Raw genomic sequence first — 229,638 nt, forward strand, 5'->3', positions numbered from 1 at the left:
CAGTGACCGTACAAAACTGGTGTGACGCAGCTGAAATTCACCCGTCGCAGATCCGCGTCGGTGACATCATCGGCACTTTGCGCGAAACCACCCTGCGCTACACCGTCAAAATGGTCAGCGTTCCACACTCGGCTCCACGCAGGTGGACGTTTTTCGGCCGCGACGATAAAGGCCTGGATTACGCAAACGTGTTCGGGGAGAACGACTTAGTCCGCCGATATGGCAAAGTATAGCGAAAATGGTTAACAGCCATAGCTTCTCGGCGGCTAGCTGACGCTCAACGGCACCTGATCCGACTTCGGCGGTTTGGTGAGATGGTTCGCCTTACGAATCCCCTTGTCCAACACCCCTGCTGGTGCGAACCTTTTCAGCACGGTCAGTCGACGAGCCAATGGCCCAGCCGGATAGCGCCGCTTCGGGCTGCGACTGGTCGCCGCCTTCAGCACCACCTTTGCCACCACCGACGGGTCGTCGCCGGCACGCACCGCTTCGATCAGACCCTCTTTGACGTGTTCGCGCAGGACCGCATAGCTCTGGATCGGTGAGTCCGGGTCGGCGGCGTTGGCGTCGAACGCGGTGTCGGTGTAGCCGGGCTCGACCACGGACACCCTGACACCGAACTCACGGGTTTCGTGATCCAGCGACTCCGAATACCCCTCGACGGCGTGCTTCGAGGCCGCTTACAAGGCGCCGTACGGCGCCGGCAGGAACCCCAGCACCGAGCCGATGTTGATGATCCGGCCGCTGCGTTGCGCCCGCAGATGCGGCAAGACCTCATTGGTCACCCGGATCATCCCGAAGAAGTTGGTGTCGAAAAGTTGCTTCGCCTGAGCGATCGAACTCTCCTCGGCAGCGCCGAAGACGCCCACCCCGGCGTTGTTCACCAGCACGTCGATGCGTCCCGCGCGCTGGATGACCGTCGACACCGCAGCGGCGACCGAGGGCTGGTCACTGACGTCGAGCGGCAGCAGTTCCACGCCGGCGATCGGCTCGTTGCGTTGCGGGTTGCGGCTGGTGCCGAACACTTCGAAGCCCTTCGCCGCGAAAACGCTGGCGATGGCCCGTCCGATTCCCGACGAAGTGCCGGTGATCAGAACCACGGGCGGACGCTGAGTCATGTTTGCTCCTAGTAAACCGATCGGTGTACCTCTACCGGCGCCACGGTACAACAGGTGACGGACGATGTAAACCGTTCGGTATACTCCTGATATGAACAAGCAGTCCGCGACGCAGAAGGGGGGCCGCGGTGCGCGCCAGCGCATCCTGGACGCGGCCGCAGAGTTGTTCTACCGCGACGGCATCAACGCCACCGGTGTCGAGCGGCTTGCTGCCGAGTCATCCGTCTCCAAAAGGACGCTGTACCAGCATTTCCCAAGCAAGGCGGCGGTGGTTGCGGAATACCTGCGCGGCATGGAGCAGCGCATTGCCGACACCGTGATCAATCCCCGCGACGACCTGACACCGCGCCAGCGGATGCTTGCCGCGTTCGACAGCAGCGCCGCTTCAGGCGAGACCGGTCGCGGCTGTCCGTTCCATAACGCCGCCGTCGAGTCGGCGGGGTCTATGCCCGGAGTTCAGGACATCGTGCGGGCAGCCAAAGTCGGCTTCGCCGATTGGCTTACCGCACTGGCCGACCAGGCCGGCGCCGCGGATCCGCGGCAACTCGGCAACCAACTCGCCGTCTTGTACGAAGGCGCCGGTGCACTGTCGACCTCACTGAACGACCCGGAGCCGTGGGCTCGTGCCAAAAAGGCCGCCGCGGTGCTGATCGACCACGCCCTCGGCGCCTAATTAGTCAGCGCGCGCCGCGGACCAACCGCCCGGGCCGCGCGCCGGTGTCGGCGCCGTGCCGGCGCGTCGCCACGCCATTGACGATCGTGGCGTCGTAGCCGGAAGCTCCCTGGATCAACCGCTTGCCACCAGCCGGCAGGTCGTAGGCCATTTGCGGCCGATGCAACGTGATCGCATCCATGTCGATGATGTTGACGTCGGCGCGTTTCCCGATTTCGATCACACCACGGTCGGACAGCCCGAACAGCTGCGCGGTGTCGTAGGACTGCTTGCGGATGACGTACTCCAGCGGCAGCTTGTCGCCGCGATGCCGGTCGCGCGCCCAGTGCGTGAGCAAGAACGTCGGGAACGACGCATCGCAGATCATCCCGCAGTGCGCGCCGCCGTCGGATAGCCCGACCACGCCCGCGGGATGAGTCAGCATCTCGCGTATCGCATCGTGGTTGCCGTGGGCGTAGTTGTAGAACGGCAGCATCAGCATCGACGTCGCGTCGTGCTCGAGCATCAAGTCATACAGCGTCGACAACGGGTCCTCGCCATGCTCGGCCGCGATCTTCTCCACGGTGCGTTCGTCGGTCGGCTCGTAGTCGGGCGGATCGCCGAGCGAGTAGGTGCGGCCCAGCGCGTACTGCGCGAGGGCGAACATGTTGTCGAACAACAGATTCGGATCGGGCGGAAGATCCTCGTCGTTGAGGATTGCAGCCTTGACGGCGGGCTCGGCGAGGCGCCGCGCAAGCTCCTCGCGGTCGCATTCGGCCTTCAGCCGGAGGAAGGTCGGGCGATGGGTGAACGCGTGATGCCCGTCGAAGCCGAACAACATGCCGAACGGCCGTGCAGCGATCTGCGGGTGCAGCCGGCTGCCGGCGGCATGTGCCGCCGCTGAGACGTCCAGCTGCTCGCGCCAGAGGTCCGGGGCGGCGTCGACCTGGATCATGCCGAACGAGATCGGGCGGTCGATGTCAGCGCCCAACCGCCGCATCCACTCCAGCTCTTTTTTGGGCGCGATGATGTCTTCGCCCGCCACACCCTGCGGAGCCAGCTCGAACACCGCCTGACCACCGGCGGCCATCGCCCGGCCGAGGCCGAACAGCTCATCTTCCGCGGCATAGGTCCCCGGTACCGGTTCGCCGTCGATCGCACGGTGGCCGATTGTGCGCGACGTCGAAAAGCCCAGTGCCCCAGCCTCGATCGCCTCTTGCACCAGCCGCGCCATCGCCGCGATGTCGTCCGGTGCGGCGGGCTCGTTGCGGGCGCCGCGCTCCCCCATCGCGTACGCGCGGACGGCGCCGTGCGCCACCTGGCTCCCGACGTCGACGGCGTATTCCTGCCTCCCGATCACGTCGAGGTATTCGGGGTAGCTTTCCCAGCCCCACGAAATGCCCTCGGTGAGCGCGGCGCCGGGGATGTCCTCGACGCCTTCCATCAGGCCGATCAGCCAGTCCTCTTGACCCGGCCGCACCGGGGCGAATCCGACACCGCAGTTGCCGGTCACGACGGTGGTCACGCCGTGTCCGCTGGACGGTTCCAGCAGGGCATCCCAGCTGACCTGGCCGTCGTAATGGGTGTGGATGTCGACGAATCCGGGCGCGACGATTTTTCCGGTTGCGTCGATGGTCTCGGCGGCGTCGCCTTCCAGCGGTGGGCTACCTGGCCCGCGGCGGCGAATCTCAACGATCTTGCCGTCTTTGACGGCGATGTCGGCGTCGTATCGGTCCGCGCCGGTTCCATCGACGACGGTGCCACCGGTGATTTTGAGATCGAACACGATTACTCCCTTGGCTGCGCTGCCGGTTGGCTACAGTGACTCCGATAAAGGAATGTAACACCGTTACAGAGGCTTCGGGAGTACTTCAGATGACGTACGCAACGACTGACGTCCGGCGCGAGGACGCGATTGGCACACCGCCGCAGCGGCCGACCCTGGTGCCCGCGGAGCGGTACTACTCCGCGGCGTTCGCACAGCTCGAAGTCGAGCGCATGTGGCCCAGGGTGTGGCAGGTCGCGTGTAGCCTCGACCATGTCGCAGAGCCCGGCGACTACTTCGAATACCGTTGCCAGCCTTACTCGGTCATCATCGTCCGCGACGACGACGGCACGCTGCGCGCCTTTCAGAACGTGTGCCGCCACCGCGGCAACTCGCTGTGCGCCGGCTCGGGCTCGGACTTACACGAGCTGCGCTGCGGCTATCACGGCTGGACATGGAATCTGTCCGGCACGCTCAAACGAGTCCCCAACCGCAAAGGCTTCGGCACGCTTGCCATGGCCCAATTCCCGCTGTTCGCGGTCCGCGTCGACACCTGGGAGCGGCTGGTCTTTGTCAATCTCGACCTCGGCGCGCCGCCGCTGACCGACTACCTCGAAGCGGTGCCCGACGACATCGCCTGGCTGGGTCTCAGCGACTTTCGTTGCTACGCAACGATGACCGTTGACGTCGACGCGAACTGGAAGACGATTGCCGACGGATTCAGCGAGACCTACCACATCCAGACCCTGCACCCTGAGTTGCACAGGTGCATGGATGACGTCTACGCGCCACAGGTGATCTGGGGGCACACCGGCAAGTCCGAGCAGCTGTACGGGCTGGCGAGCCCCCATCTCAAGCGGTCGCTGAGCGACGCCGAGGTGTGGGACGCCTACGTGTGCACCCAGGGCGCGCTGATGGGTGTCGCGGAAGGCACCCCGTTCCCGGGTGGGCACCCGGTTATCGACGTAATCGCAAAGCAAATAAGAGCTTTCGCTGCCGGACGCGGCGTCGATCTGGCTTGGGCCAGCACCGATCAGCTGATGCGACTGCACCAGTACAACGTTTTTCCGAATCTGACGGTGCTGGCCAATGCCGACCATCTGACGGTGCTGTGTTCTCGTCCGGGCCCCGATCCCGACCACGGCGAGTTGGTGATGATGCTGTGGATGCGCATGGCGCCCGACGCTGCGCGCGGCATACCCGCCGATGTCCGGTTGACCGCTGACCAGGCCGAACCGGGCCTGGTTCTCACGCAGGACATTTCGGTGCTGGCCGGGCTTCAGCGCGGTCTGCATCAGCCCGGGCTCAGCCACCTGACGCTGTCGGCGGAAGAACGGCGCCTGATCAACATGCACCGCAACCTGGACCGCTATCTGGACCTTCCTGAGTCGCAACGCGTCACAGGAGGTGAACCGGATGCCGGCAGCGCTTGACGCGGCGACGATCCTGGACGCCGCCGCCGACCTGATCGAACGCCAAGGCGTAGCGGCGTTCACCATGCGCGGCCTCGCCGAGGAGCTCGGTGTCGCGGTCACGTCCATCTATTGGCATATCGGCGGACGCGACAAACTGTTCGACAGCCTGGTCGACCGACTGCTCAGCGAGATGGCGCACCTGCCGATCGACGGCGGCAGCCCGACAGAACGCATTGCGTCCCTGGCCCGTTCGCAGCGCAAGGTGTTGATCGATCGTCAACACCTGCTGGCCATCGCCCACGAACGCGACCGAACGCCGACGCTGTTCCTGCCGATCCAGCAGAAGCTGGCCGCCCTGCTCGCGGACGTGAGCGTGACCGGCACCGACGCCGCGCTGGTTCTGCGAGCGGTTCAGGTGCACGTCATATCGTCGGCGGTGATGCAGTTCTCGGCGGTTCGTGGGGCCAAGCACGAGGAAGAGGATCCCTCCCTCTGGGACGACGACTGGCCGGACCGGGATCTCGTGCGAGCACTGCAGTCCCCCACCGACTACGACGCGGTGTTCGAATACGGACTGAGCGCGCTACTGGCAAGCCTTCGGGCCCACTAGACACCGCGAAAGTGCAAGTACCGAGGCGTTTCCCGAGTAGGCGTGTTGGTAGTTGCACTCTCGCGGCAGCAACGGCTCGCTAGCCGTCCAGTAAGAAATCGACCACGATGCCGGCCATGTCGTCGATGGCGGCGCGCGGAATCACTTCGAAGCCATGGGTACTCAGGGTCGGCAGGCACAGCAATCCCGCGCGTGGCGTCAGCCCGCTGGCTTTGGAATGCGAGGCATCGGACATGAAGGCACCCAGCGTCGCCGCCTGCGGCGAGAGCCCGCGGCCGGTGGCGACCGCCATCAGTCGATCGGCGATGTCCTTGTCGTAGACGCACAACGCGTCGCTGTATCCCACGATCGGGCCACCGGTGACTGTGGTCGCATACTCGCGCTCGGTAGGCCCGACGTCCAACGCGATGGTCAGGGTGCCGGGCAGAGTGGCGCTTGCATACGAACCGCCGACACCGCCGATCTCCTCGTTGGTGGTGAAGATCAGGTACGCGTCTTGCGCGGGTCGTTGCCCCTCGTGCAACAGTCGCGCGGCGCGCAGTAGCGCCGTGACCGCGGCGCGGTCATCGAGAAAGTAGGCGCCGACGTACTCACCGAACTCGACCAGGTCTCGTTTGCTTCGGTCGACGCACACCCGTGTTCCGGCGTGCACGCCCGCCGCGGCCAGCTCTTCCGGGCTGCGCCCGGTGAAGACATAGACGTGTTGCCAATCCAGCGCGCGGTCACCTTGGTCGGGTTTGGTCTCCCAGATCCGCGGACTCTCCTGGGTGGTGTGTTCCGAGCCGAGAGTGAGCACGGCAGTCAGCACCTGGTGATCGCCGAGCACGGCGACCGGGCCCAGCCCGAAATTGCCCGGATACATCACTCCGAGTTGCGTCAAGTGCAGGGTTCCGTCCGGTTCGACCCGCTTGACCAGCATGGAGAGTTCGTCCATGTGTGCCATCACCCGCGTCGCGGCGCCATCGGCAATCGGACTCGTCCGGTGCCGGTGATCGGTCGACGGCGACGCGTTCCCCGCGGCGGCGATGTATCCGATCAGGTTGCCGGCGTCGTCGGTCCACGTGTCGTCGACAAGAGGTTGTAGCTCGCGTGCGCACACGTTGCGCACCGCGTCCTCCTGACCGCAGGGACCGTACGTCCACAGCAGTTCCTGCAGGAGACTTTCGGTCGTGTCCAGGTCGCGTTGGCCCATCGGTTCCCCTCCCCATCTCCGCCCACCGTAACGATCGGCCCTGCCAAAGGATGCGGGTGGTTTGCCGGCTCATCGGAAGTGGTAGCCGCGAGGTTGACGTTGCGCGATGCTGGACGCAACGTGTCGAGAGCGCGACGGCGGAGGGACGGCAGTGAACGAGGAGCAACTCAACGAGATGGGGTCTGGGCGTGGTTTCATCGCCGCGCTGGATCAAAGCGGTGGCAGCACCCCCAAAGCACTGGCGCTGTACGGCATTCCCGAGCGGGCGTACGGCAACGAGACTCAGATGTTCGACCTCATTCATCAGGCCCGCGCGCGGCTGATCGAGAGTCCCAGCTTCAACCGCGAAAAGATCTTGGCGACCATCCTGTTCGAGCAGACGATCGATCGCACCATCAACGGCGAGAACACCGTGGCCTTCCTGTGGAAGCAGAAACACATTGTGCCGTTCGTCAAGGTTGATCAGGGCCTCGCCGACGCGCAGTACGGCGTCCAGCTGATGAAGCCGATGACGAAGCTCGACAGTCTGCTCGATCGCGCCGTCGAGCGCGGCATCTTCGGCACCAAGATGCGCTCGTTCATTCAGGAACCCAACGACGGCGGGATCCAGGCGGTTGTCCAGCAGCAGTTCGACTGCGCCGCGCGGATCGCCCGGTACGGACTGATACCGATCCTCGAGCCCGAAGTCAGCATCAAAAGCCCGGACAAGCCCACGGCTGATCGGCTGCTGGTGACGGCCTTGTCAGAGAGGCTCGAGGATCTGCCCGTCGACCGGCAGGTGATGCTCAAGCTGACCCTGCCGGACGAGGCAGACCTCTATGAACCGCTGATCAACCATCCGCGGGTGCTGCGTGTGGTGGCTTTGTCCGGCGGCTACACCTTGGCGCAGAGCGCCGAGATCCTGGCTCGCAATCACCAACTGATCGCGAGCTTCTCGCGGGCCCTGACCGAGGGCCTCACCGTCGATCAGACCGACGAGGAATTCGACGCCAAGCTCAAGGCGAACATCGACGAGATCTACACCGCGTCGGTGACCTGACCACGACCGACCGCGATGTCGTGCATTGAACGTCAGCGGTCGGGATTGTCGACGTCGACTGTGTAGCTTTTGCGGGTGGAAATAGCTACTGCCGAGGAATCGACGCCCAGCGCTGCTAGCGGTTTCCCGCCTGCAGGAACCGTCCTGCGTGCAGACCGGTACCGAAACCTGGCGCGAAGTCGCCTTTTTCGTAGACGACCTGACCACCGACGACCGTCGCGCTGACAAGATCGTCGTTGCGATTGACCATCCGCTTGACACCGGGCGGCCCGGGATAGGGAGCCTCGGCATAAGCAGCGCTCGAGCCGTCGAAACCAGCCGGGTCGATGACGGCGATGTCGGCCCGCTTGCCCTCATGCAGGTAGCCCGCGTCAAGGCCGTACCAGTCCGCGAGCTCGCCGGTGAGGCGGCGGACCGCGGTTCCGACGGGCATCGACCGGCGCTGGTGGACACGTTCGAGCATGCGCAGCCCGGAGTTGTAGAACGCCATATTGCGCAGGTGCGCCCCAGAATCGGAGAATCCGATCTGCACATTGGGCGACCGTTGCATGCGATCCAGCACCTCATCGCGATCGTTGGCGACGACGGTTCGCCAGCGCAGCCCGGCGCCGTGCTCGACGGCCAGGTCGAGCAACGCGTCGGTGGGCTCGATTCCGCGGCTCGCGGCGACGTCGGCAAAAGAACGTCCGACCACGGAACCGTCGGGGCAGGCGACGATTTCGGCGTCGGACAGGTCGCGGCTCCACACCCGTGGGCCGAATTGCTTGGTCATGTCCTTGCGGAACTGCCGGCGATATGACTCGTCGGCGAGCAGCTTTCCGCGGCTCATCTCGTCGCGGAAGTTCAGTGCGGCTGAGCCGGAACCGAATTCCTCGAACACGACCAGATCGACACCATCGGCGTACATTTCGAACGGAACCGGCAAGTGCTGCCAGCGAAAGTCGCCACCGGCCCGGTTGGTGAGACTGGCGGCCAGCAACGTCAATCGTGCTGCCCGCCGGTCGGCCTTGACGTCGGCCGCCGCGATCAGGGTGGTCTTCAGGGGACGCCGGAACCCGCGACCGATGCTTTGCGCGAGGTAGCGCGACACTTCGGCTTGCCGCGCCAGGTCCGGGGTGCTCTGGTGCACGCGTCCGCGTTGCCGCAGAACGGTATTCAGAGCATGGAATTCCGACCATTTGGCGTAGGTCGAGGGCAGCTGTCGGGCCGGGAAACGGGTACCTTCGAGTTTGGAGAAGGAGCTGCGCAATGTGGACAGCCCGACGAAGCCGGCGTCGAGGGCATCGGAGAGCATCTGCTTCATCCGATCGATCTCAGCACGGGTCGGCCGGTAATCGCCATCGACGGACTGACCCAGACCCAACACCGCGGCCCGGATGTCGGAGTGGCCGATGAACGCGGCCACGTTCGCCCCGAGCGGCAGCGAATCGAGCGTCTTCGCGTATTCGGCTGGGCCGGTCCACGGTTTTGGCTTCTTTGACCGAGTCGCGAACGATTTGCCACGGCAGTGCCTCCACCCGCGCGAACATGTCGGCGCAGTCGTCGGCGTCGCTGTAGACCGTCGACAGCGAGCAGTTGCCGAGAACGACCGAGGTCGTGCCGTGCCGCACCGACTCGCCGAGCCCGGGGCTGAGCAGAACTTCCGCGTCGTAATGCGTATGCACGTCGATGAGCCCGGGCACCACCCACTGACCACGGGCATCCACGGTGCGGGCACCCTCCGGCAGGCCCGGTGCGACCGCGGCGACCTTCCCGTCGCGGACACCGACGTCGGCGGTGATCGGCGGTGCGCCGGTCCCGTCGAACACCGTCCCGCCACGGATGACCAGTTCAAAATCCGCCATCAAGAGCCCGCCCTTCGATACTTATTGGTATCCAGTCGATACTGAGGAGTATGCTTTCGTTTCATGTCGCCTGTCAAGCGGCCCCGCACCCGCCCCACCCGAGGCGAGGTCCGGGACCGGATATTGGAAGCAGCCTCGAAAGTTTTCGCCGCTGAGGGGTTCGCCGGCGCGACCATCGATGCGATCGGTCATGCCGCGGGATTCACCAAAGGCGCGGTCTACTCGAATTTCGACACCAAGGACGAATTGTTCCTGGCTCTGCTGGACCGCGAGTTCGAGATTCGCGGCGAACAGATCGCCACCGCGCTGGAAAGCGGCGGCGATCCCGCCGCGACCGCGCAGACGTTGAGTCACTCGGTGCTCGACTCCGTTCACGACCACGCCGACTATTACGTCCTTTTTGTCGAGTACTGGCTGCGTGCCGTGCGCGACCCGGAATTGCGCGAGCGCCTGATCGCGCGTCGTCATGCCGCCGCCGCTGAGCAGGCCGAGAACTTCGTCGACTCGGTGGCCGCCGTGGCATCCGGCCGCCCGCTGGCCGACCTCGCTCAACTCGTCGTCACGATGAACTTGGGTATTGCGATGGAAGAAGTACTGCGCCCGGGAACAATCGACCCCGACCTCCTCGCGCAATTGATCACCTCCCTGCTGGAATCTGTTGCGGCGCAAAGCGATGAGAAGCACCAGTGAACATGCAGGATGGCACGGAAGCCGCGGCGGTGATCACCGCGACCGGGTTGGGCGTGGATGGCGAGCACGAGCCGCTGTTCTCCGCCATCGACTTGGCGCTCCCCCAAGGCTTTCACGCCATTCAGATGCCCGGCGGGCCAGGTCAGACCGCGTTGCTCTTGACGCTGGCCGGTCGCTTCAAGCCGTCCCACGGCACGCTGACGGTGCTCGGCGATACGACGCCACGGGCGATTCGCCGGCACTGCGCTATCGCGGCCTTCCCCGACATCGACGAGCTGGAGGAATCGGTGACCGTGCAGACGGTGCTCGCCGAACAGCGACGCTGGCTGGCGCCCTGGTACGCGCATATCCCACACGAAGCCGGCAAGTCCACTCTGGCCGAGGTATTCGGCGAGACTCCCCCGCCGCCCACCGACACCTACATCGTCGAATTGTCCGACCTCGAATTGTTTTTGCTCCGGATCTCGCTGGCAACGATGTCGAACCGTCCGATCCTCGTCGTCGGCGATCTCGAGCAGGTACGCGACAACGCGCGCCGCGCGATCGCGGTGGACCGGTTGGGTGCGCTCGCGGCTAAGCGCACCGTCGTCGTCGGCGTGACCAACCCACTCGGCGCACAAGCGCCGGACCACGAACTTCACGATCAACGCAGCCAGACCGAAGGGGACTGACGATGCTTGCTGGACTTGCCTTCGGCTCGGAAATTAAACGCTTCGGCCGCAGCCGAATGACGCGGGTGGCGATCGTCGTGCTGATGCTGCTGCCGCTGGTCTACGGGGCTCTGTACCTGTGGGCGTTCTGGGACCCGTTCGGCCATGTGAACAAACTGCCTGTGGCACTGGTCAACTCCGACCGCGGCGCTGTTGTATCGAGCCAGCCGTTCAACGCGGGCACCGAGATCGCCAAAAGCCTGACCGCTGACCACAGCCTGGATTGGCACGTGGTCAGCCCCGAGGAGGCGCTCAACGGCGTCACGCACGGCAAGTACTACTTCATGGTCGAGCTGCCCCCGGATTTCAGCGAGGCCATCGCGTCACCGGTGACCGGGCAACCGAAAAAGGCCAACCTGATCGCGGTCTACAACGACGCCAACAACTACATCTCGACGAGCATCGGTCGCACCGCGATCGACCAGGTGCTCAACGCGGTCTCCTCGCGGATTTCCGGGCAGGCGGTCAATCAGATGCTGTCCGTGGTGGTTTCGTCCGGGTCGGGCATCAAACAAGCCGCCGATGGGGCCGCCCGGCTCGCTGACGGCGCGGACCAGCTGGCGATCGGTCTGGACACCGCCCGGTCCGGCTCGGCCACGCTGGCCACCGGCGCGCGGCAACTCTCCGACGGAATCAACTCCGCCACCGAGCCGCTGCTGGCGGTGAGCAAGGCGCTGTCCGTCATCGGGGGCAACACCGACCAACTTCAACAAGGCGCCAACGCTCTACAGCAGGCGAACGACCAGATCGGCGGAATCGCCACCGCGCAGGACGCCGCGGCCAACGCGTTGTCCACGGTCATCGACCAACTCGCCGCCAGACAGGATCCGCTGGCGAACACGTTGCGCGGCGCGCAGGATCAGCTCCGCCAGCATCAATTCACACCAGAGATCCGGCAGCGCCTCACCGACGCCCGCAACGCCGCGATCAACATGACATCGGGGTTGCGCTCACCGGGCAGCCCGCTGGGATCGGCCCTTGATCAAGTGGGTAGCAAAGGGCAGGACCTGACGGGCAAGCTCACCCAACTGCGCGACGGAGCGCAGCAAGTCGCATCCGGAAACGCCCAATTGGCCGACGGCATAGCCAAACTCGACGACGGCGCACGGCAGCTCAAGTCCGGGTCGGCCGAGCTGGCCACCAAACTCACCGACGGCGCCAACCAGGTGCCCGACTGGACCACCCAGCAGAAGGATGCCGTCGCCGACACCATCGGCGGTCCGGTTCAGCTCGAGACCTCCCACGAGAATGCCGCGCCCAACTTCGGCACCGGCATGGCACCCTTCTTCCTGACGCTGGCGCTTTTCTTTGGCGCATTGGTGTTGTGGATGATCCTGCGGCCCTTGCAGAGTCGCGCGATTGCCGCGGAGGTACTGCCGATCCGGGTGGCGATGTCCAGCTACCTTCCCGCTGCCGTCATCGGGATGTTCCAGGCGGTGATCCTCTACTGCGTGGTGCGTTTCGGCCTCGGCATGCACGCGGTGCACCCGGCCTCGATGCTCGGCTTCATGGTCCTGATCTCGTTCGCGTTCGTCGCCGCGACGCAGGCGATCAACGCGCTGGTCGGCCCGGCGGTGGGCCGGGTGCTGATCATGGCGCTGCTCATGCTGCAACTGGTCAGTGCCGGCGGCATGTATCCGGTGGAAACCACCTCGAAGCCGTTCCAGGTGCTGCACCGCTTCGACCCGATGACCTACGGGGTCAACGGGCTTCGACAGCTCATCCTCGGCGGCATCGACGGCCGACTCTGGTTGGCGATCGTGGTGCTGGTCGGCATCTGGGCGGGCGCCATGCTGGTGTCGTGCCTGTCGGCTCGGCGCGATCAGCTCTGGAACCTCGAGCGGCTGATACCCGCGATCAAGATGTAGCGCCAAGCCTTCGCCGTCGGCCGGACAGCTCGCCGTCGCGAGCCTGTGAGCTGTCGTTAACGAATCGGACGTCAATTACGTGCCTGTTGTGCAGACGTCGCTGCCACAATGTCCTCCTGCGACAACCTGCGCGCCCGGAACCCGCTTCGGTGCGTGTCGCGCCGATCGAGGGAACAGGACTCACGATGACCCACGTCGACCAGACATCCGCTGATGCAAAATCGGGCTCCGGTGGCGTGCGAGCCGACCTTTCCGAGCACTCGCGTACCGGCATGGGCGCCCACGCGCTGCAGCGCGCGATCACCGACCACCTGCGCTATTCGATCGGCCGTCCGGCCGCCGCCTTGCGGCCCGAGCACTACTACCGGGCACTGGCGCTGGCCGTCCGTGACCGCATGCAGGATCGCCGGGTGGCGTCGACGCAAACGTCACTCGATCTCGGCCGCAAGGTCACCTGCTATCTGTCGGCTGAATTCTTGATGGGTCCGCAACTCGGCAACAACCTTTTGAACCTGCACCTGGAGCAGGCGGCCAAGACAGCGCTCGCGGCGATGGGTCAGGATCTCGACGAGATTCTGGCGTGCGAGGCCGAACCGGGACTGGGCAACGGCGGCCTCGGCCGGCTCGCCGCCTGCTACCTGGACTCGCTGGCCACCCTGGAGCGTCCGGCGATCGGCTACGGCATCCGGTACGAATTCGGCATCTTCAACCAGGAGATCCGCGACGGCTGGCAGGTCGAGAAGACCGACAACTGGCTGGTCAACGGAAACGCTTGGGAGATCGCCAAACCCGACGTGAACTACCTGGTGAAGTGGGGCGGCTACGCCGAGCATTACACCGGCGACAATGGCGAAGACCGCGTGCGGTGGGTCCCAGGACGCCTCCTGAAAGGCGTCGCCTACGACACCCCGATCCAGGGTTACGGCGTCAACACCTGCAACGTGCTGACGCTGTGGAGCGCGCGGGCCGTCGAGTCGTTCGCGCTCGAGGCGTTCAACACCGGTGACTACTACAAGGCCGTCGAAGACGAGGTGACCTCGGAGACCGTCACCAAGGTGCTGTATCCCAACGACGAGCCCGACGCGGGCAAGCGACTGCGTCTGCTGCAGCAGTATTTCTTCGTGTCCTGCTCGCTGCAGCACGTGCTGCACATCATGGACGACCTCGCCGACGCCGGCGTCCGGGAACTCCCGCAACGATTCGCCATGCAGCTCAACGACACTCACCCGTCCATCGGCGTCGCCGAGCTCATGCGGCTGCTGATCGACGAACGCCGTCTGGATTGGGACGAGGCGTGGGGAATCACCGTTGCGACGTTCGGCTACACCAACCACACCCTGTTGCCTGAGGCGCTGGAGAAGTGGCCATTGGCGCTGTTCGCCGAGTCACTCCCACGGCACCTGGAAATCATCTACGAGATCAACCGCCGCTTCCTCGACGAGGTACGTGCCAGGTTCCCCGGCGACGAGGCTCGGGTTCGCCGCATGTCACTGATCGGCGAGGACGGTGGAAAGAACGTCCGGATGGCGCATCTGGCCACCGTCGGCAGCCACGCCATCAACGGTGTTGCAGCACTGCACTCGGAGTTGCTGAAAGAGAGTGTGCTGAAAGACTTTTACGAGTTGTGGCCGGAGCGGTTCAGCAACAAGACCAACGGCGTGACGCCGCGGCGCTTCCTCGCGCTGGCCAACCCCGGCTTGCGGGAACTCCTGGATCGCACCATCGGTGAAGGTTGGCTGAAAGACCTGGACCGCCTTCGGGGCCTCGAGCCGTTCGTCGACGACGCCTCGTTCCGCGCGCAATGGCGAGACATCAAGCGCAGCAACAAGGCTCGGCTGGCCAAATACGTGCGTACCGCGACCGATATCGAACTGAACCCCGACTGGATGTTCGACATCCAGGTCAAGCGCATCCACGAGTACAAGCGCCAGCATCTCAGCGTGCTCCACATCGTCGCCTTGTACCACCGACTCAAGCAGAACCCGGGGCTGTCGATCCCGCCGCGCGCGTTCATTTTCGGCGGCAAAGCCGCTCCCGGCTACTTCATGGCCAAGCGGATCATTAAGCTGATCAATGCCGTCGGCGAGACAGTCAACGCCGACCCGGAGATCAACAAATTCCTGAAGGTCGCGTTCGTGCCGAACTTCAGCGTGAAGAACGCACAGCTGATCTACCCGGCCGCGGACCTGTCCGAGCAGATCTCCACCGCCGGCAAGGAAGCATCCGGAACCGGGAACATGAAGTTCATGATCAACGGTGCCCTCACCATCGGCACGCTGGACGGGGCCAACGTCGAGATGCGCGACGAGGTCGGCGCCGAGAACTTCTTCCTGTTCGGCCTGACCGAGTCCGAGGTCGCCACCGTGAAGGCCGACGGTTACCGTCCGGCCGACTACATCGATGGCAACGAGGAGCTCCGCACCGTCTTGGATCTCATTGCCGGCGGCCAGTTCTCACACGGTGACACCGAGGTGTTCAAACCGTTGGTGGACAACCTGCGCTACGACGACCCCTTCCTGGTGTGTGCCGACTTCGCGTCGTACGTGGCCGGCCAGGAGCAGGTGAGCGCCGCGTGGCAGGACAGAGAAGGCTGGACGAAGAAGTCGATCTTGAACACCGCACGCAGCGGCAAATTCTCCTCTGACCGCGCCATCGCCGAATACTGCGACGACATTTGGAAGGTCTGGCCGCTGACCGTCACGATGTGACGTTGCTCGTCACTGTCAGGTCGGCTCCCGTCGGGGCGGGATGGGCAGCAACTCGGTCAGTGCCTCATCCCCCAGAACGGCATGCGCACGGGCGAACGTCCGGTCGCTGAGTCGGTGCGTGCCACACAGTTCGGTGACGACATCCAGCAGCACGCATTCGGTGTCGGTCAAGCCCGCCGCGTCGAAGTCTTCGGTCTCGGCGATCGCGCTGATCTGCGCCTCGGTCAGTCCGGCGGCGCGGGCGATACCGATGTGCTGGCCGAGTTCGTAGCGAGAGTTCTGCAGTCGGGCCACCCTAAGGATGACCACTTCCCGGGTGCGCAGGGTGAAGGTGGGGCTGTCGAACAACTCGTCGACCAGCTGCGTCCACCCGGCGAAGACGTCCGGGGCGTTGGCGAGCACTCGAAACACGTTGAGCGCACCCCGCCGGGCGGTGAAGTCGCGGATGGCGTCGTTCTGCTGGTCGATATCGATCAGCGGTATGCGTGACATCGGTTTCCTCACTTGGTTATTCGGTATCGGCGGCGAGAATGATGTTTAGTCCAGGGTCACGAACGGTTCGCGGACTGTCGTCCCGTCCGGCGCGGCACCGGGCTCATGGCGCACCCGAGCAACGCCGACGAGGTGACCGACGACCCGCTGTGCTGGTTGATCCTGTCCAGCAGCATGCTGAACCCCAGGATGTCGGAGAGCAACATCACCTCCTGACGGGTCGGGGTCGATATCTTGCCGACCCGCTCCAGGAAATCCATTGCGGTGAACCATTCTTCACCGGTCAGGCGCACATCGCGGGCGAAATCGTGCAGGTGCTGCACCAAGCTCACGAGCACCTCGCGAAAGCGATCATCGGTCGCGTCGTCGAAGGTCCGCTGGACTGCTTCGGTGATGGTGTGTTCATTCAGGTCGGATGACACTGCCGTGCCTTTCTGTGCGGTGAGGTGGTCAGGGCCGGATCGCGACGCGGCCGATGGTGTGGTCGTGACGGCCCGGTATGCCGCGGGCGCGTCGTGGAGCGAGTAGGTGCGGGAGATGGGCAGCGGGCGGAACGCGCCGGATTCGAAGAACGGCGCCATCTGCTCCAACCGCCGGCGACCGTCGAGTTGTTGGGCGTTTATCGCGCGATATTTCCCGACATGTCGATGTTCGTGCTCGCAGCGGGATGTCAGAATTCATCGATCCAACGAGGAAGCGAGACCATGATCGAAGTATCCCCCTTAGCCGCAGCACCGAGATTCGAACCCGACGAGGGCTGGGTGCCCGCCGACGAGCGACGGTTCGGTTTGGATCGGCGCACACTGCGGCCGACCCTGGCGGTGTTCGGATTGGTCTTCGTGATGTCGGTGGTCTTGCCGGTGATCAACGGGACGGTGCCCTACCACGACATCGTCAGGCCCGGTGACGTCATGCAGATCGAAGGTGACGTGACGTTCGTGCCGGAGGCCGGTTGGGGCGTCACCTCCGGTGTGCGCGCTGGCCACGCCCCGATATCGGGGCAGTATCCCTCCTCGGCGACGGTCGAGGACGGGGCGCTGAAGTTCACGTTGCGCACCGGGCCGTTCCACGGCGACGCCGATCAACTGGTCGACCAAATCGAGGCGACCTCCGACGCGCTGCACCAAGGTCGGGGCGTCCACATCACCGGCGCGCCCGCCACGATCATGACCGCCGCGGGTAAGCAGGGCGCAACCGTGCGTGTCACCGGGCCCCACACCGCAGGCCTGATCGCCGCGTTCGTCTTCGACGGCCGCGGCGTCGAAGCGGTGGCGACGGGACCGACCGACGCCGGCCCCGAGCCCAGCGCAGCCGTGCTGCGGATGATCGGCAGCATCAACGAGTCCAAGCAGGCGCAGCGATGACGACGACGCTCACCGACCTCGATCGCGCGCGCGACGTCGCGCTCGACCTTTCCGGCTGGGGCAGACGCTTCGTCTTCTATCAGCCGCGCAACTTCGCGTTCTGGGGCTATGTGGGCCTGGTCGGGATCGGTGTCCTGACGTTCTTCTCCACCCTTGCCCGCGAGTACACCGCCTACGGGGAAGCCATCGGGTTGGCCGTGACCTCCTTCGCCATTTATGCGGCGCTGTTTTGGTGGTTCACCGACCGAATCGACCACTACGCCAAACTCCCGCACAAACTGATGGTCGTCGCGTTCCTGTGGGGTGGCTTCGCCGCCACCGGGGCGATGGCCGCTAATGCCAACGACGCGATCCTGGCCCTGTACGGCAAAAGCTTTGGTCAGGTCTGGGCGCTGAACTGGGGTGCCGGGCTGGCCGCCCCGTTCACCGAGGAACTGGCCAAGGGTTCAGGGCTGTTACTGCTGATCGCGCTGGCGCAACGACACGTCCGAACCGCTTTCGACGGGTTCATCCTCGGTGCGTTCATCGGTCTGGGATTTCAGATCGTCGAAGACATCACCTACGCCATGACGTCGGCCGGTACTCAGTTCGGCGCCAACCAGATTGGCGCATCGGTAGGCACCATCATTCTTCGCATGCTGACCGGGGTGGCAGCGCACATCCTGTACAGCGCCATCTTCGGCGCCGGAGTGGTCTACCTCTTCGGCCGGCCCGCCGAGCCGCGCAGGATCGGTCGGGGTTTGGTGCTAATCGCGATACCGATGCTGCTGCACGGGACCTGGGATTCGGTGGCCGCGATCGCCGGCCAGAGTGCGCTGCTGCTGATCGGGTTGCTGATCGGCACGATCATCGTCGCGCTGATCATCGTCGCCCGGGTGTACAAGCTGACCGTGACCAGGGAGCGCGACTTCGTCCGCGCTGTCATGGCCCCCGAGCAGGCCCGTGGCGTCATCACGCCGGTCGAACTCGACACGATGGCCGGTAACCGTAAGGCGCGCAAGGCTTATCGCAAAGCCGGCCGCACCCGCAAAGAACGCAGACGCGCGCGCTATATCCTCAATGCCGCCTACGCGCTCGGCGACGAGTTGGCCGCCGCGCGGGGCGCCGACACCGAACGGGTGCGCTTCGCGCGTTCAGAGGTCGCGCGCATCCGCGCCGGGCTCCCGTCGCCGTGGTAGCCGTCGGCCCTACCTGACCACCGAGTCATCGGGGTTGCGCGGCGACTCTTCGGGCGTCCAAGCGAACGGTTGCCCAGGCTGGCCGGGAAACAGGTAGTCGACGAAAGCCGCTGCGAGGGGCTGTGGTTCGTGGTTGGCCAGACCCGGTCGCTCGTTGGCTTCGATGAACGCGTATTCCTGCCCGGTGACGTCGGGGACGAGCAGGTCGATACCCGTGACGGGGATTCCGATCGCCTCGGCAGCCGCCACCGCAACCCGACACAGTTCCTGGTTCACGCTAGGCGTGACGTCATGGATCGTGCCGCCCTGATGCAGGTTGGCGGTGTGGCGAACGCGCAGCCGCATCCCTTGCGGCAGCACATCATCCATTTTCCAGCCGGCCTCGCCGACCGTCGCCTCGGTGACCTCGTCGATCGGGATTCGCGACTCACCGCCGGTGGCCGCCGAGCGACGTCGGCTCTCCGCCACGATCAAATCGCGCACGCCGTGCTCACCGGTACCGATGACCTCCGGTGGCAGTCGCAGCGCGGCGGCGACGACCCGGCCGTCGATCACCACGAGCCGAAGGTCATTCCCGTTCACTCGCTGCTCGATCAGCACCTCGGGGAATTCCTGCCGCGCGCGCGCCACCGCGGCGGCCAACTCGGCGGCACCATGCTCGACGGTCACGCCGACGGTGATGCCTTTACCTTGTTCTCCGCGAGTGGGTTTGACGACAACCTCCCCCACCTCGGTCAGGAATTCGACGTCGCCGTCGTCGAATGTCGCCAGACGGGCACGTGGGACGTGGATCCCGGCCTCGGAGACCAGACGGCGCGTCAATCTCTTGTCGTCACAGCGGCACATCGCGACCGCCGAGGTGAATTCCGACAGCGATTCGCGAGTGATCACAGTGCGACCACCGTGGCTGAGGCGTATTTCGCCGGTCTCGGCATCGAGCACCTCCACCCAAATCCCGCGACGGATCGCCTCATCGGCGATGATTCGCGCGTAGGGGTTGAGGTCGTCGACAGTTTCCGGCGGCGCACTGAACAGCGGCACGTTGATGGCGTTCTTGCGCTTGATCACCAGCACCGGGACGCGCCGGAAACCCAGCTTCTCGTACAACCGGATGGCGGCTGCGTTGTCGTGGGTCACCGACAGATCCATGTAGAAGCGGCCCGCACGACGGAAGTGCGCGGCCAACTTTCGGGTCAGGGCAATGCCTATCCCCGGGATGCCGGCACCCGGGTCAACAGCGAGCGTCCATAAACTGGAGCCGTGTTCGGGGTCGGAGAAAAGCAACTCATGGTCGACACCGGTCACCGTGCCCACTACTGCACCGTCGTCGTCGCGTACCGCGAGGAGGTAGGTGACCGCGGGCTGGTGGAGGTGGTTGTCCCAGATCACCTTGACCGGCGCCGGAACCATTCCGCAGCGGACGAAGACGCGATTCATCGAGTCCGCGTCGGACGGGTCGTTCAGTGGACGCACCGTCACGCCGACCGGTGACGGGGGTGACTTGTCCTCCTCGGACTCGTCGGTGAAGCGCAGCCGATAAGTGTGGCTGGGGTCGATGAAGAGTTCGCTCGGCGCGCCGGCCACCACGACGTGGGATTCGCGGGCATAGATGCAGATGTCGCGCCGCCCCGGCGCTTCCCGTCGGAGTGCTTCGGCCAGCCTCCCCGCGTCGGCAAAAGTCTGACCGAAAATCAAACGGCCCCAACCTAGCTCGAGCTCGGCGTCTTTCGACATCGCATCCACCAAATGCGGCGGTGTCGCGTCGTGCAGGCCGAGGGTGATGGCCTCGGGGTGGTCCTCGGGAGGACCGGTGACGCTCATGCTGCCGGCCCGGTCACACCATGACGTTGTAGCCAGAGCTCGAGCAGCGCGATCTGCCAGAGTTCATTCCCGCGTAGCGGAGTCAGCCGACCGTTGGGGTCGGCCAGTAGCGCGTCCACCGCCCCAGTATCGAACAACCCCCGTTCCTTGGCGACCGGAGCGAAGAGAGCGTCGCGGACCATGTCGAGGTAGGGACCTTGCAGGTGGGTCAGCGCGGGCACCGGGAAGTAACCCTTGGGGCGGTCGATGACCTCTGACGGAATGACCCGTCGCGCAGCCTCTTTGAGCACACCTTTGCCGCCGTGTGCGATTTTCAGCTCCGGCGGGCAGGTGGCCGCCAGCTCGACCAGCTCGTGGTCGAGGAACGGCACCCGGCCCTCGAGCCCCCAGGCCATGGTCATGTTGTCGACCCGCTTGACCGGGTCGTCGACCAACATCACCATCGTGTCGAGCCGCAGTGCGCGGTCGATGCCAGTTTCGGCACCGGCATTGGCGAAGTGCTCGGTGACGAAACGCAGGCTGGGATCCCCCGGCGCCAGATAACCCTCGGCGAGCAGCGCGGAAAGGCCGGCTTCGTCGCGATCGAAAAAGGCGGCCCGGTATTCAGCAACCGAGCTTTCGACGGGGGATGCCGCGGACGTGCCCATCGGCGGATACCAGTGGTAGCCGGCAAATACTTCGTCAGCACCCTGCCCCGACTGCACGACCTTCACATGCTTGGCGACTTCTTGGCTGAGCAGATAGAAGGCCACGCAGTCGTGGCTGACCATCGGTTCGCTCATCGCCCCAATCGCGCCGTCCAGAGCGGGCAGCATCCGCTCGGTGCCGATCCGGATCTGATGATGATCGGTCTCGAAGCGCTGGGCAATGATGTCGGAGTACTGGAACTCGTCGCCCTTTATGTCGCCGGCGGACTCGAAGCCGATGGAGAACGTCGACAATCCGTGTTGCCCGGCCTCGGCGAGCAGGCCGACGATCAGGCTGGAGTCGACGCCACCGGAGAGCAAACAGCCGACGGGCACGTCCGCGACCAGTCGGCGCTCGACAGCGGTTCGCAGCGAGGACAGCACGGCGTCTTCCCAGTCGCGTTCGGACCAGTCAGAGCGGTCGTCGTGCCGGGTGAAGTCCGGCGCCCAGTAGCTGGTGGCGACGCGACGCCCGTCGGGTTCGATGGCGAGCAGCGAACCCGGCGGGATCTTGCGCACACCGCGCAAAATCGTGGCCGGTGCAGGCACCACGGAGTGAAACGTCATGTAGTGGTGCAGGGCGATGCGGTCGACGCGGGTGTCCACGCCGCCGCCGGCCAGCAGCGCCGGCAGTGTCGACGCGAACCTGATCCGGTGGCTGTCTTCGGTCACGTACAGCGGTTTGATGCCGAGCCGGTCGCGCCCGAGCAAGACGCGGCCGCTGTCACGTTCGACGATGGCGAAGGCGAACATGCCCTTGAAGTGACTGACGAAGTCGTCGCCCCAGCGGTGGTAAGCCTTCAGCAGAATCTCGCTGTCGCTGGTCGAGAAGAATCGGTAGCCGTAGCCCTGGAGCTCGCTGCGCAATTCCTTGTAGTTGTAGATGCAGCCGTTCCAGGCAACCGTCAGGCCGAGGTCGGAGTCGACCATTGGCTGCGCGCCGGCTTCGGTCAGATCGATGATTTTCAGCCGGCGATGACCGAGCGCGACTCGACCTTGCGACCAGACACCCGCACCATCCGGGCCGCGCGGCGTCATGACGGCGGTCATCGCCGCCACGGCCGCTACATCAGGCGCTCGACCGTCTAAACGCACCTCACCGGTCGCTCCACACACTCGGCTAACCCTACAGAGGTCGATTCCGGCGCGCGCGCCGCTGATCCGCGACAGCGCCGAGCGCGAAAGCTGTATTGCGCGTTCGTTCGACGTCGGGGCTCACTTTGCGTCAGTCGGGTTGTCTTGACCACAGCGCCGCGGAAGCCGTTGCAGCTTGCCGGAATCCTCGTTCTCCACCTGCAGGTAACGGCGCCCGTTGTCGGCGGTGGCGACACGGATGGCCGGGCCGTCGGCGCTGACGCTGTCCGGTTCCATGAAGAGCTGTAGTTCACCGGAGTCGGCGTAGAGCATGGCGTCGTCGTTGGACAGCTTCCAGGGCTGGCCATCGGTGGGCCAGCGGCCGCCGACCAGCCGGACCTCGGGGTGCTCAGCTTCCTCGTCGTCGACCGCTACGGTGCCGATCCACAATTTCGATGGCAACGGACGGAAGTACACCGCGAGACGCTGACGGTTGAAATCCACGGCGACCGGTATGCCGATCGGCGGCAACGATGTGCCTTCTGGCCGATCGTTGAGCGATTGCTTGACCTGACGCGATCCGAAGCCCACACCGAACCAGTCGATGGTCAGCACCGTCGTGAGGTACTGCACGATGGCCAGCGTCAGCAAACCGCCCGCGCCGGCAGCCCCGACCCCGGCGGCCCCGGCGACCCATGTCACCGGCAGCGCAAGCAGCCCAACGGTCGCCGCGGCGCCGGCCGCCGCCGCCACCTTGCCGGGCACCGTCAGGCGGAACTCCGGGTTGACCTCCGCCTCCGGCGGGTTCTGGGTCGCTCGTACGCCGACCGTTTTGGGAAGGGCGTCGAGCCGCTCGTGCACCCGCTTGACCTCGGCCTCGTAGTCCTCGTTGCCCAGTTGGCCCGCGCGCTTCTTGTCGCGGGCCGCACTGAGCGCCTGCTCGAGACTCTCAATCGTTTCCAGGTCGGCGCGTTGGGTCTCCTTGCCGTCGGGGTCGCGCGGGATGTCGTCGAGACCCATCTCGTAGGTGACCTTGAAGGTGGCGTCGAAGTCGTACAGCGTGGTTTCGGCGCTGACGGTTCCGTCGACGACCAGCCGGCCATGCTCTGTACGCGGCACGATGTCGGCGTCCAGCGCTTCCAGGCAGCGTTCCTGCCCACCGATCGTGATGGTCTTCGGACCCGCCAGAAGGCATGGCACGTCCGCGTCGAAGTCGCTGTCGTGAAGATCGAAGGTGTTCTTCACGGTGTCGCGGACCTGACGGAGAATGCTCCAGCCGGTAACGGCCAATCCTGTTTTCTCGTGCGGGTTTTCGGCGAGAATCGATGAGGGTAGCTCTTCGCCGGACGGTAACTCTCGCATGGTTTGCAGCTGGATCACCATGGATTCGTGAGCAACACCGTCGATGTCGAAACGTTGCACGAGCGCGTCGAGTGCTTTGACAGTGTTGTCGTCTTGCGATTCGGCGTCGACCTCCAGTGGGGCCGGCATCAGGTCCATGACCCCGCCCTCCCCCATCTCGGCGAGTTTGGGGCGGACGGCATCGGAGATCTGCGCGGCCAACGAGTCGAGCACTCTGGTCCTGGCGTCGTCGTCGGACACGGTGGGGTGCTGCAGTTTCTCCAGCCCGACCATCAGCTCACCGGCGATGCTGTGGGTGATCCAGTGCGCCTCGGCATAGTCGAGTTCCCACGTGATGCGCGGGTCCTGGCCGGTGAAGACGATCCCACCGTCGGGGCGACGATCGATCTGCGCGCCGAATAGCTGAGGCGCGTACTCGTCGTGGGACAGGTTGGCCAGCAGCACGGGCGCGTCCTGCTCGGTGAAATTCAGGGCGATTGTCTGCTTGCCCGGTTCGGTTTCCCGCGGCTCGAGCTGATCGTGAACGGTCAGGCGCCCGAACAGTGGGATTTCGTTGTAGGGAATTTCGCGCGACTCGTCGGCGCGCGGGCCCTCCGGGATCGTGATCGTTCTGGGCGGCAACGACACCAGGGGAATGCAGCTCACCGAATCGATGGTGATTTTCGAGTTGAAGACCGCCAAATCGATCGCGAAATGCCTTAGTGGGTCTTGGCTTTCGTTGTCGACTTGCTCTTGCCACAGCCGCTGTTGCGCATCGAAGACAAACCAGACGCGGTCAAGGGTGAGATCGAGAGTGGCCGTGGCGGAGTAGCCGGGTCCGTCGACAGCCTCGGTGTACTTGTCGCCGCCGAACATCTCGACGGTCTGATCCTGGACGCGTTCACGGTGGATTTCGATGATCGTGTCGGGGCGCTGCATGCCGATCCTGTACCCACATCGCACGGTCTTGGAACCGGCAGGGCCACAAGGTCAGTAGCGTGACCTCGATGGAAGCCGAACGCCTGGTCCTGGCAAGTTTTATCGCCATTACCTTCGTCTTCTTGACCGCGTTGATCATCGCGATCGACTGGGCGGCCGTGAAGGGGCACCTCAGGCGTAATCAGTTCGTCGGGATCCGCACGTCATCGACGATGCGCAGCGACCAGGCATGGGTTGCCGGCCATCGCGCTGCGCTGCGTCTGACGCCTCTGCACCTGGTCACTGGCGTCTCGCTGGTGATCGGCGTCTTCAGCGCGCAGAGTTTCGCCGGTCTCAACCTCGTCGGAGTCTGTGGCGCAGTCGTTTTCGTGTTAGTCGCAGCGTTCACCGCCGTCATCGCGGGCCGGGCGGCGAAGGCGGCGGAGGAGGATTCGGATCGCTAAAGATCTTCACCAATATCTGGCAGTAGAGCAATGTCCTCGGGCTGCCCACTTGCGAACATGGCGGCAAGTTCGCGGACTCTCCTCTTCGCCCAGCCGACATCGAATTGACTCAGAATCTGGTACTCGTACTTGAATCGTTCCGCGCGATCTCCCACCAGCTTCGCTGCTTGGCGAGTTACGACGCTTTCGCAGTACCAATACAGCAGATCATCCAAGCTCCCAACCTGGTCGAAATCGAGCGTTCCTCGCTCGCAGAAAGCGAAATGATATTTGCCATCAGCAATGAAAATGTTCAGTCCATCATTCGTTCGGAGTCCGACCTGCGCCGAATGGACCCCCAGCTGCTCCGACAATCGATCGATCGCAAGTTGCATCTCATCTGAACCAGCTTCCGAATGGCGTTCCACCGTCGTCAAGGATCCTCCTATCCACTAATTCCTTGACATTGAAAGACCTGGGAAGTCAACGGTGGCTCGACTATCGACCGGACTTTGCTCAAGAACTCGTAAAACTCCTCGCCTCACTTAAAAGGTCTCAGCTCTCAGATCTGGACTGCTTTTCACTCAAGAGCACTGCGTGGGCAGCGTCGAAATGTATTTCGAAAAGCGCCTTCAGCCATGACATTTCAGTCTCACTGGCGGCATCTGGGGCTGGCGTTATCAAATCGTCGCGCACGTTGCTGAGCATCAGCATCAGGTGCCATTTTTTCGATTTGTTCGACAAGCCGAATTCGTTCGGCGCATCCAGCGGAGCCAGCAAGTAGTCTATTCCGCCGTCGCGAGCTGACCAGGAAATCTGAAGTTTGCAGTCCTGGCCCTGGTAAAAGATAACCCACGCAGGACGGTTCTGATAGGTCGAAGGATCCTCAAGACCGTCGAGCTTGAAGCCAGCCCCCGAAAGGGTGGGCTCGAGATAGCGTTCTAGTTCTGCTGCCCTCATGCCGATTTACCTTCCTGCGTACACCCACACGTTTCCTTGCTGCTCATAACCGTAGGCTGCTGCGTTGTTCTTGAGGAAGTTGATCTCCATCGCAGAGTATGACTGCCTCTGGGCCCCGGCTAATTGCTCAACGCTGTCGAAGCCATCCGGCAGCACATATTCGATTCGGGGCACCGCGCTCTCCATCTGATTGCGAAGGAAATGTTCGTTGACCTGCCAGACCAATCCTTTCTCCTCATTGGGACCAAACCCACGCGTCAAGGCATCCCACGTTGGGTCGCCCGTGTCGAAGTAAATGCCACCGTTGCCTCGGGCTTCACCGATGTACCCACCCTCCGGCCCGTTGAATTTGCCAAGGACCACTCGGTCTGGGTTGTCACCAACGTAGTGAGTCGACATATCGGCGACGGGTTCACTCAGGGCGCCCGTCGGCCCTCCGTGCCAGTGACCGTAATTGAGATCGGAGGCCGCTTGTTCAGCCCATGGGTTGTAGCCCATGGGGTGCTCAAAGCCCATCGCTGCCTCCGTCGAGACAGCGGGACCGGTATCGAGGACGCCAGGTCCAATGTCGCCAAGCCCAGCCCTCAACGCCCCCGCTTCGCCACCGAACATCATCATTGGCGCGTTCATGGCGACATCAGCGCCTCTCTCACCCGCGTAATAAGCGGGATTATCGAGGAAGCTTTTGAACTGTTGCACCCCATCTTTCAGTGGTGCGACCGGCCCTAACATGAGGTAGTCCTCAGCCTTCTGGCCGAGGCCTTTGGCCATCCCACCCCACGCGTCACCCATGGCCCCTAATCCGTTTTGTCCGGTGAGATCGTGAACGGCGTCCATCGTGGCGTTCCATCGATCGCCGAATCCTTCGCCGAACCCTGGCGCCGGCGGCCGGGGCCCTTGTGGCGCAACGTAGTTCGGCGCACCCGCAGCCAACCACTGCTGCGTGTTCGCCACAACAGCGTTGAGCCTTGCCTCGACCTGGTCCGGCGGCACGCCGTCGCTGATCTTCGTCTGGCGCGCCATCGCCTTGAAACTCTCGATCTCCGCCGGTTTCAAGGGCGGAGCCGGCACGCCAGTCGCACCGGGGGGAACTCGGCTCAGCAGATCCAACGGACTACCGGGCGGCGGCTTTTGATGTGCCGGCGTACCTCGCCCCAGCATCATGTCCTCCAGCGACGGCGGCTTAACGGCCCCGACGTCGCCTGGAACCGGCGGGCCTTTCGCAGGGTCGCGCGAGCCGGGGCCAACCGGTAAAAGGACGTCCTCCCGCGACTTCGGCTGATTGCCGGCTGGTGCCGGTGGCGGACCGGCGGTCGAAGCGATATCACCGACGGCGCTGCGCACAGCAGTGGCGAGTTCCTGGTCTGCGCTGTGCGCATGCAGCTTGCAGCTATCGAGCAGCACTTGCAGCTGTTCTTTGAAGAGAGCCTTCGCGCTGTCGAGCTTCATCGCCCCGGAATCGATTTGCCAGTCCGGTGTGATCGTGAAGCCGTAGGTTTCGGCCGATTGCTCGACTGAGCCAAGGTCGGCCTTGACCGCCCGCACGTCCGCTTCGGCGCGCGCTACCGCCGCGGCAATCTGCTTGGACTCGTGCCCATCTGCCTCAATGTCGTGCCGGGTCTTGTTCAATTCCGCGCGAAACGCGTCGCCGGCCTCCCCTTGCCAGTCGCTGAGCTTGCTGTGCACCTGCTGCAGGTTGTCGCCCAACGTCTGAAGCGAAGCTGCCCGATTGATCGCGGTCTGGAACACACTGTGGATCGCATCGGCATCCCAGCGCTTGACGTCAGCTGGGGTCAGCGGCGCCACGAGCTACCCCTTACTCCCGGATCGACCGGACAGCCTGGGTCGAGTTGTCCTCGTTGGTGACGTAACGAACCATCGCATCGGCCACGTGCGCCCCCAACCTGCCCACCTGCAGTTTGTGGTGACTGTGCCGGGCTTCCCAACGCGCCGCCAACTCGCCCAGCGCCTGCTGGGAGGATCCGATCCAACTGGGCGTCGCGTCAGCCAGGCCGTCTTCGTGGCTAGCGAACCTCAGAGCGGCCTCGCCGACCGAGTTCAGCATGTCGTCGCTGCCCGTGTGCAGTGCGACGGGATCGACCTTCAGTTCGTCGGCCACGGCGATCCCTCCTGTTCAGTGGTCCTGCGCGCAGAAGCATAGCCCGAAGCAAAGGGGTGCGCCCTTCACCTTTTGAGCCGCTTACAGGCGTTTGTCGGCCGCAGGCGAGCGCCGTTTGACCCGCTGTCGTCGTGCCAGCTTGAGTTCGGCGAAGCAGCGGGGCGCCGTCGAGCAATAAGCGCTGAAACGCAGCGTATCCGTGGTCGGCATGACCAATAATTCGTGCATCGCATCCCAACGAAGGGAGCGCCGTGGCCTCCGCGATGCACGCAACGTCGGTCTCCTCAGCTTTGCCGCGCTGGCTGCGATCAGTTGGAATCGCCGCGGCCGGCGCCTTCTCGATGACGATCGCGGCGCCGCACGCCACCGCGGATTCGAGCTCGTATCAACCGGCGCTCGACCAACTCCTCGATGCGATGCAGCAGGCGGTTGCCTATGACTCGGGGTTGCCGTTCGCGACCGCGGACAGCGACACCATGCTGCTGACCGGACTGCAGAACACGAACTACGAACTGCTTTCCGCCGGGTTGTCCAGAGTCACCGAACTTTTCAACGGGGTCTTCTTCCAGTCCCCAGAAGCAGTGGCCACCGATGCCGCCGATTCGCGTCAGTACTTCCAGTTCTTCACCCCCGACATCTACTACCACGCGACCGCCGGCTTGGCTCCGGGTGCGACGTACGAGCTCACCGGCACCCTCGGCAAAGGGACTGAGGCGCTCGCGATCGCGACCGAAGCCATCACCGGCTCGACGGCGGTCAGCAAGGAAAGTCTGGAACTCGACCACGGCCTGATCGTCAACCCTGACGGCACATTCACCGTCGACATCGGCCCCACCGAGCCAACTGGCGCAGTCAATTTCATCGACGACACCGATGCGACCACCAACGGTGATGCCTCGCTGCTGATTCGAGATGTGCTGGGTGATTGGGCGCAGGGGCCGGGCAACATCAGCATCCACTGCATCTCCGATTGCCCGGCGTTTTTCGCCATACCGAGCACCGGCATTTTCCCCGGCGCGGACGGTTCGGCGACCGAAATCGGCTCGCTGGCAGGGACTTCCACGGGACAAATCACCTCGGTCGACTCGCTGTTCACCACGCTGTTCACCGCCTTCAGCAATATCGTCGGGCCCTTCAACGAGGAAAACATGGGCCTGGCACAAGTTGCCGGCATCGAGCTGCCGCCCAACACGATGAGCCCGCTGGCCCCTGAAACAAGCCTGTTCGCAACAGGACTGCCCAGTGCGGACGTCTCGGGCGGTAACTTCGACCTGAATCCCGACCAGGCGCTGATCGTTCAGGTGCCGGACGTGCCATCCGGCTACAGCGGGATCGAGCTGATGAACGTTTTCGGCGCGGCACTGCCTTACACCCTGGCGCAAACCACGTTGAACAACACCACCGCATTCGCCGATCCCGGCGGATACACCTATTACGTGGTCAGCGCGACCAACCCAGGTGTAGCGAATTGGCTTGACAGCGATGGCGTTAGCAGCGGCGAGATCTTCGCCCGATTCGAGAACCTTCCCGACGGCACAGACCCGACGGGCCTCCCGGTGACGACCGAGGTGGTGCCGGTAGCCGACGTCGCCAGCTATCTGCCCGCAGACACACCCACCGTCAGCCCCGCGGAATATGCCGCCGACATGTCACAGCGCGTGCTGTCCTACGACTACGCCCTGGACCTGTCACGTGAACACGCCCAACCCGACTGGGTCCTCCAGGAATTACTCCTTCACGGTTTGCAGGATGTGCTGGGCACCGACAACTTCACCGCGGTGTTCGGCAGCGACCCGACCATCCCGCTGGAACTGAGATTCACCCCGGCCTTGAGTCCGGACTGGACCACCGTCGGCCACGACCTGCTCACCAACCCCATCGGCAGCCTCGAGGCGATTGTCAATAATCTGCCCCTGGCGGCCAGCGACATCAGTCTGCCCACCGAATTGGCGCTGGGTCAGACGGTGCTCTCGTTGCTACTCCCCCAGCAACTCGGATCCCTGCTCAACGACCCGGTTTTGGACCCGAACACCGGAATCATCGCGGGGTTCCTCAATGCCCGCGACGATTTGGCGACTGCGGTCCTGACCGCTAACGACGACTTCCCCACCGAGCTGGGAAGTGTGGCAACCCTGGAGTGGGCCAACATGACTGACCTGGTCCAGTCGACGTCCAGCAATCTGGTCGCCGAGTTCGAGGCGCTACTCAATCCGTAGCGTTCAGGGGCGTCGAAGCGTAACGATCGTGACGTCGTCGGGTGTGTCGCCCCACTCCATCGCCGCACGGATCCCCGAGGCCGGCGCATCACCCGCGCGTGCAAGGGTTTTCGCGAGTCGGTCGATCCCATCGTCGATCGCCTCGCCCCGGCGCTCGACCAGACCGTCGGAGTACATCACCAATCTGTGCCCGGGCTCGATGGTGAACACGCTCGGTGTGTAACTCACGTTCTTGAGGCCGATCGGCGGCGACAGCTGGATCGGCGCCTGCACGGCCGTCAGCGAATTCGTCAGGTACGGAATCAAATGCCCGGCGCACGCGGCCTCCGCCGCGCCCGAGGTGAGATCGATGCGCGCGACGACAACGGTGGCAAACGCCCGCGGCATCAGGTACTCGCAGAACTCGTTCAGCTCGTTGAGCGCATGCGCCGGATCGGTGCCGACGAACAATTGCGCGCGCAGAGCATTACGCAGCTGCGCCATCGTCCCCGCCGCGGTGATGCCATGTCCGGCGACGTCACCGAGAACCACCACCAAGCGGCCGTCGCGCAGCTCGAATGCGTCGTACCAGTCGCCGCCCACGCGACCGCCCGCGGCCGGCTCGTAGTGCGCGGACAGCTCCCAATTCTCAAGGGTCGGAATTGAATCGGGCAGCAGGCTGAGCTGCATCGTTTCGGCCATCCGCAGCGCGCCACGAGTACGGTGGTACAGCGACTCGACGAGATGACGGCGCAGTGCCTCGGCCGACTCGGTTTGGCTCACGGTCCACGGGTCGCTGCTTCCGCGCACAATCTCGCGCCACCGTTCGAACGACTTGCGTGGACTCAGCCGGATCTCGTCGCCCTCGCTGACGGCGATCGCCTTGTTGTCCGGGTCGCCACCCCAATCCACTGAACGCTGAACCTCGCGACGAAACCAGATGGCGTGCTGACCGTCGGGCAGGTTGAGCGCCAGCGCGCCGGCAGCCACCTGCGGGTCGAGGTTCAACGCGGGCACATCCCGCGAGAGGCTGTCCGTACCCGCGATCTCCTCTCCCGCACCGCGCGCCCATGCCGCGACCGCGGCCACGACGTCGACCGGCGGGACCGAACCACGCCCCTCCGTGTCGTCGTCGATGTGGACCACGACGCCGTCAGCCGGTACGAGGTCGAGCAAGTCGGGTGCACCCAGCAGCGCCGCCACGATCGACTCGTCGTCACCCATCGTGGCGGCAGTCAGCTTGGCCAGAACCGCCTGCGAAGCCAGCCGCCTGTGCAGGAGGTCCTCTTCGAACTGGTCGACCAGCCGCAGCGAAAGAGTGGCTCCGAGGAACTCGGCTGCGGCCCGGGTGCCGAACGGCGGTAGGTGTGGACCGGCGTAGTGGTGACAGGCGATGAGCCCCCACAGTCGTCCGCGCCGCAGCAGGGAGATCGACATCGACGCGTGCACACCCATGTTCTGCAGGTACTCGAGATGGATGGGCGAAACGCTTCGCAGCGTGGCATAGGTCAGATCGCGCGGCGTCCCGGTCTCCGGGTCGACCGCCGGCACCAGCGGGGTCGGCGTGTAGTTCACGTCCGAGATGAGCCGGATCCAGTTCTTTTCGTACAGCGCCCGCGCCTGGGCCGGGATGTCGGTGGATGGGTAGTGCAGGCCGAGGAACGAGTTCAGGTCGTCGCGCTTCGATTCGGCGACAACCTCACCGTTGTAATGATCGTCGTACCGATACACCATGACGCGGTCGAAGCCGGTGAGGTCACGGACTGCGCGCGCGGTGGTGTTGTACATCTCGGTCAGTGTCGCGGCCTGGTTCAGCTCCTCCACCGAGCTGCGCACTGCCTGGTAGGTGTTCGGGAAGGAGAAAGGCCGCTCGCCGTAGGCGATCTCGAGTTCGACGAGAAGCACGCCCCCCGGTTCACGACGCAGGATGGCGTCGAATGCGCGCTGCTGACCGGCGACTTCGAGCTGACAGTCGAGCGGATTGCGCTGGCGAAGGTCACCGAAGGTCTCCGCGGCGTGTTCGATGCGCGCGGCCTGTTGGTCCCCGATCAGCGTCGACAGGTGCCGGCCGAGTAAGTCGTCGACGCAATGGCCGAGCAGGTCGGTGACGTTGGCGCTGACCTGAAGGATCTCGAAAGTGGGTTCGTGCACCACCGCCAGCACCCCGCGCGGCTGGATGCTGCCCGGGATGTGAATCGGCTCCCGCGCGCAGTTTTCCAAGTCGATAACGGTCCCGAGCGGGACAAACCCGTCGACCGGGTGACCTTCCGGCGTCAAGGCGTCACCGATCACGCGAACCACTCATCGCGAAGTCGACTCCGAGTTCGTCGAGCACAGCCTGATTGAGCCGGAAAGCGAACTTGACTTCACTGAGCAAAATCTCGACCTGTTCGGTCTGCAGCGCGAGGCTGTCGAGGCGAGCTCGATAGTTGTTCTTATAGGCCCTCGGCTGCACCGGAAACCTGTAGAACGCGAGGCCGATACCGCCGAGGTTGAAGAGCCGCTCCAGAGTGCGGCCGATGGCTTGACCGCCGGAAAGATCCCCCAAATAGCGGGTGTAATGGTGGGCGAGCAGCGCAGCGCTGTCATTGATGCTTTCCAGCCGTCGACAATAAGACTCGGCGGCCGGTGAGTCGAATGACCCCAGCGAACCGTCGGACCAGCACTGCAGATCGGCATCGATGGCAGGCAGGCGTTCAAGAGCCGGGTCATAGACGGCCGCAATGACCGCGTTGTCGCGGTGGCGCCGAACCGCTTCTTCCAGTGCGGCATAAACCGGGCGCAACCGGGCGAGATAAGCGGCATAAGCCGCTTTGCCGAGACCACCGCGGAGTAGTTCGGTGAAGAACGGTGTTCGCTCGGCGGCGTCGTGCTCTTCCTGGGAGGCGGCTCGCATCGCGGCCGACAAGTGCCAAGTACCGGCGGGGACAGCGGCAGCATTCATCAACGTGCTCCACGGGTCAGACTCACGGTGACAGACAAGGTAACGGGGGCCGACCTACGACAGTCTGTCAGACATCTACCCACGTTCACCAGCGAAGCAGCGTCCGATCCGCGCCGATTCGACGACCGCGATGTCACTCTCGAGGCCTCCTCCACACTCCGATTCGTGTCATTTTCGTTAGGAATGTTTAGTCCAACCGTAATAGAGGGAATTACATGCGTGTGATTTTCCGTTACACGCTGAGGGCAGTCCCAGCCCCGAGCCGAAAAGGACAACCGCAATGAACACAATCCTCTACTTCAGCCCCGACGGAGTCGTTTACGAGACAAGCGCCTACAGCAACGCCGATATCCTCGCGCTTGTTCACGACTACGGGCTGGAAAGTTTGACCAGCGCCGATCGACAGTTCGACTTCTGGTTCACCCCCTCCACCCGGCGGTGCCGGCGGACAGTCAATCGCAGCGCAACCGAAATGCTGCTGGCGACAACTGAGTTCACCGCGAAATCAGTGCCGCTTCTGCACGGCGCGGTCGTGGTCGCCACGCACGATTCCGTTGGTGATCTTGATGGGCTGAGCTGGAAACAACTGGACCTGCTCAGCAAACGCGGTTCCGCCATTTCGCGGCGCGATGACCGCATCCTGAACCGACGGATCAAGCAGGAAGCGCGGCGTCTGGAGAATCAACCATCTGCAAACGTCGTCACTGGCCGGTACCTCGAGCAGCGCATCGTCACCGGGAGCTGAAGCACCGAAGGCGTAACCGACCACAGGTGAAATCGTCATCCGTACCGTGATCCCATGGACGTGCGTCGCGATGTCGTCAATCGTCGTCAACTGCTGAGGCTGGCGAGCAGCGCCGCACTGGCGTCGGCTGCCGGCGCGTGCTCGAGCGCCGCGGCGCCAATTACCCGTCTGACCAGCGCCGAGTGGGCTTTGTTGCTGTGCCGCGAGGCGTGGGGCGCGCGACCCGCCCGCCCCGGCGGCAAGCGGCAAACCATCACTCGGATGACATTGCACCACGAGGCGGTCGTGCTCGGCGATAACCGGAATGCGCCGGGACGCCTGCGCAAGGACCAGCTGTATCACCAAGATCAAAAAGGTTGGATCGACATCGCTTACCACGTCGCCGTGGACCGCAATGGCAACCTGTACGAACTGCGAAGCACTGAGCTGGCCGGCGATACCGCCACCGACTACGACACCACCGGCCATTTCTTGGTGCTCTGCGAAGGAGACTTCGACCAGGAAGCAGTTTCGGAGGCACAACTTCACGGGACCGCCCTGGCGTTCGCATGGGCTGCCCAGAACTTCCACGTCAAGACCGATACGTTGGCCGGCCACCGGGACTTCGCCCAGACCTCGTGCCCCGGGGCGAACCTGTACGCCCATCTGTCGTCGGGCGACCTCAAACGCCGCATCGACACCGTGCTGGCCGGCGGCGGCGTGAACCTCGAGCGCTTCTGCGGACCCGACGCGGTCGCACGGGTCGCGGCTATCGAAGCCGGCGGTTGAGCGGCGATCACCGCGTCGATCTACGCGATTTCCCGGGTTCGCACGCCAGATCATCGCCGTCGACGTCGAGCTCCGGCCGATACGCCGGATCGGTCTACGGGATGCTGGAGCGCTCGTCGGCGCGGGCTGGCTAGTTCACCGCGCAACCGGCCGCGGAGGAGCACTCGGGCCGCTAGTGTCTTCTTGTCGTTGCGGACCGGCGGATGGAGGCGCGATGAGTTATCGGACGATCGTCGTAGGAACGGACGGCTCGGAGTCGTCGCTCAAGGCAGTCGACCGCGCGGCAGCGATCGCGGCGCAGGAATCGGCGAAGCTGATCATCGCCAGCGCGCATCTCGACTCATCGGAAAAGGGCGGCTGGTCACGACCACCCTCCCCCGATCGACTCACCGACGGTAGAGCCGCCGATAGCCTCCGCGGCGAGGGTTATCGGATGCATGGCAGCGCCCCGGTGTACGCGATCCTTCAGGACGCCCGCGTCCGCGCCAAAGCCGTCGGCGCCCACGACATCGAAGAGCAGGCGATCGTGGGCGCCCCGGTCACGGCGCTGCTGCATCTGGCCGACGAGGTGAAAGCGGACCTGCTGGTGGTCGGCAACTTGGGCTTGGGCACGGTCGCGGGCCGCCTGTTGGGATCCGTACCCGACACCGTCGCCCGCAGAGCGAAAGTCGACATCCTCATCGTCCACACCGTCGGATAGGTTCACGCCGCGTCTGATGCGCCTGCCGTTGCGGGGATGGACAGCGCCACAATGAGTTCGAGGACCGCCCGAGGATCGTTCAGCCGTTCGCCGTAGAGCTCGCGGAGTTGGGTCATCCGATATCGCACGGTCTGTGCGTGGATGAATAGCTCGGCGGCCACCGCATCACGCTGGCCTTGGTGCAGCAGCCACGATCGCAGTGTTTCCGCGAGCCTTTCGGCGGTGTTGGGACGCAACTGATCCAGCGGCGCGAGCACCTGGCGACGAAGATCGTCAGCGGCGTCGCGGTCGGCGCCGAGCACGAGCGCGACCAGATGGTCGTCGGTGTCGACGGTGCCGAGGTCATCGCCGAGGTGGAGTCTGCGCGCCTGCACGACGCGATGGTACGACGACTGCACCTGCGTCCAGGCGCGGGGAGGGCCGACCACGGCCCGGCGATCGCGGAGTTCTCGCAGCAGCCGAGCCCGGTTGGGGCCGTGCATGTCTGGGATGAGTAACGCCACGACAGATTCGGAGGAACTGATACCGGGCAGGTCGCCGCTGAGCTGCAACGTGGACTGCCCGAATCGCGACACCACGCCCAGCGTCTGGGCCGACGGGAGTAGTACCGCGGTAAGAGTGTCCGGTGGACGCCACTCGGCGCGCTCGGCACTGACCCGCAGAATCTCGACGGGCACCCCGCTCAGGAGGTCCTGCCCGAGACGGTCGAGATGGCGCCGTCGTTCGCGATCCGAGGATGCCAATTCATCGGTATGACCGGAAACGCTTGCGGCGGAAAGCTCGTCGATGAACTCGAACACCAACTCGGCGAACCGGGCGATCATCGGCGGTGGTAGCCCCCGATCGACAACGGTTTCCGACAGCTCACGCCAGGACACCCGCGCGCCGACGCGATAGGCGGACAGCAGTGCGTCGATGGAACGCCCTTGACGCGCCTCGCCTCGTCCGAGTTCGTACGCACCCTCGAGCGCAGGCGACATCGTCGGTCCGGGATCGGCGTCGCGTGGACGGGCCGCGAGTTGGAGAAAGGCGCTCAGCGCCATCTGGACGGCGCCTTCGATCCTCTGCCCCATCCGCCCGCCGAAGGCATCCGCGTAGCTGGGCACCTCGACGGTGACGGCGGCCACAGTGTGTTCGGCGACAGCGGGCAGCACGCCCTGCAAAGCGTCAACGACCTGGTCGTTCAGCACCAGGCCGGTAACCCGTCGGCCGTCATCTCCGAGAGCTTCGTCCATTTAATTTATTCTTTTCGAACAACTCGACGGCGGTGTTTCACCCTTACTGACCAAGAGTTTATACCCGGAAGCGAGGGATCGTAGTGTCATGACAACAACAGCACCCAAGCCGATGGGCACGCTGCGCGACCGGTTCCTCCAGCTCGCCGAGTTGATCACCACGCCGCTCGTGCCTGCCGACTACCTCGACATCATCAACCCGCTGCGCTCGAGCGCCGACCTGCGCGGCCGGATCGTCGCAATCCACCCCGAGACCCGCGACGCCGTCAGCCTCGTCATCAAGCCCGGCCGCGGCTGGCGCGCTCACACACCAGGCCAGTACGTCCGCATCGGAGTCGACGTCGACGGTGTTCGTCAATGGCGCGCATATTCGTTGACGTCCGACACGGCCCGGGCCGACGACTGCATCGCGATCACGGTCAAAGCCATTCCTGACGGCAAGGTATCCAATCACCTCGTGCGACACGCCACCGTCGGCACCATCGTCCAGCTCGACCATGCCGCAGGGGAATTCACGCTTCCTGCGGTGACACCGCCCAAGATCTTGTTCCTCACCGCGGGCAGCGGAATCACCCCGGTGATGGGCATGCTGCGCAACCTGGCCGAGCACATCGACGACGTCGTGGTGGTGCACAGCGCCCCCACAGCCGCCGATGTGATCTTCGCCGGCGAACTGCAAGCGTTGGCCCGGCAGGGCCGAATTCGTCTGATAGAGAAGCACACTGACACCGACGGCATGCTCACACCGCCGAGCTCGGCGACCTGGTCAGCGACCTGCCCGAGCGTGAGACGTGGGCATGCGGACCGACCGGGATGCTCGACGCGCTCGAGCAGCACTGGAACGACAACGGCATACCCGAGCGTCTGCACACCGAAAGGTTCCGGCCCGCCGTCGTCACCGCCGGCGAAGGAGGGACGGTCACCTTCAGCAAATCCGCGACCGTCCTCGATACCCCGGGCGACCAGACACTGCTCGACGCCGGCGAAGCGGCCGGCGTCCTGATGCCGTCGGGATGCCGGATGGGCATCTGCTTCGGCTGCGTGGCGCCGCTGCGCGAAGGAGCCGTCCGAGACCTTCGCAACGGCGACATCACCACCGCCGCACCCGGTGACGGCGTCCTCATCCAAACGTGTGTGTCCGCCGCTGCGGGCACCTGCGACATCGACCTCTAAGGAGAAGTCCAATGACCACTCTGCAACGCCAGGAACAGAATCCGATCGCCCACCTCACCGATGACGACATCGAGAACCTCGGCCGCGAACTCGACGCGATCCGCCAGCAGGTGCTCGACAGCCGTGGCGAGCGCGACGCCGACTACATCCGCAACGTCATCGACTTTCAACGCAAACTCGAATTGGCCAGCCGCGCGGTGCTGCTGTTCTCATTGTTTCCGCCGGCCTGGCTGGCCGGCACGGCCGGGCTGTCAGTCGCCAAGATCGTCGAGAACATGGAAATCGGTCACAATGTCATGCACGGCCAGTGGGACTGGATGCGCGACAACAAGATCCACTCCACCACCTGGGAGTGGGACAACGCCTCCCCCTCGGACATGTGGAAGCACTCGCACAACGCGATCCACCACACGTACACCAACGTCGTCGGCAAGGACGACGACCTCGGCTACGGCATCATGCGGGTCGACGAAGATCAGCGGTGGATGCCGTTTTACATCGCCCAGCCGCTGTGGAACCTCATCAACGCCTGCTTCTTCCAGTACGGAATCGCGGCCTACGACCTCAAAATCGGGAAGTTCCTCAAAGGCAAGACGGACAACGAGGAGTTCCGCCGTCAAGCCAAGGATGTGCTCGCCAAGATCCGCCGCCAGATGGCCAAGGATTACGTTCTGCACCCGCTGCTGTCCGGACCCTCAGCGCTGACCACACTGACCGCGAACTTGGCCGCCAACCTCGTCCGCAACGTGTGGACACACTCGGTCATCATGTGCGGGCACTTCCCCGAAGGCGTCCAGACCTACGAGAAGAAGTCGATCGACGGTGAGACCCGCGGCGAGTGGTACCTGCGGCAGATGCTCGGCTCCGCCAACATCAGCGGAAACCGGTTGCTGCACTTCATGACCGGCAATCTGTCGTTCCAGATCGAACATCACCTTTTTCCCGATCTGCCGAGCAATCGCTACCAGGAGATCGCACCGAAGGTGCAAGACCTGTTCGAGCGCTACGGCCTGACCTACGTCAGCGGGCCGATGGTCAAGCAAGTCGGCTCGGCGTGGAAGAAGGTGTTCCGCCTCTCACTTCCCAATGATCTGCTGCGCAAGGCCGCAACGGTCAACCCGGCGAACGTCATTCAGCTCGTCTTCCGGTCTGAATCAGCCGAGGTCGACACCAACGCGGCGTAGAGCTACCAGTTGCTCGGCGCGTAGTCCTTCAGGAAGCAGCCGTAGAGATCCTCACCGGACTCCCCCCGCACGATCGGGTCGTAGACGCGGGCGGCGCCGTCGACGAGGTCTAGCGGGGCATGGAAGCCCTCGTCGGCGAGGCGCAACTTGGTCGGGTGTGGACGCTCGTCGGTGATCCAGCCGGTATCGACGGCGGTCATGAGAATGCCGTCCTGCTCGAGCATTTCGCCGGCGCTGGTACGGGTGAGCATATTCAGCGCGGCCTTCGCCATGTTGGTGTGCGGATGTCCCGGGCCCTTGTAGGCCCGGCTGAACTGCCCCTCCATCGCCGACACATTCACGACGTATTTGCGGCGAGCGGGTGAAGCGGCCATCGCCGGACGCAAGCGGCTCACCAAAATGAACGGTGCCGTCTGGTTGCACAACTGAACCTCGAGCAGCTCCATCGCGTCGACCTCGTGCACACGCTGAATCCAACTGTTGATCGACGCGGTGTCGGGTAGCAGACCACCGGCATCGATAGCGGTGCCGGCGGCGATCCGGTCCGGGGACGCGCTGCGGGCGGTAAGGGCCAGTTCCGTGACAGCATGCGGAGTTTGGTGCTCGGCGAGAGCTGCCGGCCAACGCTGCGGGATGGGCGTCGCTGACCCGGTCGAAGGTGACCACGTCGACAAGTTCGGGTGCCGGGGTGCGCTCCGCCTCGACGAGCGCAGCGTAGGAGCCGGGGGCTCGGCGCACCGTTTGGGCGGCGTTGTTGATCAGAATGTCCAGCGGGCCCTGCGCGGCGACGGAGTCCGCGAGCGCGACCACCTGAGCCGGGTCGCGCAGGTCGATCCCGACGATGCGGAGCCGATGTAGCCAATCGGCGCTATCGGGCATCGCGGCGAAGCGGCGCACGGCGTCGTTCGGAAAGCGCGTAGTGATCGTCGTGCGGGCGCCATCGCGGAGCAACCGCAGGGCGATGTACATGCCGATCTTGGCGCGGCCACCGGTGAGCAGGGCGGTCCTACCGGTGAGGTCGGTGCGGGCGTCGCGCTTGGCACGGTTGAGCGCGGCGCATTCCGGACAGAGTTGGTGATAGAACGCGTCGACGACTGTGTAGCGGTTCTTGCACATGTAGCAGGCACGTGACCGCAGCAACGTTCCCGCCGAGGCCCCGACCGCGGTGGACACCAGAGGCAGGCCCGCGGTTTCGTCGTCGATCCGGCCGGGTGCGCCGGTGGCAGTGGCCGCGGTGACGGCTTGGTCTGCGGCTGTTACCGCGTCACGCTTGGCATGGCGGCGGGCCTTCTTCACCGCCTTGAAAACGCCCGCGGTCGCGCGGCGCACGGCGACGGCATCGGGGTGCTCGGGCGGCAACGACTCGACGTCGGCCAGCACCTGCAGGCACGTGTCGAGCTTGTCCGGGTCGATCGCGTTCACCGTCGAAGAGTACGGGGCTTGCGCACGATCGGCGAAACTATGCGGTGCCGGCCGTTTGATGATTCCCTTTGCTTTACGGCTTTCTTGATCTACGGGTCAGACCCAAGATCCCGGCCGCCACAAAGGGCACCGGGGAGAGCGTGGCGATCATTGCGCTTTTGGAACCGACTAGCGGCGTGCTGCGAAGACCGGTAACGAAGTCGGCCCCATCACTAGTGAGTCCAACCGTTGCCCACCGTCGCAATTCGCCTTCTTCGCCGCGCGCCCAGGCCACACAGGCGCCCGAGCCGAGAACCACATCGCGGATCCCGATGGTCCGCATGAGTAGTGTTTCGGTTCCGGAACCTGGCGAAAAGATCCGGCTCGGCACCAGGATCATTGTCGCTCCCACGGCGACGCGGGCCGCCCCGACCATTGCCAGAACCGAGGTCGATGCCTGGGCCTTTTCGCGCATCACGGCCCGACCCTACTCACATTGTGCGGGCAGAGTCGCAGATGCGTGGATGTGCGCCCGGAGGCGGAGCAACAAAATCCTCAGATGCTCGGCTAGCGGCTTTTGGACATCTAGAGCAGGATTTTGGCGCTGTACCCCAAAGTCTCGCGCCCCTTCGAGCGGCCTGTTCAGGGATTCAGGTTCTGGTATAACAACGATCCGATTCACACGTCAACGAGAATTCTTGTGGGTAAACGGATTTCGTCGTTGAACGCGGTGCGCCATCGTTCCCATATTCTCCCGCGGGTGGAAGCCCGCGCGTGTTAAGTGCACTCACCAGATACCGGGCCAACGCCTTCGGCGTCGGATGGTCGAAGACAGAAGTGGGGGGCAGCTTCAAACCGGTCGCCGATTTGAGCCGATTCCAGAGCTCGACCGCGCCCAGTGAATCGAAGCCGAGCTCCTTGACGAACTCCTGGTCGGTGCCGACTGCATCGACGGAGTCGTGCCCGAGTACGGCGGCCGCGTTTGAGCGGACGATGGCAAGCAATTCGTGTTCCTGTTCGGAAGGGCTCATCGCCGCAAGCCGCCCTCGGAGATCGGAGGAGGACTCGACTGCGGCAACGGACTGGGCGGTGCGCCGTGCCGCACGGATTAGACCGCGGAAGATTGGTGGCAGCCCCCCAACCGCCGAATGAGACCGGATGGCGGGGAGATCGAACTGTGCCGGAACGACGAACGAGCGCGCCTGCCAGAGTGCAGCATCGAAAAGCGCGACGCCGTCCGCCGACGACATCGGGATGAAGCCGCCGCGCCTCATACGCGCGCGATCGCGTTCGTCGAGATGGCCTGTCATTCCGGTTGCTTGCGCCCACCACCCCCACGCCATAGAGACACCCGGCAGCCCCAGCTGCCGGCGATGCTGTGCGAGCGCGTCGAGGAATGCATTGGCAGCCGCATAGTTGGCCTGGCCCGCGGAGCCGAGAACACCGGCTGCCGACGAAAACAGTACGAACGCCGACAGGTCCGCGGACGCGGTGAGCTCGTGCAGGTTCCACGCCGCATCGATCTTCGGACGCAGCACCGTGTCCAGGTGACGGGGCGTCTGCGCCGCAAACACGGTGTCGTCGAGCACTCCTGCGGCGTGGATGACGGCGGTCAACGGACGCTCGAGTGGTATCCCGGCCAGCAGTTCCTGCAACGCATCTCGGTCCGCCGCGTCGCAGGATTCGATCCGTACGGACGCACCGAGCCCGGTGAGCTCCGACTCGATCGCGGCGGAATTTTCGGCCGCGCGGCCTTTTCGGCTGATCAGCAACAGGTTGCGCGCACCGTGACGAGTTACCAGATGCCGGGCAAGCAGCGTCCCGAGCACGCCGGTACCGCCCGTGATCAGCACCGTGCCTGCGGGATCCAGCGGCGTGGGCACGGTGAGCACCAACTTGCCCACGTGGCGGGCACGGCTCAGGAATCGGTAGGCATCCGATGCCTGTCGAATGTCCCACGAACGCAGCGGAAGCGGACGCAGCTCGCCCGTCTCGAACAGCTTCACCAGCTCGCCAAGCATCTCGCTCAAGAGTTCCGGAGCGACGTCGTCGACGAGATCGAACGCTTGATAGTGAACACCCGGATGCCGCGTCGCCACCTCGCCAGGGTCTCGGATGTCTGCCTTGCCCAGTTCGACGAATCGGCCGCCGCGCGGCAAGAGTCGCAATGACGCATCGACGAATTCTCCTTTCAGGCAATCGAGTACCACGTCCATACCCGCCCCGCCGGTTGCCACGGAAAACTTTTGCTCGAAGTCGAGAGATCGTGAGTTCGCGATATGGTCATCGTCGAACCCCATGCCGCGCAATGTTTCCCACTTGCCAGGGCTGGCCGTGGCATATACATCGAGGCCCCAGTGCTTGGCTAGCTGCACCGCCGCCATCCCAACGCCGCCGGTGGCGGCGTGCACTAGCAACCGCTCACCCGCGCTGACGTGGGCAAGGTGGGCCAACGCGTAGTACACGGTGAGGAAAACCGCGGGTATCGACGCTGCCTGTGCGTAGGACCACCCTGAGGGGACGCACGCGATCCTCCGGTGATCCACGACGACAACGGGTCCCGCGCCGAAGAACTGACCCATCACCCGGTCGCCCGGCTTGAACCCGAGCACATCGTCTGCGACCTCGAGAACGACGCCGGAACCTTCGAGGCCGACGTCGTAGTCCCCCGGGTCACCCAGGGCGATCAGGACGTCACGGAAATTCACACCGGTGCTACGCAGAGCCAGACGCACCTCGCCGGCCCCGAGGGGGCGCTTGGATTCGGGCCACGGCCGCAGGGCGACGTTCCGCGAGTCCAGCGTGCCGTTGCCGAGGGTAGCAAGTCGCCAGGTGCCCGACTCGACAAGTTCAGCGCCCTTGAGTGGCTCGGCACGCACCAGCCGAGGGGCGAAGCACACACCGCCACGGAGCGCGAGTTGCGATTCGTCACGGCTGGCCGCTTCGGCGACCGCAACGTCGGCACTGTCCCAGTCGTCGATGTCGGCCAACAAGATACGCTCCGGGTTCTCGGTCTGTGCGCTCCGCAACAATCCCCACACTGCGGCCTGGGCGAGATCGGTGACATTTTCGGATGAGTCGACCGCGATCGCCCCGCGCGTGAGCACCAGCAGTCGCGCGTCGTCTTCATGGCAATCGTTCGACAGCCAATTCTGTACCCGATCCAGCGCATGCGCCAGAGTTCGGCGGGTGTCATCGGCGACCGTGGCATCGTCCACAATTGTTGTCGGGCAGCGTAATACGGTGACGTTATCGGCGATCGGGCCGCCTGCGCCGCCGTTGGACGGCGCGAGGGTGACCCAATCCAACCCGTACAGAGCGTCATCGGTATCAGTGTTCGCCAGCAACCGACTCGACGAAACCCCTAGCAGCGCAAGTGAATCGATACGCCCAACAAACGCCCCGCAGCTGTCCATCAGTGTAATAGCAACCGTGTCGTTGCCGACGAGCGTGATGCGGGCGCGAAGCCGGGTTGCGCCGGCGACATCCAGCGACACGCCTTTCCATTCGAACGGCAACCTGGTCAGCGCTGATTCGGCGAGGATTCCGCCCGCAGCGATGCCGTGCAGGATTGCGTCAAGCAGTGCCGGATGCAGACCGAACCGGCTCGCATCGGCTTTCGTCTGCTCCGGCAACTCCGCCTCCACGAACACCTCGGCGCCACGGCGCCACGACGAGTGCAGGCCACGAAATGCCGGGCCATACTGGTATCCAAGCGCGGCCAATTGGGCATACAGCTCGGAAACATCGATAGGTTCCGCGCCGGCCGGCGGCCATGGTTCGATCTGCGCTGTGTCGGAGGATGCCGAAACTGGCGAAAGTACGCCTATGGCATGGCGAGTCCACCGGCGGTGTACGCCATCGTCTATCCGCGAATAGATTCGGATCGAACGTTCGCCGGAGTCACGCCACGCACCTACGATTACTTGCACTGCTACACCGCAGTGTTCGCCGACGATCAACGGAGCCTGCAGAACTAGTTCGTCCACCCGCGGGCATCCGGCGTGGTCGCCCGCGTGTAATGCCAGCTCCACCATGGCCGCACCTGGCACCAGCATGACATCGTGCACTTTATGGTTGGTCAGCCACGGATGGGACGCGAGCGACAAGCGACCGGTGAAGATGATTTCTTCCGAATCTGCCTGTGCCACAATAGCTCCGAGGAGCGGATGGTCCGCGGTGGCGACACCGAGACTGCTCGCGTCGACGGATTCGGGCGCGCTGTCCAGCCAGTAGCGCTTCCGTTGAAAGGGATAGGTGGGCAAGTCGATGGAACAGGCGCCGGCGTCGTCGAACATGCTCACCCAGTTCGGTGACTTCCCGTATACATGTGCCTCGGCAGCCGACAACAGGAACCGGCGCATGCCGCCTTCGTTGCGTCGAAGTGTCCCGACCACGCTGTGCTCGTCGCCATAGTCATCTAGTGTCTCCTGGATGCCGGCAGTCAGCACCGGATGCGGACTGGATTCAATGAACGTGTGATAGCCGTGCTCGGACGCCCATCGAACGGCCTGTTCAAACAACACGGGTTGGCGCACATTGGCGAACCAGTAGTCGCCGTCGAGGCACGACGTGTCCAGCCCGGCACCGGTGACCGCGGAGATGAAAGTGACATCGCCGCTTCGCGCCTGCAGCCCAGATAGCGACTCGCGCAGTGTCTCCCGCAACTCCTCCAGCTGGGCAGAATGCGAAGCGTAATCGACGGGAATCCGGGTGGCCGGCACCTCGTCCCGCTCGCATACCGCCATGAGCTCGTCCAGCGCCGCCGCGTTCCCGGTGACCACTGTCGAAGACGGGCCGTTCTGCGCGGCAACGGAAATCGATTGATCCCACGGTTCGATGAGCGGGTAAACCCGTTCGACGGGTTGCTGGATCGAGACCATGCCACCGGATCCGGCGATCGTGCTGATCGCCTTGCTACGCAAGCAGACCACCTTCGCTGCGTCTCGCAACGACAGCGCACCTCCAACGTAGGCCGCGGCGATCTCGCCCTGCGAGTGGCCGAGAACGGCGTCGGGCTGGATTCCCAGGGCTCGCCATTGCGCGGCCAGCGATACCATGACGGCAAACAGCACGGGCTGCACCACGTCGACCCGGTCTAGGCTCGGGGAGCCGCCGCGCACGGCCTTGAGTAGTGACCAGTCGACAAACTCGGCGAAAGCGGCATCGCAGCAAAGCATCTGATCGGCGAACGCCGGTGCGGTGTCCAGCAGTTCGGCCGCCATGCCCGTCCACTGCGATCCCTGGCCGGGAAAGACGAAGACCGTTCTCCCTGCGACCGTGGCCTTTCCAGTTACCACATTCGGTGCGCAAGCGCCGGAGGCGATCGCCGCCAACCCACTCAACAATTCGTCGTGTTGGCCGACCACAACCGCGCGGTGGTCGAACGACGCCCGGGTGGTGACCAATGAGTAGGCGACATCGTTCGGATCCGCGTCGGTGTGCTGCTCGACGAACCGCTGCAAGCGAGCCGCTTGCTCGGTCAATGCTGACGCCGACTTAGCCGACAACACCCATGGCACGACCGGCGGACGCTTGGGAGCCAACTCCAGAGGCGCCAACTCCGCGGGCGCCTGCTCCAGTATCAGGTGGGCGTTCGTTCCGCTGATGCCGAACGCGGACACCCCGGCACGTCGGCGCCGCCCGGTCTGGTCCGGCCACGGGCGTGCGCTACCGACCACCTCGATCGTCCCGGGCGACCAATCCACCCGCGGTGTAGGCGAATCCAGATTCAACGTCGCGGGCACTGTCCCGTTTCGAATCGACTGAACGATCTTGATCACTCCGGCGACACCGGCCGCCCACTGCGTATGACCGATATTCGACTTGACCGAGCCGACCAGTAGCGGCCGCGCGGCCACGTGCGCTTCGCCGTAGGTTGCCAGTAGCGCCTTCGCCTCGATCGGATCGCCGATCCTGGTGCCAGTGCCATGCGCCTCGACCACGTCGACGTCACCCGCGGTCAGGTCCGCATCGAACAGAGCTTGTCGAATCACCCGCTGCTGCGCTGGACCGCTCGGGGCGGACAGCACATTGGAGGCTCCGTCTTGTCCCAGGGCGCTGCCCCGGATCAGCGCCAGCACTGGGTAACCGAGGTTGCGCGCGCGCGACAGTCTGGCCAGCACCAGCACGCCGGCGCCCTCCGCGACGCCAAACCCGTCCGCCGCCGCAGCGAACGGCTTGGATCGGCCGTCTTTGGCCAACGCACCCTGCCGACCGAAGCCGATGTAGATGCTGGGCGAGCACACCACGGTTGCACCCCCCGCCACCGCCAAGTCACACTCACCCGACCGCAACGATCGCACGGCAAGATGCACCGCAACCAGAGATGATGAGCAGGCAGTGTCGACCGTCACCGCCGGCCCCTGCAGCCCCAGTGTGTAGGCCACCCGACCCGACGCGACGCTGATCGCGGTACCCGTCGTCAGGTAGCCGGCGAATCCCTCCGTCTCCTCCGTCTCCTCGCAGATGCGCGGGCCGTATTCCTGAGTGCACGCGCCGATGAACACGCCGGTATCACTGCCGTGCAATGAACTCGGGTTGATTCTTGCTCGCTCCAGCGCCTCCCACGTCGCCTCGAGCAGCAGTCGCTGCTGCGGGTCCATGGCTTGGGCTTCACGCGGACTGATCCCGAAGAACGCCGCGTCGAAATCAGCCACATTCTGCACGAACCCCCCGGTGCGGACGTATGTGGCCCCCGGTGCGTCGGGGTCGGGTCCGAACAGGGCATCAAGATTCCAGCCCCGGTCCGTAGGAAACGCCGAGATCGCGTCGCATTCGTCGGATAACAACTGCCACAGGTCATCCGGAGAGTTGACCCCTCCCGGAAATCGGCAACCGATCCCGAGAATGGCGATCGGCTCGCTGGGCTCATGCCTGTCTGCCGCAATGCGCCCCGACTGTGGACGCAGCCGGTCTTCAGTGGCCATTTCTTGCGGTATTCATCGTCGTTACTCCGTTCTGTGGCGGAAGGATCGCACGCCGTCGGGTCGAGACCCGCGGTGGAAATCGTCCCGCGCATGCAGTGCCACGAGCGCAGTACCGCGCTACTGCAAAAATGGACTGGTGGTTCGCACGACGCGCGACCGTTGCCGTCTATGCAGAAAGAAGTGGGACAGCTCACTATTGCGGCTCAGTAGTACCGCGACCCAACGGGCGCGATTGCAGTAGGGCTCTACTGGGCTCCTCCACCCGAATGCGGGTGACGATCCTCATTGCAGAGGGCAACACCGAACCCGGTGCAGGGGGTCGGAGACCGCCCTAAGAGTGGAGGAGGCAACGATGCAGCTACTCGCACCGATTGCGCCTCGGGTGATTCCCGGACGCACGATCGACATCCTGGACCTTGCGCCAGACCACGGCATCTCGCGCGGGTTTGCCCGCGTTGACCCAGACGACCCCGACGTGTTCGACCATCCACTCGACCACGTGCCCGGCATGCTGCTCGCGGTGGCCAGTCTTGAACTGGCGGAGCATGCTTCGATGCTGGAACCGGACAAAGTATCCTTCCGTCTCACCTTCGCCAAGTTCTGTGAGCTCCTCGCACCAGCAGAGGTGACAGCCAGCCGGGAGGGCGGTGGAACCAGCCGGATCGATGTCATCCAGTCTGGCCGCACGATCGCGCACGGGTTGCTGACGCGACGCGGTACCCAGCCGCTCACGGGCCTTACCGCGGTGCCTGCACTTGGAATCGGATCGATCTCAAGGGAACTGGTGCACCGGACCAGCCCACGCAACATCGCGGTCGGTCCCCTCACTGTCGAAGGCGGGCGCGTTTGGACCCGGGTACGTGAGCAGTGCGCCATCGGCGGATTGCCACCGCGGGCCGGCGCGGTCGCGTCCATTCTCGAGGCTGCCCGCCAGTTCGCCATCGCAATTCTGCACCGGTGGGGTGAGCACCCGTTGGGGATAAAGATGATTTTCGTTGGGCTCACCGCGGAAGTGCCCACTGCAGTACCGCCGGGTCCCGTAACACGGGCGTTGTCATGGCAAGTCACTCCGCCCGAGCAGACTCGCAAACTCCTCATCGACGTGCACGCGGTAGGTGAGCGGGCAAGCAAAGTCGGCTCGATTCTCATAGCGATCCGATGCGTTGACGCAGACGAATACGCGCAACTGCGCGCCGGCTAGCAGGAGCGATCCACGTGAGGCTGGCCATGGCTGATCGGGTCACCACCTACTTTCTTCGCCTGCTGCTGACGCTGACAGTCGTCGCGCTCACAGGCGCGGTGGCGGCCCACGTTCTTGACGGGCGCTTCGCTGCGGCGGGATTCGTCGTCGCATATCTCGCGTGGATGCTGTCCGAAGCACGAATCACCGCCGGCACACCAAGTCAGTCGGCCGCGGAGAATCGCACCCTCGTTTGTTACGCAGGGGCGCGGGTCACTACTGCTCTCACGGCCGCATACGCCGACCCGGTGGTGTCCGTCGAGGTCGGAATCGTGCTGGCGGGGGTATTCCTTGCGGGCGTGACATTACGCGCGTGGGCGATCCGCGAACTCGGCGCTCGCTATTCGCACCGGGTGGTCCGGATCTCCGATCGCAGCGTGATGTCTTCCGGTCCTTACCGCGTGCTGCGTCATCCTGCTTATGCCGGAATGTTGCTCGCCAACGCCGGCTTCGTCGGTTACTTCGCCAGTCCTACGAGTATCGCGGGATTGGCTCTGCTCGCGGCCGCGATCCTTTGGCGCATCAGGGTCGAAGAAGGCGTTCTCTTCAGTTCATCCGAATATCGCGAATTCGCCAGCAGCCGAGGCCGTCTCCTGCCCGGAGTGTGGTGATGATCAAAATCCTTGATGCACCCGCCGAACTGGCCGACGCCAGTCTGGTGGGGCATAAGTTCGCGCGCCAGCAACGGCTACGTGATGCTGGGTTTGCGGTCCCATCGTTCTTCTGCATCGTCATCGAGACTCCGTGGACAGCCATTGCCGACGTGGTTGGCACTTTTCCGGGCGTCGGCGCCGGCGTCGAGCGACTGACCGAATGGGCCGAGACGGCTCGCAGCGCTGCCGAACGTGTCTCTCTCACACCGGAAACGCAAACCGCGATCCTGGACCAATACGTCGGCCTCGGCTCGCACGACGTCGCTGTTCGCGCATGCGTAGTCGGGCGGGACGGGCAGCCGGGCGAAGACGACGCCGCCGACCCGTTCGCGGGGCTCACCGATAGTTACCTCTACGTCGGCGCCAGCGCGCTGATCGACAGGATTTCGGCCTGCGCGGCATCGCTTTTCAGCGTCAGATCGGTCCTTTACCGCGCGCAGCGGGGAATCGATCCCCGCGTCCTCAGCGTGTGCGTGGGCATTCAGCAAATGATGGATGGCCGACGCTCGTTTGTCGCATTCACGCACGACCCGACAACTGGGGCCAGAGGGACTGTGATCGCGGCGGTCTACGGCATCGGGGAAGGCGCGGTGGCTGAACGCGCCGACATCGACCACTTCTTCGTGCGCGCAGGCGGAATCGAGCGGCGCATCTCGCACAAAGAACGAATGCTTTGCCGAGCGCCCACCGGTGGCGTGGCCGCATATCCCGTGCCCGACGAGCTGGCCGACAAACCGGTGCTTTCCGATACCCAAATCGACCAGATCGCGGCATTGGCAGAATCGACCGAGCAGCTCTTCTGCGGCCCCCAGGACATAGAGGGCGTCATCACCGCGGACTCCGCGATCCACCTGGTTCAGGCACGACCCGCCGCGCGGCCACGAACGGTGGGGCCGTCCGTCGAGTGGACGAATCACAATCTGACCGAGAGCTTTCCGGGTGTGACCACCGCCATGACGTACTCGCACGCGCGAACTTTCTACCGCATGAGTTTTCGGCACTTCTATCGCATCGTCGGCGTTCCCGACAGCCGACTGCGGAGTCGTGAGCACCAACTCCGCCGCATGATCGGCTACCTTGACGGCCGTGCTTACTATCGCCTAGATGCGTGGTACGCACTGCACAGTCAGATCCCCGGTTGGGACGTCCTTCGCCCGCTCTGGGAGCAATTGCTCGGACTGCAGCCACACAACCCAGTCCCCCGCGTAGCGCTGGACCGCCGTGCAATCGCGGGTCTACTCGCGCGGTCACCGCGACTGATCTGGGCCGCCGCCCGTTTCCCCCGCCAGCTGCGAAGTTTCTTGACCTGGTGGGACGACCAGCACGTAGCCAGGATGGAGCTCTCGCAACTACCAGCCGAAGATGTCGTCGCCCTTTACCGGAAAGTGTGGTCGGAAGCCGAACACCGCTGGGGCGTAACGATTTTAGCCGGCTACCTGGGGCTTGCCGGATATGCCGCGGCCACATTGCTCGCCCAGCGGTGGACGAAGATCGCTGAGGTCAACCCCCCTGCGCTGCTACCCGGGGGAACACCGAACCGGACGTTGGAATCGGTGCATTCCACCGTGGCGCTCGCCGAGCAGATCAACGCTATCCCCGAATTGTCGCAGCGCGTGCTGGCCGCCAACGCACGTGAAACGTGGGACCAGATCGCAATTGGCGTGTACGGCGGCAAGCTGGCCGCCGACGCCAAAACGCACCTTCGGAAGTTCGGCGATCGCGCGATGAACGACCTCAAGATCGAGGAACCTACGCCGCGTCAAAAACCCGAAATGCTTATCGAGTCCTTGCGGCCGTTCGTCTCGGCGGGAACGACGATGCGGCAAACACTGCTTCGAGAATCGACCGCAGCAACAAACGCGCTTGATGAATTGCGCAGGATCTGCCCATCCAGATGGCGGCGCGCCATCCTCGACATCGCGCTGCGCGCCGGACGGTTCCTCTTTCGGGCTCGCGAGGATACGCGGTTTTGCCGCACCCAGCTGTATGGCTTCTCGCGGGAAGCCATGAGCCGCCTCGGATCCGATTTGGCTGCCGCCGGCTGCCTGGATTCAGCCGATGACTACGTCCATCTGGAAGCCGAGGAGTTGCTGAGCGCGTTCGATGGCACCTCGACCCACGTCGATCTCCGCCGCTTGGCCCGAGCACGGAAACACGCTTACCTACAGTCACGCAGTCGTCCGTCGCTTGCCGCCCATTTCACGACCGCGCCACTGCCGATCGATGTCGCCAGTCTTCGGCTCAAGGCTGCACACCACCCGGCGGCCGGAGACTCCAGCACCGTGCTGGTAGGTCTGCCGTCAAGCGCTGGGACCGCCCGTGGTTACGCGAAATTGGTGCTGCGCCCCGATGTCAGTCCCAACGATTGCGCTGGGCGAATTCTCGTCGCCCGCGAGACCGATCCCGGCTGGCTACCACTTATGCTCAACGCCGCGGGACTCGTTGTCGAGCGTGGCAGCATGATCTCCCACACCGCCATAACAGGCCGGATGCTCGGCATCCCAACCGTAGTGGCGGTTCCTGGGGCGACCGCCGCAATATCCGACGGCGACGATATCGAAGTCAACGGCCGGTCCGGCACCGTTCGCAATTTCCACCGGAACTCACGAAAAGAACGGTGACACCATGCGATTCCCACTTGATCCCGGTCCGGGCACATCGCTGCCCCCGGAAGATGTCGAGCTCTTTCGCAGACAGCCCACCCTCGATGTCGAGTTGGCCGACGGCACAGCGGCCATCGCCGTAACCCGACAGTGCGACGTACGAACCGTATTGAGCGACAATGTCTTTAGCCGCGCGCCGTTCCACTTGCGAAAGCTATGCGCGCGCTCTGACTTTCCACTCGCACTAGCCACCAGCGATGCGCCGATTCACACCCTTCGGCGCCGCGCGATCCAGGGGTGGTTCACAACGCGAAGGGCTGAAAAAGCCCGGCCGCTCATCGAACTCGTCGCCGGTCAGCTCATCGACGACCTGCTCGCCGCCGGACCACCCGCAGACATCTACGCGCGGTTCTGCCGCCCCTTCCCGAACCTCGTACATATGAACCTGCTCGGCCTGGACACCGCTGATCTGCCTTACCTTGCCCCGCGGATAGCCGTTGCGTGGTCGTCCGGTGATGACCGCAGTGACGAGGTCGACAAGGCAATACTCGACTTGCGCGAATACTTTGAACGTCAGGTGATTCGGTCGCGGCGCGGCGGCACCGCTGGCGAATTGATCGACGCATTGGTACACGACGAGTCCGCGGGCAGACTTACCGACGCAGAGATCGTCATGCTCACCATGGGTCTGCTCATATCGGGTGCAGAGACGACCAGCAATCACCTCGCGTTGGGGCTCATCGAGGTACTTCAGCAGTGCGGGCTGCCGGATGCACTTCGCCGGAACCCGGGCCAGATCCCATCCGCGGTCGAAGAACTGCTCCGCTGGGTGTGGTTCGGCGGCACAGCTGGCGGCACGGCTGGGCAGGCACACATCGCTACCGAAGACGTGAAGCTGCACGACCGCCTGATCTCGAAAGGCGAAGTCGTCATACCGATAATTGACGTCGCCAATCGCGATCCCGATGTGTTTTCCAAGGCCGACGAGTTTTGTCCGCAACGGAACCCAAACCCGCACCTTGGATTTGGCCACGGTCGGCACCGGTGCGTCGGAATGGCTTTCGCACGGATCGAACTCCAAGTTGGCTTGCGAGTCATGCTGTCTCGACTGGACGGGCTAGCTCTTGTCGCGGACTCCGAAATCTGTTGGTGTACAGGCGTGTTCACACGCGGGGTGAGGAGCCTGCGGGTGACATGGCGAGGAGACGGGAAATGACTACTGCTACTGCTGGCATCTCCCACTTCGTGCTCGACCGGTACCCTCCGATCCTGTCGAGCGTGTACGCTCTAGCGTTCGGCGCCGGTGGTATCGGTCTATTTGACGCGCTCACTGGGAAACACATTGCCGCTAGCGCGATTCCGATGCTGGGGATAGTCGTTGCGACCATATTCGCCGACTTGCTGATCATGCGAATCCTCGATGACATCCGTGACCGGGATTACGACCGGGTAGCCAACCCACAACGCGCAGTTGCGTCCGGAGCCGTTGCGCTGCGGGACCTGTCCACGCTTACGGCAGTGTGCGTGACGGTCATTGTCGTCGCGAACCTGTCCTTCCACACCGGAATGGCCATCGTCGTCAGTCAGCTCCTGTACACCGCGGCGCTGATGGCTGCCGGGCAGCGATTCCCGGCCACTCGCGGCGACAATCTCGTTCTGAACGTACTCCTCAGCTTTCCAATTCAACTGCTGCTGTATGTGTACCTGCTCGCGGCCTTTACCAAGATCGGGGACGGTGCGCCGTCCGCGATCGCTTCTGGACTGGGAATCGTGATCTTGACACTGTGCGCCAGCCAGGTCGAGTTCGGGAAAAAGCTTGTCCGCCGCCCCGCCGCAGGAGAACGAAGCTACACCAATTCGCTTGGCTACCAGATAACTTCATTGCTGACGATTGGCACCGGACCGTTCGCTGTGGCGTTGTTCGGTCTTGCCGCGCCGGTTTCGCCGCCATCCAAGCTACTCGTCGCGCTGCCCGCTGTCGGAGTTGCCGGATTCGCCATCGTGTACCTCCGTCGCAAGGACAACCGATGGCCCGCAGCGGTGTCAACCCTCGGTCTGTTGGGCACGCTCATCGCCTTCGCCGTCGTCGGCGCAGTTGGCTAGAAGGCCACCATGCGACTGTCGAACTTCTTCATCGAATCGATCGGACTCTACCTGCCGGAGTCTTACAGCACCGAGTCTGCGGTAGTCGACGGCTGCCTCGATGCCGATACCCGCGAGAAGACCGGCTGGACCGGCACGGCCGTGGCAGGCGACATCTCTGCGCCTGACATGGCGGTGATCGCCACCAAAGAGGCACTTTCGCGATCCCGCTACGGCGGGAAAGACTTGGCACTGATCCTCTACGGTGGCAGCGGGGTTCAGGGGATTCCCGGGTGGCCTGCGCATCACTACGTGCAGCGCGAAGCCATCGGGGGGACCGCACCGGCTGTTGGGATCGAGGCCGGCTGCAATTCGACGCTTCTCGGGTTCTCACTCGCGGCCGGCTACCTCTCGCTGCTGTCCGCTCCCAAGGCCGCCTTGATCGCCGGCGCCGACAATTGGGGTTCGCCCGAATTCGACCGGTATGGGTACGCGGCCGGCGCGACGGATCGCGGGTCCGTCCTCGGCGACGCAGCGAGTGCGGTCATCGTCTCCACCGAAACCGGATTCGCCAGGGTGGAGTCTTTGGTGAACGCGAGCCTTCCCGAGTTCGAGGAAATGTTCAGGCTTCCTGGACCGCTGTTTCCGCTGCGCTTCGACTGGGCCACGGCGGCAGACGTCGCCGCGCGGACACGAAGTTTCATCAAGCGTTATCCCGAGAAGTTGCCGAAAATGATGTGTGATTTCCTCTGCACACGGCGCGATCTGATCGACAACGCGCTCGCCGACGCCGACATCGGCATGTCCGACGTGCAGCGGGTGACGCACGTCTTCTCTGGAACCAGCGGGTATATCGAGGCGCTCCTCGCGCCGTTCGGAAGACCTTGGGAGACGGGGATGCTCGATTACGGCCGCGGCCTCGGCCACTTGTCAGTATCCGACCATCCCGCTGCGCTCACTCACCTCGTCGTCACCGGCCAGATCGGCGTCGGCGACCGAGTCCTCATGGTGAACAACGGCGCAGGGATGTCTCTCACCATCGCGGTGGTCCGGATCGAAAGTATGCCGCGGTGGCCACAGATCGTGCGTCACCGTACGGTCCGCAGGATCGGAGGAACCTGGCATGGACACCATCGCAACCGCGCAGAAGTTCCTCAGCAGGTTTCCTTTGCGACAGCGATGGATGGTTAGGGCGACAGTATCGAGATTCGCCCACGACCGTGCTCTGTCGCGGCCGGGCGCGGAGGACGCCGTCGCCAATGAGGCGCCCACCAGTTCGCACGACCCATCAGCCTCATCGCAGCGGGCATGAGTACTGCACGAATGAGCGTGGCGTCGAACAAGATTGCCAGCGTCAACCCGAGGCCAAGCGACTTGATGAACGACACCTGAGAGGTGGCCATCGCGATGAACACTATTGACATCATCAGTGCCGCCGCCGTGACGATGGGGCCAACGCGTTGCAGCCCGGACATCACCGCAAGGTTGGTGTCGCCGTGCGCGCGATACTCCTCCGTGATTCGCGACAATAGGAACACTTCGTAGTCCATGGACAACCCAAACGTCAGACAGATGATGAGGATCGGCGTCGGTGTCGGCAAGGTCCCGGTGACCGTGAAATCTCCCCCCAGCCACTTGAGGTGACCCTCCTGGAAGATGAAAACCATCGCGCCAAGTGTCGCGGACAGGCTGATTATGTTCAGTAGCAGCGCCTTCAACGGCAGTACGACGCTTCCGGTGAACGCGAACAGCACGCCGAACATCGCCACTGCAATAAGAGCAGCGGCCAGCGGAATTCGTTCTAAAAGAGCATCTTTGGTATCGAAGTTTTCTGCAGTGAGTCCGCCGACATGTACGGTACCCGGAGATGGGGTTCGACGTACCTGATCAAGCAGGCGGTGGGCCGCATCGCTATAAGGATCAACATCCGGGACGACCGTCAGATAGGGGCCGTCGGCGTGGGGTACCGGCTTCTCGCCGACGTGCCGCCCGTTGACATAGTTCGCCGTTGCCAGCTTGACGGCTGCGACGTGCGGCAACCGTGACAGCGCCATGGCGTATGGATCGAGCTGATCCGCGTCCGCGGAAGCTTCCAGGATCACATCCATCGCGGCGGTCGCTTGCGCGGGGAATTGGGCGCGGACAACGTCTCCGACACTTCGGCTTTCGATCGTTGTCGGAAGCGACCGGTCGTCTGGAAAGTTCAAGCGGATGGCACTGAAAGGTGCCGCAAGCACCAGCGCCAGGATCAGAACCGCGCCCCCCATCACTACCGGCCTACGCATAACCAGCCGTGAACTACGGAACCAAAACCCGTCTTCCTCAGCCCGCGTTCCGGCAGGCGCGCGACGACCAAACAGCCGTCGAATCGCCCGGCCAACGTTGAGCGAGTCGATTCGGGGGCCGAGGATTCGCAACATGGCAGGCGTGACCACAAGTGCGCATCCGGTCGCCAGCAGTATCACACCGACGCACGCATAGGCGATCGACCGGAGGAACATCATCGGGAAGACAAGCAAAGCAAGCACCGACAGCGTGACCGTGGTGGCAGAGAACACGACTGTGCGGCCGGCGGTTCGAACCGACTCGATGATCGCATCATCGAGGGTTTCAGCCCGAGTCCTCTCCTCCCGGAATCTGGTCAGCACCAAGAGGCTGTAGTCGATCGCGAGAGCGAGACCGAGGATCGTCGTCACGTTGAGCGCGTAGTTGGACACCGGGGTGATATCCGACATCAACGCCAGCAGGCCTAGTGAACCCACAATCGACAGCACACCGATTACGAGGGGCAAACCGGCCGCGACGAGACTGCCGAACACCAGCGTCATCAGTAGCAGGATCACCGGCAGCGCGATCGCTTCACTGATGCCCAGGTCGTGGTTGAGCTGATCGGTCACGTCCACGTAGCTGACCACTTCACCGCCCAGTTCGAGCTTCAGCGGACCCCGCTCGGTGTCGCGGTAGGTAGCGATGAGACGTCTGGCCGCCGCCTCGAACTCGCGCTCGTTGCCTTCGACGTGCGCCACGATCAGCGCCTTCGTCATGTCAGTGCTCCGGAGCAATTCGGACTTCCCCGGTCTCCAGTACGAATTGACCGTCGTGATACCGGGTGTGGCGGCAAGCTGTTGGGTAAGTGCCTGGCCGGCGGCGACCGCGTCCGGATCGTCGACCGACCCGCCGTCGGTGTTGGTCGCGAGAACCACCAGGTTCGGTTTACCGGCGTGGAAACGCTTCTCTAGCAAGGCAGCAGCACGCTGCGATTCAGAAGAAACGCTATAGAAGCCGCCGCCTGACAGGTGCTCGCTGATCCCCGACCCATAGCCAAGTGCGGCAATCATGAGCACCAGGGTCGCGGTGAGAACCGCTTTAGGCCGAGCTACGGCTAGTCGTGCAAGCCGCTCTAACCATGTCTGCCTTTTCTTGCGTCGGCGACCACTTGCGTGGCGGTGCGAAACAGCGCGCTGGCCGCGGAATGCCGGACCGTTTGCGCCGAGCACGGGACTAGAAGCCCCCGCGCGTCGTTGCATGTCCCGATCCGTATCGGCAGCGTGCAAGCTCATGGCTTGTCCTGGCCCCGTGCCCAACAGGCCACTACGCCGTGTACGTCCTCTTGCGAACCCGTGACCTGTCGAATGACCCGCAGACTCGGGTCGTAGTGCGTTGCGACCCAACCGATGCCGCGTTCGTAGTCGACCCGCACAAGGGTGCCGTCGGTGGCCCGTACGTGACCGGTCGCGTGTGGGGCGATCCTCGTCATCGCGCCGTCACGATTAGCGATTCGTGTGATCATCGTCGTTCCTCTACCTGTGTCGTCACGCAACGACGGGCAACGCCGTGGTTGTCGCGCTTCGCGATAGAAATCGTCACCCGAGCGCTGTGCGGCGAGCGCAGTAGCGCACTACTGCAATCTCGTTCGGTTCGGCGCGGATGACTGAGTCGCCCTCCTGGGCTCCGGCTTTGGTTCTGCCGTGGTGCCGATTCAGATCGCGATACTGAGCGGCGCCCGGAAGATCGGCAGCCTGCCGGGTAACGCGGCGTCATGGAAACGCCTAACGCCGGGTGATTCAGGCTGCTCTTTTCTGGTGAAGGCCCTATTGTTCGCAGTTGGAATAGTCCGGAATCTTGGATCGGTGGTGCGCAGGTGACGGTGAGCGTGACGTGCGGGTCATGCGGCACTGGCCTGCGGGAAAACGCAAGGTTCTGTGACGCGTGCGGGGCGCCCACTGCAGCGTCGGGTGATGCCGCGGAGTACAAACAGGTGACGGCGTTGTTCGCCGACGTGGTGCGATCGATGGACATCGCGGCCGCCGTGGACATCGAGCGGTTACGCGAGATCATGACCGAGCTGGTGGAGCGCTCGGCGGCGGTGGTGCAGCGCTGCGGCGGCGGGAGCGTGGAGTACACCGGCGACGGGTTGATGGCGCTGTTCGGGGCCCCGGTTGCGTTGGAGGATCACGCATTTCGGGCATGTCTCGCTGCATTGGCCATCCAAAAGGAAGCCGACCGGTTGGCCGCCGAAGTGCAGCGCCGCGATGGGGTGGCGCTGCGGTTGCGGGTGGGCCTGAATTCGGGCCGGGTGATCGCCGGAGAGATTGGGTCGGGGTCGCTGGGGTACGCCGCGACCGGGGAGCCGCTCGGGTTTGCGCAGCGGATGGAGTCGGTGGCGCCGCCGGGCGGGGTGATGCTGTCGGAGTCGACGGCGCGGCTGGTCGAACACACGGTGATGCTGGCTGAACCGGATTGGGTGCGCATCAAGGGAAGAGACGAACCGGTGCCTGCGCGCCGGCTGGTCGCGATCAGTCCACGAAATGGCCTCGTCGGGCGTGCCGACGTGGGCCTGGTCGGTCGAGGCTGGGAGATGGCGGCCTTGGACGCCATGGTGGACCGCACCATCGGTGGTCGCGGTGCTGTGGTGAATGTGGTGGGACCGCCAGGAATCGGCAAGAGCCGGGCCGCGCGGGAGGCCGCGGTGATGGCGGCCAGTCGCGGGGTCGAGGTGTTTTGGGCTTTTTGCGAATCCCATGCCGGCGAGATCCCCTTCCACGTCGTGGCCCAGCTACTGCGCGCGAGCACCGGTGTGGCCGACCTCGACGGCGAAGCCGCCCGAATGCGGGTGCGGACTCGGGTGCCCGAGGCTGACCCGCAAGATGTGCTGCTGCTCGATGATCTGCTCGGCATCGCCGACCCTGGCGTGGCGGTGCCACAGATCGACCCGGATGCGCGGCGGCGCCGGTTGACCGCGATGATCAACGCCGCGTCGCTGGCGCGCACCGAAGCGGCGCTCTACGTCATCGAGGATGCGCACTGGATCGATGCGGTCAGCGAGTCGATGCTGGCCGACTTCCTCACCGTCATTCCGCGCACCCCGTCGATGGTGCTGATCACCGCCCGCCCCGAATACCAGGGAGCGCTGACGCGGGTGCACGGCGCCCAGACGATAGCGCTTAGCCCACTAGGGGATTCGGACACTGCAGCGCTGATCGGTGAGCTGCTCGGTTCAGATCCCTCGGTGGCCGAGCTGGCAGCGATCATCGCCGAGCGGGCCGCTGGGAACCCGTTCTTCGCCGAGGAGATGGTGCGCGAGTTAGTGCAGCGCGGGGTGCTGGCCGGTGAGCACGGTGGCTATGTCTGTCGCGCGGATGTCGCCGAGGTGAGCGTGCCGGCCACGGTGCAGGCGGCCATCGCGGCGCGCATCGACCGGCTGGCCACCCGGGCCAAGCGGACGTTGAACGCGGCGTCGGTGATTGGAGTCCGCTTCGGGGCCGAGCTGCTCGCCGCGCTGGGCATCGATGCGGTGGTCGACGAACTGCTCAGCGAAGAGCTGATCGATCAGGTCCGGTTTACCCCGAAAGCCGAGTACGTCTTCCGCCATGCGCTGATTCGCGCCGTGGCCTACGAATCGCAGCTGAAATCCGATCGCGCAGAATGGCACCGGCGCCTAGCTGCCGCGATCCAAGAGTCTGAGCCGGGGTCGGTGGAGGAGAACGCAGCGCTGATTGCCGAACATCTGCAGGCCGCCGGCGAGCTGCAGGCGGCGTATGGGTGGCACATGCGCGCCTCCGCGTGGTCAGCCGACCGCGACGTCGGCGCCGCCCGGGTGAGCTGGGAGCGGGCACGCCGGATCGCCGACGCGCTACCGGCCGACGACCCCGGCCAATTGTCGATGCGTATCGCCCCCCGCACCATGCTGTGTGCGACCGCCTGGCAAGCCCGAGCAGTCCACGAAAGCCGGGGCCGCTTCGAAGAGCTGCGGGAGTTGTGCGGCGCGGCCGGGGACAAGGTCTCGCTGGCCATCGCCATGACCGGGGCGGCAACCGAGCTCATGTACGCCGGGCGCGCAATTGAGGGGTCGCGGCTGGCATCCGAACAGATGGCGCTGCTGGAGTCGATCGGCGATCCCAACTTGACCACTGGGCTGGCGTTCGTCGCGTTCGCCAACTGGTTCGAGAGCGGTGAATTCGGCGAGATCTTGCGGTGGTCGCAGACCGTCATCGACCTGGCCGCCGGCGACCCCACCAAGGGCGCCGGCTTCGGAATCGGATCGCCGCTGGCGATCGCGGTGGCATTTCGCGGCGTTGCCCGGTGGTGGCTGGGCCGTCCCGAATGGCGCCAAGACCTTCACGACGCCGTCGCGATGGCCCGAAACAGTGACCCAGCAACCCTCGGCGTTGTCCTTACCTGGACCTACGGTGTGGCGATTTGCTACGGGGTGCTTCGGGCCGACGACTCGGCGCTGCGCGCGATCGAGGAGGCGGTGCAGACCGCCCAAAGGGCCAGCAGCGACATCGCCGTGATCTTCGCGGAGTACACGTTGGGTGCCGAGCTGCTGTGTCGGGACGCCACGGCCGACCGTCACCGCGGGCTGGAGCTGATGATGCGGGCCCGCGAGTGGCAGCGCGAGCGTATGCCCTCCCTGGTCCCGGTCACCGAGTTGCCCGCCGGCCGTGAGAAGGCCAGGCATGACGACCGCGATGCTGCCATTGCGGTGATGTACAAAGCCCTCGACGAGCTGCACCAGGCAGGGCGGCTCGGGTATGTCGTTTGGGGCACCGACCTTCTGGTGGAGGCGCTGCTGGAGCGCGGCACTGAGGGCGACCGGGCTGAAGCCCAAGAGGCGTTCGACCGGCTGGCGAACCTGCCGGCAGACGACGGTTCGGCGATTCGCGAGATCACGCTGCTGCGGCTGCGCACGCTGCTAGCCCGCGCCCGCGGCGACGATGTTGCCTACCGGGACTTGGTGAGTCAATATCACGCGATGGCGGAATCCTTTGGCTTCGAGGGACATACAGCTTGGGCCGCGGCGATGATCGAGGGTCGGGGAATGGTCGGCGATTGACCATTCCCCGGACGTGTTGCCCCGAACATAACGATGCGGGATTTCAAAACCGCATCTGAGTACCCCGTGCCCATACCGGGCCAGATTGCAGTGGTGCAGTACTGCCGTCGTCCCTCAGCATGCGAGCGACGATTCCCTTGACCCGTGACTCGGCAATTGGGCACGAGATTCCAAGGAACGACGCCCTTGAGGGGACCCCATGACCTGTCCAGCCATGGCCAACGCCTACGAGACATCGACGCCGAACGGGTTGAGCCCGCCGCGGGTTCGCTTGCCGAAGCTCGTTCAGGGCATCATGTTGACTCTATTTCGCCGTGGGGCGATGCGGTATTGGATCAAGCGGCACGGACGCATCTTCGAGTTCAACGTCCCATTCTTTGGACGATGTGTCGCCATTTCCGACCCGGCTCTGGTGAGGGCGGTGTGTACCGCGGACGCGGAACGGTTGACCAATTATCAACTGAATCTGAGCAACTTTTTTGGCCCTGGGTCGATATTTGCGCTTGAAGGCAGTCGGCATCACGATCGGCGTCGGCTCCTCGCACCGGCTCTCCACGGTCGGAGTCTCAAGAATCACGAAGCGATTATTGCCGACGAGACACTGCGTGAGAGTGCGAATTGGTCTGAGAATAAAGAAATTCGGATTCTCGAACCGATGCACAGGATCACCTTGAACGTGATCTTGCGGACCATCTTCGGCGCTGACAGCGCCGAGCTGGAGGAACTGCGTGAGATCGTCAAACGTTTTACGAAACGCGGCTCGATCCTTGCGAGATTGATGCCGGCGCCGAAATTCCGAACCCGTTGCTACAGCCCGTGGAACAAGTTGGACAGGATCCGGGAGGACTTCGACCGCATCGTCTTGATGCTGATCGACCGGGCCAACGCCGATCCAGGACTCGGCGAGCGGACCGACATCCTCGCGCTGTTGCTGCGCAGCAGGTATGCCGATGGAACAGGGATGTCGCGGACAGACATCTGCGACGAACTTGTGACCCTTATTGGGGCCGGCCACGAAACCACTGCATCCGCACTTAGCTGGGCGTTCGAGCGGTTGCGGCGCCACCCAGACGTGCTTGCCGAACTGGTCGGCGAGGTCGACGCCGGAGGCAGCGACTTCCGTCGGGCGACGATCTTGGAGGTGCTGCGGGTTCGCACCATCATCGATTACCCCGGCAGACGGGTCAATGCACCGAACTTCGATCTGGGCGCGTGGCGAATTCCGCACAGCCGCAACGTGTTTGTGAGTCTTGCCGACCTGCACGAGAATCCGGCAGTCTTTCCTCACCCCGAACGTTTCGATCCGGACCGCTTCCGGGACACCAATCAGCCGCAACCCGCATGGCTGGCGTTCGGAAGCGGAGCACGCCGATGCATCGGATCTGAGTTCGCGATCGCCGAAATGGATATCGTGCTGCGGACAATATTGCAGAGTTTTCGGATCCACACTGATGCCGCCGCCGACGAGAAGTCGCATTTCCGGGGCGTCGCCTATGCCCCGAAATTTGGCGGCCGCGTCGTCGTCAGCCGCCGAAAGTAGCCCGCTATGTCGACCCAGCTGATCAGCCCGTTGCACCCGCAGCGACTCGAAATACGTTGCAACGTCGGTGACGTTGCTCTTTCGAACGTGGCGGTGCATCTGGTCTTCTTCTTCGAACGACGTCTAGACGCGGAGGCGCTCGCTGGCGCATTTGCGCACGCTCTTACCAGCCTTCCGATATTCGCGGGCCGAATCGCCATGGCCGGCGGCAAGATGCGAATCAGATGCAAAGGACAGGGCGTGCCCTTCACATCTACATCGTCCGGACGAGCACTCCGCGATGCGATCCGTTCGGTGCGGGAGGACGGCGGAGGCTGGCTCATCGATCCGGTGAACGGCGCTATGGCGCGTTGGGGATTCGGCCCGCTGTGCAAGGTACGTGTCACGCATCTTGCGGACAACGCGACCGCCATCGGTTTCTCATGGCATCACGCGATCGGTGACATGCAGACGGCGATGCATTTCATGAACGCGTGGACCGCCGCCGCGGCCGACAAGCCGCTGGCTGACCCGTTGATCGTCGCAGACCGCGCTGCCTACTTGGAAGCCCACCTCCCGTCTGATGGCGCTCGGGAGCCCGGGGTACGTTGCCTCGGATTGGCAGAGATTGCACGAAGCGCGCTTTACATGGCCAAGGATGCGCGAAAACAGCGGACTCTGAGTCTGTATTACGGCGAAGACGAAATCGCGCGCATGCGCGAGTATTACGGAAGCCGGATGCGATTGTCTGCGAACGACGTTGTGTGCGCACATGTTTCCGAGGCGCTCATGATCGCGGATCCCGCCGTGGATCGTCGCACCCTCGCGATCGCTGTGAATGTGCGGAATCAGTGTGGCCTGGATCCGATGCTGGTCGGAAATATCGTCACGGCGTTAAACGTCAACATACGACGCGGAGAGGAGGCACGTTCGATTGCCGAACGCATCCGCCATCACGTGGACAACTTTGCCGCCGAACACTGCGACATGCGCATCAACCAGAAGTTTCTGGACGCTGCAGGAACATGGCGGGGCGCTCGCTGCGTAGCGACGAGTTTCAACCCGGTCCAGTGGAATCCGCTTATCACGAACTGGACCGGATTCGGCGTTTATCGCATCCAGTTCGAAGGCGCCTTCACGGTTTACTGCGCGCCGGTGATGAACATTCCCTTTGCGGGAGTCGGCGTCTTGGTCGAAGGCTCCGATGGCGGACTGGTCTTTCAAATGACATTGCCGCACAACGACTGCGAGGCCATGTCGAGCCCCGCGATTCGAGAACACCTACACCGCTTCCGGCACGCAAACGACAACATTCCGCGACTGCACCACGAGGTCCACGACTGACTGTCAACTGGTTCGCAGCACTTCGACCGCCTCCAGCCGCCGCGCATGCAGCAGGGGGTAGAGGGCGGCGGCCAGGACGAGTACGAACACCGCTGCCACACCGCTTCCGAGCGGCACAGGCAGCAAACCCCAGTGGATCTTGATGCCGTAGTACACCGGCGAGCCAAGCGACCAGAGATACGTGAGACCTACGCCCCCAAGCACCGCAACGCTCCCGACCAGCAAGCCGAGCAGGCCCGCGTTAGCGATGATCACCGCCTGTTCCTGCCCCGAGGTCATCCCGATCGCCCGCAATGCGGCCCGCTCACGCTTGCGCTGCACAAGTCCCAGCACGAACACGTTCAGCAGGCTCAAGCCTGCGGCCGCCATCACGACATATCCAGAAAGCGTGAACGGCTTCAGGAATCGGGTGATGCCGGTGGTGGCCTCCGAGCGCCACTGCTGGTTGTCGTACACCCGCAAACCGGTGCCGAGGTCGACGAAATCGCTGCGGTGAGCGGTCGCGGCGGCAGCGGACGGATAGGCCACCGCGATCTGGTCGCGCACGGCTGCCCAATCCGCACGCGCCAACTTGTCCGCGACCAGCACCATGTCACCCACCGCGGCGTCGTTCACCATTTGTGGATGAAAAATTCCAGCGACCCGGTAGCGCTTCGGCCCTGCAACGGTCGGCAGTTCGACGGTGCCGCCCTCCGCGACGCCGAGCCGGCTGGCCGCTATCTCGCTCAGGCCGACCTCCCCAGCCCGCAGGCCCGGCCAGAACTTGTCACGTGAATCGATCGGCCGATACAGCGCGGTGCTGTACCAATCTCCCGGTGTGACGCCGATGACCAACCGCGACAGCGTCCCCGACCCGATCGTCGACCGCCAGCGCGATGTCACGCTCCGGCCGTCGCCGGCGCGGGTCACCAGATCGAAGGTGGTGTCGGCGATTTGGCTATTTCGCTGATCGAGCACCGACTGTGCGGCGATCAATAAGGAGCCGGGCAGATGGGCGGCCTGCTCCTCCGCGATTTGGGTGGTGCTGAGCAGTTGCATGCCGTGTGAGCTGATGGCCGAGCTGGCGCCTTGGGCAAGCAGCGCGGCCGAGAGTGCGAACAGCACGGAATAGCGCCGCACGTCGGCTCCCAACAATCGCCCCACGGCCGGGCGCGCGGTCGTCAGCAGCCTGATCGCCACCCCCGCGCCGCGCGGGGCCAGCCACGCGGTCACCAACACAACCCCGCACAACCCCACCGTCATGCCGTAAATACCTACGTTCAGCGGAAGTGACCCACGCTCGAAGATCTTCAGCACGACGACCGAGGCCACCAGCGCGCCCGCTCCGACGTACAGCGGCCACATCGGGATCGTCCTGGCGCGCTGCATTCCACCGACGGTGGCCATCGACGCTAACGGTCCCTCGCGGACCAACCTGACGGCCGGCCCGGTCATCGCGAGGATTCCGCAGACGATCCCCGCGGCCGCCCCGATCACAATCAGGCTCGTGGTGAAGTGCGCCGCGATCGTGCCGCCCGAGCCGTCCAGCATGGAGCGCCCGAATTGGTCCACCAGATACGTTCCGAGAAGGAAACCGGTTGGCACCCCCAACAGTCCCCCGAGAACACCCACTACGGCGCCCTCGCCGAGCATGCCGCCGAACAGCCCGACAGGCCGTGCGCCGATCGCGCCGATGGTCCCCATCACCGCTCGTCGGTCTTCGATGGCCAACAGGATGGTGTTCACAGCGACAAGAAAGCCGATCAGGACGCCGGCCAGAACAGTCAAGTTAAAGCTCTGCGTTGCGTTCTCGAACATGGCGGGTTGATAGGGTCGGGGCCCGCCCGCCGTGGCAATGCCCGCGGTGACGCGCTCGGTATCAGCGGTGATGTCGGCACCTCGTCTCGGCAGCACGAACGCGGCCGTGGCATAGCCGGGTGAGCCAAGCATGCTTGCAGCGATATCCATGGACGGGGCCAGCAGGACGTAGCCGCCGTTGATCCCCTTGACTCGGTCGAACTCTGGGAACGTCCAGCCCAAATGCGCCGATCCAGGCGGCAGGCCGGGGATACGCAGCTCCTCGCCAAGCTGTAGGCCATGCCGCTGGGCAATCGCCGCGGGGACCTCCAGCGGCACACCGGGACCGTTTGCCGGTTTGACATCGCGGGCGCGCTGCTCGCAGTTGAATGAACCGACCAGCAGCTCGATCTGGCACGACCCGCCGAGCAGAAAGAACCCCTGGCTGCGGCCGCCTGGGATGCCCACCGGCGTCAAGCCGGCAACGACCGGGATGACCGCCTCCGCCCCGGCCACCTCGGCACGTAGCCGATTGGATGTCGCCATCGGCAAGCGCCCGCTGACGTTCGGGGTCACCTCGACGACCCCTCTGCCGGCAGCATGGGTGAGCGACGGGCCGAACGAGTCGAAGGGACGCGCGAGCTCGGATTTGAGGATCAGGACTCCGAGGATCACCGTCACTCCGAGCGCGACGCCGATGGAGCTGAGCAGCGTTCGCCGCCAGTCGGCGATCAATGCGGTGAGGTGGATACGCCGGAATGACATCCACCCGGCGCGTAGCGATCTCACCAGGGCCCCGAGATGGACGCGCCGGTATCGACGGCGCGCGCGTGCCCGTCGACCAGATGCAGCTCGCGGGTGCCGTAGCGTGCCGCCGCCTGGTCGTGCGTCACCAGGACGACGGCCGCGCCTTCTTCGTCTGACAGTGAGCGCAGGAGAGCCAAGACCTCCGTCGAAGAATGGCTGTCCAGGTTTCCCGTCGGCTCATCAGCGAGAATGATGAATGGCCGCGCCACCAGCGCGCGCGCCACCGCCACCCTTTGCATTTGTCCGCCCGACAGCTCGGCCGGCCGGTGTCGGGCCCGGTCTGCGAGCCCGACCCGTTCCAGTAGTTCCTCGGCGCGCGCGTCCGCCGACCGGGCCGGCACACCGTCCAGCACCAGTGGCAACGACACGTTCTCCACCGCCGTCAGCGCCGGCACCAAGTTGAAGAACTGGAAGACGAATCCGAGGTTGCGCCGTCGGAACGCGGCGCGCCTGCCGGTGCTCTGCGCCCAGATGTCCTGGCCGCCCACAGCTACCGTGCCGTTATCCGGTGCGTCCAGTCCGCCGGCAATATGCAGGAGGGTGGATTTGCCAGCCCCCGATGGTCCGGTCACAACGACGAATTCGCCTGCGTGCAAAGCGAAGTCGAATTCGACGAGCACGTGCACCCGTTCGTCGCCCCTGCAATATGTCTTGCCGACGCTATTGAGCTGCAGTACCGGCATCGCTGGACCGTCGGTCTGTCCCACCCCTCGGAGAACATACCTAGGCTTTACGACGACATCTTGCGGATCTACTTGTGCCACTTCGGGCCTCTTCCGTTGGCGATGTGACCGATTTGATCGTCACTGGCGATGGGTTGGGAGGGCGCAGTAGTGGGCCACTGCATTCCCGGATGGAGGCAGCCGGCATTCACGACGATGGCTTAAGTAGTCCGAGCCGAGATCGGCTGGGACTGCAGTGGCGCACCACCGTTCTCGTCGCGCTCCCGCGAGAGACGATCGTTTCGGAGACAGCCGTCGGCGAGTAATCGTTTGGCCCTCATCGAAGGAGTTGATGATGCAGTTAGCACTTCGTCCCTATGCCACAGCCGGTGTTGCCGTCCTTGGTGCTGGCCTGATCTATGTCACCCCGACTACCGCAGTGCACATCGGGCAGCATGCGGTCGACCTCGCCGCTGTTGAGGACTTCATCGATCTCGTCACCCCAGTCGACGCGGGAATGAGCACCTTGATTGGAGCAGGCGGGTCGGCCTCAGCCTCGGTCACCGACGCGCTGACGTCCGGTGGTGGAGCGCTGAGCGCAGAAGTCAGCGGCGCGTTGCCGAGCGCCACCGACCTGGAACTCCTCGATCCCGCATTCTGGGCACAGTTCTGGTTTGAGCTGACGGATCCCGACGCCGGCTCCGCGGCCGAGTTACTCCTGGTGAATGCCATCGAGCAACTTCCCGTTATCGGTCCCCTACTCGTCGGCTTTGGGGTTGCCCTATTTCCAATTACCCTGCTTTTGGCGTATGCGTGGAGCGAGATTTCACAGCTTCTTGGCATCGAGCCGTATGGTCCCGCGGCCGACGTGCTGCCCGCCGGAGTCAGCACGGCGTTAGACCCCAACGTCTTGCTGTCGGTCCTGGACCTCAACCCGATGGTCGACATCGGCACCGTGGTCGATCCCGCCGGATTGGCCGACATCGGCACAGCGATCGAGCCCGCCGCACTAGCCGACGTCGGCATAGTGCTGAGCATCAGCACAATCCCGGATCCGGCTGAGATTCTGGCGAGTTTGATCCCTTGATTCCTGATGCGCGGCAAGCATTCTCGAGGGCCCTGCCTAGGGGGCGACGGTCACCTCGTTGAAGCATTGCGGCGCGACAGCAGGCCGGCGAGTTCTTCGCGGCTGGTGGTTCCCGTCTTGCCCATCGCTCGGTAGATGTGGCTCTCGACGGTACGCACGGACAGGCTCAGTCGCTCAGCGACATCACGGTTGGACAAACCCTCGCCGATCAACATCACGATTTCTCGCTCGCGATCGGTGAATGGCACGGGTTCACTTGCCTGACGAAGCGCCGCAGTGCTGGCGCCGCCGCATTGTTCGGCAAGCGCATCACCGCGCGCCGAGCACGTCAACGCCGACCCCCGTAGGTCTTGGCTGCGATACGCGAGGGCGGCGTACGCGGCCGCATCTACGGCCGCGACAAGGTCGCCCATCTTTTCGAATTCGTTTGACACCGAAATTAATTCAGCAGCGTCGCCGTCGCGCAGGGCGACGGCGAACCGGGCAGCCAGGCCGACACGTGGCCCCTCGACGATCGACTCGAGCTCCCCGAGCCTCGTGGCGCTGGTGCGATCACCGAATTGGGTGGCGGCCTGCAGGCAGACCACTTCGGCTGCGAATTGCCCAGCGCCTGAAGCTCTTTCGGCCGCCGATAGCACGACGGTGATCGCCTCGCTCACGGCGCCCTGGCTCGCGACCACCCACGCCCGAGCCAGGCTGCATTCGTAGTCGAGCGAGCGGAACGGACGCAGCGACTTTTCAAGCACGGCGAGCATGGCGGCCGCCTCGCCCGCTGAACCACGCATCGCCAGCGCGGTCGTGCGCGGGATGTGATAGCGGTATCCCCAGCCGATGGCATGCGAGGCGGACAACCCCTCGGCCCCCTGTTCCAACATCTCACATGCGGTATCCAGGCGACCTGCCCCAAGCGCAGCCCGACCCGCTACGGCGGAGCCGAGCAACTGAGCGGCGCCCGGAAGATCGGCAGCCTGCAGGCGCACCCGTTCGGCCACCTCAACAGCGTCACCAATCCGCCCGGACAACGTCAGCGCGCTGATGTGCGCATCAGCAATGTTGAACCTCATGTGCGGGGCATCGAACGAGCGAGTCGCGTTGGTATAGCCCGCATCCGCGGCGGCCACTGCTTCGCCGGTGCGACCGGCATCCGCGGCTATGGTGGCAAGCACCCACGCTATCTCCGCGCCTACGACCGCCGGCAGGTTGTCCATTGCAAGGCTTTCCGAAGCGTGCCGCGCCTCTTCCGGCCGGTCCATCGCAAACCAGTACACCGTCAAGAACGCGTCGATATAACTGCGCGCGTGCGGTGCCGTGGTGCGTGATGCCTCGTCGATGATCTCTTTCGCACGCGCCGGGTCGCCAAGCGCCCAGAGCATGTTGCTTGCTCGGAGGAACGCCAATCTGGCGCGGCCTTCGTCGGTCAACGCATCGCCGTTAATCGCGGCGAGCACTGTGTCGGCCTCCTGGCCGCGGCCCAACCACGAAAGTGCATGCGCTCGAACAAAGTTCGGTTTCGGCCCGCCTCCGGCACGGACTGCTGCCTCGGCGAGTCGATCGGCGAGCGGCAGATCCGCGAGCCAGACTGCGCCCTGGGCTGCCCTGGCCAGCAAGTCAGCGTCAGGCGTGAGGTCGGAGTCGAGACTCAAACTGGCACGGCGCACCACCACTTGTATGTCGTCGTGGTCATCGGCGGCGGCGAGTTCGGCGGCAACCAGTCCGCGTAGCCGTCGCAGTTTGGTGGCAGCCGCGCGCCCGCGGCGCACCTCGCCGTAGAGCGGGTGCGCCAACCGCACCTCCACACCACTAACCGCGGGCCCGAGCGTGATCAGGCCGCGGGTCTCGGCCTCCTCGACCGCGGCCGGATCTGTGATCCGCCTCAGGGCCGCCAGTTCGACGGGCTCCCCAACAGCCAGCGCGTCGACCACATCACTAACCGACGTCGGCAGGGCTCCGATGCGGGATTCGATCAGCTCGACCAAGCCGCGAGGCATCATCGGATCACCCGTCCACCGCCAGAACCCGCGCTGCTTCACGAGCCGGCCGTCAGCGACCTCCTGATCGACGATGGTGCGAAGATACAGAACGTTCCCGCGGGTGAGGTTCCATAGCCGCTGAGCCGCGTCCGGGTCCACCGATCCAGTAAGGGTCGCCGACAGCAGCGTGTTGGTTTCGTCGAGCGACAAGGGCATCAGGTCGAGCCGGTCGAACCGACCGCCCTTCCATATCTCCAGTACCGCGCCTGGAATTGGTTCACCGTCTCGAACGGTGAAAATCACTTTTGCCGCGCCACGCTGGACGATCTGCTGCATGACGAATATCGACAAATCGTCCAGCAGGTGCACGTCGTCGACGCCCACCACTACCGCGCCGTCCGAAGATGCGGCCGTCAGCAGCAGCTCGATCACCCCGCGCAGCAACTGAACGACATCCGTGACACCCGACGGGGCCCAAGCCGACAACACACCCAACGGAATTGCGCGCGCCGAGGATGTGCCGACCGCTAACCGACCTTCGTATCCGTAGGACTCAGCAGCCAATAACGCGTCACGGGCGATGCGGCTCTTCCCCACGCCCGCCGCGCCGTAGACGACGATGCCGGATACATCCGGAGCCGAGATGGCAGCCTGTATAGCCCGCATCTCCTCCGAGCGGCCAATGAGCGGCCAGCGCATCCGCATCCCCAAAGCCTAGGAGCGCGGACACCGCAAGGCGACGCATACGAGAGACTTCGGCAAAGAGCGCTTGAGGCGTGTCAGGCCTTGAATCTTCCGGCGAGCCCCCGCAACGGGAGGTCGGCGCTCGTCAGGAGTCCCGGCGGTGCGTCGACGACCGACTTGATGGCGTTGAGAGCAGGCAGGCCGGTGACGGTCATACCGATGGAAGCGAAGTTGTCCGGGTTGGACAGGTCGACACCGGGCTTCGGGAAGATCATGTGTTTGTTGTACACGCACGGATCGCCCTGGATCTGAGTGATGTAGCAGCCCTTGATGTTCCAACTCGGGTCGGTGTGCGGCGTCATCTGCCACTCCAGGTGTGTCTCCACCTTGGGCCCGCCGTCGACGATCCCCTGGTACTTGATGTAACTGCCGCCCAGGCAACCCTTCGGCATCTGGTACCAGCCCAAGTCGATGTCTTTCGTGCACGCGCCGAGTTCGTAGGTGAACTTGACCTCGTCGAGTTCGATGTCGAAGCAGTCGGCCATCATCAGCACGCTGTCGGCGAAGACGCGGGTGTACTTTTCCAGCTTGCCCGGGATGCTGGGGTCGTCCACTGGTAGGCCGTAGCCGACCTCGATCCAGGTCTCCTTGCTGTGGTGACACGACACATCGACCGACTCGAGGGTCATGACGTGCTCGATTTCAGCGACATCGGCGGAACATACGACACCGAGAATTTGGTTCAGGCCCGGGTTCATGCCGGTGCCGTAGAAACTGGACTGCCCCTTGTCGCACGCCTCTGCGAGCAGTGCGGTCACCGGCTTGCCGGACGAGTGGGGGTGGTTTTTGTCGCGGTGCCAGCCGGTGATCCAGTCGGCCGTCGTGACGATATTGATACCCGCCTCAAGGACTTTCACATAAAGATCCTCGTCCGGGAAAACACCGTGAAAAGTCAGCACGTCCGGCTTGGCCTCGATGATCTCCTCGATGGTGCCGGTGGCCTTCACGCCGATCTCAGGCAGGCCGACGATCTCGCCGGCGTCGCGCCCGATTTTCTCCGGTGAATAGCAGTGCAGGCCAACGAGTTCCAGATCGCTGCGGTGACCGAGCCGTCTGATCATCTCAGAACCGACGTTGCCGGTCGCCACCTGGAAGACGCGTACTGGAGCAGTCATTGCATTCGGCCTTTCGATCGTGTTGTCGAGCGTCAGCGGGTTTCGGTTGTCGCCGATTGCAGTTCGACGGCGCTGCCACCACGACCGTCGGGATAGAACTGCCGGGCCCACTCGCGGATGGCGGTAAAACCCTTGAATTCAGTCGAGGCCAGCGCGGGCGGGTCCGAATACCGTTGGTGGGACCAGATGTACACATCTTGCTCGAACTGTCGGATGACCTCCCGACCGAACTCCTGCGCCTTCATCTCATGCCGGGGGGCGTCCTTGCCGGGTGTGCGGCCGATGTACACCGTGAACCGGACGTCTGAGGTGTGCTCGTCGACCGGCGTGATGGCCGAGATGGTCCGGTTGTCGACCATGCCCGAACTCTTCGTCACCGCGATACCCAGGCCGCCGTTGATCGCCTCGACACCGCTCTTGACGTCGCCGATCGACTGATTTTCGTCACCCTCGAAGGTGATGGTGAAGTCGACGTAGGACGTCGGCTGGTCGAAATCGTGCCGAGTGAACACCGGCACGATCGGCGTCTTGTGCACGAACTTGAAATGCTCGACGTCCACGCCGTTTTCCAGGACGTACTGCGGATGCAATTCCCGACTCGGCTCGTGCAGGGTCTGGCGGGGGTAGTAGTCAGCCAGGCTGCTGCCGTCATTGAAGCTGGCGAAGATGTCGGGCACGTCGAAGTACGGCTCACGACCGTCGAGGTCGTGCCAGAGGTAGACCGACTCGTTGCGTTCGACGACGGGGTAGGTGCGCATCCGACGGCCGCGATTGGGTCGCTTCTCGTAGGGAATGCAGACGTTGCGGCCTTCGTGATTCCACTGCCAACCGTGGAAAGCGCACTGGATCACCTCGCCCTCGACGTGACCGCCGAAACCCAGGTGAGCGCCGAGATGCTCGCAGTAGGCGTCCATCACGGTGAGCCGTCCCGACTGGGCCCGCCAGGCCACCATCTCGCGACCGAAGTAGTGCATCTTGTGCACGTCGCCCAGGGAGATCTCGTCGGACCAGGCGATCTGGAACCAACCGGTCGGCTTCATCGACAGTGGCGGTTTCGCCATCTGAGCTCCTCTGACTGATGAATCGAACCGCAGCGCGAGCGGCAGTCGAATCAGAGCATAGTGGCCTCAATGAAATAATCATAGAACTGTCCTTGTAACTGTCTATGAGGTCGGGACTGGCCGTACCATCTGCAGGATGACCGACGCGGGTGTTCAGCCGCCGCGCACCAACCGCCGCGGTGATGCCACGCGGGAGAGCATGCTCGAGGCAGCCCTGCAGGCGCTGGCCACCGGCGATCCTGGCGCGGTCTCGGCGAACCGTATTGCCAAGCAGATCGGGGCCACCTGGGGCGTCGTGCAGTACCAGTTCGGCGACGCCGACGGGCTGTGGGCCGCAGTGCTCCACCGCACGGCAGAGCACCGGGCGGATGTCTTCCAACAGACCAGCGCATCGGCACCGCTGCGCGACCGTGTCGCGGCCATCATCGACACGCTTTACGACGGATTGACGGCCACCGACTCCAAAGCCATCGAGAACCTGCGAGCTGCGCTCCCCCGCGAACCGGCCGAACTCGAACGCCTCTACCCACGCACAGCCGCCGAACTCCAGTCCTGGGGGCGCGGGTGGCTGACCACCTGTCAGAACGCCTTCACCGGCTTGGCCGTCGACCCTGCGCGAGTGCAAGAAGTTGCGACGCTCATCCCGGGTGCGATGCGCGGCATCACCTCGGAGCGTCAGCTCGGCAGCTACTTCGACCTCGACATGGCACGGCGCGGGCTGACCAACGCGATCGTCGCCTATCTCGAAGCCTCCGATGCGGATGGCTGACGCCGAGCGGGCGGCGGGCGTGCTGCGCGTCGTGCGGTGGACCACCGGCAACGTCGCCGTCGAGGTGGTCAAAAACTGTTGCGTCGCCCCGACCTCGAACTTGTTGGCGCCGCGGCGTGAACAGCGGATCAAGAACGCTCCGATATCGCGCGTGCGAGGGTGCTGGGCACCCACGGGTCCATGTGGGCGTCGACGTGCGGGCATACCAGCGCGGGGTCGCGCAGCGCCGCAAGAACATCGTTGCTGTCGGTCAGGTAGTAGTCGCCGTGCAGGTGAGCCACCCGCCCGGACCTGCGCAACGCACCCCAGAAACCTCGCTCGGAGGCATCGATGGCCCGGCGGTCGTAGTCGACGTTCAGTACGGAGCCTCTTCCAGTCGCACGTCGGTGGTCGGATGTGATTCTGTAACTCGGTGACGACGGACTCAACACGCCCCGGTGGCCGCCGACGCCTCGCGCGGAATTGAGGTGCTGCGAGCCCAGTGCCGATTGTTCATGATCGGTTCGTCGTTGTTCGCGATCGGCACAGCGCCAGGGCTCGCGGCTTTCTGGAGTGCGCAAGGCAGCAATCTGCTGTGCTTCATGGGCTCGTGGTTTTTCACCAGCGCCGCGCTGCTCCAACTGTTGCTGAGCAAACCGGCGATGCGTCGGACATGGAGCGTGCCCTCGACACGAGCTGAATGCCTATCGTCGGCGATCCAGTTGTTCGGCACGCTGAACTTCAACCTCAGTACCGGTGCAGCGTTGTGGGCGCAGCGCGTACCCGCCCGTCGGCACCTTGTGTGGGGACCGGATGCGGTGGGCTCGATGGCCTTTCTGGTCAGCGGAGTGCTGGGCGTTGCCGCCGTCGCCCTCGCGATTGGGCTGCAACGGTGGAAATCGCGGCCGTGGCTGGCAGCGTCAACCAGCATGATCGGCTCAATCGCTTTCGCCGCCTCGGCAGTTGGGGCGTTCGTAACCAATGCGGGGAGCACGGAAGACGCACAGCTGGCTCGACTGGGGACCTTCGTCGGGGCGCTGTGCTTCCTGACCGCCGCTTACCTGCGGCTGCCTCGACGTTGCGCCGACAGCGCCCGGACGGCCTAGAAAAGCGCCATCAGTTCGGCCCACCACTCGGCGCCGACGGCCGCGGCGGCGTTCATCTCGGTGGCGAACGGTGTCACGATGTCTCGACCGCAATCTCGGGCGCCTGCTGACGAATCTCGCACATGCCTATTCGCGGAGCTCAGACCGCGGTGGTGACGGCGCAGGACCCGATGGGCCGGGGTGCCGTCCGGGACGTTGAGGCAGGACAACGATCAGCACGACCATGATCACCGCGATAACCGCCGAAGCCAGCGGGCGACTCAAGGCAAGGCCACCGTCGGCGACTGGTTTATCGATGAAGTCCCCCACGGTTGCGCCCAAAGGACGCGTCAGGATGAACGCGACCCAAAATAAAGTGACGCGCGATACGCCAGTCCAGTAATAGACGGCGACCACCGCCATGAGAGCCGCGCCGAAAACGAGAGCACCGCGCTCGTAGCCGAAATCGCGGGTGTCGGCAAGCCAATCGCCAAGCGCGGTTCCCAGGGTCTGGGAAAACGTGATTGTGGCCCAATAGAACGCCTCGACCTTTGGGGTCGCGACGGTATTGACCGACACCGTCCCCGCCGATCGATGCCACAGTCCGAGTGTGGCCAACAGGCAACCCAGCAACAGAAGGGATCCGCCTGTGTAGCCGATCCCAAGCGACCGGTCGGCGAAGTCGGCCAACGTCGTGCCGAACGTCGTAGAGGCAACGATCGTCGCCCAGTAGAGGATCGGAGAGAAGCGGTTGGCGCAGATCTGCGCGACCACGAGCGTCACCAACGCAAATCCGAAAAGCGCGACGCCGGCCAGATAACCCCAATTCAGCGTCATCGTCACCGTGTCGCCACCCGTCTCACCGAGCGTCGTCGCCAAGACCTTGATGACCCAAAAACCCAAGGTGACTGCTGGAACCTTGCTCAATGCCTGCTTCGTAACGTCATTCATCGGACATGGCCTGTCACTCCCCGCGGGCTGGTGGCTATTGGCTGGCAACCGGCCGTTGATACGCAACGACGGTCATGGCCAGTGTTGCGTCGCTCGACTGAACATTCGCTGAGACCGAGGACGCACGGCGGTCCGCCGTAGTCCACGGGCCCCGGTCACCGAGTGGGCTGTAACGGCCTCGCCTAGTGGACGAAGACATCGTCAAACGTGACGGTGCGTAAGTTACGAGCGCGGATGAGATCGCGGAGTTGCCCATAGACATGGGTGACCGGCAGGTGATTGAGGTGTCCGAGGACGATCGCCTGCGGGATAAAGGCTCGCTCGGCCATCTGGACGATGTAGTCCTTGGTGATCAATGTGGAATCCGACAGAGAGCCCGACCACAGCGTGACCGCGGTGTAGCCAAGGTCGGCGGCCACCGCATCAACGGCCGCGTTGCGCTTTCCGTATGGAGGCCGAAAGTACGGTCGCGCGTCAACGCCGAAAGTGTTTTTCAAAAATTCGTCGTTGCGGGTGATCTCGTGCGCTACTCGACTTGCTGGCACCTTTGTCAGGTTCGGATGCGACCAGGTGTGGTTGCCTAGCTGAATCTGGCCGCACTCGACCAAAGGCCGCAACAACGCCAGGTTGTCGGTCCACGAACGGTAGGTTCCGTTGACGAAATAGGTCAGCCGGACGCCGGTGTCTTTGGCGAATTCGGTGTAAAGGCGCACTACGTCGGTGTTCACGCCGTCGTCAACGGTCAGCGCCAACAGATTGCCGTTCCCGGGTAGCTTGCTGAGCAGACCGCCACCCGGCAGCGCCACCCGCACGATGGGCGCGGGCGGCGGCGACAGCGTGCCAGCACCGACCTCGCCACCGCGTGCGAGCGGCGGGGTGACGGCAGCGGCAGCGGCCGCCGGGGGTCGCGGCGATCCACCGAGGACGCCCCGCGGTGCGCCCATACCGCCAATACCGCCAAGAACTGCTACCGAGAGCGCCCCCAGGAGACGGCGTCGGTTCAGTTCGGACACAACCGTAGATCATGCCATCAAGCAACCGCGCAACCTGCGAACGTCCCTGCGCGCCGTTCGAAGATGCAACCGTAAACGATCCGTCGTGATCCGAAAATCGCAGACGCACTACTCAACCCGTGGACAGCGAAAGGCCCTGACCTGTTGTTTCCGATCAGGGCCTTCTCTGTGGAGCTGCCGGGAATCGAACCCGGGTCCTACGGCATTCCCTCAAGACTTCTCCGTGCGCAGTTCGCTAAGTCTCTACTCGGATCTCTCGGTCACGCGAACAAGCCGAGATGACGATCCCAGTCGCTGTTTGATGTCCCCACCGGTCCCGCGACCGAACCCGTGGGTTTGTCCCTCTAGCTGATGCCAGGGTCCGGGCCGAGGGCGCTCCCGGTCTGACAGACACGCAGTCGCTTAGGCAGCGAGTGCGTAGTCGCGCTGATGTGAATCGGCGCTTATATGGTTGCAGCGACGCTTACGGTGGTCTCTTGCCTGCACCGGCACGCTTCCCTTGATTCGATGCGCGAAGTCGAAACCGTTCAGCCCCTCGCACCCCCGCCGATTTTCGGCAAGACAGTTGATTGTACGCGTTTTCCATCAGCAGGTCAGGGACCATTCATCCCCGGTCAGATCACAAAGTTCAAACGGTCGACGATGCGCGCGCCGACTTCGGTGTCGCCGCTCAGTTCGACACGGGACGCGTCGTTGGCGCGCCCGCCGGCCAGTCGGGCGAACAGCAGCCCATCGAGGCAGATCGAGGTGGTGGGTTCGAGCCCGCCGAAATCGTCGACCACCTGGGCGCGACCGTCGACAGCGACGCGGATGGTCCGCGCCAGCGGGCCGGTCAGCTCGATCGCGACCCGGGATCCTTCGGACGCTTTGCCGAGTTTGCCGACCACGTATCCCATCGTCGCGGCGATCTCGTCGAGCGATATCCGCGCCGCCGAACCGGCCAGTTCCACATCGCACGACGGCGAGCCGACGCCGTCGCGGATGTCCTGCTCATGCATCCAGCAGTCGAACAGCCGCACCCGCATGAACCTGCCGAAACTCTCCAGTCCCACCGGGCTCGGAGTCGGCGTGTTCCACTCCTCGACCGACATTGCGGACAAGACGTCGCACCGATCCGCGGTGATCGACCGAAACCGTTGCAGCAGAGCATCTCCCGACTCTGAGCTGAGGTGGCGAACCCAGGCTTCGTTGATCGCACCGACCTCGTTGCGTACATGGTCCAGCGTCGTCAGATCGATATCGGCCGCAGGCGGGTTGAGGCCCTGCAGCGACGACTCGGTGCCGATCATGTGGGCGACGACATTGTGTACGCACCAGCCCGGCAGCGGCGTCGGTGTCTGCCATTGCTGCTCGGACAGCCCGCTCAGCAATGTCTCGATGCTGTCCCAGGTGCCGAACAGACCCGACAGCACGTCGGACTTGTCGAGGATGGTGACGTTGCCCATGCCGCCTGATGCTAGACCGAAGTCAGGCGGCGGCGATCATGCTCACCGATACCGCGGCCAACACCATGCCGGTTGCCTGCCAGCGGGTCAGCCGCTCGCGCAGCACGATGATCGCCAGGACGACCGTCGTCGCCGGATACAGCGAAATCAGGATGCTGGCCAGCGACAGCATCCATTTCTGGATCGCCATCAGCATGCTGACGTTGGCGCAGGTGTCGAGCAGCGCAGCGAGGACCGCCAGCCGCAGCGGCGTGCTGGGTGGCAGCTCGAGATTCCGACTCGCCGCCGCGACCGCGATCACCAGAACCGTCGCCGCGGCCCGGGCGAAGAACAGCGGCCACATCCGGCACTCCACCGGCGCCTGATGCAGCAGAACGAAGTCCAGTCCGAACGCCACGCCTGAGCCGATCGTCAGCCAGGCCACCTTGCCGGTGAACCTGTGCGTCCGAACGTCATCGTCATCTGACGACTCGCGGCTGACCAGAATGACCGCGAGCATCGCGACCACCACGCCTGACCGACGCGCCGGCCCCCGGTCGCTCGCCGAGCGCCACACCGACCGCCACCGGTACCGCCGCGTTGAGCACCGCGGCCAGCGGTGACACCACCGAAATGGGTCCGGCGCTGACAGCCGCGTAGAACCAGTAGACCCCGACCGCTTGGCTGATCCCGTACAGCGAACCCCACAGCACGGCACCGGTATGGATGGGCCCGCCCGCGGTCACCGCGAGCACCCCCAGCAACACCGTCGCGAGCGGGTACGTCACCACCATGATGCGCAGCGCGGCCGCGCGCCGGGAAGCTACACCCCCAACAAAATCACTGACGCCGTAGCTGACTGCAGAGAGCTGGGCGTACGCGGCCCCGATCAGCTCATGCCCTTGGATCGCCTGCCCAGCTCGCGAATCACTTCGCGTTGGGCGTCGCGCTTGGCCATGTCCTGCCGCTTGTCGTGGGCTTGCTTACCACGCGCTAATGCAAGCTCCACCTTGACTTTTCCTTCGAAAAAATACAACGACAACGGAACGAGCGCGAGGTTACCATCCTTGATTTTGCCGATGAGTACATCGATTTGGTGCCTGTGGAGAAGTAGCTTCCGGTTGCGGCGCGGCTCGTGATTGGTCCAGCTGCCGTGGTGATATTCCGGAATGTGCAGGTTACGAAGCCAAACCTCGCCGTCGTCGACGGTTGCGTAGGCGTCGGCCAACGAGGCCTTACCGTCCCGCAAACTTTTAACTTCAGTGCCGAGCAAAACCACCCCGGTCTCGTAGACGTCCAAGATCGCGTAGTTGTGCCGAGCCTTGCGGTTGGTCGCCAAGATCTGCCGGGCCGGCCCGGCTTTCTTGGGCGACTTCTTGGCCACCGCTACCGCCGCACGTACAGGCGCAACGTGGCGTACGACGTCACGCCGGCCATCGCCACGCCGACCAACAGCAGCAACGGCGCGATGTACAGAATGTCGGCGTAGTCGACCTTCGCGATCAGATGCGCCTGATAGAACTGGCTCAACGCACTGTCGAGGAACAGCGCTCGCACCACGATCAACCCGACGATCGCGATGAGAACACCGAACGTCGCCGCCATTATCGCCTCGACGAGGAACGGCAACTGGGTGAACCAGCGCGTTGCACCGACCAGTCGCATGATGCCCACCTCGGTCCGCCGCGTGTAGGCCGCGACCTGAACCATGTTGGCAATCAACAGGATTGCCCCGACCGCCTGTACCAACGCGACCGCAAAGGCGGCACTGGACAAACCATCGAGCACCGCGAAGAGCCGGTCGATCAGCTCCTTCTGGTTGAGCAGGTGATCGACCCCGGGCTGGCCCTGCAACGCGGCGTCGAATTCAGCATGCTGCTCGGGGTTTTCCAGCTTGACAATGAAGGACGCCGGGAACGCGTCCTTGCTCACCAGATCCTTGAACTGCGGGATCTTGCGGATGGCGTCGTTGTACGCGTCCTGACGATTGAGGAACCGAACTGACTTGACGTCGCTACGCTTTTCGATCTTCTCGCGCAACGCTTTACATTCCTGGCTCTCGCAAGTCAAATCGTTGGCCGAGACCTCGCTGGTCAGGAAGACCTGCGTCTCGACCCGGTCGAGATAGATGCTGCGCGAGTGGTCGGCCAGCCGGACCACCAACAGACCGCCGCCGAACAACCCGATCGAGATGGCGGTCGTCAGGATCATCGCGACGGTCATCGTCACATTGCGACGAAAGCCGGTCAGGACTTCGTTGAAGAGAAAGCTGAAGCGCACTTAGCGGTCCATCCCATAGACGCCGCGCTGTTCGTCGCGCACCAACCTGCCCAACGACAGTTCGACCACGCGTTGCCGCATCGAGTCGACGATGTGGTGGTCGTGGGTCGCCATCAGGACCGTGGTCCCGGTGCGGTTGATCCGCTCGAGCAAATCCATGATGTCGTTGCTGGTCTCCGGGTCGAGGTTTCCGGTGGGCTCGTCGGCCAGCAAGACCAGCGGCCGGTTGACGAAGGCGCGCGCGATGGCCACCCGCTGCTGCTCTCCGCCGGACAGTTCATGCGGCAGCCGGCTGGCCTTGCCGGACAGCCCGACCATCTCCAGCACGTCGGGCGTCACGCGGTTGATCACGTCCTTTCGCTTCCCGATCACCTCGAGGGCGAACGCGACGTTCTCGAACACCGTCTTCTGCTGCAGCAGCCGGAAGTCCTGGAACACACACCCGAGCACCTGACGCAGCTTGGGCACATGCCGTCCGGGCAGCGTGTTGACGTGAAACTTCGAGACCCGGACATCGCCTTCAGTCGGCGTCTCGGCCCCCAGCAGCAAGCGCATGAACGTCGATTTGCCGGAGCCGGACGGACCGATCAGGAAGACGAATTCACCCTTGTCGATTTTGAGGTTGACGTTGTCCAGCGCCGGTCGCGCCGATGACTTGTACTGCTTGGTGACACGGTCAAGGGTGATCATCACGGGTCGCCAGTCTAACCGCGTACGTCAGATGTTCGGACGACGCGGCGCGCTGGTGAGCCAGGTTGCGTCATCTGGGCAGCCCCGGCAGACCAGGCAAGCCTGGTGCGGGCGCAGGCGCTGGAACCGGACCCGTCGTCGGCTCTGGAGCGGGTGTCGCCGTCCCTGGGCCGAACGGCGGCGGCAGCACCGGTAGCTGGATCAGCGGCGGCGGGGTGGTCGTCGTCGGGGGTGTGGTCGACGGTGTCGTCGTCGGGACCGTGGTGGTCGGCGTGTCGTAGGTGGGCTGCTGCACGCGGGTACGCGGCACCCAGGTGTAGTCGGGGTCCGGAACGTAGCCCGGCGGCACGACCTGCGGCGCCACCGGGGGCGGCGGCGGTTGCGGCTTATAGGTGTTGTAAGCCCACCAGGTTGCGAAGAACGCGACGATCAACACCAGCGTCGTTGTCCGGACCCGCCCGCCGAAGATGTAGTTCGGCCAGTGCTTGTCCTCGTCGCGGCTGGGGTGTTCGAGAACGTTGAGGGTGAGCTTCATCAGCGTTTAACCGACTCGTGGGTTTTTTCGTACTCCTGCTGCTCGGCGTTCGCCGCCTCGGCGCCAGGACCCTCGACCACGCCGACTTTCGCGTCCGCCGCGGTCACGATGCCCGCGCGGGCCAACGCGCGAATGACCAGCACCCGGAGCTGGCGGCCGGCCTCGAATTGCTTACCGGGCAGGGTGCGGGCTACCAATCTCAGCGTCACGGTGTCGACCTGGATACTCTCGACACCCATCAAGGTGGGCGCGTCCAGCAACAAGTCGCCAAGGATCGGGTTGTCCAGAGCGGCCTCGCACTCTTGGCGCAGCACCTCAGCGACGCGGTTGAGGTCCACGTTGGTCGAGACCGGGATGTCCACCACCGCGCGCGCCCAGTCCTTGGACTCGTTGACCGCCTTGACAATCTGGCCGTTCGGAATGGTCAACACCTCGCCGTTCGGTGAACGCAGCCTGGTCACCCGTAGCGTCACATTCTCGACCGTGCCGCTGCACTCGGTCGTCGACACCACGGTCAACGTGACCAAGTCGCCGAAGCCGTACTGCTTCTCGACGATGAGAAAGAATCCCGCCAGGATGTCTCTGACCACCTGCTGGGCACCGAAACCGAGAGCGGCACCGATCACCGTCGCCGGCGCCACCAGGCCTGCGACGGAGAAGTTGAGGGCATCGGCAATCCGGACGATCCCCCAGATGGCGATTAGAACAATCGACACCCACTGAGCCACCGACGCCAAGGCCTGGCGGTGCTTGGAAGACTCCGAGCGGACCAGCGCATCTCCTTCGACGAAACGCTCGTCGAGTTGGCGGGCAATGTGGTCGGTGACCCAGGTGACAAAGCGGATCGCCAGGATGGCGAGGATCACCACCATCATCACCCGCAGGCCGCGGGTGATGATCCATTGGCCGATTACGCCGTGCCAGAAGTCGTGCCAGCGCTGCGCGGTGTCGATCGCTAAATACGTCGTTTTAGTCGTCATCTTTTCTATTGCGCCACCGAATTCCTGCTTCCAGGAATCCGTCGATGTCTCCGTCGAGAACGGCCGCCGGGTTACCCACTTCGTACTCGGTGCGCAGGTCTTTGACCATCTGATACGGGTGCAGTACGTACGACCGCATCTGGTTTCCCCAGGAGCTGCCGCCGTCACCCTTGAGCGCGTCGAGCTCGGCACGTTCTTCTAAACGCTTGCGTTCCAACAACTTTGCCTGAAGGACCCGCATCGCCGCAACTTTGTTCTGCAGCTGCGACTTTTCGTTTTGACAGGTGACGACGATACCGGTCGGGATGTGCGTGAGTCGAACTGCGGAGTCGGTGGTGTTCACCGACTGTCCGCCGGGACCGCTGGAGCGGTACACGTCGACCCGCAGGTCACCTTCGGGAATTTCGATGTGATCGGTGGTCTCCACCACCGGCAGCACCTCGACTTCCGCGAACGAGGTCTGACGACGGTTCTGGTTGTCGAACGGGCTGATCCGCACCAACCGGTGGGTGCCTTGTTCGACGGAGAGCGTCCCGTAGCCGTAGGGCGCGTGCACCGCGAACGTCGCGCTCTTGATCCCCGCCTCTTCGGCGTAGGAGGTGTCGAACACCTCGACGGGATATTTGTGTTGCTCGGCCCACCGGATGTACATCCGCATCAGCATCTCGGCCCAGTCGGCAGCGTCCACGCCGCCGGCACCGGAGCGGATGTTGAGTAGTGCCTCCCGCTCGTCGTATTCACCGGAGAGCAGGGTGCGCACCTCCATCGCCTCGATGTCGGTGCGAAGTGTCTTCAGTTCCGCGTCGGCTTCGGCTTCAGTCTCCGCGCCGTTGGCGCCCGCCTCGGCGGCCAGCTCGTAGAGCACGGGAAGATCATCGAGCCGCTGACGCAGCCCTTCGACCCGCCGCAACTCGCCCTGGGTGTGGGAGAGCTCGCTGGTGACACGCTGCGCGTGGGCCTGGTCGTCCCACAGATTGGGATCAGCCGCTTCGTGCTCGAGTTTGTCGATGCGGCCACGCAAACCGTCGACGTCCAGCACTCGTTCCACCGTGGTCAGCGTGGAGTCGAGTGCTGCGATATCGGCTTGACGGTCGGAGTCCACGCCTGCTCACGTTACCGGCCGGGTTGTCGACACAGACCGCGTGACGCCCGATGACGATGCAGTCCGCGCAGCGGAATGAGGTGGGGGTACCCCCCAGCCGCGAAGCGGCTGGGAGGCGGAACGGGCAATCAGTTTGAGCCACGGATCGGTTGGCCGGGCGTTTAGCATCGTGGCTTATGCGCCCCTTCCACGTTGCGATCGTCGGGTCGGGTCCCTCGGGATTCTTCGCCGCGGCCTCGCTGCTCAAAGCCGCCAACGCCGGCGATCAATTCGACTTCGCCGTCGACATGCTGGAAATGCTCCCGACGCCATGGGGTCTGGTCCGCTCCGGGGTGGCACCCGATCACCCCAAGATCAAGTCGATCAGCAAGCAATTCGAGAAGGTCTCCGAAGACCCGCGGTTTCGGTTCTTCGGCAACGTCGTGATCGGCGAGCACGTCAGTGCTACCGAGTTGTCCGAGCAATACGACGCCGTGGTGTACGCGATCGGCGCCCAGGCGGACCGGCCGTTGAACATCCCGGGCGAAGACCTGCCCGGCAGCGTCGCCGCGGTGGACTTCGTCGGCTGGTACAACGCACACCCGCACTTCGAGGAGATCTCACCCGACCTGTCCGGCGCCCGGGCCGTCGTGGTCGGCAACGGCAACGTCGCGCTCGACGTCGCCCGCATCCTGGTCACCGAGCCCGACGAGTTGGCCAAAACCGACATCGCCGACCATGCGCTGGAGTCGCTGCGGCCCTGTGGTGTGAAGGAAGTGATCGTCATCGGTCGCCGCGGCCCGCTGCAAGCCGCGTTCACCACGCTGGAACTGCGGGAACTGGCGGACCTGGAGAACGTCGACGTGATCGTCGATCCTGCGGACTTTGAAAACATCACCGAGGAGGACGCGGCGGCCATCGGCAAAGTCTGCAAGCAGAACATCAAGGTGCTCAAGGGCTACGTCGGGCGTGAGCCGCGGCCTGACCACCGCCGGATCGTGTTCCGCTTCCAGACCTCTCCGATCGAGATCGCCGGCGCGGAACGTGTCGAGAAGATCGTGCTCGGGCACAACGAACTGGTCACCGACGACAGCGGCCGGGTGATCGCCAAGGACACCGGTGAACGCGAGGAGGTGCCGGTACAGCTGGTGGTCCGCTCGGTGGGCTATCGCGGCGTCGCCACCGAGGGGCTGCCGTTCGACGAGAAATCCGGGACCATTCCGCACAGCGACGGCCGCATCGAGGGCAGTCGCAATGAATACGTGGTCGGCTGGATCAAGCGCGGTCCGTCCGGGGTGATCGGCACCAACAAGAAGGACTCGCAGGACACCGTCGACGCGCTGATCGCCGACCTCACCGCCGCGGCCGAGTTGGCCGAGTTCGGCGCCGACCACGCCGACGAACTCGCCGGGTGGCTGATCGAACGGCAGCCCAAGGTGGTCACCGACGAGCACTGGCGACTGATCGACGAGCACGAACGGTCCTCCGGTGAGCCGCACGGCCGGCCTCGGGTCAAGCTGCCCAACCTGGCCAAGATGCTGCACATCAGCCACGGCTGACGCGCGTTATCCGGCTGGTGGGTCCGGCACGTCCGGCGGGGAGGGCAGCGCGAACGCCCACTTGTCGGGATTGCGTTGCGAATACACCACCGGCATGAGCTCCCCCACCGCCGGCCAGCGGTCGACGTCGACGGCCATCCGCTGATACACGGTGTAGTCGCTGATCGTGGGCCCGTCGATGACACCGGTGATCGTGACGTACTGCTCACCGGTCGCGTCCGGTCGCGGGCTGACGCCGGTGATCAGCAGTGTGCCGCTCAACGCGCCGGCGTCAGGGCGCTGACGAAACAGTCGCGGCGCCAGAAAGCTCGCACCGATCGCGAGGAGCAACAGCACCGACAGGATTTCCCACACGACGCCATGGTAGGTCCGCCGCCATGCGGCAGGCTCGGATCAGGCTTGCACGGGCAAATACACGGGGCGCCAGTGCACCTGCGCGATCCGCTCGGCGAGCTCCTGGCTGCTGCGCTTCGGCGCCACGCCCTGGGCCACGGCCTGCACCGCGACGGCCTGCGCGATACGCACAGCCACACCCGGGGCGTCGTCCCACGACGGCAGCAGCGGCTGGTCGGGATCGGTGAGGGCCGGTGACTCATCGCCCAGGGTCGCCGCGGCCACCTGCATCATCTCGTCGGTCACCCGGGTTGCCTGCGCCGCGGTCACCGCAAGCCCCATCGCCGGGAAGATGTAGACGTTATTGCATTGTGCTACAGAGTGTTCGACACCGTTGCGGTGCAGCGGCGCGAAGGGAGAACCGGTGGCGATCAGTCCTCGCCCGTCGGTCCAGTGGTCCAACTCGGCGGGGTGCGCCTCTGCTCGGCTGGTCGGGTTGGAGAGCGGGAAGATGATCGGCCGCTCGGTCTTGCCCGCCATCTCGCGCACGATCGACTCGGTGAAAGCACCAGTCGCAGTGGATAGTCCGAGCAGAACTCCGACGTCGACGTTGTGCACGACGTCGGCGAGCTGGGCGGGCCCCCGCAGTCCCCAGCCGGCTACCCGCGCAGCGGGCTGGACGAAGTCACGTTGGGCATCCGACAGGTCGTCGCGGTCGTCGGTCAGCAGACCGACCACATCGACCACCCAAATCCGTTCCTGAGCAGCCTGTTCGGACAGACCTTCGCTGATCATCTCGCGATGGATCATGTTCAGCACGCCGATGCCCGCCGAGCCCGCCCCCAGCATGACGACCTGCTGCTGCGACAGCGGACGGCCGGCCACCTCGGCGGCGCCGTGCAACGCCCCGACCGTGACGGCGGCGGTGCCCTGGATGTCGTCGTTGAAGGTCAGCAACGTGTCGCGGTAGCGAGAGAGAATCGGCTGCGCGTGCGCAGTCGCGAAGTCCTCCCACTGCAACAGCACCTCGGGAAGCTGTTGGCGCACGGCGCCGACGAAGCGGTCGATGAACGCGTAGTACTCGTCGTCGTCGATGCGGCGGTGGCGCCAGCCCAGGTACTGCGGATCCTGCAAGAGTTCGACGTTGTCGGTGCCCACGTCGAGCACGATCGGCAGCGTGCGCGCGGGATCGATCCCGCCGATCAGGGTGTAGAGGGACAGCTTGCCGATCGGGATGCCCATTCCGCCGATGCCCTGATCGCCCAGTCCGAGGATGCGCTGCCCGTCAGTCACCACGATCACGTCGACATCGCGGTGCGGCCGGTTTTCCAGGACCTCCTCCAGATGGTCGCGATCGGGGTAGGACACGAACAGTCCCCGGGGGCGGCGGTAGATCTCACTGAAGCGCTGGCAGGCCTCGCCGACAGTCGGGGTGTAGACGATGGGCAACGACTCGGGGATGTGGTCGTGCAGCACCCGGTAGAACAACGTCTCGTTGCGGTCCTGCAGTGCCCGCAGATAGATGTGCTTGTCGAGGTCGTCGCGTCGCGTCGAGAACTCGTGCCAGCAGTGCGCGACCTGCTCGTCCATCGTCTTGACCGCGGTCGGCAACAGGCCGAGCAGGCCGTACTGACGGCGCTCGGCCTCCGAGAAGGCGGTGCCCTTAGTGATCAGCGCGTCGAAAAGGGCGGCCTGCCCGCGCTTTCCGTCAGCCATCGTCGGCGTCCCCTCTCGTGCGTTCGGTGCGGTCACCGTGACGGGAAATCTCGCGTATGTCGCAATCCTCGCCGATCTTTCCCGCCGCGCCCCGGAAATCGCGCGTCACCCCGCTGAACGGACGGCGAATGACGTGTCGTCGACCAGCGACCCGGTGGGGCGCGCCGTCATCGTCGTCGACTAGGGCTTTACTGATGTCATGAGTGACGACGACCTTGCGGTGGCGTTGGCGCTGGCCGATCAGGCCGACGCGGTGACCCTGGCCCGTTTCGGGGCCGTTGACCTGCGCGTCGACACCAAACCGGATCTCACGCCGGTCAGCGACGCCGATCATGCGGTCGAAAAGGGCCTGCGGGAGACACTCGCCCGTACCCGCCCGGACGACAGCGTTCTCGGCGAGGAGTTTGGCGGGGCAACCACTTTGGCCGGGCGGCAGTGGATCATCGACCCGATCGACGGCACCAAGAATTTCGTGCGCGGCGTGCCGGTGTGGGCCAGCCTGATCGCTCTGCTGGTCGACGGTGTCCCCCAGGTCGGGGTCATCAGTGCGCCCGCGCTGCACCGGCGTTGGTGGGCGTCCGCCGGCGCGGGTGCTTTCGTCGCCGCCGGCGACGCCCCGGCTCGTCGGCTGTCGGTTTCCTCAGTGACGCAACTCGATTCGGCTAGCCTGTCGTTCTCCAGCCTGTCCGGGTGGGCTCAGCTCGGCAAACGCGATCGTTTCCTGGAACTCACCGACGAGGTGTGGCGGGTGCGCGCGTTCGGCGACTTCCTGTCCTACTGCTTCGTGGCCGAGGGAGCGGTCGACATCGCGGCCGAGCCGGAAGTGTCGGTGTGGGACTTGGCCCCATTGGACATCTTGGTCCGCGAGGCGGGCGGGACATTCACCGGTTTGGACGGCACCGCGGGCCCGCACGGCGGGAACGCCGTGGCCACCAACGGACTTCTGCATGGCTCGGTCCTGCGAAAACTGTCCGCAAGCTAGCCCGATACGTGTGAACTAGATAACACACAACATCTATCTTACTCCGGAGTAAGATACAGTCATCGCACTGCCCCAACGACCGAGGCTGCATCCATGACAAATACTGTCAACCCCACGAACGGCTCCCACAACGGCGCGAAATCGCGTCCCAAGCGCCCGGGCCGCGCGTCGGCGATCGGCGAGCAGAAGCACAAGCGCACGGGCATCGACGTCGCGATCGGCCTGATCACGCCCATCGTCGGCCAGGAGTTCCTGGATAAATACGGCCTGCGCGATCCGCTGAACCGGACGCTGCGTTACGGCACCAAGCAGGTCTTATCCGCTGCCGGGGCGGCCAGCCGTCAGTTCAAGAGGGTTGAAAACCTGCGCGGCGGTGCCACCCGCCTGAAGATCAGCGGCAAGGACTACTACGACCTCACCCCCGACGACGACCAGAAGATGATCGTCGAAACCGTCGAGGAATTCGCCGCCGAGATTCTGCGTCCGGCCGCGCACGATGCCGACGCGGCCACGACCTATCCGCCGGATCTGGTGAAGAAGGCCACCGAACTGGGCATCTCCGCGATCAACATTCCCGAGGACTTCGACGGCATCGCCGCCGAGCGCTCCAGCGTCACCAACGTCCTGGTCGCCGAGGCGCTGGGCTACGGCGACATGGGCCTGGCGCTGCCGATCCTGGCGCCGGCCGGCGTCGCCGCCGCGCTCACCCACTGGGGCAGCGCTGGTCAGCAGGCGACCTATCTCAAGGAGTTCGCCGGCGAGAACGTGCCGCAGGCCTGCGTGGCCATCGCTGAGCCGCAACCGCTGTTCGACCCGACCGCGCTGAAGACTACCGCGGTCCGCACCCCGGGCGGCTACCGACTCAACGGGGTCAAGTCGTTGGTCCCAGCGGCCGCCGATGCCGAATTGTTCATCGTCGCAGCGCAACTCAACGGCAAGCCGGCACTGTTCATCGTCGAGTCGGCGAGTGAGGGCCTGACCGTCAAGGCTGATCCGAGCATGGGCATCCGCGCGGCCGCGCTCGGCCGTGTCGAACTCGACAACGTCGCGGTGCCGCTCAGCGCGCGCCTGGGCGAAGAGGATGCATCTGCCGCCGACTCCGCCCAGAATTATTCCGAGGCCATTGCGCTGTCGCGGCTGGGCTGGGCCGCGTTGGCGGTCGGCACGTCGCACGCGGTGCTCGACTACGTCATCCCGTACGTGAAGGAGCGAGAAGCGTTCGGCGAGCCCATCGCTCACCGCCAGTCGGTCGCCTTCATGTGCGCCAACATCGCCATCGAACTCGATGGGCTACGACTGATCACCTGGCGCGGAGCGGCCCGGGCCGAGCAGGGCCTGTCGTTCATCCGCGAAGCCGCGCTGGCCAAGAAAATCGGCACCGACAAGGGCATGCAGATTGGCTTGGACGGTGTGCAGTTGCTCGGCGGCCACGGCTTCACCAAGGAGCACCCCGTCGAGCGTTGGTACCGCGACCTGCGAGCGATCGGCATTGCCGAAGGCGTCGTGGTCATCTGATCGCCGAAGGCGTCGTAGTCATCTGATCGCCGGAGGCGTCGTAGTCATCTAAGTCGGACCTCCCCATAGACAACGAAAGACCAATCATGGCAATCAATTTGGAACTACCCGGCAAGATGCGCGCGGTGATCGAGAAGGCCCACCAGGGGGCTGCCGAGATGATGCGGCCGATCGCCCGTAAGTACGACCTCAAAGAGCACGCCTACCCCGTCGAACTCGACACGCTCGCGGAACTGTTCGCCGGCGCTTCGGAATCCAGCACGCTGGATATGGCCGGCGCCAACGGTCTTCGCAGCAGCGAGAACAACGGCGAGAATCGTAACGCCGCCAACATGGCAGCGGCGTTGCAGGCGCTGGAGGCCAGCTGGGGCGACGCGGCCATGCTGCTGTCGATCCCCTTTCAGGGCCTCGGCAACGCGGCCGTGTCCGCGGTGGCCACCGACGAGCAGTTGGAGCGACTGGGCCGGGTCTGGGCCGCGATGGCGATCACCGAACCGGGATTCGGCTCCGACTCGGCGGCTGTGTCTACTACCGCCAAGTTGGACGGCGACAAATACGTGATCAACGGCGAGAAGATCTACGTCACCGCGGGTTCGCGAGCCACCCACATCGTGGTCTGGGCGACGCTGGACAAGACCAAGGGTCGCGCCGCGATCAAGTCCTTCATCGTGCCGCGCGAACACCCCGGAGTTACCGTCGAGCGGCTGGAGAACAAGCTCGGCATCAAGGGCTCGGACACCGCGGCCATCAGGTTCGAGAACGCGCGCATTCCCAAGCAAAATTTGCTCGGTAACCCCGAGATCGAGCCGGGCAAAGGCTTTTCGGGGGTCATGGAGACTTTTGACAACACCCGTCCGGTGGTCGCCGCCATGGCCGTCGGGATTGCCCGGGCCACGCTGGAAGAGCTGCGCAAGATCCTGACCAACGCCGGCGTGGAGATCTCCTACGACAAGCCGGCACAGGTGCAGAGCGCCGCCGCGGCCGAGTTCCTCCGGATGGAGGCCGAGTGGGAGTCCAGCTACCAGCTGACCCTGCGCGCCGCCTGGCAGGCCGACAACAACATTCCCAACTCCAAAGAAGCGTCGATGTCCAAGGCCAAGGCCGGCCGGGTGGGTAGCGACATCACCCTCAAGGCCGTCGAATTGGCCGGAACCATCGGCTATTCGGAGGACACGCTGCTCGAGAAGTGGGCCCGCGACTCGAAGATCATGGACATCTTCGAGGGCACCCAGCAGATCCAGCAGTTGGTGGTTGCCCGCCGACTGCTCGGCCTGTCGTCGTCCGAACTGAAGTAGCGCCGGCCCGCTCAGGCGGCAATGAGCTTGAGCGGCAGGCGTTCGTGGCGCCGAATGATGTTGTTGATGGCCCACGTTGGCGGTGAGCTCAGCTCGATCCGGTCCACACGTTCCGCCAGCGCGCGAAGCATCGCCTCGGTTTCCATCCGGGCCAACCCCTGCCCCGCGCAGGCGTGAGCGCCGTGGCCGAAACCAAGTTGCCGGGTGGCGTCGCGGCGGACATCGAAGACGTCGGGTTGGTCCCATTCCCGTTCGTCCCGGTTGGCCGAGGCGTAGATCACCAGGACACGTGACCCAGCCGGAATCGTGACATCACCAAACGCAGAGTCCGATAGAGCTTTACGAGAGAACGCGCGCACCGGCGACTCGTAGCGGATGACCTCGTTGACGGCGTTGGGGATGAGATCCCGATCGTCTTTCACGATCTCCCACTGCTCTGGAAAAACCGCAAACAGTTGCAGGGCACTGGAGATCGCGCTGATGGTGGTATCCAGTGACGGCGCCACGTAATCAACCATCAGGGGCGGGCACTCGCGATGCGGTAGCTTCCCGTCGTCGGCCGCGGTCAGCACGTCGTGTCCTAGGCTGCCGACGATCACGCTGCGTTGGCGCACGACGCGGCGCGCGAACCGCAGCATCTGCACACTTGACGACGATGATTTCATCCACTGCCGGTTGAGCGGTCCGAGAATGTCGAATGTCGCTCCCGCCCAGGTGAGAAGGTCGTCCCGCTGATCACGTGGCCACCCCACCAAGTCCGGCACCACCGCCAACGGTAAGGCCGACGCCAGGTCTGTGACACCGTCGATCTGGCCCTTTGCCAAGGCAGCGTCGACAACCTGCGCCGCCTGCTCGGTCACACTGTCGCTGAGTGCGCCCAACGCGCGCGGCAGCATGCGGTGGGCCACCAGTTTGCGACGCCGACTGTGCTCGTCGCCGTCGCTGTTCAATGTGGTGCCGCGGGACAACCGGTTGCTGATCGCGTTCAGCGCGACGCCGTCGCCGGAGAGAAACGCACGGTCGTCGCGCAACACGGCCTTGCACTCGCCGAATCGCGGCAACGCGTACACCCGCTGCTTCGAAAGCCATACCACCGAACCCAACTCACGAAGCCGGGCATAGTGCGGATACGGGTCGACAATGGCCTCGGTCGAGTAGATGTTCGACCGGTAGACCGGCACTCCGGTGGGCGTTCGGCGTGTCATGCGTATCTCACGGCGTTGCGTTGCAAGCCCAAGTCGATCGCTCCGTCGTCGGTGGCGACCGAAGCCTCCACAATGTCGCCGTCCTGCAGGTACTTCGGGTTCTTGGCCTGGCGGTTGAAGAACGCCTTCCACTTGACCGCCGGCGGCAGCAGCGAACCGATGATCTCGATCGGCTTCGGCGGCGCGCTCAGAGCGGTGCCCACCGGGGTGCCGGTCAAGATGACGTCACCGGGGTCCAGGCGCTGGAACCGGGTTAGCCCCTGAAGCGCCTGCACGGGCGGATAGATCATGTCGCCGTTGACAATCGCGTTCTGGCGGAGTTCGCCGTTGACCTTCAGCTGGAGGCGTAAGTCACTGAAGCGTTTGAGTTCACCGGCGTCCACCAGCACCAGCGCCGGGCCGGCCGGCGTGAACGTCGGATACGACTTCGACTCGTAGAACTGGGTTTTCGGGAGCTGTACATCGCGGGCCGACACGTCGTTGGTCACCAGCAGGCCCGCGACGTATTCGGCAAGGTTCGCCTCGGAGATCTCGGTGCCGACCGGGATCTCGCGACCGATCACCACCCCGATCTCGACCTCGTAGTCCAGGAACCGAACGTGCGATGGCTTGACGATGTCTTCGGATGGCCCGGCGATGGACCCGGATGCCTTGCGGAAGAACGTGAGTGGAATCGAGTTGGGGTCCAGGCCGGCGTCTTTGACGTGCGAGGTGAAGTTGGTCATCTGCGCCACCACCCGGCACGGCGCGGTGAGCGGCGAGAGTAGCGCGAGGCCGTCGACGGACACCGCGGCGGAACCGGATACGGCCGCGTCGATGGCGGCGCGGTCGGCCAGCAGTCCCGCCGTCGTGGTGGCGTCGGTGTCGACCTTGACGGCCCCGGCTTCCGTCGTGACCCACCAGGCGTCGGTGGTGCGCAAGATCGAGATAGTCATGACACGGCTACTTTCATCAGGCCGATCAGGCGGCGCAGATCGAATTCGTTATCGGCCCGAAGCGCACTGAGCATCGATCGCGCTTCGTGGGGCAGGGATCGCGGATTGGTACCGAGGAAGTCTTTGGTGACCGGCGGTCCCCACTGCGCCAGTCCGGACGCGGTAAACGGCGCCCAACCAGGTTCCAGCGTGCAGTCGAACATGTCGCCATCGCTGAAGTGCTCGACCATGAAACCGTCGGGATCGCGCCAGTAATCGAAGATCTGGCTGCCCTGAATATGTCGTCCGATGCCCCAGGAGCGTTGGTAGCCATAGTCTTTCAGGTACTCACCGCCTGCGGCCAGGGCGTCGAGGTCGCACACCTGGTAGGCCGAATGCATGTAGCGGTTCGTGGGCCCCAACGTTAAAGCGAGGGTGTGATGGTCGGCGGGAGTGTGACCGCGGTCGCAGCGGATGAAACTTCCCGTCGGCCCGCGGTCGCGCTGCCCAGGGAAGAACGCGAAGTCGCTGACGATCATGCCGAGCTGATCCAAGTACCAGTCCAGCGATTCGCGATACTTCGTCCTTTGCAAGACGACATGTCCGAGCCGCTGCACCTGGGCGGGCTGTCGGAGTGGCCGTTGCATCGCGTTGGCGCGCCGCAGTTCGGCCCCGAAGTTGAAGGTCTGCACCGACTGAGCCGGTAACGCTTCGAGCTGACGCGTGCCCGCAACGACACGAACCGGCATTCCGCTGGGATCGGTCAGATCCACCGCCACACCCCCGATTGCATCGGGCAACACGCGTGGCTGCGTGCCGTTGGCGATGGCCAGGCGCCGTACATCGGCCTCGTCGCCGGCCCGAAACGCGGTGCCGACGAAGCGCGATGTCGCGCCGCGGCGGATGAGCACACACGGCGCGCCCGCGTCGCTGCCACGCACATGCAGCTCGTCGCCGCTACGTAACACCGTGGTGAAGCCGAACGCGTTCGCAAATGCCTCGGCCCGAACCAGATCCGGCTTCTGGAATTCCAGCCAGGCAAGATCGTGGACCTTGATCACCGGATTCAGCGATCGACCGGGGTGCTCACCGCGTCGGGCACCGTGCTCGCTGTGCAGATCGGCGTGGGTCGTCATGTTTTCCCTTACCGGCCTTCCGTGATCAGCCGCAGCGCGGTGTCGTACAAGGCCCAGGCGTGCAATTCGAAAAGCGCGATCAGATCCACTGCGTCGCCGCCGATCTCTTTGGCGATGAACAATCCGTCGGCGCCGGCGATGGCGTACGTGACCAGTTGATGAACCTGAGCATCGGCGAGATCCGGTGTGAATCCCCGGATGGTGTCGACCAACTGGCCGAAGGTCTGTGCTCGCAACTGGAGGAACATCGCGCGCGCCCGCGGCTCAACCGGGCGGCGTTCCAACGACAGCATCAGGCCGAGCCGAATGAAGTCGGATGAACCCAGGAGAGCCTTCGCGATCTGCATGGCCAAGCCCACCAGGCGATCTTGCGGTGAGCCCTCAACGGGCACCTGCCACGCCGCGAGCCAGTCGGCGAAGCTGCGCTCGATGACCGCCGCGATCAGGTCGTCCTTGTTCGTGAAGTGCCAGTAGATGGAACTGGCCGGCAACCCGCATTTGGCGCTGACCAGAGCGATGCTGGCGCCCTCGTAGCCACGCTCGGCGGCGATCTCGGTGGCGGCGTCGAGGATGCGCTCCCGCGACAGCTCACCGTCGGCGCGTTTGCGCCGTTCCGGCTGCACCTTCTTCGGCACTTCGCCCCCTTGACTCTGTAGTGATCGCTACATTACCGTAACAATCACTACAGAACAACCCGTCGACGACGAGAGGTCATCGTGACCAATCCAGACATCTACGACGTGGCCGTCATCGGCTACGGTCCGACGGGCGGGACCGCCGCGAACATCCTGGGTCAACTGGGCCTGAAAGTGCTTGTCATCGAGCGCGATCCGGATATCTATAATCGCGCCAGAGCGATCTCCACTGACGAAGAGGTCATGCGGATCTGGCAGTCCATCGGGCTGGACGAACGGCTGCAGTGCGACATGCTGCCCGACCGGCCGCTGACCTTCGTCGACCACCACGGCGTGCCGTTCATCGACTTGAAGGTCCACCCGCGCGGGACCGGGCATCCGCCGCAGCAGTTCTTGTATCAGCCTGCGGTCGACCAGGTTCTGCGCGAGGGAGTCGAGCGATTCGCCAAGGTCGACGTGCTGCTGGAACACGAATGCCTGCGCGTGCATCCCGGAGACGACCGCGTCGAGCTGATGCTTGCCGATCTGCGGACCGACACGTTGAAGCGGGTGCATGCGAGTTACGTCATCGCCGCCGACGGTGGCTCGTCGCCGACTCGGGGCCTGCTCGGAGTCGGCTATACCGGGCGAACCTACAGCGAGCGCTGGGTCGTCATCGACACCAAGGTGCTCACAGAGTGGGACGGTCATGACCGGTTGCGGTTTCACTGCAACCCGGACCGGCCGACCGTCGACTGTCCGACTCCCCTGGGCCATCACCGGTGGGAATACCCAGCGCGGACAGGCGAACTCGAGACGGAGTTGCTCTGCCATGAGGCGATCTGGAAGGTCCTGAACGATCAGGGCATCACCGACGCCAATGTCGAGATCTTGCGGGCGGTGATCTACAGCCACCACGTCCGCGTTGCCGACCGGTGGCGGGTCGGCCGGATATTTCTCGTCGGTGACGCTGCCCACGCGATGCCGCCATGGATCGGCCAAGGCATGTCGGCGGGTGTCCGCGATGCCGCCAACCTGTGCTGGAAGCTGGCCGCCGTCGTCAAGGGACAGTCTCCGGAATCGCTGCTCGACTCCTACCAAGCCGAACGCAAACCACATGTCACCGAGGTGACGCGGCGAGCGTGTCGCACCGGGCGGATCATCACCGAACGCAACCGTGCGATTGCTGTGGCCAGAAACCATCTGTTGCGCAACATCTTACGAATTCCTGCGGTGAACAACCGGCTGGACAAATTCACCTGGATTCCCGACGCCCGCTATCGGGAGGGCTTCTTCGCCGCCGCACGCCACCGCGCGGTGGGCTGGCAGATACCGCAACCGTGGGTGAACAGTGCTGACGGTACGAGGGTTCGCTTCGACGACGTCCTGGGCGGGCAGTGGGCCCTCCTGCACGTCGGTCCGCAGCCGAATGGCGCGCACCGCTGGACCGCATTAGGCGTCCCGGCGGTCCAAGTCGTCGAACCCACACTCGTACGCTGGCTGCTACGGAAGAAAGCTGTAGCCACCGTCGTGCGGCCAGACGGATTCATCTATGTCGCAGCCGGATCCGACCAGACTCTACCGCCGCCGCCAGCGGGTTACGTGTTTTCCAGTGCCTCACGAACGGAGGCCAACGCATGAGCACAACCACGTTGACCGAACGCACCGTCACCGTCGCCGGTAAACCGATCTTCTTCGCGGAGGCGGGTGACGGACCATCCCTCGTGATGCTGCACGGCGGTGGGCCCGGCGCCTCGGGCGTGTCCAACTACTCCCGCAACATCGACGCGTTGGCGAAGCATTTTCGGGTGATCGTGCCCGACATGCCCGGCTACGGCCGCTCGGGCAAAGGCGTCGACCAGTCCGACCCGTTCGGCTACCTCGCTGACATGATTCGCGGCCTGCTTGACGAACTCGAGCTCACCAGAACGCATCTGATGGGAAATTCCTACGGCGGCGCGGCGGCACTGCGGCTGGCGCTGGACACGCCCCGGCGTGTCGACAAGCTGGTGCTGATGGGCCCCGGTGGGATCGGTACCACCCGCGGCACCCCCACCGCCGGACTCAAGAGCCTGCTGTCCTACTACCGCGGCGGCGGCCCGAGCCGCGACAAACTGGAGGCGTTCATCCGCAATTACCTTGTCTACGATGGCACCTCGGTGCCGGACAGCTTGATCGACACCCGCTATACCGCGTCGATTGATCCCGCGGTGGTAGCCGACCCGCCACTGCAGCGACCTTCCGGCCGCAGTGCGCTGCGCACGCTGTGGCGGATGGACCTCACCCGCGACAAACGTCTCAAGCAACTCCCGACACCGACCCTGGTGTTGTGGGGCCGCGGCGACAAGGTCAACCGGCCCGCCGGTGGGCCGATGCTGGCCAACGTGATGTCCAACGCCGAGCTGGTGATGACATCGCGCACCGGCCACTGGATGCAGTGGGAACGCGCCGAGTTCTTCAACCGGATCGCGATCGACTTCCTCAGCACACCATCGGTTTTTGATCGATGAATATCTTCGGCAGTGTCCACCTCGGCTACGTCGTCGTCGACAGCGAGAAGATCGCCGACTGGCGGCGTTTCGGCCGCGACGCCATCGGCATGCACCTCGACGATGTTTCGCCGGACGTGCTGCGATTCCGGCTTGACGACCACGAATGCCGTTTCCTCGTCCAGCGCGGATCCGCCGAAGACGTGACCGCGCTCGGCTGGCAGGTCGACGACCACCGCACGTTCGAAGAAATCATGACTCGGCTATCCCGGCACGGTGTACCTGTCACCCACGGCACCGCCGAAGAGTCCATGCTGCGCGGCGTCGAGCGTCTGGTGCGGTTTCCGGGCCCGAATGGCCTGACACAGGAGATCTTCACCTGCCCAGTCCGCGACGAGACACCGCTGACCATGGCGGTCCGCGGGGGTTTTGTCACCGGTGAAGCCGGCATCGGCCACGTCGCCGTCACCTCCACCAAGCCGCATCAGGTGCGTGGCTACTACAGCAGTGTCTTCGACGCCCGGCTCACCGATTACATCGACGAAACCATCGGTGGCCTCAAGTTCAAGATCCGCTTCCTGCGGGTCAACCAGCGGCACCACTCCATCGCGATCGCCGCGGTCAACCGTCTTCCGATCAACCCGATCCGCACCCGCGTCCAACACGTCAACATCCAGGTCGCCGACCTCGACGACATGACCGCGTCCTACCAGCGAGTCAATGAACTCGGTTTTCAGATGGCGCTGGCGGTCGGACAGCACACCAACGACCGCGAGCTGTCCTACTACGCCATGACTCCCTCGGGTTTCGAATGGGAAGTCGGCTGGAACCCGATCATCGTCGACGAGAAGAGTTGGCAACCAACGACATACCAGGGCATCAGCCTCTGGGGCCACACCCGAGATGGACAGACCATCGTCGAGAAGCTCGCCCAGTTCAAGACCGCCGCGCAGTCCTTGCTGCGCCGGGAAGACACCGTGCCCGCTCTGGCTTGTGCCGCAATTCCGGACCACTAACAGGAGGCGACCGTGCTGCGCATCGACACCCATCACCACGTCATCCCGCCCGACTACCGAAAAGTGCTGCAGCACGCCGGACTTCTCGAAGCCGGCGGACGCGCGCTGCCTGACTGGAGCCCTGAGACTTCGCTGCAGGCAATGGCCGACCTCGGCGTCGGCACCGCCATCCTGTCGGTGTCGACGCCGGGCACAACATTTCTGTCGAATAAGGCTGACGCCACCGCGCTGGCACACGACCTCAACGACTACACCGCCGATGTGTCCGCAGGACATCCCGACCGGTACGGGGTTTTCGCCACGGTCCACTACCCCACCTCGACGAGTCGGTGACCGAGATCGTGCGCGCACTCGACGAGCTGCACGCCGATGGGGTTGTGCTGCTGGCAAACAACGCCGGGACCTATCTGGGTGAAGAGGGCCACGAGCCGCTGTTCGCCGTCCTCAACCACCGCTCGGCGGTGGTCTTCATCCACCCAGCCGAACTGCCGGGACCGTCGGTTCCCGGTATGCCGCCGTTCGCAGCCGACTTTCTGCTCGACACCACCCGGGCCGCATATTTGCTGGTGCGCAACGGGATTCCGGCCCGCTATCCCAACATCCGGTTCATCCTCAGCCACGCCGGTGGATTCGTCCCGTATGCGAGTCACCGGATGGCGGTCGCTGTCACCGCCGACACCGGCCGCAGCCCGGCCGATGTCCTCGAAGACTTCACCGGCTTTTACTTCGATACCGCGCTGTCGTCCAGTCCGGCCACCCTGCCGACGCTGCTGGCCTTCGCGAAACCGGGTCACCTCACGTTCGGGTCCGATTGGCCGTTTGCGCCGACCGCTGCCGGACAGCTGTTCGCCGCCGGGCTGCAGACCTATCCGGGCATCGATGCGGCCACCCGCGCCGCCATCGAGCGTACCAATGCGCTGGCGCTGTTCCCCCGGCTCGGCGCTGCGCCGCAACCGATTCCGCAGTCACCGGCGCAGCGTGTCCGCCACGTCGTCAGCCGCTCGATGTTGCGCGGTGTCAGCCGAATGACGAGCGCGCAGTAGCGTTTGGGCGTACGGCAGCGTCAACGTCGTCCGCATCTTTTCCCGCCGATCGAGACCGGGCGGCACTGACCCGACCGGCCGGGGCTAACGTCAAACGCTGATGACGTTCAGCCCGACAACGGAGGTGGCATGCGCGCAGCACAATTGACTCGGCTCGACGGTCCGGACGGTGTCGAGGTCGGCGAGATCGACGAGCCCACCGGCGACGGCGTGATCATCGATGTGCATGCGGCCGGCGCGGCCTTCCCCGACGCGTTGCTGACCCGCGGCCTGTACCAGTACCGCCCGGACCCGCCGTTCGTGCTGGGCGCCGAGATCGCCGGGGTGGTGCGGTCGGCTCCCGCGGATGCCCACGTGAAGGCCGGTGACCGGGTGGTCGGCCTGACCATGCTGACCGGAGGCATGGCCGAGGTCGCGGTGCTGGCGCCCGACCGGGTGTTCAAGTTGCCGGATAACGTGAGCTTCACCGCGGGCGCGGGCCTGCTGTTCAACGATCTGACCGTTTACTTCGCGCTGACCACCCGGGGCCGCCTACACGAGGGCGAGACGGTGCTGGTGCACGGCGCCGCCGGCGGGATCGGTACCTCGGCGCTGCGGCTGGCGCCGGTGCTCGGCGCGTCGCGGGTGGTCGCGGTGGTCAGTACCGAAGACAAGGCCGACATCGCGCGCGCTGCCGGCGCGACCGACGTCGTGCTGGCCGACGGGTTCAAGGACGCCGTCAAGGAACTGACCGACAGCCGCGGGGTCGACGTGGTGGTCGACCCGGTCGGGGGCGACCGATTCACCGACTCGCTGCGCTCGCTGGCTCCGGGCGGGCGCCTGCTGGTCATCGGTTTCACCGGCGGCGAGATCCCGACGGTCAAGGTAAACCGGCTGCTGCTGAACAACGTTGACGTCGTCGGCGTCGGCTGGGGCGCCTGGGCAGGAAAGCACCCGGGCGCGCTGGCCGAGCAGTGGGCCGACCTCGAGAAGCTGCTCGCCTCCGGCAAGCTGCCGCCGCCCGAGCCGATCGTCTATCCGCTGGACGAGGCCGCCGCCGCGATCGCCTCGATGGAGAATCGCACCGCGAAAGGCAAAGTCGTGCTACGCGTTCGGGATTGACACTCGATTCGGGGTTCGACACGTAAACGTCGGCGACGAAACGCCCCGTTGGCTGTCGCAGACGATTAAGCGTCGACAGAAGCTATCCGCCCGACGGCCAGGTCGGACAGGTGCTTGAGCGAATTGTCCAGGTGCGCGGCGTCGAACGGCGGGAATCCGATGTGCTCGCGGAGTTCGGCCGGCACTGCCGACCAGTCGTAGGTGAGCGTGACCTCAGCTTCGGACGGCCCCGCTTCACGGATGTCGTAGCGCCAGATCCAGCCGCCGAATGACAGGTTCCCGTCCCCCGCGGCGTCCTGGCCGGGCTGCCAGGCGATGGTGTGGGGGCGGTCGAACACCACCACGTTGTTGGCCATCTCGTAGTTCTTGGCGGGGTGGTTGTCGTGGTACATCGCGATCCGGAAGATCTGGCCGGTATGCGTCAAAGACTCGCCGTCGAGGGATTCCCGAACCCAACCGGTCCCGTCGATGGCCTCGTGGGTGGTGGGGTCGGCCAATATCCCGAACACGGCCTCGGCCGGAGCGGGAATCGTGATCGTGGTGATGATGGTGTCGTTGGTCATGCCGATACAGACCGCACTGGGCCGCAGAATTCATCTCGACAGGCCTTGTGGGTCTTGATAAGAGAAAGTAATGTCACTTTCAGTTTTGCCGCCAGCGATGCTGCCGCGACCTTGGAGACGTCATGGAATCCTTCATCCACCTGCGCAAAGGCACGACGCCGCACCGCCTACACGCCGATCTCGACGGACTGAAGGACGACGAACTGGGCCGCGGTGGTTTCGTCGGCCGCACCGCGAACCTGTACCGCCGCCACGACCCCACCGCGTACCGGTCGGAAGGTCCGCTGCGCCCCATCGACGTGCTGTCCAGCGAACTCAAACCCAGCGACGCAACCGACGCCGACGGTGGTCCCCTGCTGATGTTCGCCAACCCTGACTGCCGAATCTCGTTGTCCCGCCGTGAGCAGCCGATGCCGTATTTCGCGCGACACGTCGACGGCGATCTGCTCTGCTTCGTGCATCAAGGGGCCGGTCTGCTGGAGACCGAGTTCGGGCCGCTGCGCTACCGCGCGGGCGACTGGGTGTACCTGCCCAAGGCCTGCACCTGGCGTCAGGTGCCCGACTACTCGTCATACGGGGCGACGACGTTGCTGATGATCGAGGCCAGCGACGAGTTTCGGATTCCGCCACCGGGCGCGCTGGGTCGTCACTTCCCGTTCGACCCCTCGCAGGCCGTCATTCCCGATCCTGAGCCGATCGAGGATGAGGACGGCCGCGAAGAGTACCGGGTCCGGTTGATCCACGAGGGCGGCCCGACAACGCTGTACTACCAACACAATCCGATCGACGTCGAGGGTTGGCGGGGTGACAACTTCGCGTTCACCTTCAACATCGCCGACTACAATGTGGTGACCTCCGACAGCGTCCACCTCCCCCCGACCGTGCACCTGTTCATGCAAGCCGCTGGGGTCTACGTGATGAATTTCTTGCCCAAACCCGCCGAGGGTGTGCCGGGCACCGAGCGGACACCCTGGTATCACCGCAACGTCGACTACGACGAGATCGCCTTCTTCCACGGCGGCTCGCTCTACGGCATCCCGATGCCATCCGGCCTCATTTCCCATGCGCCGCAAGGCGTTCACCACGGCGCGCCGGAGAAGGCGCGCGAACGGGCCCGCCGCAAGTTCGACGAGCATTCCCGCGTCGACTGGCAGGTCATTGCTGTCGACACCCGCCGTCGGCTCACCCCGTCAGCCGAAGTGCTGGCGCACGACTTAGGACAGCACGGATGACGACCAGCGCCCCTGTCAAGCACGACTACGAGCGAATCCCCTATCTGGTTGCCTTCCAGAACAATTCCGGGGTCCGCGACGTCTACGGCGGTCTGGCCGAGATCACCGTATTGGAGAGCTATCTGCTCAAGCCGAAAGACAGGCCGTCGGACACCGTGCTGGTATTCATGCACCCGATCGGCGGGGGCGCCTACCTGCCGATGATCAACGCGCTGGCCCGGGCCGGTCATCACGTCATCTACTGCAACAGCCGATTCCGCGGCACCGACTCGGCGCTGCTGATGGAGAAGGTGATCGAGGATCTCGGCGCCGCCATCAAAGACGCCAAGGAGCGTCTCGGCTACCGCAAAGTGGTGCTCGCCGGTTGGAGCGGCGGAGGTTCGCTGTCGGTGTTCTACCAACAGCAGGCACAGCACGCGACCGTCACCTCGAGCCCGTCGGGCGACGGACCCGACCTCACCACACTCGACCTGCCCGCGGCCAACGGGATCATGCTGCTGGCCGCGCACATCAGCCGGCACGGCACGCTGACCGAATGGCTGGACGGCTCGATTCTCGACGAATCCGATCCCACGAAACGCGACCCGGAACTGGACCTCTACAACCCCGACAACCCCAACCAGCCGCCCTACAGCGACGAGTTCCTGGCTCGGTACCGGCAAGCCCAGATCGACCGCAATCGCCGAATCACCGCCTGGGTCAAGGACAAACTCGCCGAATTGAGATCAAGCGAGCGACCTGGCAGCGATGTAGCCGAGTTCGGCTTCATCGTGCACGGCACCATGGCCGACCCGCGCTGGCTTGACCCGGCCGTCGATCCCAACGAACGGGTTCCGGGAACCTGTTATCTGGGCGATCCTCAAGTGGTGAACATGAGCCCGGTCGGCCTGGCGCGGTTCTCCACGTTGCGCAGTTGGTTATCGCAGTGGAGCTACGACGACGCACACGGCGACGGAGTGGAATGCGGACGCGACATCGCGGTGCCGGCGCTGGTCATCGGCAACCTGGCCGACGATGCCTGCACACCCGAGCACACTCGCCGACTGTTCGAAGCAATCGGTCATCCGGACAAGGAGATACACGAAATCCACGGCGCTACGCACTACTACGCCGGTCCCGATCAGCGCGACAAGTTGCGTGAGGCCGTCACCGTGGTCACCGATTGGCTGGAACGCCATGACTTCACGGGGACCGCGTGACTGAACCCGCCGGCGCTCTGGACGGCATCCGGGTGCTTGAGTTGGGCACCCTGATCGCCGGGCCCTTCGCCGGGCGGCTTCTCGGCGATATGGGTGCCGACGTCATCAAGGTGGAGCCACCGGGCGCCCCGGACCCGCTGCGCAGCTGGGGCCAGGCCGAGGTCGAGGGGCACCACGTGTTCTGGACCATCCACGCCCGCAACAAGCGGGCCATCACGCTGGATCTGCGTCAGCCGCGCGGCCGCGAGTTGTTCCTCGATCTGGTGGAGAAGTCCGACATCGTGGTGGAGAATTTCCGGCCGGGCACGTTGGAAAAATGGGGCCTGGGTTACGACGTTCTCAGCGAACGCAATTCGCGGATCATCCTGGTCCGGGTATCGGGTTACGGACAGACCGGGCCCGATGCCCACAAGCCCGGGTACGCCTCGGTGGCGGAGGCATCCAGCGGTCTGCGGCACCTCAACGGGTTCCCGGGTGGGCCGCCGCCGCGGCTGGCCCTGTCGCTGGGCGACAGCCTGGCCGGGATGTTCGGCGCCCAGGGGGCGCTGGCCGCGTTGTTTCGACGCAGCGTGACCGGGCGCGGCCAGGTCGTGGATGTCGCGCTCACCGAATCATGCTTGGCGGTACAGGAATCCACGATTCCGGACTACGACGTCGGCGGCGTGGTGCGCGGCCCCTCCGGCACCCGCTTGGAAGGCATTGCGCCGTCGAACATCTACCAGAGTGCCGACGGCTCGTGGGTGGTGATCGCGGCCAACCAGGACACCGTATTCGCCCGACTCTGCCAGGCGATAGGACGCGCCGAACTGGTCACCGACGACCGGTTCGCCAACCACGGCGCCCGCGGCCGCAATCAGGACGAACTCGACACCATCATCGGCGCGTGGGCCGCCGAACGCGAACTCGGCGACATCGTCGAAACCCTCAGCGCCGCAGGGGTCATCACGGGCCCGATCAACACGGTCGCCGACGTGGTGAACGATCCGCAACTGCGAGCGCGCGGCATGCTGGTCGAGCACCACGACGAACGGCTCGGCCGGCCGGTGCTCGGACCGGGCATCGCACCGGTGCTGTCGGAATCTCCGGGCCGCGTCCGCAACGCCGGCTCGGCGCGTCCGGGCCAGCACAACGACGACGTCTACCTCGACCTGCTCGGCAAGAGCGCCGAGGAGCTGACGCTGTTGCACGCGGAGGGCGTCGTATGACGCACGTCGACATCCGCGAGGTGGCCCTGCGCGACGGGTTGCAGATCGAGAAGCCAATCCCGTTGTCGGCCAAGCTCGAACTGCTCGCGGCCGTGGCCGCCACCGGGGTGCGCGAGGTCGAGGCCACCGCGTTCGTATCCCCGTCCAAGGTGCCGTCGATGGCCGATGCCGCTGAGCTGGCCGCCGAACTGTGTCACTACCCCGACATCGACTTCTCCGCGTTGGTCGCCAGCCCGGGCGGCGCCAAGCGGGCTGTCGCCGCGGGCATGCGTTCGATTGAATACGTGGTCGCGGCCAGCGACGCGTTCAGTCAGGCCAACGTCGGGCGCAGCAGCGCCCTGGCAGAAGAACAGATCAGCGAGATCGTGGCCATCGCGCACGACAGCGATGTCAGCGTCGAGGTCATCGTCGCGGTCGCGTGGGACTGCCCGTTCGACGGACCCACCCCGCCGCAGCGCGTACTCGACATCGCCGCGGCCGCGCGTGACCTCGGCGCTGACCGGTTCTGCATCGCCGACACCATCGGCACCACGACGCCGGGGCGGGTGCGATCGCTGATCGCACAGCTGCGTCCGGTGATCGGTGAGCTGCCGTTGGCCGGGCACTTCCACAACACCCGCGGCGCCGGGCTGGCCAGCGCGTACGCCGCGGTCGAGGCTGGGGTCACCCGACTGGATGCCTCGGTCGGCGGACTCGGCGGATGTCCCTTCGCCCCGGGCGCCACCGGCAACATCGCCACCGAGGACCTGGTGTACCTGCTGCGCGACAGCGACATCGAGGTCGACATCGACCTGCAGGCCGCGATAGATGCTGCCGGCGTCGCGAAATCGGTTGTCGGCCATGACTTGCCGGGTGCCCTCCTGCGTGCGGGTGACCGGAAATCCCCCGATGCCCACTGACGTCCTGACCGCGAAAGGCCGCCAAACCCGGGCGGCCATCGAGCAGGCGGCCCGCAAACTGTTCGCGGAGCGGGGCTTTCACGGCACCACGCTGGCCGACATCACCTCCGCTGCCGGCAAATCCGCCGCCGTGTTCTACCGGTATTTCGACGACAAAGAAGATCTGCTCGCCGCGCTTGCGGAATCGTTTCTGCACGAAGTCCTCACGCCGTCCGGGCTCAGCCTGCACCTGCCGGACTCTCCCCCGCAAGCGGGAGATGCCCCCACCGACGACGACCCCGATTTTTTTACCGCAGTGGTCACCGGCTACTGGAACATGTTCAAGCAGAACATCGGCATCATGATCGCGGTCGCTCAACTGGCCACCACCCAGCAGCGGTTCGCTGCCGTACAGAACGAGTTCCGGCGGTTCGGCATGGACATCGTCGCGGCCTCGGTGCGGCACGTGCAACAACACGGGTACGCATCCGAGCTGAATCCCGAACACATCGCGGCGGCGATCGCCCTGCTGTTCGAAAATTTCACCACGGTGTTTGTCGGTCGCTCCGGCCTGGGAATCGAGATCAGCGACAAGGACGCCATCGCGACCCTCGCGACGGTGTGGAAGAAAACGCTGTACGGAAGTTGAGGAGAAGTCACGGTGGATTTCACGTTGCCCGAACACCTTCCGGGGCTGCTCGCCGAGATGGACGCGTTCATCGTTAGCGAGATCGCGCCGCTGCAGGCCGAGAACATGCAGTATTTCGACCAGCGCCGGGAACACGCCCGCACCGATTGGGACAACGACGGCATCCCGACCCGGGAGTGGGAGGATCTGCTCTCCGAGATGCGCCGACGCGCCGACAAGGCCGGCTGGCTGCGCTACGGCCTGCCCGGGTCGCTGGGTGGCCGCGACGGCACCAACATCGACATGGCGGTCATTCGGGAACATCTGGCGCACAGAGGTCTTGGCCTGCACAACGACCTGCAGAACGAGTCCTCGATCGTCGGCAACTTCCCGCAGGTCATCATGATGGAGCGGTTCGGCTCCGACAAGCAGCGCGCCGCATGGTCCGAGGCGCTGATCACCGGCGAACGCTCGATGGCATTCGGCCTCACCGAGCCGCTGCACGGCTCCGACGCCACCTGGCTGGAAACCCGCGCTGTACCGGACGGTGCGGGAGAAGGGGCCTGGATCATCAACGGCGCCAAGCGATTCAACACCGGCGTCCACCGCGCCACACACGACTTGATCTTCGCCCGCACCTCCGGCGAACCCGGCCAGGCTCAGGGCATCACCGCTTTCCTGGTTCCCACCGACACACCGGGCTTCCACGTCCCTTACTACTGGTGGACGTTCAACATGCCCACCGACCACGGCGAGGTCGAGTTGACCGATGTGCGGGTGCCCGCCGACGCGGTACTCGGCGAGGTGGACCGCGGTCTGGAGGTCGCGCAGACCTTCCTGCACGAGAACCGCATCCGTCAGGCGGCCAGCAGCCTCGGCGCGGCGCAGTACTGCATCGACCGCGCCGCGGAATATGCCGGAACGCGAAAGGTTTTCGGCAAGCCGCTGTCGTCCAACCAGGCCGTGCAGTGGCCCCTGGCCGAGCTGCAGACCGAGGCCCAGATGGTCCGGTTGCTGGTGCAGTACGCGGCGTGGCACCTCGACCGCGACCATCACATGGAAGTGTCGGACAAAGTGTCGATGGCCAACTATCGCGCGAACCGGCTGGTGTGCGACGCCGCCGATCGAGCAATGCAGATCTTCGGCGGTCTGGGTTACAGCCGTCACGAGCCCTTCGAACACATCTACCGCCACCACCGGCGCTATCGGATCACCGAGGGCGCCGAAGAGATTCAGATCCGTCGGGTGGCTCAGCGGCTGTTCAAGTTCGGCCGCGAGTGACCGACGGCGAAGGGCTGGCGCCGAAACTCGTCGCCGTGCTGGAACCGGCCCTCGGCTCCGGCACCACCGTCGAGAATCTGTTCACGCTGACCGGCGGCGCCAGCAGAACCACCTGGGCGTTCGACGCCGTCACGGGCGGGCGACGTCGCTCGCTGATCCTGCGCACCGGCCCACCCGAGGAGGTGCACGCCGGCATGGAACTCGAAGCCCGCGCCCAACGCGCCGCGGCCACTGCCGGCGCACCGGTCCCCAACATTGTCATCGCCGACGATTCCGTTGCTGCCCTTGGTCATCCGTTCCTGGTGTGCGACGCGATCCGGCGGCGAGACCATCGTCCGCCGCATCCAGCGCCAGCTCGACGACGAGGGCCGGGACCGACTGCTGGGCCAGTGCGCCGACGCGCTGGCGGCGATCCACCGAGCCGACACCGACCTCCCCGGGGTAAGCCACGCGGATCAGCTGGCGGAATGGCGCGAACAACTGGATGTCATGGGCGACACCACCGCTACGTTCGAGTGGGCGTTTCGCTGGTTGGCCGAGAACCGGCCGGCGCCCTCGCCGCCGGGCCTGGTGCACGGCGACTTCCGGATGGGCAATCTGATCGTCGACGGATCTGAGTTGGCGGCCGTACTGGATTGGGAGCTGGTGCACATCGGTGAGGTCTACGAAGACCTGGCCTGGTTCTGCATTCGCGCCTGGCGCTTCGGCGCGCCGGTGGAACTCGCGGCCGGCGGGCTGGGCAGCATCGAGGCTTTTCTTCACCGCTACGAAAATGCGGGCGGCGACGCGGTCGATCGGGCCGGGTTTCACTGGTGGCTGGTGCAGGCGACGCTGCGTTGGGGTGTCATCTGTCGCTACCAGGCCGAACGCCACCTGAGCGGACAGATTCGCTCGGTGGAGTTGGCGACCATCGGTCGCCGGGTCTGCGAGACGGAATGGGACATTTTGAACTTGCTCGATAAGGCGGTCCCGCATGCCGGTTGAGAGAGCCTAGGATTTCGCTGTGGTTACTCCCGATCAGGCAATCGAGGCAATTCGCGAGACCGGCGGGGCGCAACCGGGCAGCCGGGCGCTACACGCTAAGGGGAAGCTCTACCGCGGCACCTTCACCGCCACCCCCGAAGCCGCCGCGCTCTCCCGCGCCGCGCATCTCAGCGGGGCCACAGTGCCCGCGCTGATCCGGTTTTCCAGCGGCTCAGGCAATCCGCGGCAACCCGACAACGCTCCCGGTGTGCGCGGGCTGGCGGCGAAGTTCACGCTGCCGGACGGGTCGACGACCGACGTGTCCACCCAGACCGCGAAGCTGTTCCCGGCCAGCACTCCCGACGGCTTCGTCTCGCTGCTGCGGGCCATGCGTCCCGGTCCCACCGCTCCGCTGCGGCTCATCGGCTACATCGCCACTCACCCGCGGTTCCTGTCCGCGCTGCCGGTCGTCAAAGAGGCGAACAAAGTACCGGCCAGCTACGGCACCATCGCCTATCACGGCTTGCACGCGTTCCGCTGGGTTGCCGCCGATGGCAGCGCCCGATTCGTGCGTTACCACGTGCAGCCCGCCGCCGGCGAGGAGATCCTGCCGCCGGATGTCGCGAAGGCCAAAGACCCCGACTTCTTGATCCACGAACTCGACGAACGCCTTGCGTCCCAACCGGTTCGGTTCGAGTACCACGTCCAGATCGGCGCGCACGGCGACTCGACCGTCGACCCCTCCAAGCCTTGGCACAGCGAGCAGACCGTCAACGTCGGCACCCTCGAGATCACCGGCGTCGACACGGAACGCGAGCACGGCGGCGACATCGTCGTGTTCGACCCGATGCGTGTCACCGACGGTATCGAGCCCTCCGACGACCCAGTCCTGCGGTTCCGCACGCTGGCGTACTCCGCTTCGGTGAAACTGCGGACCGGGGTCGAGCGCGGCCCCGACGCGCCGGCGACCTGATGACGCCCGCACACGGTCGCCCCACCGCGGCAGAGCTGGTCGCCGCGGTGGCCGAGTTCCTCGAGACCGATGTGCGGGAATCAACCTCGGGTCAGGTCAACTTTCACGCCCGGGTCGCGGCCAACGCCCTGCACATGGTCGAACGAGAGCTGCTGACCGACGCTGCAAGCGACGGGGTCGCCGACGCGTTGGCCCGGGTCGGATACGACGACGAAGCCGCGCTGGCCGCGGCTATCCGATCGGGCGATCTGGACGGCGCCGGCAATCAGCTGCAGCATGCATTGCGGGCGCTGGTCGGTCGCCGATTGGCCGCCGCCCACCCCGGCTACCAGGACGAATAGGGAGTTACGCGATGCCCGCTGCCGAGGCTGTCGTCGATCTGGCCGATGCGCTGTTCGCGGCCATCGAACGCGGTGACGAGCCGCGAATCGACGCACTCTTTGCCGACGACGTCGGGGTGTGGCGGGCCGGCGCGCAGCACGACGACGACAAAGTGCGTGCGATGAAAGTGTTGCGGTGGTTCATCCGGCTCACCGCGGAACGCAGCTACGAGATCCTCGACCGTCAGCTCTTTCCCGACGGCTTCGTTCAGCAGCACGTTCTGCATGCCACGGGCCACACCGGCGGATTGATCGCGCTGCGGGTCTGCATCGTCATCAAGTTCAATGGCAACGACCTGATCACCCGCATCGACGAGTACTTCGACACGGCGCAACTCGCGCCGCTGATGAGCTAGGAGTGGCGCAAATGACACGCGCCAACGACGATGCAGAGCGAAGCGATGAGGAGGAGTGGCGCAATGAGTGATATCGGCACACTGCTGAACGATCCAGACACCGCCGGCGTGTGGAGCCTGGATTCCGACCGTTCGACCGTCGGCTTCAGCATCAGAAACTTCTGGGGCCTGATCCCTGTCAAAGGGCGGTTCACCGACCTCAATGCCGACGGCCAAATCACCAGCAAGGGCGCGATCTTCGGCCGTCTCCAGGTCCACGTGGCATCGTTGCACACCGGCATCGGCAAACGCGACGAGCACCTGCGATCGGCCGACTTCTTCGACGCCGACCGCTATCCGGAGATCGGCGTGGAAGTGACCGGCATCGAGCCCACCGCCGGTGACGCCGCCGACCTGCACGCCACGTTCACCATCAAGGGGGTTACCGCGCCAGTCTCGCTGCCGGTTCAAGTCAGCACACTCGGCGACGGCGCGGTGCGAGTGACGACGAACGCCGAGATCGACCGCGACCAGTTCGACATCGGCTGGAATCGGTTGGGCATGGTCGCGAAGACGGCAACGATCGTCGCCGACGCGTACTTCGTCCGGACGCCGCAGTAACCTTCGCCGGACGCTACGATCTGGACCGTGTCTGCCACCAGCCCCTTGCGGGTCCTCGTGTACAGCGACAATCCCAACACCCGACAGGCCGTCATGCTGGCGCTGGGCAAACGAGTCCATCCGGACCTGCCCGAGCTGAGCTACGTCGAGGTCGCGACCGGACCGGTCGTGGTCCAGCAGCTGGACGCCGGCGGCATCGATCTGGCCATCCTCGACGGCGAGGCGACGCCCGAGGGCGGCATTGGCCTCGCCAAACAGCTCAAGGACGAAATCGACGATGGCCCGCCGATCGTGGTGCTGACCGGCCGCCGCGACGACGCCTGGCTGGCGACCTGGTCACGCGCCGAGGGCGCGGTGCCCCACCCGATCGACCCGATCAGGCTGAGCCGAACCGTGCTCGAGTTGCTGCGAACCCCGGTTCGGTAGCCGTCTGACCTGCCCTGGATGCGTTTACTGGCGGTCGCCGGACAGCGCCGGAACCTGCTTTCCACACCGGGCTGAGGAGTGAGCCAAATGTTTTCCCTCACTTACTCATTCGCGATCTTCGCGCAGGCGATCCGACGCCTCATGTCTCGCCGCGTTCATCGCTCGTCAATCTGTGGTTGAGGTCACATCTCACCTGCTGAGCGCGGGACGGCACGCGGTCGCTAGGCTGTGGTTGCGCTCACAGTCCAGCCCACAGACCAGAGTGAGGAAGCGTCGTCGCGGGATGAATCTCTACCTACCAATTCTCGTACTCGGGGGGATCGCCGCAGCCTTCGCGCTCGGCTCGGTCGCACTCGCCCAGATCACCGGCCCCGCCCGCTTCAACCGGGCGAAGCTGGAGGCCTATGAGTGCGGGATCGAGCCCAGCGACCAGCCGGCCAACGCACCGCACGCCGGTAGCGGACAGCGCTTCCCGGTGAAGTACTACCTGACAGCGATGCTGTTCATCGTCTTCGACATCGAGATCGTGTTCCTCTACCCCTGGGCGGTCAGCTACGACCAACTGGGGTTGTTCGCGCTGATCGAGATGGTGATCTTCATGCTGACCGTTTTCGTGGCCTACGCATACGTGTGGCGCCGCGGCGGATTGACTTGGGATTGAGGTAGATCGTGGGCATAGAGGAAAAAGTACCGAGCGGCTTCTTGCTGACCACCGTCGAGCAACTGGCGGGATACTTTCGCAAGAGCTCGCTGTGGCCGGCCACCTTCGGACTGGCTTGCTGCGCGATCGAGATGATGGCCACGGCCGGTCCGCGGTTCGACATCGCACGCTTTGGCATGGAGCGCTTTTCGGCGACGCCGCGACAGGCCGACCTGATGATCGTCGCCGGCCGGGTCAGCCAGAAGATGGCGCCGGTACTGCGCCAGATCTACGACCAGATGGCCGAGCCCAAATGGGTGCTGTCGATGGGTGTGTGCGCATCGTCGGGCGGAATGTTCAACAACTACGCGATCGTCCAGGGCGTCGACCATGTGGTGCCGGTGGACATCTACCTGCCGGGCTGTCCGCCGCGGCCGGAGATGCTGCTGTACGCAATCCTCAAGCTGCACGACAAGATTCAGGAGATGCCGCTCGGCGTCAACCGTGAGCTGGCCATCGCCGAGGCCGAGAAGGCGGCGCTGTCCGCGCGGCCGACGATCGAGCACCTCGGGCTGCTGCGATGAGTTCACCGGAACACGATTCCAAACGCGCCGCCAGCGAAGTCGGCGGAGCCCCGGTGGGCGCCGAGACCTCCGATGCCGAACTGATCGGTGTGCGCCGCGGTATGTTCGGCGTCCGCGGCAGCGGTGACACCTCCGGCTACGGGCGACTGATGCGTCAGGTCACCATCGACGAAGGAAGCCCGCGCCCCTACGGTTTTTATTTCGACGAGGTCGTCGATAGGTTGGCCGCGGCGTTGAAGGAAGCCGACGACGTCGAATTCGCCGACGCCATCGAAAAAGTGGTCGTCTATCGCAACGAGCTCACACTGCACGTGCGCCGCGAACTTCTGCCGCAGGTCGCCCGTCGGCTACGTGACGACCCGCAGCTGCGGTTCGAGCTGTGCCTGGGCGTGAACGGCGTGCACTACCCGGACGAAACCGGCCGCGAGTTGCACGCGGTGTACCCGCTGAGCTCCATCACCCATAACCGTCGGGCCCGGCTGGAAGTGGCTGCGCCAGATGATGATCCGCACATCCCCTCGTTGTTCGGGATCTACCCGACCAACGACTGGCATGAGCGCGAGACCTACGACTTCTTCGGCATCATCTTCGACGGCCACCCTTCGTTGACCCGCATCGAGATGCCCGACGACTGGGAGGGACACCCCCAGCGCAAGGACTACCCGCTCGGCGGCGTCCCAGTGGAGTACAAGGGCGCGCAGATCCCACCGCCCGACCAGCGGAGGTCCTACAACTGATGAGCGAAATTGCCAGCCCCGTCAACGGTGACGGCTCGGACACCTTGATCGCTGTCACGGGCCAAGATTGGAACAAGATCGTCGAGGCGGCCCAAGCGAGTGCCGAGCCCGGCGAACGCATCGTCGTCAACATGGGTCCCCAACACCCGTCGACCCACGGCGTGCTGCGGCTGATCCTGGAGATCGAGGGCGAGACCGTCACCGACGCCCGATGCGGAATCGGCTACCTGCACACCGGAATCGAGAAGAACCTCGAATACCGGTACTGGACGCAGGGCGTCACGTTCGTAACCCGAATGGATTACCTGTCACCGTTTTTCAACGAGACGGCTTTCTGTCTGGGTGTGGAGAAGTTGCTCGGCATCACCGACGAGATCCCGGAACGGGTCAACGTCATCCGGGTGATGATGATGGAACTCAACCGAATCTCCTCGCACCTGGTCGCTTTGGCGACCGGCGGCATGGAGTTGGGCGCGATGACGCCGATGTTCACCGGCTTCAAGGGCCGCGAGATCATCCTCACGCTGTTCGAGTCGATCACCGGTCTCCGGATGAACAGTGCCTACATCCGCCCCGGCGGTGTCTCGCAGGACCTGCCACCCGACGCCGAAACCGAAATCGCGACCGCCCTCAAGGAAATCAAGGGCGTGCTGCATGAGATGGGCAACCTGCTCAACGAGAGCGCGATTTGGAAGGCCCGCACCAAGGACGTCGGCTACCTCGACTTGACCGGCTGCATGGCCCTCGGCGTGACCGGGCCATGCCTGCGGTCTACCGGGTTGCCCCATGACCTGCGCAAAACGGAGCCCTACTGCGGATACGAGAACTACGAATTCGACGTCATCACCGACGACGGCTGTGATTCCTACGGCCGCTACATCATTCGCGTGAAAGAGATGTCGGAGTCGGTGAAGATCGTCGAGCAGTGCCTGGACAAACTGCGGCCCGGCCCGACGATGATCGAGGATCGCAAGATCGCCTGGCCGGCCGACCTGAAGGTCGGTCCGGACGGACTGGGCAACTCGCCGGAACACATCGAGAAGATCATGAGCGGCTCCATGGAGGCTCTGATCCATCACTTCAAGCTCGTCACCGAAGGAATCCGCGTGCCGGCCGGCCAGGTCTACGTCGCCGTCGAATCGCCCCGCGGTGAGCTGGGAGTGCACATGGTCAGCGACGGCGGCACCCGGCCGTACCGGGTGCACTACCGCGACCCCTCGTTCACGAACCTTCAGGCAGTCGCCGCGATGTGCGAGGGCGGCATGGTCGCCGACGTGATCACCGCGGTAGCCAGTATCGACCCGGTGATGGGCGGGGTGGACCGATGACCGCAGAACTCCAATCCAGCGCAAGCAACAGTGAGTCCGGCGCCAACAACGGCGAGCGGGTGTTTCTCCGACTCGGCCCCCCGCCGGAGGAGCCCGGACAGTTCGTCACCGACGGCGCCCCGCAGTCGTACCCGGCCGATGTGCACGCGCAGCTCGAGCTCGACGCCAAGGAGGTCATCGGCCGCTACCCCAGCCCGCGCTCAGCGTTGCTGCCGCTGCTGCACCTCGTGCAGGCACAAGACGGCTACATCACCCCAGCCGGCGTCGAGTTCTGCAGCGCACAGCTCGGGCTGACCGGTGCCGAAGTTGCCGCTGTCGCAAGCTTTTACAGCATGTACCGGCGCGGACCCACCGGCGACTACCTGGTTGGGGTGTGCACCAACACCCTGTGCGCGGTGATGGGCGGCGACGCGATTTTCGACTCGCTCAAAGACCACCTCGGGGTCGGCGACGGTGCGACGACCGACGACGGATCGGTCACCTTGGAGCACATCGAGTGCAACGCCGCCTGCGACTACGCACCAGTGGTGATGGTCAACTGGGAGTTCTACGACAACCAGACCGTCGAATCGGCGCGCACGCTCGTCGACGGGCTGCGCTCCGGAAACCCGCCGGCCCCCACCCGCGGCAACTTGTGCAAGTTCAAAGAGGCCGAGCTGATCCTGGCTGGTTTCCCCGACTCGCGGCCGGACGAAGGTCAGGGCGGGGCCGGTGCGGCGACACTCGCCGGCCTGCACGTGGCCAAAGAAAACAACATGACCGCCCCGACGCCGGAAAGCTCAGGAGAAGGCAAGTAATGGCGTCGCAAACACCGTTGGCTCCGGTGCTGAGCCGGTTCTGGGACGACCCGGAATCGTGGACGCTGGAGACCTATCGCCGCAACGACGGATACAAGGCACTGGAGAAAGCCTTGAAGACCGACCCGGACGCGGTGATCTCGGCCGTCAAGGACTCGGGGCTGCGTGGCCGCGGCGGCGCGGGCTTCTCGACGGGCACCAAGTGGTCGTTCATCCCGCAGGGCGACAGCGGCGCCGCCGCCAAGCCGCACTACCTAGTGGTCAACGCCGACGAGTCCGAACCTGGTACGTGCAAAGACATTCCGTTGATGCTGGCCACCCCGCACGTCCTGGTCGAAGGCGTGATCATCGCGTCATACGCGATCCGGGCCAGCCACGCGTTCATCTACGTGCGTGGCGAGGTCCTGCCGGTGCTGCGGCGCTTGCAGAACGCGGTCGCCGAGGCCTACGCCAACGGCTACCTGGGCCGCGACATCGCCGGGTCCGGGTATGACCTGGAGTTGGTGGTGCACGCCGGCGCCGGCGCGTACATCTGCGGCGAGGAGACCGCGCTGCTGGACTCGTTGGAAGGCCGGCGCGGGCAACCGCGACTGCGGCCGCCGTTCCCGGCCGTCGCCGGTCTGTACGGCTGCCCGACGGTGATCAACAATGTCGAGACCATCGCCAGCGTCCCGTCCATCGTGCTCTATGGCGTGGACTGGTTCCGCTCGATGGGCAGCGAGAAATCGCCTGGCTACACGCTGTATTCGCTGTCGGGCCACGTGACCAAGCCGGGCCAGTACGAGGCCCCGCTGGGCATTACACTGCGCGAACTGCTCGACTACGCCGGCGGCGTGCGGGCCGGACACCAGCTGAAGTTCTGGACGCCGGGCGGATCATCGACACCGTTGCTCACCGACGAACACCTCGACGTGCCACTGGATTACGAAGGCGTCGGATCGGCCGGGTCGATGCTGGGCACCAAGGCGCTGGAGATCTTCGACGAAACCACGTGTGTGGTGCGCGCGGTGGGCCGCTGGATCGACTTCTACAAGCACGAGTCGTGCGGCAAATGCACGCCGTGTCGCGAGGGCACGTTCTGGCTGAGCCAGATCTACCACCGCCTGGAATCCGGTCACGGCACCACCGAAGACCTGGACAAGCTGCTGGACATCTCTGATGCAATCCTCGGAAAGTCGTTCTGCGCGTTGGGCGATGGCGCAGCGAGCCCGGTCGCGTCGTCGATCAAGTTCTTCCGCGACGAGTACGTCGCGCACATCGAGGGCAACGGCTGTCCGTTCGACCCCAAGCTGTCCATGCTCGCCACGAATGGAGCCTCATGACCCGCGCCAACGACGCCGCAGTGGGGGTACCTCCAGCCGCGGAGCGGCGAGGGGGACCACGCGATGAGAAGGAGTGGCGCCGATGACTCAGGTGGCCGACGAAACCGGAGAAAAGGTCGCCGAGCCCGAGCTGGTGAACCTGACCATCGACGGCACCGAAGTCAGCGTTCCCAAGGGGACTTTGGTGATTCGGGCCGCCGAATTGATCGGCGTGCAGATCCCCCGGTTCTGCGACCACCCGCTGCTCGACCCGGTTGGCGCCTGCCGCCAGTGCCTCGTCGAGATCGAGGGTCAGCGCAAACCGATGGCGTCGTGCACGATTCCCGTTGCCGACGACATGGTGGTCCGCACGCAGTACAGCTCCGAGGCGGCCGATAAGGCGCAGCACGGGGTGATGGAGCTGCTGCTGATCAACCACCCGCTGGACTGCCCGATGTGCGACAAGGGCGGTGAGTGCCCGCTGCAGAACCAGGCCATGTCAAACGGCCGTCCGGACTCCCGGTTCGAAGACGTCAAGCGCACATTCACCAAGCCGATCAACATCTCCTCGCAGGTGCTGCTGGATCGCGAGCGCTGCATCCTGTGCGCGCGGTGCACCCGGTTCTCCGAGCAGATCGCCGGCGACCCGTTCATCGAGATGCTGGAGCGAGGTGCGCTGCAGCAGGTCGGCATCTACGCCAACGAGCCGTTCGAGTCGTACTTCTCCGGCAACGCCGTGCAGATCTGCCCGGTCGGGGCGCTGACCGGAGCCTCCTACCGCTTCCGGGCCCGGCCTTTCGACCTGGTGTCCAGCCCGAGCGTCTGCGAGCACTGCGCGTCGGGATGCTCGCAGCGCACCGACCACCGCCGCGGCAAGGTGTTGCGCCGGTTGGCCGGCGACGAGCCCGAGGTCAACGAAGAGTGGAACTGCGACAAGGGCCGCTGGGCGTTCAACTACACCACCCAGGGTGACCGGATCACCACTCCCCTCATCCGCGGAACCGACGGCGAGCTGGAGCCCGCGTCGTGGCCGCACGCGGTGGCCGCGGCGATCGAGGGACTGACCACCGCGGCGGGCGGCGCCGGCGTGCTGCCGGGTGGCCGGCTGACCGTCGAAGACGCCTACGCCTACTCCAAGTTCGCCCGGATTGTGCTGGGCACCAATGACATCGACTTCCGGGCCCGGCCGCACTCCAGCGAGGAGACGCAGTTCCTGGCGGCCCGAGTCGCGGGGCGGGGTCTATCAACCAGCTACTCCGATCTGGAGTCAGCGCCGGTGGTCCTGCTGGCCGGCTTCGAACCCGAGGAAGAGTCGCCGATCGTCTATCTGCGGCTGCGCAAGGCCGCACGCAAGCACGGGCTGCCAGTCCACGCCGTTGCGCCGTTCGCCAGCAACGGTTTACAGAAGATGGACGGCACCCTGATCGAGACCGTCCCCGGCGGCGAGGCCGCCGCGCTGGACGGACTGGCCGGCGGTGAACTCGCCGGGCTGCTCGCTAAACCAGGCGCCGTCATCCTGGTCGGCGAACGGCTGTCCGGCTCGCCCGGCGCCTTATCTGCCGCGGCCCGACTCGCCGACAGCACTGGTGCGCAACTCGCGTGGGTGCCGCGTCGCGCCGGCGAGCGCGGGGCGATCGAGGCCGGCGCGCTACCGGGGCTGCTGCCCGGTGGCCGGCCGCTGAGCGACGAGACCGCACGCGCGCAGGTGGCCCAGGGCTGGAATGTCGCGGACCTGCCCGCCGCCGAAGGCCGCGACGCTGACGCCATCCTGGCCGCGGCCGTCGATGGCAGCCTGGGCGCACTGCTGGTCGGCGGTATCGACGCAGGCGACTTCGCCGACCCCGACGCGGTGCTGGCCGCCCTGGACGCGGCGGGCTTCGTGGTGAGCCTGGAGTTGCGGCACAGCGCGGTGACCGAGCGCGCCGACGTGGTCTTTCCGATCGCGCCGGCGGCGGAGAAGGCCGGAACCTATGTGAACTGGGAGGGTCGTCAACGCAGCTTTTCCGGGGCGCTGCCCCCCAGCGCCACACCGGACTGCCGGGTGCTCGACACCCTGGCCGACGAGCTGGGCATCGACCTCGGATTCCCCACCGTGGCAGCCGGGCTGGCTGAACTCAACGGGTTGGGCACCTGGGACGGCACCCCGGTGGCGGCACCGAGTGTCGCCACGGCCGCAGCAGCCGAACCCGATGCCGGTGAGGCCGTCTTGGCGGGCTGGCGGATGCTGCTCGACGACGGGCAACTGCAGGACGGCGAGGCGCATCTGGCCGGTACGCACGCACACCCGTAGTGCGGCTGTCGGCCGAGACGGCGAACGCGATCGGTGCCGCCGACGGCGACGACGTCAGCGTCAGCACCGCACGCGGCGCGATCACGCTGCCGTTGACGATCACCGAGATGCCCGCCCACGTGGCGTGGCTGCCGCTGAATTCGCCGGGCTCGGCGGTACACCGGCAACTGGGTGTCAGGCCCGGCGCGGTCGTCAAGATTGGAGCGGCCAAGTGACCCATGCCTGCGACCCGACCGTGCGCCGCATGAGCGACGCCAGTGCTGAGGAGCAGCTCACATGACTGCATTCGGGCACGACACCTGGTGGCTGATCCTGGCCAAAGCGCTTCTGGTCTTTGTGTTCCTGGTCCTGACCGTGCTGATCGCGATCCTGGCCGAACGCAAAATCCTCGGCCGGATGCAGATGCGTTGGGGACCCAACCGGGTCGGCCCGCGCGGTTACCTGCAGAGCCTCGCCGACGGCATCAAGTTGGCACTCAAGGAGCCGATCGTCCCGTTCGGCGTCGAGAAACCGATTTTCATTCTGGCGCCGGCCATCTCGACGATCCCGGCGATCACCGCGTTTGCCTTCATCCCGTTCGGACCGCAGGTTTCGGTGTTCGGTCACCTGACCCCACTGCAGGTGACCGATCTTCCGGTGGCCGTGCTGTTCATCCTGGCGCTGTCCTCGATCGGGGTGTACGGGATCGTGTTGGCCGGGTGGTCCTCGGGATCGACCTATCCGCTGCTGGGCGGCGTGCGCTCCACGGCGCAGGTGATCTCCTACGAGGTCGCGATGGGCCTGTCGTTCGCGACCGTATTCCTTTACGCCGGAACGATGTCCACGTCGGAGATCGTGACGGCCCAAAACCGGGTCTGGTATGTCTTCCTGCTGCTGCCGTCGTTCTGCACCTACCTGGTGTCGATGGTCGGCGAGACCAACCGGGCGCCGTTCGACCTACCCGAGGCCGAAGGCGAACTGGTCGCCGGTTTCCACACCGAGTACTCGTCGCTGAGCTTCGCGATGTTCTTCCTTGCCGAGTACATCAACATGACAACGGTGTCCGCGCTGGCCGCCACGTTGTTCATGGGCGGCTGGCACGCGCCGTGGCCACTGACCATGTGGGCCGGCGCCAACAGCGGTTTCTGGCCGGTGCTGTGGTTCACCGCCAAGGTGTGGGTGTTCTTGTTCCTCTACATCTGGTTGCGCGGTGTACTGCCCCGGCTGCGGTACGACCAGTTCATGGCGCTGGGGTGGAAAATCCTCATCCCGGTCTCCCTGGTCTGGGCGCTGATCGCCGCCGGCATCCGCACGCTGCGCGACCAGGGCTACGCGCACTGGACGACGCTGCTGGTCGGCGCCAGCATCGTCGTGACCGCTGTGCTGCTGTATCTGCTGCAACGACCGTTCAGCAACAGACAGCTTCGTAAGAGACGCCGTCGCACAGAGTCCGAAGCCATTTCCCGAATGCCGGCGAACTTCGAGCCGGCTTTCCCGACGCCGGCGTTGCCAGGTAGGCCACTGGCGCCAATCAGCAAGGAGGTAACCAGTGGCTAAGTTCCTCAGTTCCCTCGCCGGGTTCGGTGTCACGTTCGGCGCGATGTTCAAGCGCCCGATCACCGAGAGCTATCCGGAGAACCCCGGCCCGGTCAAGCCGCGCTATCACGGCCGCCACCAGCTCAACCGTTACGCCGACGGCCTGGAGAAGTGCATCGGCTGCGAGCTGTGCGCCTGGTCGTGTCCCGCCGATGCGATCTATGTCGAAGGCGCCGACAACACCGACGAGGTGCGGTTTTCTCCAGGCGAGCGCTACGGCCGCGTCTACCAGATCAACTACCTGCGTTGCATCGGATGCGGGCTGTGCGTCGAGGCCTGCCCGACCCGCGCGCTGACCATGACCAACCACTACGAGATGGCCGACGACAACCGGGCCGACCTGATCTACGAGAAGCAGAACCTGCTGGCGCCGATGCTCGAAGGCATGACTGCGGCGCCGCACCCCAGGGCCGAGGGGTCCACCGACGCCGACTACTACCGCGGCAACATCACCTCACAAGGCCTGCGCGACATCCCGATCACGGACGTCTCGCAGTGACCACCCAGCTGGCCGCCGACGTCGTCGCCCGCACGTCCACTGGCGAAGCGATCACCTTTTGGCTACTAGGCGCGCTGGCGCTGATCGGGGCGCTAGGCGTGGTGATGGCTGCCAACGCGGTGTACTGCGCGATGTCGCTGGCGCTGACGATGATCGTGCTGGCGGTGATCTACATGATCGAAGACGCCTTGTTCCTCGGCGTCGTGCAGATCGTGGTCTACACCGGCGCGGTGATGATGCTGTTCCTCTTCGTGCTGATGCTGATCGGCGTGGACTCGGCGGAATCGCTGGTGGAAACCCTGCGCGGACAGCGGGTTGCGGCCGTGGTGGCCGGGCTGGGCTTGGGCGTCGTGCTGATCGCCGGGATCGGGAACCTCGCCACCGACCGTTTTGCGACAAACGGCCTCTCGACAGACATTGCTCCCGGAGGCAACGTCCAGGGGCTCGCGGCGCTGATCTTCTCGCGCTACCTCTGGGCGTTCGAGCTGACCAGCGCGCTGCTGATCACGGCCGCGATCGGCGCGATGATCCTGGCGCACCGCGAGCGCTTCGAGCGCCGCAAGACCCAGCGCGAGATGTCCATCGAGCGGTTCGGCCCCGGCGGCTACCCCACCCCGCTGCCCGGTCCGGGTGTCTTCGCCCGGCACAACGCCGTCGACACACCCGCGCGGCTGCCCGACGGCTCGCCCTCCCGGTTGTCGGTGCCTGCGGTCCTGGAATTGCGGCCGGTCGGCGAGCGGGATCTGCCGGCTGAAAAATATTCGAACGGTTTTGACGCCATCACCAGAGGGGGTGCGTCGTGAACCCGCAGAACTACCTGTATCTGTCCGCACTGCTGTTCACCATCGGCGCTGCCGGTGTTTTGTTGCGGCGCAACGCGATCGTCATGTTCATGTGCGTCGAACTGATGCTAAACGCGGTGAACCTCGCCTTCGTCACCTTTGCCCGGCTGCACGGTCACCTCGACGGTCAGATGGTGGCGTTTTTCACCATGGTCGTCGCCGCCTGCGAGGTCGTGGTTGGGCTGGCCATCATCATGACGATTTTCCGTGCTCGCAAATCGGCTTCGGTCGACGACGCCAACCTGCTCAAGGGCTGAGGGGATGACACATTTGACGTGGCTGCTCGTCGCGCTGCCCGCGGCGGGCGCCGCGATACTGCTGCTCGGCGGCCGGCGCACCGACCCGTGGGGACATTGGCTGGGCTGTCTGACCGTGCTGGCGTCGTTCGGGGTCGGCCTGTCGCTGCTGGCCGACATGCTCGGTCGCCACGGCGATGGGAGGACCATCGGCCAGAACCTGTTCACCTGGATCCCGGTCAACGGGCTGCAGGTCGACTTCGGTCTGCAGATCGACCAGCTGTCGATCTGTTTCGTGCTGCTGATCACCGGGGTCGGATCGCTGATCCACATCTACTCGGTGGCCTACATGGCCGAAGACCCCGATCGCCGAAGGTTTTTCGGCTACCTCAACCTGTTCGTGGCGGCGATGCTGCTGCTGGTGGTGGCCGACAACTTCGTTGGCCTCTACGCCGGCTGGGAAGGCGTGGGTCTAGCGTCCTACCTGCTGATCGGCTTCTGGTATCACAAGCCGACCGCGGCGACCGCCGCCAAGAAGGCTTTCGTGATGAACCGGGTCGGTGACGCCGGGCTGGCGCTGGGGATCTTCGTGATCTTCGCCAACTTCGGCACCCTGTCCTACTCCGGTGTGTTCGGCGCGGCGGCGGGCGCCAGCCACAGCGCGCTGACCTGGATCGGTCTGCTGCTGTTAGCGGGTGCGTGCGCCAAATCCGCGCAGGTTCCGCTGCAGGCCTGGCTCGGGGACGCCATGGAAGGCCCCACCCCGGTGTCCGCGCTGATCCACGCGGCCACCATGGTGACCGCCGGCGTCTACCTGATCGTGCGCGCCAACCCGCTCTACAGCCTTTCCCCCGACGCCCGGCTCGGCGTGATCATCGTCGGGGCGGTCACGTTGATGTTCGGGGCGATCATCGGTTGCGCGAAGGACGACATCAAGCGCGCGCTGGCCGCGTCCACGATGAGTCAGATCGGCTACATGGTGCTCGCCGCCGGCCTGGGGCCGGCGGGCTACGCGTTCGCGATCCTGCACCTGCTCACCCACGGCTTCTTCAAAGCCGGACTGTTCCTCGGCTCCGGCTCGATCATCCACGCGATGCACGAAGAGCAGGACATGCGCCACTACGGTGGTCTGCGCAGCGCGCTGCCAGTCACCTTCGCCACATTCGGCCTGGGCTATCTGGCGATCATCGGTGTCCCGCCATTCGCCGGCTTCTTCTCCAAGGACGCCATCATCGAAGCCGCGCTGGGAGCGGGCGGAGCCGGCGGCTGGATCCTGGGCGGCGCCGCACTGCTCGGTGCCGGGATCACGGCGTTCTACATGACCCGGGTGATGCTGATGACATTCTTCGGTAAGAAGCGATGGGCCGAGGACGCGCATCCCCACGAGGCGCCCGCGCTGATGGCATGGCCGATGATCCTGCTCGCGGTTGGATCGGTGGTCTCCGGCGGGTTGCTGGGATGGGGCGGCACGCTGCAGCACTGGCTGGAACCGGTGACGACGTTCGAGGAGAGCACACCCGTCGCGCCGAGCTGGGTGGTCAGCGCGGTCGCGGTCGGCGTCGTCGCCGTAGGCTTCCTGTTCGCGCTGTGGCGCTACCTCGGCAAACCGATCCCGGAGACCGCGCCTGCCGACGTGTCGGTGCTGACTGTGGCCGCCCGCCGGGACCTCTACGGCGACGCCTTCAACGAGGAGGTCTTCATGCGGCCGGGCGCGCAACTCACGCACGCGCTGGTCGAGTTCGACGACCAGGGTGTGGACGGCTCGGTCAACGGGCTGGCCAATCTGGTGGGTCGAACCTCGGAGTGGCTGCGCGGCTTCCAGACCGGGTTCGCCCGTAACTATGCGTTGTCGATGTTGGCCGGAGCGGCGCTCTTCGCCGCCGCGATCCTGGCGGTGCAACTGTGGTGACCTCGCACCTGCCTTGGCTTTCCGTCCTGTGGCTGCTGCCGCTGGTCGGCGCCGTCGTGATCATCCTGGTCCCGCCCGGCGGCCGGCAGCTCGCCAAGTACCTCGGCGTGGCCGTGTCGGTGGTGGTGCTGCTCCTGTCGATCGCGCTGACGGTGGCCTTTAAAGTCGGCGGCCCGACCTATCAGTTCACCGAATCTCACCCGTGGATACCGGCATTCGGCGCGGGCTACACCATCGGCGTCGACGGCATCGCGCTGATGCTCGTGCTGGTCACCACGATCCTGGTGCCGGTCCTGCTGGTGGCCGGCTGGAATGACGGTCGCGATGCTGACGACCCGCTGCGCCCGGCTTCGCCGCGCTGGCGATCGTCAGGTGGCGAGCGGTCCCGCGGCACGCAGGCCTACGTGGCGCTGACGCTGACCATCGAGTCGATGGTGCTCATCTCGGTGATCTCGCTGGACGTGCTGCTGTTCTACGTGTTCTTCGAGGCGATGCTGATCCCGATGTACTTCCTCATCGGCGGGTTCGGTGGCGGAGCCCACCGGTCGCGCGCCGCGGTGAAGTTCTTGCTCTACAACCTGTTCGGTGGCCTGATCATGCTGGCGGCAGTGATCGGCCTGTACGTGGTGACCGCCGAAAACGGTTCGGGCACCTTCGATTTCCGTCAAATCGTCGCCGCGGTAACCACGGGCTCGCTGGGCGCCTCCTCGGGTGTGCTCAAGGCGCTGTTCCTTGGGTTCATGTTCGCGTTCGCCATCAAGGCGCCGCTGTGGCCGTTCCACCGTTGGCTGCCCGACGCGGCGGTGGAGTCGACACCCGCGACCGCGGTGCTGATCACCGCCGTGATGGACAAGGTCGGCACCTTCGGCATGCTGCGGTACTGCCTGCAGTTGTTCCCCGACGCGTCAACGTATTTCCGGCCCGCCATCGTCACCCTCGCGATCATCGGCGTCATCTACGGCGCGATTGTGGCGATCGGCCAGACCGACATCATGCGCCTGATCGCCTACACCTCGATCTCGCACTTCGGCTTCATCATCGTCGGCATCTTCGTGATGACGAGTCAGGGCCAGAGCGGCGCGACGCTGTACATGCTCAACCACGGCATCTCCACCGCCGCGGTGTTCTTGATCGCCGGCTTCTTGATATCGCGGCGCGGCACCCGCTCGATCGCCGCCTACGGCGGAATCCAGAAGGTGGCGCCGGTGCTGGCGGGGACCTTCTTGGTCGCCGGGCTGGCCACGGTGTCGCTGCCCGGACTGGCGCCGTTCGTCAGCGAATTCCTGGTGCTGCTGGGCGCATACAACCGCTACTGGCTGGCGGCGGCGATCGGCGTTGTCGCGCTTGTGCTTTCGTCGATCTACATCCTGTGGCTGTACCAGCGGGTGATGACCGGCCCGGTCACCGCAGGCAACGAACGGATCCGCGACCTGGTGCCACGCGAAATCCTCGTCGTCGCCCCGCTGCTCCTGCTGCTGCTGGTGCTAGGGATCTACCCGAAGCCGGTGCTCACCATCATCAACCCCGCGGTGGGCAACACCATGGCGACCATCGGTGCGCATGACCCCCCGCCGATCGTGCGGCCCGGCACGGCGCACATGCCTGGCATCGCGGAAGGACCGCACCGATGACGTCTCTCGCTGCACCAATGCCGACGCCCAGCGTCGAATATGGGCTGCTCTCACCGATCTTCATCGTGTTCGGCGTCGCGCTGGTCGGCGTCCTGGTCGAGGCGTTCGTGCCTCGACGGGCCCGCTACGGCGCCCAGGTACTGCTCGCGCTCGGAGGCTTGAGCGCGGCGATCGCCGCGGTCATCGTGGTGGCCCGCCAGCTCGATCCCCCGGGCCGCTACGCAGTGCTGCACGCGTTGGCCGTCGACGGGCCGACCCTGTTGTTGCAGGGTGCCGTCCTGCTGGTCGCGTTCCTGGCGGTGTTCTTCTTCGCCGAGCGCCACCAAAGCGACCACCCGGCCGCCGGACCGGGCGCCGCGACCGCCACCGCCCACGCGCCGACCGGGCTGCCCCCCGGATTGGAAGCCTTTACGCCGCAGGCATCGGCGGTTCCGGACAGTGCGTCCGAGCGCGAGGCGGAGCGGGCCGGCGCCAGCCAGACCGAGGTGTTCCCGCTGACCATGCTGGCTGTCGGCGGCATGCTGGTGTTCCCGGCAGCCAATGACCTGCTGACCATGTTCGTGGCCCTCGAAGTCCTGTCGCTACCGCTGTACCTGCTCTGCGGGCTGGCGCGGCACCGCCGCCTGCTGTCTCAGGAAGCGGCGGTCAAATACTTTCTGCTGGGCGCGTTTTCGTCGGCGTTCTTCCTCTACGGCGTGGCGCTGCTCTACGGCGCCACCGACACCCTGTCGCTGCCCGGGATCGCGAAGGCGTTGGCCGCTGACCACAGCCACTCGATGGCGCTGACCGGCGTTGCGCTGTTGTCGGTCGGGCTGTTGTTCAAGGTCGGCGCCGTCCCGTTCCACTCGTGGATCCCCGACGTCTACCAGGGTGCGCCAACCCCGATCACCGGGTTCATGGCCGCCGCCACCAAGGTCGCGGCGTTCGGCGCCCTGCTGCGCGTGGTCTATGTCGCGCTGCCGCCGCTGCACGACCAATGGCGACCGGTGCTGTGGGCGATATCAATTGCGACCATCGCGGTCGGCACGGTCACCGCGGTGACGCAGACCGACGTGAAGCGGATGCTGGCCTATTCGTCGATCGCGCATGTGGGCTTTCTCCTGACCGGCGTGATCGCCGATAACCGTGCGGGTCTGGCGGCGACGATGTTCTATCTGGTCGCCTACAGCTTCAGCACGGTGGGTGCGTTCGCGGTGGTCAGCCTGATTCGTAACGCGCACGGCGAAGAAGATGCCACCACCGCGCACTGGGCGGGCCTCGGCCAGCGGTATCCCGTTGTCGGCCTGCTGTTTTCGATGTTCCTCCTGGCGTTCGCCGGTATCCCGCTGACCAGTGGATTCATCAGCAAGTTCGCGGTGTTCTCCGCTGCGGCCAAGGGCGGTGCGGTGCCGTTGGTCATCGTCGGTGTGATCGGCAGCGCGGTCGCCGCGTACTTCTACGTTCGGGTGATCGTGCTGATGTTCTTCACCGAGCCGCACGCTGAGCCGGTCCACGTCGTGATGCCCAGCTTCTGGAGCAAGGCGGCCATCGCGGTATGCGCCGCGATCACGATCGGCCTGGGCATCTTCCCGCAGTCGTTGCTCGACCTCGCCGGGCAGGCCGCACAGTTCCTGACCTGACGTCGACGCTGGTTGTCAGCGACGACGACGGCGCGGTCTTCGCCGGCGGACTCGAAATGGCTTTGGGCTGCGACTTTCTCATCGCCTCTGAGCGCGCGCCAATCATGGCCGGACTCAAGGAAATCTAGGTCACCAGCTCGGACGCGATCACCGCCCCTGCTCTTGCCGCCGAACAGGCCATCGCCGGTGCACAGACTCTGGATCGTGACGGGCGCAAAGATCGTTACGCCGAGATCAGCCAGCGCAACCGCCGCCAAATCCGGTCTCAGCCGGACGCGAGCAGCGGGCTGTAGTCGGTCGGCGGGTCGACCAGATTCATTGAGCGGTAGAGCTTTTCACTGAGTGCCGGGCTGCCCTCAGCCGCGGAGAGGACCGCCTCGCGGAACTCCAGCAATTCCTTGGACGCCGAATGATCGGGATCCCCACTGTCCATGTAGAGATCATTGAACTGATTGGATGCCCACATCGGTCCGATCTGCTCAGCAGCCGCCGCGAAGAATCGCTGCGCGAAGTCACCGTTCGCTTCGGCCAGACACGCTTGCAACGCCGTCGCTTCCAGCGCTGCCACCGTCATGCCTTGGCCGTAGATCGGATTGGTACTGCAGATCGCGTCGCCGAACACCAAGAGGCCCGCCGGAAACCGATCCATCTGGTCGTAGCGCCGCCACGTGGCACCCGGGTAGCGGAACATCGAGATCTCACTGATTGGCTCACCGCGCTTGAGCGCCCGCAACAACGCGGGCGGTGCGAACTGGGTGGCCATCCGGATCATCCCGGTGAGGCTGTCCGGTGGTTCGTTGTCGGCCACCCGCGTCAACGTGAAAATCCAGGTGTCGTGCTCGTACATCGAAAAGGCCCCGCCAGTAGCCTTTTTCGGCTCGGGAACCACGAACGTCATCCGCTCTTTGATGATCCCCTCCGGGATCCGCATCAGCAGACTGGTGTAGTTCGCGGTGGTCGTCGAGCGTTCGGCGACTGGTCGCCCGTAGCCGATGTCTTCCAGGAAGGCCGGTGTGCGCGCCCCGCGTCCCATCGCGTCGACCACCAGGTCGGCGTCCAGGGTTCGCTGCTCTTCGGTTTCGCGGTCAACGATCTTGGCACCGGTGACGCGCTGCGGGGTCGGCGCGACCGGCTCGACGAAGTCGTGTCCGTCGAGGATCTCCACATTGGCAATCGCGCTGACCCGTTGTCTGACATGCGATTCCAGCAACGGGCGGCTCAGCAGGTGGAGCTTGACGGCCGACGGGTCGCTGAATTTGCCCTCTCGGCTCAGCTCGTGACCGGCGACCCGGATGGACACCCGGGACAGATCGCCGTCGTCGCACACCGCGGCGCCGGCGGCGATCAGGTCTTGGTGAATACCGGGGAACAGCTGGGCCAGTTCGTGGGCGCCGCGGCTCCACAACACGTGAAAGTGGCGACCCTGCGGAACACCGCGCCGCTGATCGGCCGCGTCAGGCAGCTTGTCCCGCTCGACCACCGTCACTGTGCCGTAGAAGTCGCTGAGCACCCGGGCGGCGAGTAGGCCGCCCATGCCCGCACCGCAGACGACTGCCCGTCCCCCCAGTTTGCCCACCGGTTTCCCCCTCGCCCCTAGCACGTCTGCCGGCTTACGCTACAGAGATAGTTGAGAACAGAGGCCGGAATCATCGAGCCGAGGATGCCGATCACAGCCGCCTGCAAGCGACGTGCGAGCTAAACCCCGGCTGTGACCATGTCGTCGAATGCGACCGCGGCCAGGTCCGGCCGTAAGACGCTCAATTCCTCGAGTTCCCCGTCGGCACGCCGCTGCACCAGCAACGGGATGAATCCTCGTACCCGGCTGCTGTTGAAGTGCGAATACGCATGGCGCACAACGGTGGCAACGTGGTCCATCGGAAGAGCCGAATACTTCTCGGCGAGGCGACGCTCCACGTCGTTGATCCACGCCCGCTCTTCGGGAGGCATCCCGATATTGTTGCCGCCAACTGACCACCGGTCAAGATTTTGTGTACCCCGGCTATGTAACCAAAATCGCAGCGCACAACCCTCGCGCTAATCATCTTCGTCATGCAGAAAGGGCCGAGTGGCCAGCAGGTAGATCGCGAACACCGCGAGCGGGGCCAGCAACGGCAACCACGGCAGCTGCAGCGGAAAAGCGGTCGCGACCAGCCCTGCAAGGGTAAACCCCAAGGCAGCGACCAATGTCGCCGCGCTCACCGAGTCGAGGCCGATACCGCTTGCGGCGCCATGCCGCAACACCAGGTAGAGGGCTGCCGACAGCCCAGCCACCGCCGCCACCGTGGCGGTCGGGCCGGTCAACGCGATCACCGCCGCGGTGAGCAGCACAGCGAGCGTGGCAACGGGACGAAACAACACGGCAACCGTCACGGCGACCAGCGCAGACACCGCGGCGACCCGAGCCGTGCCGTGCGTGCCGACACCGACCGCGGCCACCATCAGCAGTCCGCACGCCGTCGACGTCAGGTGCGCGACCAGGTGCGTGCCGCGCTTCATCACCGTCGCCCCGCAGGCCGTCGACGGTGATCGGGCACCGCCTGCATCGACTGATCCAGGGTGCGATCCGGCTCCCAGGCGACCACGTCCACGCCGACGGTGCCCATGTCGCGGTACATGGACGAGCGCTGCAGCGCCCACATCCGGTGCACCAACGGATCCTGGGTGGTGCGGAACGGAGCACCCTGCAACACATCGACCGCCACCACGACGTGACCGCGGCGGCGCAACTCGATCAGCGCCAGCGCGAATTCGGTGTCCAGCAACGTGGAAAAACCGAAGACGATCGCTCCCGAGGGAATCGCCGCCCGTGGTGCCAATGTCCCAGTGCTGCTTTCGAATTCGTCTCCCGCTTCGAGCACGGCGTCCAGCACGCGGTAAAACTGGCGCTGGCCGATGTCGGCGCCCAGCCAGCGCGGCCTGCGACCGCCGAGCGCGACAAGGCCGGCCCGGTCACCATTGCGCAGCGCGGTCTGCACCACCTGGGCGGCGCCACGCACGATCCGTTCGGTGGCGTCGGTCGCAGGGCCGGCAGGCTGCGGATAGCCGTCGATCAGCACCACCACATCCGCGGAACGATCGGTCAGCCGCTGAGTGACGTGCAGCCGACCGCGGCGGGCACTCACCGGCCAGTTGACCGTGCGTAGCTGATCGCCCGGTACGTAGGTTCGGATGTCGGCGTACTCGACGCCGCGTCCGATGTGCCGGGTCAGGTGGGTGCCCAGCCGGTCGAGCAGCGCCGTCGGCGGAAGCGTTGTCGGTTGAGGTGGCGTCATCGGGAATACGGTCACCTCCGCCGCGTCGACGGTCCCCGCGCCGACCAACAGGCCACCGTGCGCGAGGACCTGGACCGAGGCCCGGACGGGATACCGACCCCAGCGCGCGGCACTGGCGGCCACCGTCTGCCGCGGACCAGGTGCCCGCTGGACACGGTCGAGTTGCATTCCGTCCATCGCTGACACCGCGAGTTTGATTGCCGTGCCGAATGTTTCAGTTGCCGCCCACAGAGTCAGTTGTATTGGCTCGGCTTCGAAGCATCGCTGCGCTCCAGGCTCGGCGTGCACACTGACTTTCGGCAGCGACCGCTGCCAACTCACCGAACACAACACACCCAACAACGGCGCGGCGAAGGCGACGAGTTGCCAAGACGATCGGATCACGCCGACCGCCAGCGCAAGCGCCGCGCAGGTGGCGATTGCTCGCGTCAATGACGATGCGCGCCAACGTAGCTCAACCTCTCGAACCTCAGCCACGCAACCTACTGTGGGCCGCCGTGCGTTCGTGGGACCGGCAAACGCCGCAACAGCTCCGCGATGATGTCCGAACCTTGAATCTTGCGGACCCACATCTCCGGACGCAACGTGATCCGGTGCGCCACCACGGCCGGCGCCAGCGCCTTGATGTCGTCAGGGATCACGTAATCGCGGCCGAGCAGCAGGGCGCGGGCACGGGCGAGCTGCACCAGATCGATTTCGGCGCGGGGGCTGGCACCGACCGCCACCTGGGGGTGGTGTCGGGTCGCGGCGGCCAGCGACACGACATAATTCAGCACGTCTTCGTGGACGCTCACCTGCTCGACGGACTCGCGCATCGCCAACAGATCATGTTGATCCACAACCTGATTGATCGTCGGCTCCGCCGATCCCCGATCCAGGCGGCGCCGCAGCATCGACACCTCGTCACGCTCCGAGAGATAGCGCAGTTCGAGTCGTAACGCGAACCGGTCCAGCTGCGCCTCGGGCAGCGGGTAGGTGCCCTCATACTCGATCGGGTTGTCGGTCGCCAAGACGATGAATGGCTGCGGCAACGGGTGCGTCACCCCGTCGATGCTGACCTGACCCTCGGCCATCGCCTCGAGCAGAGCCGCCTGAGTCTTGGGCGGGGTGCGGTTGATCTCGTCGGCCAACAACAGGTGAGTGAAGATCGGGCCCGGGCGGAACTCGAAGTGACCCGACTGCATGTCGTAGACCGTCGAGCCGAGCAGATCCGCCGGCAACAGGTCAGGGGTGAACTGCACACGGGTGAAATCCAGCCCGAGGGCCGCGGCGAACGACCGGGCGATCAACGTTTTCCCGAGGCCCGGCAGATCTTCGATCAGTACGTGCCCGCGCGCGAGCACCGTCGTGAGAATCAGCGTCAGCGCCGCGCGTTTTCCCACCACGACGCGCTCGATCTCGTCGAGCACCGCCACCGCGCGGGTCGTCGTCGTCGCCACTGTCTCGGAGGTCATAACCGACGCGTACCCCCTGTCATACCTGCTCAAGCCGTTCCAGGATTTCTTCAAGCTTCGCCCGGCCCGGCCCGGGTTCGCTCGCGCCGGTGCGCGACACGTTGTTGGGATCCACCCAGGCCCACAGCTCCGAGCCGAAAAGTGTTCGCCCCGTCGCGGCGAACGCCGCTGCGTCTTTGGCTTGTTTCTGACCGGTTGCCATCCCGAATCGCCGCGCCAGCATCGGCCGCAGATGCCGATCCCAGTCGGCGCGCGTCGAGTCCGACCGGTGGATCAGCGTCTCCGTCCGGGACAGCCAGCTGCGCAGCGTCTCTTCGAGGGCATTCGGGACCTCGGCCGGCGGGGGTTCGATGTGTCGGCCCAGGAATTGCCGCACGTTGACCAACGCGAACAGCACGGCGGCACCGGCCGCCCACAGCACAAGCCGACGATCGTGCAGCGACAGCGCGGTCAGCTCCGCGCACAGCACGAGAGAAACACCCAGCGCGATAAGCCTTTTCATACCGAACTCCGCATGTCGGCGAGCACCAGCTGTAAAACGTCGACCGCCCGGCTCCGATGCGTCTCAGTCATCACATGCGGGCTGAACCGCGCCTCTTCGAACAGCTTGACCAGTTCGGCCGCATTGTCGACGTGCAGCGCGTGATGTTCGACGGCGCGCGCCAAAACCTCTGTGGGAGTGTCGAAATCCTGCGGCACCGCTCCTGGGTGGCGTCGCAGCTCACGTTCCATCGCCGCGTAGCATGCGATGATCGCCTGCCGCGGTTGGTGATCGGGATCTTCGATCTCGGCCAACCCGCTTTCCGCCGCCCGCACCAGCGATGTGGCCGCCGCGGCAACGGGAGCGTGCTGGTCGAGCGGTCCGACCGCAGCGGTGGGAGGATCGGCGACCCGGCGGCGGCGAGCGACGACGGCCCCCGCGACGATCATCACCAGCAGCGCCACCGTGCCGGCGATCAGGTAATGCAGCACGTCGCGATCCGAGCCGTCGTCGTGGACTCCCGGTTGTGGCGGAGCGCCGCCGGGCGGAGCGGAAACCGTGGAGGTCGGCAGCGACCGCGGCTGATCGACCTGGTGCGGGCCGATGAGCTGCGACAACAGCCACGCAACGACCAGCCACACCAGAAGCACCGCTGCCACCATCAGCATCACCCGCCAGGCCGGCCGGCCGCCGCCGTCGGAAAATCTCGTCGGCAACGGGCTGGCGCTGCTTGCCGTCCGTCGCGGGTCGCGCAGCCGGGCGATGATCGCCACCGCCACGATCACCAGCGACACACCGAGTAAGACCGCAACGGAGATCAGTGACGCGCCGCTCTGCGGTGGTGGCCGGTCGGCACGCTCGACTCCAGGGAGATATCCGCGCAGCGCCGCGGCGATGGCGATCAACAGCACGATCACGGCGACTACGCGGCTAGTCGCCCTGTCAAAGATCGGCACACCACTCGACAAGTGCCCATCGTGGCACGGAGTTGAGCCGGACGGCCAGTGATCGACCCAGTTCAGTGGCGCTCGGCGAGCTGCGCCAGCCGATCCACCGACGCCTGCAGCTTGTCACTCGTCGTTTCGCGGGCGCGCGCGAGTCGGTGCTGATCGGTCAAGCGCGTCCAGTCATAGGTGTGCGTCACCCGGGTGCTGGCATCGCCCAGCGGCTCGAGTTCCCAACGCCACAGATGCCCGGGGGGCTGCTCACCCACCGCGGACGGGGTCCAGGCGATGCGACGGGCTTCCACGAACTCGACCACATGATTCTCCCGAACGCCGCCATTGGTCAGCGTCATGGTGAAGATGTCGCCGACCGTGCGGACTCGTTGCCCACCTTCGGCATTCGCGAGGTTGCCGTTGCCGTCCCACTGCGGCTGTCGCGCGGGGTCCGCGATCGACTCGAAGATCTGGTCCGCGGCGGCGGCGACGTCGCGACTCGCGCTCACCACCCGCGGGCCTTCTGTGTGCTCGGACATCGCTCGATCCAAGCACTCAGCCGCGGCGGTAGTCCGCGAGGTAGGACGGCAGCGGCACGGCCGGGTCGAGGTCGTCGGCGGGAATAGGCGATCCCGGCTGCAGGGTGAGAGGCACGATGCCGGCCCAGTGCGGCAACGTGAGGTCTTCCGGATCGTCAACGGGCCCGCCCGTGCGCACCTTGGCGGAGACCTCCTCGAGGTCGAGGGCGATCACGGCGGTCGCCGCGAGCTCGCGGGGGCTGGGAGGCCGGCTGTCGGTGGATCGACCGGTCGCGATGTGTTCCAGCAGCGCCGCCAGGGCGCGCCGTTTCTCGTCGTCGTCGCGCACCAGGCGAGCGTTGCCGACCGCGACAACCGACCGGTACTCCAGCGAATGGTGCATCCCCGAGCGCGCCAGGACCAGGCCGTCGACCAGCGTCGCCGTAACGCACACGGGCAGACCCTCGGGCGCGCCGGCGGCTGCGAGCATCGGCCCGCTACCGGTCGATCCGTGCAGGTAAAGCGTCTCGTTCAGTCGGACGTGCATGGTCGGCAACACCACCGGCCCCGCATCACCGACAACGCCGACGTGACAGAACAGTGCCTCATCGAGGATGCCGTGGACAGTGGCGCGGTCGTAGCGGGCGCGTTCGCGATACCGGGTGGGGACGGTCCGCGCCGTGGGCGCATATCCCTGATCCGCCGTCATAGTTGCCTCCTCATTTGCACTAGTACATACTTATTTATGTGCCAGAACAATACCTGATCCGCGGGACGGGTGCCGAGGCAATTGCGTCCGACGTCGAAGCCGCCATTTCCGCGGGCGCGCTGGCGCCCGGCGCCGAACTGCCGCCGATTCGCGAGCTGGCCGGTTCGCTCGGCGTCAACGCGAATACGGTGGCCGCCGCGTATCGCTTGCTGCGTCAACGCGGAGCCGTGGAGACTGCGGGCCGGCGCGGCACCCGTGTGCGGAATCGTCCGGCGACCACTCCCCGCTCGCTACGTGGAATCGCCGTGCCGACGGGTGCGCGTGACCTGTCCACCGGCAACCCGAATCCCGCCCTGCTGCCCATTGCCGGGCTCAGCACGGGAGGCGGCGCACCCGTGCTGTACGGAGATCCAGCGGTCTCGGCTGAGCTGGCCGTGTTCGCCCGAATCTCGCTGACCGCCGACGGCGTTCCGGCCGAACACATCGCTGTGACCGCCGGTGCCCTTGACGGCATCGAACGCGTTCTCGCCGCCCATCTTCACCCCGGTGACCGGGTCGCGGTGGAAGATCCCGGCTGGGCCAACCTCTTGGATCTGCTTGCTGCGCTGGGTTGTTCAGCAGAGCCGGTACGAGTCGACGACGACGGGCCGCTGACGGCCGATGTGGACCGGGCGCTGCGCCGCGGCGCACGCGCGCTGATCCTGACATCCCGCGCGCAAAACCCGACCGGTGCCGCGGTGTCGAGTGTGCGCGCGACGGAGTTGCGGGCGCTGCTCGCCGCGCATGACGACGTGTTGGCCATCGAAGACGACCACTGCGCAGGAATTGCGGGCGCACCGCTGCACACCCTGTCCGGCACCACCCGGCACTGGGCGTTCGTCCGCTCGGTCGCGAAGGCCTACGGCCCCGACCTGCGATTGGCACTGCTGGCCGGCGACCAGCGCACGGTCGAACGGGTGCACGGGCGGCTCCGGCTGGGCCCCGGATGGATCAGTCATCTCCTGCAAGACCTCGCGGTCCGCCTCTGGAGCGACACGGCTGCCACCCAGATGGTGCACGACGCCGAAGTCGCCTACACCCGCAACCGTGAACTGCTCCGCGCCGCGCTGACCGATCGTGCGGTGACGTCCCACGGTAGGTCGGGACTCAACGTCTGGGTCCCAGTCGCCGACGAAACCGTCTCGATCACAAGGCTTTTGAGTGCAGGTTGGGCCGCGGCGCCGGGAACTCGGTTCCGGGTCGGCAGCCCGCCGGGAATGCGGATCACCATCTCGGGGCTTGCTGCCGACGACATCGACGCGTTGGCCGACGCGATTGCCGAAGCGGTCCTTGCCGTCGGTCGCGCCAGTGTGTAGCCGAGCGTTACCGTAGGTGGCGATGATCGGCGATCGCTGGAACGTGACGGACGACGAGGTCGCCCGCAGCTACCCGTGCGACGAGTTCGTCGGCACGCCGACGCTGCAGGCGTGGCGCGGAGTCACGGTGCACACCACGCGAGAGGTGTTGTGGCCCTGGATCGCTCAGATCAGGCTGGCGCCCTACTCCTACGACTGGATCGACAATCTCGGTCGACGCTCGCCGCAGGCCTTGATCGGCCTGCCCGAACCGCTAGTCGGCGAGTCGTTCTCCACCGCCGCCACCCGGCCCTTCGGCCGCATCCTCGCCGTGCAGCCGCCGGAACATCTCACCGGCGAAATCATGGGCGCGTGCATCTCTTACGTCCTTGTGCCGCAAGGGCAGTCGACTCGGCTCTTGATGAAGCTGGTCACCGGCGCCAGCCGCTGGGCGGCGCCGTTTCTTTCGGTCGGGGATCTTGTGATGGCGCGTCGGCAACTGCTCAACCTCAAGGCGCTGGCCGAACGCGCGTAGTTATCCACAGTTGGGGTTTGATCCACAGGCGGTGCTGCGCAGCGCGCGTAGAGGCGTTGTGTGTCGGGCGTATTCATAGCCTCGAGATATGGGTTCACCGATCAGCGCCGACGAGGCACGGGAACGGATCAAGTCCGCTCTCGATGCGATCGACGCTGGTCACAACCTGTTGCGCGATACTCCGTCGGATCTGGTGGGCAACGCGTTTCGCGTCGACATCGCAGAGCGCCTGGAAACTCAGGAGCGCATCAACCGGGGCTTGATGTACCGGATCTTCGGCGAGATCGCCGATCCGCCCGACGAGGCCGGTTCTATCGCGCAGATGCGGTCGGCGCTGTGGAACCGGCTCCGCCTCACACCCAACGAGATCACTCGGCGGTTCAAGTTGGCGGCGCGTGTTACGCCACGTCGGTCGCTGACCGGTCCACCGCTGCCGGCCGAGTTACCGGAGTTGGCCGCCGCTGTTGAGTCGGGTGTCGTCGGCGACGACCACATCCGCTCGGTCTGCCGAGCGATCGACGTATTGCCCGCGTGCGTATCGCCGGTCGACGTCGAAGCGGCCGAGCGCACCCTGGTCCGTCACGCAGCCAGCGTCGACGCCGGGATCGTCGCGAAACTCGGTCAACGCATCGCCGACTACCTCAATCCCGACGGCCTGTTCAGCGACGAGGACCGCGCCCGTCGCCGGGGGCTACACCTCGGCCCCCAAGGAGCGGACGGGATGTCGCGGCTGTCCGGATTGCTCGACCCGCAGTGCCGTGCCTACCTCGAGGCGATCGAGGCCGCGATGCGACCGGGCCGTCACCAGCCGGACAACGACTCCGATTCACGAGATGACCGCACCCCTGCCCAGCGCTGCCACGACGCGTTGAAGTTCGGCCTGGAGACTGCCATTGCATCCGGCGGCTTGGGCGTGCACCGCGGCCATTCGGTCACCGTGGTTGTCACGACGACGCTGGCCGAACTCAACCAGGCGGCCGAGGCCGCGTTCGACTCGTCGGTTCCGATGCCGCCTCCCGCGACAACGGGTGCCGGTTCACGGCTGCCGATGCGGGACCTGATTGCCATGGCCGGCAGATCAATCCATTACTTAGCGGTGTTCGACGACCACACCAACCGACCGCTGTACCTGGGCCGGCAGAAGCGCATCGCCACCGCAGATCAACGGCTGATCTGCTACGCCCGTGACCGCGGCTGCACGCGTCCCAACTGCCTCGAGCCGGGCTACCGTTGCGAGGTCCATCATTCGAACGACTGGCGACTCGGCGGGCGCACCGATGCGGACCAATTGTTCTTCCTCTGCGGCGGCGACCACGGCGTGACGAGTCGCGGCGAAGCGGACACCTGCGTCGTCGACGGCCGGCTGGGTTGGAGCGATGGAACCGGACCGCCTGAGATCAACCACGCCCATCACCCCGATGAACTACTCCGAGGCGATCCGGATCCTCCGGGAGAGGCCGCCTAGGTCCCGAACGCGCGGAAGCTGCCGTCCAGCACCTGCAGGTGTCCGATCGTCCGCCCAGTCACCACCGCGGGATCGGCCAGCACCAGTTCGGCGGCCGCGCGGGCGAACTCGTCCGCGGTCGACACCTCGTCGAATTCGCGGGCGTAGTACGAAAGGCCGGGCGTCATAATCGCTTTCGACGGCGACAGCGCATTGACCGCGATGTTGTGCGGCGCCAGATCGTAAGCGGCACAGGATGTCAGGTGCTCCAGTGCGGCCTTGGACCCGCCGTAGCCGGGGAGCACCCCGCCACTGTGATCGGCGTACGGTCCATCCCCCGGTAGCCGTGACGCGACCGAGCTGATGTTGATGATCGAGCCGATGCCTGCCGCGAACATGTCCGGGCAGACCAGCTGGATCAGCTCGTAAGTGGCGAATACGGCGATCTCGAAGTGCCGGCGATACGCGCCCAGCGGCGTGCCGAGCACCGGCGGAAAGTCCGCTTTGACGGCACCCTGCTGCGCTGTCGCGGGCTTGCGGCGCGCGTCGTCGCCGGGCTTAGGCGGACGACCCGGCGCGGTGAATGCCGCATTGTTGACCAGAATCGTGATCGGACCCAATGCATCTCGCGCCTCGCCGACCAGCCGGACGATGTCGTCGCGGTCGAGCAGGTCGGCCCGGATCGCCAGCGCGCGTCCGCCGGCCGCCTCGATTTCGGCGACGGTCTCGCCGATCGTGCCGGGAAGCCGGTCGTCCCAAACATTTTCAGTCCGGCCGACCACGGCGACAGCCGCTCCGTCGGACGCCAGCGCCAGCGCGATTTCCCGGCCCAGTCCGCGGCTGGCGCCGGTGACGATAGCGGCCCGCCCCTGTAGTCGTCCCGTCACCGGCCAGACCTTACATCTCGGGTGACGCCGTGTGCGAGGATCGCCGTCGTCTGGTCCACCCACGCGTCGTCGAGCGGCTCGTCTGGGCTCAACAGCATCCGCAACAACGTCGACCCACCGATCAATTCGATGAGCCGGTCCGGGTCGACGTCCGGATGTACTTCACCACGGTCGACCGCTTCGCTGAGCCGCATCTGCACCGCTGAGAACAAATCCGCGAACCGCGACATCACTCGGGCGTTGAGCTCGGCGTCGGCGCTCATGTCGGCGACCAGGCCGGGCAGCGCGGCACGTACCACCGGGGTGGTGAACACGTCGCGGGCGGCTGCGATCATCGCCCGCAGGTCAGCGGCCATTCCGCGGGTGGGGCCGACCAGCGCCGTCGGCGCTACCGGGAAAGCCGCCTCGTGCACCAACTCGGCCTTGCTCGACCAGCGCCGGTACAGCGCGGTCTTCGTCGTCCCGGCGCGCTCGGCGACCGCGGCGAGGGTCAAATTCGAATACCCAATTTGGACAAGCAGATCCGCGGTCGCCGTCAATATGGCAGCGTCGATACGCGGATCCCTGGGCCGCCCGGCACCCGTAGTCTTGTCAACCGCCGATGGGTCTGCTTTCATAACGCTACCCACCGTATCGTAATTGCCTCGACGAAGAGGACCTTATGCCGAACGAACCTGTACTCGACCACGTCGACAAGCTTCAGCGCTCGAGTCGCGACGTCACCATGCTGCCGGTGGTGATGTCGAAGTGGCTCTCCACCGTGCTGCCCGGCGGGGTGACCCCGCAGGTCTCCGTCGAAAGCGGGGTGGACTCGACCGGGATGTCGTCGGAAACGATCATCCTCACCGCTCGGTGGGATGAAGACGGCACGCCGGTAGAACAAAAGCTGGTGGCCCGGGTGGCGCCTACCGACGAGGACGTCCAGGTCTTCCCGACCTACCGGCTCGACCATCAATTCGACGTGATCCGCATGGTCGGCGAGCTGACCGACGTCCCCGTGCCGCGGGTGCGCTGGCTGGAGTCCACCGGCGAGGTGCTGGGGACGCCGTTCTTCGTGATGGACTACGTTGACGGCGAGGTGCCGCCAGACGTCATGCCCTACACCTTCGGCGGCAACTGGTTCGCCGACGCGCCCGCCGAGCGCCAGCGTGAGCTTCAAGACGCGACCGTCTCGGTTGTGGCATCGCTGCATTCAATTCCGGACGCCGAGAAGACCTTTGGATTTCTCACCGATGGGCAGAAGGGCGATACGGCGCTGCGCAGGCATTTCAATTGGGTCCGGTCGTGGTACGACTTCGCGGTGCCCGACATCGGCGAATCACCATTGCTGGAGCGGACATTCGCCTGGCTGGAAGACAACTGGCCCCAGGAAGCCGCCGCCAGTGAGCCGGTGCTGCTGTGGGGCGATGCCCGGGTGGGCAACGTGCTCTACCGCGACTTCCAGCCGGTAGCGGTGCTGGACTGGGAGATGGTCACGCTCGGCCCCCGCGAGCTCGATATCGCGTGGATGATTTACGCGCATATGGTCTTTCAAGAACTCGCCGGCCTGGCTACCCTGGACGGCCTGCCCGGGGTGATGCGCGAGGAGGACGTTCGCGCCACCTACCAGCGGCTCACCGGTGTCGACCTCGGCGACCTGCGCTGGTTCTACGTCTACTCCGGGGTGATGTGGGCCTGCGTCTTCATGCGCACCGGCGCGCGGCGCGTGCACTTCGGAGAAACCGAAAAACCCGACAGCGTCGAGTCGCTGTTCTATCACTCAGGATTGATGCGCAGGTTAATCGGAGAAGAGAGCTAATGTCCCATTCACTAGGCCCGCTCGATGAGTTCCCGGTACACCAGGTCCCCCAACCCATCGCGTGGCCAGGTTCCTCGGACCGCAACTTCTACGATCGCTCCTACTTCAACGCCCACGACCGCACCGGGGACATTTTCGTCATCAGCGGCATCGGCTACTACCCCCACCTGGGCGTCAAGGACGCGTTCTTGCTGATCCGACGCGGCGACACCCAAACCGCGGTACACCTGTCCGACGCCATCGACCAGGACCGGCTCAACCAACACGTCAACCGCTACCACGTCGACGTCATCGAGCCGTTGCACAAGCTGCGGATCGTCCTCGACGAAACCGAAGGCATCGCAGCCGATCTCACCTGGGAGGGCCTGTTCGACGTCGTCCAGGAACAGCCGCACGTCATGCGTGCGGGTAATCGTGTGACGCTCAACGCGCAGCGGTTCGCCCAACTCGGCAGCTGGGGTGGCCGGATCATGTTGGACGGCAAGGAGATTACGGTGGACCCCGACACGTGGATCGGCAGCCGCGACCGATCCTGGGGCATCCGGCCAATCGGCGAGGCCGAGCCGGCGGGCAGGCCCGCGGACCCGCCTTTCGAGGGCATGTGGTGGCTGTACGTACCGATGGCCTTCGAGGACTTCGCCGTCGTGCTGATCATCCAGGAGGAGCCTAACGGATTCCGTTCGCTCAACGACTGCACCCGGATCTGGCGTGACGGCCGCGTCGAACAGCTGGGCTGGCCGCGGGTCAAAATCCACTACCGGTCGGGCACCCGCATCCCCACCGGCGCCACGATCGACGCGACCGCTCCCGACGGCACACCCGTTCACTTCGACGTCGAGTCGAAACTGCCGGTGCCGATCCACGTCGGCGGTGGCTACGGTGGCGACTCGGACTGGTTACACGGCGTGTGGAAGGGCGAGAAGTTCGTCGAGCGGCTGACCTACGACATGACCGATCCGGCGATCATCGGCCGTTCGGGCTTCGGCGTCATCGACCACGTCGGGCGTGCGGTGTGCCGTGACGGCAACGGAGATCCGGTCGAGGGTTGGGGTCTTTACGAACACGGCGCGCTCGGCCGTCACGACCCGTCAGGCTTCAAAGACTGGTTGACGGTTGCGCCGTAGGTGGCGCGAACGTCGAGTTGTTGGAGGATATTTCGGCGATTACGCACAACAAGTCGACGTTGGACAGGTAATCATGTGGCATGCCTGATGCGACTTGGACCGCAGACGTCGTCGTGGTGGGGGCCGGTTTCGCCGGACTCACCGCCGCCCGTGAATTGACCCGCCTGGGCCACGATGTGCTGGTACTCGAGGGACGCGACCGGGTCGGGGGACGCTCGTATACCGGCCACGTCGCCGGCGTCCCGGTCGACATGGGCGGCACGTTCGTCGGCCCGACGCAGGATGCGGTTCTCAAGCTCGCCGCGGATCTCGGCATCACGACTGTTCCCACCTATGACGTCGGCGCGAATCTGATTCGGTGGCGTGGCGCGGTGCGTTCGTACAACGGCACCATCCCGCGGCTGTCGTTGGCCGGCCTGCTCGATCTCGGCCGTGTCCGTTGGCAATTCGAGCGCATCTCCAGGACGGTGTCGCTGACCGAGCCGTGGACCGCCCGGCGCGCCGCCCGGCTGGACAGCCAGTCGCTGGGCCAGTGGTTGCGATCGGTGCGCGCCGGCGTCACCACGCGCGAACTGCTGGCCATCATGGCGCGGGTGACGTGGGGCTGCGAGCCCGATGAGGTGTCGATGCTGCACGCCGCCCGCTATGCCCGCGCGGCCGGTGGCCTGGACCGGATGCTCGATGTCGAAAACGGCGCGCAGCAGGACCGGTTCGCGGCGGGCACCCAGCACATCGCCGACACCGCGGCCGCCGAACTCGGCGACCGGGTGGTGCTGGACGCCGCCGTGCAACACATCGACTACCGCGCCGGCGGGGTATCGGTCACCAGCGAAAAGGGGCGGGCTGACGCCAAATTCGTCGTCGTCGCCGTTCCGCCAGAACACTGGAGCGTCATCGAGTTCAGCCCGGAGCTCTCCGCCGAACACCGGCAACTACCTGCGCAGTGGCCGCAGGGCCGGCTCAGCAAGGCCTACGTCGCCTATGCCACCCCGTTCTGGCGCGACCGGGGATTCTCCGGCGAATCGCTGTCCGACCAGGGCCCGGTGTTCATCACCTTCGACGTCAGTCCGCAGCCTGAGGGGCCCGGAATCCTGTTGGGCTTCATCGACTCCCGCGAATTCGACACGCTTCCGTCCGAGCAACGTCGGCAACGCGCGCTGGAGTGCTTCGCAGCGCTATTTGGCGACGAAGCGCTCACCCCGCTCGACTACGTCGATCATCGTTGGGGCGCAGAGGAATTCGCACCCGGCGGCCCCACCGCGGCGGTGCCGCCGGGCTCGTGGACCCGGTTTGGACCATTGCTGCGCCGCCCGGTCGGCCCGATTCACTGGGCCGGCACCGAGACCGCCGACGAGTGGACCGGTTTCCTCGACGGCGCGGTGCGTTCCGGGCACCGAGCTGCCGCGGAGATAGCCCAGCGCCTACAGGGCGCGCCGCAAGTCCACTGACTCGGCGAGTGCCCGGAGTTCCCGGTTGACCTCCAACGGCCGCTCCAACATCGAGCAGTGACCGCCCGGCAACTCCACCAGACCGACCAAGTTCGGTGCGGCAGCGGCCATTCGCCGCGACTGGACCAACGGCGTCAGACGGTCGCGCTGGCTGCCGATGACCAGCGTCGGTACGGTCAGACCGCTCAGGTCGATATGCCGTCGGCCCATCGCCTCGACGAGCGCCCTGCCGCAGCCGCCGCGGCCCGCCGGCGATGTCTCCGTGAACAATTCGAAGATGAGTGAGCTGACGGCACGGTCCGCGTCGGCACCCACCGCAAGCATGGACACCATTTCGCGACTGGCCCGGTGCACCGCGGGCGGCACGGTGAACGCCCCGAAGATGTTGATCAGCGCGCGTCCGCCCAACACCCGCACCGCCGCGAACGGCGCCGGCACCGGCAGCAGCCGCACTTCACGCAGCAGATCGCCGGTGGTGGTGTTGATCAGCGCCACAGCGTCGGCGCGGGATTCGACCTTGTGGCGGTAGTGATCCGACCAGGCGGCAATCGCCATGCCGCCCATCGAATGACCGGCGATGACGGCACGCTCGCCGGGCGCAAGCGTGGCGTCGAGCACCGCATCGACATCGGCGGCCAGATGGCTGAGGCCGAAACCGCCGCGACGCGGGAGTCCGCTACGCCCGTGACCGCGATGATCGAACGCGATCACCCGGTAATTCTTTGCCAGATCGGCGATCTGGTAGGCCCACACCCGGATGGCGCAGGTGATGCCGTGCGCGAGAACGATCGGATAGCCGTCCTCGGGACCGAATACCTCGGTATGCAGGCGGGTTCCGTCGGCCGAACGCACGTTTACGGTCCGACTCGGCGGCAACGCCGCAGGCAGAGCATGCGGCGCCGAGGCCGTTCGCAGAGAACTCATTGCCGCTCCCCTCACCCGCAAGCAACATCGCCGCGAACGCAGAGCGTATCCGAGCGGACCACCGGATGTCTGTCGAAAACTGTCAGCGGCGAGAATTTCCTGCGCCGGCGCACCCATACCCCTATGACGTGCCAGGGGTTTAGCGGCGGCATGTCGGCGGTATGCCCGCTGCGGCTGTGTGCAGCAGAGATGCGATTTTGAAACGTCGTAGCTCACAGCAGCCATAGACTCAGGGGCAATCGGGGTGACATCGATATCGGAGAGTGGAGAAACATGAGCATCATCGAGGCGGATGCAAAGGCGCAGACACCGTCCGAGCAGGACTCGCAGCACGCGTTCGAGAGCGACGTAACCGCAACCCAGGCCTACCTGGACAGCTCACGCTTCGACGGAATCACCCGGCTCTACTCCGCGCGCCAGGTCGTCGAACAGCGCGGCACCATCCCGTCCGACTACATCGTGGCGCGGGAGGCCGCCCAGGCCTTCTACCCGCGGCTGCGTGAGCTGTTCGCGCAGAAGAAGAGCATCACCACCTTCGGCCCGTACTCCCCCGGGCAGGCCGTGACGATGAAGCGGATGGGCATCGAGGGCATCTACCTCGGCGGGTGGGCGACCTCGGCCAAGGGCTCCATCAGCGAGGATCCCGGACCCGACCTGGCCAGCTACCCACTCAGCCAGGTGCCCGACGAGGCTGCCGGATTGGTCCGCGCGCTGCTGACGGCCGATCGCAACCAGCAGTACCTGCGCCTGCGGATGAGCGCGGAGCAACGCGAGCGGACGCCCGCGGTCGACTACCGGCCGTTCATCATCGCCGACGCCGACACCGGCCACGGCGGCGATCCGCACGTGCGCAACCTGGTCAAACGATTCGTCGAGGCGGGCGTGCCGGGGTACCACATCGAAGACCAGCGGCCGGGCACCAAGAAGTGTGGCCACCAGGGCGGCAAGGTCTTGGTGCCCTCCGACGAGCAGATCAAGCGCCTCAACACGGCCCGTTTCCAGCTCGACATCATGCGGGTGCCGGGCATCATCGTCGCCCGCACCGACGCTGAGGCCGCCAACCTGCTCGACAGCCGCGGGGACGAGCGTGACCAGCCGTTCCTGCTGGGCACGACAAACCTCAAGATCTCGTCCTACAAGTCCTGTTTCCTGGCGATGGTGCGCCGCTTCTACAACTCCGGGTTCTCCGAGCTCAACGGCCACCTGCTGTACGCCCTGCCCGACGGGCAGTACGCCGCGGCGGATGCGTGGCTGGAACGCAACGGCATCACCGAGCTGATCACCAACGCGGCCGCGTCGCCGGACCATGCGCAGGAGTCGATCGACGCCGTGTTCGACGAGATCGAGTCGAAGTTCGTCGACGCCTGGCAACTCGACGCGGGGCTGATGACCTACGGCGAAGCCGTTGCGGAACTTCTCGAGTTCAACGCCAATGACGGCGAAGCCAGTGACATGAGCGCCGACGAGTGGCGGAAGTTCGCCCAGCGCGCTCCGTTCTACACCGCCCAGCAGAAAGCAAAAGAACTGGGCGTCAACGTTTCCTGGGACTGCGAGCTGGCCAAGACGCCGGAAGGCTACTATCAGATCCGCGGCGGCATTCCCTACGCGATTGCCAAATCGCTTGCCGCAGCGCCATTTGCCGATCTGCTCTGGATGGAGACCAAGACGGCCGATCTTGTCGACGCCCGCGAATTCGCCGAGGCGATCCACGCGCAGTTCCCCGACCAGATGCTGGCCTACAACCTTTCGCCGTCGTTCAACTGGGACACCACCGGTATGACCGATGACGAGATGCGGGCGTTCCCTGAGGAACTCGGCAAGATGGGCTTCGTCTTCAATTTCATCACCTACGGTGGCCACCAGATCGACGGTGTGGCATCGGAGGAGTTTGCGACGTCGCTGCGCCAGGAAGGCATGCTTGCGCTGGCTCGTCTGCAACGTAAGATGCGACTGGTCGAGTCGCCTTACCGCACACCGCAAACGCTGGTCGGCGGGCCCCGTAGCGACGCCGCACTGGCCGCGTCGTCCGGTCGGACCGCGACCACGAAGTCGATGGGTGAAGGGTCCACGCAGCATCAGCACCTGGTGCAGACCGAGGTGCCCAAGAAGCTGCTCGAGGAGTGGCTGGCGCTGTGGGGCGACCACTACAAGATCGGCGAGACGCTGACCGTGCGGCTACGTCCCCGGCGCGCCGGCTCTGACGTGCTCGACCTCGGCATTTACGGCAACGACGCCGACGAGCCACTCGCCAACGTGGTCGTCGACCCGATCAAGGATCGCCACGGACGCAACATCCTCACGGTGCGCGATCAGAACACGTTCGCCGAGAAGATGCGCCAGAAGCGGCTGATGGACGTCATTCACCTGTGGCTGATCCATCGCTTCAAGCCAGAGATCGTCTACTACGTGACGCCGACCGAGGACAACATCTATCAGACCGAGAAGATGAAGTCGCACGGCATCTTCAGCAACGTGTATCAGGAGGTCGGCGAGATCATCGTCGCGGATGTAAACCAGCCGCGCATCGATGAGCTGCTGGCGTCTGACCGGGAAGCGCTGAAAAAGCTGATCGCCAAACAGGATTAGCCGACGAGCTCATCCGCTTCGGGCGCGAATGTGAATCTGCCGACGCGGCAACGGCGTGTCGCGTCGTCGGATTCACACTCGGTGCGATCTGCCAAGGGGTTGCTGGAGATCAGCTAGCCGACGAGCTCAGGATGGAATTTCGCCGCCATCCGGCGAATTCCATCCTGCCAGTCGACTTTTCCGGCACCCACCAGCTCGTGCATTCGTGACGCGTCGGTGGGGTTGCCGCGCAACGCCTGCGGGCTTTCTTCGAAGACCGGGTCCTTGCCGACCAGCGAGCCGAGGTAGCGGCACCAGTCCTGCAGGCTGACGGTCTGGTCGCCGCACCAGTTGACCGTGGTCGCCGGCACCGAGGCGGCCGCGAGCAGCTTCGGGATCGTCGCGATGATGTCGTCTTCGTGAATTGGGTTGTAGCTGGCCGCAACTCCGGCGGGCACCGGGATCGGGATACCGGCCAGCATCATTTCCATGTGATAGAACGGCCATCCTCCGTTGTCGCCGTACGGGACGTTGAGTCGGGCGATGACGGTGGGCACGCCGAGGGCGCGCGCCATGGTCCGGGCGACCACTTCCCCGGCGATCTTGGAGATGGAGTAGGTGGGGAACAACGGCTTGTGGTTGTCGCCCAGGGCGGAGTGCTCGGTGCGGGGTTCGTCGTCCGGCGGATCGTAGACAGCGGCAGATGAGCAGTGCAGGAACGCTTTTGCGCTGCGGCAGTGCGCCATCAACAGGCCGACGGACTCGGCGTTGGCGCCGAGATCCTTGTCCCAGTCGCCACTTTTCGCCACGGCCAAATTGAGCACATAGTCGAAATCGGTCGGCAGGCCTCCGAACTCACCGGCGGCGAGGTTGACCGTCTCGCACCGAACCTCCGCTTCCTCCAACGCTTGGCGGGCGGCCGCGTTGGTGAAACGGGCGATTCCCCACACTTCGTTCTCGGCCGCCAGGGCCCGAGCGATGGGGATGGCAACTTGTCCGGTCGGCCCGGTGATCAGAATTTTGGCGCCACGCATGTGCCGATCGTATGCCCGCGGTCATGCGCCGTCGGCTGTACCGCCGGAGAAAGTTCGGTTAGCGTGGAACAAACTAGTATACCGATCGGTTTACAAGAATGTCCGACCACTCAGATCCAAGGAGCCCGCCTCATGTCCACTGTCCTCGTCACCGGAGCAGGTCGCGGAATTGGCCGCGCTATCACCGAGGAGTTCATTCGGCGCGGTCACCGCGTGATCGGCACCGCCCGCGATCCCCGTTCGCTGGAAGGCCTCGACCTCGCGCAAAAGCTGGCCCTCGACGTCACCGATGACGCCAGCGTGACCGCCGCATTCGCCGCCGCCGGCAACGTCGACATTGTCGTCGTCAACCCCGCCGAGGTCTTTTACGCGGCCGTGGAAGCCATCCCGCTGAACAAGCTGCAGGAATTGTTCGACCTCAACTCCGTCGGCGCACTGCGCGTCGCACAGGCTGCGCTGCCCGGCATGCGCGCCCGCGGCGAGGGCAAACTGCTGTTCATGTCCAGCGTCGTCGGACGGATAACGCTGCCGACCGGAGCGGCCTACGCTGCGACGAAGTGGGCACTCGAAGCCCTCGTCGAAGCCCTGGCCATCGAGGTTGCCTCGTTCGGCATCGAGGCTACGTTGCTCGAGCCCGGTGCCGTGAGTTCAGGCGCGCTGGATGACGTGACGACCTACACCTTGCCGGACGACCCCTACGCCGGACTCGCCGGCGATGACGATCTGCGCGACGCGATGATCACGCCCGAACAAGTGGCAACCGAGATCGCAGACGCCGCCGAGAAGCCGGAACTGCCACTGCGCCTTCCGATCGGCGACGCCGCCCGCGCGGTACTGGCTGCGCGCCGCGCCGCGCCGGACGACGTCCCGTTCGTACCGACAGCCGGCTGAGGCGAGTCGTAGCTACGGCCGCATCTCGTAGGCGCCGTCGTAGGCCTCGACCTGTTGCCATACCCGACCGAAGCGGGCGGCGTCAGTGACAGGCCTGCGTACGGCGGCCATGGCCCAATCTTGTTGGGTCGGTGTCGAACTGGCCTTCCCGTGCAGCGCGACGGCGTAGCCGGAGAAGTCGCGGATCTGGACCTCGAAGATCTGGTCCACCAGGTCGGCGTCGAGCCCGATCAGATCCGCCTGCTCGAGAATCAGCTGACCGTAGACGACCAGCGTGAACAGGTGGCCGACGACGAGCAGGAAGTCGAGGTCTTTCATCTGCTCCGGACTCGGCGGCGCGGTGATCAACAGCTCTCTGAGGGCTTGTGTCTGCTCGTAGAACAGCGCGACGTTGGCGGTCGTGGAGTGCTGCTCGTAAACCTTTGTCCAGTCGGCAAACTGAACTTTGGACGCACCCCGGGCTGGTCCCTGCGCCCAGAAGAACGTGTCGTCGGCGGGGTCGTTGCGGGTGGCGATCTCCGGGTACCTCGCCGGGTTGAGCATGTAGTTGGGCATGAACTTCAGGATCTGTGCCACATTGACGTGCACGGTGCCCTCCAGTCGCGGCAGGGCACCGATCAGCCGGGCCACTTCGCAGAAGTAGGTGTTCTTCTCGAAGCCCTTGGCGGCCAACACATCCCACAAAAGGGTGACCACGGTCTCGCCTTCCGACGTCACCTTGGATTTGGTCACCGGGTTGAACAGCAGGTACCGACGGTCATCGAGGCTGGCGCTGCGGAAGTAGTCGATCGCGCGATCGCTGAACAACTTCATCGCGATCACTCGGGCGTAGGCCTCGACGAAGCTGGCCCGCACGTGCGGGAAGTCGGTGACCGGGTTGCCGTACAGGACGCGATTGTTGGCGTGGGTGATCGCCTCGTAGAAGGCGTGCTCGCACATACCAATTGAGCCCGAGCACAAGTTGAACTTGCCGACGTTGACGGTGTTGAGTGCGGCCGAGAACGCCTCCGGACCGGTGCAGAGGATGTCTTCCTCGTGCACTGGGTAATCATTGAGCCGGAAGTTGCTGACGAACATCTGGCCGTGCACCACGTTGCCGATCAGCTCGTAGTTGTCGTGGCCGCTGTCGGCGACGAACCACACGTAGCCGTCGGCGCCGTCGATGTCGGTGCGACGAGAGAACACCGACACCATGCCCGCGACGTTGCCGTTGCCGATGTAGTACTTTTCCCCCGAGGCCCGGAAGATGACGCCTTCGTCGTCGTCCTTGGCCGGCGTGAGCAACAGGTCGGTGTTGTAGATGTCGGCACCGTGATCCCGCTCGGACAGCGCGAACGCCATCACACCGCCGGCCTCGAGCTGCGCCGCCGCGCGCTCCTTGGCCTTGATGTTGTCGCTCTGCCAGATCGGCCCGAGGCCCAGGATCGTGACCTGCTCGGCGTACCAATACGACAGGCCGTAGAACCCGAAGATCTCGCTCAGCGCGGCGTTTCGGGAGGTGTCCCACCGCTTGTTCGGGTCGCCGCCGCCGTATTCCGACGGGGTGAGGAAGGTCGAGAAGATTTTTTCCTGCTTGATGAAGTCGAGGAAATCGGACACCCAGGTGGCCTCGAGATCGTCGCGCAGCAGCTTGACCTTGCCGCGTCCTTCGAACCACTCGATCACCGCGCGCAGCTGGCGCCGCGTTTCCGGATCGAAGTGCGACGGGTGGTAAGTATTCGGATCGAAGAGCAGTCCCATGACATGCGAATCTAGCCCTACGGCTCTGGCGGATCTCAAGAAGCTAACGATTCAGCGACCACGCGGCGTGGGCGCGGGATGTCGCTGGTCGCCCATGGTGTCGTGAGGCCTTATGTCCCTTTACCTGCCCTGCACCCGACGAATCGCGGTCGCTGCGGCGGCGTGCTGGACCCTGTTCGCAGTCGGCACACCAATAGCCGCTGCTGATCCGTCCACCGACGCCCTGGGTTTCGTCGACTCCTCCGCGCGCTGCGCAGCGCCCAACACAGCGATCGCGTTCGGCAGCACGGCGGAGTCACGGGTGGCAATCTGCAAGAGCCCGGCGGGCCAGTACGGCTACCACGGCGTGCGGGTCAGCGACGGAGCGAAATTGATCGCGACCGCCACCGCCGCCTCCGACGGAAGCTTCGTCGCGAAACAGGACGGTGTCACCTACACGGTCACATCGAGCGCGCTGGTGGTCAGCGACGCCAGCGGGGTGATCCGCCGCGAGTCGATGCTGACGTACCACGGACCCAAGACGGCGCAGAGTCCCAGCGCCGCAGCGCAGGCACCGTCCGCCGCACCGGCTGCACCCCAAACCTCGGCGGCACCGGCCAAACCGCTGCCGCCGCCGTTGCCGGCCGAAGTCGGCGGCAAGCACTAGAGCCGACTAGTTGCCCTGCGCGGCAGCCGAAATCGACTGGCTCACCGTGTAGCCGTCGATACCTTCGGCCCCGAGCTCGCGGCCGTAGCCGCTGTTCTTGACGCCGCCGAACGGCGCCGCGGGATCCATGATGTAGCCCTCGTTGACGCCGAATGTGCCCGACCGGACACGAGTGGCCACGCCGTACCCGCGATCGGTGTCGGCGGTGAACACCGACCCGGCCAGCCCGTACTCGGTGTCGTTGGCGATCCGGATGGCCTCGTCTTCGTCACGGTAGGAAATGACGGTCAGCACCGGGCCGAAGATTTCCTCGCGCGCGATCCGCATGTCGTTGTTCGCGCTGCTGAACAAGGTGGGCCGCACATACCAACCGGTGTTCAGCCCGTCGGGCATCTCCGCGCCGCCGACGACCAGCCGCGCGCCTTCGCTTGTGCCCGATTCGATGTAACTGCGGACCCGCTCCTGCTGGCGCTGTGCCACCAGCGGCCCGACCGCGGTGTTGGGGTCGGACGGGTCGCCGACGGGCATCAACTCCATCGCGGCCGCCAGCGCGTCGACGAACTCCGCCTCGCGGGCCGCGGGCACCAGAATCCGGCTGAGCGCGTTACACACCTGGCCGCTGTTGGCCAGGCTGGCCATCTGAATCCCGGTCGCCACCGCTGACGGCTCCGCGTCGTCGAGCACGATCGCCGCCGACTTCCCACCCAATTCGAGGCTGACCTGCTTCAACCCCTGGGCGCAGGCGATCGCGACCTGCCGCCCGGCCGCGGTCGATCCGGTGAACGAGACCTTGTCCACGCCGTCGTGGCTGACCAACTGCTCGCCGATGTCGCGACCGCCGGGCACCACATTCAGCACACCGGGCGGCAGGTCGGCTTCGGCGACCAGATCGGCGAGCAGTTGCGCGTCGAGCACCGACTCGGGCGCCGGCTTGAGCACCACCGAACATCCGGCCAGCAGAGCCGGCACCACCTTGGTGACGGTGAGAAATTGCGGCATGTTCCATGGCACGATCGCGGCGACGACCCCGACGGGCTGTTTGATCACCCGAATGTCCTTGCCGTACAACCCGGGACGGTCCTGCTGCCACGGGTAGCTACTGGCGATACCGCAGAACGCCGACATCATCATCAGGGGCAACGCCACCTGCGCCCTCTTGGCGAAGCTGATCGGGGCGCCGATCTCGGCGGAGATGAGCGCCGCCATATCCGCGCGCCGCTCCTTGTAGACGGCGGCAAGGCGTCCGATCGCCTCGATCCGTTCGCTGGGCTGCATCCGCGGCCATGGCCCGGTGTCGAACGCCGCCCGGGCCGCCTGCACGGCTCGGTCGACGTCGAGGGCTCCCGCACACACTGCGCGGCCGATCTCGGTCCCGCTGTGCGGAGATATGACGGTGATGGAGGAACCACGCTGGGCTGCAGCCCATTTCCCGTCGATGAAGAGTTCATCCCTCTGGTACATCTGATCCTCTCAGGTGTTGCGACCGCCGTTGACGCCGAGTATCTGTCCGGTGATGTAGCTGGCTTCGTCCGAGATGAAAAAGGCGCAGGCGGCGGCGATGTCCTCGGGCCGGCCCACCCTGCGCACCGGTGTGCGGTCGATGTGGTCTTCGACGGTTCCGCCGAGTTGGTGATTGCTCTCGGCGCCGCGCAGCATCGGTGTGTCGACGAACCCGGGCGGGACGGCGTTGACGGTGATCCCGGCCGGGCCGTATTCCAGTGCCAGCGATTTGGTCAGGCCGTTCACCGCGGATTTGGCCGCGACGTAGTGCGCCATCAACTGCTGGCCAGAATGCGTGCTGGACGACGAGATATTGACGATGCGCCCCCAGCCGGCCTCGACCATGTCCGGTAGCACCGCCTGAATGGTGTGGAAGGTTCCGTTGAGGTTGACGTCGATCACCTTCGACCATTCCGCGAAGGTGATCTTCGAGAACTTCTGGAAACCCGTCATGCCGGCGGAGTTGACCAGCACCAAGATTGGGCCGAGCTGTTCACGAATGGCCGCCACCGCGGCGTCTACCCGCGTGCGCTCGGTGACATCGACCACGTGGCTGAACTCGTCGTCTGAGGGCGACAGGTCGATGACGGCCACCCGGAAGCCGTCGGCGCGCAACCGTTCGGCGATCGCGCGACCAATTCCTGAGGCACCGCCGGTGACGACCGCCGTCTTCAAGCTCGCTACCGCCCCTTCATGACACTTTTCCTGAGCGACTGCCCAAACACTGCATGCCTATCACCCCGCGTCGTTTATGGTCAAGCCCATGGACAGGCCTCCGTTTCGCTTCGCGGTGCAGGCGACCAACGCCGCCGGCGGACGAGAGTGGCGCGACACCGTGCGCAAGGTCGAAGATCTGGGCTACTCAACGCTTTTCCTCGCCGATCACTATCTGGGTCCCGGGCCCGCCCAGAAACTCGCGCGCACACCTCTCCAGGATCTCGCCCCGATCGCGGCGATGGCCGCGGCGGCCGCCGTCAGCGAAACACTGCGGATCGGTTGCCGGGTCTTCTGCATCGACTACCACGTGCCCGCAGTGCTGGCCAAGGAAGCGGCAACTCTGGATCTGCTCTCAGACGGTCGCCTCGAGATGGGCATTGGAGCGGGCTGGAGCGAAACCGAATACAACGCAATGGGTTTGACCTTCGACCGGCCGGAACGGCGGATCGCCAAGCTGGCGGAGGTGGTGTCGCTCATCAAGGCGCACTGGGAAGGCCGGCAACTGGACTTCGCCGGCCAGGTCGTTCAGGTGCGCGGGTACGCCGGCCGGCCGCTACCGGTGCAGCGCCCACACCCGCCGATCATGATCGGCGGCGGTGGTCCGCGCATGCTGGCATTCGCCGGCCACGAGGCCGATATCGTCAGCATGTCCAGCGTGCCGTTCGTCGCACGCGATGCCAACGGCCGCGACCCTGCGGCCGTTGCGCAGCGCCGCACCGACGTGGTCCGGACCGCGGCGGGCGAGCGTTACAGCCGGCTGGAAATCGAGAGTTCGCCGTACTTCACCGCGGTCACCGACGATCCCGAAGCCACACTGGCGCAGGCAGCCTCGACCACCGGAATTCCCGTCGACGTTCTGCGCGAGCATCCCAACGTGATGATTGGCTCTCTGAAAACTATTGTGGAGATCCTGCTTTCGCGACGGGAGTCGCTCGGCGTCAACTACGTCACGGTGCAACAGGGGCAGATCGAATCGTTCGCACCGATTGTGGACCGGCTCAGCGGCCGCTAAACCTTGACCGCTGCGCGCCGATGATGTAACCATGGCAGGTAACTATTGGGCGATCGCTCAAATAGTGACAGCGCCCGAACGATGACCGCAGGAGCGAGACGACTCAATGGCGAAGCGGACCAGATACAGCGAGTACCAGAACAACTATGCCAACTACAAGTTCGAACTCACAGACGAAGGCATCCTGTTCATGCAGTGCCATACCAACGGCGACAGCCTGGTGTGGAGCTGGAAGGCCCACGACGAGATGTCGGACGCGTTTGCCGATATCGCCGGCGACCGCGAGATCAAGGTGCTCATTCATACCGGCACGGGCGAGAACTACAACGCCAACTGGGGTCGCCTGCCCAACGGCGAACTGCCCGAACCCCCCATCTATCAGGCCATGCCGGATGACCGCGGAACGCACAAGCTCGACGAGAAGGCCTGGTACGCACGCCATCTCATCTTCAATGTGCTCGACGTCGACGTCCCGATGATCAGCGCGGTCAACGGTCCGTGCAACATGCACTCCGAGGTGCCGATCATGGCCGACATCGTGCTGGCCTCCGAGGACGCCTACTTTCAGGACGCCTCTCACTTCCCGCGCGGGCAGGTGCCCGGTGACGGTCAGCACGTGATCTGGAGTGTGCTCGCCGGGCACAACCGCGCGCGTTACTTCCTGCTGACGGGTCAGAAGGTCAGTGCGCAGGAAGCCAAGGAGTGGGGCGTGGTCAACGAGGTGCTGCCCAAGGACAAGGTTGTGGACCGGGCCTGGGAGCACGCTCGCGAACTGATCAAGCGACCACCGCTGACACTGCGGTACACCCGACAGCTGTTCACCAACCCGCTCAAGCGGGCCTTCGTCAACGAACTCGGCCACGGCCTGGGCCGCGAGACCTACGCCCAGCGCGTGTTCTTCCCGTTCGGCGGTGAGATGGCGCCGCTGGACCGGGCTTGGGACGACGAGCCTTGGAGCACACCGCACAACGGGACGTCCGCGCAGGAAGAAGCTCATTCGTGACCAGCATCCAGCAGCGCCTGTCCACCGGACGTGGCAAGTTCACCACCGACCACCCCGAACTCGGAACGGCACCGGTCGATTACGAACACTCCATTTCACCGGAGTTCTTCGCCGACGAGCGCGAGGCTGTGTTCAGCGAAACTGGTTGTGCGTCGGTCGAATCGAACGACTGCCACGCAGGGGCTCATATCTCACCCGCGACCTGCCCGGCCGGCTGGCCTCGATCGTGATCGCCCGCGACCTCGACGACACGGTGCATGGCTTCCACAACGTGTGCGCCCACCGCGGCAACAAGGTCGTCTGGCAGGAACATCCCGGCGAGGAGTCGTCGGGAAGCTGCGCAGAACCGCATCCCGGACTCAGGTGCCGCCTTCTTCGAGATAATCGCCGAACCCGCCGTGTGATAGGACTCCCAACGTGACCGCATCCCCTCGACCCAAGGCACGCGACTCCACGACGCGCGAGTTGTTGATCGCCGCGACGAGTCAGATCATGGTCGAGGATGGTTACGCGGCGGCGACCTCACGCCGGGTCGCGGCGCAGGCCGGGGTCAAGCCAGCGCTCGTGCATTACTACTTCCCCACCATGGACGAGCTGTATCTGGCTGTCTTCCGGATCGGCGCGACGATCTACCTGGACCGACAACAGAAGGCGCTGGCCTCCGACCGGCCGTTGCACGCGTTCTGGGAAACCCTGACAGCACCCAAAGACACTCGACTGCTGTTGGAGTTCATGGGACTTGCGAACCACCGCAAGGAGATTCGTGCAGAGATCGCGGCCTGGTCCGAACGCTGGCGCGAACAGCAGATCACCGCACTGAATTTCATCGTCCGCGAGCACGACCTCGACACCGACGATTTCCCGCCGGCCGCGCTGGCTGTGATCATCGCCGCCATTGGGCGCACCCTGATTCTCGAGCAGGGGCTCGGCACCGCCGGCGGTCACGATGAGGCCGTCGCATTGGTGCACCGATTCCTGGACAAATTCGAGATGCCCCAGCCGAAGGCGCGGCAAAGCCGCGCCGCCAAAACCGGCTAGGGCTCCCGCCGCGCTGAAGGAGACCCGCGATGGCGCTACCCACGTTAGTACTTGTACATGGGGGCGGACTCGCCGCCGATTCTTGGGAACTCACCATCGATCAGATCCGTTGGCTCGCCCCTGACTTGACCGTGCTCGCACTCGACATGCCGGGAAGGAGGAGCAAACCGGGAGACCTGAGAAGGATGACCATCGCCGACTTCGTCGACTCGCTCGTCGACGACGTCGAGAGCGCCGACCCGGAGAGCATCGTCATCGTCGGTCATTCGATCGGAGGCATGGCGCTTCCGGGCATGGCCACCAAGCTCGGAGCGCACAGGGTCCGCGAAATGATCTTCGCCGCCGCCTTTATTCCTCCACGGGGAGCGACACTTGTGGACACCTTGCCCTGGCTACTTTCAAAAATCGCTCGGCGCTTCGCCAAAAGGGGCGTGCCGCGCGAAACACCTGGCGCAATAGCACGTTTCGCGTACATGAACGGCATTCCTTCGGATCGCCGCCTGTTCATGAAAGACAAGCTCTACCCGGAATCGCTTCGCATCCTTACGGAAACCGTGCCTCAGCACACATTGCCTGACGACATTCCGCGCACATGGCTCATGACACTGCGGGATCGCGCTATCGCGCCGAAATTGCAACGCAAAACGATGGAGGCGATCGGCGGCGTGCAGACGCTGATCGAAATCGACAGCTGTCATATGGTGATGGTTAGCGAGCCCAAACAGCTGGCAGAAATCCTCGTCGGGCGCTGCGCGCTCTCGTAATCGATATCCCACTGCGGCCAGCGGTTGAGGATCTCGTCGAGCGCGACGCGGACCTCCAGCCGGGCGAGGTTGGCACCCAGGCAATAGTGCACGCCTTTCCCGAAGGTGATGTGCGAAATGTTGTCGCGATGGATGTTGAAGCTGTCCGGGTCGGTGTACCGACGGGGGTCCCTATTCGCGGCGCCGAACAGCAGCAGCATCGCACTACCTGTCGGGATGGGGGTGCCGTAGAGCTCGAAATCCGTTGCCATCCAACGAGCTACGTGTGGGCCCGTCGGCTCGAAGCGCAGCGTCTCGTCTATGGTCCGGTTCAGCAGCGAGCGATCCTGGACCACCTCGCGGCGTTGATCGGGATGCTCGGCGAGCACCTTGGCCAGCCAGCCGATCAGGCGCCCCGTCGTCTCGTTGCCCGCGCCCGCAACCACCTGGGTGTAGTGCAGCACTTCTTTGCGGGTCAGCTTTCGGTGCACCCCGCGCTCATCGTCGAATTCGACGTTGAGCAGCGTGGTCATCAAGTCGTCGGACGGGTTCTTCGACCGCCACTCGACGTAGTCGGCGTAGATCCGCCCGTCGGCGATGGAATCGGCGTTGGCGACTTTGAGCGGCGCACCGGGCTTGGTACGCAGGTTGGCATCGTTGGCGTCGCGGACCGAGATCTGTTCGGACTCAGGGATTCCCAGCAACATCCCGATCACCCGCATCGGCATCATCGATGCCAGCTCGGCGATGACGTCGAAACCACCCGATCCGACCAGCGGGTCCAGGCATCGCACGCAGTATTGGCGAATCTGTTCCTCGATGGCGGCCATCCGGCGCGGGGTGAACACCCGTGACATCAGACCGCGCAACATCGAATGCTCGGGCGGATCCTGAAACATCATCACACCGCGCGGCATGTCGAACTTCGACTTCACCAACTCGAGGATGTCGCTGCGACGGCTGGAGAAGACCTGCCAGTTCGCCAGCGCCTGCTCGACATCGGAATGGCGTGAGATCGCCCAGAAGTCGTACTGCTCGTTGTAGTAGACCGGAGCTTCCTCGCGCAGCCGCGCGAATGTGGGATACGGGTCGGTGTTGATCCCGGTGTCGTAGGGGTCGTAGTAGACGTCGGTCTCGAGTGTCCGGCCCATCCGAAGCCTTCCGTGCAGAATTTTGGGCGATCGCCCAATACCGGGCGCACGCCATGTCTAGCAGCCTGGTACTCGGCCCGTCAAGACCCCTGGAGCGCAGTGAGCAGCGCCGTGAACAGCCACGAATAGACCTCTGATAACCGGGTACACGTCCGCAATACGCGGCAGAATGGCTAGACGATGTGTCAGCCACATTCGACGAGAAGCCAGGGGCACGCCATGAAATTCATCCGGAACGCTTCGGCGATCGGCGCGACGGCGATGGTCGCGCTGGTCGCCAGTGCCGGAACGGCGGGAGCCGGGACCGACCCGACGTACTTCTACAACTCCGACGGCAGCATGGAAGTGATCTACAGCGGTGGTGGGCTCGCTACGTACGCGACCGTTGTCGATGAGCGAAATCCCGAAGGTTCGACGCAGTTTTGCCACTATCACTCGCAGGGCGTCATGGGGACGGTCGCGTTTCCATACGACGCGGACGTGGCGGTCACCGGGCCGCACCCGTCAGCGCCCATCACCATTATCTTCCAGCAAATCGGTGGCCGCTACAGCGTCAACGTCACGTGCAACCAGACGGGTAATTCCGCCGCCTTCTCCCCGGTGCTTCTGGTCTCGTGAGACCACTAAAACCTGTCCGAAATTGACACACAACGCCTGACCTGGCGTTAATGTGCTCTTCGTGAACAGCAACCGGTCAACCAACGGGCGGGCCCGCTGGTTGGCGTTCGGAGCGACCATCGCTGTTTCGGCCGGCATGTTTTATGCGCAGAGCACTGAGTCGCGGTGCTGCGGAGACAAGGCCACCGCCAGCGCCCCCAGCGCAAGCCCGGTCGCCCACACTCAACCCGCGACTCCCGTCCCGTCGGCGCCACCTCCGGCGGCACCGCTGCGGATGGCCAGCCCCGCCGAACTGAAGTCATTGACCGCAGATGCGCCCGCGGCCGCGCAGAGCTTCACTTTCGCGTTGCCGGCCGGCGTAGCACCCGAGAACGGCCTGCAGGTCAAGACCATCTGGGCGGCCCGCGCCATCAGCTTGCTGTTTCCGCAGATCACCACCATCGGCGGATACCGCCAGGACGCGTTGCGGTGGCATCCCAACGGGCTGGCCATCGATGTGATGATCCCGAACCACAACTCCCCCGAAGGCATCGAGCTCGGCGACCAGATCGCCGGGTACGCGCTGGCCAACGCCAAACGGTGGGGAATCGACCACGTGATCTGGCGGCAGAAGATCTACCCCGGTCTGGGCAAGCCGAGTTGGACGGCCAATCTCGGCAACGAAACCGCCAACCACTACGACCACGTGCACATCGCTACCGACGGAGGCGGCTACCCGACGGGCCACGAAACCTATTCGATCGGGTCCATGACACCGACGCCGCCGGCCTGATCAACGGGGCGACGACACCATCGCCACGACGCATTCAGCGGTCTGACCCGGCGCAGTCGCTAAACTGGCGGAACACCCAGAGCTACGGAGAGAGTTCATGAAACGCCCGGTTTTCACCGCCATTCGTGTCGCCGCTATTGCCGCCCCGGCTACGGCAATGATGCTGGTCGCACCCCTCGCTCACGCGCAGACTGGAGTCGAGGATTCCTGCAAGAGCGCCGGCGGTGAATACACCAAGAGCGAGGTGAGCGCGCACTTCGGGCAAGACCCGAGTCTGTTCGAGGAGTGCTGCACCGGCACCGGGGCGACCAAGAAATGCGTGGACTACAAGGACGGGGTCCAAGGGCCTACCTACGGCGGTTGAGCCGGTCGCTCGCCTAGCCTCCCATCATGGCCGTGACTCCTCGGCCACTCGATGTAGAGGGAGAGCTTCGTTGGGACGAGTCGATGGAAAAGTCGCGCTGATCACGGGCGGTGCCCGCGGCATGGGCGCCCAAGCCGTCGTCGACGAAATGATCCGCTCGGGCAAGGGTTCGATCATCAACATCTCGTCGATCGAGGGCTTGCGGGGCGAACCGTTCGCACACGCCTACGTCGCCTCGAAGTGGGCCGTGCGTGGGTGACCAAATCCACCGCGGTGTCCAATCTTGTCCTCTATTTGGCCAGCGACGAATCCTCGTATTCGACGGGTTCGGAGTTCGTCGTCGACGGCGGGGTCACCGCCGACACCCCCAGGAAAGATCTGACCACCTAGCAACGGCCGACGGAATGTTCGCCCCGGATGCGAACCGCGTTGCGGCGTGCGTGAATGGTGACATGCGGCAACGGCGCGGCGGCGCCAAAGCAAAGGGGTATTGGAGTGTCCGACAAGACGGCCGACGATATTTTCAAGCTCGCCAAGGACGAACACATCGAATACGTCGACGTCCGCTTCTGCGATCTGCCGGGCACCATGCAGCACTTCACGATCCCGATCTACGCCTTCGATGAGACCGTGTTCGAGGAAGGGCTGGCGTTCGACGGCTCATCGATTCGCGGATTCCAATCCATCCACGAATCCGACATGTTGCTGCTCCCCGATCCGGAGACCGCGACCATCGACCCGTTTCGCGCCGCCAGAACGCTGATCGTGAACTTCTCGGTGCATGACCCATTCACGCTCGAGTTGTATTCGCGCGACCCCCGCAACGTCGCCCGCAAGGCGGAGAATTACCTGATCAGCACCGGCATCGCCGACACCGCCTACTTCGGCCCGGAAGCCGAGTTCTACATCTTCGACTCGGTCAGCTTCGACTCACGCACCAACGAATCGTTCTACAAGGTGGACGCGACGTCCGGGTGGTGGAACACCGGCGCGAAGAGTGAGACCGACGGCAGTCCCAACCTCGGCCACAAGGTCCGCCCCAAGGGCGGGTATTTCCCGGTTGCCCCCGCTGACCATTACGTCGACCTGCGCGACGTCATGCTCACCCACCTGACCAATGCGGGCTTTTCCTTGGAGAAGGGCCACCACGAGGTGGGCAGCGGCGGCCAGGCCGAGATCAACTACAAATTCAACACGCTGCTGCACGCCGCCGACGACCACCAGATGTTCAAGTACATCGCTAAGCAGACCGCGTGGCAGGCCGGCAAATCCGTCACGTTCATGCCCAAGCCGCTGTTCGGCGACAACGGCTCCGGTATGCATTGTCACCAGTCACTGTGGAAGGACGGCGTCCCGCTCTTCCACGACGACTCGGGATACGCCGGCCTCTCGGACATGGCGCGGCACTACATCGGTGGGCTGCTCTATCACGCGCCGTCGCTGCTGGCCTTCACCAATCCCACCGTCAACTCCTACAAGCGGCTGGTGCCCGGTTACGAGGCGCCGATCAATCTGGTCTACAGCCAGCGCAACCGCTCCGCGTGTGTGCGTATCCCGATCACCGGCAGCAACCCCAAGGCCAAGCGGCTGGAATTCCGATGTCCCGACGCGTCGGGCAACCCGTACCTCTCGTTCTCGGCCATGCTGATGGCCGGCCTGGACGGCATCAAGAACAAGATCGAACCGCCTCCCCCGGTTGACAAGGACCTCTACGACTTGCCCCCGGAAGAGGCCGCGGACATCCCGCAGGCTCCGACGCAGCTGTCCGCGGTGATCGACCGGTTGGAAGAAGATCACGAATACCTCACCGAGGGAGGCGTTTTCACGCCCGACCTGATCGCGACGTGGATCAACTACAAACGCGACTACGAGCTGGCGCCGTACAACCTGCATCCCACCCCGTACGAATTCGCGCTCTATTACGACGTCTGAGCCGCCGGCTACCGAAGATTGTCGCGCAACTCCATCAGGACGACACCGAGCATGTTCTCGCCGTCTCCGGGGCATCGACCGCAGCGGCAGTCGCCCCAGAATTGGTCATGCCAGGTGTTGCCTTCGACGAGCGTGTGCGGGTGAGTGGCGACGAGTTGCTCAGCAAGCGTTGGGTCGCTGAACTTCGCTTCGAGTACTTGCTCCATGACAAGAATCCGAATGTCTGACCAGTAACTGACAACTCGGACTTTGCGGCCGCGTCGTTTTGCGATCAGCGGCGTCTGCGACTCGAGAATCCATGCCCGGTCGTGCGGGTCGTCAGCCTTCAGCGCTTGATACGCGTGCTCGGCTGTCGGGTACTCGTCGTCGCCTATGCGGACCGGGTGGCGGTAGAAGTTGCTGAGAAAGTAAGCGGGGCCTCGAAAGTCATCAATCAAGTTCTCCATTTTCTGTTGCAGGGACAATTCGCATGTCGAGGATAGCGTCGGCGACTGACGTCACAGCGGGTTCACAGCTGCTCGAAGGGCGGCTCTGATGCTTCTCGGTTAGCGTTAGGTAACCCCATCGACAGCAGGAGCCTCACCATGAGCGACTACCTTGTGACTATCGAGTTCGATGACGGCGCGCGTGCGATCACGCAGTATTCGTCACCGAGTGACGTGAGAACCAAATTGGCCGAAGTGGTCCGGGACTTGACGGACGAAGACGGCATCGAGCACTTCCGGAGTGTGACTGTCAGCCAAGCGATCCGCACTCAGGCCGCCTGAGTTTTCAGCCCACAGTTGTTGTCACTCAACGGGATCGGGCGCCCAGCGCGGTCGGCGCGCCTCGAGCCGTTGCGGCCCGCGCGCCGCTGCGAGCGCCAACGCGGCCTCACCGTTGATCGCGGTCATCGGTGGCGGCTGGCCCTTGCGTAGCGTCGCGATCAACTCGCGATACGGACCGATGAGGTACACCGTGTCGCCGGCTTGCATCGCAGCGTCTCGGCGCGGACGCAACCTGACCGGTCCTTCGGGGCGGATGATCGCGATGACACGCGTCTGAGTCGACAGGTCCACCATCCGCATCCCGTCGAGCTCGCTGCCCTCCGCGACCAGCATCGCGCCGACCATGAACGAGCGCTGCCCGACCCAGAACGTCCCCAGCACCTGCAACCCCATCGCCGCGCCGATGAACCACGGCGCCGCCAGATCCACCACCGACCGCACGTTCTCGAAACCGAACTGCTGGTTCACGGCGGCGCTCAGCGTCCGGCCCTGCACACGCAGCACGATCGGGACCTCGGTGTCGGATCCGAGCAGTTCCAGCAGGACGATGCCGGTCCGGATGTTCTCCATGTCGTCCTGGGTCATCACCGCAACCCCGCGCGCGCGATCGATCCGCGCCGATTCCAAAGTCTGGCGCATCGTCGAGTCGCCGAAAATCACTGGCACGTCGAGCTCAGCGATCGTGGACAGCAGGCGGTTGTTCTCGTCTTGCTCGATCACGACGACGTCATATCCGGCAGCGACGAGGTCGGTCACGACGCGGATGCCCGTCGACCCCAGGCCGACGACGATGATGTGGTCGCGCATGCGGCGGGCCCGTCGCAGACCGGCCGTATGGACGAAGCGGCGCGACAGCAACAGGTCCGAGATGAGCGCGACGAGGATGGCGGTGATGGTCACCCCGCCGAACATCAGTCCGATGGCGAACCACCGCAACACACCGGACTGCGCCGCAAAACTGAAGTCACCGAAGCCGACACTGGTGATCGTCTCGGACGTGAAATACAGAGCATCGAGCCAGGACATCTTCGGGTTGACGTAGCTGAAACGCACCATCGTCGTCGCACCGAAAATCAGCACCAGCGTGAAGATCGCCGAGGGAAAGAGCAGCGGGTTGGCGTCCTCGCGCATGGCGCGCACCGCGTCGATGGCGCGTCGCACCCTGGAGTGGCGAGAGCGGGTCGCGGTCGAGGGCGGCACCGCGATCCCCCGCGCTTCCATCTCGTCCTTCGGGCCGATCATGGAGGTCCAGTCGCCCTTGGAGATGTGTAGGTCCCGCCCCGGACACGGCACCACGTCGCCGGGGCTGGGTGAGTTCTTACCATGCACGACGGCCACCGGCGCCAGGTCTTTGTAGAGGTCACGCAGCGTCCCATCCTTCGGGGCCTCGGACCCCCAGATGACGAATTCGACGCCAGCAGTGGCGAACTGGTGCGTGTTGCGTGACAGGACCGCCTCGATGATCGACGGCGCCGCGAGGTCGGCGACATTCAAGATCGCGCCGGGGCCGCTGACGGCGGCGACCGCGTCGCGCAGCATGTTATCTGCCAGCCGCGCCACCACGCGAACGTTCGGGCTGAATCGCCTTGCCAACAAAGCGATTTCGAGATTCACCGCGTCATTAGGCCCGGCGCAGACCACGGCCCGCGCACGATGAACGCCGGCGCCCAACAAATCGGCGGCCGAGTTGATCCGGATGATCCGGGCGCCGGCGCCCCGCAGTTCGTCGATGATGGTGTTCGCCAATGCGTCGTCACCGCAGACGATGATTTCGCGATGGAACTGAAAGCCTTCACCCTTTGGCGTGGCAGCCGGTTGGGTTTTCAGCTGACCAACGGGGTCGATCGTGACAGACATAACCCCTCCAGCCTCCACCGACACCTACGGTTCACGTTTCCTATGACTATCGGCCACCCTGCCGCAAAACGCCACCGGAGGCGACGGTATAAGGTCAACGAACAGCGCTGCGCCGCAAGCGGAGTCGCCATGCAACACGGTTGACTCGAAACCGTCACGCAAGAGAAACAGAGAATGGCCAGCCGTCAGGCGCCTGAGTAGTCAACCTGCCAGTGTTTGACGCCGTTCAACCAGCCCGACCGCAGCCGCTCGGGAGCCGCCAGCGCGGTGAGATCGGGCATCACGTCGGCAATCGCATCGAACATCACCCCAACGGTCATTCTGGCGAGGTTGGCCCCCAGACAGTAGTGGACGCCGGTGCCGCCGAAACTGAGGTGCGGGTTGGGATCGCGCAGCACGTTGAAGGCGAAGGGGTCGGTGAACACGTCTTCGTCGAAATTGGCCGATCGGTAGAACAACGCCAGGCGCTGGCCCGCTACGATCGGGACGTCACCGAGTTCGATATCGCGGAGGGCGGTGCGCTGGAAAGCCGTGATCGGTGTTGCCCAACGGATGATTTCGTCGGTGGCAGTGACCGGCCGTTGCGCCTTGACGATCTCCCATTGTTCGGGATTGTCAAGGAACGCCATCATGCCCTGGGTGATCGAGTTGCGGGTCGTCTCGTTGCCGGCGACGGTCAAAGTCACCATGAACAACCCGAGTTCCTCGTCGGTGAGCTTGTGACCGTCCACGTCGGCGGTGATCAGTTGAGTGACGATGTCGTCGCCGGGATGCTCGGCCTTATGTGCGGCGAGTTGCACGCCGTAGAACATCAACTCGCCGGCCGACTCAAGTGCCGCGGAGCCGGCGAATTCGGGGTCTTCGTCTCCCACCATCTGATTGGTCCAATGAAACAGCTTCGCCCGATCTTCGAGCGGGACGCCGAGCAGTCCGGCGATCAATTGCAGCGGAAGCTCGGCTGCCACCTGCGCCACGAAATCTCCGGTCTTCGCGGCCGCTGCCTCAGTCACAATGCGACGAGCACTGCGTGCCAAGTCCGCACGGAGGCGATCCACCGCGCGCGGCGTGAAACCCCGTGACACGATCTTGCGCATCCGGGTGTGCTGCGGCGCATCCATGTTGATCATCGAGAATCGGCCGAGCTCGATCTGCCCGCGCGCCGTCTCCTCGTCGACGTAACGCGGGACGATGCAATTCCGCGCACTGGAGAACACATCGCTGCGCCGCGACACCTCCCGCACATCGCGGTGTCTGCCCACTACCCAGTAGCCGCCATCGGTGAAGCCGCCGACCCCGGGCGCTTGCTCGTTCCACCACACGGGCGCCGCGTGCCGTAGCTGGCACAGCTCCTCGGTAGGCAGGCGCGCGGCGTACACGTCAGGGTTGGTGAAGTCGAACCCCTGCAGCAGCTGCGGATTGGTCATCGCGCCTCCCTACGAGAGCCATTGGTCGACGAGGTCAGCCCACCGACGCGAGATGGTGTGTTCCATCTCGCCACGCTGACGACGGACATTTTCGTTGTCGGGTTCGACCGTGCCGATCGTCAGCCGCGCCACTTCGTCGACCTGGTCGCGGTCCAATCCGAATGCGAGCAGGGCGTCGCGGTCGGTGTCGAGGTCGAGTTCGTCTGGCAACGCAGAGCGCGCCAGCAACACCGCCGCGTTCTCCTCGCCGACCTCGAGCAGCATGGCGACGACGTTGGACTTGGTCGCTTTCACACCGGCCGGCGGATGGAGAGCTGGAGTCCGTTGTCGCGCATGACGGTTCGACATTGATGCGGGGTGTAGTCGAAGTTCTCCAGGTCCTTGATGTAGGACGCGGGTTCGGCCAGACCCTCGACGTGGGGGAAGTCCGAGCCCATGATGATCTGGCTGTCGCCCAGTAGTTTCACCAGGCTCGCCAGTTCGTCTTCGTAGAACGGCGACACCCAGACGTGCCGTATGAATGTCTCGCGCGGATCTTCCTGGTAGATCTGCGGGATCTGGCCGAAAGACTTGGTCAGCTTTTCGAAGAGGTGGAACACCCAGTCCGAGCCGCTCTCAATCGAAGCCATCCGAAGGTTGGGGAAGCGCAGGAACAACCCGTTGTGCAGGTGGTTGGCAAAGGTGTCCTGAAGAGCGTTGCCGGAGAACAAGCTGCGGAACCCAAGCAGCGCCTGGAACGACATCATGTAGTCCGACTCGCCCCATGCCGGCATGAATTTCGAGTAGTACGTCTCACCGGAGTGATAGCACACGGTGATCCCCGAATCGTTTGCCAGCCGCCAGAATTCGTCGAACATCGCGTCACCGGGCGGGCGCATTCCGACCGCGGTGGTAATCGGGCCCGGAATCATCACGATGAAACGCGCATCGCGATCCAGCGCCCACTCGAGTTCGCGAACCGCGTCGTCCGGCTTGCACAAGGTGATGTAGGGCGCGGCAAAAATCCGCTCCTGATAAGCGAATCCCCAGTCGTCGTCCATCCAGCGATTGAAGGCCCGGAATGTCGCCACGGTCGCGTCCAGGTCCGGCAGCAGCGCCTGCTCCATCCCTACTCCAAGGGTCGGCAGCAGGATGCAGCCGGCCATCCCCTGTTCGTCCATCAACGCCAGGCGCGCGTCGCGGTCTCGATAGGCCGGCGGGATCGGCTCCAGATCGCCGAACAGCGCGTTCAAATCCGAACCTCTGGGATTGCGGCCACGGAAGTACTCGTCGAGTGCGCCGGGTTTGCCCACCGGGTCGAACGTCGGGTTCGGAATGAACCGGTTTACCCTGCCACCCACGAGAAGGCGTTGCCTGCCATCGAGCTGCGCCCATTGGATCGCCCGTTTTTTGAATTGCGGATCCATGTGCCGGGTGAACGCATCGAGGGCTTCGTAATAGTGGTTGTCGCAGTCGAAGAACTGAAACGGGAGCTGTGTCGTCATCGCGTCGGCGTCCTTTCAGTGGCGATGATTCAGTTGCGCGGCAAGCCGAGGACCATCGAGGCGATGATCGTCAGCTGGATTTCTGGTGTTCCCCCGCCGATGATTTCGGCAGGTGTGTCGAAATACGGCTGCACAATTGCCGGCTCGGACTTCTGCAGCATCGCGGCGCGGCCAGTCAGGCCAAGCGTTGCGGTCCACGCGCGGCGCAACAGGGTGACCATCGCGTACTTGGCGATGCTGGACGTCGGGCCGGCGCTTTGCCCTTCGACGAGCCGAAGAGTTTCGCGCAGCACCAGGGCTTTGATCGCTGTGCTGTAGGACTCGACGTCTCCGAGCGCGTGAAATGCGGCATCCTGCTCCGGGCCGGATATTTCGGCGACGGCGCGAAGCGCCCCCGACCGGTCGATGGTGACGTAATTTCCGATGGCCGTTCGTTCGACCGCCATCGTCGACACCGCGAGGCTCCACCCCTCGTCGGGTTCACCCACGAGCATGTCGTCGGGGACGAACACGTCGGTGAGAAACACTTCGTTGAACTCGAAGCGGCCGCTGGCCTGTTTGATCGGCGAGACCTCGACACCGGGCGACGTCATGTCCACCAGGAAATAACCGATGCCGCGGTGCTTCTTGGCTTCGGGATCCGTTCGGGCCAGCATGGCTCCGAACTCGGCTCGGTCCGCCAACGATGTCCAGATCTTGTGCCCGTTGACCAGCCAGCCGCCGACGACCTTGGCAGCCCGGGTGGACAGCGACGCCAGATCCGACCCGGCCCCCGGTTCACTGAACAGTTGGCACCAGGGCTGCACACCGCGCATGATCGGTTCCGCGAAGCGCTCGCGTTGCAGGTCAGATCCTCTGTTGAGGATTGTCGGAAGAATCCATTCCGCGATGCCGAGCGACGGCCGGACCAACCCGGGCCGCTTGCCGAACTCGTCGGCGATGATCACCTGCTGCACCGCGGTGGCGCCAACGCCCCACGGCGCCGGCAGATTTGGCGCCACCAGCCCCCGCTGCGCCAGCAGGTCACGCTGCTCGCCCGTGGCCAGGCCGGGAGTCCTGACGTCGCCGTGATAGGGATCGTTCGACAGCCTCAGCGCCTCATCCAGCGTGGCCGCCACCGTGGAACGGAATTCAGACTCGACGTCACCCAGGTGGATGGCGGTGGAACGTTGTGTCGTGCAGGCCAACTCGCCGACTTCCCGGGTCCAGCGGGTCATCGGGCCCAGTGATGCCGCCAAGCTGGTGGCGCGCCGCCAGTACAGATGGGTGTCGTGCTCCCATGTGTAGCCGATCGCACCGAACATCAACAGCGCGTCGAGCACCAGGTCGGGGGCCGCGCCTATCGCCATCACAGCGGCGGAAGCCGCCGCCAATCGATGCTGTTCGATGGACTCGCCCTGCGCGCGTACCGCATCCCATGCCGCTGATGCGGCGAGCTCTGATGCGACCAGCAGCTTCGCCGCTTTGTGTTGCAGCGCCTGGAAGGAGCCGACTGGTCGACCGAACTGCTCGCGGGTGCGAATGTAATCGGTTGCGGCGTAGGCGCAGTGGCGCACCGCCCCGGCGGCCGCACACGCGGCGAGAGCCAGCACGATGCATCGGGCCCGCGGCGTTGAAATACCTGATATTTCGGCACTCTCCGGCACGATGTGGTCGGCGAGTTCCACGACACCCACGTCGGTGCACAGGTCGGTGCCCTGTTGCGATTCGACCGTCAGACCCGGGCCCGGCGCGACCACAAACCAACGCCGGCTACCGTCCGCGGCGCGGGCCGGCAGCAGAATACGCTGCGCCGCGCAGATTCCCAGTACGGACTCCGATGCACCGTTGAGCCGCCAGGAGCTTCCGTCGGAGACGGCCTGGATGTCGCAGTGCTCGGGTAGTACAACGACGGCCGTCGCTCCCGCGGCCAGATCGGTCAGCAGCGGCTTGACCGATGCGTCCGCAAGATTCGCCACCGCGCTCGCCGTGACCGTGCTGAGCAGCGGGCCGGGTAACAGTGCCGCTGCGGCCGCTTCGAGTACGCATGCCGTGTCCGCCAACGTTCCGTCCTGGCCGCCGGCATGGCCCGGCAGGTGCACCGCGTGAAAGCCGTTGCCGACGAATTCGTGCCACCAGGAGGGTATTTCGCCGGCCGAGATCGATTCGAACGCGGCGCGGGTCTGGTCGATAGGCGCGTGCCGTGCCGCGAAACGGCTCACGGCGTCGACAAGCTGTTCCTGCTCAACGGTGATCGCCAGCGTCATCGATGTCAGCCTTCCAGCCCGAGAATCCGGGCGGCGTTGCCGTACAGGAATTTCGGCCAGACATCGTCCTTGAAACCAACATTCGGCAGCTCGCTGAAGATCCGCTCCAGAGACAGGCCCATCGGAAAGTAGCCGGCGTAGATGACCTTGTCGGCACCGCGAGAGTTCGCGTAGTCGATGATCGCCTTCGGGTAATACTTGGGCGCGAACGCTGACGTCGAGTAGTACAGGTTGGGCCATTTCAGCATGAGTTTGACGGCGAGGTCCTCCCACGGCTCGCAACCGTGGCGGGTGACGAACACCAGGTCGGGGAAGTCGAACATCACGACGTCGATGCGGGAGACTTCTTGGCAGGCAAAGGGAACCCGTGGGCCGGGGATACCCGCGCAGACAAAGATCGGGATACCAAGCTCGACACAGGTGGCATAGATCGGGTACATCTTCGGGTCGTCGATCGGCACTTGCGGAAACGTTCCGGCGGGAAACACCGACGTCGCACGGATTCCGAACTGCGCGTACTCCCGACGAATCGCGTTCACCGAACCCATGACGTCGTTCGGATCGACGAGTGCCCCGGAGGGCACGAAGCGATCCGGGAACGTCTTGAGCGCCAACTGCGCGGATTCGTCGCCGACCCCGATCATCGCTCTCTCGATGCCGAACCGGTCCATCTGCTGGAGCACCAGTGACACCGGATCATCGGTCGCCAGCCCCTGCGGAACGTCCTTGAACATGTACTCGACCGGAAACTCGAAATCCTCCTTGGATTCGCGGTCTTTGGTCTGCTTGCGGATGAAGTCGTACTGGGCAGAACCCTCGTGCGGAAACGCGATCATCGTGTCGATCACCGGTAAACCCACCGGTCCGGGCATGGAGTCCTCCGATCGCACTGGTGTCCGCGAGCAAGGTTGCCGCCGGTCCATACTGAAACACGGTTCTACTAAAGTCAACATTGAATATTGTTTTGAGCTGGGATAACGTAGCCACACACATCAGCGTCTAGAGCGCGGGTGAGAAATAGGTTCTATTCTGTGTCAGGCCGACTCGGAGGTCGTACCGTCAACACCGCCGTCCAACAGCCCGATGGCGCCGCCGTCGTTCCGCTGACCGATATGACGACCCGCCAGCTCGTCCGGCGAGCCACGATCATCGAAGCGGTCATCGATCTGATCGCCGAGGTAGGCGCCGATGCCGTGCAGATGCGGGATGTGTCCAAACGCTCGGGCGTAGCGCTGGCTACCGTGTACCGCTACTTCAACTCCAAGGAGTATGTGCTCGCGGTGGCGCTGGAGGACTGGCAGAAGCGACTGACCCGCCGCATCATCGCGTCTTGCGCGGGCCGCCCCAACCAGGACCCACTGCCGGGCATTTTGGATTACCTCCGACGCGCACAGCGTGCCTTTCACCGCAATCCGAATATGACCGCGCTGATGTTTCAGACAACCACGTCCACCGATCCCCAAGCCCGAGCCACGATCGAGCAGATGAATCGCACGAACACCGAGATGTTCAACAGACTGCTGGAAGGTGTTGCACCGGAGGATGTTCCAAACATCACCTTCGGACTCAACGCCGCTCTGAGCAGCTCGCTGGCAGGAGTGCTGGCCGGGATGATGACGCTGGAGGAATCCCTGCGTCGTGTCGAATGGGTCGCACGGGTTCTGCTGACAGATCGATGAGGCCCGGTAGTCCGCTACTTGATACCGAGCTGATTGCATTCCAAGACGAACAGCTCGGGCGGCGCCTCCGTGCCATGACGGCGCAGATCCTGGCCGTCACTGGTCGAATAGAAGTGGTCGGACTGGGCTTTGACGCACCGCTCGAGCTTGTGTTGCCCGGAGTTGTACCACATCCACCAGAGCGACACGATGACGACAGATGTCACAGCGACCGGTACGAAGAATCGTTTTCTCATGTCCTGGTTGAGGATAATAGCGCGTCGATGATGGCCAACTACTCGAACACCGAGAGGGCTTGATGTAATTCGCCATACGCGTCAACGAGCTGGTCGAGCGAGAAACCGATGTTCAGCCCACTCGGGTTGGGCAACACCCAGGCCTTCGTGCCAGCGAAGCCCGGCCGGTATCGACCCCAGGCGACGTCCGACACGCCGAGCATGCAGGCCGACGCCCGCTTACCGAGAAAGGCGATCGTTCGCGGCGCATAACGACGGATCTTTGATGCGAATTCGGGTTGTGCGCAGCGAAACTCAGCTGGCGACACGTCGCTGGCCGATCTCGTCGTATTCCGCGATTGCGATGTTGTCGGTCAGGAACACCGAGTCCATCAGTCCGCGTTCGGCGATCCGGGCCATGTCGCCGTAGTACGACAGGCCAAGGACGTTGCGGACGTCGTCGTCGACCACGCCCCACGCCGACTCGTGGTAGTCGTTGGGCCGTATAGACCCAGTGCGCTTTCGGCCGCCGCGGCCGCTACCTCCACTTTCTGTAGCCTTGCCCAGGGAGTCCGTTCAACGGGAGGCAATGTCATGAGGATCCGCATTTCACGCTGGGCGACGGGCCTGGCTGTCGCGCTGGCGAGTGTCGCGATGGTCGTTGGGCTGAGCGACACACCGCAGGCTATGGCCGCCGACGGGCGTCTGCAGTTCACCGGCACGACGTTGACCGGCGCGGCCTTCAACGGCGCGAGCCTGCAAGGTAAGCCCGCGGTGCTGTGGTTCTGGAGGCCGCAGTGCCCGTTCTGCAACCAGGAGGCCCCGTCGCTGAGCCAGGTCGCGGCGGCGAACCCCAAAGTGACCTTCGTCGGGGTGGCGGCCCGCTCCGATGAGGGGTCCATGCGGGACTTCGTGTCGAAGTACAACCTGAACTTCACCAATCTCAACGATGCCGACGGATCGATCTGGCAGCGGTTCAACGTGCCGTGGCAACCGGCCTATGTGTTCGAGAAGCCGGACGGCTCATCGACGTTCGTGAACAACCCCACCTCGGCGATGTCGCAGCAGGAGCTTTCCGACCGGGTAGCTGCGCTCACCAGCTAGACCGGTCGCCTCCATGAACCAGGGCCTGCTGGGTTTGGCCTTCGGCGCCGGGTTGGTGGCCGCGCTCAATCCATGTGGATTCGCGCTGCTGCCCGCCTATCTGACACTGGTGGTGCGCACGGAGCGGGCCGGCGGTCTCACCGCCGTCGGACGTGCACTGGCAGCCACCGTGGCAATGACCCTCGGGTTCCTCGCGGCCTTCGGCACGTTCGGGCTGCTCACCGTTACGATCGCATCGACCGTCGAGCGCTATCTGCCCTACATGACGATTGCGATTGGTATTTCGCTTGTCGCACTGGGTATTTGGCTGTTGACCGGACGTGACCTGACGGTGTTGACACCGCGACCACTGCTCGCCGGACACGGTCGTGCGCCGACCGCCAGGCTCGCATCGATGTTCGGCTACGGGGTGGGATATGCCATCGCGTCGCTGTCCTGCACGATCGGCCCATTCCTGGCGGTCACCGGAGCCGTCTTTCGCGGTGGCCCCCTTCTGGACGGCCTCATGGTGTATCTCGCCTACGCCGGAGGCTTCGGATTGCTCGTCGGCGTCTTAGCCGTCGCCGTCGCACTCGCGCGCACGGCGCTGATCGACCGGATACGCCGAATCTTGGCCTACATCAACCGAATCAGCGGTGCATTGCTGATCGCTGTCGGGCTTTATGTCGGTTACTACGGTCTCTACGAGGTCCGTCTGTTCGTCTTGCACGGCAGCCCGACGGACCCGGTGGTCGCGGCAGCCGGGCGCTTGCAGGGCGCGCTGGAGGGTTGGGTGCATCAGCACGGCGCCTGGCCGTGGGTGCTGGGATTGGCCGTAGTTGCGCTCGGCGTGCTGGCCGTAGCGGTGAAAACGCGGCGCGCGCGGCGAACCTGGCGCTAGACCGGGTCGACGAAGGCCGGCCGCTCCCCTGACATTCCGGCCACCACGGCGGCGAGCTGATTGGGTTTGCCGATCAGCCCGGCCTGCAAGTCGGATTCGCGTTTCAGGGCACCGGCGGCGTCGTCGCTGACCCACGTCTCGTCGTACAGGCGCTTGGCGGCACGCACGGCGTCGGGCGACTTCTGCGCGATCTCCTCAGCAAGTTCCAGCGCCGACGCCAGCGGGTCGTCACTGTTTTGCGTGACCAACCCGATCGCCAAAGCGTCGCTGCCAGAAAAGATTCGGCCGCTGAACGTCAACTCCTTGGCGACATCGATGCGGACCAGCCGCGGCAGCGTCTGCGTGATCGCCATGTCGGGAACCAGGCCCCACTTGATCTCCATGATCGACAGTTTCGCGTCCGGTGCAGCGATCCTGATGTCGGCGCCCAACGCGATCTGCAGACCGCCGCCGAAGCAGTTCCCGTGAATGGCAGCGATGACCGGCGCCGGCACCAGGGACCAGTCGTAGGTCACCCGCTGGGCGAAGTTGGCCAGGCGGTCGCCGTCGCGCTCCAGCAGCAAGCCGGTGCCGCCCTGACCGGACATGAAGCTCGCGATGTCCAGTCCGGAGCAGAAGCTCTTGCCCTCGCCGTGCAGCACGACCGCACGCACCGACGCGTCGCCGGCCAGTTGGTCGGCGGCATTCATCAGTCCCTCGAACATGGCCCGGTCGAGCGCGTTGTGTTTGTCGGCGCGCACCATCGTCACCGTCGCCACGCCGCTGGCGCCGATCTTTATCTGAACCCTGTCGTCACCCACGCTGGGCAACTTACCGCCACGACCGACTCCTCAGCCAGAGGTCGTACTCGTCAGGCGTCAGTCGCGTCAGGACCGACTTCGCAGGGTGGTCTTCGGTCAATCCCCCACGGCATCGAAGTGGCGGCTGAGCGTGGATTGCATGACGCTCGACGCACCGAGTATCTGGAAGCCCCACGGCGGAGATTTGGGCACATGACGCCGGCCGTTAGCGGGCTATGGTCAGCACATGCGACTGCACATTTCCGTTGACGACGAGCTCATTGCCGAACTCGACCGGCGGGCTGGCAGCAGGCGCCGCAGCGCGTTCATCGCGGAGCTGATTCGCCGCGGACTCGAAGACGAGCGGCGATGGGACGACATCGAGGCAGCCCTGGGGGCTATCCCCGACGAGGGTCACGAATGGGATGACGATCCCGGTGAGTGGGTCCGCCGCCAACGCTCCGACCGGCGTCGCGTCGGCTGAGGTGGCACGGAACTTGCTCGACCCGATTATCCTTATAATCTCCGGGGGCTGTTTTTACTAGTAGCGGGGACACTAGTAGCGGGGACAGGATTCGAACCTGCGACCTCTGGGTTATGAGCTAGCCGGGTGCGGTATTGCCCGTTGCGCGCGGTCTCATTAGTGAAGGTCGACGAGGTTCACTCGTCCGACCTGTCGCGCCCCGTCCCACATGATCGCATCCATTCGTCCGTGTTCTGTGTCCAAATCCGTGGCCAAACCCTTGGAGCGACATACTGTTGCCCCGCCGCATCGGGCGCGTTACCGGACCTCAGCCTGTGGATAAAAGTGTTGCACTCAACATGAGTTCGTGTAACACTTTTATCCATGACAGGGCCTCGGGGGCTGCCTGATACATTCACGACCGCGACCGCCCTTGCTCGTGGTGTGCATCCGCGAGTGCTGTATGCCTTGCGTGACAGCGGTGACGTCGTCGAATTATCGCGTGGAGTCTTTCGACGTGCCGACGCGCCGCTAGCCAGTGAACCGGATCTGCTGGCCGTTGCGTACCGATCCCCGGTGGCGATCGTGTGTTGTCGGTCGGCCGCGGCGGTTCACGAACTGAGCGACGAGCTCCCGCCCGCGGTGCAGATTGCCGTGCCCACGGGGCACCGCCCACCGCGGATCGCGTATCCACCAACAGAGGTATTTCGCTTTGCTGCCAACACTTTCGAGATTGAACTATCACAGCTGGAGGCTGCGCCAAGAGAGTGGGTGCGCATCTACACTCCCGCTCGGACGGTCATCGACCTGATGCGACTGCGGCATCGGCTTGGCGAGACGCTAGCACTCGCCGCGCTGCAGCGGTACCTGCGCCGACGTGACGCGGCACCAGCGAAGTTGCTGGGCCTGGCATCGATGTTTGATGTGGCGGGACCGGTCCGCCGTGCGCTCGACGTGGCCGCTGCGGAATGAGCCGTCCGACGCGCAGTACAGAAGCCGGACGCGCCTATCTGGATCTGCAGCGCCGCGCCCGTGCCGAGGGCCGTCCTACACAGGAGTTACTCACCCTGTACGTGGTCGAGCGGTGGATTGCGCGACTGGCGCTCTCGCCATACGCCGAGCAGTTCGTGCTCAAAGGAGGAATTCTCTTGGCGGCGTTCGACGCACGTCGACCGACGGCTGATGTTGACGCGTTGGCGCGGAACTTCGCCAACGACGAAGCAACAGTCGTCGCGCGAATCGTCGCCATCGCCGAGCAATCGACACCCGACGACGGGGTCGAATACCGCACTCACACGGTGACCTCACCCGTAATCCGCGACGAGGACCTGTACTCGGGAGTGCGGGTCGCGATGGATTGCGCAATCGCGTCGGCGGTGATCTAGCTGCGACTGGACGTCAATTTCGGCGACCCGGTCACTCCCGCACCTCAACACGTCGAGCTACCTGCGTTGCGGCCGAGTCATCCGCCGATTCGAATCCTCGGTTATCCGGTTGAGACGGTGCTGGCCGAAAAGCTCACCACCGCAATAAGCCTCGGGCCAGCGAACACCCGGGTGCGCGACTACACAGATATCTACACCCTCACCGGCGGCCGAGACATCTCGCATCCGGCCGCTCGCGACGCGCTGATCGCAACAGCCAGCTACCGCGGCACCGACATCGTCGCGCTGTCGTCGGTGATCGGAGACCTCATCGAGTCGAGGCGACGGTCGTACGACGCCTATAGAGCCGGCCTCGGACCCGATGGCGCTGCGCTACCACAGGAATTCGCCACCGTGGTGCAGGCGGTCCTTGCGTTCGCCGATCGACTCACCGACGCAGCAACTCCGACAACAACATGGAACGGTTCGACGCGATTATGGATTGACTGAGCGGCACACTGTGATCGTGGAGGAGCGGTTCCCGGGCGAGTTGGACACGCTGCGTGCCGACAATGTGCGCTTGCGTCGCCTATTGAAGCTCAGCGAAGAGCAGGCGCGAGCGGCGGATCCGGATCAAGCCACGCTCTCTGGCGCGCCGGAGTCACCGGTCAATATGAGGTCGGTGCCCGAAGCTAAGGTCCGCTTCTTCCTCGACCTGTTTCGTTGTCGCTCCGACATTTACGCGATGCGATGGGAGAACCGCCGCGACGGCCGATCCGGTTGGATGCCGGCCATCCGCGGCTACTGGCGCAAGGGCATGAATCGCGCCGACGCACCGTATCTTCCACTGACTCCGGACGTCGTCGCCCAGCACCTGCGCGGGGAGATTCATCTAGGCCTGTATCCCCTTGGTGACGATGACACGACCTGGTGGGTCACGGCTGACTTCGATAAGGAGGCCGCGATGCTGGATGCGCTGGCTTATATGAAAGCCGCACGAGCCCACGATGTTCCGGCAGCTTTAGAGGTGTCGCAGTCGGGCCGAGGTGCGCACGTGTGGGTCTTTTTCGCACAGGCCACGTCTGCGGCAACAGCCCGCAGCATCGCGACAAGCTTGCTCGGCGAGGCTTTCCAACTCCGCGGCAGCATGCACCTTAGCAGCTACGACCGGCTGTTTCCCTCCCAAGATATTCACACCGGCCGCGGCATGGGCAACCTCATCGCCGCTCCCCTCAACGGCAAACGCCGACAGCACGGCACAACGCTGTTCCTCGACCCCGCCACGCTGGAACCCTTCGACGACCAATGGGCCTACCTGTCCAGCATCGCGCGCCTATCGCACAAAAATGTTGCCGCGCTCCTGCGGACCCTGCCCGATCCACAATTCGGCCATCACGTGCGCCGGCTGCAGCTACCCACGTCGTCGAAAATCGTGCCGAGGCCGGCAGCGATCATCCGGGCAACCTTCAGATCTCGGATCACTCTGACCGCCAACGATCTTGGTCCGGCCATGATCGCGGCCGTCAAGCATGCAGCCTCCATTCGCAATCCCGACTTTGATGCTCGCCAGCGCGCTCGACGCAGCACCTGGGATACTCCGCGCTTCCTGCACAGCTACGACGAGACGGTCGAGGGCGATCTTGTGCTGCCTCGTGGCCTCTATGGGCTGCTCACCGACTTGGTCGAGTCGGCGGGAAGTACGTTGCACATTGATGACAAACGCGCCATCGGCGACCGTCACAAATTCATCTGCTCAACCGAGCTCAGGTCCGCACAGGCCGACGCAGTCCCGCGATTAATTGAGGAAGACACCAGCGTGCTGATCGCGCCTCCTGGCTTGGGCAAGACGGTGATTGCCTGCGCCGCCATCGCTTCCCGCGCCACCTCGACCCTCATCCTGGTCGACCGCAAAGCGCTGGCCGACCAGTGGCGTGACCGCTTACAGAAGCATCTCGGATTCAAGTGCGGACAGATCGGCGGCGGGCGATCCAAAACCACCGGCATTATCGACATTGCACTGCTACCCACCCTCGCGCGCCGCGACAACATCGAAGGCCTCACCGCCGGTTACGGTTTCGTCGTCGTCGACGAATGCCACCACATCGCTGCCAGCGCGTTCTTCCACGTCCTCAATCGAATACCCGCAGCGTCCTGGCTCGGGCTCACCGCCACACCTGAACGCCGCGACGGGCTTGAAGACCTCATCTACCACCAACTCGGGTCACATCACGTCACCCTCGAAGGCCCTACTGCCGGCCAACTTCCCTCAGTCGGCACCGACCTGCTCGCACCGCACCCCGTCCTATACGTCCATCCCACCCAGTTCCGCTACACCGGGAAAGCCGATCCTAGTGCGCCAGGCGGAATGGCCGAGATCTACCGAGCCCTCATTGCCGACGAGGCCCGGCTTGAGCAGATCATCGCTGACGTCCTCTCCGCTCACGCCGACGGCGCCAACATCCTCGTCCTCACCACATGGATCGATCACCTCAACGTCATCGCCGAACGACTCCGAAGCGCCGTTAAGGATGTCCTCGTACTGAGCGGCCAGATGAAGGCGCGCCAGCGCCGCGAGATTTCCGAACGACTCGCAAACCACACCGCCGAAGCCGGGCCGTTGCTGATCGTCGGCACCAGCTCATTCATTGGCGAGGGATTCGACTGCCCGGCCCTGGACACGCTGTTTCTCGCCGCCCCAATCACGTTCAAGAACCGACTCGTCCAATACGTCGGGCGCATCACCCGGCCGTACGCCGCCAAGACCACCGCAACCGTGCACGATTACCACGACGAACTCACTCCGGTAATCGCCTCTTCACTTCGAAAACGCGCGCCCGGCTACACAAAATTGGGCTTCCCCGAACCCAGAACGCTGCTCCGATAGGCGTCGCCGGCCAGCCAGCTAGCAACTTATACGACTGCGCGGGCGGGAGGTGTTTTTGATTGGCGCGACGCTCAACGGCCCGAGTAGCCAATGCTCTCAGCGGTCAGGAGGTAACCCCCACCCTCCGATTGGCCTTCCAGAGGCCTACGCGATGCCACCGATTCGGAGGCATGCAGGCTGCCTCCTCGGCCGATACGAGGTTTCGGTCGACGCCGCGTTTTGGCGGATTTCCTGGGCCGACCTAGCAACTATTGTCGATTGACCAATACTGAGACAAGTGGCCTGCTACCAGCGAGATCCGCAAGCGCTCAGGAGAAATCGGCAAAGGCTGATGCGGCCAAATCCGTGGCCAACGGGTATGAAAATGACCCCAGAGATCGCACTCTGGGGCCATTTCCGCTGGTAGCGGGGACAGGATTCGAACCTGCGACCTCTGGGTTATGAGCTGGCCGGTTGCGGTATTGCCCGTTGCGCGCGGTCTGCGCGAGTCTCAAATACGCAGTTCACGACACGTCGACCGGTCCCGTGGTTTCGTTGTCCCAGCCAGTCTGGGGCGTGTCGCCGCGTTTGGTTCACAAATCCGTTCACACGCTGACGCGCACGCGTCCTTCGACTTCGCACGGTCGCAACCCACCATTAAAGCGCTTGGTTCGATGACAGGAAGACTGACTTCGTAGCCATTCCGCTCACGACGTCGACATGGTCCCGCCTTGGGCGGGGGCGCCCCGGTGTTTATTGGCGGTAACGGTGTCCAGCGTCCGACTTACCCGTGGTGGTTCTTTGACCCCACCAAGTGGTTGTCCAGCATCAAGGCGCTCCGCTCGTATCAGCACCGTCTCAATCAAGTGTTCAGACGGCCAGTCTTTAGTGATCTCGGCAGGCAGGTTCTCGATGCCTGCGCGGATGTGCGTCGATAGTTCGTCGAGTGCCTGCTCCGCAGTGCGAGCTGGGAGGCCCATGGCTTTCGCCTCTGCGAGAAGCGCCTGTCGATCCACTTTGGCGAGCGATTGCTGCGCACCGATCTTGGCGCCCATGGTGCCCGACAACTCGGGGTATTCCAGCGTGGACAGCGAATCATAAAGGGGCGATACCTTTACCACTCCCTCGTGGAGCATCAAGGAATAGTTCTTGCCGTGACCGTCCTCGTCGCCGACGATCGCGCGAAATGCGACTTGCTTGAAAATGTTTGTAATTTCCTGCAGCGGAGTGTCGGCGAATTCTCTGAGCACGCGGGCCATATGTTCAGAGGGCCGACCGATTTCATACTTATCTTTTGGGCGAATTCCGACGGCCTGGCACATGTCCTCCTGATGTAAGCGGTGGATTGTTCCGTCGCTGTGCACGCTGCGGTCATAGCGCTCGGCAACAAGCGCGGTCGTGTTGCCGATCCGCTCAATCCACACTGCGTTATCCGACAGTCCGCATCGTCTGGACAAAGCAAGTATCAGCGCCTCATTCTCGGCGCTGTGAGGCCACACGGTGGTGGGCTTGATGATGTGCGTCGAGGGATAGCCATCGATCGGCATACGCCACTGCCCGTTCACCCGCGTCAGCAACAGTTTGTCCTGAGCGCCTGCCAGTGACATTCGGATTCCCCGCGTGGGATCGATACCTAGGGGCCTAGCTGGCAGATTCTGGACGAGATCTATAAGTTCCTGCTCGCTTATTGGCGAGGACACGTGCCCGTCCGCCGGCAGCCCTTCTCCTGCAGGCACTATCACAACTGCTCCGGCGCATTCCCGACCGTATTCGGCAAGAAGTGCCAAAGCGTCTGATGGGGTAGCAGGAGCATCGGCTAGGTCAAGTTCCACGCCTCGCAGTCGCGCAGCAGCGTGCTGCAGCGCCCGACCTTCCGGAAGCAGTCCTTCTAGGAATGATCGCGAAGCCGCGGGTGCGTTAAGCCCTGGTACTGAAGGTAGGGAACAAGAGAGAATGGGCGCACCACCGCCGTAGCCTGATCGCCCCTCGTCGGTGTACTCGATCACGACCTTGCGTCCCCCAGATTTTAGGGTAGCTCGCGCCGTGAGTACTCCGTATAGCCAAAGATCCAGGTCCATTATGCTTTCCAACCCTGGCGAGGGCGGACCATTAATTCGAGGTCAAGCGCGGCGAGTGTGTCGAACAACTTCTCAATAGCCCTAGTAGCGGCACCGGTTTCCAGTTGGGCGACTGAGAATCTGTTGGTTCGGGCCTGTTCAGCTAGTTCGCCCTGGGTTAGCCCCCGGTCTAGACGCGCAGCGCGCAGCGCGCGTCCCAGCGCAGATGCGGAGCGAACCGTAATCTCGCGACCATCAGATGTTGGCATTTTCTCACATTAGCGCGCCTAGATATTAATGACAAGAAATCATCACACTGCACGCGCAAGTGGACAGTGTTGGATTTTCCCAACATGGTGCGGCCATCAGAATACTTGCATAAGTGCTGACACATGGGCTTGACCCCGTTTGGTAGACACGGGGTCAAGCGCACTGGCCAAGCGACTCCTCAATGAACGCGACGCCCTGCTACTAGCCCACTACGCCGGCGCGGTGCCACTCGAGCAGCTGTGGACGGAGCAGGAACGCATCAGCACTGCGCTTGCAAATGCGGAGCGCGAACTCGGCAATCACAAGGCGAGCCGCGAGCAACTTCACGCTGGACTGAATGGGGCCCTGAACCTCCTGCGCGACTCAGGGGTGTTTTACACCCGCGGGAGCGGCGCATCATGAACCATGCGATCTTTGAGCACCTCTACATCAGCGATGATGAGATCGTCGATATCGAGCTAACGGAACTATTCGACAGTCTGCTCGATCCGAACCTAAAGGATCGGCTCGACCACGAACTCACCTCGATCTCCCCCTTGCCAGCGGCAAAGGCCAAAACAACCCCCAGATAATCGAAAAGTTCGAACTTGCGCCCTAATTTAAGGACACAAGTTCGAACTTTCGAACTTTGGTAGCGGGGACAGGATTCGAACCTGCGACCTCTGGGTTATGAGCCCAGCGAGCTACCGAGCTGCTCCACCCCGCGACGGGTGAATATAAGGTTACCGAACGCACGCGAGGCCACCAAATCGCGCGCTCACCCGCCCTATTTTGCGCTGTTGTACTTGTTGATCGCGTCGTCGAGCCGTTGAAGTGCCGCACCGTAGGCACCGAAGTCGCCCGACTTCTGTGCGTCGCGTGCTGCACCCATCGCCGTCTCAACGTCCTTGAGCGCGGTTGCTTTTGCCGGCGACAAGCTGACGGTGGCGCTGGGCGGAGGTGCGACAGCACCGGCAGGTGGCGGGTTGGCCGGCGGCTCGCCGCCCTGCGGCGTGCTGGCGGGCGGGCCGGATTCGGTGGGCGCCGGACCCGCTGCGTTCGCACTGGCGCCCGGTCCGAACAGCCCGTTCAGCGCATCGCCCACCGTCGGGCCGTAGCCGATCTTGTCGTTGTACATCATTGCCACCCGAATCAACCGCGGATACGAGGACGCGACATCGCTCGATCCCGGCGAGGCGTACACCGGCTCGACATAGATCAGCCCACCCTGGGCAACCGGCAACGTCAGCAGATTGCCCCACTTGATCCGATTCTGGTTGTCGCGCCCGATCACGCCGAGGTCCTGTGAAACCGCGGTATCGGTGGTGATCGCGTTGTTCGCCAGCTTAGGACCGTTCACCTGTCCCGGAATGGTCAGCACACTGATCTTACCGTAGGTCGAGGGATCGGAGCTGGCGCTGATGTAGGCCGCCAGATAGTCACGCTTGAACCGGTTCATCGCGCTGGTCAGTTGGAACGACGCCGAATCGTCTTCTTTGGCAATGTTTTTCGCGACGATGTAATACGGCGGCTGATAGCTGCTGGCCGTGGGGTTCGGGTCCAGCGGCACGTCCCAGAAATCCGACGTGGAGAAGAACGTCACCGGATCGTTGACGTGATACTTGGCCAGCAACATCCGCTGCACCTTGAACAGGTCTTCGGGGTAGCGCAAATGCGCGGCCAACTCGCCGCTGATCTCGCTCTTCGGTTTGACCGTTCCGGGAAAGACTTTCATCCACGCCTGCAGCACCGGGTCATGCTCGTCCTGCTCGTAGAGCGAGACCGTGCCGTCGTAGGCATCGACGGTGGCCTTCACCGAGTTACGGATGTAGGACACCTGCTTGTCGGGTGCCAGCCGGTTGAATGCAACCTCCGAGGAATCGGCAGTGGCCGACGAGAGCGACGTGAGCTCGGAGTACGGGTAGTTGTCCAGCGTGGTGTAGCCGTCGATGATCCACACCAGCCGCTTGTTGACGATCGCCGGGTAGACGGCGCTGTCGGTGGTCAACCACGGCGCCACCGCCTCTACCCGCTGAGCCGGGTCGCGGTTGAACAGGATCCTGCTGTTGGATCCGATCACATTGGAGAACAAGAAGTTTCGCTCTGCGAACTTCGCGGCGAAGACGCTCCGGGACATCCAGCTGCCCAGCCGAACTCCACCGCTTCCGGTGTAGGTGTAGTTCTTGGTCTCGGTGTTGGTCTCGTAGTCGTACTCCCGGTCGACACCGTTGCGCCCGACGATCGCGTAGTCGGCGGGCGAGCTGGCGATCACCGGACCGTAATAGACCCGCGGCTGATCCAACGGGGCAGGGCCACTGGATGTCACGCTGCCATTGGCCCCGACGACGCTAGCCAGGAACTCGGGATATCCGCCATTTTGGTTGGGGTCGTTGGCAATACCGCGCACGGTGTTGGCCGGCGAGGCGATGAAGCCGTTGCCATGGGTGAAAACGGTGTGCCGGTTGATCCAGTCCCGTTGGTTGTCGATCAGATGGTCCGGGTTGAGTTCGCGGGCGGCGACGACGTAGTCGTGCAGGTTGTTGTCACGGTCGCGGTAGCGGTCGATCGACAATTGGTCGGGGAAGTAGTAGAAGTTCTTGCCCTGCTGGAACTGGGTGAACGCCGGGCTGATGATGGTGGGGTCAAGCAGTCGGATGTTGGAGGTGGTGGCCCGATCTGATGCCACCTGCTCGGCCGTTGCCCGCGCGTCGCCGCTGTAGTCCCGGTAGGTCACCACATCATCGGTCAGACCATAGGCCTGCCGGGTCGCGGTGATACTTCGGCTGATGTATTCGCGCTCTTTCTGCGCCGCATTGGGTTTGACGCTGAACTGCTCGATGACCAACGGCCAGGCGGCGCCCACGACCATCGACGACAGCAACAGCAACACCAGTCCGATGGCGGGAATCCGCAAGTCCCGCAGCACAACCGCGGAGAACACCGCTGCCGCGCAGATCAACGCGATCGCCAGCAGGATCATCTTGGCCGGCAGCACCGCGTTGATGTCGGTGTACCCGGCGCCGGTGAACGGCTTGCCCGCCCGGGTGTGCGACAGCAGTTCGTAGCGATCGAACCAGTAGGCAGCCGCCTTGAGCAGCACCAGCGTTCCGACCAGGCTGATCAACTGGATTCGCGCCGCGCGGCTCAGCGCACCGGTGCGGCCGGACAACCGGATGCCACCGAAGATGTAGTGCGCCAGCAGATTCGCGACGAAAGCCAGGAATATCGCCACGAAGAAGAAACTGAGCACCAGCCGGTAGAAGGGCAGTTCGAAGGCGTAGAAGCCCAGGTCTTTGCCGAACTGCGGATCGCGGACGCCGAAGCTGCTGCCGTGCAGGAAGAGCTGAATACGAACCCAAAAGGTCTGCGCGACAATGCCGGCCAGCAGTCCGATCGTCAACGGGACACCGGCGCCGATCAACCGCAGCCGCGACATCACCACGGTGCGATAGCGCGCCACCGGATCGGCGCCGTTGCTGGGGACGAACACCGGCCGGCTTCGGTAGGCCAAGGCCAGTCCGGCGAACACGATGCCCCCGACCAGCAGCCCGATCACCACGAACACGACCAACCGGGTCACCAGCACAGTGGTGAACACCGAGCGATAACCCAACTCGCCGAACCAGAGCCAGTCGACGTAGGCGTCGATCAGTCGTGGGCCGACCAACAGCAGTCCGATCACGATCAACGCGATCGCGATCAGAGTCCGGCTGCGTCGAGTCAGCTTCGGCATTCTGGCGGCGGGCCGCATCCCCACTAGCTACGCTCCCTGCTCGGTCTCGACAGTCGCTGTCGCTGGATGTCCACGACTCTACGCACTACCGGAAATCTGCTCCTGGCTCGAACTTTATGGCCTAGCAACTGGGCGGCTGTCCGCCGGAGGCGACCGCGTGCAGCGCGTCCACTGCCTCACCGAGGGTGTCGACCTTGATCAACTGCAGGCCGGGCACCCTGCCGGAGTTCGCTTCGTAGCAATTTCCGGCCGGCACCAGAAACACCGTCGCGCCGGCATCGTGGGCCGCGCTCATCTTGTGCCCGATCCCGCCGATCTTGCCGACCTCGCCGTCCGGTTTGATCGTGCCGGTGCCCGCGACGAACTTCGAGGCGGCGAGGTCGCCGGTGGTGAGTTTGTCGATGACGGCCAGGCTGAACATCAGGCCCGCCGACGGGCCGCCGACGTTGGCCAGGTTGAAATCGACCGCGAACGGGGCCCAGGGCGCATCGGTCACCGAGACGCCCAGGAAGCCGTAGTCGCCTTTCGGGTGATGGCTCAAGGTGATCTGAGCCGTTCCCGGCGTCGCGTTCTTGCGGCGGAAATCAACCGTGACCTGCTGTCCAGGCTTGGTGGTCTTGAGGAACCCGGTGAACTGCTCCACGTCGGCCACCGGCTTGCCGTCGACCGCCTGCACAGCGTCGCCGGCCTGCAACTTGCCCACCGACGGTCCGGGATCGGTCAGCGTCACGATCGTCACGGCCCGGGGGTATTTCAGATAACCCAGGGCCGCGAACTCGGCATTGTGCTCGGACTCCTTGAAATCGGCGTCGTTGGCCTTGTCGACTTCGTCGCGCGACTGGCCAGGCGGATACACCAGATCGCGCGGCATCAGTTGCTCCTGCCCGGACAACCACAGCGTCAGCGCCTCGGCCAGGCTGAGCTCGTCGCGCTGAGACACCGTCGTCATATCCAGGTGGCCCGTCGTGGGATGGGTCGTGGTGCCTCTGATTTCGACGACCTGCTTGCCGTCGACCTCGCCGAGGGTGTCGAAGGCCGGGCCGGGGCCCAGCGACACGTACGGCACCGTCACCGCCGCGAGCAGCACACCGAAGACCACGATCGGGACCAGCGCCACCATCAGCGTCAGAATCCGCCTGTTCACGTCGCCAACACTAGACGCCAGCGTCAGGTGGGTTCACTCAGAGCGTGACGCCACACCGCGCGTCGCGCGCGGACCATGAGTACCGTTGTGGGCATGGCTGACCTGCCCTTCGGGTTCTCCGCGGGAGACGACCCGGACCGCGAGCACAACCCCGAGTCCGGCTCGGGATCTGCCGACCCCTTCGGACTGGGCGGACTGGGCGGCGAATTCAACGTGGCCGACCTGGGCCAGATGTTCACCCGTCTCGGGCAGATGTTCAGCGGGTCCGGTCCGGCAATGGCCGGGCAATCCTCCGGCCCGGTGAACTACGAGATGGCCCGGCAGATGGCGTCCAGCTCGATCGGATTCGTGGCACCGATCCCTGCCGCCACCCGCGAGGCGATCGGTGACGCGGTCCACCTCGCCGAGACCTGGCTCGACGGCGTGACCGCACTACCGGCGGGCACCACCAGGGCCGTCGCCTGGACGCCCAACGACTGGGTCGACAACACGCTGGAGACCTGGAAGCGGTTGTGCGATCCGATGGCTCAGCAGATCTCCACCGTGTGGGCATCCGCGTTGCCCGAGGAAGCCAAGGGCATGGCGGGCCCGCTGCTGTCGATGATGTCGCAGATGGGCGGCATGGCCTTCGGTTCGCAGCTCGGCCAAGCGCTGGCCCGACTGTCCAAGGAAGTCCTCACGTCCACCGACATCGGATTGCCTTTGGGGCCCAAGGGAATTGCGGCGCTATTGCCCGACGCGATCGAGTCGTTCGCCGACGGCCTCGAGCAGCCCCGCAGTGAGATCGTCACGTTCCTGGCAGCCCGCGAGGCCGCCCACCATCGCTTGTTCAGTCACGTGCCGTGGCTTTCCAGCCAGCTGCTGGGCGCCGTCGAGGCCTACGCCAAGGGCATGAAGATCGACATGCGCGGCATCGAGGATCTGGCCCGCGACTTCAACCCGGCGACGCTGAATGACCCAGCCGCCGTCGAGCAGCTGTTGACCCAAGGCGTTTTCGAGCCCAAAGCGACGCCGGAGCAGACCCAGGCACTGGAACGGCTCGAGACATTCCTGGCGCTGATCGAGGGCTGGGTACAGACCGTGGTCAACGCCGCCCTCGGCGATCGGATCCCGGGCGCGAACGCACTCGGCGAGACGCTGCGGCGGCGACGGGCCACCGGCGGGCCGGCCGAGCAGACCTTCGCCACGCTGGTGGGCCTCGAACTGCGGCCACGCAAGCTGCGCGAGGCCGCGGCGTTGTGGGACCGAATGACTCAGGCCGTCGGCGTCGACGCCCGCGACGCGGTCTGGCAGCACCCCGACCTGCTGCCTGCATCCGCGGACCTCGACGACCCGGCCGGTTTCATCGACCGCGCTCTGGGCGGCGACACCAGCGGAATCGACGAAGCCATCGCCGAATTCGAGCGTCGCGCCGAGTCCGGCGACGACGGGCCTGTGGACAGCTGATTCTCTCGCGCTGATCGCTGTGGCACAGTGCCAGGATGGCAGGTCGGTCGGGGCCCACGCCGTCGCTGTACGCGCTGGACCCCGCGCTGCCGGTGCTGCTTCGACCCGACGGCGCCGTGCAGGTGGGCTGGAGTCCGCGGCGTGCGGTTCTGATCCGCCCGCCACGTGGTGTGGCGCCCGTCGGGCTGGCCACCCTGCTCCGGGCGATGCATTCACCGGTGCCGATCAGCGAGCTGCAGCGCCAGCCCACTGGGCTGAGTAACAACGAAATACGCGATCTGGTAGCGCAATTAGTGACGGCGGGGGTCGTCACCTGTGGGACCCGGCAGCGGCCGGCGCGGTCGGCGTCCATCCGGGTGCACGGCCGCGGCCCGCTGTCCGATCTGCTGGCCGATGGGCTCCGCTGCTCGGGCGCCCGGGTCAAACAGAGCACTCAGCCGCATGCCGCTGTGACCTCGGCCGACGCCGACCTGGTGGTGTTGTCGGACAATCTCGTCACCGATCCGCGGATGCAGCGCGAGCTGCACAGTCAGGGTGTCGCGCACCTCGCGGTGCGGGTCCGCGACGGCACCGGGCTGGTCGGCCCGCTGGTCGTGCCCGGTGTCACCAGTTGCTTGAGCTGCGCTGACCTGCATCGCCGTGACCGTGACGCGGCCTGGCCGGCGGTGGCCGCGCAACTGCGCGACACCGTCGGAGTAGCCGACCGTGCGACGCTGCTGGCCACTGCGGCGCTAGCGCTCAGCCAGGTCAACCGGGTGATCGGGGCGATCCGCGGGACCGACTCCGAGCCGCCCGCGGCCCTGAGCGCCACCCTCGAATTCGACGTGCACGCCGGTTCGATCGTGGCGCGGCAATGGCCGAGGCATCCGCTGTGTTCTTGCTGACAGCGCGTGTTCCCAGATCAGTGGGGCACGCACAGACTCGTCGTGGATGATGGAGTCGTGACAGACATCAAACGGGGGGGCGCCGCGCGCAACGCGAAGCTGGCCGGTCTCGCCGGTGGCATCGCAGGCCGTACGGCACTCGGGTTCGGCAAGCGGCTGGCCGGTAAATCGCAGGACGAGATCAACGCCGAGCTGATGGAGAAGGCCGCCAAGCAACTCTTCACGGTGCTCGGCGAGCTCAAGGGTGGCGCGATGAAAGTCGGCCAGGCCCTGTCGGTGATGGAAGCCGCGATCCCCGAGGAGTTCGGCCAGCCCTACCGCGAAGCGCTGACCAAGCTGCAGAAGGACGCGCCGCCGCTGCCTGCCGACAAGGTGCACCGGGTGCTGGACGCGCAGCTGGGCACGAAATGGCGTCAACGGTTTATCGAGTTCAACGACACCGCGGTGGCCTCGGCCAGCATCGGTCAGGTGCACAAGGGGGTCTGGGCCGACGGCCGTGAAGTCGCCGTCAAGATCCAGTACCCCGGCGCCGACGAAGCGTTGCGGGCTGACCTGAAGACGCTGCGCCGGATGATCAGCGTGGTCAAACAGCTCGCTCCGGGCGTGGACGTCGAAGGCGTCGTCGACGAGCTGATCGAGCGCACCGAGATGGAGCTCGACTATCGACTCGAAGCCGAGCATCAGCGCGCCTTCGCCAAGGCCTACGAGGGCGACCCGCACTACCTGATCCCGCGCGTGGTGGCCAGCGCCCCCAAAGTCGTGGTCCAGGAGTGGATCGAAGGCATTCCGATGGCGGACATCATCCGCGAAGGCACCGTCGAACAGCGTGATCTGCTGGGAACTCGGTTGTCCGCCTTCATCTTCGACTCACCGCGCCGGATCGAGATGATCCATGGCGACGCCCACCCGGGCAACTTCATGCTGATGCCCGACGGGAAGATGGGCGTCATCGACTTCGGCGCCGTCGCTCCCCTGCCGGGCGGATTTCCGGTCGAGCTCGGAGCGACGATCCGGCTGGCCCGCGACAAGAACTACGATCTGGTCCTGCCGACGATGGAAAAAGTCGGGTTCATCCAGAAGGGCCAGCAGGTGTCGGTGCACGACATCGACGAGATGCTGCGCCAATACGTCGAGCCGGTCGAAGTCGAGGTCTTCCACTACACGCGTAAGTGGTTGCAGCGCATGACATATCGTCAGCTGAATCAGGGTGTCGCGCAGATCAAGACGGCGCGACAGATGGATCTGCCCCCCAAGCTGGCGATCCCGATGCGGGTGCTTGCCACGTCCATGGCGATCCTGTGCCAGCTCGATGCGCACGTGCCGACCCAGAAGCTGTCCGAGGAGCTGGTTCCCGGGTTCGCCGAACCCGAGACGGCCACCGCCTGAAGCTGCTCGTTCGCAACAGTTTTCGGGTTCTACGCGGCAATTTTGCGGGGGCGCCCCCGAGGGCGTTTGCGACTTACGACCGAGCCGCGCTCGAGAATCTCACCGCCCCACACCCCCCACGGTTCAGCGCGGTTCAGCGCCTCGGCCAGGCACGCGCGTCGGATCGGGCAGTCGGTGCACAGTTCCTTGGCGCGTTCGAGATCGGACGGGCTGTCAGCGAACCACAGGTCGGGATCGCTGACGTGACACGGCAACTCCGGCTGCTGATCCTCGGGATCTGGTTCCGTCGTCATGTCGTTCGTACCTGCTTCCTGGTCTGGTGGATTCCGGACCAGTGGCGGGTGCTCAACCAAAGAAATTGGCCACGGATCCTGGTGACTTCGGGTCCGTGGCCATCTGGCGAGATTGCGGGCTTCCTACGTGGGTAGTGCCCCAATCCACGGACGCTGGGTCTTGTCGGCGGCGACGTGCTTATGCGCGGCCGCCGAAATGGCGGCATGGGCGGAGCCAGCGTCGCGGGCCGGACGTACATCGAATACGTTCACGGTGATCATGAGGGCTCCCTCCCTTCGTCTAGGCGCGCGGTTGTGCGCATTGAGGCTAAATCGTACCAGCGCATCCGGGCAAGCGATTTTCTGACCTGGCCTTATGGTGGCGACCCGCTGCACCCGGCTTCGTCGCGCTGGCGATCGCCACTGCGCTTTGGTGGCTTTAGCCGCGGCTGCGGACAATCTCCAGGACATCGGGGCCGAATTGCTCGAGTTTGCGAGCACCGATGCCCGGGATGGCGACCAACGCGGCGTCGTCGGTGGGCAGCAGCTCGGCGATCGCGATCAGCGTGTTGTCGGTGAACACGACGTAAGCCGGCACACTCATCTCCTTGGCGGTGCGCAGCCGCCAGTCTTTGAGTTGGAGCAGCAGCTCGTCGTCGATGTCGGCGGCGCAGGTCTCGCAGCGGCGGAGCATGATCGCCGCCGGGGTGCTCAGCTGGTTGTTGCAGATCCGGCAGCGTGACGCCGGCGCGTTCTTTCGTCGCGGCCGGTTCGGCGTCGGGTCAACCTGCGTCTGCGGCGACAGCCCGTTGAGGAATCGTGACGACTTGCGACCCTGACGCCCGCCCGGGTTGCGGGCCAGCGCCCAGCTGATCGCCAAATGCACTCGGGCCCTTGTAATTCCGACATAGAGCAGCCGACGTTCCTCTTCGACGGCCTCGCTTTCGCCGCCGTGGGCCAGCGCGTGCGAGATGGGCAGTGTGCCGTCGGTCAAGCCGACCAGGAACACCGCGTCCCACTCCAGGCCTTTGGCGGCGTGCAGCGACGCCAGCGTGACTCCCTGGACGACGGGTGGGTGACGGGAGTCGGCACGGGTCCGTAGCTCGGCCACCAGCTCGGGCAACTCCAGCGACGGTCGAAGGGCGATTTCCTCGTCGACCAGATCGGCCAGTGCTACCAACGCTTCCCAGCGTTCCCGGGCCCGGACCCCGGCCGGGGACTCGGCGGTCAGGCCCAGTGGTTCGAGCAGGCCGCGGACCACCTCGGATAGCGGGCCGTCCGCCTCGCGGTTGGCCGCCCGCTGCAGCGCCAGCAGGGCCTGCCGAATCTCCTGGCGGCTGAAAAAGCCCTCGCCGCCGCGGACCTGATAGGCGATGCCCGCCTCTGTCAGCGCCTCTTCGTAAGCCTCGGATTGCGCGTTGATCCGATACAGCACGGCGATTTCCGAGGGCGGTGTGCCGGCCGCCACGAGCCGCGAGATCGAGGCCGCGACCGCGGCGGCCTCGGCGACCTCGTCGGGGTAGTCGCGAAACGTCGGCTCCGGCCCGGGATCCCGCTGACCCACCAGGTGCAGCTTGCTGCCGGCCACCCGGCCGCGGGCGGCGGCGATCACCCGGTTGGCCAGCGACACCACCTGCGGCGTGGACCGGTAGTCGCGCTCCAGCCGGACCACGGTTGCGTCCGGGAATCGCCGGGAGAAGTCCAGCAGGTAGCGCGGCGAGGCCCCGGTGAACGAGTAGATGGTCTGGTTGGCATCGCCGACGACGGTGAGGTCGTCGCGGTCGCCCAGCCATGCCGACAGCACCCGCTGCTGCAGCGGTGTGACGTCTTGGTATTCGTCAACGACGAAGCAGCGGTAGCGATTTCGGAATTCTTCGGCCACCGCGGCGTCGTTCTCAATCGCAGCCGCGGTGTGCAGTAGCAGGTCGTCGAAGTCGAGTAGCGCAACGCCGTCCCCGCGGGCCTTCAGCGACTCGTAGGCGTGGTACACCGCGGCGACCCTGGCGGCATCCAGCGGAACATCGCGAGACGCCGCGGCCACTGCGTCGGGGTACTGCTCGGGAGAGATCAGCGAGGCCTTGGCCCACTCGATCTCACCGGCCACGTCGCGGACGTCGTCGGTGCTCAGCTTCAAACCGGCGCTGGTGGCCCCGCGGGCGACCACGGCGAACTTGGTGTCCAACAGTTGCCAGCCGGTGTCACCGACGACCCGCGGCCAGAAGTACCGCAGCTGCCGGTGCGCGGCGGCGTGGAACGTCACCGCCTGCACCGAACCGACGCCGGTCTCCGAGGCCGCGCCCAGCGCCCGCAATCGTGTTCGCATCTCACCGGCCGCACGCTGCGTGAACGTCACCGCCAGCACCTGGCCTGCACCGACGTGTCCGGTCGCGACCAGCTGGGCGATGCGGTGGGTGATCGTGCGCGTTTTTCCTGTTCCCGCCCCCGCCAGCACGCAGACCGGGCCGCGCGGAGCCAGCACGGCCTCGCGTTGCTCGTCGTCGAGTTCGGCAATCAAGGAGTCGGTGTTGGCACTGATCGCCGGCATGGCGTCCATCTTGGCAGCGATCACTGACGTACGTCTGGCAGCGCCGCGGCGCGGCATGAACGCAAACACAGGTTATGTTGTGCGGACTATGACTAACGCTTCCATCACCATGTACAGCACGCAGTGGTGTGGCTACTGCCATCGACTCAAGACGGTGTTGAAGTCCGCGGGAATCGCCTACGACGAGGTCGACATCGAGCAGGATCCCGCCGGGGCGGAGTTCGTCGGGTCGGTCAACGGCGGCAACCACGTCGTACCGACGGTGAAGTTCGCCGACGGCTCAACGCTGACGAACCCAGGCGTCAACGAGCTCAAGGCCAAGCTGGCCCAGTTGGCAGGTTAGGCCTCAGCCCACGATTCGACGATCACCCGCGCGATCGACACCGATCCCGGCAGCAGGAGCCTGGATTCGGAGTCGCTGCTCCAGTCGCCGAGGGCCAGCGCGGCGCGGATTTCGTCGCGGGTGAACCACTCGGCTTCGGCGATTTCGCCGTCGTTGAATGCGAACGGCTCCGCGGGGTCGGCGATCGCGTGGAAGCCGATCATCAGCGACCGCGGAAACGGCCAGGGCTGGCTACCCAGGTAGCGGATGTCGCTGACGTTGAGCCCGATTTCCTCGTGGATTTCGCGGGCGACGCAGGTCTCGAACGACTCTCCTGCCTCCACGAAACCGGCGAGAAGCGAAAACATCCGGTCCGGCCAGACCGTCTGACGAGCCAGTACCGCGCGGTCACCGCCGTCGTGCACCAGGCAGATGATCGCCGGGTCGATGCGCGGGAACTCCTCGTGCCCGGTGACCGGGTTGACCCGCGCCCAGCCCGCCCGAACCGGTGTGGTCGGCGAGCCGTCGATCGAGCTGAACCGGGAGCTGGCATGCCAATTCAGCAGGGCCGCGGCCGCCGACACCAACTGCGCACCGACGTCGTCGAAAAGCTGACCGGCCCGCCGCAAGTCGGCGACCTCGGCTTTGAGGTCGGGGTCTTCGGGCGATTCCAGCGGACCGTGCACCGCCCACACGTGGCGGCCGTCAGCGAGACAGCCCAGGAACACCGCGTCCGCCGGCGGCTTGTCGGCCAGGTCTTTCGCCTTGCCCAGCAAGACTTTTCCGGCGGCGACCATCACCTGGTTGCGCGAATCCAGCCGCAGCAGCGCCGCGTCTGGCCATCCGGCGGCGGCGGCCTCGACATCGGTGCGCACCTGGTCGGCTCGATCGGCGCCGGTGCGCGACAGCAGCGGCACGGCCTTCAATTGAAAATCCACCTAGGACAACTCCTTGTGACGACCCGCTGCGCCCGGCTTCGCCGGGCTTGCGATCGTCACGTCCTCCTTGTGGCGACCCGCTGCGCCCGGCTTCGCCGCGCTTGCGATCGTCACGTCACTTCCCCGTGTTGCGGACAAAGAGCAGCCGGTCGCCGGCCTCGATAGCGTCGGCCTCCTGTGCGTCGACGCGAAGCAGCCGGCCGTCGCGGACCACACCGAGCACGATGTCGGGCAGATGCCGCGGAGAGCCGCCGAGTTCGGCCTGCTCGACCTCGCGCTCGCCGATGGCAAAGCCATGCGACGGGGTCAGCAGGTCGTCGATCATCTCGACGACGCTGGGCGTGGTGGTGGCCACCCCGAGCAGCCGGCCCGCTGTCTCGGACGAGACGACGACCGAGTCGGCGCCGGATTGCTTGAGCAGATGCTGGTTTTCGGCTTCGCGAATCGACGCCACGATCTTGGCCTTGGGCGCGACCTCCCGCGCGGTGAGAGTGACCAGCGTTGCGGTGTCGTCGCGGCCGGTCGCGACGATGATCGCGGACGCGTGCTGGGCCGAGGCGAGCCGAAGGACGTCGGATCTGGTGGCGTCGCCGTGCACAGTGACGAGGTCGGCGGCGGCCGCGTGGTCGAGGGCTGATTGGTCGATGTCGACAATGACGAAGTCCTTGCCGGCCGCTTCGTCCCCGCACATCGCGCTGACCGCTGTTTTGCCTTTGGTGCCGTAGCCGATGACGACCGTGTGGTTGCGCACTGAGCTCCTCCAACGCTGAATCTTCCAGGCTTGCCGGGACCGCTCGGTGAGCACCTGGAGGGTCGTGCCGACCAACACCACGAGGAACAGGATCCGCAGCGGCGTAAGTACCAACACGCTGATCAGTCGGGCGAATTCCGTGTACGGGGTCAGGTCGCCGTAGCCGACGGTCGTCAAGGACACGGTCGCGAAGTAAAGGCAATCCAGAAACGTCAGCTGTCCGCCGCGGACGTCGGTGTAGCCGTTGCGGCCGAGGTAGACGGTGATCACCGCCGCCGCCAAGGCCAACAGTGCGACGGCGATGCGTCGCATAATCGCCCGCACCGGGCTCAGTTGCACCTCGGGGACTCGCACCACGCCGACGAGTGCGTAGCCGGGCTGGGCGGTCAACGTCTCGTCGAGATCGCGTTCCCGAGGTCTAACTTTGACCACTCTTCATTGGCTCGACCGGACGCACGACACAATGTAACCATGACCGCCATCACACACAGTCCGCAACGGGACGCCAGCCAAACACTCGCCTACCGGATCGCGCCGATGCTGTTTGGCATCGGCACCCTCCACTTTGTGGCGCCGAAGCCGTTCGACGACATCATCCCCGTCGAATTGCCCGGCAGTGCGCGGTTCTACACCTACGCATCCGGCGTCGCAGAGCTCGCTATCGGCGCCCTGCTGCTGCCGCAGCAGACCCGGCGGATGGCGGCGTTGGCGGCGGCCGCATTGTTCCTGGCGGTGTTCCCGGGCAACGTCAATATGGTCCGGTTGTGGTGGGGCAAGCCGTGGCCGATGCGCATCATCGCGCTGGCCCGGCTGCCGTTGCAGATTCCGATGATCACCACCGCGCTCAAGATCGCGCGCAACTCTTAAGCCTGGGCGAGCATTTCGGCAAGCTCGTCGTGGCCCGGCAGCGTCTGCGGGACAACCGACCTCCCGGTTCGCACGTAGTGAAAAGCCGTGCGCACCAACGACTCCTGGCATCCGCTCAGCGCGGCCCACGCCAGTCGGTAGACGCCGAGCTGGATAGCCGCGTGCCGGGCGGCCTCCGAGCCGCGTGGCTGCTCGCCGGTCTTCCAGTCCACGACCGTCGCGCCACCGTCCGGCTCGGAGAAGACCGCGTCGATGCGACCGCGGATCACCGTCCCACCGATGGCCATCTCGAACGGCACCTCGACGGCCACCGGCGTCCGCGCGGCCCACGGCGAGGCCAGAAAGGCATCCTGCAACGCGGCGAGCTCGTCGGCGTCGCGCTGCGCGATCGCGGAGTCGGCGGCACCGGGCAGGTCAGCGAGGTCAAAGAGCCGTTCGGCGCCGTAGAAGCGCTCGACCCAGTCGTGAAAGGCGTTGCCCAGCAACACATGCGGTTCCGGTCGCGCGGGTAGGCGGCGGGCGAGCCGCTGCGCCGCATGCTCCGGATCGCGAGCCAGGTCCACCAGGCTGCTGACCGACAGACCGCTGGGTAGCGTTGCCGCCGGCTGTTGTCCGGCGCGGGCACGCTCCTGCAGCAGAGCGTCGACGTCGGCCGCCCAGTCCTCGGCGTCGTCGTCGGCGCCCGCGGTGGGTGCGGCCGCCGACATCGCGGCGGAGACCAACGCGGCCCCGCGTTGAACATCGGCCCTCCGATCGCCCAGCGGGTCGACAGGCCAGTTGGTCTCGCGAACGTTGTCGCGCAACGGATTTTGGTCACCGCCTGCGGGGGCGGGCGCCCAGTGTTCGATCACGCCGCACGGTTGGCCGGCGTCAGCGGACTGCTCGATGATGTCCTTGAGCTCGCACAGAAAATCCGATGGCCCACGCGGCTTGATGCCGGTGGCTGCCCAGTGATGGCCCGACAGCAGCAGTGTGTCCTCACAGCGGGTGATGGCGACATACAGCAGCCGGCGCTCTTCGTCTATGCGTCGTTGTTCGAGCTGGGCCCGGTGAGCAGAGATCATGTCCGACAACTGCTTTCGATCGGTCACGTCCGAGGTATCGAGTACCGGCACGCCGTGCAGGCTGTCGGCGGAACGGTCGCCACGCAGCAGCGGCGGGAGATCGGCGGCGTCGGTGAGCCAGGTGCGGGCTTGCGCGGTAGACGGGAACAATCCACCCGACAGGTGCGGCACGGCGACAATTTGCCACTCCAAACCCTTTGCGGCGTGGACGGTCAGCACCTGCACCCGGTTCTGTGCAACGACGACCTGAGCCGGCGCCAGGCCGTTCTCGACAACCGCGGCGGCGTCCAGGTAGGACAGCAACCCCACGACGGAGGCGAGGGAATCGGTCGCCGACGACCGTTCGGCGTAGCCGTTGACCACGTCGGCGAAGGCGTCGAGCTGTTCGGTGCCAGTCCAGCCGCTGCCGAATGATGTCGCACGGACCTCGCAGTCGACGCCGAGCAGTCGGCGCACCTCGGCCACCAGATCGGGCAGCGGGTGTCCGAGGTGGCCGCGCAGCATGCTCAGCTCGTCGGCGAGCGCCGCGATACGCCGATACCCCTCCACTGAATAGGCGTTGGCCGGTCCCGGGTCGGCGAGAGCGTCGGCCAAACCCGCGGAATCAGCCTGCAATCCGGCGCCTTCCGCGATCCGCTCCGCCGCGCTTGCGATCGCCACTGCCTGATGGTGGCGACCCGCTGCACCCGGCTCCGCTGCGCTTGCGATCGCCACTGCTCGCCGCCACAGCGCCGCGATGTCACGGGCGCCGAGCCGCCAGCGGGGTCCGATGAGCACCCGAATCGCGGCCGCGCCGGCGGTGGGGTCAGCGACCAAGCGCAGCATCGCGACCACGTCGGCGACCTCGGAAACTGACAGCAGCCCGGCAAGTCCGACGACTTCCACCGGGACGCCGCGGGCGCGCAGGGCGGCGGCGATCGGTGCGGCATCGGCGTTGCGGCGCACCAGGACTGCGGCGGTCGGCGGTGCGACGTCGTCGGCAGCGGCCTGCTGGTAGCAGCGCTGCAGATGGTCGGCAACCCAGTCCCGTTCGGCGAGAACATCCGAGAGAAGAGCGCAGCGCACGGTGCCGGCGGCAGCGTCGGGCCGCGAACGAAGCGCGTTGACGGCGACCGACCGTCGTCGCGCATCGGCGGAGACCGCGTTGGCCACATGCAGGATGGTCGGCGGATTGCGCCAGCTGGTGCTCAACTCAAGCACAGGCGCGGGGCTGCCGTCGGACATCGGGAAGTCGGTGGTGAACCGCGGCAGGTTCGTCGCCGACGCGCCACGCCAGCCGTAGATGGACTGGATCGGATCGCCGACGGCGGTCAGCGCCAGTTGCTCGTCGACTCCCCCGCCGAACAACGACGACAGCAGCATGCGCTGGGCGTATCCGGTGTCTTGGTATTCGTCGAGCAGCACCACCCGGTACCGGCTGCGCAGCTGTTCGCCGACCTGCGGGACCGTCAACGCCAGCCTTGCCGCGCAAGCCATTTGGCTGCCGAAGTCCATCACCTTCTCCGCCAGCATCCGACGATGCAGAGCATCGACCAGCGGCACCAGTTCGGCGCGCTCGGCTTGGGTGGCGAGCATGCGCAGCAGCCACTGGCTGGGCCCACGATCGCGCTGGTAGCGGCCCGCGGGCAGGGTGTGCACCAGCCGCTCGAGCTCGACGTGGGTGTCGCGGACCTGGCCGGTGTCGACCAGATGCTCGGCCAGCTGACTCGACAGCCGCAGCACCATCGCGGTCACCGAAGCCGGGTTCCGCTCGGTCCGCAGCTCCCCGCCGTATCCGTTGACGACGTCAAGAGCCAGCTGCCAAAGTTCTGTCTCGCTGAGCAACCGGGTGTCGGGTTCGATCGGTTGCGCGCTCTCCGTCGCGCCGGGCGACAACAGACCGTATTCGCGCAGCAGTTGACCGGCGAAGGCGTGGTAGGTGCTGACCACCGGCGTGCCGATGGGTTCGCCGGCCGACGGGCCCGGTTCACCACTGACGGCCAGACCGGTGCCGCTGAGCCGGGCCAACCGCGACCTGACGCGGCGCAGCAACTGCCCTGCTGCCTTGCAAGTGAACGTCAGGCCCAGCAGCTGACCGGGATCGGCGTAGCCGTTGGCCACCAGCCACACCACCCGGGCGGCCATCGTCTCGGTCTTGCCGGCACCGGCTCCCGCGATCACCACCAGCGGCCCAGGCGGAGCGGCGATGACCGCCGCCTGCTCCTCGGTTGGCTCGAAAAGGCCTAGTGCGCTAGCCAATTCGGCTGGACTGTAGCGCACCGACGGTGCCGCCGTAACAGTCATACCGCTCCCTCTCCGTCGATGCCGGTCTGAGCCGGGCAGCTGGGCCGCAGCGGGCAGTGCGAGCAGCCGTCGTTGATCCGGGCGATGAACTGCGGGCCGGCCGTCGCTCCGGCGGCGTCGCGGATCCGGTCGCGCCAATGCTCGCGCGCTTCCGGAGTCAGCGGGTCCTGTTCGCGCTCGGTGGCGCCTGCCGAGCCCGTCTTACCCAGGTAGACCAGCCGACCGCCGCCGGGTTCGTCGCCGTGGTTCAGGAGACCCTCGGCGACCGCAAGCTGGTACGCCGCGAGCTGGGCGTGCCGCTGCGCGTCGTCCTTGCTGACCGGTGTCTTGCCGGTCTTGACGTCGACGATCACCAGCCGGCCTTCGGCGTCGCGCTCGATGCGGTCGACCCGGCCACGCAGCCCGACACCGCCGTCGAGGACGCCGTCGACGTCGACTTCGACACCGACCTCGGTCAGCTCGCCGCGGGTCTGCGCGCGCCAGGCCAGGAACGTCTCGATCATGCTCCGGTGCCGGGCCAGCTCATTGTCCGCGTACCACCGTGATTCGAACGGTAAGTGCTGCCAGGCCCGCTCGAGGGCGGCGAACAGTTCGAACTCACTGCCGGCCGGCTCGGCGATCAGCGCGTGCAGCACCGAGCCGACGGTCGAACTCAGGTCGCGCAGGTCGGTCCCGCCGTGGCGCTCGGCCAGCCAGCGCAGCGGACAGTCGGTCAACGTCTGCAAGCTCGACGGCGTCAGCGTGACGACATGATCTGGGTGGTCTTCCCTACTCCACATCGGCTCGGTGGTGCTCACCGACGACATGCCGTACCAACCGGCCGGATCGGCGCCCGGCACGCCCGCTTCGGCCAGACGAGCCAATTGCCGTGCTGCGCAGCTGCGCATCTCTTCGCTGACCGACGCCTGCGGCGCGCAGACCACGCCGCGCAGCCGGCCCACCACCGCGTTGGCCGACAGCACCCGCGGCCCGGCGACCGGCGCAAGCGCGGCCCCCGACCCCGCGGCGTCGGGGGCACTGGTGGACCACTGCGCGATTTCGGCGAAGAACGACGACGGCATGCTGACCTCGTCACCGCCGCCGGCCTCGCCGTCGACGGCCGTCACCAACAGCCGCATGCGGGCTCGGCCCATGGCGGCGACCAGGAGGCGCCGCTCCTCGGCCAGCAGCGGCGCGCGCATCGAGGCGTTCTCCGTTACGCCGTCGAGGACGTCCAGCAGACGCTGGGTGCCCAGCACACCGCCACGCGGAATGGTGTTGGGCCACAACCCGTCCTGCAAGCCGGCGATGACGACGAGATCCCATTCCCGGCCGAGCGCCGCATGCGCGCTGAGCACCGCGACCTGCTCTCCGGCGGCCGGATCGGGGCCGACGGCGCGCAGCTGCTCGGCCAGCAGGTGATCGATCAGACCGCGCAGCGATGCGCCGGCGGTTCGGGCCAGGTATTGGTCGCATGAGTCGAACAACGCGGTCACCGCATCGAGATGCCGGCCCGCCTGGACGCCGGCGGCGCCACCACGCTCCCACGCGGTCAGCCAGCGGCGCTGCAAACCGGAACGCTGCCACGCAGCCCACAGTGTGTAGCGCGGATCCTCGCCGCGCCGGTGCGAGCCCGCCGCGGCATCCAGCACCGCGCGAACCCGCTCCAACGGCTTGCCCTGGGCGGCGGGAAGCCGAGCCGAGGTGTTGCCGTTCAGCGCCTCGACCAGCAGGTCGCCGAACTGCGTTGCCGCGCCCTCGATGCCGGCTCGTCGCAGCGTGCGTCGCAACTGGCGAAGCGACACCGGGTCGAGGCGACCGATCGGGCCGGTCAGCAATGAGACTGCCTGCCCGCCGTCCAGGCCGTCGGCCGTCGCGGCCAGCACGGTCAACAACGCGTGCGCGGCGGGCTGCGCACCCAGCGAACCGGTGAGTGGCGGCGCTGCTACCGGAATGCCGGCCCGCGCCAGAGCGTGCGGCAGGCCGGCCGCCGCCCGCGGTACCGATCTGACGACGACAGCCATCTGCGACCACGGCACGCCGTCCACCAGGTGGGCGCGCCGCAGGTAGTCGGCGATCATGGTCGTCTCCGCGTGGGTGGAGGCGGCCAGTTTCACCAGTACCGAGCCGGGATCGTCGCCCAAGCCGTCGATTTCGCCGCCAGCGCTGAGTCGGCCGGCGATACCCGAGACAGCCTGCGCCACGGCCGGAGCGCAGCGGTGCGAGGTCCGCAAAGTGATCGACGGTGTGCCATCGCCCAGCAAGGCCGCCGGCTCCGCGCCGCGGAAGCCGAACACCGCCTGATCCGGGTCACCGGCGAGCAGCGTCACGTCGGCACCAGCGGCCAGCACCCGAACCAGCAGGGCGGCCTGCGGATCGAGTTGCTGGGCATCGTCGACGAGCAGCACACCGATCCGGGCACGCTCGGCGGCCAACAACTCGGCGTCGACGGCGAGAGCCTCCAGCGCAGCGCCCACCAGTTCGGCGGCCCCGACCGCCGGCGTAGTCGCCCGCGGACCGGCCGTTCCGACCGCTGCGCGCAGCAGCATCACCTGCTCGTAGTTGCCTGCAAAGCGGCCCGCGGCAGTCCATTCCGGGCGGCCCGACAGCCGACCCACCCGCTCCAGTTGCGCGGGGTCGACGCCGCGTTCGGCGCACCGGGTCAGCAGCTCGCGCAGTTCCGCGGCGAAACCCTCGGTGCCCAGGGCCGCCCGTAATTCGGCGGGCCACGCCTCGGCGCCATCGGTGAGCTCACCGTCCAGCAACTCGGCGATGATCGCGTCTTGTTCGGCGCTGGTGACCAGCCTGGGCGGTGGGCCGCCGGCGCGCTGCGCCGCCAGCCGCAGCACCGCGAACGCGTAACTGTGCACGCTGCGCACCATCGGTTCCCGGATGACCGCGAAGTGTGCACCGGCGTCTTGCGAACCCAGCAGCCGTGCCGTCAGCGCGTTGCGTGCCTGCGCCCCAATGCGACCCGAACCCGTGAGCAGCAGAACCGATTCCGGATCGGTGCCCGCGCCGATTCGCGTGGCCGCGACATCGATCAGCAGCGAACTCTTGCCGGTGCCCGGCCCGCCGAGCACGCGCACCGTTCCCCGCAGACCGGGATCGAGGACGAGGTGGGCTTCCGGGCCCCAGTGGTAGGACATAGCGGAATGACACCACGGGGGTCTGACAAGTTGAGGCCCGGCCGTGAGAGGGCGATCGCCGGACTGGCACCATCTAACCCGTGATCCGCCTGAAGGTGCACCGCTTCGGCCCGCCCGGCCCGGTACGGCTGCTGGCGCTGCATGGGCTCACCGGGCATGGTCGGCGTTGGGGGCACCTGGCCAACCGCTACCTACCCGAGATCTCCGTCGCCGCACCAGATCTGATCGGACACGGCCACTCGTCGTGGGACGCGCCGTGGACGATCGAGGCCAATGTCGCCGCGCTGGCCGCACTGCTCGAGCACGAGGCCGACGAGCCCGTCGTCGTGGTGGCGCACTCGTTCGGCAGCGCGGTGGCCCTGCAGTTGGCGGCGGCCCATGCTGACCGGATCGCCGGACTGGTGCTGCTTGATCCGGCCGTCGGATTGGACGGCGCCTGGATGCTCGAGATCGCCGATGCCATGCTGGCCTCCCCCGACTACTCCGATTCCGGCGAAGCTCGCGCGGCGAAAACCAACGGCTCCTGGGCCGGCGTGGATTCGGCCGTAGTCGATGCCGAACTCGACGAACACCTCGTGACGCTGCCGGACGGCCGGTGCACCTGGCGACTGAGCCTGCCAGCGATGATGGCCTACTGGAGTGAACTGGCTCGCGAAATTGTATTGCCACCCAAAGGAATTGGGACCACGCTAGTGCGGGCCGCGTGGACGTCTCCGCCATATGTCACCGACCGCCTCGTCAGGGATCTGCGCGCACAGTTGGGCCAGGACTTTCGCCAGCTGACCTTCGAATGCGACCACATGATGGCCGAGACCAAACCGGCCGAAGTCGCCGCGTTGATCCGCGAGCGGATGGCCTGACCTTGGCGCCGGTGACCGACGATCAGGTGGAACGGGTGCGGGCTTTGGTTGCCTCGATACCTGCGGGCCGCGTATCGACTTATGGCGACATCGCTGCTGTCGCAGGGCTTTCCAGTCCACGCATCGTCGGATACATCATGCGCATCGATTCGCTGGACCTGCCCTGGCACCGGGTGATCACCGCATCGGGGCGACCCGCAAAGCATCTGACCACACGACAGCTGGAATTGCTTCGGGCAGAAGGGATTCTGTCGAACGACGGCAGAATCCCGCTCGACGAGGTCCGCTACGCCTTTACCGACTAGTGGATTGAGTCCCGGTTAGAGGATCAGCCGCACCAGCGCGGCGGTGCGCGCCAGACCCGGGAAGGCAGCAGCCGTCGAACGCGGGTGCAACGCGTGCACAGCCAGCCGGAACATCAATGCGCGCAGCAACATCTGCGGCCATTCTGGTAGCGCGTTCCAGCGGTCGAGCAGACCTTCGTCCGCTCCGCCCCACGACAACGCGTCGACGACAACCACTCCCGCGGCCCACGACGCGGGCCGCCAGTAGGGCGTGATGTCGGTGATTCCCGGCGCGGCGGCACCGGCGAACAGCACCGTGCCGTACAGATCACCGTCGACAAGCTGGTTGGGGCTTTTGGTCGGGCGGCGCAGTGAGGCAAGCTGATTGATCAACTCGACCGACCGCTGTCCGTCCGCGGTGGGCGAGGCCGTGCGGGCGGCCGCCGGTACCGACTGCAGCGGCCGCTCTTCCCACGCGGCCCGGTCGGCGGCGATGAAGACGTCGACATCGGCCCACGGCGCCGTCGGCCCCTGAGTCAAAAATCGTGGCCGTTCCAGCTTGCCGGTGGCCTCGTGCAACCGCACCGCTGCCGAGACCACCTCGTCATGGCGGGGCTCGGGCTGGCCGGCCACGAAAGTGTCTGCTCGCCAACCCGACACCACGTAACGTCCGTCGGTCGAGCGGACCGGCCGGGCCAGCCGCACGCCATCGACGAACAACGTCTCGCGGACCCGCGCCGACCACGCGGCGCGGGCATTCTCGGCGACCATCGACAGCACCACCTCGCCGCACCGCCAGCCGCCCTCCCAGGCAGCACCGAGGGGGATCGGTTCGACACCGCTCAAACCGAACGCCGACAGCACGTGCTCCGGCGGCGGGTCGACACTCACGCGGTTAGCCTAATCGGGCCCAGCGAAGTCCCGGGACTAGACACGAACTCGCAGAGCCGCGTGGCGGATCAGTACATCACCATGTCGGGCTGCATCTGCTGCGCCCACGCCACGATGCCGCCACGCAGGTGCACCACGTCGGCAAACCCCGCGTCGCGGACGGCCACCAACGCCTGTGCCGAGCGCACACCCGTCTTGCAATAGAGGACCGGCCTGCGGTCCGGGGGCAGCCTGGTCAGGCCGTCGCCGGAGGCGATCGAGGAACTCGGAATCAACTGAGCCCCGTCGATGTGGTTGATGTCCCACTCGGCCGGCTCACGCACATCGATCAACGCAATCTGCGCGCCGGATTCGAGCAGGTCACGCAGCTCACGGGGCGTGATCGCGGAGTCGTCGGCGGGCTCGGACACGAACCCGCAGAATTCGTCGTAGTCGATCAACTCAGTGATCGCCGGCGTGGCGGGGTCCTTGCCGACGGCGATGGTGCGGTAACTCATCGCCAGCGCGTCGTACATCAGCAGCCGGCCCAACAGCGGGTCCCCGATGCCGGTGATGAGTTTGATCGCCTCAGTACCCATCACCGACGCGATCGAGGCGCACAGCACGCCCAGCACCCCGCCTTCGGCGCACGACGGGACCAAGCCCGGCGGCGGCGCGTCGGGGTACAGATCGCGGTAGTTCACGCCGCGGCCGTCCGGCGCGTCTTCCCAGAACACCGACACCTGCCCTTCGAACCGGTAGATCGATCCCCACACGTACGGCTTGTGGGCCAGCACCGCGGCGTCGTTGACCAGGTAGCGGGTGGCGAAGTTGTCGGTGCCATCGAGGATCAGGTCGTAATGCTCGAACACCTCGACGGCGTTGCGCCGGTCAAGCCGGACCTCGTGCAGGCGGACGCACACCAGCGGGTTGATCTCGGCGATCGAGTCGCGCGCGGACTGTGCTTTGGACCTGCCGATATCGCTAATGCCGTGGATGATCTGACGCTGCAGATTCGACTCCTCGACGACGTCGTCGTCCGCGATGCCGATCGTTCCAACCCCGGCCGCGGCCAGGTAGAGCAGGGTGGGCGCGCCGAGACCGCCGGCGCCGATCACCAGCACCCGCGCATTCTTGAGCCGCTTCTGGCCGTCGATGCCCAGCTCGGGGATGACGAGATGGCGACTGTAGCGGGCCACCTCGTCGGCGGTCAGCTCGCCGGCCGGCTCGACAAGCGGTGGTAACACCCCACCGAGGCTAGGCGAAATTGCCCGGCTCCTTCTCAGAACGCGCTGCGTTCTGCATCGTCGCCCGGCTAGGCGATCGGGTACGGCCAGGGATTGAACCGGCAGGTCTTGCCGTCCGGTTTCACGTAATCCGGGTCGAACTTCGAGTTGTCGTCGTCGGAGGTGGAGAACGTTTGCTGCATCATGATGGGCGCCAGCCCGCCTTGCTTGTCACACGGCTCGTGGCGCAGGTAGCCGATGGCGTGGCCGACCTCGTGGTTGATCAGGTACTGCCGGTACGAGCCGATGTCGCCCTGGAACGACAGTGCCCCGCGCACCCAGCGTGCCTCGTTGATGAACACCCGCGGCTCGACCCCGGCCCCGTAAGACGGGTTGTAGCAGGACGTCTCGAGCGGGAACTCGTACCCGCAGCCCTCGCGAACGGTCATCGGTGAGCTCAGCGAGATGCGGATATCGGGTTTGGCTTTGCCATTCCCGTCGACCCTGACGAAAGCGAACTGCGCGTCGTGGGTCCAGCTCTTCGGGTTGGCCAGCGTCTGGTCGACCATGGCGGCGAAGGCGTCGTCACCGCCGAAGGCGACGGGGTCCATCCCGTTCTCGACCTCGACGGTGTACTTGAAGACCTTCGCCGTGCCCTGGCCGAACTGCGGCGTAACTCCCGGGACGACCTGCCACGATTTGGCAGCGGCACCGCTGAACGGGCCGCCGTTGGGCAGCATCCCGGTCGGCAGACTGGCGTCGTATTGGGTCAGGCCGCGGGGCGGAGCGTCGATGATCACCGTGCCCACGGCGCCGATCTTCGGCGGACCCTGTAGCGGATGCTCGGACGCGGGCGCGGTCGCGCTCGTCCCGGTGACGGTCTGATAGAGCACCACGCCGGTGACGGCGACCAGCACCGGCAGCGCGTAGGCGCGCCAGCCGTAGGTGGAGACGAAGCGTCCCAGCCAACTCTGCTTGCGCCAGCGACTGGTGTCGCGATTCGACCGGACCCGCCCGGGGCCACCCCACGCGAGCGGATCCCGCTGGGCGCGCAGCGGTTCGCGCCAGTCGTCGCGAAGAACCGGTGTCCGGTTGCCCCCGCGCCGCTCGGGGTCGAAGGTCACATTCCCAGAATGGCACAGCACCTGCTAGCAGGGACTCTCGGCGCGCCAGAGGGCGCCGGCGAGACGTTGCCATGGCGACATTCATGCCGCAGGCTGACGAGTCAAAATCCGTGCGGGTAGTAGTGTCGTTGCGATCAACCGCGCATTGTTTCAGACCGGCGCGATGACAAGCAGCAGATTGAGGAATGGATGAGCGATCTCGCCAACGCCGCGGGAAGGAGTGGGGTGAAACCCGCCACTCCTGGTCGCCGCGGGAACCGACTGCCTCGTGACGAGCGTCGGGGCCAGTTGCTCATCGCCGCCAGCGACATTTTCGTCGACCGCGGCTACCACGCCGCCGGCATGGACGAAATCGCCGAACGCGCCGGGGTCAGCAAACCCGTTCTCTACCAACACTTTTCGAGCAAGCTGGAACTGTATCTGGCGGTCTTGCAGCGGCACGTCGACAACCTGGTGTCGGGTGTGCGCCAGGCGCTCCGAACCACGACCGACAACCGTCAGCGGCTGCGGTCCGCCGTCGGGGCGTTCTTCGATTTCATCGAGCACGACAGCCAGGGCTACCGGCTGATCTTCGAAAACGACTTCACCACCGAACCTCAGGTCGCCGCGCAGGTGCGGGAGGCCACCGAGTCATGCATCGACGCGGTCTTCGACCTGATCAGCGCCGACTCCGGTTTGGACCCGCACCGCGCCCGGATGATCGCGGTGGGCTTGGTCGGGCTCAGCGTCGACTGCGCCCGGTACTGGCTGGATGCCGACCGCCCGATCGCCAAGGACGATGCCGTTGACGGCACCGTAGTGTTCGCGTGGGGCGGCCTGTCACACGTGCCGCTTACCCGCTCTTAGCGGCGACGCTTCCGATTCCGAAGCCGACGCGACGCGAGTCCGCGGCGCCGATCTCGACGTAAGCGATCCTCGCCGAGTTGACCACGAAGCGACGGCCCTTGTCGTCGGTCAGTGCGAGCACGTCGGAGCTCTTGCCCAGCGCGCCGGTGACGAGATCTTCGACCTCGCTGGGGGTTTGCGCGGTGTTGAAGACCAGCTCGCGCGGACTGTCTGTGATACCGATCTTGACCTCCACGAGCCGGCCCCTTCCCAATCCTCGTTAGTCGATGCTTCGACAAGGCTAGTGGACGCTCGGTGAGGGCGCGGAAAGCCGGTCACCGCCAGGGATTCGCGGGCGCCGGGGAGACCGGTCTCCGTTGGCAAATCGTGACCTGACACGCCCGCCTCGCCGGCTGCGGCAGACAGTCACATCGCTAACATCTGCATCATCAGCACCACCGATTACCTGGGCAATGAGCTCCAGGATTACCCCGATGACGCCGTCGACGACATCTACGCCGACGGCGATGACTCGTGGACCGATGGGCGCTGGCGTCCGATCGCGGCCGTGGCCGGGATCATTTTCGTGCTCGCCGTGATCGCCAGCGTGGTGATCGTCAACGGCGGCGACAGCTCCTCGACCTCTGCGACTGTGGTGGTGCCGCCGAGTCGAAGCACCGCACCTCGGCTGGTACCGGCCTTGCCGCCCGAGACGGTGACCACCGTGACGCCGTCGTCGCGACCGCCCAGCCCGACCGCCACCAGCACCGTGCCCCAGACCCTGCCGCCGGTCGCAGCGCCCCCGGTGCCGCCGGACGTCGCCGCTCGCACCTTCGTCTATCGGGTGACCGGCACCAAGGGCCTGCTCGATCTGGTCACCGTCGTCTACACCGACGCGTCGGGCGCGCCGCAGACCGATTTCAACGTCTCATTGCCGTGGTCGAGGACCGTCGTCCTCAATCCGGGGGTCGGGATGCGATCCGTCGTCGCGACCAGCCTGACCGGGCGCCTGAACTGCTCGATCGCCGACGGCGTGGGTGAGGCCATCGCGATCTCGACCAGCAGCACGATGTTCGCGACCTGCAGCCGCTAGGCCGGGCTAGGCGAGGCCCAGTTCCCGCACCCGCTCGTCGTGCGTGCGCTGCAGGCGGTCGAAGAACCCCGCGAGCTGCGTCAATCCGTCGGACTTCGACACCACGAGGTCGACTAACTCGTCGTGTTCGGCCAACACGTACTGGGCCTGGGTGATCGCTTCGCCGAGCAACCGGCGCGACCACAACGCCAGCCGACTGCGCTGCTTGGTGCTCCGGGACACGGCCGAGCGCACTTCGGCGACGACGAATTGGGAGTGCCCGGTCTGGGCCATCACCGAGCGCACCACGTCGGCGACGTCATCGGGCAGCACGTCGGCGATCTCCAAGTAGAAATCCGCCGCCAGCGCGTCACCGATGTAGGTCTTGACCAACGCCTCCAGCCAGGTGCTGGGCGTGGTGAGCCGGTGATAGCCGTCGAGCGCGGAGGCGTACTTCGAGATCGTCGGCACCACGTCGACACCGCGGGTCTCCAGGGCGTCGTGCAGTACTTCGTAGTGCGCCATCTCGGCGGCGGCCATGCTGGCCATCGAGATCCGCCCCCGCAGATCCGGCGCCATCTTCGCTTCTTCGGTCAGCCGGTAGAACGCCACGACTTCGCCGTATGCCAGCAGCGAGAACAGCTCGTTGACCCCGGGATGGTCCGCCGGCAGCCGTGACGGAGGCGGATCGGCCCGCTGGTCGCCCGACGAAAGCTGTGTCATGGCACCCACTCTAGGGGTCGGATGCGGCGACCCGCTGCGGGCGGCCACGCCGCCCTGGCGATCACCGACGAGGGTCGGATGCGGCGACCCGCTGCGGGCGGCGACGCCGCCCTGGCGATCACCGACGAGGGTCGGACGCGGCGACCCGCTGCGGGCGGCGACGCCGCCCTGGCGATCACCGACGAGGGTCGGACGCGGCGACCCGCCCGCGCGCGAAACGCCGCGAATCGGGTCAGCGGCTGCCTACCAGCTACAATCGAGCCAGGTAATGGTGGTCGATCCGTACCGCCTCTGCCTATGCAATGTGCGTGCACGCAGTTGGCCCGCCTCAGAAGCGCAGGGCCCGCGAATCGGAAACGTATCCGAAAGTCAACTGGTGCGCGCGTGACCGCAACGATTGACCAATCGAATACGACCCCGAAAGGCATACGTGTTTCACGCATGACTCCACTCATCACACCTAACCGAGCCGCAGCCGAATCCACCTTCGCCGACCTCGGCGTCCGCGAAGAAATCGTCCGCGCGCTCAGCGAAAAGGGCATCGAGCATCCGTTCGCCATCCAGGAGCTGACCCTGCCGCTCGCCCTCACCGGCGACGATCTGATCGGACAAGCCCGCACCGGAATGGGTAAGACTTTCGCCTTCGGCGTGCCGCTGCTGCAGCGCATCACCACAGCCGGCCCGGACCGCCCGCTCAACGGAATTCCCCGCGCACTGATCGTGGTGCCCACCCGCGAACTCTGCCTGCAGGTCTACGGCGACCTGTCCACCGCGGCCAAATATCTGAGCGCCGACGACGACCGCAAGCTCTCCGTGGTCTCCATCTATGGCGGACGGCCCTACGAGCCGCAGGTCGAGGCGCTGCGCGCCGGCGCCGACGTGGTAGTCGGCACGCCCGGTCGGCTGCTCGACCTGGCCCAGCAGGGCCACCTGCAGCTCGGCGGCCTGTCCGTACTGGTGCTCGACGAAGCTGACGAGATGCTCGACCTGGGCTTCCTGCCCGACATCGAGCGGATTCTGCGCCAGATTCCCGACGAGCGGCAGGCGATGCTGTTCTCGGCGACCATGCCGGATCCGATCATCACGCTAGCCCGCACGTTCATGAACCAGCCCACTCACATCCGGGCAGAGGCGCCACACTCCTCGGCAGTGCACGACTCGACCAAGCAGTACGTCTACCGCGCGCACGCCCTCGACAAGGTCGAACTGATCAGCCGGGTACTTCAGGCTCGCGGACGCGGCGCCACCATGATCTTCACCCGCACCAAGCGCACCGCTCAGAAAGTCGCTGACGAACTCGCCGAGCGTGGTTTCGCCGTCGGCGCTGTGCACGGAGACCTGGGCCAGATCGCGCGCGAGAAGGCCCTGAAGCAGTTCCGCGGCGGCGATATCGACGTGCTGGTCGCCACCGACGTCGCGGCCCGCGGCATCGACATCGACGACATCACCCACGTGATCAACTACCAGATCCCCGAGGACGAGCAGGCCTACGTCCACCGCATCGGCCGGACCGGACGGGCCGGTAAGACCGGTATCGCCGTCACCCTCGTGGACTGGGACGACCTGCCTCGGTGGACGATGATCGACAAGGCCCTCGGCCTGGACTGCCCTGACCCCGCCGAGACCTACTCCAACTCGCCGCACATCTACGTCGAGCTGGACATCCCGACCGAGACCGGGGGCTCCATCGGAGCGCCGAAGAAGTCGCCGGTGAAGCGCACCGCATCGAGCACCCGCAGCAACGACGAGCCCGCCCCGTCGCGCAACAACAACCGCCAGCGCCGCCGCACCCGCGGGGGCCAGGCAGCGACCGGGCACTCCGCCACCAACGGCAAGGCCGACACGGATGGGTCGGCAACGGCCGCAGGCAATTCCGACGCCGCGTCCGGCGACGCCACCCGTGCGCGGCGCCGTCGCCGTCGTCCCCGCGCGGGCACCAAAGCTCCCGCAGCCCCCGCCAACTGACCCGTCGAGCTCGATGGTCAAGCCGGAACGCCGCACCAAGTCTGATCTACTGGCCGCGGCCGCGATCATCGTTGTGGTGGTTACGACCGCGGCGTTGATCTGGTGGACCAGCGACGCCCGGGCCACCATCAGCCGGACAGCGACACCCGCCCCCAACCCCACGGCCGCACGCGCGGTGCCGGCATCGTTGCGGGAGCTCTGGCGAGCCGACAGCGCCGCCACGGCGCAACCTGTCGCCGTCGGGGGGTCCGTCGTCACCGGCAATGGGCGCGTCGTCGAGGGCCACGACCCAGTCACCGGCGCCGTGCGGTGGAGTTACTCCCGCGACACCGACTTGTGCGGCGTCTCCTGGGTGTACCGCTTCGCGGTCGCGGTGTATCGCGACGACCGGGGGTGCGGCCAGGCCAGCACGCTCGACGGATCTACGGGGCAGCGCGGGCCCGCCCGCAGCAGCTACAGCGACCGGCGGGTGGAGCTGTCGTCGGACGGCACGACGGTCCTGTCGGCCGGCGATACCCGTCTCGAGTTGTGGCGTTCCGACATGGTCCGGATGTTGTCGTATGGCGAGATCGACGCGCCGGTAAAGCCCTCAGCACAGGGGTCGAAGGGGCTGCACACCGGCTGCCGACTGGCGTCGGCGGCGGCCAGCTCGTCCGCCGTATCGGTGTTCGAGGCATGCGGCCGGCAGGCCGACCTACGGCTGACGCTGCTGCGTCCGGGCAAAGAGGAAGACGAGCCGGAACAGCACAGTGTGGCCGAACCGGGCATCGGCGCGGATTCCGGCGCCAAAGTCCTGGCGGTGTCGGAGACCAGGACGGCGGTGTACCTGGCGGCGCCCCAGCCCAGGGTCGATGTCATCGACGAGACCGGCACCACCGTGGGCAGCACTCTGCTGCCCGAGCCGCCGCTGACGTCCAACGTGGTGACTCGGACCAGCAACCTGATCACCTGGTGGACCGGCCACCGAGTGATGGTGTTCGACACCTTGAATCTGACCTACCGCTATTCCATCGGTCCTGCCGGTTCGTCGGCTCCGGTCGGCCCGGCCACGCTATTGGCCGGCAAGTTGATGGTCCCGGTCACTGACGGCATCGCGGTGTGCGATCCGGTCACCGGGGTCGGCGAGGACTTCCTGCCGCTGCACCGCGAGCCGGGCGACGCGCCGGTGATTCCGCTGGCCACCGGCGCGCAGCTGCTCGAGCAGCGCGGTAAAACGCTCGTCGCTCTGGGCTGACGGGCGCTCAGGCGTCGATCGCGAAGGTGGGCAGCGCCCTGCCCGTCCTCCAGTGCTTGAGCAGCGACTGCGCCAGCTCCTGATAGGCGGATGCGCCTTTGTTCTTACGCGCGGCCAGCACCGACGAACCCGATGCGCTGGCCTCGGCGAACCGCACCGTGCGCGGGATGGGCGGCGCCAGCACCGGCAGGTCGTAGCGATCGGCGACGTCGAGTAGCACGTCGCGGGTGTGCGTGGTGCGTGGGTCGTACAGCGTCGGCAGCGCACCCAACAACTTCAGGCCCGGGTTGGTGATCTGCTGGACGTCGTCGACGGTCCGCAGGAACTGCCCGACGCCGCGGTGCGCCAGCGTTTCGCATTGCAGCGGCACGATGACCTCGTTGGCGGCGGTGAGCCCGTTGAGGGTGAGCACGCCCAGCGACGGCGGGCAGTCGATGATCACCACGTCGAACGTGCCGTCGAGTTTGTCGAGCGCCCGCTTGAGCGCGTACTCGCGGCCGGCGCGCATCAATAGCATCGCCTCGGCGCCGGCCAGGTCGATGTTCGCCGGCAGCAGTGTCATCCCCTCCGCGGTCTCCACCAGGGCGGCGTTCGGCTCGACGTCGCCGAGTAACACGTCATGCACCGAGACCGCCAGCTTGTCCGGATCCTGGCCGAGCGAAAAAGTCAGACAGCCCTGCGGGTCCAGATCGATGAGCAGCACGCGCCGGCCTGCGTCCACCATCGCCGCACCCAGCGAAGCGACCGTCGTCGTCTTGGCCACCCCACCCTTCTGGTTGGCCACCGCCAGCACTCGGGTCCCCTTCATCAGGCGCCGTTCCTCCTCTTTTCGTGCTGGCGGTTAACAACTGCCATCCAAGCACCAACACCACGGTGCCCGCGCGCGGATCGCCATGCGTGTCAGGCAGAATCGCTCAGCATGGGCGTCCAGAGCCATCGGCTGGTGTTGCTGCGCCATGGCGAAACCGAGTGGTCGCTGTCCGGGCAGCACACGGGCTGCACCGATCTCGAACTCACCGACAACGGTCGAGCCGAGGCGATCGCCACCCGCCCGGCGCTGGCCGACCTGCAGCTCGACGATCCGAAGGTGTTCAGCAGCCCGCGCCGACGGGCCGTGGAGACGGCCGAACTCGCCGGCCTCATTGTCGACGAGAAGTCCGAGCTGCTCGCCGAATGGGATTACGGCTCCTACGAAGGCATGACGACCGCGGAGATTCACAAAACCCAACCCGACTGGTCGATCTGGACGGATGGCGCCCCGCACGGCGAGTCGGTGGCACAGGTCAGCGAGCGCGCCGACCGCGCGGTTGCCTTGGCGCTGGAGGAGATGGCGTCGCGCGACGTGGTGTTCGTGAGCCACGGCCACTTCTCCCGCGCTGTCATCACCCGCTGGGTGCAGCTGCCGCTGATCGAGGGCAGCCGGTTCGGCATGCCAACCGCATCCGTCGCGGTCGGCGGCTTCGAACACGGGATACGCCAGCTCAGCGCGCTGGGCCTCCCCCGTCCTAATGAAGGCTGAACCGCCGTTCGTGCTGTGCGGGCCGTCCGGTGTGGTGATCGCCGACGGGGTGCAGGCCGGCTACCGCGACGTGGCCGCTGCGCAGTCCGCACTGCGCTCCGGCCAAGCATCAATGGTGCTGGGCGCGTTGGCTTTTGACGTCGACGGCCCGGCCGCCCTGATGGCACCGCGCGCCGTGCGGCGCGCGACCGAACTGCCCGGCTGGCCGACCGGGCCGATGCCCGATGTGCGGGTGTCCGGCATGCTGCCCGCACCCGACGAGCACCGGGCCCGGGTGCGACGCGCGTGCGACGAACTGACGGCCCCGGGCGGCACGCTGCAGAAGGTGGTGCTGGCCCGCGCCCTGCGTCTGACCGCCGACGCCCCCCTGGACGCCCGAATCATCCTGCGCCGCTTGGTGAACAACGACCCGGCCGCATACGGCTATCTCGTCGACCTGTCGGCGGCGGCCGGCGACTATGCGGGTATGGCGCTCGTCGGCGCCAGCCCTGAGCTGCTGGTGGCCCGCGACGGTGATCGGGTGAGCTGCCAGCCGTTCGCCGGCTCCGCGCCGCGGGCCGCCGATCCCGACCTCGACGCCGCCGCCGGCGCTGCGCTGGCCGAGTCGGCGAAAGATCGCCACGAGCATCAGCTGGTGATCGACACCATGGCGACGGCCTTGCGCCCGCTGTGCAGCGAGTTGACGATTGCCCCCACCCCGACGCTCAGCCGCACCACCGCGCTCTGGCACCTCAGCACGCCGATCACCGGGCGGCTGCGCGATACATCAACAACGGCACTCGATCTGACGCGGGCCCTACACCCCACCCCGGCGGTCGGCGGAGTGCCCACCGATGCCGCCGCACGGCTGATCGGCGAGCTGGAAGGCGATCGCGGGTTCTACGCCGGCGCGGTCGGCTGGTGCGACGCCAACGGTGACGGGCGCTGGGTGGTCACCATTCGCGGCGCGCAACTGGCCGCCGACCGGCGCACCGCGCTGGCCCATGCCGGTGGTGGCATCGTTGCCGAATCCGATCCAGCCGGCGAAGTCGCTGAGACGACGACCAAATTCATCACCATCCTGACCGCGCTGGGGGTCCGACCATGAGTGTGCACATACGTCGGGCCGCGCCCGGTGACGCTGAGGCAATCACCGCCATGATCCACGACCTGGCTGTCTTCGAACGCGCTCCCGATCAATGCACCGTCGTCGAAACACAAGTCAGCTCGGCTCTTTTCGGCGATTCTCCGACACTGCGGGCACACATCGCCGAGGTGGACGGCGAAGTGGCGGCGATGGCGCTGTGGTTCCTCAACTTCTCGACGTGGGACGGGGTCGAGGGTATCTACCTGGAAGACCTGTTCGTGCGGCCGCAGTTTCGTCGTCTCGGGCTGGCCCGCGGCCTGCTGGCCGCGCTGGCCCAAGAATGTGTGGATCACCACTACACGCGGCTGGCGTGGGCGGTGCTGAACTGGAACACCGATGCGATCGCGTTGTATCAAGACGTAGGTGGTCAGCCGCAGAATGAGTGGACTACCTACCGGGTGTCGGGTGCCGAGCTGGCTGAGCTCGCCGGACCCGCCTAAGACTGCTCATGCAGCGACGAGTTTGCGGGTGCGCAAGTCATGAGTGCACTGTTCAATCCCAATACGCGCACCACGTCTGAGAAGGAGGGGGGCATGTGAAGCTTGCCGATTGTCCAGTCTTACCCGCCGAGGCGGGAAGCGCCCTGAGCACGGACCCCGGTTTGGGGTGGCGCCTGGCGCGACAGGCCGGCCCGATCTTGCGACATCCAGCCACCGTCGGAATGTTCGCAAACTGGGTGTTCGTGGTCGGCCGAGAAGAGGTCTTGGCGAATCTGGACGATCCCAGGCTGGATCGCGCCCGCGCTCTTCCCGAAAGCGATCTCGAGGTTCACCAGCAGCTGTTCGCGCCACGAGCAGCTCATGACGTTGCAGCGGTGTTCCGTCCGGCCGTTACCGCGCTGATCGATCGTTTCGTCGCGGCCGGCGGCGGCGATGCGGTGGCCGATGTGACCACGCCGATGGCCAGCGCCCTTTTCGACTGCGTGTCGCGCCTGCAACTGTTGCCGGTCGACCACCTGAATGGGCGGTCCGGCGAGGTCCTGTCCGAGGCCTGCCGCAACTTGTTCAAGCACGCCGGCTGGCACCTGTTCGAGCTGGCCCGTCACCCCGAGTTGTGCGACCTGCTTCGAGATCAGCCCGAGCTGATCCGCGGGTTCGTCGAAGAGGTCCTGCGGTTGGAGCCGATGGTGCCGAGTTGTCAGCGATTTACCACCGAGCCGACGACCGTTGGCGGGGTGGAGATGCCGGCCGACGCCGTGCTGAATCTGTGTATCGGGGCGGTGCAGCGGGACGGCAGCGACGCGCTGTCCACCGATGAGCTTGTGATCGGCTCGAGGGCGCACCGGCATTGGAGTTTGGGTGCGGGATCCATGCGTTGCCGGGGCGGGCACATCGTCCGACAGGTGTTGCGCGTGCTGGTTGAGGAGTGGGTCGAACGGGCCGGGCAGATCGGGCTGGTTCCCGATTTCCAACCGGCTACCGAGTTCCCGGCGACTCAGAGCGTGTTGTTTCTGCCGACGCTGCCGCTGGTGACAAGGGCTACGACTCGCGGCTGGACACCCAGCGCACCGCGGCGGGACTGAACAGCAGCGCCAACGCGGTCAACGCCAAGGCGGCCACCGGGATCCCGATCGGCGCTCGATGCGAGTCCACCGTCAAATACCAGGCAACCGGTAGCAGCAACAGCTCGGCGAAGACCGCCAGCCCGCGACCCCAGCGCCGTCCGACCCGCAATGCCCAGCCGGCAGCCAGCACCGCGCCGCCGGCCAGTGCGAACCATGCTGCGGTCCCGAAACCGTTGATCCCCCGCTGATCCGCTCCGCCGATCGCTCGAATCAGCAGCACCGCGGCGACCACCACGCCCGTCGCGCCTTGAGCAGCCACGATTACTCCCGCCGCACGCACGCTGGCCGGACTACGCCTGATCACCGCCTCAGCGTAGCGATATGGACCGACCCCAAAGTCGCGCTCCCGTAGGCTTTCACGTCATGCGCGCCGTGTTGATCGTCAATCCGACCGCGACATCGACGACGACGGCCGGCCGCGATCTGCTCGCGCACGCATTGAAAAGCCGCCTCGAGTTGAAAGTCGAGCACACTCGCCACCGGGGCCATGGGCGCGAAATCGCCGAGGCCGCGGTCCAGGACGGGGTGGATCTCGTCGTCGTACACGGCGGCGACGGCACGGTGAGCAACGTGGTCAACGGCCTGCTCGGCAAGCCGGGGCAGCTTCCCACCGGGCATGTCCCTGCTTTGGCGATCGTCCCCGGCGGATCGGCGAACGTGACCGCGCGCTCGCTGGGCATCCCGCCCGGCCCGATCGATGCCACCAACCAGCTGATCTGGCAGCTCGACAGGTACGGCCCGCAGAAGCAGTGGCGTCGAATCGGGTTGATCGACTGTGGCGAACAGTGGGCGGTGCTCAACGCCGGGCTGGGCGTCGACGCCGAGGCCGTGGCCAAAGTGGAGGCGCAGCGGGAAAAAGGCCGCAAGGTCACGCCCACGCGCTACATCCTTGCCGCGACGCGCGCCACCCTCGCCTACGCCCGTAAGCAACCGCGGCTAACCGTCGACCTGCCTGGCCGCGAGCCGGTTCCCGGCACGTACTTCGTCTTCGTCTCCAACTCCAGCCCGTGGACCTACGCCGACGCCCATCCGATGTGCACCAATCCCGACACCTGCTTCGAGTCCGGTCTCGGGGTGTTCGGCGTCACCAGGCTGAAGGTCGTACCGAGCCTGCGACTGGTCAAACAGATGTTCTCCAAGAACCCCAAAATCGCCGGTGAGCAGGTCGTTCGCGACGACAATGCCGAGTTCGTGCGGGTCACATGCGCCGATCCACCCATGCCGAGCCAAATCGACGGTGACTACCTCGGCTTACGCGAAGGGATGACTTTTCGGTCGGTTCCCGACGCACTGGATGTCGTCGCTCCGCCCGCGAAAAAGGTGCTCTGAGCTGCGACGATCATGCTTTGTGGGGTAAAACACTGGGCAGACCGCGGGCGAGTGTAGTACAACCGATTAAGGGATTTGGTAACAGATCCTTGAAGTGAGATAGCCCACGGACCAACACGCCGCTATTGACATCTGTTGAGCCTGTGAAACGATCGAACCATCGCATGCAACGGTACGGAAACATTTCTTGTGCCTGCGTTAACAGCCGAAGACAATCATTCGTGCGCATTGCTGCGCACACAGTGAGGAGCAACGACTTATGGATTGGCGCCACACAGCGGTCTGTCGCGACGAAGACCCGGAGCTGTTCTTCCCTGTCGGGAACAGCGGACCGGCTCTCGCACAGATCGCCGACGCGAAACTGGTCTGTAACCGCTGTTCGGTGACGACCGAGTGCCTGTCATGGGCGCTGAACACCGGACAGGACTCTGGTGTATGGGGTGGAATGAGCGAGGACGAGCGACGTGCACTGAAGCGTCGCAATGCCCGGACGAAGGCCCGTACCGGAGTCTGACCTAAGTCGCTTTCAACGGTGCGGCCCCGACAATTTGTCGGGGCCGCACCGTTGTGTCTAGGGCTACTGCATCGTTCGCGCGCGGCGGCCGATCGGGACCCGCAGCACCACGTCCGTGCCGCCTTCGGGTGCGTCCTGCATCAGCAGAGAGGCGTCGAGTTCCGCCGATACCAAGGTGCGCACGATCTGCAGACCGAGCCGGTCGGACTGCTCGATGTTGAAACCATCGGGCAGCCCGCGGCCGTTGTCGTGCACGACGACGTCCAGCCAGCGTGCCGAGCGCTCGGCGCGGATCGTCACCGACCCGCCACGCGCGGGGGAATCGCAAGTGGCCTGGTCGAACGCGTGCTCGATGGCGTTCTGGACCAGTTCGGTGATCACCATGACCAGCGCGGTCGCCCGATCGGAATCCAGCACACCGAGCATGCCGGCGCGATTGATCCGGATCGGGGTATCGACGGTCGCGACATCGTTCATGATCGGCAGAATCCGGTCGATCACCTCGTCGAGGTTGACCTCCTCATCGACCGACATCGAAAGCGCGTCGTGCACCAGCGCGATCGACGACACCCGTCGCACCGATTCGATCAGTGCTTCGCGGCCTTCGGCGTTCGTGGTCCGGCGGGCCTGCAGACGCAGCAGCGCCGCGACGGTTTGCAGGTTGTTCTTCACCCGGTGATGGATTTCCCGGATGGTGGCGTCCTTGGACATCAGCGCGCGGTCCCGACGCTTGATCTCGGTGACGTCGCGGATCAGCACCGCGGCACCGGCGGTCGAACCGTTGAGCACCAGCGGCAGGGTGCGCAACAGCACCGCGGCACCGCCGGCGTCGACCTCGACGCGCATGCTGGCACCGCCGCTAAGCGAGTCGCGCACATGCGCGGCGAGTTCCTGCGCCTCGAACGGGTCGGAGATCAGCGGGCGGGTGACCTCGATCAGGTTCTGCCCCTCCAACTCCAGATTCAGACCCATCCGGTGATAGGCGGACAGCGCGTTGGGGCTGGCGTAGGACACGACACCGTCGACGTCGAGGCGGATGAAGCCGTCGCCCACCCGCGGGCTCGACCGTGACATCGCCAAATCGCCCACATTGGGAAACGTTCCCTCGGAGAGCATGTGCACGAGATCCGCGGCGCAGTCGAGGTAGGCGGTCTCCAACTGGCTTGACTTCGGGGTGCCCGCGACAGCGGTCTGATGCGTCAACACCGCGACCACCGCGTCGCCGTACCGCACCGGCACCGCTTCGATGTTCACACCGGTCTGTTGCCACGAAAACTGTTGACTTGCAGAACTTTCCAGGCGGATAGCACCCGACTCGAAAGCCGCGGAGATCGGGGGAATCCGGTCAGCATCAGCGACGGTTCCGACCGCGTCCCGCAGCAGCACCGTGGGCGCGGTGTTCGGCCGGACCTGCGCAACGCAGACCACCGAATCGTCGTCGCGGCGAACCCACATCAGGTAGTCGGCGAACGACAGGTCGGCGAGCAGTTGCCATTCGCCTACCACGGCATGCAAATGGTCGACCGCGCTGCCGGGCAGCATGGTGTGTTCGGCCAGCAGGTCACCAAGCGTAGACATCGGCGCTCCCCGCGGTGATGCTCAGACGGCTAGCTGATTACGGCGATGAGATCGCCTGCCTGGATGACGTCGCCGACCGACACGCTGACCTTGCTGATCGTGCCGGCGACCTCGGCCAGGACCGGGATTTCCATCTTCATGGATTCCAGCAGCACCAGGGTGTCGCCCGCGCCGATCTGGTCGCCCTCGTGAACCACGACTTCGAGCACGCTGGCCACAATCTCTGCCCTCACGTCCTCGGCCATCATCACCCCGTTCGTCTGCCAGCCGTTTTCGGCCTTTGCGTCGCTTTATCGAACCACAATCGAGTTCCCCGGTTGCACTCCGAGCAGGAGTCGGCGTGGGACGGCTGCGTCGGCGCCCGGTTTATGCAGACGAAAGGTAACGATTGATGTCTCGAAGGTATCGATAAGCAAACTCCAAGATCACTAAGAGAACCTATAGAGCCGCTTCCGTGATCGTGTCGTGCCCGAAATGTGACATTTGAGCATCAGAGTGTTCCAAGTGAATAAAGTGCCTGAAGATCCCAGAGTGAAACCGTCGATATTGAGGGGTATTCCGTTGTCCGACAACATGTTTGCGCACGAGAAAGCTCGCAAACCACTGGCCCGAGTGGCCACCGGTCTCGGGGTGGCGATGGCAGCATTCGCCACCATCGGACTTGGCGCCGGTGCCGCCGCGGCCGCTCCCCAGCAACCTTTCGCCGCCGACGACCCGATCCCTGGTATGCCAGGTGCCGGTAGCGCGGTGAACATCGCCAACTCGCTGTTCGGCTCTCTGAGTGGGCTGATGAACAACGTCATTCCCGGTGCCGGCGACCTGCTGATGCCTGCCAGCGGCGCGCTCGGCGGAGGAGGCGGCCTGCCCGGCGGCCTCGGTGGTCTCGGTGGGATTCCCGGCGGCATTCCGGGTGGGATTCCCGGCGGTATCCCGGGTGGGATTCCGGGCGGCATCCCGGGTCAGGCTCCTGGGCTCAGCGGTTACCCGGGTGGCCTTCCTGGACAGACCCTGGGCGGCCTGGCCAGCCAAGGACCCGGTGGTTACCCCGGCGGACTGCCCGGCCAGCAGCTCCCGGGCCAGACGCCCGGCCTGAGTGGTTACCCGCGCAGTACGCCTCCCACCGCGCCCGCGCCGCAGGCACCGGGACAGGCGCCCGGCGCAGGCGGCCCGGTGGCTTCGGCTCAGACCCCGCCGATCGGTGAGCCCGCCGGCCAGCCCGGTCCGGTCGCCTCGGCGGGTAGCAACGGCAACACCCTCGCGCACGTGCCGGTCGTCTAGCAGTTCGCCTAGACGGCTGGTGGCATGAAAGACTGATCAGCAAGCAGAATGACGAGGAGGATCAGTCATGGCCAAGCGAGGCCGGAAGAAGCGCGACCGCAAGCACAGCAAGGCCAATCACGGCAAGCGGCCCAACGCTTAACCAACCGCTAGAACCAACAACGACGCGGGCCGTCCGACAGGCGGCCCGCGTCTTTGTTTTGGCTTCTCCGCTGCTCAACAATCCCGGATGATCGTGGTCCGGCTGATCTCCACCCGCAGCCGCGCGCGCAGGCTTTCCGGGGCCCGCTCGCCACGACACTTGGTCGAGATCAGTCCCTTGATGCGCTCCTCCAGGCCGTAAGCCTGGAAGCAGGGCGGGCAGTCCTCGAGATGTTGTCTGAGCTTGTCCTGGGTCTCCGGGCTGCATTCGCCGTCGAGCAAGGTCCAGACCTCGGCGAGTACCTCCGCACACTCGGCTTTGATCATGGGCTCGGATTCCGACGAGAAATCGGTCACGACGAAACCCCCTCGGCGGCCTGGTCGCCGCGGATGAAGCCCCGCTCCTTGGCGACGTCGGTCAGCAATCCGCGCAGTTGACGCCGGCCGCGGTGCAGCCGCGACATCACCGTTCCGATCGGGGTGCCCATGATCTCGGCGATCTCCTTGTAGGGAAAACCCTCGACGTCGGCGTAGTAGACCGCCATCCGGAACTCTTCGGGCAACGCTTGCAGCGCTTCTTTGATCTCGGTGTCGGGCAGCGCCTCCAGCGCTTCGACCTCCGCGGACCGCAAGCCGGTCGACGTGTGCTCGGCGCTGGCGGCCAACTGCCAGTCAGTGATCTCGTCGGTGGGGTACTGCGCCGGCTGACGCTGCTTCTTGCGGTAGCTGTTGATGTAGGTATTGGTCAGGATGCGGTAGAGCCACGCCTTGAGGTTGGTGCCCTCCTTGAACGACCGGAAGCCCGCATAGGCCTTGACCATGGTTTCTTGGAGCAGGTCTTCGGCGTCGGCGGGATTTCGGGTCATTCGCAGCGCACCGCCGTAGAGCTGATCCAGCAGCGGGATCGCGTCTCGCTCGAAGCGCGCGGTCAATGCCGAATCGGTCTCGCTGGATCGGCTTTCTCCACGAGTCTCGGTGAAGTCGACAGTTTCCGCGGTTCCCGAGTCTGTCGCGCCGTCGATGTCGGCCATGTTGGGTGACACAGTCCCTTCCGTCGCGATGCCGCTGAACAAGTCCATCAATACCGGACCCGATCGACGAAGGCTCGTTGCCGTTGACACCGCACTCCCCTCTCCCAATCTAAAGGCTGTGACCGACATGCGTCGGCTTGACCAGACAGGAGAGTCAACAGCGACGATCGCCGGGCTATTTCCGGACCGCTGATCCCGGACAATTGTGAGCAGCGTTACTGTGGCGCTCATGTCGCTCAAAGCCAAAACCATGTTCATCTCGGGTGCCAGCCGCGGAATTGGCCTGGCCATCGCGAAGCGAGCCGCCCAGGACGGCGCCAATATCGCGCTGATCGCCAAGACCGCTGAGCCGCATCCCAAGCTCGAGGGCACGGTGTACACCGCCGCCAAGGAGATCGAGGAAGCCGGCGGACAGGCGTTGCCGATCGTCGGGGATGTCCGCGACCCGGATTCGGTGGAGTCAGCGGTGGCCAAGGCCGTCGAACAGTTCGGCGGCATCGACATCGTGGTGAACAACGCGTCGGCGATCAACCTCGGGTCGATCACCGAGGTGCCGATGAAGCGGTTCGACCTGATGAACGGCATCCAGGTGCGCGGCACCTACGCGGTGTCGCAGGCCTGTATCCCGCACCTGAAAGGCCGGGAGAACCCGCACATCCTGACCCTCTCGCCACCGGTGCTGCTCGGCAAGGAATGGCTGAAGCCGACCGCGTACATGATGGCCAAATTCGGCATGACGCTGTGCGCGTTGGGGATCGCCGAGGAACTGCGCGAAGAGGGCATCGCTTCGAACACGCTGTGGCCGCGCACCTTGGTAGCCACCGCCGCGGTGCAGAACCTGCTCGGCGGCGACGAGGCGATGGGCCGCGCCCGCAAGCCGGACATCTACTCCGACGCGGCTTACGTCATCCTCAACAAGCCGTCCAAGGAGTACACCGGCAACACCCTGCTCTGCGAAGACGTGCTGGTGGAGTCCGGGGTTTCCGACCTGTCGGTGTACGACTGCATCCCAGGTTCGACACTCGGCGTCGATTTCTGGGTGGACGGCGTCAACCCGCCGGGATACTCCGGCCCTAGATCGTGATCGCAAGCGCGGCGACTCCGGCGCTGGCCGTGCTGGCCGACGCCGGTGTGCCGCACGAGGTCGTTACGTTCGACCACGACCCGCGCGTACAAATTTTCGGCGAAGAGGCAGTTCAAGAGCTGACGCGCGACGACGCCGTGGACGCCGGGCAGATCTACAAAACGCTGGTCGTCGCTGTTCCCGACGGATTGGCCGTAGCGATCGTGCCGGCGTTGGCGCGGCTGTCGTTGAAGACGGTCGCGGGAGTGCTGGGCGCCAGGAAGGTCAGCATGGCCGACCACCGTGCCGTCGAACGCGCGACCGGCTATGTGCTGGGCGCGATTTCGCCGCTGGGGCAGCGCATTCGGTTGCCGACGGTCGTCGATTCCGGCGCGCTGGAATGGGATCGAATGTACGTCAGCGCAGGCCGACGCGGCTGGGACGTCTCGCTGGCACCTGCCGATCTGGTCCGGCTCACCGATGCGGTCACCGCGGAAATTCACGCCTGAGATTTGGCCAGCATCGCGTGCACGCTGTCGGCGAAGGCGGCGGTGGTGAAGCAGGTGGGCTCGGCGAATTCCTCTATGGTCAGCGATTCGTGCCACCCAGCGTCGGCCGCGGCCCGCAGCAGGGGCTTGGTCATCGCGACGGCATGCGCCGGCATCGCCGCGACGCGCGAGCACCACTCATCGGCGGCGTCGAGCAGGCCCTCGTGGTCGACCACCTGTTGGACCAGGCCCAGCCGTTGCGCTTCGCGGGCGTCGATATGCTCGCCGCGCAGGTAATAGGCAAGTGCCCCTTGGTATCCCAGCCGCCGGGTCAGCGCCCAGCTGGTGCCGACCTCGGGAATCAGCCCGAGCCGGCCGAACGCCGGCACGATCACGGCGCGCTCGCTGGCGACGGCAAGGTCGCAGGCCAGCGCCCAGGCCAGCCCTACTCCGGCGGCCGGGCCGTTGATGGCGGCAACGAAGATCGTGTCCGATCCGGCAATGAGCCGGGCGATCCCGCCGAATTCGCGGCGGATCCAGCGCCACACGTCGGCGACGCCCTCGGGCTGGCTCAGGTTGGCCGTAGCCGTCTCCATCATCGTCAGGTCACCGCCCGCGCTGAAGCCTGGATCGCGACCGGTCAGCACGACGCTTCGCACGTCGCGGTCGACCACGAGAGCCTCCAGCGCGCTGCGTAATTGGCGCACCAAGGGCGCCGACAGGACATTGAGCCGGTCGGGTTCGTCGAGCGTGACGATCGCCCGGTCGCCGCGGCGCTCGACATCCACCCGGCGCGGCGCCTCGAGGTCGTCGCCTTCGGCGACCAGTCGGTCGTACAGCGATTCCGTTGCGCTCATCAGTCGTCCTCCTCGATCACGTTGGCCTGCAATGCCTTCCATGCGGCATCGGCGAATGTCTTGACCACGCCTCGCGGCATCCGGGGTTCGTCGCCGGCGATCCAGTATCGGCTGAATTCCTGCGCTGGGCCGAACCACAACGCGGCGGTGATTCCGGCGTGCATCGGCCGCAAAGCTCCGTAGGTGTGATGCGGCCGCCACCAGTCCCGCACGGCGGAGACGAACGCCCGGTTGGAGTCCCGCAGCTGGGCGCTGTCCAGTCGGTCCCCCAGCAGCAACGCCGCCTCGCCGCGGTGGTCGGACACCCACCGCAGATGATGTGCAACGCCCCCGCGGATCCCACCCTCCGCACTGTCGTGACGGCGCAGCATCGTCACGAAACTGCTCTGGTACTCGCCCATCATTTGCGCGTAGACAGCAGCGGCCAGCGCAGGTTTGTCCGGGAAATGGTGGTAGAGCGCACCGACGCTGACGTCAGCGTCCCGGCGAACCTCGTCCAGCGTCGCCGCCAGTGCTCCGTCAGCCGCGAAGAGGCGGCGGCCGGACTGCATCACCCGGTCTCGCACATCACCGACAGCGGATCGTGGCACGAGGAATATTCTAACCTAACAGAGGAATTCACGGTATTGCGAATTTGCGGCAGGCGCGGCATAGGCTTGCGTCATGACTACCGCGCTCGTGGTGGGCGGCGGGCCGAACGGGCTCGCCGCCGCCATAGCCCTCGCGGCCGAGGGTGTGGAGGTCACCATCCTCGAGGCGGCTGACACCGTCGGCGGGGGCGCCCGCAGCAGCGTAGCCATCCTTCCCGGCCTCGTGCACGACGATTGTTCGGCGATCCATCCCTTGGCCGTCGGCTCGCCGTTCTTCAGCACATTTAACCTGGATCGCTACGGCCTCGCGTGGCGCTGGCCGGAGGTCGACTGTGTCCACCCGCTGGACGACGGTAGCGCCGGGGTGCTGTACCGCTCGGTGGAACAGACCGCGAGCGGCCTCGGCCGTGATGGGTCGCGCTGGCGACGCGCGTTCGGCTACCCGGCGTCGCGTTTCGACGCCCTCAGTGAGGACATCATGGGCCCGCTGCTGCGGGTACCCCATCACCCGCTCAAGCTGGCGCGGTTCGGTGCGCCCACAGTGCTTCCCGCGTCCACGTTCGCCCGGGCCTTCCGCACCAAGGAGGCTCGTGCCTTATTCGGAGGCGTTGCGGCCCATACCTTCCGGCCGCTGCACTACCCGATGACGTCCGCCATCGGGATGGGCATCCTCGCAGCCGGCCACCGGCACGGCTGGCCGGTCGCCGAAGGCGGATCGCAATCGATCACTGACGCGATGGTTGCGCTGCTGACCGACCTGGGCGCCAAGATCGAAACCGGTGTGCGAGTCGAGACGGCGTCCCAGCTGCCGCCCGCCGATGTCACGATGTTTGATCTGGCGCCGAGTGCGGTGGCAGGGATCCTCGAAGACCGCCTCCCGCGCCGAATTTCGTCCGCCTTCAACAACTTTCGGCGTGGTCCGGGCGCGTTCAAGGTTGACTTCGCCGTCGACGGCGGTGTGCCATGGACCAACTCGGACGCCCGTCGGGCCGGCACCGTGCACGTGGCCGGGACCTACTCCGAACTTGCCGCTACAGAACGGGACATTCACGCAGGACGCATGCCCGAGCGGCCGTTCGTACTGGTCGGTCAACAGTATTTGGCCGATCCGCAACGATCGGTCGGCAACGTGCACCCGGTGTGGACCTACGCGCACGTGCCCAAGGACTTCACTGGCGACGCGACCGAGGCGATTATCGCCCAGATCGAAAGGTTCGCACCAGGTTTCCGGGAACGCATCGTCGGCTCGGCAGTTCGCTCGACCAGGCAGATGGCCTCCTACAACCTGAACTACGTCGGTGGCGACATCATGACTGGGGCCAAGGATATTAGGCAGCTGACCTTCGGGCCGCGAATAACATTGTCGCCGTACAGCATTGGAATTCCAGGCATGTACATCTGCTCGGCGGCCACTCCCCCGGGCCCGGGCGCCCACGGGATGTGCGGGGCCAACGCCGCGCACGCCGCGGTTGGTTATCTGGACCGGCGGGCCTAACGGCCGGCTGCCTTTGGCGCTCCGAGCGTAGCGTCACGGCGAAATTCGGCCCAGATTTTCGCCGCGCCGTTACGCTCGCGCAATGCGAGACGGTCGGTGGATTCGGATCGGCGGCGTCGCCGGAGTCGGGTTCGTCCTGATTGCGCTCGTCGCTGCGGCACTCCCGGGCGCCCCACCGCGAGCGGACGGCAAAGCCTCTACCTATCAGAACTATTTCGTCGAGCACCAGGGCGCGCTTGTCGCGCAAGCATGGATGTACGCATTGGCCGCGCCACTGATGTTGATGTTCGCCGTTTCGGTACGCCGGATTCTTCGCAAAGCAGATGGGTTCTTCAGCGACCTCTTCGTGTTGGGCACTACAGCGATCGTGGGACTCCAAGTCGTCACGTATGCGATGCAGATCGTGTTCGCACAGACAGCGGATAGCCTGCCAGCCGAGGTGGTCTTCACCGTAGGGACCCACTTCCAGGGCGTCCTGATCGGCTTGTGGGGCTTCATAATGGCGGCCACGGCTTTCGCCTACGCATTTTGTGTGTTCTCGTCCGGCGTCCTGCCACGCTGGACGGCGTACCTGGCGGTCTTGGCGGCGGCGGTGAGTCTGGTCGCCACGGCGGGCGTGTTCTTCCGCGCCGGGCCGCTCTGCCTGGAGGGCGGCTTCTCCGCCTGGGCGCCGGCCGTCACGACCGTGCTTTGGTACCTGGGGACATCGATCGCGATGCTGCGAACCCCGGCTACTGATACGAGTAAAAGCCCTCGCCGATCTTGACGCCGAGCTTGCCGCATCGCCGTAAGCCCGAGCCAGCCCTAATCGAATTCGATGACACCGCGGATGTTTCGGCCGTCGCGCATGTCGGCGACGGCGTCGTTGATCTGCTCAAGCCGGTACCGGCGTGTCACCAGTTCGTCGAGTTTCAGCTTGCCGTTCTGGTACATCGACAGCAGCATCGGAGTGCTCGCCCGCGAATTCATCCCGCCGTAGAGCGTGCCCTTGAGCTGCTTGTGGAACAGCGCCATGTCGCTCAGCAACAGCGGCACCATTGGCTCGTTTAGCGGCGTGATCCCGGTCAGCACACAGCTGCCACCCTTACGAGTCAACATCATTGCGGGAGTCAGCAGGTCGACGTGCACGACGCCGGCGGTGATCACCACGCGATCCGCCATCACTCCCCGCGTGAGTTCGCGCACCAGCGACAACGCCTCCTCGGCCGATGCGGCGGTATGCGTAGCACCGAATGTGGCAGCCGAATCACGTTTGAATGCAACGGGATCCACGCCGACGATGTATTCGGCGCCGGCCGCGTGAGCGCCTTGCAGGGCGTTCATCCCGACGCCGCCGATCCCGATGACGACGACGGTGTCGCCCGGTTCGGTGCCGGCGGCCACCGTCGCCGAGCCCCAACCCGTGGTGACCCCGCACGACACCAGTGCGGCCGCATGCATCGGGATCGCGTCGTCGATCTTGATGACCGACTTTTCCGACGCCACCAGGTATTCGGCGAAGGTGCCCAATTGACAGATCGCCAACAGGTCCTCGTCGTCGAGATGGCGGCGCACCGTGCCGTCGGTCGTCATCTCCCTGACGAACAGGCCGGCGCCCAGATCACACAGGTACGTCAGGCCCGACACACACCACCGGCAGGCGCCGCACGCGGGGATGAACGACATCGCGACGCGGTCACCCGAGCGCACGGAGCGAACCTCCGGACCGACCTCCGCCACTACGCCCGCCCCCTCGTGACCCCCTACCAGCGGGAAGAGCTCTGGAACCTCGATGCCTTGGGCGCGCAGCATCTCCGCCATTTCCGGCCCAGGGACCAGGTCCCCGGTTGCGGCGTGGTCGTCCGAATGGCAGATTCCTGCCATCGCCGTCTTCACCAGGACCTCGCCGGCCCGCGGTGGATCGAGCGTTATGTCGCAGATCTCCCAGTCCTTGCCGACCCCGCGCAGCACCGCAGCCCGACACTTCATCGGGCCGCGCCCCTTGGCGTGATACCGAACCGACGCGCACCGCGCGCCGCGGACGCGCGCAACAGGCCCAGCGCGAACTTGACCCGCCGCCGCGACACCGGATACCAGAGCAACTCCTTGGCTTGCGTCGGTATGCGCGGCGATGTGATCGCCTGAGGGCGACAGTATTTGAGCACGCCGGCGGCGCCTCCCCAGCGGGTGCCGACACCGGACTGCTTCCAACCGCCCAACGGGGTATCAAAGGCGTACGCATTCGATAGGACGTCGTTGATGTTGACCGCGCCGACGTCGAGCTGGCGGGCGATCCGTTCGCCGCGTTCCTTGTCGCCGGTCCACACCGTGGCCGAAAGCCCGTAGACCGAGTCGTTGGCCAGCCGGATCGCCTCCGCCTCGTCGGCAACCTTGACCACCGGGAGAGTGGGCCCGAACGTTTCCTCGGTCATGCACGACATCGAGTGGTCGACGTCGACC

208 protein-coding genes, 1 tRNA gene, 1 other RNA gene and 11 pseudogenes (1 of these 221 only partly in view) are annotated in these 229,638 nt (G+C 65.3%); 118 read left to right on the forward strand and 103 right to left on the reverse strand.

Annotation, left to right across the window (positions count from 1 at the left end):
- Positions 1–2: 2 nt before the first annotated feature.
- Positions 3–233 (forward strand): hypothetical protein, encoded by a 231-nt coding sequence (locus ACQY5A_RS18525; RefSeq protein ID WP_428341802.1) that lies wholly within the window; start codon positions 3–5, stop codon positions 231–233.
- A 33-nt stretch (positions 234–266) separates the two neighbouring features.
- Here ACQY5A_RS18525 and ACQY5A_RS18530 read toward each other — a convergent pair.
- A pseudogene (locus tag ACQY5A_RS18530) lies at positions 267–1,118 on the reverse strand (oxidoreductase).
- Between the two features lie 91 nt (positions 1,119–1,209).
- Here ACQY5A_RS18530 and ACQY5A_RS18535 point away from each other — a divergent pair.
- A complete protein-coding gene (locus ACQY5A_RS18535) occupies positions 1,210–1,791 on the forward strand; it encodes a TetR/AcrR family transcriptional regulator (RefSeq protein ID WP_428341803.1) in 582 nt (193 codons plus the stop codon).
- 4 nt (positions 1,792–1,795) lie between these two features.
- On the opposite strand, the gene ACQY5A_RS18540 is transcribed toward ACQY5A_RS18535, so the two are convergent.
- Positions 1,796–3,556, reverse strand: a complete 1,761-nt coding sequence (locus ACQY5A_RS18540) for an N-acyl-D-amino-acid deacylase family protein (RefSeq protein WP_428341804.1) — start codon at positions 3,554–3,556, stop codon at positions 1,796–1,798.
- A gap of 89 nt (positions 3,557–3,645) precedes the next feature.
- Here ACQY5A_RS18540 and ACQY5A_RS18545 point away from each other — a divergent pair, with 89 nt between their 5' ends.
- Positions 3,646–4,968 carry an aromatic ring-hydroxylating oxygenase subunit alpha gene (locus tag ACQY5A_RS18545; protein WP_428341805.1) on the forward strand — a complete coding sequence of 441 codons (1,323 nt, stop codon included), beginning with the start codon at positions 3,646–3,648 and terminating at the stop codon, positions 4,966–4,968.
- Entirely contained in the window at positions 4,952–5,560 is a 609-nt protein-coding gene (locus tag ACQY5A_RS18550; RefSeq protein WP_428341806.1) for a TetR/AcrR family transcriptional regulator, read from the forward strand. The genes ACQY5A_RS18545 and ACQY5A_RS18550 overlap by 17 nt, the downstream gene beginning before the upstream one ends.
- A 79-nt stretch (positions 5,561–5,639) precedes the next feature.
- Here ACQY5A_RS18550 and ACQY5A_RS18555 read toward each other — a convergent pair whose 3' ends face one another.
- Complete coding sequence (locus ACQY5A_RS18555) at positions 5,640–6,752, reverse strand: peptidase M42 (RefSeq protein ID WP_428341807.1); 1,113 nt, start codon at positions 6,750–6,752, stop codon at positions 5,640–5,642.
- Between the two features lie 106 nt (positions 6,753–6,858).
- Here ACQY5A_RS18555 and ACQY5A_RS18560 point away from each other — a divergent pair, with 106 nt between their 5' ends.
- Positions 6,859–7,791 carry a fructose bisphosphate aldolase gene (locus ACQY5A_RS18560; protein ID WP_428341808.1) on the forward strand — a complete coding sequence of 311 codons (933 nt, stop codon included), beginning with the start codon at positions 6,859–6,861 and terminating at the stop codon, positions 7,789–7,791.
- Between the two features lie 115 nt (positions 7,792–7,906).
- On the opposite strand, the pseudogene ACQY5A_RS18565 reads toward ACQY5A_RS18560, so the two are convergent.
- Positions 7,907–9,635, reverse strand: a pseudogene (locus tag ACQY5A_RS18565) (N-acyl-D-amino-acid deacylase family protein).
- Positions 9,636–9,698: 63 nt separating this feature from the next.
- Between ACQY5A_RS18565 and ACQY5A_RS18570 the strand changes: the two are divergent.
- The 4 genes from ACQY5A_RS18570 to ACQY5A_RS18585 all read left to right on the forward strand — a co-directional run bounded on the left by ACQY5A_RS18570 (position 9,699) and on the right by ACQY5A_RS18585 (position 15,611).
- Positions 9,699–10,325 (forward strand): TetR/AcrR family transcriptional regulator, encoded by a 627-nt coding sequence (locus ACQY5A_RS18570; RefSeq protein WP_428341809.1) that lies wholly within the window; start codon positions 9,699–9,701, stop codon positions 10,323–10,325.
- A gap of 2 nt (positions 10,326–10,327) precedes the next feature.
- The gene (locus tag ACQY5A_RS18575; protein WP_428343229.1) at positions 10,328–10,996 is read left to right on the forward strand and encodes a hypothetical protein; all 669 of its coding nucleotides are present in this window, start codon (positions 10,328–10,330) and stop codon (positions 10,994–10,996) included.
- A gap of 2 nt (positions 10,997–10,998) precedes the next feature.
- Positions 10,999–12,903, forward strand: coding sequence for a YhgE/Pip family protein (locus tag ACQY5A_RS18580; RefSeq protein ID WP_428341810.1), 1,905 nt, complete (start codon positions 10,999–11,001; stop codon positions 12,901–12,903).
- Positions 12,904–13,175: 272 nt separating this feature from the next.
- Positions 13,176–15,611 carry a glycogen/starch/alpha-glucan phosphorylase gene (locus ACQY5A_RS18585; protein WP_428343230.1) on the forward strand — a complete coding sequence of 812 codons (2,436 nt, stop codon included), beginning with the start codon at positions 13,176–13,178 and terminating at the stop codon, positions 15,609–15,611.
- Positions 15,612–15,626: 15 nt separating this feature from the next.
- On the opposite strand, the gene ACQY5A_RS18590 is transcribed toward ACQY5A_RS18585, so the two are convergent.
- Both ACQY5A_RS18590 and ACQY5A_RS18595 read right to left on the reverse strand, forming a co-directional pair.
- Positions 15,627–16,103 carry a carboxymuconolactone decarboxylase family protein gene (locus ACQY5A_RS18590; RefSeq protein ID WP_428341811.1) on the reverse strand — a complete coding sequence of 159 codons (477 nt, stop codon included), beginning with the start codon at positions 16,101–16,103 and terminating at the stop codon, positions 15,627–15,629.
- Between the two features lie 56 nt (positions 16,104–16,159).
- Positions 16,160–16,684, reverse strand: coding sequence for a dioxygenase (locus ACQY5A_RS18595; protein WP_428341812.1), 525 nt, complete (start codon positions 16,682–16,684; stop codon positions 16,160–16,162).
- 123 nt (positions 16,685–16,807) lie between these two features.
- Here ACQY5A_RS18595 and ACQY5A_RS18600 point away from each other — a divergent pair, with 123 nt between their 5' ends.
- Entirely contained in the window at positions 16,808–17,467 is a 660-nt protein-coding gene (locus ACQY5A_RS18600) for a hypothetical protein (RefSeq protein ID WP_428341813.1), read from the forward strand.
- A complete protein-coding gene (locus tag ACQY5A_RS18605; RefSeq protein WP_428341814.1) occupies positions 17,464–18,645 on the forward strand; it encodes a PrsW family intramembrane metalloprotease in 1,182 nt (393 codons plus the stop codon). The genes ACQY5A_RS18600 and ACQY5A_RS18605 overlap by 4 nt, the downstream gene beginning before the upstream one ends.
- Before the next feature lie 9 nt (positions 18,646–18,654).
- On the opposite strand, the gene ngg is transcribed toward ACQY5A_RS18605, so the two are convergent.
- From ngg to ACQY5A_RS18620, 3 genes are all read right to left on the reverse strand, one after another.
- Complete coding sequence (ngg, locus tag ACQY5A_RS18610; RefSeq protein WP_428341815.1) at positions 18,655–20,466, reverse strand: N-acetylglutaminylglutamine synthetase; 1,812 nt, start codon at positions 20,464–20,466, stop codon at positions 18,655–18,657.
- Positions 20,463–22,268: an N-acetylglutaminylglutamine amidotransferase gene (locus ACQY5A_RS18615; protein ID WP_428341816.1), complete on the reverse strand. Its 1,806-nt coding sequence runs from the start codon at positions 22,266–22,268 to the stop codon at positions 20,463–20,465. The genes ngg and ACQY5A_RS18615 overlap by 4 nt, the downstream gene beginning before the upstream one ends.
- Positions 22,269–22,367: 99 nt before the next feature.
- Positions 22,368–24,506 carry a hypothetical protein gene (locus ACQY5A_RS18620; RefSeq protein WP_428341817.1) on the reverse strand — a complete coding sequence of 713 codons (2,139 nt, stop codon included), beginning with the start codon at positions 24,504–24,506 and terminating at the stop codon, positions 22,368–22,370.
- 68 nt (positions 24,507–24,574) lie between these two features.
- Between ACQY5A_RS18620 and ACQY5A_RS18625 the strand changes: the two genes are divergently transcribed.
- Positions 24,575–24,949 carry an SdpI family protein gene (locus tag ACQY5A_RS18625; RefSeq protein WP_428341818.1) on the forward strand — a complete coding sequence of 125 codons (375 nt, stop codon included), beginning with the start codon at positions 24,575–24,577 and terminating at the stop codon, positions 24,947–24,949.
- Here the strand turns inward: ACQY5A_RS18625 and ACQY5A_RS18630 are convergent.
- The 4 genes from ACQY5A_RS18630 to ACQY5A_RS18645 all read right to left on the reverse strand — a co-directional run bounded on the left by ACQY5A_RS18630 (position 24,946) and on the right by ACQY5A_RS18645 (position 28,007).
- Complete coding sequence (locus tag ACQY5A_RS18630; RefSeq protein WP_428343231.1) at positions 24,946–25,323, reverse strand: hypothetical protein; 378 nt, start codon at positions 25,321–25,323, stop codon at positions 24,946–24,948. The genes ACQY5A_RS18625 and ACQY5A_RS18630 overlap by 4 nt on opposite strands.
- 160 nt (positions 25,324–25,483) lie before the next feature.
- The gene (locus tag ACQY5A_RS18635) at positions 25,484–25,888 is read right to left on the reverse strand and encodes a hypothetical protein (RefSeq protein ID WP_428341819.1); all 405 of its coding nucleotides are present in this window, start codon (positions 25,886–25,888) and stop codon (positions 25,484–25,486) included.
- A gap of 6 nt (positions 25,889–25,894) precedes the next feature.
- Positions 25,895–27,694, reverse strand: a complete 1,800-nt coding sequence (locus ACQY5A_RS18640; RefSeq protein ID WP_428341820.1) for a hypothetical protein — start codon at positions 27,692–27,694, stop codon at positions 25,895–25,897.
- Positions 27,695–27,704: 10 nt separating this feature from the next.
- Positions 27,705–28,007, reverse strand: a complete 303-nt coding sequence (locus ACQY5A_RS18645) for an RNA 2'-phosphotransferase (RefSeq protein ID WP_428341821.1) — start codon at positions 28,005–28,007, stop codon at positions 27,705–27,707.
- A 251-nt stretch (positions 28,008–28,258) separates the two neighbouring features.
- On the opposite strand from ACQY5A_RS18645, the gene ACQY5A_RS18650 reads away from it, so the two are divergent.
- Positions 28,259–30,223, forward strand: coding sequence for a hypothetical protein (locus ACQY5A_RS18650; RefSeq protein ID WP_428341822.1), 1,965 nt, complete (start codon positions 28,259–28,261; stop codon positions 30,221–30,223).
- Between the two features lie 3 nt (positions 30,224–30,226).
- Here ACQY5A_RS18650 and ACQY5A_RS18655 read toward each other — a convergent pair whose 3' ends face one another.
- Positions 30,227–32,494 carry a SpoIIE family protein phosphatase gene (locus tag ACQY5A_RS18655; protein WP_428341823.1) on the reverse strand — a complete coding sequence of 756 codons (2,268 nt, stop codon included), beginning with the start codon at positions 32,492–32,494 and terminating at the stop codon, positions 30,227–30,229.
- A complete protein-coding gene (locus ACQY5A_RS18660) occupies positions 32,484–33,146 on the reverse strand; it encodes a heme oxygenase (biliverdin-producing) (protein ID WP_428341824.1) in 663 nt (220 codons plus the stop codon). The genes ACQY5A_RS18655 and ACQY5A_RS18660 overlap by 11 nt, the downstream gene beginning before the upstream one ends.
- Positions 33,147–33,426: 280 nt before the next feature.
- Between ACQY5A_RS18660 and ACQY5A_RS18665 the strand changes: the two genes are divergently transcribed.
- Both ACQY5A_RS18665 and ACQY5A_RS18670 read left to right on the forward strand, forming a co-directional pair.
- On the forward strand, positions 33,427–33,891 hold the full coding sequence (locus ACQY5A_RS18665; RefSeq protein ID WP_428341825.1) for a hypothetical protein: 465 nt from the start codon (positions 33,427–33,429) through the stop codon (positions 33,889–33,891).
- A 54-nt stretch (positions 33,892–33,945) separates the two neighbouring features.
- Complete coding sequence (locus ACQY5A_RS18670) at positions 33,946–34,659, forward strand: N-acetylmuramoyl-L-alanine amidase (RefSeq protein ID WP_428341826.1); 714 nt, start codon at positions 33,946–33,948, stop codon at positions 34,657–34,659.
- Positions 34,660–34,666: 7 nt separating this feature from the next.
- Here the strand turns inward: ACQY5A_RS18670 and ACQY5A_RS18675 are convergent.
- Positions 34,667–34,750 (reverse strand): annotated as a pseudogene (locus ACQY5A_RS18675) (hypothetical protein); the annotation flags it as partial.
- 123 nt (positions 34,751–34,873) lie between these two features.
- Between ACQY5A_RS18675 and ACQY5A_RS18680 the strand changes: the two are divergent.
- Positions 34,874–35,359, forward strand: coding sequence for a universal stress protein (locus ACQY5A_RS18680; RefSeq protein ID WP_428341827.1), 486 nt, complete (start codon positions 34,874–34,876; stop codon positions 35,357–35,359).
- 2 nt (positions 35,360–35,361) lie between these two features.
- Here the strand turns inward: ACQY5A_RS18680 and ACQY5A_RS18685 are convergent, their stop codons facing one another.
- On the reverse strand, positions 35,362–36,594 hold the full coding sequence (locus ACQY5A_RS18685; RefSeq protein WP_428341828.1) for a PucR family transcriptional regulator: 1,233 nt from the start codon (positions 36,592–36,594) through the stop codon (positions 35,362–35,364).
- 88 nt (positions 36,595–36,682) lie between these two features.
- Between ACQY5A_RS18685 and ACQY5A_RS18690 the strand changes: the two genes are divergently transcribed.
- The 3 genes from ACQY5A_RS18690 to ACQY5A_RS18700 are packed head-to-tail and all read left to right on the forward strand — an operon-like array spanning position 36,683 to position 38,951.
- On the forward strand, positions 36,683–37,597 hold the full coding sequence (locus ACQY5A_RS18690) for a ferredoxin reductase (protein ID WP_428341829.1): 915 nt from the start codon (positions 36,683–36,685) through the stop codon (positions 37,595–37,597).
- On the forward strand, positions 37,594–37,767 hold the full coding sequence (locus ACQY5A_RS18695) for a 2Fe-2S iron-sulfur cluster-binding protein (protein WP_428343232.1): 174 nt from the start codon (positions 37,594–37,596) through the stop codon (positions 37,765–37,767). The genes ACQY5A_RS18690 and ACQY5A_RS18695 overlap by 4 nt, the downstream gene beginning before the upstream one ends.
- Before the next feature lie 11 nt (positions 37,768–37,778).
- Positions 37,779–38,951 carry a fatty acid desaturase family protein gene (locus ACQY5A_RS18700; protein ID WP_428341830.1) on the forward strand — a complete coding sequence of 391 codons (1,173 nt, stop codon included), beginning with the start codon at positions 37,779–37,781 and terminating at the stop codon, positions 38,949–38,951.
- A 2-nt stretch (positions 38,952–38,953) separates the two neighbouring features.
- Here the strand turns inward: ACQY5A_RS18700 and ACQY5A_RS18705 are convergent.
- From ACQY5A_RS18705 to ACQY5A_RS18715, 3 genes and pseudogenes are all read right to left on the reverse strand, one after another.
- Positions 38,954–40,373, reverse strand: a pseudogene (locus ACQY5A_RS18705) (SDR family NAD(P)-dependent oxidoreductase).
- Positions 40,374–40,446: 73 nt separating this feature from the next.
- A complete protein-coding gene (locus ACQY5A_RS18710; protein ID WP_428341831.1) occupies positions 40,447–40,827 on the reverse strand; it encodes a hypothetical protein in 381 nt (126 codons plus the stop codon).
- Between the two features lie 175 nt (positions 40,828–41,002).
- Positions 41,003–47,281: a type I polyketide synthase gene (locus tag ACQY5A_RS18715; RefSeq protein WP_428341832.1), complete on the reverse strand. Its 6,279-nt coding sequence runs from the start codon at positions 47,279–47,281 to the stop codon at positions 41,003–41,005.
- Between the two features lie 352 nt (positions 47,282–47,633).
- Between ACQY5A_RS18715 and ACQY5A_RS18720 the strand changes: the two genes are divergently transcribed.
- The 6 genes from ACQY5A_RS18720 (at position 47,634) to ACQY5A_RS18745 (ending at position 55,050) form a co-directional block, all read left to right on the forward strand.
- Positions 47,634–48,482 (forward strand): hypothetical protein, encoded by an 849-nt coding sequence (locus tag ACQY5A_RS18720; RefSeq protein WP_428341833.1) that lies wholly within the window; start codon positions 47,634–47,636, stop codon positions 48,480–48,482.
- A gap of 14 nt (positions 48,483–48,496) precedes the next feature.
- Positions 48,497–49,132, forward strand: coding sequence for a methyltransferase family protein (locus tag ACQY5A_RS18725; RefSeq protein WP_428341834.1), 636 nt, complete (start codon positions 48,497–48,499; stop codon positions 49,130–49,132).
- Positions 49,132–51,795 carry a PEP/pyruvate-binding domain-containing protein gene (locus ACQY5A_RS18730; protein ID WP_428341835.1) on the forward strand — a complete coding sequence of 888 codons (2,664 nt, stop codon included), beginning with the start codon at positions 49,132–49,134 and terminating at the stop codon, positions 51,793–51,795. The genes ACQY5A_RS18725 and ACQY5A_RS18730 overlap by 1 nt, the downstream gene beginning before the upstream one ends.
- 664 nt (positions 51,796–52,459) lie before the next feature.
- Positions 52,460–52,993 (forward strand): cytochrome P450, encoded by a 534-nt coding sequence (locus ACQY5A_RS18735; RefSeq protein ID WP_428343233.1) that lies wholly within the window; start codon positions 52,460–52,462, stop codon positions 52,991–52,993.
- The gene (locus ACQY5A_RS18740; RefSeq protein WP_428341836.1) at positions 52,990–53,880 is read left to right on the forward strand and encodes a hypothetical protein; all 891 of its coding nucleotides are present in this window, start codon (positions 52,990–52,992) and stop codon (positions 53,878–53,880) included. The genes ACQY5A_RS18735 and ACQY5A_RS18740 overlap by 4 nt, the downstream gene beginning before the upstream one ends.
- A 9-nt stretch (positions 53,881–53,889) precedes the next feature.
- Positions 53,890–55,050, forward strand: a complete 1,161-nt coding sequence (locus ACQY5A_RS18745) for a ketoacyl-ACP synthase III family protein (protein ID WP_428341838.1) — start codon at positions 53,890–53,892, stop codon at positions 55,048–55,050.
- Here ACQY5A_RS18745 and ACQY5A_RS18750 read toward each other — a convergent pair.
- Together ACQY5A_RS18750 and ACQY5A_RS18755 are read right to left on the reverse strand one after the other, a co-directional pair.
- Positions 55,047–57,419, reverse strand: a complete 2,373-nt coding sequence (locus tag ACQY5A_RS18750) for an MMPL family transporter (RefSeq protein ID WP_428341839.1) — start codon at positions 57,417–57,419, stop codon at positions 55,047–55,049. The two genes, ACQY5A_RS18745 and ACQY5A_RS18750, sit on opposite strands and share 4 nt — an antisense overlap.
- On the reverse strand, positions 57,416–57,649 hold the full coding sequence (locus ACQY5A_RS18755; protein WP_428341840.1) for a hypothetical protein: 234 nt from the start codon (positions 57,647–57,649) through the stop codon (positions 57,416–57,418). Before ACQY5A_RS18755 ends, ACQY5A_RS18750 begins: the two co-directional genes overlap by 4 nt.
- Before the next feature lie 351 nt (positions 57,650–58,000).
- Here ACQY5A_RS18755 and ACQY5A_RS18760 point away from each other — a divergent pair, with 351 nt between their 5' ends.
- The 3 genes from ACQY5A_RS18760 to ACQY5A_RS18770 all read left to right on the forward strand — a co-directional run bounded on the left by ACQY5A_RS18760 (position 58,001) and on the right by ACQY5A_RS18770 (position 64,058).
- Entirely contained in the window at positions 58,001–61,195 is a 3,195-nt protein-coding gene (locus ACQY5A_RS18760) for an AAA family ATPase (protein ID WP_428341841.1), read from the forward strand.
- A gap of 214 nt (positions 61,196–61,409) precedes the next feature.
- The gene (locus tag ACQY5A_RS18765) at positions 61,410–62,735 is read left to right on the forward strand and encodes a cytochrome P450 (protein WP_428341842.1); all 1,326 of its coding nucleotides are present in this window, start codon (positions 61,410–61,412) and stop codon (positions 62,733–62,735) included.
- A 6-nt stretch (positions 62,736–62,741) separates the two neighbouring features.
- On the forward strand, positions 62,742–64,058 hold the full coding sequence (locus ACQY5A_RS18770; protein WP_428341843.1) for an acyltransferase: 1,317 nt from the start codon (positions 62,742–62,744) through the stop codon (positions 64,056–64,058).
- 3 nt (positions 64,059–64,061) lie between these two features.
- Here the strand turns inward: ACQY5A_RS18770 and ACQY5A_RS18775 are convergent, their stop codons facing one another.
- Together ACQY5A_RS18775 and ACQY5A_RS18780 are read right to left on the reverse strand one after the other, a co-directional pair.
- Complete coding sequence (locus ACQY5A_RS18775) at positions 64,062–66,599, reverse strand: FtsX-like permease family protein (RefSeq protein ID WP_428341844.1); 2,538 nt, start codon at positions 66,597–66,599, stop codon at positions 64,062–64,064.
- A 20-nt stretch (positions 66,600–66,619) separates the two neighbouring features.
- Positions 66,620–67,324 carry an ABC transporter ATP-binding protein gene (locus tag ACQY5A_RS18780; protein WP_428341845.1) on the reverse strand — a complete coding sequence of 235 codons (705 nt, stop codon included), beginning with the start codon at positions 67,322–67,324 and terminating at the stop codon, positions 66,620–66,622.
- A 334-nt stretch (positions 67,325–67,658) separates the two neighbouring features.
- On the opposite strand from ACQY5A_RS18780, the gene ACQY5A_RS18785 reads away from it, so the two are divergent.
- Positions 67,659–68,390 (forward strand): hypothetical protein, encoded by a 732-nt coding sequence (locus ACQY5A_RS18785; protein ID WP_428341846.1) that lies wholly within the window; start codon positions 67,659–67,661, stop codon positions 68,388–68,390.
- Between the two features lie 50 nt (positions 68,391–68,440).
- Here ACQY5A_RS18785 and ACQY5A_RS18790 read toward each other — a convergent pair whose 3' ends face one another.
- The 3 genes from ACQY5A_RS18790 to ACQY5A_RS18800 form a co-directional block, all read right to left on the reverse strand.
- Positions 68,441–71,065 (reverse strand): LuxR C-terminal-related transcriptional regulator, encoded by a 2,625-nt coding sequence (locus ACQY5A_RS18790; RefSeq protein ID WP_428341847.1) that lies wholly within the window; start codon positions 71,063–71,065, stop codon positions 68,441–68,443.
- 74 nt (positions 71,066–71,139) lie between these two features.
- Positions 71,140–72,219 carry an NAD(P)H-dependent amine dehydrogenase family protein gene (locus ACQY5A_RS18795; protein WP_428341848.1) on the reverse strand — a complete coding sequence of 360 codons (1,080 nt, stop codon included), beginning with the start codon at positions 72,217–72,219 and terminating at the stop codon, positions 71,140–71,142.
- A 32-nt stretch (positions 72,220–72,251) separates the two neighbouring features.
- Positions 72,252–73,280 carry a Rieske 2Fe-2S domain-containing protein gene (locus tag ACQY5A_RS18800; RefSeq protein WP_428341849.1) on the reverse strand — a complete coding sequence of 343 codons (1,029 nt, stop codon included), beginning with the start codon at positions 73,278–73,280 and terminating at the stop codon, positions 72,252–72,254.
- Between the two features lie 136 nt (positions 73,281–73,416).
- On the opposite strand from ACQY5A_RS18800, the gene ACQY5A_RS18805 reads away from it, so the two are divergent.
- Complete coding sequence (locus ACQY5A_RS18805; protein WP_428341850.1) at positions 73,417–74,049, forward strand: TetR/AcrR family transcriptional regulator; 633 nt, start codon at positions 73,417–73,419, stop codon at positions 74,047–74,049.
- A gap of 128 nt (positions 74,050–74,177) precedes the next feature.
- Here ACQY5A_RS18805 and ACQY5A_RS18810 read toward each other — a convergent pair whose 3' ends face one another.
- A complete protein-coding gene (locus ACQY5A_RS18810) occupies positions 74,178–74,330 on the reverse strand; it encodes a hypothetical protein (RefSeq protein WP_428341851.1) in 153 nt (50 codons plus the stop codon).
- A gap of 156 nt (positions 74,331–74,486) precedes the next feature.
- Here ACQY5A_RS18810 and ACQY5A_RS18815 point away from each other — a divergent pair, with 156 nt between their 5' ends.
- Positions 74,487–75,134 (forward strand): hypothetical protein, encoded by a 648-nt coding sequence (locus ACQY5A_RS18815; protein WP_428341852.1) that lies wholly within the window; start codon positions 74,487–74,489, stop codon positions 75,132–75,134.
- On the opposite strand, the gene ACQY5A_RS18820 is transcribed toward ACQY5A_RS18815, so the two are convergent.
- The 12 genes and pseudogenes from ACQY5A_RS18820 to prfB all read right to left on the reverse strand — a co-directional run bounded on the left by ACQY5A_RS18820 (position 75,131) and on the right by prfB (position 84,088).
- A complete protein-coding gene (locus ACQY5A_RS18820; RefSeq protein ID WP_428341853.1) occupies positions 75,131–75,256 on the reverse strand; it encodes a hypothetical protein in 126 nt (41 codons plus the stop codon). The two genes, ACQY5A_RS18815 and ACQY5A_RS18820, sit on opposite strands and share 4 nt — an antisense overlap.
- A 4-nt stretch (positions 75,257–75,260) precedes the next feature.
- A complete protein-coding gene (locus ACQY5A_RS18825; protein ID WP_428341854.1) occupies positions 75,261–76,064 on the reverse strand; it encodes a COG4705 family protein in 804 nt (267 codons plus the stop codon).
- Positions 76,065–76,246: 182 nt separating this feature from the next.
- A complete protein-coding gene (locus tag ACQY5A_RS18830) occupies positions 76,247–77,068 on the reverse strand; it encodes a polysaccharide deacetylase family protein (RefSeq protein ID WP_428343234.1) in 822 nt (273 codons plus the stop codon).
- A 175-nt stretch (positions 77,069–77,243) separates the two neighbouring features.
- Positions 77,244–77,612, reverse strand: a transfer-messenger RNA (tmRNA) gene (ssrA, locus tag ACQY5A_RS18835).
- A 79-nt stretch (positions 77,613–77,691) separates the two neighbouring features.
- A complete protein-coding gene (locus ACQY5A_RS18840; RefSeq protein ID WP_428341855.1) occupies positions 77,692–78,522 on the reverse strand; it encodes a maleylpyruvate isomerase family mycothiol-dependent enzyme in 831 nt (276 codons plus the stop codon).
- 22 nt (positions 78,523–78,544) lie between these two features.
- A pseudogene (locus ACQY5A_RS18845) lies at positions 78,545–79,295 on the reverse strand (EamA family transporter).
- Positions 79,296–79,390: 95 nt separating this feature from the next.
- Positions 79,391–79,885, reverse strand: coding sequence for an SsrA-binding protein SmpB (gene smpB, locus ACQY5A_RS18850; protein ID WP_428341856.1), 495 nt, complete (start codon positions 79,883–79,885; stop codon positions 79,391–79,393).
- 2 nt (positions 79,886–79,887) lie between these two features.
- Complete coding sequence (gene ftsX, locus ACQY5A_RS18855) at positions 79,888–80,781, reverse strand: permease-like cell division protein FtsX (RefSeq protein WP_428341857.1); 894 nt, start codon at positions 80,779–80,781, stop codon at positions 79,888–79,890.
- Positions 80,782–81,471: a cell division ATP-binding protein FtsE gene (gene ftsE / locus ACQY5A_RS18860; RefSeq protein WP_428343235.1), complete on the reverse strand. Its 690-nt coding sequence runs from the start codon at positions 81,469–81,471 to the stop codon at positions 80,782–80,784.
- A gap of 70 nt (positions 81,472–81,541) precedes the next feature.
- Positions 81,542–82,006, reverse strand: a complete 465-nt coding sequence (locus ACQY5A_RS18865) for a hypothetical protein (protein WP_428341858.1) — start codon at positions 82,004–82,006, stop codon at positions 81,542–81,544.
- Positions 82,006–82,986, reverse strand: coding sequence for a mechanosensitive ion channel family protein (locus ACQY5A_RS18870; protein ID WP_428341859.1), 981 nt, complete (start codon positions 82,984–82,986; stop codon positions 82,006–82,008). Before ACQY5A_RS18870 ends, ACQY5A_RS18865 begins: the two co-directional genes overlap by 1 nt.
- Positions 82,976–84,088, reverse strand: a complete 1,113-nt coding sequence (gene prfB, locus ACQY5A_RS18875) for a peptide chain release factor 2 (RefSeq protein ID WP_428341860.1) — start codon at positions 84,086–84,088, stop codon at positions 82,976–82,978. The genes ACQY5A_RS18870 and prfB overlap by 11 nt, the downstream gene beginning before the upstream one ends.
- Positions 84,089–84,264: 176 nt before the next feature.
- On the opposite strand from prfB, the gene ACQY5A_RS18880 reads away from it, so the two are divergent.
- Complete coding sequence (locus tag ACQY5A_RS18880; protein WP_428341861.1) at positions 84,265–85,626, forward strand: FAD-dependent oxidoreductase; 1,362 nt, start codon at positions 84,265–84,267, stop codon at positions 85,624–85,626.
- 6 nt (positions 85,627–85,632) lie between these two features.
- Here the strand turns inward: ACQY5A_RS18880 and ACQY5A_RS18885 are convergent, their stop codons facing one another.
- Positions 85,633–85,980 carry a hypothetical protein gene (locus ACQY5A_RS18885; protein WP_428341862.1) on the reverse strand — a complete coding sequence of 116 codons (348 nt, stop codon included), beginning with the start codon at positions 85,978–85,980 and terminating at the stop codon, positions 85,633–85,635.
- Between the two features lie 39 nt (positions 85,981–86,019).
- A complete protein-coding gene (locus ACQY5A_RS18890) occupies positions 86,020–87,675 on the reverse strand; it encodes an NAD-dependent malic enzyme (protein WP_428341863.1) in 1,656 nt (551 codons plus the stop codon).
- Positions 87,676–87,712: 37 nt separating this feature from the next.
- Here ACQY5A_RS18890 and ACQY5A_RS18895 point away from each other — a divergent pair, with 37 nt between their 5' ends.
- The 4 genes from ACQY5A_RS18895 (at position 87,713) to ACQY5A_RS18910 (ending at position 91,467) form a co-directional block, all read left to right on the forward strand.
- The gene (locus tag ACQY5A_RS18895; protein ID WP_428341864.1) at positions 87,713–87,859 is read left to right on the forward strand and encodes a hypothetical protein; all 147 of its coding nucleotides are present in this window, start codon (positions 87,713–87,715) and stop codon (positions 87,857–87,859) included.
- A 15-nt stretch (positions 87,860–87,874) separates the two neighbouring features.
- Entirely contained in the window at positions 87,875–88,657 is a 783-nt protein-coding gene (gene hisN / locus ACQY5A_RS18900) for a histidinol-phosphatase (protein WP_428341865.1), read from the forward strand.
- Between the two features lie 93 nt (positions 88,658–88,750).
- The gene (locus ACQY5A_RS18905; protein ID WP_428341866.1) at positions 88,751–90,172 is read left to right on the forward strand and encodes an acyl-CoA dehydrogenase family protein; all 1,422 of its coding nucleotides are present in this window, start codon (positions 88,751–88,753) and stop codon (positions 90,170–90,172) included.
- A gap of 86 nt (positions 90,173–90,258) precedes the next feature.
- Positions 90,259–91,467 carry an acyl-CoA dehydrogenase family protein gene (locus ACQY5A_RS18910; RefSeq protein ID WP_428341867.1) on the forward strand — a complete coding sequence of 403 codons (1,209 nt, stop codon included), beginning with the start codon at positions 90,259–90,261 and terminating at the stop codon, positions 91,465–91,467.
- 11 nt (positions 91,468–91,478) lie between these two features.
- On the opposite strand, the gene ACQY5A_RS18915 is transcribed toward ACQY5A_RS18910, so the two are convergent.
- From ACQY5A_RS18915 to ACQY5A_RS18930, 4 genes are read right to left on the reverse strand one after another with little or no spacing between them, the layout of a single operon-like run.
- Positions 91,479–92,672 (reverse strand): cytochrome P450, encoded by a 1,194-nt coding sequence (locus tag ACQY5A_RS18915; protein ID WP_428341868.1) that lies wholly within the window; start codon positions 92,670–92,672, stop codon positions 91,479–91,481.
- Positions 92,669–93,607, reverse strand: a complete 939-nt coding sequence (locus ACQY5A_RS18920; protein WP_428341869.1) for a fumarylacetoacetate hydrolase family protein — start codon at positions 93,605–93,607, stop codon at positions 92,669–92,671. Before ACQY5A_RS18920 ends, ACQY5A_RS18915 begins: the two co-directional genes overlap by 4 nt.
- Entirely contained in the window at positions 93,604–94,722 is a 1,119-nt protein-coding gene (locus ACQY5A_RS18925) for a VOC family protein (protein ID WP_428341870.1), read from the reverse strand. Before ACQY5A_RS18925 ends, ACQY5A_RS18920 begins: the two co-directional genes overlap by 4 nt.
- 8 nt (positions 94,723–94,730) lie before the next feature.
- Positions 94,731–95,357, reverse strand: a complete 627-nt coding sequence (locus tag ACQY5A_RS18930) for a TetR/AcrR family transcriptional regulator (protein WP_428341871.1) — start codon at positions 95,355–95,357, stop codon at positions 94,731–94,733.
- An 81-nt stretch (positions 95,358–95,438) separates the two neighbouring features.
- Here ACQY5A_RS18930 and ACQY5A_RS18935 point away from each other — a divergent pair, with 81 nt between their 5' ends.
- From ACQY5A_RS18935 to ACQY5A_RS18955, 5 genes and pseudogenes are all read left to right on the forward strand, one after another.
- On the forward strand, positions 95,439–96,977 hold the full coding sequence (locus ACQY5A_RS18935) for a bifunctional 3-(3-hydroxy-phenyl)propionate/3-hydroxycinnamic acid hydroxylase (protein ID WP_428341872.1): 1,539 nt from the start codon (positions 95,439–95,441) through the stop codon (positions 96,975–96,977).
- Positions 96,974–97,846, forward strand: coding sequence for an alpha/beta fold hydrolase (locus ACQY5A_RS18940; RefSeq protein WP_428341873.1), 873 nt, complete (start codon positions 96,974–96,976; stop codon positions 97,844–97,846). The genes ACQY5A_RS18935 and ACQY5A_RS18940 overlap by 4 nt, the downstream gene beginning before the upstream one ends.
- Positions 97,843–98,841 (forward strand): VOC family protein, encoded by a 999-nt coding sequence (locus tag ACQY5A_RS18945; RefSeq protein WP_428341874.1) that lies wholly within the window; start codon positions 97,843–97,845, stop codon positions 98,839–98,841. Before ACQY5A_RS18940 ends, ACQY5A_RS18945 begins: the two co-directional genes overlap by 4 nt.
- A gap of 12 nt (positions 98,842–98,853) precedes the next feature.
- Positions 98,854–99,884, forward strand: a pseudogene (locus tag ACQY5A_RS18950) (amidohydrolase family protein).
- 129 nt (positions 99,885–100,013) lie between these two features.
- The gene (locus ACQY5A_RS18955; protein ID WP_428341875.1) at positions 100,014–100,985 is read left to right on the forward strand and encodes an NADPH:quinone oxidoreductase family protein; all 972 of its coding nucleotides are present in this window, start codon (positions 100,014–100,016) and stop codon (positions 100,983–100,985) included.
- 65 nt (positions 100,986–101,050) lie between these two features.
- Here the strand turns inward: ACQY5A_RS18955 and ACQY5A_RS18960 are convergent, their stop codons facing one another.
- Entirely contained in the window at positions 101,051–101,548 is a 498-nt protein-coding gene (locus tag ACQY5A_RS18960; RefSeq protein WP_428341876.1) for a polyketide cyclase, read from the reverse strand.
- Between the two features lie 122 nt (positions 101,549–101,670).
- Between ACQY5A_RS18960 and ACQY5A_RS18965 the strand changes: the two genes are divergently transcribed.
- The 26 genes and pseudogenes from ACQY5A_RS18965 to nuoN all read left to right on the forward strand — a co-directional run bounded on the left by ACQY5A_RS18965 (position 101,671) and on the right by nuoN (position 127,657).
- Positions 101,671–102,780: a homogentisate 1,2-dioxygenase gene (locus ACQY5A_RS18965; protein WP_428341877.1), complete on the forward strand. Its 1,110-nt coding sequence runs from the start codon at positions 101,671–101,673 to the stop codon at positions 102,778–102,780.
- Positions 102,777–103,979, forward strand: a complete 1,203-nt coding sequence (locus ACQY5A_RS18970) for an alpha/beta fold hydrolase (RefSeq protein WP_428341878.1) — start codon at positions 102,777–102,779, stop codon at positions 103,977–103,979. Before ACQY5A_RS18965 ends, ACQY5A_RS18970 begins: the two co-directional genes overlap by 4 nt.
- Positions 103,976–105,184: a CaiB/BaiF CoA transferase family protein gene (locus ACQY5A_RS18975; protein WP_428341879.1), complete on the forward strand. Its 1,209-nt coding sequence runs from the start codon at positions 103,976–103,978 to the stop codon at positions 105,182–105,184. The genes ACQY5A_RS18970 and ACQY5A_RS18975 overlap by 4 nt, the downstream gene beginning before the upstream one ends.
- Positions 105,181–106,083, forward strand: a complete 903-nt coding sequence (locus tag ACQY5A_RS18980; protein WP_428341880.1) for a hydroxymethylglutaryl-CoA lyase — start codon at positions 105,181–105,183, stop codon at positions 106,081–106,083. The genes ACQY5A_RS18975 and ACQY5A_RS18980 overlap by 4 nt, the downstream gene beginning before the upstream one ends.
- On the forward strand, positions 106,073–106,711 hold the full coding sequence (locus ACQY5A_RS18985) for a TetR/AcrR family transcriptional regulator (protein ID WP_428341881.1): 639 nt from the start codon (positions 106,073–106,075) through the stop codon (positions 106,709–106,711). Before ACQY5A_RS18980 ends, ACQY5A_RS18985 begins: the two co-directional genes overlap by 11 nt.
- Positions 106,712–106,723: 12 nt before the next feature.
- Positions 106,724–107,971, forward strand: a complete 1,248-nt coding sequence (locus tag ACQY5A_RS18990) for an acyl-CoA dehydrogenase family protein (protein ID WP_428341882.1) — start codon at positions 106,724–106,726, stop codon at positions 107,969–107,971.
- A pseudogene (locus ACQY5A_RS18995) lies at positions 107,968–108,955 on the forward strand (phosphotransferase family protein). The gene ACQY5A_RS18990 and the pseudogene ACQY5A_RS18995 overlap by 4 nt, the downstream one beginning before the upstream one ends.
- 19 nt (positions 108,956–108,974) lie before the next feature.
- Positions 108,975–109,907, forward strand: coding sequence for a catalase family peroxidase (locus tag ACQY5A_RS19000; RefSeq protein WP_428341883.1), 933 nt, complete (start codon positions 108,975–108,977; stop codon positions 109,905–109,907).
- Positions 109,907–110,248: a DUF6285 domain-containing protein gene (locus ACQY5A_RS19005; RefSeq protein ID WP_428341884.1), complete on the forward strand. Its 342-nt coding sequence runs from the start codon at positions 109,907–109,909 to the stop codon at positions 110,246–110,248. Before ACQY5A_RS19000 ends, ACQY5A_RS19005 begins: the two co-directional genes overlap by 1 nt.
- 11 nt (positions 110,249–110,259) lie before the next feature.
- Entirely contained in the window at positions 110,260–110,643 is a 384-nt protein-coding gene (locus ACQY5A_RS19010) for a nuclear transport factor 2 family protein (RefSeq protein WP_428341885.1), read from the forward strand.
- Positions 110,644–110,706: 63 nt separating this feature from the next.
- Positions 110,707–111,243 (forward strand): YceI family protein, encoded by a 537-nt coding sequence (locus ACQY5A_RS19015; protein WP_428341886.1) that lies wholly within the window; start codon positions 110,707–110,709, stop codon positions 111,241–111,243.
- A 27-nt stretch (positions 111,244–111,270) separates the two neighbouring features.
- Complete coding sequence (locus tag ACQY5A_RS19020; protein WP_428341887.1) at positions 111,271–111,669, forward strand: hypothetical protein; 399 nt, start codon at positions 111,271–111,273, stop codon at positions 111,667–111,669.
- A 283-nt stretch (positions 111,670–111,952) separates the two neighbouring features.
- Entirely contained in the window at positions 111,953–112,330 is a 378-nt protein-coding gene (locus ACQY5A_RS19025; protein ID WP_428341888.1) for an NADH-quinone oxidoreductase subunit A, read from the forward strand.
- A gap of 8 nt (positions 112,331–112,338) precedes the next feature.
- Positions 112,339–112,893, forward strand: a complete 555-nt coding sequence (locus tag ACQY5A_RS19030) for a NuoB/complex I 20 kDa subunit family protein (protein WP_428341889.1) — start codon at positions 112,339–112,341, stop codon at positions 112,891–112,893.
- The gene (locus ACQY5A_RS19035) at positions 112,890–113,630 is read left to right on the forward strand and encodes an NADH-quinone oxidoreductase subunit C (protein ID WP_428341890.1); all 741 of its coding nucleotides are present in this window, start codon (positions 112,890–112,892) and stop codon (positions 113,628–113,630) included. Before ACQY5A_RS19030 ends, ACQY5A_RS19035 begins: the two co-directional genes overlap by 4 nt.
- Positions 113,630–114,958, forward strand: a complete 1,329-nt coding sequence (nuoD, locus tag ACQY5A_RS19040; RefSeq protein ID WP_428341891.1) for an NADH dehydrogenase (quinone) subunit D — start codon at positions 113,630–113,632, stop codon at positions 114,956–114,958. Before ACQY5A_RS19035 ends, nuoD begins: the two co-directional genes overlap by 1 nt.
- Positions 114,955–115,755: an NADH-quinone oxidoreductase subunit NuoE gene (nuoE, locus tag ACQY5A_RS19045; protein ID WP_428341892.1), complete on the forward strand. Its 801-nt coding sequence runs from the start codon at positions 114,955–114,957 to the stop codon at positions 115,753–115,755. The genes nuoD and nuoE overlap by 4 nt, the downstream gene beginning before the upstream one ends.
- Positions 115,755–117,077, forward strand: a complete 1,323-nt coding sequence (gene nuoF / locus ACQY5A_RS19050) for an NADH-quinone oxidoreductase subunit NuoF (RefSeq protein ID WP_428341893.1) — start codon at positions 115,755–115,757, stop codon at positions 117,075–117,077. Before nuoE ends, nuoF begins: the two co-directional genes overlap by 1 nt.
- Before the next feature lie 82 nt (positions 117,078–117,159).
- Positions 117,160–119,561 (forward strand): annotated as a pseudogene (locus ACQY5A_RS19055) (NADH-quinone oxidoreductase subunit G).
- A 61-nt stretch (positions 119,562–119,622) separates the two neighbouring features.
- Positions 119,623–120,882 (forward strand): NADH-quinone oxidoreductase subunit NuoH, encoded by a 1,260-nt coding sequence (gene nuoH, locus ACQY5A_RS19060; protein ID WP_428341894.1) that lies wholly within the window; start codon positions 119,623–119,625, stop codon positions 120,880–120,882.
- Positions 120,875–121,420: an NADH-quinone oxidoreductase subunit NuoI gene (gene nuoI / locus ACQY5A_RS19065; protein ID WP_428341895.1), complete on the forward strand. Its 546-nt coding sequence runs from the start codon at positions 120,875–120,877 to the stop codon at positions 121,418–121,420. The genes nuoH and nuoI overlap by 8 nt, the downstream gene beginning before the upstream one ends.
- Positions 121,417–122,223, forward strand: a complete 807-nt coding sequence (locus tag ACQY5A_RS19070; RefSeq protein ID WP_428341896.1) for an NADH-quinone oxidoreductase subunit J — start codon at positions 121,417–121,419, stop codon at positions 122,221–122,223. Before nuoI ends, ACQY5A_RS19070 begins: the two co-directional genes overlap by 4 nt.
- Entirely contained in the window at positions 122,220–122,519 is a 300-nt protein-coding gene (nuoK, locus tag ACQY5A_RS19075) for an NADH-quinone oxidoreductase subunit NuoK (protein ID WP_428341897.1), read from the forward strand. The genes ACQY5A_RS19070 and nuoK overlap by 4 nt, the downstream gene beginning before the upstream one ends.
- A gap of 4 nt (positions 122,520–122,523) precedes the next feature.
- Positions 122,524–124,407: an NADH-quinone oxidoreductase subunit L gene (nuoL, locus tag ACQY5A_RS19080; RefSeq protein ID WP_428341898.1), complete on the forward strand. Its 1,884-nt coding sequence runs from the start codon at positions 122,524–122,526 to the stop codon at positions 124,405–124,407.
- Positions 124,404–126,038, forward strand: a complete 1,635-nt coding sequence (locus tag ACQY5A_RS19085; protein WP_428341899.1) for an NADH-quinone oxidoreductase subunit M — start codon at positions 124,404–124,406, stop codon at positions 126,036–126,038. Before nuoL ends, ACQY5A_RS19085 begins: the two co-directional genes overlap by 4 nt.
- Positions 126,035–127,657 (forward strand): NADH-quinone oxidoreductase subunit NuoN, encoded by a 1,623-nt coding sequence (nuoN, locus tag ACQY5A_RS19090; protein ID WP_428341900.1) that lies wholly within the window; start codon positions 126,035–126,037, stop codon positions 127,655–127,657. Before ACQY5A_RS19085 ends, nuoN begins: the two co-directional genes overlap by 4 nt.
- 265 nt (positions 127,658–127,922) lie before the next feature.
- On the opposite strand, the gene ACQY5A_RS19095 is transcribed toward nuoN, so the two are convergent.
- The 9 genes from ACQY5A_RS19095 to ACQY5A_RS19135 all read right to left on the reverse strand — a co-directional run bounded on the left by ACQY5A_RS19095 (position 127,923) and on the right by ACQY5A_RS19135 (position 135,029).
- Positions 127,923–129,233, reverse strand: a complete 1,311-nt coding sequence (locus ACQY5A_RS19095) for an FAD-dependent oxidoreductase (protein ID WP_428341901.1) — start codon at positions 129,231–129,233, stop codon at positions 127,923–127,925.
- Positions 129,234–129,352: 119 nt separating this feature from the next.
- Entirely contained in the window at positions 129,353–129,604 is a 252-nt protein-coding gene (locus tag ACQY5A_RS19100; RefSeq protein WP_428341902.1) for a three-helix bundle dimerization domain-containing protein, read from the reverse strand.
- 87 nt (positions 129,605–129,691) lie between these two features.
- Positions 129,692–130,153 (reverse strand): hypothetical protein, encoded by a 462-nt coding sequence (locus ACQY5A_RS19105; protein ID WP_428341903.1) that lies wholly within the window; start codon positions 130,151–130,153, stop codon positions 129,692–129,694.
- Positions 130,153–131,406: a DUF58 domain-containing protein gene (locus tag ACQY5A_RS19110; RefSeq protein WP_428341904.1), complete on the reverse strand. Its 1,254-nt coding sequence runs from the start codon at positions 131,404–131,406 to the stop codon at positions 130,153–130,155. The genes ACQY5A_RS19105 and ACQY5A_RS19110 overlap by 1 nt, the downstream gene beginning before the upstream one ends.
- 5 nt (positions 131,407–131,411) lie before the next feature.
- Complete coding sequence (locus ACQY5A_RS19115; RefSeq protein WP_428341905.1) at positions 131,412–132,383, reverse strand: AAA family ATPase; 972 nt, start codon at positions 132,381–132,383, stop codon at positions 131,412–131,414.
- A 19-nt stretch (positions 132,384–132,402) separates the two neighbouring features.
- Positions 132,403–132,885, reverse strand: coding sequence for a hypothetical protein (locus tag ACQY5A_RS19120; protein WP_428341906.1), 483 nt, complete (start codon positions 132,883–132,885; stop codon positions 132,403–132,405).
- Positions 132,882–133,781 carry a DUF4129 domain-containing protein gene (locus tag ACQY5A_RS19125; RefSeq protein WP_428341907.1) on the reverse strand — a complete coding sequence of 300 codons (900 nt, stop codon included), beginning with the start codon at positions 133,779–133,781 and terminating at the stop codon, positions 132,882–132,884. The genes ACQY5A_RS19120 and ACQY5A_RS19125 overlap by 4 nt, the downstream gene beginning before the upstream one ends.
- A gap of 101 nt (positions 133,782–133,882) precedes the next feature.
- Complete coding sequence (locus tag ACQY5A_RS19130; RefSeq protein WP_428341908.1) at positions 133,883–134,341, reverse strand: SRPBCC family protein; 459 nt, start codon at positions 134,339–134,341, stop codon at positions 133,883–133,885.
- Positions 134,342–134,357: 16 nt separating this feature from the next.
- Positions 134,358–135,029 (reverse strand): pyridoxamine 5'-phosphate oxidase family protein, encoded by a 672-nt coding sequence (locus ACQY5A_RS19135; RefSeq protein WP_428341909.1) that lies wholly within the window; start codon positions 135,027–135,029, stop codon positions 134,358–134,360.
- Positions 135,030–135,067: 38 nt separating this feature from the next.
- Between ACQY5A_RS19135 and ACQY5A_RS19140 the strand changes: the two genes are divergently transcribed.
- The 3 genes from ACQY5A_RS19140 (at position 135,068) to ACQY5A_RS19150 (ending at position 138,363) form a co-directional block, all read left to right on the forward strand.
- A complete protein-coding gene (locus ACQY5A_RS19140) occupies positions 135,068–136,384 on the forward strand; it encodes an aminotransferase class I/II-fold pyridoxal phosphate-dependent enzyme (RefSeq protein WP_428341910.1) in 1,317 nt (438 codons plus the stop codon).
- Positions 136,385–136,406: 22 nt separating this feature from the next.
- Positions 136,407–136,898: a polyketide cyclase gene (locus tag ACQY5A_RS19145; protein ID WP_428341911.1), complete on the forward strand. Its 492-nt coding sequence runs from the start codon at positions 136,407–136,409 to the stop codon at positions 136,896–136,898.
- Positions 136,899–136,986: 88 nt separating this feature from the next.
- Entirely contained in the window at positions 136,987–138,363 is a 1,377-nt protein-coding gene (locus ACQY5A_RS19150; protein WP_428341912.1) for a DUF222 domain-containing protein, read from the forward strand.
- Here ACQY5A_RS19150 and ACQY5A_RS19155 read toward each other — a convergent pair.
- Positions 138,360–139,229, reverse strand: a complete 870-nt coding sequence (locus tag ACQY5A_RS19155; protein ID WP_428341913.1) for an SDR family NAD(P)-dependent oxidoreductase — start codon at positions 139,227–139,229, stop codon at positions 138,360–138,362. The two genes, ACQY5A_RS19150 and ACQY5A_RS19155, sit on opposite strands and share 4 nt — an antisense overlap.
- The gene (locus ACQY5A_RS19160; RefSeq protein ID WP_428341914.1) at positions 139,226–139,846 is read right to left on the reverse strand and encodes a TetR/AcrR family transcriptional regulator; all 621 of its coding nucleotides are present in this window, start codon (positions 139,844–139,846) and stop codon (positions 139,226–139,228) included. The genes ACQY5A_RS19155 and ACQY5A_RS19160 overlap by 4 nt, the downstream gene beginning before the upstream one ends.
- A 44-nt stretch (positions 139,847–139,890) precedes the next feature.
- Here ACQY5A_RS19160 and ACQY5A_RS19165 point away from each other — a divergent pair, with 44 nt between their 5' ends.
- From ACQY5A_RS19165 to ACQY5A_RS19175, 3 genes are all read left to right on the forward strand, one after another.
- Positions 139,891–141,027: a phosphotransferase family protein gene (locus ACQY5A_RS19165; protein WP_428341915.1), complete on the forward strand. Its 1,137-nt coding sequence runs from the start codon at positions 139,891–139,893 to the stop codon at positions 141,025–141,027.
- Positions 141,027–142,151: a hypothetical protein gene (locus ACQY5A_RS19170; RefSeq protein WP_428341916.1), complete on the forward strand. Its 1,125-nt coding sequence runs from the start codon at positions 141,027–141,029 to the stop codon at positions 142,149–142,151. The genes ACQY5A_RS19165 and ACQY5A_RS19170 overlap by 1 nt, the downstream gene beginning before the upstream one ends.
- A gap of 80 nt (positions 142,152–142,231) precedes the next feature.
- Complete coding sequence (locus ACQY5A_RS19175; RefSeq protein ID WP_428341917.1) at positions 142,232–143,599, forward strand: flavin monoamine oxidase family protein; 1,368 nt, start codon at positions 142,232–142,234, stop codon at positions 143,597–143,599.
- Here the strand turns inward: ACQY5A_RS19175 and ACQY5A_RS19180 are convergent.
- The gene (locus ACQY5A_RS19180) at positions 143,573–144,523 is read right to left on the reverse strand and encodes an alpha/beta fold hydrolase (RefSeq protein ID WP_428341918.1); all 951 of its coding nucleotides are present in this window, start codon (positions 144,521–144,523) and stop codon (positions 143,573–143,575) included. The two genes, ACQY5A_RS19175 and ACQY5A_RS19180, sit on opposite strands and share 27 nt — an antisense overlap.
- A gap of 273 nt (positions 144,524–144,796) precedes the next feature.
- Here ACQY5A_RS19180 and aceA point away from each other — a divergent pair, with 273 nt between their 5' ends.
- Entirely contained in the window at positions 144,797–147,109 is a 2,313-nt protein-coding gene (gene aceA / locus ACQY5A_RS19185; RefSeq protein ID WP_428341919.1) for an isocitrate lyase ICL2, read from the forward strand.
- 113 nt (positions 147,110–147,222) lie between these two features.
- Here aceA and ACQY5A_RS19190 read toward each other — a convergent pair whose 3' ends face one another.
- Entirely contained in the window at positions 147,223–148,122 is a 900-nt protein-coding gene (locus ACQY5A_RS19190; protein WP_428341920.1) for an NAD-dependent epimerase/dehydratase family protein, read from the reverse strand.
- A 132-nt stretch (positions 148,123–148,254) separates the two neighbouring features.
- Here ACQY5A_RS19190 and ACQY5A_RS19195 point away from each other — a divergent pair, with 132 nt between their 5' ends.
- On the forward strand, positions 148,255–149,013 hold the full coding sequence (locus ACQY5A_RS19195) for an SDR family NAD(P)-dependent oxidoreductase (protein ID WP_428341921.1): 759 nt from the start codon (positions 148,255–148,257) through the stop codon (positions 149,011–149,013).
- 12 nt (positions 149,014–149,025) lie between these two features.
- Here ACQY5A_RS19195 and ACQY5A_RS19200 read toward each other — a convergent pair whose 3' ends face one another.
- The gene (locus ACQY5A_RS19200; protein WP_428341922.1) at positions 149,026–150,753 is read right to left on the reverse strand and encodes an acyl-CoA dehydrogenase family protein; all 1,728 of its coding nucleotides are present in this window, start codon (positions 150,751–150,753) and stop codon (positions 149,026–149,028) included.
- 112 nt (positions 150,754–150,865) lie between these two features.
- Here ACQY5A_RS19200 and ACQY5A_RS19205 point away from each other — a divergent pair, with 112 nt between their 5' ends.
- Complete coding sequence (locus ACQY5A_RS19205; protein WP_428341923.1) at positions 150,866–151,399, forward strand: hypothetical protein; 534 nt, start codon at positions 150,866–150,868, stop codon at positions 151,397–151,399.
- Between the two features lie 6 nt (positions 151,400–151,405).
- Here the strand turns inward: ACQY5A_RS19205 and ACQY5A_RS19210 are convergent, their stop codons facing one another.
- Positions 151,406–152,860, reverse strand: a complete 1,455-nt coding sequence (locus tag ACQY5A_RS19210) for an aldehyde dehydrogenase (protein WP_428341924.1) — start codon at positions 152,858–152,860, stop codon at positions 151,406–151,408.
- 9 nt (positions 152,861–152,869) lie between these two features.
- Positions 152,870–153,574, reverse strand: a complete 705-nt coding sequence (locus ACQY5A_RS19215; RefSeq protein WP_428341925.1) for an SDR family NAD(P)-dependent oxidoreductase — start codon at positions 153,572–153,574, stop codon at positions 152,870–152,872.
- 88 nt (positions 153,575–153,662) lie between these two features.
- Between ACQY5A_RS19215 and ACQY5A_RS19220 the strand changes: the two genes are divergently transcribed.
- The 5 genes from ACQY5A_RS19220 (at position 153,663) to ACQY5A_RS19240 (ending at position 157,433) form a co-directional block, all read left to right on the forward strand.
- Complete coding sequence (locus tag ACQY5A_RS19220; RefSeq protein WP_428341926.1) at positions 153,663–154,628, forward strand: TIGR03621 family F420-dependent LLM class oxidoreductase; 966 nt, start codon at positions 153,663–153,665, stop codon at positions 154,626–154,628.
- Positions 154,629–154,734: 106 nt separating this feature from the next.
- Positions 154,735–155,631: an enoyl-CoA hydratase/isomerase family protein gene (locus ACQY5A_RS19225; RefSeq protein ID WP_428341927.1), complete on the forward strand. Its 897-nt coding sequence runs from the start codon at positions 154,735–154,737 to the stop codon at positions 155,629–155,631.
- A complete protein-coding gene (locus tag ACQY5A_RS19230) occupies positions 155,628–155,861 on the forward strand; it encodes a hypothetical protein (RefSeq protein ID WP_428341928.1) in 234 nt (77 codons plus the stop codon). Before ACQY5A_RS19225 ends, ACQY5A_RS19230 begins: the two co-directional genes overlap by 4 nt.
- A gap of 187 nt (positions 155,862–156,048) precedes the next feature.
- Positions 156,049–156,669 carry a TetR/AcrR family transcriptional regulator gene (locus ACQY5A_RS19235; RefSeq protein WP_428341929.1) on the forward strand — a complete coding sequence of 207 codons (621 nt, stop codon included), beginning with the start codon at positions 156,049–156,051 and terminating at the stop codon, positions 156,667–156,669.
- 29 nt (positions 156,670–156,698) lie between these two features.
- On the forward strand, positions 156,699–157,433 hold the full coding sequence (locus tag ACQY5A_RS19240; RefSeq protein ID WP_428341930.1) for an alpha/beta fold hydrolase: 735 nt from the start codon (positions 156,699–156,701) through the stop codon (positions 157,431–157,433).
- On the opposite strand, the gene ACQY5A_RS19245 is transcribed toward ACQY5A_RS19240, so the two are convergent.
- On the reverse strand, positions 157,364–158,563 hold the full coding sequence (locus tag ACQY5A_RS19245) for a cytochrome P450 (protein WP_428341931.1): 1,200 nt from the start codon (positions 158,561–158,563) through the stop codon (positions 157,364–157,366). The two genes, ACQY5A_RS19240 and ACQY5A_RS19245, sit on opposite strands and share 70 nt — an antisense overlap.
- A 219-nt stretch (positions 158,564–158,782) precedes the next feature.
- Here ACQY5A_RS19245 and ACQY5A_RS19250 point away from each other — a divergent pair, with 219 nt between their 5' ends.
- From ACQY5A_RS19250 to glnA, 5 genes and pseudogenes are all read left to right on the forward strand, one after another.
- Positions 158,783–159,181, forward strand: coding sequence for a hypothetical protein (locus tag ACQY5A_RS19250; RefSeq protein ID WP_428341932.1), 399 nt, complete (start codon positions 158,783–158,785; stop codon positions 159,179–159,181).
- 136 nt (positions 159,182–159,317) lie between these two features.
- Positions 159,318–159,953, forward strand: a complete 636-nt coding sequence (locus tag ACQY5A_RS19255; protein ID WP_428343236.1) for a glycoside hydrolase — start codon at positions 159,318–159,320, stop codon at positions 159,951–159,953.
- A gap of 97 nt (positions 159,954–160,050) precedes the next feature.
- Positions 160,051–160,317 (forward strand): hypothetical protein, encoded by a 267-nt coding sequence (locus ACQY5A_RS19260; RefSeq protein WP_428341933.1) that lies wholly within the window; start codon positions 160,051–160,053, stop codon positions 160,315–160,317.
- A gap of 121 nt (positions 160,318–160,438) precedes the next feature.
- A pseudogene (locus ACQY5A_RS19265) lies at positions 160,439–160,707 on the forward strand (SDR family oxidoreductase); the annotation flags it as partial.
- A gap of 105 nt (positions 160,708–160,812) precedes the next feature.
- Complete coding sequence (gene glnA / locus ACQY5A_RS19270; RefSeq protein ID WP_428341934.1) at positions 160,813–162,249, forward strand: type I glutamate--ammonia ligase; 1,437 nt, start codon at positions 160,813–160,815, stop codon at positions 162,247–162,249.
- Positions 162,250–162,257: 8 nt separating this feature from the next.
- Here glnA and ACQY5A_RS19275 read toward each other — a convergent pair whose 3' ends face one another.
- Positions 162,258–162,686, reverse strand: coding sequence for an NADAR family protein (locus ACQY5A_RS19275; RefSeq protein ID WP_428341935.1), 429 nt, complete (start codon positions 162,684–162,686; stop codon positions 162,258–162,260).
- 147 nt (positions 162,687–162,833) lie between these two features.
- On the opposite strand from ACQY5A_RS19275, the gene ACQY5A_RS19280 reads away from it, so the two are divergent.
- Positions 162,834–163,016: a hypothetical protein gene (locus ACQY5A_RS19280; RefSeq protein ID WP_428341936.1), complete on the forward strand. Its 183-nt coding sequence runs from the start codon at positions 162,834–162,836 to the stop codon at positions 163,014–163,016.
- A 21-nt stretch (positions 163,017–163,037) separates the two neighbouring features.
- On the opposite strand, the gene ACQY5A_RS19285 is transcribed toward ACQY5A_RS19280, so the two are convergent.
- The 6 genes from ACQY5A_RS19285 to ACQY5A_RS19310 all read right to left on the reverse strand — a co-directional run bounded on the left by ACQY5A_RS19285 (position 163,038) and on the right by ACQY5A_RS19310 (position 170,899).
- Positions 163,038–164,873 (reverse strand): NAD-binding protein, encoded by a 1,836-nt coding sequence (locus ACQY5A_RS19285; RefSeq protein ID WP_428341937.1) that lies wholly within the window; start codon positions 164,871–164,873, stop codon positions 163,038–163,040.
- Positions 164,874–165,058: 185 nt separating this feature from the next.
- Complete coding sequence (locus ACQY5A_RS19290; protein ID WP_428341938.1) at positions 165,059–166,297, reverse strand: cytochrome P450; 1,239 nt, start codon at positions 166,295–166,297, stop codon at positions 165,059–165,061.
- Between the two features lie 9 nt (positions 166,298–166,306).
- Complete coding sequence (locus ACQY5A_RS19295) at positions 166,307–166,591, reverse strand: hypothetical protein (protein WP_428341939.1); 285 nt, start codon at positions 166,589–166,591, stop codon at positions 166,307–166,309.
- On the reverse strand, positions 166,588–167,781 hold the full coding sequence (locus tag ACQY5A_RS19300) for an amidohydrolase family protein (protein WP_428341940.1): 1,194 nt from the start codon (positions 167,779–167,781) through the stop codon (positions 166,588–166,590). The genes ACQY5A_RS19295 and ACQY5A_RS19300 overlap by 4 nt, the downstream gene beginning before the upstream one ends.
- A gap of 29 nt (positions 167,782–167,810) precedes the next feature.
- Positions 167,811–170,027 (reverse strand): acyl-CoA dehydrogenase family protein, encoded by a 2,217-nt coding sequence (locus ACQY5A_RS19305; RefSeq protein ID WP_428341941.1) that lies wholly within the window; start codon positions 170,025–170,027, stop codon positions 167,811–167,813.
- A 5-nt stretch (positions 170,028–170,032) separates the two neighbouring features.
- Positions 170,033–170,899, reverse strand: a complete 867-nt coding sequence (locus ACQY5A_RS19310; protein ID WP_428341942.1) for an amidohydrolase family protein — start codon at positions 170,897–170,899, stop codon at positions 170,033–170,035.
- Between the two features lie 159 nt (positions 170,900–171,058).
- Here ACQY5A_RS19310 and ACQY5A_RS19315 point away from each other — a divergent pair, with 159 nt between their 5' ends.
- Positions 171,059–171,706: a TetR family transcriptional regulator gene (locus tag ACQY5A_RS19315; RefSeq protein ID WP_428341943.1), complete on the forward strand. Its 648-nt coding sequence runs from the start codon at positions 171,059–171,061 to the stop codon at positions 171,704–171,706.
- A gap of 14 nt (positions 171,707–171,720) precedes the next feature.
- Here ACQY5A_RS19315 and ACQY5A_RS19320 read toward each other — a convergent pair whose 3' ends face one another.
- Genes ACQY5A_RS19320 through ACQY5A_RS19330 form a run of 3 tightly spaced genes read right to left on the reverse strand, consistent with a single transcriptional unit; the run spans position 171,721 to position 172,392 of the window.
- The gene (locus ACQY5A_RS19320) at positions 171,721–171,942 is read right to left on the reverse strand and encodes a hypothetical protein (protein WP_428341944.1); all 222 of its coding nucleotides are present in this window, start codon (positions 171,940–171,942) and stop codon (positions 171,721–171,723) included.
- 38 nt (positions 171,943–171,980) lie between these two features.
- Positions 171,981–172,250, reverse strand: a complete 270-nt coding sequence (locus ACQY5A_RS19325) for a hypothetical protein (RefSeq protein ID WP_428341945.1) — start codon at positions 172,248–172,250, stop codon at positions 171,981–171,983.
- The gene (locus ACQY5A_RS19330; protein WP_428341946.1) at positions 172,237–172,392 is read right to left on the reverse strand and encodes a hypothetical protein; all 156 of its coding nucleotides are present in this window, start codon (positions 172,390–172,392) and stop codon (positions 172,237–172,239) included. Before ACQY5A_RS19330 ends, ACQY5A_RS19325 begins: the two co-directional genes overlap by 14 nt.
- A 183-nt stretch (positions 172,393–172,575) precedes the next feature.
- Between ACQY5A_RS19330 and ACQY5A_RS19335 the strand changes: the two genes are divergently transcribed.
- The gene (locus ACQY5A_RS19335; RefSeq protein ID WP_428343237.1) at positions 172,576–173,025 is read left to right on the forward strand and encodes a protein disulfide oxidoreductase; all 450 of its coding nucleotides are present in this window, start codon (positions 172,576–172,578) and stop codon (positions 173,023–173,025) included.
- Between the two features lie 13 nt (positions 173,026–173,038).
- Entirely contained in the window at positions 173,039–173,905 is an 867-nt protein-coding gene (locus tag ACQY5A_RS19340) for a cytochrome c biogenesis CcdA family protein (RefSeq protein ID WP_428341947.1), read from the forward strand.
- On the opposite strand, the gene ACQY5A_RS19345 is transcribed toward ACQY5A_RS19340, so the two are convergent.
- Positions 173,902–174,705, reverse strand: a complete 804-nt coding sequence (locus ACQY5A_RS19345; RefSeq protein ID WP_428341948.1) for a crotonase/enoyl-CoA hydratase family protein — start codon at positions 174,703–174,705, stop codon at positions 173,902–173,904. The genes ACQY5A_RS19340 and ACQY5A_RS19345 overlap by 4 nt on opposite strands.
- 226 nt (positions 174,706–174,931) lie before the next feature.
- Here ACQY5A_RS19345 and ACQY5A_RS19350 point away from each other — a divergent pair, with 226 nt between their 5' ends.
- The 4 genes and pseudogenes from ACQY5A_RS19350 to ACQY5A_RS19365 all read left to right on the forward strand — a co-directional run bounded on the left by ACQY5A_RS19350 (position 174,932) and on the right by ACQY5A_RS19365 (position 179,395).
- The gene (locus ACQY5A_RS19350; protein ID WP_428341949.1) at positions 174,932–175,168 is read left to right on the forward strand and encodes a hypothetical protein; all 237 of its coding nucleotides are present in this window, start codon (positions 174,932–174,934) and stop codon (positions 175,166–175,168) included.
- A gap of 363 nt (positions 175,169–175,531) precedes the next feature.
- A complete protein-coding gene (locus ACQY5A_RS19355) occupies positions 175,532–176,119 on the forward strand; it encodes a type IV toxin-antitoxin system AbiEi family antitoxin domain-containing protein (protein WP_428341950.1) in 588 nt (195 codons plus the stop codon).
- Positions 176,116–177,021, forward strand: a pseudogene (locus ACQY5A_RS19360) (nucleotidyl transferase AbiEii/AbiGii toxin family protein). Before ACQY5A_RS19355 ends, ACQY5A_RS19360 begins: the two are co-directional and overlap by 4 nt.
- 16 nt (positions 177,022–177,037) lie before the next feature.
- Positions 177,038–179,395, forward strand: a complete 2,358-nt coding sequence (locus ACQY5A_RS19365) for a TOTE conflict system archaeo-eukaryotic primase domain-containing protein (RefSeq protein ID WP_428341951.1) — start codon at positions 177,038–177,040, stop codon at positions 179,393–179,395.
- Between the two features lie 686 nt (positions 179,396–180,081).
- Here ACQY5A_RS19365 and ACQY5A_RS19370 read toward each other — a convergent pair.
- From ACQY5A_RS19370 to ACQY5A_RS19380, 3 genes and pseudogenes are all read right to left on the reverse strand, one after another.
- Positions 180,082–180,981: a HipA domain-containing protein gene (locus ACQY5A_RS19370; protein ID WP_428343238.1), complete on the reverse strand. Its 900-nt coding sequence runs from the start codon at positions 180,979–180,981 to the stop codon at positions 180,082–180,084.
- Positions 180,982–181,122: 141 nt separating this feature from the next.
- Positions 181,123–181,452 (reverse strand): annotated as a pseudogene (locus ACQY5A_RS19375) (HipA N-terminal domain-containing protein); the annotation flags it as partial.
- On the reverse strand, positions 181,452–181,700 hold the full coding sequence (locus ACQY5A_RS19380) for a helix-turn-helix transcriptional regulator (protein WP_428341952.1): 249 nt from the start codon (positions 181,698–181,700) through the stop codon (positions 181,452–181,454). The pseudogene ACQY5A_RS19375 and the gene ACQY5A_RS19380, both read right to left, overlap by 1 nt.
- Before the next feature lie 399 nt (positions 181,701–182,099).
- Between ACQY5A_RS19380 and ACQY5A_RS19385 the strand changes: the two genes are divergently transcribed.
- Entirely contained in the window at positions 182,100–182,273 is a 174-nt protein-coding gene (locus ACQY5A_RS19385) for a hypothetical protein (protein ID WP_428341953.1), read from the forward strand.
- Between the two features lie 57 nt (positions 182,274–182,330).
- On the opposite strand, the gene ACQY5A_RS19390 is transcribed toward ACQY5A_RS19385, so the two are convergent.
- The 3 genes from ACQY5A_RS19390 to ACQY5A_RS19400 all read right to left on the reverse strand — a co-directional run bounded on the left by ACQY5A_RS19390 (position 182,331) and on the right by ACQY5A_RS19400 (position 186,557).
- A tRNA-Met gene (locus tag ACQY5A_RS19390) sits at positions 182,331–182,407 on the reverse strand.
- A gap of 60 nt (positions 182,408–182,467) precedes the next feature.
- Positions 182,468–185,437 carry a UPF0182 family protein gene (locus tag ACQY5A_RS19395; protein WP_428341954.1) on the reverse strand — a complete coding sequence of 990 codons (2,970 nt, stop codon included), beginning with the start codon at positions 185,435–185,437 and terminating at the stop codon, positions 182,468–182,470.
- 97 nt (positions 185,438–185,534) lie between these two features.
- Complete coding sequence (locus ACQY5A_RS19400) at positions 185,535–186,557, reverse strand: YlbL family protein (RefSeq protein WP_428341955.1); 1,023 nt, start codon at positions 186,555–186,557, stop codon at positions 185,535–185,537.
- A gap of 75 nt (positions 186,558–186,632) precedes the next feature.
- On the opposite strand from ACQY5A_RS19400, the gene ACQY5A_RS19405 reads away from it, so the two are divergent.
- The 3 genes from ACQY5A_RS19405 to ACQY5A_RS19415 are packed head-to-tail and all read left to right on the forward strand — an operon-like array spanning position 186,633 to position 190,273.
- Entirely contained in the window at positions 186,633–188,003 is a 1,371-nt protein-coding gene (locus tag ACQY5A_RS19405; protein WP_428341956.1) for a zinc-dependent metalloprotease, read from the forward strand.
- Positions 188,004–188,038: 35 nt separating this feature from the next.
- A complete protein-coding gene (locus ACQY5A_RS19410) occupies positions 188,039–188,887 on the forward strand; it encodes a cyclodehydratase (RefSeq protein WP_428341957.1) in 849 nt (282 codons plus the stop codon).
- 42 nt (positions 188,888–188,929) lie between these two features.
- Positions 188,930–190,273 carry a macrolide-binding ATPase MABP-1 gene (locus ACQY5A_RS19415; RefSeq protein ID WP_428341958.1) on the forward strand — a complete coding sequence of 448 codons (1,344 nt, stop codon included), beginning with the start codon at positions 188,930–188,932 and terminating at the stop codon, positions 190,271–190,273.
- 29 nt (positions 190,274–190,302) lie between these two features.
- On the opposite strand, the gene ACQY5A_RS19420 is transcribed toward ACQY5A_RS19415, so the two are convergent.
- The 3 genes from ACQY5A_RS19420 to ACQY5A_RS19430 form a co-directional block, all read right to left on the reverse strand.
- Positions 190,303–190,566, reverse strand: coding sequence for a WhiB family transcriptional regulator (locus ACQY5A_RS19420; RefSeq protein WP_428341959.1), 264 nt, complete (start codon positions 190,564–190,566; stop codon positions 190,303–190,305).
- A gap of 123 nt (positions 190,567–190,689) precedes the next feature.
- Positions 190,690–190,827, reverse strand: a complete 138-nt coding sequence (locus ACQY5A_RS19425; protein ID WP_428341960.1) for a hypothetical protein — start codon at positions 190,825–190,827, stop codon at positions 190,690–190,692.
- A gap of 157 nt (positions 190,828–190,984) precedes the next feature.
- Entirely contained in the window at positions 190,985–193,090 is a 2,106-nt protein-coding gene (locus ACQY5A_RS19430; RefSeq protein ID WP_428341961.1) for an ATP-dependent DNA helicase UvrD2, read from the reverse strand.
- Between the two features lie 88 nt (positions 193,091–193,178).
- Here ACQY5A_RS19430 and ACQY5A_RS19435 point away from each other — a divergent pair, with 88 nt between their 5' ends.
- Positions 193,179–193,433: a mycoredoxin gene (locus ACQY5A_RS19435; RefSeq protein ID WP_428341962.1), complete on the forward strand. Its 255-nt coding sequence runs from the start codon at positions 193,179–193,181 to the stop codon at positions 193,431–193,433.
- Here the strand turns inward: ACQY5A_RS19435 and nudC are convergent.
- Together nudC and ACQY5A_RS19445 are read right to left on the reverse strand one after the other, a co-directional pair.
- The gene (gene nudC, locus ACQY5A_RS19440; RefSeq protein ID WP_428341963.1) at positions 193,430–194,350 is read right to left on the reverse strand and encodes an NAD(+) diphosphatase; all 921 of its coding nucleotides are present in this window, start codon (positions 194,348–194,350) and stop codon (positions 193,430–193,432) included. The genes ACQY5A_RS19435 and nudC overlap by 4 nt on opposite strands.
- Before the next feature lie 115 nt (positions 194,351–194,465).
- Positions 194,466–195,533 (reverse strand): potassium channel family protein, encoded by a 1,068-nt coding sequence (locus ACQY5A_RS19445; RefSeq protein WP_428341964.1) that lies wholly within the window; start codon positions 195,531–195,533, stop codon positions 194,466–194,468.
- A gap of 39 nt (positions 195,534–195,572) precedes the next feature.
- Between ACQY5A_RS19445 and ACQY5A_RS19450 the strand changes: the two genes are divergently transcribed.
- A complete protein-coding gene (locus ACQY5A_RS19450) occupies positions 195,573–195,968 on the forward strand; it encodes a DoxX family protein (RefSeq protein ID WP_428341965.1) in 396 nt (131 codons plus the stop codon).
- On the opposite strand, the gene ACQY5A_RS19455 is transcribed toward ACQY5A_RS19450, so the two are convergent.
- Positions 195,965–199,315 carry an ATP-dependent helicase gene (locus tag ACQY5A_RS19455; protein ID WP_428341966.1) on the reverse strand — a complete coding sequence of 1,117 codons (3,351 nt, stop codon included), beginning with the start codon at positions 199,313–199,315 and terminating at the stop codon, positions 195,965–195,967. The genes ACQY5A_RS19450 and ACQY5A_RS19455 overlap by 4 nt on opposite strands.
- The gene (locus ACQY5A_RS19460) at positions 199,312–202,443 is read right to left on the reverse strand and encodes an ATP-dependent helicase (protein WP_428341967.1); all 3,132 of its coding nucleotides are present in this window, start codon (positions 202,441–202,443) and stop codon (positions 199,312–199,314) included. Before ACQY5A_RS19460 ends, ACQY5A_RS19455 begins: the two co-directional genes overlap by 4 nt.
- Positions 202,444–202,526: 83 nt before the next feature.
- Here ACQY5A_RS19460 and ACQY5A_RS19465 point away from each other — a divergent pair, with 83 nt between their 5' ends.
- Both ACQY5A_RS19465 and ACQY5A_RS19470 read left to right on the forward strand, forming a co-directional pair.
- Positions 202,527–203,303, forward strand: a complete 777-nt coding sequence (locus tag ACQY5A_RS19465; protein ID WP_428343239.1) for an alpha/beta hydrolase — start codon at positions 202,527–202,529, stop codon at positions 203,301–203,303.
- A 2-nt stretch (positions 203,304–203,305) separates the two neighbouring features.
- Positions 203,306–203,608 (forward strand): MGMT family protein, encoded by a 303-nt coding sequence (locus tag ACQY5A_RS19470; RefSeq protein ID WP_428341968.1) that lies wholly within the window; start codon positions 203,306–203,308, stop codon positions 203,606–203,608.
- Between the two features lie 15 nt (positions 203,609–203,623).
- Here ACQY5A_RS19470 and ACQY5A_RS19475 read toward each other — a convergent pair whose 3' ends face one another.
- The 3 genes from ACQY5A_RS19475 to ACQY5A_RS19485 form a co-directional block, all read right to left on the reverse strand.
- Positions 203,624–204,478 carry a TIGR02569 family protein gene (locus ACQY5A_RS19475; RefSeq protein WP_428341969.1) on the reverse strand — a complete coding sequence of 285 codons (855 nt, stop codon included), beginning with the start codon at positions 204,476–204,478 and terminating at the stop codon, positions 203,624–203,626.
- 68 nt (positions 204,479–204,546) lie between these two features.
- Positions 204,547–205,704: an adenylyltransferase/sulfurtransferase MoeZ gene (gene moeZ, locus ACQY5A_RS19480; protein WP_428341970.1), complete on the reverse strand. Its 1,158-nt coding sequence runs from the start codon at positions 205,702–205,704 to the stop codon at positions 204,547–204,549.
- 68 nt (positions 205,705–205,772) lie between these two features.
- Complete coding sequence (locus ACQY5A_RS19485) at positions 205,773–206,807, reverse strand: DUF3152 domain-containing protein (protein ID WP_428341971.1); 1,035 nt, start codon at positions 206,805–206,807, stop codon at positions 205,773–205,775.
- 189 nt (positions 206,808–206,996) lie between these two features.
- On the opposite strand from ACQY5A_RS19485, the gene ACQY5A_RS19490 reads away from it, so the two are divergent.
- Positions 206,997–207,653: a TetR/AcrR family transcriptional regulator gene (locus tag ACQY5A_RS19490; protein WP_428341972.1), complete on the forward strand. Its 657-nt coding sequence runs from the start codon at positions 206,997–206,999 to the stop codon at positions 207,651–207,653.
- On the opposite strand, the gene ACQY5A_RS19495 is transcribed toward ACQY5A_RS19490, so the two are convergent.
- Positions 207,640–207,888, reverse strand: a complete 249-nt coding sequence (locus ACQY5A_RS19495) for a DUF3107 domain-containing protein (protein ID WP_428341973.1) — start codon at positions 207,886–207,888, stop codon at positions 207,640–207,642. The two genes, ACQY5A_RS19490 and ACQY5A_RS19495, sit on opposite strands and share 14 nt — an antisense overlap.
- A gap of 312 nt (positions 207,889–208,200) precedes the next feature.
- Here ACQY5A_RS19495 and ACQY5A_RS19500 point away from each other — a divergent pair, with 312 nt between their 5' ends.
- On the forward strand, positions 208,201–208,725 hold the full coding sequence (locus ACQY5A_RS19500; RefSeq protein ID WP_428341974.1) for an MmpS family transport accessory protein: 525 nt from the start codon (positions 208,201–208,203) through the stop codon (positions 208,723–208,725).
- Between the two features lie 6 nt (positions 208,726–208,731).
- Here the strand turns inward: ACQY5A_RS19500 and ACQY5A_RS19505 are convergent, their stop codons facing one another.
- Entirely contained in the window at positions 208,732–209,427 is a 696-nt protein-coding gene (locus ACQY5A_RS19505) for a ferritin-like fold-containing protein (RefSeq protein ID WP_428341975.1), read from the reverse strand.
- A 453-nt stretch (positions 209,428–209,880) separates the two neighbouring features.
- Between ACQY5A_RS19505 and ACQY5A_RS19510 the strand changes: the two genes are divergently transcribed.
- The gene (locus ACQY5A_RS19510) at positions 209,881–211,392 is read left to right on the forward strand and encodes a DEAD/DEAH box helicase (protein ID WP_428343240.1); all 1,512 of its coding nucleotides are present in this window, start codon (positions 209,881–209,883) and stop codon (positions 211,390–211,392) included.
- Between the two features lie 13 nt (positions 211,393–211,405).
- Complete coding sequence (locus tag ACQY5A_RS19515) at positions 211,406–212,626, forward strand: Rv3212 family protein (RefSeq protein WP_428341976.1); 1,221 nt, start codon at positions 211,406–211,408, stop codon at positions 212,624–212,626.
- Positions 212,627–212,633: 7 nt separating this feature from the next.
- Here ACQY5A_RS19515 and ACQY5A_RS19520 read toward each other — a convergent pair whose 3' ends face one another.
- A complete protein-coding gene (locus tag ACQY5A_RS19520) occupies positions 212,634–213,434 on the reverse strand; it encodes a ParA family protein (RefSeq protein ID WP_428341977.1) in 801 nt (266 codons plus the stop codon).
- Between the two features lie 111 nt (positions 213,435–213,545).
- Here ACQY5A_RS19520 and ACQY5A_RS19525 point away from each other — a divergent pair, with 111 nt between their 5' ends.
- From ACQY5A_RS19525 to ACQY5A_RS19540, 4 genes are all read left to right on the forward strand, one after another.
- Positions 213,546–214,145 (forward strand): acid phosphatase, encoded by a 600-nt coding sequence (locus ACQY5A_RS19525; RefSeq protein WP_428341978.1) that lies wholly within the window; start codon positions 213,546–213,548, stop codon positions 214,143–214,145.
- Positions 214,135–215,232: an isochorismate synthase gene (locus ACQY5A_RS19530; RefSeq protein WP_428341979.1), complete on the forward strand. Its 1,098-nt coding sequence runs from the start codon at positions 214,135–214,137 to the stop codon at positions 215,230–215,232. Before ACQY5A_RS19525 ends, ACQY5A_RS19530 begins: the two co-directional genes overlap by 11 nt.
- Complete coding sequence (locus tag ACQY5A_RS19535; protein ID WP_428341980.1) at positions 215,229–215,711, forward strand: N-acetyltransferase family protein; 483 nt, start codon at positions 215,229–215,231, stop codon at positions 215,709–215,711. The genes ACQY5A_RS19530 and ACQY5A_RS19535 overlap by 4 nt, the downstream gene beginning before the upstream one ends.
- Before the next feature lie 95 nt (positions 215,712–215,806).
- Positions 215,807–216,793 (forward strand): cytochrome P450, encoded by a 987-nt coding sequence (locus ACQY5A_RS19540; RefSeq protein ID WP_428341981.1) that lies wholly within the window; start codon positions 215,807–215,809, stop codon positions 216,791–216,793.
- Here ACQY5A_RS19540 and ACQY5A_RS19545 read toward each other — a convergent pair.
- Positions 216,750–217,139, reverse strand: a complete 390-nt coding sequence (locus tag ACQY5A_RS19545; protein ID WP_428341982.1) for a hypothetical protein — start codon at positions 217,137–217,139, stop codon at positions 216,750–216,752. The genes ACQY5A_RS19540 and ACQY5A_RS19545 overlap by 44 nt on opposite strands.
- A 59-nt stretch (positions 217,140–217,198) precedes the next feature.
- On the opposite strand from ACQY5A_RS19545, the gene ACQY5A_RS19550 reads away from it, so the two are divergent.
- Together ACQY5A_RS19550 and whiB1 are read left to right on the forward strand one after the other, a co-directional pair.
- Positions 217,199–218,164, forward strand: a complete 966-nt coding sequence (locus tag ACQY5A_RS19550; RefSeq protein WP_428341983.1) for a diacylglycerol/lipid kinase family protein — start codon at positions 217,199–217,201, stop codon at positions 218,162–218,164.
- Positions 218,165–218,423: 259 nt separating this feature from the next.
- On the forward strand, positions 218,424–218,678 hold the full coding sequence (whiB1, locus tag ACQY5A_RS19555; protein WP_428341984.1) for a transcriptional regulator WhiB1: 255 nt from the start codon (positions 218,424–218,426) through the stop codon (positions 218,676–218,678).
- A 63-nt stretch (positions 218,679–218,741) separates the two neighbouring features.
- Here the strand turns inward: whiB1 and ACQY5A_RS19560 are convergent, their stop codons facing one another.
- Entirely contained in the window at positions 218,742–220,256 is a 1,515-nt protein-coding gene (locus ACQY5A_RS19560) for a sensor histidine kinase (RefSeq protein ID WP_428341985.1), read from the reverse strand.
- A gap of 29 nt (positions 220,257–220,285) precedes the next feature.
- Entirely contained in the window at positions 220,286–220,501 is a 216-nt protein-coding gene (locus ACQY5A_RS19565) for a biotin/lipoyl-binding carrier protein (protein WP_428343241.1), read from the reverse strand.
- Between the two features lie 286 nt (positions 220,502–220,787).
- Here ACQY5A_RS19565 and ACQY5A_RS19570 point away from each other — a divergent pair, with 286 nt between their 5' ends.
- Together ACQY5A_RS19570 and ACQY5A_RS19575 are read left to right on the forward strand one after the other, a co-directional pair.
- Positions 220,788–221,534, forward strand: a complete 747-nt coding sequence (locus ACQY5A_RS19570; protein WP_428341986.1) for a hypothetical protein — start codon at positions 220,788–220,790, stop codon at positions 221,532–221,534.
- 67 nt (positions 221,535–221,601) lie between these two features.
- Positions 221,602–221,676 carry a 50S ribosomal protein bL37 gene (locus ACQY5A_RS19575; protein WP_011728008.1) on the forward strand — a complete coding sequence of 25 codons (75 nt, stop codon included), beginning with the start codon at positions 221,602–221,604 and terminating at the stop codon, positions 221,674–221,676.
- Positions 221,677–221,750: 74 nt separating this feature from the next.
- On the opposite strand, the gene rsrA is transcribed toward ACQY5A_RS19575, so the two are convergent.
- Together rsrA and ACQY5A_RS19585 are read right to left on the reverse strand one after the other, a co-directional pair.
- Positions 221,751–222,002 carry a mycothiol system anti-sigma-R factor gene (gene rsrA, locus ACQY5A_RS19580; RefSeq protein WP_428343242.1) on the reverse strand — a complete coding sequence of 84 codons (252 nt, stop codon included), beginning with the start codon at positions 222,000–222,002 and terminating at the stop codon, positions 221,751–221,753.
- Positions 222,003–222,028: 26 nt separating this feature from the next.
- Positions 222,029–222,706 (reverse strand): sigma-70 family RNA polymerase sigma factor, encoded by a 678-nt coding sequence (locus ACQY5A_RS19585; protein ID WP_428343243.1) that lies wholly within the window; start codon positions 222,704–222,706, stop codon positions 222,029–222,031.
- A gap of 229 nt (positions 222,707–222,935) precedes the next feature.
- Here ACQY5A_RS19585 and ACQY5A_RS19590 point away from each other — a divergent pair, with 229 nt between their 5' ends.
- Positions 222,936–223,790, forward strand: a complete 855-nt coding sequence (locus ACQY5A_RS19590; protein ID WP_428341987.1) for an SDR family oxidoreductase — start codon at positions 222,936–222,938, stop codon at positions 223,788–223,790.
- A complete protein-coding gene (locus ACQY5A_RS19595; protein WP_428343244.1) occupies positions 223,790–224,278 on the forward strand; it encodes an aminoacyl-tRNA deacylase in 489 nt (162 codons plus the stop codon). The genes ACQY5A_RS19590 and ACQY5A_RS19595 overlap by 1 nt, the downstream gene beginning before the upstream one ends.
- Here the strand turns inward: ACQY5A_RS19595 and ACQY5A_RS19600 are convergent.
- Positions 224,269–225,114, reverse strand: coding sequence for an enoyl-CoA hydratase/isomerase family protein (locus tag ACQY5A_RS19600; RefSeq protein WP_428341988.1), 846 nt, complete (start codon positions 225,112–225,114; stop codon positions 224,269–224,271). The genes ACQY5A_RS19595 and ACQY5A_RS19600 overlap by 10 nt on opposite strands.
- Complete coding sequence (locus ACQY5A_RS19605; RefSeq protein WP_428343245.1) at positions 225,114–225,665, reverse strand: TetR/AcrR family transcriptional regulator; 552 nt, start codon at positions 225,663–225,665, stop codon at positions 225,114–225,116. Before ACQY5A_RS19605 ends, ACQY5A_RS19600 begins: the two co-directional genes overlap by 1 nt.
- A 112-nt stretch (positions 225,666–225,777) precedes the next feature.
- On the opposite strand from ACQY5A_RS19605, the gene ACQY5A_RS19610 reads away from it, so the two are divergent.
- Complete coding sequence (locus ACQY5A_RS19610; protein WP_428341989.1) at positions 225,778–227,199, forward strand: phytoene desaturase family protein; 1,422 nt, start codon at positions 225,778–225,780, stop codon at positions 227,197–227,199.
- Positions 227,200–227,281: 82 nt separating this feature from the next.
- Positions 227,282–227,965 (forward strand): DUF4386 family protein, encoded by a 684-nt coding sequence (locus tag ACQY5A_RS19615; RefSeq protein ID WP_428341990.1) that lies wholly within the window; start codon positions 227,282–227,284, stop codon positions 227,963–227,965.
- Positions 227,966–228,003: 38 nt separating this feature from the next.
- Here the strand turns inward: ACQY5A_RS19615 and ACQY5A_RS19620 are convergent, their stop codons facing one another.
- Together ACQY5A_RS19620 and ACQY5A_RS19625 are read right to left on the reverse strand one after the other, a co-directional pair.
- Positions 228,004–229,167: an NDMA-dependent alcohol dehydrogenase gene (locus ACQY5A_RS19620; RefSeq protein WP_428341991.1), complete on the reverse strand. Its 1,164-nt coding sequence runs from the start codon at positions 229,165–229,167 to the stop codon at positions 228,004–228,006.
- Positions 229,164–229,638: the 3' end of an aldehyde dehydrogenase family protein gene (locus ACQY5A_RS19625; protein ID WP_428341992.1), read on the reverse strand. 1,073 nt of this gene lie beyond the right edge of the window; the window shows 475 of its 1,548 coding nt (coding positions 1,074–1,548); its start codon lies beyond the right edge, outside the window; its stop codon occupies positions 229,164–229,166. Before ACQY5A_RS19625 ends, ACQY5A_RS19620 begins: the two co-directional genes overlap by 4 nt.

The sequence above is a fragment of the Mycobacterium sp. genome (assembly GCF_965277065.1).
GTDB lineage: Bacteria > Actinomycetota > Actinomycetes > Mycobacteriales > Mycobacteriaceae > Mycobacterium.

Excerpts from the sequence above, each read along its gene's own strand:
- ACQY5A_RS19305 (WP_428341941.1), bottom strand. The coding sequence starts at position 170,027 with ATGACGCTGGCGATCACCGTTGAGCAGGAACAGCTTGTCGACGCCGTG.
- ACQY5A_RS19240 (WP_428341930.1), top strand. The coding sequence starts at position 156,699 with ATGGCGCTACCCACGTTAGTACTTGTACATGGGGGCGGACTCGCCGCC.
- ACQY5A_RS19505 (WP_428341975.1), bottom strand. The coding sequence starts at position 209,427 with ATGACACAGCTTTCGTCGGGCGACCAGCGGGCCGATCCGCCTCCGTCA.
- ACQY5A_RS19010 (WP_428341885.1), top strand. The coding sequence starts at position 110,260 with ATGCCCGCTGCCGAGGCTGTCGTCGATCTGGCCGATGCGCTGTTCGCG.
- ACQY5A_RS18905 (WP_428341866.1), top strand. The coding sequence starts at position 88,751 with ATGACAAATACTGTCAACCCCACGAACGGCTCCCACAACGGCGCGAAA.
- ACQY5A_RS19005 (WP_428341884.1), top strand. The coding sequence starts at position 109,907 with ATGACGCCCGCACACGGTCGCCCCACCGCGGCAGAGCTGGTCGCCGCG.
- ACQY5A_RS19170 (WP_428341916.1), top strand. The coding sequence starts at position 141,027 with ATGTCCCATTCACTAGGCCCGCTCGATGAGTTCCCGGTACACCAGGTC.
- ACQY5A_RS18665 (WP_428341825.1), top strand. The coding sequence starts at position 33,427 with ATGAACACAATCCTCTACTTCAGCCCCGACGGAGTCGTTTACGAGACA.
- ACQY5A_RS19025 (WP_428341888.1), top strand. The coding sequence starts at position 111,953 with ATGAATCTCTACCTACCAATTCTCGTACTCGGGGGGATCGCCGCAGCC.
- ACQY5A_RS18785 (WP_428341846.1), top strand. The coding sequence starts at position 67,659 with ATGCAGTTAGCACTTCGTCCCTATGCCACAGCCGGTGTTGCCGTCCTT.
- ACQY5A_RS19550 (WP_428341983.1), top strand. The coding sequence starts at position 217,199 with ATGCGCGCCGTGTTGATCGTCAATCCGACCGCGACATCGACGACGACG.
- ACQY5A_RS19460 (WP_428341967.1), bottom strand. The coding sequence starts at position 202,443 with ATGTCCTACCACTGGGGCCCGGAAGCCCACCTCGTCCTCGATCCCGGT.
- ACQY5A_RS19180 (WP_428341918.1), bottom strand. The coding sequence starts at position 144,523 with ATGAGTTCTCTGCGAACGGCCTCGGCGCCGCATGCTCTGCCTGCGGCG.
- ACQY5A_RS19260 (WP_428341933.1), top strand. The coding sequence starts at position 160,051 with ATGAAACGCCCGGTTTTCACCGCCATTCGTGTCGCCGCTATTGCCGCC.
- ACQY5A_RS18750 (WP_428341839.1), bottom strand. The coding sequence starts at position 57,419 with ATGAGCTTGCACGCTGCCGATACGGATCGGGACATGCAACGACGCGCG.
- ACQY5A_RS19380 (WP_428341952.1), bottom strand. The coding sequence starts at position 181,700 with ATGCCAACATCTGATGGTCGCGAGATTACGGTTCGCTCCGCATCTGCG.
- ACQY5A_RS18925 (WP_428341870.1), bottom strand. The coding sequence starts at position 94,722 with ATGACGACCCACGCCGATCTGCACAGCGAGCACGGTGCCCGACGCGGT.
- ACQY5A_RS19145 (WP_428341911.1), top strand. The coding sequence starts at position 136,407 with ATGATCGGCGATCGCTGGAACGTGACGGACGACGAGGTCGCCCGCAGC.
- ACQY5A_RS18730 (WP_428341835.1), top strand. The coding sequence starts at position 49,132 with ATGATCAAAATCCTTGATGCACCCGCCGAACTGGCCGACGCCAGTCTG.
- whiB1 (WP_428341984.1), top strand. The coding sequence starts at position 218,424 with ATGGATTGGCGCCACACAGCGGTCTGTCGCGACGAAGACCCGGAGCTG.
- ACQY5A_RS19225 (WP_428341927.1), top strand. The coding sequence starts at position 154,735 with ATGGCGAAGCGGACCAGATACAGCGAGTACCAGAACAACTATGCCAAC.
- ACQY5A_RS18840 (WP_428341855.1), bottom strand. The coding sequence starts at position 78,522 with ATGGGCAACGTCACCATCCTCGACAAGTCCGACGTGCTGTCGGGTCTG.
- ACQY5A_RS19565 (WP_428343241.1), bottom strand. The coding sequence starts at position 220,501 with ATGGCCGAGGACGTGAGGGCAGAGATTGTGGCCAGCGTGCTCGAAGTC.
- nuoE (WP_428341892.1), top strand. The coding sequence starts at position 114,955 with ATGACCGCAGAACTCCAATCCAGCGCAAGCAACAGTGAGTCCGGCGCC.
- ACQY5A_RS18985 (WP_428341881.1), top strand. The coding sequence starts at position 106,073 with ATGCCCACTGACGTCCTGACCGCGAAAGGCCGCCAAACCCGGGCGGCC.
- ACQY5A_RS18800 (WP_428341849.1), bottom strand. The coding sequence starts at position 73,280 with ATGGCGAAACCGCCACTGTCGATGAAGCCGACCGGTTGGTTCCAGATC.
- ACQY5A_RS18585 (WP_428343230.1), top strand. The coding sequence starts at position 13,176 with ATGGGCGCCCACGCGCTGCAGCGCGCGATCACCGACCACCTGCGCTAT.
- ACQY5A_RS19490 (WP_428341972.1), top strand. The coding sequence starts at position 206,997 with ATGAGCGATCTCGCCAACGCCGCGGGAAGGAGTGGGGTGAAACCCGCC.
- ACQY5A_RS19590 (WP_428341987.1), top strand. The coding sequence starts at position 222,936 with ATGTCGCTCAAAGCCAAAACCATGTTCATCTCGGGTGCCAGCCGCGGA.
- rsrA (WP_428343242.1), bottom strand. The coding sequence starts at position 222,002 with ATGATCAAAGCCGAGTGTGCGGAGGTACTCGCCGAGGTCTGGACCTTG.
- ACQY5A_RS19585 (WP_428343243.1), bottom strand. The coding sequence starts at position 222,706 with ATGGCCGACATCGACGGCGCGACAGACTCGGGAACCGCGGAAACTGTC.
- ACQY5A_RS19455 (WP_428341966.1), bottom strand. The coding sequence starts at position 199,315 with ATGACTGTTACGGCGGCACCGTCGGTGCGCTACAGTCCAGCCGAATTG.
- ACQY5A_RS18545 (WP_428341805.1), top strand. The coding sequence starts at position 3,646 with ATGACGTACGCAACGACTGACGTCCGGCGCGAGGACGCGATTGGCACA.
- ACQY5A_RS18965 (WP_428341877.1), top strand. The coding sequence starts at position 101,671 with ATGGAATCCTTCATCCACCTGCGCAAAGGCACGACGCCGCACCGCCTA.
- ACQY5A_RS18685 (WP_428341828.1), bottom strand. The coding sequence starts at position 36,594 with ATGGACGAAGCTCTCGGAGATGACGGCCGACGGGTTACCGGCCTGGTG.
- ACQY5A_RS18795 (WP_428341848.1), bottom strand. The coding sequence starts at position 72,219 with ATGACTGCTCCAGTACGCGTCTTCCAGGTGGCGACCGGCAACGTCGGT.
- nuoH (WP_428341894.1), top strand. The coding sequence starts at position 119,623 with ATGACTGCATTCGGGCACGACACCTGGTGGCTGATCCTGGCCAAAGCG.
- ACQY5A_RS19220 (WP_428341926.1), top strand. The coding sequence starts at position 153,663 with ATGGACAGGCCTCCGTTTCGCTTCGCGGTGCAGGCGACCAACGCCGCC.
- ACQY5A_RS19320 (WP_428341944.1), bottom strand. The coding sequence starts at position 171,942 with ATGAGAAAACGATTCTTCGTACCGGTCGCTGTGACATCTGTCGTCATC.
- ACQY5A_RS18790 (WP_428341847.1), bottom strand. The coding sequence starts at position 71,065 with ATGCGGATGCGCTGGCCGCTCATTGGCCGCTCGGAGGAGATGCGGGCT.
- ACQY5A_RS19250 (WP_428341932.1), top strand. The coding sequence starts at position 158,783 with ATGAAATTCATCCGGAACGCTTCGGCGATCGGCGCGACGGCGATGGTC.
- ACQY5A_RS19615 (WP_428341990.1), top strand. The coding sequence starts at position 227,282 with ATGCGAGACGGTCGGTGGATTCGGATCGGCGGCGTCGCCGGAGTCGGG.
- ACQY5A_RS18625 (WP_428341818.1), top strand. The coding sequence starts at position 24,575 with ATGGAAGCCGAACGCCTGGTCCTGGCAAGTTTTATCGCCATTACCTTC.
- ACQY5A_RS19450 (WP_428341965.1), top strand. The coding sequence starts at position 195,573 with ATGACCGCCATCACACACAGTCCGCAACGGGACGCCAGCCAAACACTC.
- ACQY5A_RS19150 (WP_428341912.1), top strand. The coding sequence starts at position 136,987 with ATGGGTTCACCGATCAGCGCCGACGAGGCACGGGAACGGATCAAGTCC.
- ACQY5A_RS18690 (WP_428341829.1), top strand. The coding sequence starts at position 36,683 with ATGACAACAACAGCACCCAAGCCGATGGGCACGCTGCGCGACCGGTTC.
- ACQY5A_RS18680 (WP_428341827.1), top strand. The coding sequence starts at position 34,874 with ATGAGTTATCGGACGATCGTCGTAGGAACGGACGGCTCGGAGTCGTCG.
- ACQY5A_RS18555 (WP_428341807.1), bottom strand. The coding sequence starts at position 6,752 with ATGGGCCAACGCGACCTGGACACGACCGAAAGTCTCCTGCAGGAACTG.
- ftsE (WP_428343235.1), bottom strand. The coding sequence starts at position 81,471 with ATGATCACCCTTGACCGTGTCACCAAGCAGTACAAGTCATCGGCGCGA.
- hisN (WP_428341865.1), top strand. The coding sequence starts at position 87,875 with ATGAGTGACGACGACCTTGCGGTGGCGTTGGCGCTGGCCGATCAGGCC.
- ACQY5A_RS18595 (WP_428341812.1), bottom strand. The coding sequence starts at position 16,684 with ATGGCGCCGTTCTTCGAATCCGGCGCGTTCCGCCCGCTGCCCATCTCC.
- ACQY5A_RS19100 (WP_428341902.1), bottom strand. The coding sequence starts at position 129,604 with ATGCCTCCCGAAGAGCGGGCGTGGATCAACGACGTGGAGCGTCGCCTC.
- ACQY5A_RS19370 (WP_428343238.1), bottom strand. The coding sequence starts at position 180,981 with ATGTCACTGGCAGGCGCTCAGGACAAACTGTTGCTGACGCGGGTGAAC.
- ACQY5A_RS19535 (WP_428341980.1), top strand. The coding sequence starts at position 215,229 with ATGAGTGTGCACATACGTCGGGCCGCGCCCGGTGACGCTGAGGCAATC.
- ACQY5A_RS18940 (WP_428341873.1), top strand. The coding sequence starts at position 96,974 with ATGAGCACAACCACGTTGACCGAACGCACCGTCACCGTCGCCGGTAAA.
- ACQY5A_RS19190 (WP_428341920.1), bottom strand. The coding sequence starts at position 148,122 with ATGCGTGGCGCCAAAATTCTGATCACCGGGCCGACCGGACAAGTTGCC.
- ACQY5A_RS19165 (WP_428341915.1), top strand. The coding sequence starts at position 139,891 with ATGCCGAACGAACCTGTACTCGACCACGTCGACAAGCTTCAGCGCTCG.
- ACQY5A_RS19120 (WP_428341906.1), bottom strand. The coding sequence starts at position 132,885 with ATGAAAAGGCTTATCGCGCTGGGTGTTTCTCTCGTGCTGTGCGCGGAG.
- ACQY5A_RS19605 (WP_428343245.1), bottom strand. The coding sequence starts at position 225,665 with ATGCAGTCCGGCCGCCGCCTCTTCGCGGCTGACGGAGCACTGGCGGCG.
- ACQY5A_RS18915 (WP_428341868.1), bottom strand. The coding sequence starts at position 92,672 with ATGACACGCCGAACGCCCACCGGAGTGCCGGTCTACCGGTCGAACATC.
- ACQY5A_RS18805 (WP_428341850.1), top strand. The coding sequence starts at position 73,417 with ATGACCGACGCGGGTGTTCAGCCGCCGCGCACCAACCGCCGCGGTGAT.
- ACQY5A_RS18945 (WP_428341874.1), top strand. The coding sequence starts at position 97,843 with ATGAATATCTTCGGCAGTGTCCACCTCGGCTACGTCGTCGTCGACAGC.
- aceA (WP_428341919.1), top strand. The coding sequence starts at position 144,797 with ATGAGCATCATCGAGGCGGATGCAAAGGCGCAGACACCGTCCGAGCAG.
- ACQY5A_RS18715 (WP_428341832.1), bottom strand. The coding sequence starts at position 47,281 with ATGGCCACTGAAGACCGGCTGCGTCCACAGTCGGGGCGCATTGCGGCA.
- ACQY5A_RS19435 (WP_428341962.1), top strand. The coding sequence starts at position 193,179 with ATGACTAACGCTTCCATCACCATGTACAGCACGCAGTGGTGTGGCTAC.
- nuoF (WP_428341893.1), top strand. The coding sequence starts at position 115,755 with ATGGCGTCGCAAACACCGTTGGCTCCGGTGCTGAGCCGGTTCTGGGAC.
- ACQY5A_RS18890 (WP_428341863.1), bottom strand. The coding sequence starts at position 87,675 with ATGGCTGACGGAAAGCGCGGGCAGGCCGCCCTTTTCGACGCGCTGATC.
- ACQY5A_RS19350 (WP_428341949.1), top strand. The coding sequence starts at position 174,932 with ATGCGACTGCACATTTCCGTTGACGACGAGCTCATTGCCGAACTCGAC.
- ACQY5A_RS19255 (WP_428343236.1), top strand. The coding sequence starts at position 159,318 with ATGTTTTATGCGCAGAGCACTGAGTCGCGGTGCTGCGGAGACAAGGCC.
- ACQY5A_RS19160 (WP_428341914.1), bottom strand. The coding sequence starts at position 139,846 with ATGAAAGCAGACCCATCGGCGGTTGACAAGACTACGGGTGCCGGGCGG.
- ACQY5A_RS18765 (WP_428341842.1), top strand. The coding sequence starts at position 61,410 with ATGGCCAACGCCTACGAGACATCGACGCCGAACGGGTTGAGCCCGCCG.
- ACQY5A_RS18600 (WP_428341813.1), top strand. The coding sequence starts at position 16,808 with ATGATCGAAGTATCCCCCTTAGCCGCAGCACCGAGATTCGAACCCGAC.
- ACQY5A_RS18770 (WP_428341843.1), top strand. The coding sequence starts at position 62,742 with ATGTCGACCCAGCTGATCAGCCCGTTGCACCCGCAGCGACTCGAAATA.
- ACQY5A_RS19520 (WP_428341977.1), bottom strand. The coding sequence starts at position 213,434 with ATGAAGGGGACCCGAGTGCTGGCGGTGGCCAACCAGAAGGGTGGGGTG.
- ACQY5A_RS19245 (WP_428341931.1), bottom strand. The coding sequence starts at position 158,563 with ATGGGCCGGACACTCGAGACCGACGTCTACTACGACCCCTACGACACC.
- ACQY5A_RS18955 (WP_428341875.1), top strand. The coding sequence starts at position 100,014 with ATGCGCGCAGCACAATTGACTCGGCTCGACGGTCCGGACGGTGTCGAG.
- ACQY5A_RS18755 (WP_428341840.1), bottom strand. The coding sequence starts at position 57,649 with ATGATCACACGAATCGCTAATCGTGACGGCGCGATGACGAGGATCGCC.
- ngg (WP_428341815.1), bottom strand. The coding sequence starts at position 20,466 with ATGAGCGTCACCGGTCCTCCCGAGGACCACCCCGAGGCCATCACCCTC.
- ACQY5A_RS18780 (WP_428341845.1), bottom strand. The coding sequence starts at position 67,324 with ATGCCGGTACTGCAGCTCAATAGCGTCGGCAAGACATATTGCAGGGGC.
- ACQY5A_RS19425 (WP_428341960.1), bottom strand. The coding sequence starts at position 190,827 with ATGATCACCGTGAACGTATTCGATGTACGTCCGGCCCGCGACGCTGGC.
- nuoL (WP_428341898.1), top strand. The coding sequence starts at position 122,524 with ATGACACATTTGACGTGGCTGCTCGTCGCGCTGCCCGCGGCGGGCGCC.
- ACQY5A_RS19355 (WP_428341950.1), top strand. The coding sequence starts at position 175,532 with ATGACAGGGCCTCGGGGGCTGCCTGATACATTCACGACCGCGACCGCC.
- ACQY5A_RS18880 (WP_428341861.1), top strand. The coding sequence starts at position 84,265 with ATGCGCCCCTTCCACGTTGCGATCGTCGGGTCGGGTCCCTCGGGATTC.
- ACQY5A_RS18960 (WP_428341876.1), bottom strand. The coding sequence starts at position 101,548 with ATGACCAACGACACCATCATCACCACGATCACGATTCCCGCTCCGGCC.
- ACQY5A_RS19300 (WP_428341940.1), bottom strand. The coding sequence starts at position 167,781 with ATGACGACACAGCTCCCGTTTCAGTTCTTCGACTGCGACAACCACTAT.
- ACQY5A_RS19205 (WP_428341923.1), top strand. The coding sequence starts at position 150,866 with ATGTCCCTTTACCTGCCCTGCACCCGACGAATCGCGGTCGCTGCGGCG.
- ACQY5A_RS18825 (WP_428341854.1), bottom strand. The coding sequence starts at position 76,064 with ATGAATGACGTTACGAAGCAGGCATTGAGCAAGGTTCCAGCAGTCACC.
- ACQY5A_RS19610 (WP_428341989.1), top strand. The coding sequence starts at position 225,778 with ATGACTACCGCGCTCGTGGTGGGCGGCGGGCCGAACGGGCTCGCCGCC.
- ACQY5A_RS18550 (WP_428341806.1), top strand. The coding sequence starts at position 4,952 with ATGCCGGCAGCGCTTGACGCGGCGACGATCCTGGACGCCGCCGCCGAC.
- ACQY5A_RS18605 (WP_428341814.1), top strand. The coding sequence starts at position 17,464 with ATGACGACGACGCTCACCGACCTCGATCGCGCGCGCGACGTCGCGCTC.
- ACQY5A_RS18980 (WP_428341880.1), top strand. The coding sequence starts at position 105,181 with ATGACGCACGTCGACATCCGCGAGGTGGCCCTGCGCGACGGGTTGCAG.
- ACQY5A_RS19430 (WP_428341961.1), bottom strand. The coding sequence starts at position 193,090 with ATGCCGGCGATCAGTGCCAACACCGACTCCTTGATTGCCGAACTCGAC.
- ACQY5A_RS19195 (WP_428341921.1), top strand. The coding sequence starts at position 148,255 with ATGTCCACTGTCCTCGTCACCGGAGCAGGTCGCGGAATTGGCCGCGCT.
- ACQY5A_RS18590 (WP_428341811.1), bottom strand. The coding sequence starts at position 16,103 with ATGTCACGCATACCGCTGATCGATATCGACCAGCAGAACGACGCCATC.
- ACQY5A_RS18700 (WP_428341830.1), top strand. The coding sequence starts at position 37,779 with ATGACCACTCTGCAACGCCAGGAACAGAATCCGATCGCCCACCTCACC.
- ACQY5A_RS18865 (WP_428341858.1), bottom strand. The coding sequence starts at position 82,006 with ATGAAGCTCACCCTCAACGTTCTCGAACACCCCAGCCGCGACGAGGAC.
- ACQY5A_RS19385 (WP_428341953.1), top strand. The coding sequence starts at position 182,100 with ATGAACCATGCGATCTTTGAGCACCTCTACATCAGCGATGATGAGATC.
- ACQY5A_RS18630 (WP_428343231.1), bottom strand. The coding sequence starts at position 25,323 with ATGCAACTTGCGATCGATCGATTGTCGGAGCAGCTGGGGGTCCATTCG.
- ACQY5A_RS19285 (WP_428341937.1), bottom strand. The coding sequence starts at position 164,873 with ATGTCTGTCACGATCGACCCCGTTGGTCAGCTGAAAACCCAACCGGCT.
- ACQY5A_RS18740 (WP_428341836.1), top strand. The coding sequence starts at position 52,990 with ATGACTACTGCTACTGCTGGCATCTCCCACTTCGTGCTCGACCGGTAC.
- ACQY5A_RS19200 (WP_428341922.1), bottom strand. The coding sequence starts at position 150,753 with ATGGGACTGCTCTTCGATCCGAATACTTACCACCCGTCGCACTTCGAT.
- ACQY5A_RS19115 (WP_428341905.1), bottom strand. The coding sequence starts at position 132,383 with ATGACCTCCGAGACAGTGGCGACGACGACGACCCGCGCGGTGGCGGTG.
- ACQY5A_RS18970 (WP_428341878.1), top strand. The coding sequence starts at position 102,777 with ATGACGACCAGCGCCCCTGTCAAGCACGACTACGAGCGAATCCCCTAT.
- ACQY5A_RS19420 (WP_428341959.1), bottom strand. The coding sequence starts at position 190,566 with ATGACGACGGAACCAGATCCCGAGGATCAGCAGCCGGAGTTGCCGTGT.
- ACQY5A_RS19335 (WP_428343237.1), top strand. The coding sequence starts at position 172,576 with ATGGTCGTTGGGCTGAGCGACACACCGCAGGCTATGGCCGCCGACGGG.
- ACQY5A_RS18735 (WP_428343233.1), top strand. The coding sequence starts at position 52,460 with ATGGGTCTGCTCATATCGGGTGCAGAGACGACCAGCAATCACCTCGCG.
- ACQY5A_RS18670 (WP_428341826.1), top strand. The coding sequence starts at position 33,946 with ATGGACGTGCGTCGCGATGTCGTCAATCGTCGTCAACTGCTGAGGCTG.
- ACQY5A_RS19310 (WP_428341942.1), bottom strand. The coding sequence starts at position 170,899 with ATGCCCGGACCGGTGGGTTTACCGGTGATCGACACGATGATCGCGTTT.
- ACQY5A_RS18710 (WP_428341831.1), bottom strand. The coding sequence starts at position 40,827 with ATGCGCGAAAAGGCCCAGGCATCGACCTCGGTTCTGGCAATGGTCGGG.
- ACQY5A_RS19105 (WP_428341903.1), bottom strand. The coding sequence starts at position 130,153 with ATGAAGCGCGGCACGCACCTGGTCGCGCACCTGACGTCGACGGCGTGC.
- ACQY5A_RS19175 (WP_428341917.1), top strand. The coding sequence starts at position 142,232 with ATGCCTGATGCGACTTGGACCGCAGACGTCGTCGTGGTGGGGGCCGGT.
- ACQY5A_RS19290 (WP_428341938.1), bottom strand. The coding sequence starts at position 166,297 with ATGACCAATCCGCAGCTGCTGCAGGGGTTCGACTTCACCAACCCTGAC.
- ACQY5A_RS18535 (WP_428341803.1), top strand. The coding sequence starts at position 1,210 with ATGAACAAGCAGTCCGCGACGCAGAAGGGGGGCCGCGGTGCGCGCCAG.
- ACQY5A_RS19530 (WP_428341979.1), top strand. The coding sequence starts at position 214,135 with ATGAAGGCTGAACCGCCGTTCGTGCTGTGCGGGCCGTCCGGTGTGGTG.
- ACQY5A_RS19280 (WP_428341936.1), top strand. The coding sequence starts at position 162,834 with ATGAGCGACTACCTTGTGACTATCGAGTTCGATGACGGCGCGCGTGCG.
- ACQY5A_RS19560 (WP_428341985.1), bottom strand. The coding sequence starts at position 220,256 with ATGTCTACGCTTGGTGACCTGCTGGCCGAACACACCATGCTGCCCGGC.
- ACQY5A_RS19405 (WP_428341956.1), top strand. The coding sequence starts at position 186,633 with ATGAGTACCGTTGTGGGCATGGCTGACCTGCCCTTCGGGTTCTCCGCG.
- ACQY5A_RS18775 (WP_428341844.1), bottom strand. The coding sequence starts at position 66,599 with ATGTCATTCCGGCGTATCCACCTCACCGCATTGATCGCCGACTGGCGG.
- ACQY5A_RS18920 (WP_428341869.1), bottom strand. The coding sequence starts at position 93,607 with ATGACTATCTCGATCTTGCGCACCACCGACGCCTGGTGGGTCACGACG.
- ACQY5A_RS19210 (WP_428341924.1), bottom strand. The coding sequence starts at position 152,860 with ATGTACCAGAGGGATGAACTCTTCATCGACGGGAAATGGGCTGCAGCC.
- ACQY5A_RS19515 (WP_428341976.1), top strand. The coding sequence starts at position 211,406 with ATGGTCAAGCCGGAACGCCGCACCAAGTCTGATCTACTGGCCGCGGCC.
- ACQY5A_RS19135 (WP_428341909.1), bottom strand. The coding sequence starts at position 135,029 with ATGACGGCGGATCAGGGATATGCGCCCACGGCGCGGACCGTCCCCACC.
- nuoN (WP_428341900.1), top strand. The coding sequence starts at position 126,035 with ATGACGTCTCTCGCTGCACCAATGCCGACGCCCAGCGTCGAATATGGG.
- ACQY5A_RS19035 (WP_428341890.1), top strand. The coding sequence starts at position 112,890 with ATGAGTTCACCGGAACACGATTCCAAACGCGCCGCCAGCGAAGTCGGC.
- ACQY5A_RS18570 (WP_428341809.1), top strand. The coding sequence starts at position 9,699 with ATGTCGCCTGTCAAGCGGCCCCGCACCCGCCCCACCCGAGGCGAGGTC.
- ACQY5A_RS18745 (WP_428341838.1), top strand. The coding sequence starts at position 53,890 with ATGCGACTGTCGAACTTCTTCATCGAATCGATCGGACTCTACCTGCCG.
- ACQY5A_RS18620 (WP_428341817.1), bottom strand. The coding sequence starts at position 24,506 with ATGCAGCGCCCCGACACGATCATCGAAATCCACCGTGAACGCGTCCAG.
- nuoD (WP_428341891.1), top strand. The coding sequence starts at position 113,630 with ATGAGCGAAATTGCCAGCCCCGTCAACGGTGACGGCTCGGACACCTTG.
- ACQY5A_RS19410 (WP_428341957.1), top strand. The coding sequence starts at position 188,039 with ATGGCAGGTCGGTCGGGGCCCACGCCGTCGCTGTACGCGCTGGACCCC.
- ACQY5A_RS18910 (WP_428341867.1), top strand. The coding sequence starts at position 90,259 with ATGGCAATCAATTTGGAACTACCCGGCAAGATGCGCGCGGTGATCGAG.
- ACQY5A_RS18575 (WP_428343229.1), top strand. The coding sequence starts at position 10,328 with ATGCAGGATGGCACGGAAGCCGCGGCGGTGATCACCGCGACCGGGTTG.
- ACQY5A_RS19525 (WP_428341978.1), top strand. The coding sequence starts at position 213,546 with ATGGGCGTCCAGAGCCATCGGCTGGTGTTGCTGCGCCATGGCGAAACC.
- ACQY5A_RS19130 (WP_428341908.1), bottom strand. The coding sequence starts at position 134,341 with ATGTCCGAGCACACAGAAGGCCCGCGGGTGGTGAGCGCGAGTCGCGAC.
- ACQY5A_RS18660 (WP_428341824.1), bottom strand. The coding sequence starts at position 33,146 with ATGAATGCTGCCGCTGTCCCCGCCGGTACTTGGCACTTGTCGGCCGCG.
- ACQY5A_RS18720 (WP_428341833.1), top strand. The coding sequence starts at position 47,634 with ATGCAGCTACTCGCACCGATTGCGCCTCGGGTGATTCCCGGACGCACG.
- ACQY5A_RS18560 (WP_428341808.1), top strand. The coding sequence starts at position 6,859 with ATGCTGGACGCAACGTGTCGAGAGCGCGACGGCGGAGGGACGGCAGTG.
- ACQY5A_RS19600 (WP_428341988.1), bottom strand. The coding sequence starts at position 225,114 with ATGAGCGCAACGGAATCGCTGTACGACCGACTGGTCGCCGAAGGCGAC.
- ACQY5A_RS18635 (WP_428341819.1), bottom strand. The coding sequence starts at position 25,888 with ATGAGGGCAGCAGAACTAGAACGCTATCTCGAGCCCACCCTTTCGGGG.
- ACQY5A_RS18870 (WP_428341859.1), bottom strand. The coding sequence starts at position 82,986 with ATGACGACTAAAACGACGTATTTAGCGATCGACACCGCGCAGCGCTGG.
- ACQY5A_RS19015 (WP_428341886.1), top strand. The coding sequence starts at position 110,707 with ATGAGTGATATCGGCACACTGCTGAACGATCCAGACACCGCCGGCGTG.
- ACQY5A_RS19620 (WP_428341991.1), bottom strand. The coding sequence starts at position 229,167 with ATGAAGTGTCGGGCTGCGGTGCTGCGCGGGGTCGGCAAGGACTGGGAG.
- ACQY5A_RS18580 (WP_428341810.1), top strand. The coding sequence starts at position 10,999 with ATGCTTGCTGGACTTGCCTTCGGCTCGGAAATTAAACGCTTCGGCCGC.
- ACQY5A_RS19340 (WP_428341947.1), top strand. The coding sequence starts at position 173,039 with ATGAACCAGGGCCTGCTGGGTTTGGCCTTCGGCGCCGGGTTGGTGGCC.